194 protein-coding genes, 1 tRNA gene and 2 riboswitches (2 of these 197 running past the window's edge) are annotated in these 227684 nt (G+C 65.4%); of the genes, 91 read left to right on the forward strand and 104 right to left on the reverse strand.

Features of this window, described 5'->3' with window-relative positions; all coding sequences use genetic code 11:
* The 4 genes in view from tldD to ACQR1I_RS18575 are tightly spaced (at most 30 nt apart) and all read left to right on the forward strand, a layout consistent with a single transcriptional unit that may run on beyond the window.
* A protein-coding gene (gene tldD / locus ACQR1I_RS18560; RefSeq protein ID WP_434866000.1) for a metalloprotease TldD crosses the window boundary here: on the forward strand, positions 1 to 947 show its 3' portion. It extends 481 nt beyond the left edge of the window; the window shows 947 of its 1428 coding nt (coding positions 482-1428); its start codon lies beyond the left edge, outside the window; it ends in the stop codon at positions 945 to 947.
* Positions 944 to 1738 (forward strand): signal peptidase I, encoded by a 795-nt coding sequence (lepB, locus tag ACQR1I_RS18565; RefSeq protein ID WP_434866001.1) that lies wholly within the window; start codon positions 944 to 946, stop codon positions 1736 to 1738. The genes tldD and lepB overlap by 4 nt, the downstream gene beginning before the upstream one ends.
* Before the next feature lie 12 nt (positions 1739 to 1750).
* Positions 1751 to 2140, forward strand: a complete 390-nt coding sequence (locus tag ACQR1I_RS18570) for an MmcQ/YjbR family DNA-binding protein (RefSeq protein ID WP_434866002.1) — start codon at positions 1751 to 1753, stop codon at positions 2138 to 2140.
* Between the two features lie 30 nt (positions 2141 to 2170).
* Positions 2171 to 2740, forward strand: coding sequence for a nucleotidyltransferase family protein (locus ACQR1I_RS18575; protein WP_434866003.1), 570 nt, complete (start codon positions 2171 to 2173; stop codon positions 2738 to 2740).
* A 170-nt stretch (positions 2741 to 2910) separates the two neighbouring features.
* Here the strand turns inward: ACQR1I_RS18575 and ACQR1I_RS18580 are convergent, their stop codons facing one another.
* From ACQR1I_RS18580 to ACQR1I_RS18605, 6 genes are all read right to left on the reverse strand, one after another.
* Positions 2911 to 3627, reverse strand: coding sequence for a cytochrome c biogenesis CcdA family protein (locus ACQR1I_RS18580; protein ID WP_434866004.1), 717 nt, complete (start codon positions 3625 to 3627; stop codon positions 2911 to 2913).
* Positions 3628 to 3633: 6 nt separating this feature from the next.
* A complete protein-coding gene (locus tag ACQR1I_RS18585) occupies positions 3634 to 4035 on the reverse strand; it encodes a thioredoxin family protein (protein ID WP_434866005.1) in 402 nt (133 codons plus the stop codon).
* A 132-nt stretch (positions 4036 to 4167) separates the two neighbouring features.
* Positions 4168 to 4830: a PAN domain-containing protein gene (locus tag ACQR1I_RS18590; protein ID WP_434866619.1), complete on the reverse strand. Its 663-nt coding sequence runs from the start codon at positions 4828 to 4830 to the stop codon at positions 4168 to 4170.
* Positions 4831 to 5016: 186 nt separating this feature from the next.
* Positions 5017 to 5565: a DUF3806 domain-containing protein gene (locus ACQR1I_RS18595; RefSeq protein WP_434866006.1), complete on the reverse strand. Its 549-nt coding sequence runs from the start codon at positions 5563 to 5565 to the stop codon at positions 5017 to 5019.
* A complete protein-coding gene (locus ACQR1I_RS18600; RefSeq protein WP_434866007.1) occupies positions 5546 to 6916 on the reverse strand; it encodes a glutamate--cysteine ligase in 1371 nt (456 codons plus the stop codon). Before ACQR1I_RS18600 ends, ACQR1I_RS18595 begins: the two co-directional genes overlap by 20 nt.
* A 96-nt stretch (positions 6917 to 7012) precedes the next feature.
* Positions 7013 to 7501 carry a MarR family winged helix-turn-helix transcriptional regulator gene (locus ACQR1I_RS18605; RefSeq protein ID WP_434866008.1) on the reverse strand — a complete coding sequence of 163 codons (489 nt, stop codon included), beginning with the start codon at positions 7499 to 7501 and terminating at the stop codon, positions 7013 to 7015.
* 147 nt (positions 7502 to 7648) lie between these two features.
* On the opposite strand from ACQR1I_RS18605, the gene gstA reads away from it, so the two are divergent.
* Positions 7649 to 8263, forward strand: a complete 615-nt coding sequence (gene gstA / locus ACQR1I_RS18610; protein WP_434866009.1) for a glutathione transferase GstA — start codon at positions 7649 to 7651, stop codon at positions 8261 to 8263.
* A 343-nt stretch (positions 8264 to 8606) separates the two neighbouring features.
* Here the strand turns inward: gstA and ACQR1I_RS18615 are convergent, their stop codons facing one another.
* From ACQR1I_RS18615 to ACQR1I_RS18630, 4 genes are all read right to left on the reverse strand, one after another.
* Positions 8607 to 10820, reverse strand: coding sequence for a 3-hydroxyacyl-CoA dehydrogenase NAD-binding domain-containing protein (locus tag ACQR1I_RS18615; RefSeq protein ID WP_434866010.1), 2214 nt, complete (start codon positions 10818 to 10820; stop codon positions 8607 to 8609).
* Between the two features lie 140 nt (positions 10821 to 10960).
* Positions 10961 to 12169: an acetyl-CoA C-acetyltransferase gene (locus ACQR1I_RS18620; protein ID WP_434866011.1), complete on the reverse strand. Its 1209-nt coding sequence runs from the start codon at positions 12167 to 12169 to the stop codon at positions 10961 to 10963.
* An 85-nt stretch (positions 12170 to 12254) separates the two neighbouring features.
* Positions 12255 to 14045 carry an acyl-CoA dehydrogenase C-terminal domain-containing protein gene (locus ACQR1I_RS18625; protein ID WP_434866012.1) on the reverse strand — a complete coding sequence of 597 codons (1791 nt, stop codon included), beginning with the start codon at positions 14043 to 14045 and terminating at the stop codon, positions 12255 to 12257.
* Between the two features lie 127 nt (positions 14046 to 14172).
* Positions 14173 to 14583, reverse strand: a complete 411-nt coding sequence (locus ACQR1I_RS18630; RefSeq protein ID WP_434866013.1) for a nuclear transport factor 2 family protein — start codon at positions 14581 to 14583, stop codon at positions 14173 to 14175.
* A gap of 137 nt (positions 14584 to 14720) precedes the next feature.
* Here ACQR1I_RS18630 and ACQR1I_RS18635 point away from each other — a divergent pair, with 137 nt between their 5' ends.
* From ACQR1I_RS18635 to ACQR1I_RS18655, 5 genes are all read left to right on the forward strand, one after another.
* Entirely contained in the window at positions 14721 to 15308 is a 588-nt protein-coding gene (locus ACQR1I_RS18635) for a PadR family transcriptional regulator (protein ID WP_434866014.1), read from the forward strand.
* 189 nt (positions 15309 to 15497) lie between these two features.
* A complete protein-coding gene (locus tag ACQR1I_RS18640; RefSeq protein WP_434866015.1) occupies positions 15498 to 18968 on the forward strand; it encodes a hypothetical protein in 3471 nt (1156 codons plus the stop codon).
* A 152-nt stretch (positions 18969 to 19120) separates the two neighbouring features.
* Positions 19121 to 19954 carry a hypothetical protein gene (locus ACQR1I_RS18645; RefSeq protein WP_434866016.1) on the forward strand — a complete coding sequence of 278 codons (834 nt, stop codon included), beginning with the start codon at positions 19121 to 19123 and terminating at the stop codon, positions 19952 to 19954.
* Positions 19955 to 20110: 156 nt separating this feature from the next.
* On the forward strand, positions 20111 to 21037 hold the full coding sequence (locus tag ACQR1I_RS18650) for a sulfite exporter TauE/SafE family protein (RefSeq protein WP_434866017.1): 927 nt from the start codon (positions 20111 to 20113) through the stop codon (positions 21035 to 21037).
* The gene (locus ACQR1I_RS18655) at positions 21034 to 21816 is read left to right on the forward strand and encodes a TIGR02186 family protein (RefSeq protein ID WP_434866018.1); all 783 of its coding nucleotides are present in this window, start codon (positions 21034 to 21036) and stop codon (positions 21814 to 21816) included. The genes ACQR1I_RS18650 and ACQR1I_RS18655 overlap by 4 nt, the downstream gene beginning before the upstream one ends.
* 20 nt (positions 21817 to 21836) lie before the next feature.
* Here the strand turns inward: ACQR1I_RS18655 and ACQR1I_RS18660 are convergent, their stop codons facing one another.
* The 5 genes from ACQR1I_RS18660 to ACQR1I_RS18680 all read right to left on the reverse strand — a co-directional run bounded on the left by ACQR1I_RS18660 (position 21837) and on the right by ACQR1I_RS18680 (position 29416).
* On the reverse strand, positions 21837 to 22733 hold the full coding sequence (locus ACQR1I_RS18660) for a DMT family transporter (RefSeq protein WP_434866019.1): 897 nt from the start codon (positions 22731 to 22733) through the stop codon (positions 21837 to 21839).
* A gap of 36 nt (positions 22734 to 22769) precedes the next feature.
* Positions 22770 to 23423 (reverse strand): ligase-associated DNA damage response endonuclease PdeM, encoded by a 654-nt coding sequence (gene pdeM, locus ACQR1I_RS18665; protein WP_434866020.1) that lies wholly within the window; start codon positions 23421 to 23423, stop codon positions 22770 to 22772.
* Positions 23424 to 23475: 52 nt separating this feature from the next.
* On the reverse strand, positions 23476 to 26013 hold the full coding sequence (locus tag ACQR1I_RS18670) for a ligase-associated DNA damage response DEXH box helicase (RefSeq protein ID WP_434866620.1): 2538 nt from the start codon (positions 26011 to 26013) through the stop codon (positions 23476 to 23478).
* A 1139-nt stretch (positions 26014 to 27152) separates the two neighbouring features.
* Positions 27153 to 28382: an ABC transporter substrate-binding protein gene (locus ACQR1I_RS18675; protein WP_434866021.1), complete on the reverse strand. Its 1230-nt coding sequence runs from the start codon at positions 28380 to 28382 to the stop codon at positions 27153 to 27155.
* A 107-nt stretch (positions 28383 to 28489) separates the two neighbouring features.
* Positions 28490 to 29416, reverse strand: a complete 927-nt coding sequence (locus tag ACQR1I_RS18680) for a methyltransferase domain-containing protein (protein WP_434866022.1) — start codon at positions 29414 to 29416, stop codon at positions 28490 to 28492.
* 153 nt (positions 29417 to 29569) lie between these two features.
* On the opposite strand from ACQR1I_RS18680, the gene ACQR1I_RS18685 reads away from it, so the two are divergent.
* The 5 genes from ACQR1I_RS18685 to ACQR1I_RS18705 all read left to right on the forward strand — a co-directional run bounded on the left by ACQR1I_RS18685 (position 29570) and on the right by ACQR1I_RS18705 (position 34992).
* Positions 29570 to 30607 (forward strand): ligase-associated DNA damage response exonuclease, encoded by a 1038-nt coding sequence (locus ACQR1I_RS18685; protein WP_434866621.1) that lies wholly within the window; start codon positions 29570 to 29572, stop codon positions 30605 to 30607.
* Positions 30604 to 32262: an ATP-dependent DNA ligase gene (locus tag ACQR1I_RS18690; RefSeq protein ID WP_434866023.1), complete on the forward strand. Its 1659-nt coding sequence runs from the start codon at positions 30604 to 30606 to the stop codon at positions 32260 to 32262. The genes ACQR1I_RS18685 and ACQR1I_RS18690 overlap by 4 nt, the downstream gene beginning before the upstream one ends.
* Before the next feature lie 286 nt (positions 32263 to 32548).
* The gene (locus ACQR1I_RS18695; RefSeq protein ID WP_434866024.1) at positions 32549 to 32857 is read left to right on the forward strand and encodes a DUF6460 domain-containing protein; all 309 of its coding nucleotides are present in this window, start codon (positions 32549 to 32551) and stop codon (positions 32855 to 32857) included.
* A gap of 13 nt (positions 32858 to 32870) precedes the next feature.
* A complete protein-coding gene (locus ACQR1I_RS18700; RefSeq protein WP_434866025.1) occupies positions 32871 to 33605 on the forward strand; it encodes an MBL fold metallo-hydrolase in 735 nt (244 codons plus the stop codon).
* Positions 33606 to 33705: 100 nt separating this feature from the next.
* On the forward strand, positions 33706 to 34992 hold the full coding sequence (locus ACQR1I_RS18705; RefSeq protein ID WP_434866622.1) for an MATE family efflux transporter: 1287 nt from the start codon (positions 33706 to 33708) through the stop codon (positions 34990 to 34992).
* A 102-nt stretch (positions 34993 to 35094) separates the two neighbouring features.
* Here ACQR1I_RS18705 and ACQR1I_RS18710 read toward each other — a convergent pair whose 3' ends face one another.
* Both ACQR1I_RS18710 and ACQR1I_RS18715 read right to left on the reverse strand, forming a co-directional pair.
* Positions 35095 to 36189 (reverse strand): quinone-dependent dihydroorotate dehydrogenase, encoded by a 1095-nt coding sequence (locus tag ACQR1I_RS18710; RefSeq protein ID WP_434866026.1) that lies wholly within the window; start codon positions 36187 to 36189, stop codon positions 35095 to 35097.
* The gene (locus ACQR1I_RS18715; RefSeq protein WP_434866027.1) at positions 36186 to 36530 is read right to left on the reverse strand and encodes a DUF952 domain-containing protein; all 345 of its coding nucleotides are present in this window, start codon (positions 36528 to 36530) and stop codon (positions 36186 to 36188) included. Before ACQR1I_RS18715 ends, ACQR1I_RS18710 begins: the two co-directional genes overlap by 4 nt.
* Positions 36531 to 36811: 281 nt before the next feature.
* Here ACQR1I_RS18715 and ACQR1I_RS18720 point away from each other — a divergent pair, with 281 nt between their 5' ends.
* Complete coding sequence (locus tag ACQR1I_RS18720) at positions 36812 to 37573, forward strand: carbonic anhydrase (protein ID WP_434866028.1); 762 nt, start codon at positions 36812 to 36814, stop codon at positions 37571 to 37573.
* Positions 37574 to 37768: 195 nt separating this feature from the next.
* Here ACQR1I_RS18720 and ACQR1I_RS18725 read toward each other — a convergent pair whose 3' ends face one another.
* The 5 genes from ACQR1I_RS18725 to ACQR1I_RS18745 all read right to left on the reverse strand — a co-directional run bounded on the left by ACQR1I_RS18725 (position 37769) and on the right by ACQR1I_RS18745 (position 43030).
* Complete coding sequence (locus tag ACQR1I_RS18725) at positions 37769 to 39415, reverse strand: lysine--tRNA ligase (RefSeq protein ID WP_434866029.1); 1647 nt, start codon at positions 39413 to 39415, stop codon at positions 37769 to 37771.
* Between the two features lie 111 nt (positions 39416 to 39526).
* Positions 39527 to 40381 carry a transporter substrate-binding domain-containing protein gene (locus tag ACQR1I_RS18730; protein WP_434866623.1) on the reverse strand — a complete coding sequence of 285 codons (855 nt, stop codon included), beginning with the start codon at positions 40379 to 40381 and terminating at the stop codon, positions 39527 to 39529.
* Between the two features lie 155 nt (positions 40382 to 40536).
* Positions 40537 to 41130, reverse strand: coding sequence for an SCO family protein (locus tag ACQR1I_RS18735; RefSeq protein WP_434866030.1), 594 nt, complete (start codon positions 41128 to 41130; stop codon positions 40537 to 40539).
* Between the two features lie 379 nt (positions 41131 to 41509).
* A complete protein-coding gene (locus tag ACQR1I_RS18740; protein WP_434866031.1) occupies positions 41510 to 42034 on the reverse strand; it encodes a hypothetical protein in 525 nt (174 codons plus the stop codon).
* Between the two features lie 639 nt (positions 42035 to 42673).
* Positions 42674 to 43030: a hypothetical protein gene (locus ACQR1I_RS18745; RefSeq protein ID WP_434866032.1), complete on the reverse strand. Its 357-nt coding sequence runs from the start codon at positions 43028 to 43030 to the stop codon at positions 42674 to 42676.
* Between the two features lie 161 nt (positions 43031 to 43191).
* On the opposite strand from ACQR1I_RS18745, the gene ACQR1I_RS18750 reads away from it, so the two are divergent.
* Positions 43192 to 43557, forward strand: a complete 366-nt coding sequence (locus ACQR1I_RS18750; RefSeq protein WP_434866033.1) for a nuclear transport factor 2 family protein — start codon at positions 43192 to 43194, stop codon at positions 43555 to 43557.
* A 188-nt stretch (positions 43558 to 43745) separates the two neighbouring features.
* Here ACQR1I_RS18750 and ACQR1I_RS18755 read toward each other — a convergent pair.
* Positions 43746 to 43819, reverse strand: a tRNA-Gly gene (locus ACQR1I_RS18755).
* 206 nt (positions 43820 to 44025) lie between these two features.
* On the opposite strand from ACQR1I_RS18755, the gene ACQR1I_RS18760 reads away from it, so the two are divergent.
* The 5 genes from ACQR1I_RS18760 (at position 44026) to ACQR1I_RS18780 (ending at position 46954) form a co-directional block, all read left to right on the forward strand.
* Positions 44026 to 44439: an SPW repeat protein gene (locus ACQR1I_RS18760; RefSeq protein ID WP_434866034.1), complete on the forward strand. Its 414-nt coding sequence runs from the start codon at positions 44026 to 44028 to the stop codon at positions 44437 to 44439.
* A 213-nt stretch (positions 44440 to 44652) separates the two neighbouring features.
* Entirely contained in the window at positions 44653 to 45225 is a 573-nt protein-coding gene (locus ACQR1I_RS18765; RefSeq protein ID WP_434866035.1) for a methylated-DNA--[protein]-cysteine S-methyltransferase, read from the forward strand.
* Between the two features lie 67 nt (positions 45226 to 45292).
* Positions 45293 to 46132 (forward strand): helix-turn-helix domain-containing protein, encoded by an 840-nt coding sequence (locus tag ACQR1I_RS18770; RefSeq protein ID WP_434866036.1) that lies wholly within the window; start codon positions 45293 to 45295, stop codon positions 46130 to 46132.
* 53 nt (positions 46133 to 46185) lie between these two features.
* A complete protein-coding gene (locus ACQR1I_RS18775) occupies positions 46186 to 46545 on the forward strand; it encodes a VOC family protein (protein ID WP_434866037.1) in 360 nt (119 codons plus the stop codon).
* Positions 46546 to 46555: 10 nt separating this feature from the next.
* Positions 46556 to 46954, forward strand: a complete 399-nt coding sequence (locus ACQR1I_RS18780) for an SRPBCC family protein (RefSeq protein WP_434866038.1) — start codon at positions 46556 to 46558, stop codon at positions 46952 to 46954.
* Positions 46955 to 46974: 20 nt separating this feature from the next.
* Here ACQR1I_RS18780 and ACQR1I_RS18785 read toward each other — a convergent pair whose 3' ends face one another.
* Both ACQR1I_RS18785 and ACQR1I_RS18790 read right to left on the reverse strand, forming a co-directional pair.
* Positions 46975 to 48444: an MATE family efflux transporter gene (locus ACQR1I_RS18785; protein WP_434866039.1), complete on the reverse strand. Its 1470-nt coding sequence runs from the start codon at positions 48442 to 48444 to the stop codon at positions 46975 to 46977.
* A 126-nt stretch (positions 48445 to 48570) separates the two neighbouring features.
* On the reverse strand, positions 48571 to 49677 hold the full coding sequence (locus ACQR1I_RS18790) for a 2'-deoxycytidine 5'-triphosphate deaminase (protein WP_434866040.1): 1107 nt from the start codon (positions 49675 to 49677) through the stop codon (positions 48571 to 48573).
* A gap of 111 nt (positions 49678 to 49788) precedes the next feature.
* A riboswitch (SAM riboswitch) is annotated at positions 49789 to 49868 on the forward strand.
* A gap of 78 nt (positions 49869 to 49946) precedes the next feature.
* Here ACQR1I_RS18790 and ACQR1I_RS18795 point away from each other — a divergent pair.
* Positions 49947 to 51170, forward strand: coding sequence for an O-succinylhomoserine sulfhydrylase (locus tag ACQR1I_RS18795; protein WP_434866041.1), 1224 nt, complete (start codon positions 49947 to 49949; stop codon positions 51168 to 51170).
* Positions 51171 to 51244: 74 nt separating this feature from the next.
* Here the strand turns inward: ACQR1I_RS18795 and ACQR1I_RS18800 are convergent, their stop codons facing one another.
* The 3 genes from ACQR1I_RS18800 to ACQR1I_RS18810 are packed head-to-tail and all read right to left on the reverse strand — an operon-like array spanning position 51245 to position 54467.
* Positions 51245 to 52378: a GDSL-type esterase/lipase family protein gene (locus tag ACQR1I_RS18800; protein ID WP_434866042.1), complete on the reverse strand. Its 1134-nt coding sequence runs from the start codon at positions 52376 to 52378 to the stop codon at positions 51245 to 51247.
* A gap of 14 nt (positions 52379 to 52392) precedes the next feature.
* Positions 52393 to 53151 carry an SGNH/GDSL hydrolase family protein gene (locus ACQR1I_RS18805; RefSeq protein WP_434866043.1) on the reverse strand — a complete coding sequence of 253 codons (759 nt, stop codon included), beginning with the start codon at positions 53149 to 53151 and terminating at the stop codon, positions 52393 to 52395.
* On the reverse strand, positions 53151 to 54467 hold the full coding sequence (locus ACQR1I_RS18810; protein WP_434866044.1) for an OpgC domain-containing protein: 1317 nt from the start codon (positions 54465 to 54467) through the stop codon (positions 53151 to 53153). The genes ACQR1I_RS18805 and ACQR1I_RS18810 overlap by 1 nt, the downstream gene beginning before the upstream one ends.
* Before the next feature lie 335 nt (positions 54468 to 54802).
* Between ACQR1I_RS18810 and apaG the strand changes: the two genes are divergently transcribed.
* On the forward strand, positions 54803 to 55198 hold the full coding sequence (gene apaG, locus ACQR1I_RS18815; RefSeq protein WP_434866045.1) for a Co2+/Mg2+ efflux protein ApaG: 396 nt from the start codon (positions 54803 to 54805) through the stop codon (positions 55196 to 55198).
* A gap of 1334 nt (positions 55199 to 56532) precedes the next feature.
* Here apaG and ACQR1I_RS18820 read toward each other — a convergent pair.
* Positions 56533 to 57528: an Hsp33 family molecular chaperone gene (locus ACQR1I_RS18820; protein ID WP_434866046.1), complete on the reverse strand. Its 996-nt coding sequence runs from the start codon at positions 57526 to 57528 to the stop codon at positions 56533 to 56535.
* 112 nt (positions 57529 to 57640) lie between these two features.
* Between ACQR1I_RS18820 and ACQR1I_RS18825 the strand changes: the two genes are divergently transcribed.
* Positions 57641 to 58045 carry an endonuclease domain-containing protein gene (locus tag ACQR1I_RS18825; protein WP_434866047.1) on the forward strand — a complete coding sequence of 135 codons (405 nt, stop codon included), beginning with the start codon at positions 57641 to 57643 and terminating at the stop codon, positions 58043 to 58045.
* A 256-nt stretch (positions 58046 to 58301) separates the two neighbouring features.
* On the opposite strand, the gene argF is transcribed toward ACQR1I_RS18825, so the two are convergent.
* Positions 58302 to 59228 (reverse strand): ornithine carbamoyltransferase, encoded by a 927-nt coding sequence (argF, locus tag ACQR1I_RS18830; protein ID WP_434866624.1) that lies wholly within the window; start codon positions 59226 to 59228, stop codon positions 58302 to 58304.
* Positions 59229 to 59236: 8 nt separating this feature from the next.
* Positions 59237 to 60445, reverse strand: a complete 1209-nt coding sequence (locus tag ACQR1I_RS18835) for an aspartate aminotransferase family protein (protein WP_434866048.1) — start codon at positions 60443 to 60445, stop codon at positions 59237 to 59239.
* A gap of 476 nt (positions 60446 to 60921) precedes the next feature.
* Here ACQR1I_RS18835 and ACQR1I_RS18840 point away from each other — a divergent pair, with 476 nt between their 5' ends.
* Positions 60922 to 61437 (forward strand): GcrA family cell cycle regulator, encoded by a 516-nt coding sequence (locus ACQR1I_RS18840; RefSeq protein WP_434866049.1) that lies wholly within the window; start codon positions 60922 to 60924, stop codon positions 61435 to 61437.
* 106 nt (positions 61438 to 61543) lie between these two features.
* Here ACQR1I_RS18840 and ACQR1I_RS18845 read toward each other — a convergent pair whose 3' ends face one another.
* The 4 genes from ACQR1I_RS18845 to ACQR1I_RS18860 form a co-directional block, all read right to left on the reverse strand.
* Positions 61544 to 62851, reverse strand: coding sequence for an ATP-binding protein (locus ACQR1I_RS18845; RefSeq protein ID WP_434866050.1), 1308 nt, complete (start codon positions 62849 to 62851; stop codon positions 61544 to 61546).
* A 29-nt stretch (positions 62852 to 62880) separates the two neighbouring features.
* Positions 62881 to 63936, reverse strand: a complete 1056-nt coding sequence (locus ACQR1I_RS18850) for a lysylphosphatidylglycerol synthase domain-containing protein (RefSeq protein WP_434866051.1) — start codon at positions 63934 to 63936, stop codon at positions 62881 to 62883.
* 430 nt (positions 63937 to 64366) lie between these two features.
* A complete protein-coding gene (locus tag ACQR1I_RS18855) occupies positions 64367 to 64672 on the reverse strand; it encodes a hypothetical protein (RefSeq protein WP_434866052.1) in 306 nt (101 codons plus the stop codon).
* A 4-nt stretch (positions 64673 to 64676) separates the two neighbouring features.
* A complete protein-coding gene (locus ACQR1I_RS18860; RefSeq protein WP_434866053.1) occupies positions 64677 to 66071 on the reverse strand; it encodes an OmpA family protein in 1395 nt (464 codons plus the stop codon).
* A 165-nt stretch (positions 66072 to 66236) separates the two neighbouring features.
* On the opposite strand from ACQR1I_RS18860, the gene ACQR1I_RS18865 reads away from it, so the two are divergent.
* Both ACQR1I_RS18865 and ACQR1I_RS18870 read left to right on the forward strand, forming a co-directional pair.
* Complete coding sequence (locus ACQR1I_RS18865; RefSeq protein ID WP_434866054.1) at positions 66237 to 67295, forward strand: polysaccharide deacetylase family protein; 1059 nt, start codon at positions 66237 to 66239, stop codon at positions 67293 to 67295.
* 114 nt (positions 67296 to 67409) lie between these two features.
* A complete protein-coding gene (locus tag ACQR1I_RS18870) occupies positions 67410 to 68219 on the forward strand; it encodes an SDR family oxidoreductase (protein ID WP_434866055.1) in 810 nt (269 codons plus the stop codon).
* 356 nt (positions 68220 to 68575) lie between these two features.
* On the opposite strand, the gene boxB is transcribed toward ACQR1I_RS18870, so the two are convergent.
* From boxB to ACQR1I_RS18890, 4 genes are all read right to left on the reverse strand, one after another.
* Entirely contained in the window at positions 68576 to 70027 is a 1452-nt protein-coding gene (gene boxB / locus ACQR1I_RS18875) for a benzoyl-CoA 2,3-epoxidase subunit BoxB (protein ID WP_434866056.1), read from the reverse strand.
* A gap of 77 nt (positions 70028 to 70104) precedes the next feature.
* The gene (gene boxC / locus ACQR1I_RS18880) at positions 70105 to 71793 is read right to left on the reverse strand and encodes a 2,3-epoxybenzoyl-CoA dihydrolase (protein WP_434866057.1); all 1689 of its coding nucleotides are present in this window, start codon (positions 71791 to 71793) and stop codon (positions 70105 to 70107) included.
* Positions 71794 to 71888: 95 nt separating this feature from the next.
* Positions 71889 to 72692 (reverse strand): alpha/beta fold hydrolase, encoded by an 804-nt coding sequence (locus ACQR1I_RS18885; RefSeq protein WP_434866058.1) that lies wholly within the window; start codon positions 72690 to 72692, stop codon positions 71889 to 71891.
* A 176-nt stretch (positions 72693 to 72868) separates the two neighbouring features.
* Positions 72869 to 74389, reverse strand: coding sequence for a benzoate-CoA ligase family protein (locus tag ACQR1I_RS18890; RefSeq protein ID WP_434866625.1), 1521 nt, complete (start codon positions 74387 to 74389; stop codon positions 72869 to 72871).
* A 127-nt stretch (positions 74390 to 74516) separates the two neighbouring features.
* Between ACQR1I_RS18890 and ACQR1I_RS18895 the strand changes: the two genes are divergently transcribed.
* The 3 genes from ACQR1I_RS18895 to ACQR1I_RS18905 all read left to right on the forward strand — a co-directional run bounded on the left by ACQR1I_RS18895 (position 74517) and on the right by ACQR1I_RS18905 (position 76191).
* Positions 74517 to 75440: a helix-turn-helix transcriptional regulator gene (locus ACQR1I_RS18895; RefSeq protein ID WP_434866059.1), complete on the forward strand. Its 924-nt coding sequence runs from the start codon at positions 74517 to 74519 to the stop codon at positions 75438 to 75440.
* 132 nt (positions 75441 to 75572) lie between these two features.
* Entirely contained in the window at positions 75573 to 75926 is a 354-nt protein-coding gene (locus ACQR1I_RS18900; RefSeq protein ID WP_434866060.1) for a PilZ domain-containing protein, read from the forward strand.
* 4 nt (positions 75927 to 75930) lie between these two features.
* Positions 75931 to 76191: a hypothetical protein gene (locus tag ACQR1I_RS18905; RefSeq protein WP_434866061.1), complete on the forward strand. Its 261-nt coding sequence runs from the start codon at positions 75931 to 75933 to the stop codon at positions 76189 to 76191.
* A 3-nt stretch (positions 76192 to 76194) separates the two neighbouring features.
* On the opposite strand, the gene ACQR1I_RS18910 is transcribed toward ACQR1I_RS18905, so the two are convergent.
* The 5 genes from ACQR1I_RS18910 to ACQR1I_RS18930 all read right to left on the reverse strand — a co-directional run bounded on the left by ACQR1I_RS18910 (position 76195) and on the right by ACQR1I_RS18930 (position 80791).
* Complete coding sequence (locus ACQR1I_RS18910; RefSeq protein WP_434866626.1) at positions 76195 to 76563, reverse strand: hypothetical protein; 369 nt, start codon at positions 76561 to 76563, stop codon at positions 76195 to 76197.
* A gap of 137 nt (positions 76564 to 76700) precedes the next feature.
* Positions 76701 to 77906 carry an agmatinase family protein gene (locus tag ACQR1I_RS18915; protein ID WP_434866062.1) on the reverse strand — a complete coding sequence of 402 codons (1206 nt, stop codon included), beginning with the start codon at positions 77904 to 77906 and terminating at the stop codon, positions 76701 to 76703.
* 48 nt (positions 77907 to 77954) lie between these two features.
* Positions 77955 to 78728, reverse strand: a complete 774-nt coding sequence (locus tag ACQR1I_RS18920; RefSeq protein WP_434866063.1) for an ABC transporter ATP-binding protein — start codon at positions 78726 to 78728, stop codon at positions 77955 to 77957.
* Positions 78728 to 79549: an ABC transporter permease gene (locus ACQR1I_RS18925; RefSeq protein ID WP_434866064.1), complete on the reverse strand. Its 822-nt coding sequence runs from the start codon at positions 79547 to 79549 to the stop codon at positions 78728 to 78730. Before ACQR1I_RS18925 ends, ACQR1I_RS18920 begins: the two co-directional genes overlap by 1 nt.
* 171 nt (positions 79550 to 79720) lie before the next feature.
* The gene (locus ACQR1I_RS18930; protein WP_434866065.1) at positions 79721 to 80791 is read right to left on the reverse strand and encodes a putative urea ABC transporter substrate-binding protein; all 1071 of its coding nucleotides are present in this window, start codon (positions 80789 to 80791) and stop codon (positions 79721 to 79723) included.
* 75 nt (positions 80792 to 80866) lie between these two features.
* Positions 80867 to 80969: riboswitch (guanidine-I (ykkC/yxkD leader) on the reverse strand.
* A 219-nt stretch (positions 80970 to 81188) separates the two neighbouring features.
* On the opposite strand from ACQR1I_RS18930, the gene ACQR1I_RS18935 reads away from it, so the two are divergent.
* Positions 81189 to 81542 carry a hypothetical protein gene (locus ACQR1I_RS18935; RefSeq protein ID WP_434866066.1) on the forward strand — a complete coding sequence of 118 codons (354 nt, stop codon included), beginning with the start codon at positions 81189 to 81191 and terminating at the stop codon, positions 81540 to 81542.
* Positions 81543 to 81573: 31 nt separating this feature from the next.
* On the opposite strand, the gene ACQR1I_RS18940 is transcribed toward ACQR1I_RS18935, so the two are convergent.
* From ACQR1I_RS18940 to ACQR1I_RS18980, 9 genes are all read right to left on the reverse strand, one after another.
* Entirely contained in the window at positions 81574 to 81705 is a 132-nt protein-coding gene (locus tag ACQR1I_RS18940; RefSeq protein WP_434866067.1) for a transporter, read from the reverse strand.
* Positions 81706 to 81909: 204 nt separating this feature from the next.
* Positions 81910 to 82614 (reverse strand): ABC transporter ATP-binding protein, encoded by a 705-nt coding sequence (locus ACQR1I_RS18945; RefSeq protein WP_434866627.1) that lies wholly within the window; start codon positions 82612 to 82614, stop codon positions 81910 to 81912.
* A 16-nt stretch (positions 82615 to 82630) separates the two neighbouring features.
* A complete protein-coding gene (locus tag ACQR1I_RS18950; protein ID WP_434866068.1) occupies positions 82631 to 83401 on the reverse strand; it encodes an ABC transporter ATP-binding protein in 771 nt (256 codons plus the stop codon).
* The gene (locus tag ACQR1I_RS18955; RefSeq protein WP_434866069.1) at positions 83394 to 84341 is read right to left on the reverse strand and encodes a branched-chain amino acid ABC transporter permease; all 948 of its coding nucleotides are present in this window, start codon (positions 84339 to 84341) and stop codon (positions 83394 to 83396) included. The genes ACQR1I_RS18950 and ACQR1I_RS18955 overlap by 8 nt, the downstream gene beginning before the upstream one ends.
* Positions 84338 to 85255, reverse strand: coding sequence for a branched-chain amino acid ABC transporter permease (locus ACQR1I_RS18960; RefSeq protein WP_434866070.1), 918 nt, complete (start codon positions 85253 to 85255; stop codon positions 84338 to 84340). Before ACQR1I_RS18960 ends, ACQR1I_RS18955 begins: the two co-directional genes overlap by 4 nt.
* Positions 85256 to 85396: 141 nt before the next feature.
* Complete coding sequence (locus ACQR1I_RS18965; RefSeq protein WP_434866071.1) at positions 85397 to 86569, reverse strand: ABC transporter substrate-binding protein; 1173 nt, start codon at positions 86567 to 86569, stop codon at positions 85397 to 85399.
* A gap of 402 nt (positions 86570 to 86971) precedes the next feature.
* Positions 86972 to 88192, reverse strand: a complete 1221-nt coding sequence (locus ACQR1I_RS18970; protein WP_434866072.1) for an ABC transporter substrate-binding protein — start codon at positions 88190 to 88192, stop codon at positions 86972 to 86974.
* 42 nt (positions 88193 to 88234) lie between these two features.
* Complete coding sequence (locus tag ACQR1I_RS18975; protein WP_434866073.1) at positions 88235 to 88558, reverse strand: 2Fe-2S iron-sulfur cluster-binding protein; 324 nt, start codon at positions 88556 to 88558, stop codon at positions 88235 to 88237.
* A gap of 8 nt (positions 88559 to 88566) precedes the next feature.
* On the reverse strand, positions 88567 to 89787 hold the full coding sequence (locus ACQR1I_RS18980) for a cytochrome P450 (protein ID WP_434866074.1): 1221 nt from the start codon (positions 89785 to 89787) through the stop codon (positions 88567 to 88569).
* A gap of 78 nt (positions 89788 to 89865) precedes the next feature.
* Between ACQR1I_RS18980 and ACQR1I_RS18985 the strand changes: the two genes are divergently transcribed.
* The 3 genes from ACQR1I_RS18985 to atzF all read left to right on the forward strand — a co-directional run bounded on the left by ACQR1I_RS18985 (position 89866) and on the right by atzF (position 93291).
* A complete protein-coding gene (locus ACQR1I_RS18985) occupies positions 89866 to 90384 on the forward strand; it encodes a MarR family winged helix-turn-helix transcriptional regulator (RefSeq protein WP_434866075.1) in 519 nt (172 codons plus the stop codon).
* A gap of 322 nt (positions 90385 to 90706) precedes the next feature.
* Entirely contained in the window at positions 90707 to 91249 is a 543-nt protein-coding gene (locus ACQR1I_RS18990) for a DUF805 domain-containing protein (RefSeq protein ID WP_434866076.1), read from the forward strand.
* Between the two features lie 251 nt (positions 91250 to 91500).
* Complete coding sequence (atzF, locus tag ACQR1I_RS18995) at positions 91501 to 93291, forward strand: allophanate hydrolase (RefSeq protein ID WP_434866077.1); 1791 nt, start codon at positions 91501 to 91503, stop codon at positions 93289 to 93291.
* 87 nt (positions 93292 to 93378) lie between these two features.
* Here atzF and ACQR1I_RS19000 read toward each other — a convergent pair whose 3' ends face one another.
* The 9 genes from ACQR1I_RS19000 to ACQR1I_RS19040 form a co-directional block, all read right to left on the reverse strand.
* Entirely contained in the window at positions 93379 to 94110 is a 732-nt protein-coding gene (locus tag ACQR1I_RS19000) for a GntR family transcriptional regulator (protein ID WP_434866078.1), read from the reverse strand.
* 2 nt (positions 94111 to 94112) lie between these two features.
* Complete coding sequence (hpxZ, locus tag ACQR1I_RS19005) at positions 94113 to 94505, reverse strand: oxalurate catabolism protein HpxZ (RefSeq protein ID WP_434866079.1); 393 nt, start codon at positions 94503 to 94505, stop codon at positions 94113 to 94115.
* The gene (locus tag ACQR1I_RS19010) at positions 94486 to 95886 is read right to left on the reverse strand and encodes an AtzE family amidohydrolase (protein WP_434866080.1); all 1401 of its coding nucleotides are present in this window, start codon (positions 95884 to 95886) and stop codon (positions 94486 to 94488) included. The genes hpxZ and ACQR1I_RS19010 overlap by 20 nt, the downstream gene beginning before the upstream one ends.
* A gap of 10 nt (positions 95887 to 95896) precedes the next feature.
* Positions 95897 to 96088 (reverse strand): DUF4089 domain-containing protein, encoded by a 192-nt coding sequence (locus ACQR1I_RS19015; RefSeq protein WP_434866081.1) that lies wholly within the window; start codon positions 96086 to 96088, stop codon positions 95897 to 95899.
* A gap of 23 nt (positions 96089 to 96111) precedes the next feature.
* Complete coding sequence (locus ACQR1I_RS19020; protein WP_434866082.1) at positions 96112 to 97908, reverse strand: dipeptide ABC transporter ATP-binding protein; 1797 nt, start codon at positions 97906 to 97908, stop codon at positions 96112 to 96114.
* A 138-nt stretch (positions 97909 to 98046) separates the two neighbouring features.
* Positions 98047 to 98949, reverse strand: coding sequence for an ABC transporter permease (locus tag ACQR1I_RS19025; protein ID WP_434866083.1), 903 nt, complete (start codon positions 98947 to 98949; stop codon positions 98047 to 98049).
* Complete coding sequence (locus ACQR1I_RS19030; protein WP_434866084.1) at positions 98946 to 99959, reverse strand: ABC transporter permease; 1014 nt, start codon at positions 99957 to 99959, stop codon at positions 98946 to 98948. Before ACQR1I_RS19030 ends, ACQR1I_RS19025 begins: the two co-directional genes overlap by 4 nt.
* Positions 99960 to 100155: 196 nt before the next feature.
* On the reverse strand, positions 100156 to 101778 hold the full coding sequence (locus tag ACQR1I_RS19035; RefSeq protein WP_434866085.1) for an ABC transporter substrate-binding protein: 1623 nt from the start codon (positions 101776 to 101778) through the stop codon (positions 100156 to 100158).
* A gap of 196 nt (positions 101779 to 101974) precedes the next feature.
* A complete protein-coding gene (locus ACQR1I_RS19040) occupies positions 101975 to 103288 on the reverse strand; it encodes a caspase family protein (RefSeq protein WP_434866086.1) in 1314 nt (437 codons plus the stop codon).
* A gap of 172 nt (positions 103289 to 103460) precedes the next feature.
* Here ACQR1I_RS19040 and ACQR1I_RS19045 point away from each other — a divergent pair, with 172 nt between their 5' ends.
* The 4 genes from ACQR1I_RS19045 to ACQR1I_RS19060 all read left to right on the forward strand — a co-directional run bounded on the left by ACQR1I_RS19045 (position 103461) and on the right by ACQR1I_RS19060 (position 105606).
* Positions 103461 to 104063: a hypothetical protein gene (locus ACQR1I_RS19045; RefSeq protein WP_434866087.1), complete on the forward strand. Its 603-nt coding sequence runs from the start codon at positions 103461 to 103463 to the stop codon at positions 104061 to 104063.
* An 85-nt stretch (positions 104064 to 104148) separates the two neighbouring features.
* Positions 104149 to 104553 (forward strand): hypothetical protein, encoded by a 405-nt coding sequence (locus tag ACQR1I_RS19050; RefSeq protein WP_434866088.1) that lies wholly within the window; start codon positions 104149 to 104151, stop codon positions 104551 to 104553.
* Between the two features lie 63 nt (positions 104554 to 104616).
* Entirely contained in the window at positions 104617 to 105111 is a 495-nt protein-coding gene (locus ACQR1I_RS19055) for a hypothetical protein (RefSeq protein ID WP_434866089.1), read from the forward strand.
* Positions 105112 to 105129: 18 nt separating this feature from the next.
* A complete protein-coding gene (locus ACQR1I_RS19060) occupies positions 105130 to 105606 on the forward strand; it encodes a hypothetical protein (protein WP_434866090.1) in 477 nt (158 codons plus the stop codon).
* 10 nt (positions 105607 to 105616) lie between these two features.
* Here the strand turns inward: ACQR1I_RS19060 and ACQR1I_RS19065 are convergent, their stop codons facing one another.
* Both ACQR1I_RS19065 and ugpB read right to left on the reverse strand, forming a co-directional pair.
* A complete protein-coding gene (locus ACQR1I_RS19065; RefSeq protein ID WP_434866091.1) occupies positions 105617 to 106570 on the reverse strand; it encodes an aminoglycoside phosphotransferase family protein in 954 nt (317 codons plus the stop codon).
* Positions 106570 to 107877, reverse strand: a complete 1308-nt coding sequence (gene ugpB / locus ACQR1I_RS19070) for a sn-glycerol-3-phosphate ABC transporter substrate-binding protein UgpB (protein WP_434866628.1) — start codon at positions 107875 to 107877, stop codon at positions 106570 to 106572. The genes ACQR1I_RS19065 and ugpB overlap by 1 nt, the downstream gene beginning before the upstream one ends.
* Positions 107878 to 108479: 602 nt before the next feature.
* Here ugpB and ACQR1I_RS19075 point away from each other — a divergent pair.
* From ACQR1I_RS19075 to ACQR1I_RS19120, 10 genes are all read left to right on the forward strand, one after another.
* Positions 108480 to 110471: an ATP-binding protein gene (locus tag ACQR1I_RS19075; RefSeq protein WP_434866629.1), complete on the forward strand. Its 1992-nt coding sequence runs from the start codon at positions 108480 to 108482 to the stop codon at positions 110469 to 110471.
* Positions 110441 to 112186: an ATP-binding response regulator gene (locus tag ACQR1I_RS19080; RefSeq protein ID WP_434866092.1), complete on the forward strand. Its 1746-nt coding sequence runs from the start codon at positions 110441 to 110443 to the stop codon at positions 112184 to 112186. Before ACQR1I_RS19075 ends, ACQR1I_RS19080 begins: the two co-directional genes overlap by 31 nt.
* Positions 112183 to 112929: a response regulator gene (locus ACQR1I_RS19085; RefSeq protein WP_434866093.1), complete on the forward strand. Its 747-nt coding sequence runs from the start codon at positions 112183 to 112185 to the stop codon at positions 112927 to 112929. Before ACQR1I_RS19080 ends, ACQR1I_RS19085 begins: the two co-directional genes overlap by 4 nt.
* 252 nt (positions 112930 to 113181) lie before the next feature.
* A complete protein-coding gene (locus ACQR1I_RS19090; RefSeq protein ID WP_434866094.1) occupies positions 113182 to 113793 on the forward strand; it encodes a sigma-70 family RNA polymerase sigma factor in 612 nt (203 codons plus the stop codon).
* A 355-nt stretch (positions 113794 to 114148) separates the two neighbouring features.
* Complete coding sequence (locus ACQR1I_RS19095) at positions 114149 to 115552, forward strand: cytochrome ubiquinol oxidase subunit I (RefSeq protein WP_434866095.1); 1404 nt, start codon at positions 114149 to 114151, stop codon at positions 115550 to 115552.
* A complete protein-coding gene (gene cydB, locus ACQR1I_RS19100) occupies positions 115549 to 116562 on the forward strand; it encodes a cytochrome d ubiquinol oxidase subunit II (RefSeq protein ID WP_434866096.1) in 1014 nt (337 codons plus the stop codon). Before ACQR1I_RS19095 ends, cydB begins: the two co-directional genes overlap by 4 nt.
* Positions 116562 to 116687 (forward strand): DUF2474 family protein, encoded by a 126-nt coding sequence (locus ACQR1I_RS19105; RefSeq protein WP_434866097.1) that lies wholly within the window; start codon positions 116562 to 116564, stop codon positions 116685 to 116687. The genes cydB and ACQR1I_RS19105 overlap by 1 nt, the downstream gene beginning before the upstream one ends.
* A 109-nt stretch (positions 116688 to 116796) precedes the next feature.
* The gene (locus tag ACQR1I_RS19110; RefSeq protein WP_434866098.1) at positions 116797 to 117390 is read left to right on the forward strand and encodes a L,D-transpeptidase; all 594 of its coding nucleotides are present in this window, start codon (positions 116797 to 116799) and stop codon (positions 117388 to 117390) included.
* 66 nt (positions 117391 to 117456) lie between these two features.
* Positions 117457 to 118494 carry an amino acid ABC transporter substrate-binding protein gene (locus ACQR1I_RS19115; protein WP_434866099.1) on the forward strand — a complete coding sequence of 346 codons (1038 nt, stop codon included), beginning with the start codon at positions 117457 to 117459 and terminating at the stop codon, positions 118492 to 118494.
* A gap of 896 nt (positions 118495 to 119390) precedes the next feature.
* Entirely contained in the window at positions 119391 to 119846 is a 456-nt protein-coding gene (locus ACQR1I_RS19120; protein WP_434866630.1) for a fasciclin domain-containing protein, read from the forward strand.
* 188 nt (positions 119847 to 120034) lie between these two features.
* Here ACQR1I_RS19120 and ACQR1I_RS19125 read toward each other — a convergent pair whose 3' ends face one another.
* Entirely contained in the window at positions 120035 to 121174 is a 1140-nt protein-coding gene (locus ACQR1I_RS19125; protein ID WP_434866100.1) for an acyl-CoA dehydrogenase family protein, read from the reverse strand.
* A gap of 155 nt (positions 121175 to 121329) precedes the next feature.
* The gene (locus ACQR1I_RS19130; protein ID WP_434866101.1) at positions 121330 to 122514 is read right to left on the reverse strand and encodes an acyl-CoA dehydrogenase family protein; all 1185 of its coding nucleotides are present in this window, start codon (positions 122512 to 122514) and stop codon (positions 121330 to 121332) included.
* A 154-nt stretch (positions 122515 to 122668) separates the two neighbouring features.
* Between ACQR1I_RS19130 and ACQR1I_RS19135 the strand changes: the two genes are divergently transcribed.
* Positions 122669 to 123214: a carboxymuconolactone decarboxylase family protein gene (locus ACQR1I_RS19135; RefSeq protein ID WP_434866102.1), complete on the forward strand. Its 546-nt coding sequence runs from the start codon at positions 122669 to 122671 to the stop codon at positions 123212 to 123214.
* Positions 123215 to 123474: 260 nt separating this feature from the next.
* On the opposite strand, the gene ACQR1I_RS19140 is transcribed toward ACQR1I_RS19135, so the two are convergent.
* On the reverse strand, positions 123475 to 124692 hold the full coding sequence (locus ACQR1I_RS19140; RefSeq protein WP_434866103.1) for an MFS transporter: 1218 nt from the start codon (positions 124690 to 124692) through the stop codon (positions 123475 to 123477).
* Positions 124693 to 124916: 224 nt separating this feature from the next.
* On the opposite strand from ACQR1I_RS19140, the gene ACQR1I_RS19145 reads away from it, so the two are divergent.
* Positions 124917 to 126983 (forward strand): prolyl oligopeptidase family serine peptidase, encoded by a 2067-nt coding sequence (locus ACQR1I_RS19145; protein WP_434866104.1) that lies wholly within the window; start codon positions 124917 to 124919, stop codon positions 126981 to 126983.
* Positions 126984 to 127204: 221 nt separating this feature from the next.
* Here ACQR1I_RS19145 and ACQR1I_RS19150 read toward each other — a convergent pair whose 3' ends face one another.
* Positions 127205 to 127882, reverse strand: coding sequence for a DUF938 domain-containing protein (locus tag ACQR1I_RS19150; protein WP_434866105.1), 678 nt, complete (start codon positions 127880 to 127882; stop codon positions 127205 to 127207).
* Positions 127883 to 128035: 153 nt separating this feature from the next.
* Here ACQR1I_RS19150 and soxX point away from each other — a divergent pair, with 153 nt between their 5' ends.
* The 8 genes from soxX to ACQR1I_RS19190 all read left to right on the forward strand — a co-directional run bounded on the left by soxX (position 128036) and on the right by ACQR1I_RS19190 (position 135168).
* On the forward strand, positions 128036 to 128365 hold the full coding sequence (gene soxX, locus ACQR1I_RS19155; protein WP_434866631.1) for a sulfur oxidation c-type cytochrome SoxX: 330 nt from the start codon (positions 128036 to 128038) through the stop codon (positions 128363 to 128365).
* Positions 128366 to 128388: 23 nt separating this feature from the next.
* The gene (gene soxY / locus ACQR1I_RS19160) at positions 128389 to 128883 is read left to right on the forward strand and encodes a thiosulfate oxidation carrier protein SoxY (RefSeq protein WP_434866106.1); all 495 of its coding nucleotides are present in this window, start codon (positions 128389 to 128391) and stop codon (positions 128881 to 128883) included.
* A gap of 14 nt (positions 128884 to 128897) precedes the next feature.
* Positions 128898 to 129209, forward strand: coding sequence for a thiosulfate oxidation carrier complex protein SoxZ (gene soxZ / locus ACQR1I_RS19165; RefSeq protein WP_434866107.1), 312 nt, complete (start codon positions 128898 to 128900; stop codon positions 129207 to 129209).
* Complete coding sequence (gene soxA / locus ACQR1I_RS19170) at positions 129206 to 130054, forward strand: sulfur oxidation c-type cytochrome SoxA (protein WP_434866108.1); 849 nt, start codon at positions 129206 to 129208, stop codon at positions 130052 to 130054. The genes soxZ and soxA overlap by 4 nt, the downstream gene beginning before the upstream one ends.
* 23 nt (positions 130055 to 130077) lie before the next feature.
* Positions 130078 to 130380, forward strand: a complete 303-nt coding sequence (locus tag ACQR1I_RS19175) for a hypothetical protein (protein WP_434866109.1) — start codon at positions 130078 to 130080, stop codon at positions 130378 to 130380.
* Positions 130381 to 130471: 91 nt separating this feature from the next.
* Entirely contained in the window at positions 130472 to 132220 is a 1749-nt protein-coding gene (gene soxB, locus ACQR1I_RS19180) for a thiosulfohydrolase SoxB (protein ID WP_434866110.1), read from the forward strand.
* A gap of 99 nt (positions 132221 to 132319) precedes the next feature.
* Positions 132320 to 133360 (forward strand): MBL fold metallo-hydrolase, encoded by a 1041-nt coding sequence (locus tag ACQR1I_RS19185; protein ID WP_434866111.1) that lies wholly within the window; start codon positions 132320 to 132322, stop codon positions 133358 to 133360.
* Between the two features lie 188 nt (positions 133361 to 133548).
* Positions 133549 to 135168 (forward strand): GMC family oxidoreductase, encoded by a 1620-nt coding sequence (locus ACQR1I_RS19190; protein WP_434866632.1) that lies wholly within the window; start codon positions 133549 to 133551, stop codon positions 135166 to 135168.
* Positions 135169 to 135179: 11 nt separating this feature from the next.
* On the opposite strand, the gene ACQR1I_RS19195 is transcribed toward ACQR1I_RS19190, so the two are convergent.
* The 3 genes from ACQR1I_RS19195 to ACQR1I_RS19205 form a co-directional block, all read right to left on the reverse strand.
* A complete protein-coding gene (locus tag ACQR1I_RS19195; RefSeq protein WP_434866112.1) occupies positions 135180 to 136358 on the reverse strand; it encodes a hypothetical protein in 1179 nt (392 codons plus the stop codon).
* Positions 136321 to 136539: a hypothetical protein gene (locus tag ACQR1I_RS19200; protein WP_434866113.1), complete on the reverse strand. Its 219-nt coding sequence runs from the start codon at positions 136537 to 136539 to the stop codon at positions 136321 to 136323. Before ACQR1I_RS19200 ends, ACQR1I_RS19195 begins: the two co-directional genes overlap by 38 nt.
* A 229-nt stretch (positions 136540 to 136768) precedes the next feature.
* Positions 136769 to 137785, reverse strand: a complete 1017-nt coding sequence (locus ACQR1I_RS19205) for an ABC transporter substrate-binding protein (protein WP_434866114.1) — start codon at positions 137783 to 137785, stop codon at positions 136769 to 136771.
* A 483-nt stretch (positions 137786 to 138268) separates the two neighbouring features.
* On the opposite strand from ACQR1I_RS19205, the gene ACQR1I_RS19210 reads away from it, so the two are divergent.
* Positions 138269 to 139393, forward strand: a complete 1125-nt coding sequence (locus ACQR1I_RS19210; protein WP_434866115.1) for a TAXI family TRAP transporter solute-binding subunit — start codon at positions 138269 to 138271, stop codon at positions 139391 to 139393.
* 130 nt (positions 139394 to 139523) lie between these two features.
* On the opposite strand, the gene ACQR1I_RS19215 is transcribed toward ACQR1I_RS19210, so the two are convergent.
* The 3 genes from ACQR1I_RS19215 to ACQR1I_RS19225 are packed head-to-tail and all read right to left on the reverse strand — an operon-like array spanning position 139524 to position 142143.
* Positions 139524 to 140519, reverse strand: a complete 996-nt coding sequence (locus ACQR1I_RS19215) for an ABC transporter substrate-binding protein (protein ID WP_434866116.1) — start codon at positions 140517 to 140519, stop codon at positions 139524 to 139526.
* A gap of 38 nt (positions 140520 to 140557) precedes the next feature.
* Complete coding sequence (locus tag ACQR1I_RS19220; protein ID WP_434866117.1) at positions 140558 to 141376, reverse strand: ABC transporter ATP-binding protein; 819 nt, start codon at positions 141374 to 141376, stop codon at positions 140558 to 140560.
* Positions 141373 to 142143 carry an ABC transporter permease gene (locus ACQR1I_RS19225; RefSeq protein WP_434888756.1) on the reverse strand — a complete coding sequence of 257 codons (771 nt, stop codon included), beginning with the start codon at positions 142141 to 142143 and terminating at the stop codon, positions 141373 to 141375. The genes ACQR1I_RS19220 and ACQR1I_RS19225 overlap by 4 nt, the downstream gene beginning before the upstream one ends.
* A gap of 422 nt (positions 142144 to 142565) precedes the next feature.
* Here ACQR1I_RS19225 and ACQR1I_RS19230 point away from each other — a divergent pair, with 422 nt between their 5' ends.
* Both ACQR1I_RS19230 and ACQR1I_RS19235 read left to right on the forward strand, forming a co-directional pair.
* Positions 142566 to 143792 (forward strand): MFS transporter, encoded by a 1227-nt coding sequence (locus ACQR1I_RS19230; RefSeq protein ID WP_434866119.1) that lies wholly within the window; start codon positions 142566 to 142568, stop codon positions 143790 to 143792.
* 427 nt (positions 143793 to 144219) lie between these two features.
* Positions 144220 to 145938 carry an N-acyl-D-amino-acid deacylase family protein gene (locus tag ACQR1I_RS19235; protein WP_434866120.1) on the forward strand — a complete coding sequence of 573 codons (1719 nt, stop codon included), beginning with the start codon at positions 144220 to 144222 and terminating at the stop codon, positions 145936 to 145938.
* A 231-nt stretch (positions 145939 to 146169) separates the two neighbouring features.
* Here the strand turns inward: ACQR1I_RS19235 and ACQR1I_RS19240 are convergent, their stop codons facing one another.
* A complete protein-coding gene (locus ACQR1I_RS19240) occupies positions 146170 to 147048 on the reverse strand; it encodes a tetratricopeptide repeat protein (protein ID WP_434866121.1) in 879 nt (292 codons plus the stop codon).
* 57 nt (positions 147049 to 147105) lie between these two features.
* A complete protein-coding gene (locus ACQR1I_RS19245) occupies positions 147106 to 148413 on the reverse strand; it encodes an MFS transporter (RefSeq protein WP_434866122.1) in 1308 nt (435 codons plus the stop codon).
* Between the two features lie 249 nt (positions 148414 to 148662).
* Here ACQR1I_RS19245 and ACQR1I_RS19250 point away from each other — a divergent pair, with 249 nt between their 5' ends.
* From ACQR1I_RS19250 to ACQR1I_RS19265, 4 genes are read left to right on the forward strand one after another with little or no spacing between them, the layout of a single operon-like run.
* Positions 148663 to 149322, forward strand: coding sequence for an ABC transporter ATP-binding protein (locus ACQR1I_RS19250; RefSeq protein ID WP_434866633.1), 660 nt, complete (start codon positions 148663 to 148665; stop codon positions 149320 to 149322).
* Positions 149319 to 151781 carry an FtsX-like permease family protein gene (locus ACQR1I_RS19255; RefSeq protein ID WP_434866123.1) on the forward strand — a complete coding sequence of 821 codons (2463 nt, stop codon included), beginning with the start codon at positions 149319 to 149321 and terminating at the stop codon, positions 151779 to 151781. The genes ACQR1I_RS19250 and ACQR1I_RS19255 overlap by 4 nt, the downstream gene beginning before the upstream one ends.
* Complete coding sequence (locus ACQR1I_RS19260) at positions 151771 to 152853, forward strand: lipocalin-like domain-containing protein (RefSeq protein ID WP_434866124.1); 1083 nt, start codon at positions 151771 to 151773, stop codon at positions 152851 to 152853. The genes ACQR1I_RS19255 and ACQR1I_RS19260 overlap by 11 nt, the downstream gene beginning before the upstream one ends.
* Before the next feature lie 26 nt (positions 152854 to 152879).
* A complete protein-coding gene (locus ACQR1I_RS19265) occupies positions 152880 to 153272 on the forward strand; it encodes an MAPEG family protein (RefSeq protein ID WP_434866125.1) in 393 nt (130 codons plus the stop codon).
* Positions 153273 to 153437: 165 nt separating this feature from the next.
* On the opposite strand, the gene ACQR1I_RS19270 is transcribed toward ACQR1I_RS19265, so the two are convergent.
* Complete coding sequence (locus ACQR1I_RS19270) at positions 153438 to 154625, reverse strand: ABC transporter substrate-binding protein (RefSeq protein ID WP_434866126.1); 1188 nt, start codon at positions 154623 to 154625, stop codon at positions 153438 to 153440.
* A gap of 325 nt (positions 154626 to 154950) precedes the next feature.
* Here ACQR1I_RS19270 and ACQR1I_RS19275 point away from each other — a divergent pair, with 325 nt between their 5' ends.
* The 5 genes from ACQR1I_RS19275 to ACQR1I_RS19295 all read left to right on the forward strand — a co-directional run bounded on the left by ACQR1I_RS19275 (position 154951) and on the right by ACQR1I_RS19295 (position 159699).
* The gene (locus ACQR1I_RS19275; RefSeq protein ID WP_434866127.1) at positions 154951 to 156501 is read left to right on the forward strand and encodes an AMP-binding protein; all 1551 of its coding nucleotides are present in this window, start codon (positions 154951 to 154953) and stop codon (positions 156499 to 156501) included.
* Positions 156502 to 156597: 96 nt separating this feature from the next.
* Entirely contained in the window at positions 156598 to 157347 is a 750-nt protein-coding gene (locus tag ACQR1I_RS19280) for a CBS domain-containing protein (protein ID WP_434866128.1), read from the forward strand.
* 45 nt (positions 157348 to 157392) lie between these two features.
* A complete protein-coding gene (locus ACQR1I_RS19285) occupies positions 157393 to 157659 on the forward strand; it encodes a c-type cytochrome (RefSeq protein WP_434866634.1) in 267 nt (88 codons plus the stop codon).
* Between the two features lie 308 nt (positions 157660 to 157967).
* Positions 157968 to 159350: a sensor histidine kinase gene (locus tag ACQR1I_RS19290; RefSeq protein ID WP_434866129.1), complete on the forward strand. Its 1383-nt coding sequence runs from the start codon at positions 157968 to 157970 to the stop codon at positions 159348 to 159350.
* Positions 159337 to 159699: a response regulator gene (locus tag ACQR1I_RS19295; protein ID WP_434866130.1), complete on the forward strand. Its 363-nt coding sequence runs from the start codon at positions 159337 to 159339 to the stop codon at positions 159697 to 159699. Before ACQR1I_RS19290 ends, ACQR1I_RS19295 begins: the two co-directional genes overlap by 14 nt.
* 435 nt (positions 159700 to 160134) lie before the next feature.
* On the opposite strand, the gene ACQR1I_RS19300 is transcribed toward ACQR1I_RS19295, so the two are convergent.
* The 3 genes from ACQR1I_RS19300 to ACQR1I_RS19310 all read right to left on the reverse strand — a co-directional run bounded on the left by ACQR1I_RS19300 (position 160135) and on the right by ACQR1I_RS19310 (position 164726).
* On the reverse strand, positions 160135 to 162090 hold the full coding sequence (locus ACQR1I_RS19300) for an acetyl/propionyl/methylcrotonyl-CoA carboxylase subunit alpha (RefSeq protein WP_434866131.1): 1956 nt from the start codon (positions 162088 to 162090) through the stop codon (positions 160135 to 160137).
* 17 nt (positions 162091 to 162107) lie between these two features.
* Positions 162108 to 163724, reverse strand: a complete 1617-nt coding sequence (locus ACQR1I_RS19305; RefSeq protein ID WP_434866132.1) for an acyl-CoA carboxylase subunit beta — start codon at positions 163722 to 163724, stop codon at positions 162108 to 162110.
* Positions 163725 to 163859: 135 nt separating this feature from the next.
* Complete coding sequence (locus ACQR1I_RS19310; RefSeq protein ID WP_434866133.1) at positions 163860 to 164726, reverse strand: 3-keto-5-aminohexanoate cleavage protein; 867 nt, start codon at positions 164724 to 164726, stop codon at positions 163860 to 163862.
* A gap of 206 nt (positions 164727 to 164932) precedes the next feature.
* Between ACQR1I_RS19310 and ACQR1I_RS19315 the strand changes: the two genes are divergently transcribed.
* Positions 164933 to 167515, forward strand: coding sequence for a cation-translocating P-type ATPase (locus tag ACQR1I_RS19315; protein ID WP_434866134.1), 2583 nt, complete (start codon positions 164933 to 164935; stop codon positions 167513 to 167515).
* Here ACQR1I_RS19315 and ACQR1I_RS19320 read toward each other — a convergent pair.
* From ACQR1I_RS19320 to ACQR1I_RS19335, 4 genes are all read right to left on the reverse strand, one after another.
* Positions 167485 to 168273 carry a helix-turn-helix domain-containing protein gene (locus ACQR1I_RS19320; RefSeq protein WP_434866135.1) on the reverse strand — a complete coding sequence of 263 codons (789 nt, stop codon included), beginning with the start codon at positions 168271 to 168273 and terminating at the stop codon, positions 167485 to 167487. The genes ACQR1I_RS19315 and ACQR1I_RS19320 overlap by 31 nt on opposite strands.
* A gap of 178 nt (positions 168274 to 168451) precedes the next feature.
* Complete coding sequence (locus ACQR1I_RS19325; RefSeq protein ID WP_434866136.1) at positions 168452 to 169105, reverse strand: glutathione S-transferase family protein; 654 nt, start codon at positions 169103 to 169105, stop codon at positions 168452 to 168454.
* Positions 169105 to 170274: an acyl-CoA dehydrogenase family protein gene (locus ACQR1I_RS19330; protein ID WP_434866137.1), complete on the reverse strand. Its 1170-nt coding sequence runs from the start codon at positions 170272 to 170274 to the stop codon at positions 169105 to 169107. Before ACQR1I_RS19330 ends, ACQR1I_RS19325 begins: the two co-directional genes overlap by 1 nt.
* Positions 170275 to 170411: 137 nt before the next feature.
* On the reverse strand, positions 170412 to 171551 hold the full coding sequence (locus ACQR1I_RS19335; protein WP_434866138.1) for an acyl-CoA dehydrogenase family protein: 1140 nt from the start codon (positions 171549 to 171551) through the stop codon (positions 170412 to 170414).
* A 263-nt stretch (positions 171552 to 171814) separates the two neighbouring features.
* Here ACQR1I_RS19335 and ACQR1I_RS19340 point away from each other — a divergent pair, with 263 nt between their 5' ends.
* A complete protein-coding gene (locus tag ACQR1I_RS19340) occupies positions 171815 to 173365 on the forward strand; it encodes an acyl-CoA synthetase (RefSeq protein ID WP_434866139.1) in 1551 nt (516 codons plus the stop codon).
* Between the two features lie 68 nt (positions 173366 to 173433).
* Positions 173434 to 174666, forward strand: coding sequence for an ABC transporter substrate-binding protein (locus tag ACQR1I_RS19345; protein WP_434866140.1), 1233 nt, complete (start codon positions 173434 to 173436; stop codon positions 174664 to 174666).
* A 1169-nt stretch (positions 174667 to 175835) separates the two neighbouring features.
* Here ACQR1I_RS19345 and ACQR1I_RS19350 read toward each other — a convergent pair.
* Complete coding sequence (locus ACQR1I_RS19350; protein WP_434866141.1) at positions 175836 to 176606, reverse strand: helix-turn-helix domain-containing protein; 771 nt, start codon at positions 176604 to 176606, stop codon at positions 175836 to 175838.
* 200 nt (positions 176607 to 176806) lie between these two features.
* Here ACQR1I_RS19350 and ACQR1I_RS19355 point away from each other — a divergent pair, with 200 nt between their 5' ends.
* The 4 genes from ACQR1I_RS19355 (at position 176807) to ACQR1I_RS19370 (ending at position 181459) form a co-directional block, all read left to right on the forward strand.
* A complete protein-coding gene (locus tag ACQR1I_RS19355; RefSeq protein ID WP_434866142.1) occupies positions 176807 to 179074 on the forward strand; it encodes a marine proteobacterial sortase target protein in 2268 nt (755 codons plus the stop codon).
* A gap of 102 nt (positions 179075 to 179176) precedes the next feature.
* On the forward strand, positions 179177 to 179746 hold the full coding sequence (locus tag ACQR1I_RS19360) for a class GN sortase (RefSeq protein WP_434866143.1): 570 nt from the start codon (positions 179177 to 179179) through the stop codon (positions 179744 to 179746).
* A 114-nt stretch (positions 179747 to 179860) separates the two neighbouring features.
* Positions 179861 to 180577, forward strand: coding sequence for a DUF1614 domain-containing protein (locus ACQR1I_RS19365; RefSeq protein ID WP_434866144.1), 717 nt, complete (start codon positions 179861 to 179863; stop codon positions 180575 to 180577).
* Between the two features lie 57 nt (positions 180578 to 180634).
* Positions 180635 to 181459 (forward strand): MlaD family protein, encoded by an 825-nt coding sequence (locus tag ACQR1I_RS19370; RefSeq protein WP_434866145.1) that lies wholly within the window; start codon positions 180635 to 180637, stop codon positions 181457 to 181459.
* Positions 181460 to 181488: 29 nt separating this feature from the next.
* Here ACQR1I_RS19370 and ACQR1I_RS19375 read toward each other — a convergent pair whose 3' ends face one another.
* The 7 genes from ACQR1I_RS19375 to urtA all read right to left on the reverse strand — a co-directional run bounded on the left by ACQR1I_RS19375 (position 181489) and on the right by urtA (position 188270).
* Complete coding sequence (locus tag ACQR1I_RS19375; protein WP_434866146.1) at positions 181489 to 181830, reverse strand: FmdB family zinc ribbon protein; 342 nt, start codon at positions 181828 to 181830, stop codon at positions 181489 to 181491.
* A gap of 99 nt (positions 181831 to 181929) precedes the next feature.
* Entirely contained in the window at positions 181930 to 183159 is a 1230-nt protein-coding gene (gene fmdA / locus ACQR1I_RS19380; RefSeq protein ID WP_434866147.1) for a formamidase, read from the reverse strand.
* A 36-nt stretch (positions 183160 to 183195) separates the two neighbouring features.
* Positions 183196 to 183885: an urea ABC transporter ATP-binding subunit UrtE gene (gene urtE, locus ACQR1I_RS19385; protein WP_434866148.1), complete on the reverse strand. Its 690-nt coding sequence runs from the start codon at positions 183883 to 183885 to the stop codon at positions 183196 to 183198.
* Between the two features lie 15 nt (positions 183886 to 183900).
* On the reverse strand, positions 183901 to 184656 hold the full coding sequence (urtD, locus tag ACQR1I_RS19390; RefSeq protein ID WP_434866149.1) for an urea ABC transporter ATP-binding protein UrtD: 756 nt from the start codon (positions 184654 to 184656) through the stop codon (positions 183901 to 183903).
* A 10-nt stretch (positions 184657 to 184666) separates the two neighbouring features.
* Positions 184667 to 185803: an urea ABC transporter permease subunit UrtC gene (gene urtC / locus ACQR1I_RS19395; RefSeq protein WP_434866150.1), complete on the reverse strand. Its 1137-nt coding sequence runs from the start codon at positions 185801 to 185803 to the stop codon at positions 184667 to 184669.
* 34 nt (positions 185804 to 185837) lie between these two features.
* The gene (gene urtB, locus ACQR1I_RS19400) at positions 185838 to 186764 is read right to left on the reverse strand and encodes an urea ABC transporter permease subunit UrtB (protein ID WP_434866151.1); all 927 of its coding nucleotides are present in this window, start codon (positions 186762 to 186764) and stop codon (positions 185838 to 185840) included.
* Positions 186765 to 187007: 243 nt separating this feature from the next.
* The gene (urtA, locus tag ACQR1I_RS19405; RefSeq protein WP_434866152.1) at positions 187008 to 188270 is read right to left on the reverse strand and encodes an urea ABC transporter substrate-binding protein; all 1263 of its coding nucleotides are present in this window, start codon (positions 188268 to 188270) and stop codon (positions 187008 to 187010) included.
* 187 nt (positions 188271 to 188457) lie between these two features.
* Here urtA and ACQR1I_RS19410 point away from each other — a divergent pair, with 187 nt between their 5' ends.
* Positions 188458 to 191832 (forward strand): hybrid sensor histidine kinase/response regulator, encoded by a 3375-nt coding sequence (locus tag ACQR1I_RS19410; protein WP_434866153.1) that lies wholly within the window; start codon positions 188458 to 188460, stop codon positions 191830 to 191832.
* The gene (locus tag ACQR1I_RS19415; RefSeq protein WP_434866154.1) at positions 191822 to 192736 is read left to right on the forward strand and encodes a response regulator; all 915 of its coding nucleotides are present in this window, start codon (positions 191822 to 191824) and stop codon (positions 192734 to 192736) included. Before ACQR1I_RS19410 ends, ACQR1I_RS19415 begins: the two co-directional genes overlap by 11 nt.
* 258 nt (positions 192737 to 192994) lie before the next feature.
* On the opposite strand, the gene ACQR1I_RS19420 is transcribed toward ACQR1I_RS19415, so the two are convergent.
* Positions 192995 to 194497 (reverse strand): flavin-containing monooxygenase, encoded by a 1503-nt coding sequence (locus ACQR1I_RS19420; protein ID WP_434866155.1) that lies wholly within the window; start codon positions 194495 to 194497, stop codon positions 192995 to 192997.
* A 103-nt stretch (positions 194498 to 194600) separates the two neighbouring features.
* Positions 194601 to 195368, reverse strand: coding sequence for a S1 family peptidase (locus tag ACQR1I_RS19425; RefSeq protein WP_434866156.1), 768 nt, complete (start codon positions 195366 to 195368; stop codon positions 194601 to 194603).
* Positions 195369 to 195459: 91 nt separating this feature from the next.
* Between ACQR1I_RS19425 and ACQR1I_RS19430 the strand changes: the two genes are divergently transcribed.
* The gene (locus ACQR1I_RS19430; protein WP_434866157.1) at positions 195460 to 196095 is read left to right on the forward strand and encodes an HAD-IA family hydrolase; all 636 of its coding nucleotides are present in this window, start codon (positions 195460 to 195462) and stop codon (positions 196093 to 196095) included.
* Between the two features lie 38 nt (positions 196096 to 196133).
* Here ACQR1I_RS19430 and mtnA read toward each other — a convergent pair whose 3' ends face one another.
* The 3 genes from mtnA to ACQR1I_RS19445 form a co-directional block, all read right to left on the reverse strand.
* The gene (mtnA, locus tag ACQR1I_RS19435; protein WP_434866158.1) at positions 196134 to 197240 is read right to left on the reverse strand and encodes an S-methyl-5-thioribose-1-phosphate isomerase; all 1107 of its coding nucleotides are present in this window, start codon (positions 197238 to 197240) and stop codon (positions 196134 to 196136) included.
* Between the two features lie 13 nt (positions 197241 to 197253).
* On the reverse strand, positions 197254 to 198129 hold the full coding sequence (locus ACQR1I_RS19440) for an S-methyl-5'-thioadenosine phosphorylase (RefSeq protein WP_434866159.1): 876 nt from the start codon (positions 198127 to 198129) through the stop codon (positions 197254 to 197256).
* Between the two features lie 89 nt (positions 198130 to 198218).
* Entirely contained in the window at positions 198219 to 198491 is a 273-nt protein-coding gene (locus tag ACQR1I_RS19445; protein ID WP_434866160.1) for a phosphopantetheine-binding protein, read from the reverse strand.
* A 337-nt stretch (positions 198492 to 198828) separates the two neighbouring features.
* On the opposite strand from ACQR1I_RS19445, the gene ACQR1I_RS19450 reads away from it, so the two are divergent.
* The 3 genes from ACQR1I_RS19450 to ACQR1I_RS19460 are packed head-to-tail and all read left to right on the forward strand — an operon-like array spanning position 198829 to position 201985.
* A complete protein-coding gene (locus tag ACQR1I_RS19450; RefSeq protein ID WP_434866161.1) occupies positions 198829 to 200055 on the forward strand; it encodes an acyl-CoA dehydrogenase family protein in 1227 nt (408 codons plus the stop codon).
* A gap of 43 nt (positions 200056 to 200098) precedes the next feature.
* Positions 200099 to 201061, forward strand: a complete 963-nt coding sequence (locus ACQR1I_RS19455; RefSeq protein WP_434866162.1) for an amino acid--[acyl-carrier-protein] ligase — start codon at positions 200099 to 200101, stop codon at positions 201059 to 201061.
* A 39-nt stretch (positions 201062 to 201100) separates the two neighbouring features.
* A complete protein-coding gene (locus ACQR1I_RS19460; RefSeq protein WP_434866163.1) occupies positions 201101 to 201985 on the forward strand; it encodes an acyl-CoA acyltransferase in 885 nt (294 codons plus the stop codon).
* A 1-nt stretch (position 201986) separates the two neighbouring features.
* Here the strand turns inward: ACQR1I_RS19460 and ACQR1I_RS19465 are convergent, their stop codons facing one another.
* Positions 201987 to 202874 (reverse strand): branched-chain amino acid aminotransferase, encoded by an 888-nt coding sequence (locus tag ACQR1I_RS19465; RefSeq protein WP_434866164.1) that lies wholly within the window; start codon positions 202872 to 202874, stop codon positions 201987 to 201989.
* Positions 202875 to 203014: 140 nt separating this feature from the next.
* Between ACQR1I_RS19465 and ACQR1I_RS19470 the strand changes: the two genes are divergently transcribed.
* From ACQR1I_RS19470 to ACQR1I_RS19490, 5 genes are all read left to right on the forward strand, one after another.
* Positions 203015 to 203986, forward strand: a complete 972-nt coding sequence (locus tag ACQR1I_RS19470) for an alpha/beta hydrolase (RefSeq protein ID WP_434866165.1) — start codon at positions 203015 to 203017, stop codon at positions 203984 to 203986.
* Positions 203987 to 204133: 147 nt separating this feature from the next.
* Positions 204134 to 205438, forward strand: a complete 1305-nt coding sequence (locus ACQR1I_RS19475; protein WP_434866166.1) for an O-acetylhomoserine aminocarboxypropyltransferase/cysteine synthase family protein — start codon at positions 204134 to 204136, stop codon at positions 205436 to 205438.
* 12 nt (positions 205439 to 205450) lie between these two features.
* Complete coding sequence (gene metA, locus ACQR1I_RS19480; protein ID WP_434866167.1) at positions 205451 to 206431, forward strand: homoserine O-succinyltransferase MetA; 981 nt, start codon at positions 205451 to 205453, stop codon at positions 206429 to 206431.
* 78 nt (positions 206432 to 206509) lie between these two features.
* Positions 206510 to 207751, forward strand: a complete 1242-nt coding sequence (locus ACQR1I_RS19485) for a DUF763 domain-containing protein (RefSeq protein ID WP_434866168.1) — start codon at positions 206510 to 206512, stop codon at positions 207749 to 207751.
* Between the two features lie 4 nt (positions 207752 to 207755).
* Positions 207756 to 208217 (forward strand): NUDIX domain-containing protein, encoded by a 462-nt coding sequence (locus tag ACQR1I_RS19490; protein ID WP_434866169.1) that lies wholly within the window; start codon positions 207756 to 207758, stop codon positions 208215 to 208217.
* Between the two features lie 25 nt (positions 208218 to 208242).
* Here the strand turns inward: ACQR1I_RS19490 and ACQR1I_RS19495 are convergent, their stop codons facing one another.
* Together ACQR1I_RS19495 and ACQR1I_RS19500 are read right to left on the reverse strand one after the other, a co-directional pair.
* Entirely contained in the window at positions 208243 to 209940 is a 1698-nt protein-coding gene (locus ACQR1I_RS19495) for a methyl-accepting chemotaxis protein (protein WP_434866170.1), read from the reverse strand.
* A 787-nt stretch (positions 209941 to 210727) separates the two neighbouring features.
* Positions 210728 to 211933 carry an MFS transporter gene (locus ACQR1I_RS19500; RefSeq protein ID WP_434866171.1) on the reverse strand — a complete coding sequence of 402 codons (1206 nt, stop codon included), beginning with the start codon at positions 211931 to 211933 and terminating at the stop codon, positions 210728 to 210730.
* Between the two features lie 261 nt (positions 211934 to 212194).
* Between ACQR1I_RS19500 and ACQR1I_RS19505 the strand changes: the two genes are divergently transcribed.
* Positions 212195 to 212734, forward strand: a complete 540-nt coding sequence (locus ACQR1I_RS19505; RefSeq protein WP_434866172.1) for a hypothetical protein — start codon at positions 212195 to 212197, stop codon at positions 212732 to 212734.
* A 396-nt stretch (positions 212735 to 213130) separates the two neighbouring features.
* On the opposite strand, the gene ACQR1I_RS19510 is transcribed toward ACQR1I_RS19505, so the two are convergent.
* On the reverse strand, positions 213131 to 213427 hold the full coding sequence (locus ACQR1I_RS19510; RefSeq protein WP_434866173.1) for an HU family DNA-binding protein: 297 nt from the start codon (positions 213425 to 213427) through the stop codon (positions 213131 to 213133).
* A gap of 353 nt (positions 213428 to 213780) precedes the next feature.
* Between ACQR1I_RS19510 and ACQR1I_RS19515 the strand changes: the two genes are divergently transcribed.
* A complete protein-coding gene (locus ACQR1I_RS19515; RefSeq protein ID WP_434866174.1) occupies positions 213781 to 214797 on the forward strand; it encodes an aldo/keto reductase in 1017 nt (338 codons plus the stop codon).
* Between the two features lie 386 nt (positions 214798 to 215183).
* Here ACQR1I_RS19515 and ACQR1I_RS19520 read toward each other — a convergent pair whose 3' ends face one another.
* The 3 genes in view from ACQR1I_RS19520 to ACQR1I_RS19530 are tightly spaced (at most 11 nt apart) and all read right to left on the reverse strand, a layout consistent with a single transcriptional unit that may run on beyond the window.
* Positions 215184 to 225542: a calcium-binding protein gene (locus ACQR1I_RS19520; RefSeq protein WP_434866175.1), complete on the reverse strand. Its 10359-nt coding sequence runs from the start codon at positions 225540 to 225542 to the stop codon at positions 215184 to 215186.
* Positions 225543 to 225553: 11 nt separating this feature from the next.
* Positions 225554 to 226783, reverse strand: a complete 1230-nt coding sequence (locus tag ACQR1I_RS19525) for a hypothetical protein (protein ID WP_434888757.1) — start codon at positions 226781 to 226783, stop codon at positions 225554 to 225556.
* On the reverse strand, positions 226783 to 227684 hold the 3' portion of the coding sequence (locus ACQR1I_RS19530) for an HlyD family type I secretion periplasmic adaptor subunit (protein WP_434866177.1). It continues 553 nt past the right edge of the window; only the last 902 of its 1455 coding nucleotides appear in the window; its start codon lies beyond the right edge, outside the window; its stop codon occupies positions 226783 to 226785. Before ACQR1I_RS19530 ends, ACQR1I_RS19525 begins: the two co-directional genes overlap by 1 nt.

The raw sequence follows: 227684 nt of genomic DNA on the forward strand, positions 1-227684 counted from the left end.
AGGTCGTCGAGATCATCCGGCCCGACGGCGAGAGCTATCGCGACATTCGGCCGCTGGTGCGCGTCAACGTGTCCGTCGTCGCTGGCCAGGGTGACCGGCAGGAAAGCGGCAGCAAGGGCTATGGCGGCCGCGAGGCCTATGCGCGATTCATCGAGACGAAGGCTTGGCGCGAGGCCGCCGACGGCGCGCTGCGCGAGGCACTGGTCAATCTCGAATCCGTCCCCGCGCCTGCCGGCGAGATGGACGTCGTGCTCGGCGCCGGCTGGCCCGGCGTGATGCTGCACGAGGCGGTCGGTCACGGCCTCGAAGGCGATTTCAACCGCAAGAAGACCTCGGCCTTCGCGGGGCTGATGGGCAAGCCGGTCGCCGCCAAGGGCGTCACGGTGGTCGATGACGGCACGATGTCGTCGCGCCGCGGCTCGCTGTCGATCGACGACGAGGGCACGCCGACCAGCCGCACCATGCTAATCGAGGACGGCATTCTCGTCGGCTACATGCAGGACCGACAGAACGCACGCCTGATGAACATGGCGCCGACCGGCAACGGCCGCCGGCAGGGCTATGCACATGTGCCGATGCCGCGCATGACCAACACCTACATGCTGCCCGGCGAGCGCGACCCGGCCGAGATCATCGCCTCGGTCAAGAACGGCATTTACGCCGTCAACTTTGGCGGTGGCCAGGTCGACATCACCTCGGGCAAGTACGTCTTCCAGTGCACCGAGGCCTACAAGATCGAGAACGGCAAGGTCGGCGCGCCGGTCAAGGGCGCGATGCTGATCGGCAACGGGCCGACCGATCTCAATCGCATCAGCATGATCGGCAACGACCTTTCGCTCGACACCGGCATCGGCACCTGCGGCAAGAACGGCCAGGGCGTGCCGGTCGGCGTCGGACAGCCAACGCTTCGCATGGATCGCATCACGGTTGGAGGCACGGGCCGATGAGCCTCGAGAAGACGTCTTCGGACAAGCCCGTCACCAGGGCCGCGCGCAAGGATACGACGACCTGGGGTGGACAGCTGGCGCAACTCGCCGCCGTCGTCATGGTCGTGTTCGTCGCCAAGGGCGCGATTGCCGAGCCGTTCTACGTGCCGTCGGGCTCGATGGAGCCGACCTTGATGATCGGCGACGCGCTGCTGGCGTCGAAATTCCCCTACGGCTACGGCACCTCGTCACTGCCGATGCAGATCACCCTGCCGGAGACGGGCCGGCTGTTCGGCGAAACGCCGAAGCGCGGCGACGTCGTCGTGTTCCGCTGGCCGGGAGACACCTCGCAGGCCTGGGTCAAGCGCGTCGTCGGTCTGCCCGGCGATCGCATCCAGATGCGCCAGGGCCAGCTCTACATCAACGGCCAGGCGGCCGGGCTGAAGGCGGACGGCATCGGCGATGCCGAGGACGACAGCGGCCGCAACGAGCCGGCGTATCGCTATGTCGAGACGCTGCCGAACGGCGTGTCGCACCTGATCTTCAAGATGCGCGACAACGGCCGGCTCGACAACACGCCGGAGGTGACCGTGCCGCCCGGCAAGCTGTTCGTGCTCGGTGACAACAGAGACAACTCTGCCGACAGCCGCGTGTCGCTGCGCGACGGCGGCGTTGGCCTGTTGCCGATCGACAATCTGGTCGGCCGGGCCGACGCGGTGGTGGGCTCCTGGGATCTCGGCTTCAAGAATCAGCCGGTGTGGGCCTGGCTGTCCGGATTCCGGCTGGATCGCTTCTTCACGGCGGTGCGCTGAGCGACGGCGCCCGTGACCTTCGACGATGTCAGGGCTTTTGCGCTGGCATGGCCGGAGGTCGGGGGTGGTACGTCCTATGGCACGCCGGCGCTGAAGGTGCGCAAGAAGATGCTGGCGCGGCTGAAGGAGGACCGGGACAGCCTCGTTCTGCCGGGCGTGCCCCCAGACGAACGCGCGATGCTGGTCGAGACGCGACCAACGCTGTTCTATTTCACCGATCATTATCGCGACTATCCGATCGTGCTGCTGAGGCTGTCCAAGGCGCAGCGCGCGGATGTCGAGCCGCTGTTGCGGCGGCAGTGGCGGGCGCTGGCGTCGAAGAAGGCGCTGGCTGCAGAGGAGCGTGGCTGGGTGCTCCGCTTTCCAAATTCGTCCGCGGTTCCTTGCAGTGGTGCCCCGTGAACGAACGGTATTTTCGTGTTATCCACGGACATGACCGAGGACGACTTTGTCACGTCAGCGCTACGCAATCCCGTCAACGCGACGATCATGGACGTGCTGCGCACAACGGCTTTGCCGGATGCGTGGCTCGTCGCAGGCTGCCTGACCCAGACCGTCTGGAACGTGCAGACCGGACGTCCCATCGACTACGGCATCAACGACTACGACATTTTCTACTTTGATCCCGACACGTCATGGGATGCCGAAGATGCAGTAATCCGGCGTGTTGCGTCGTGTCTCGCTGGCATCGATGCCAAGGTCGAGGTGCGCAACCAGTCGCGCGTGCATCTCTGGTACCCGGCCAAGCACGGCCGCCCCTACCCGCCTTTGACACGCTCGACCGACGGCATCGACCGCTTTCTCACTGCCAACACGCAGGTTGGCCTGCGTCCTGCTCCCGACGGATACGAGCTCTATGCGCCGAAAGGCCTCGACGACATCGCGCAGATGATCGTGCGGCCGAACTACACGGCCAATTTCTCGGTAGCGAACTACGCAGCCAAGGCTGAACGCTGGAAGGCGCTGTGGCCGGAGATCAAGGTGATTGCCGCTGAGGAATGATCTCCTGAGAAGCTCCAGCCCTCTCCGAGCGTCATTCCGGGGCGCGCGGAGCGCGAGCCCGGAATCCATTTTGCGTCAGTGCGTGCAGCCCGATGGATTCCGGGTTCGTGCCGCTGCGCGTCACGCCCCGGAATGACACTGCGTGTGTTGCGCCATCGTCCCTCAATTCGCTAGATCGACGTCGTCAGCTCGGTCAGCCACGCCGGCGAATTCTCGACCAGCCAAGCTTCCAGCTGCTTGTCCGCGCCGCTGAGGATCGCCACCGCAACGATCGCGAAGGCCGCCCCCATCAGCATCTTGCCGAGCTTGCCGGCGGACAGCAGCCGCGCCCGCAGGCGCGTCATGGTCGTCCGTGACAGCAACCCCAGCACCACCAGCGGCAGCCCTGCCCCCAAGCCGAACGCGAACATTGTCAGGGTGACGCGAACGAGGTCGCGGCCTTGTGAGGCCAGCAGCGATGCTGCGCCCAAGGTCGGCCCGACGCAGGGCGACCAGACCGCACCGAGCAGCAGCCCGATGATGAACTGCCCGCAGGCCCCGGACGCGGCGAAGCCTTGCGAGTGCCGGTCGGCCCAGCGCTGCACTGGGCCGCCCGCGACGGCGAGCTGTGCCTGCCAGGACGGCACCAGCAGCACGACACCGATCGCGAGCATGATGGCGGCCGCGACGATGCGGAACGCGCCGGCATCGAGGCCGAGGCCGCTGCCGGCGAGCGCAATGAACAGTCCGATCCCGGTGAACGACAGCGCGAGGCCAGCCGCGAGCGCCAGCGCGCCGCGCGGATGCGCTGATGCCGCGGCGCCGAGAACGATCGGCACCAGCGGCAGCACGCAGGGCGACAGGATCGAGAGCAGGCCGGCCGCGAAGGCCAACGCCAGCGCGACCATGGCGTACTACAGGCTCTTGTCGAGGAGCGCCGCGATCGAGGCTTCCTTGGTGTCGCCGACGGAGCGTCCAGTCTCGGCCGCCCCCTTGAAGGTGATCAGGGTCGACTGCATCTGCGCGCCAAACCCTTTCACGACCGGCTTCTGGTCGTCGAAATCGACGCGGAAGATCTTCAGATTCTTGAATTTCGGCTCGGCCGCGAGCTTGTCGATGATCGGCTTCTGCGCCTTGCAGGTCGGGCACCAGCCAGCATGGATCTCGATCAGGATCGGCTGCCCGGCAGTCTGCGCCGCCTTGAAGGCGGCGTCCGAATAGGGGGTGGTCTCGATGGCCCAAGCCGTCCCCAGCCCTACGGCGACGACTGTCGCAGCAAGCGCTGCGGTGGCGAACAACCTACGCGAAAACGTCATGGCAAACCCCGATCTGCGTTGCGACAGGCAGCGGCGGCGAGAGCCGTGGTGCCATCGATCAATTCGAGCGGGACAGGTGAAAAGTTACGCGACCGCGGACAGGAATTTTCTAGCACATCAGCGGCCGAGGCGTCAGCGGACGACACCCGACGTGAATCCGGCGCGGCGGCGCGGCGGCTTGATTTCCTTCTTCAGGAAACAGTGCGCCTCCTTGCCGGCATAGCCGGGCCGGGCGAAGGTCCAGGCACGGCATTTGTTGTCGCCGGTGCAGGCCGCCTTGCAGATCTCCTCCGCATCGGCGGCCTTCTCGTCCTTCTTGTCCGCCGCCTTGTCGCTGCCTTTGTCACCGCTTTTGTCGGGAGACTTGTCGGCCTTGTCGTTGGCCTTCAGATCCGTGGTCTTGATGTCGAAGCTGCGATAGTCGCCGCCGGGGCGGTCGATCGAGGTCTCGACGGCGTCGTTGCGGATCTCGACGACCCCTGCTCCGCGTACGCCGGAGACGCAGCAATTGTCGGGCACGCGCGCCGGCACGCTGTTCTTCAACCAGCACACGGCGCCGGCCTCCATCACGGTCGGATAGTTGAAGCTCCAGGCCCGGCAGCGCCGGTCGTGCTCACACAGCAGGGCACAATCGGCCGGATCACCCGAGGCGATCGGCGCGCTCATGTAGTCGCCGCCGGGACGGTCGGAATAGGTCTGGGCCGACGCTTGTGTCAGGCATGCAGCCGCGAGCAGGCACGCGCAGACGCGCAGCCATGCCCCGATCAGGCGCCCCAGGCGCCGCCCCTGAACCATTGGACCCATTGTTAACGTTCGTATTTTCTAAGCTGTTTTGGGCGGTCATTTGATCGCCACGAACCTGTACGGCGCATGAACGGCGCCAGACACGTTCAGACACATGGACGCGGCCAGCGGGCCTCCTCGGGCGAACACGTCGGACCTCGAAGTCACGAGCGTTTCCGGGAGTTGGCTTCAGTACCGTCAGCGGGTGTTCGAGGACGACGACTGGGCCCTGGCGTGGGCAACACCCTCGCACGCCTCCCTGAACAGGCGCCGGACGTCGACGAGCTCGCCCCGTTCGACCCGCTTGGAGATCGAGGTCACCGGAAACACGATAATCGTTGTTCCCTCGTCATGGAGCGCCGGATCGCGGCCGTATTGATCCTCGACCGCCACCCACCGCAGCCCCAGCTCCTGAGCCAGGGCATCGCCGAAGGTGACGCCGAGGCTCTGGAGCTTCCACGTCTCGTTCCGATCCACCCAGTTCTTGCGCAGGATCGTGTCCAGCAGAGCGAGCTTCCCTTCCAACGTCTCGTAGCGGTCCCTCGCGCCGGGATCGTAGTGATCGCGAACCCAGCCTCTCTGCTTCTGAAGCTGCGACGTCTCCTGGTCGGACAACGCCTCGATCTTCTGGTCCACGTTAATCCGCTCCTTCGCCATCAGGCGAGCCGCGTCCAGCCCGCTCAGGACTGCCAGCGCCAACAGAGGTGCGGCCCAGAAGCGCAGCGCGCTAGAACGCATATTCGTCATAGGCCGGCTCGACCGAGCCGTGCCAGGGGCCGTTGAACTTCTCCAGCATCTCCTCGGCGGGCGAGCGGCCTGACGCGATGATGTGGTCGAGCGGCTCCAGGTAGCGGCTCTCGTCGCGGCCGGACTGATCAACGCGGTTGCGGCGGCGCAGGCCGTGATGCGCCAGCGTCAGGCAGTCCTTGGCGACCTCGAACAAATAGCGATTGCGGATCCGCGCCTTGAAGCCGAGACGCGGGACGTCGTCGCGCAGGTTCTGACGCTCGAACGCGGTCCAGTCCTTGACGAGGTCCCATGCCGCATCGAGGCTTGCGTCGTCGTAGAGCAGGCCGACCCAGAACGCCGGCAGCGCCGGCAGGCGCCCCCACGGCACGCCGTCGGCGCCGCGCATTTCGAGATAGCGCTTCAGCCGCACCTCGGGAAACGCGGTCGAGAGATGATTGGCCCAGTCCGACAGGGTCGGACGCTCGCCGGGCATCGCCGGGTTCTTGCCGTTGAAGAAATCGCGGAACGAGGTGCCGGAGACGTCGATATAGGTCTCCTCGCGCTTGACGAAATACATGGGAACGTCGAGCGCGTAGTCGACCCAGCGCTCGAAACCCATGCCGTCCTCGAACGCCCAGGGGATCATGCCCGCGCGCTGATTGTCGGTGTCGCGCCAGATCTCGGAGCGGAACGACAGATAGCCGTTCGGCTTGCCTTCGGTGAACGGCGAATTGGCGAACAGCGCTGTCGCGATCGGCTGCAGCGCCACCGAGACACGCAGCTTCTTCACCATGTCGGCTTCCGAGGAGAAGTCGAGATTGGTCTGCACCGTGCAGGTCCGGAACATCATGTCGAGGCCGTAGCTGCCGACCTTCGGCATGTAGCCGCGCATGATCTTGTAGCGGCCTTTCGGCATGACAGGGATTTCGTCGCGCGACCAGGACGGCGTCATGCCAAGGCCGAGAAAGCCGATGCCGAGCGGAGTCGCGATCTCGCGGACCTGCGCCAGATGCGCCATCAGCTCCGAATGCGTCTGGTGCACGGTCTCGACCGGCGCGCCGGACAATTCGAACTGGCCGCCCGGCTCCAGCGAGATGGCGCCGCCGCCGGTGACGTCATACAACCCGATGATGTTGCCGCGCTCCATGATCGGCTCCCAGCCGAGCAGGAGCTTCATGCCCTCCAGCAGCGCGCCGATGCCGCGCGCGCCCTCGTAAGGCACCGGGCGATGGCCATCGAGCGTGAACGGGGTCTTCTCGTGCTCGGTGCCGATACGGAAGGCCGAGGGCGGTTTCACGCCGGCCGCAAGCCACGCGACGAGTTCATCGCGCGACTGCAGCGGGGTCATATCGATCTGGTCACGCGCCATGGGAGTCCCGGTGGAAGAGCGCGTCGATGGTCGCGCAGGGTACGAGGGATGTCCGCGGACCCGGCGGGACCGCGGATGTGAATGAACTGAAGTGGGTCATCTGGTCGAGGCGCCCTCTCCGGCCGACAAGGGAGCGGCCTGACCGCACGAGCAGCCGAGACGGTCCAGCAGCATGCAGAGCTTGGCGGCGTCGGTATCCGACAGCTTGGAACCGACATGCTTCTCGATCGCGGCCGAATAGGCCGACCACATCCGCTTCTGCAGGTCGCGCCCGGCCTCGGTGATCTCGACGAACTGGCCGCGCTTGTCGATCTTGCATTCGCGCCTGACGACCAGGCCTTCGTCGACCAGACGGTCGATCAGCCGCGAGGTCGAATATTGCGGTATCAGCATCTGCCGCTCGAGTTCGACCGGCCGCAGCTCGCCCGACGGCGCCCGGGACAGCTCGAGCAACGCATCATACCAAGCGAGGGGCGGGAAACCGGCCTTTTTCAGCTCCTGCTCGACGCAGTCCAGCACCCGGCTCTGGACCCGCATCAGGCGGATCCAGGCGGCGGTCGCCTCGGTCGATGGTTTGCGTTTCATGGGCCGGCTCGTATCCTCTGGTCGCCGTTCTAGCGCATTCGATGCAGCTGCATCAATCTTGACTATTCCATGCAAGTGCATTTAAGGCCGGGTGTGACGCCCCGGCCGGTTCCACGGCCAACAACGGTCTCACGGAGGAAATACAGGATGAAGCTTTATTATTCACCCGGCGCCTGCTCGCTCTCGCCCCATATCGCCCTGCTCGAGGCGGGCCTGCCTTACGATCTCGTCAAGGTCGATCTGCGCGCCAAGACGCTGGAAAATGGCGACGATTACCTCAAGGTCAATCCGAAGGGCCAGGTGCCGGCCCTGGGGCTGCCGAGCGGCGAGATCGTGACCGAGGGCCCGGTCATCGTCCAGATGATCGCCGACCAGGCCGCCGACAAGAAGCTGGCGCCGGCCCGCGACAGCGGCGAGCGCTACAAGCTGCTGGAGTGGCTGAACTTCATCACGTCCGAGCTGCACAAGAATTTCGGACCGATGTTCTCGCCTGTCCTGGCCGACGAGGCCAAGGCGTTCTTCAAGGACCGGGTGATGGGCAAGTTCAAGTACATCGACAGCCAGCTCGCCGGCCGCGACTATCTGATGGGCAAAGAGTTCACCGTCGCCGACGGCTATCTGTTCACGGTGCTGACCTGGGCCGACCGGATGAAGTTCGACCTATCGGGCATGCCGAACCTCGTCGCCTACAAGAACCGCGTCGCCGCGCGGCCGAAGGTGCAGGAGGCGCTGACGAAGGAAGGGCTGATGACGGCGGGGTGATATCTCGCGTTTAAAGCGATCATGCCACCACGAGAAAGGTGAGCTCCCCTCCCCCTTGCGGGGAGGGGTCGGGGGTGGGGGTCCACACGGGGACTCAGAATCAGTCCACCGAGCCGCTTGCTCCACCACCGACGAAGAGCCGGGAAGTAAAATCAGCGCTTCTTAGAAAAACGTGCAGCGTGGCGAGTTCGGCGTGCACTCAAAATGACGGGGCCAGAAGATCTCATCGAGATCGAGAGACCTTTTCCTGAGACCCCCACCCCCGACCCCTCCCCGCAAGGGGGAGGGGAGTGCACCGTCGATGTGGCGCGATGGGGTTTTCCTCAGGCGCAGCTGATCGCTGTCAAGCCGCGGCCTTCTTCGGCGGGAAGCGGCCGTAGAAAGTTTCGCCCTTGGCGGCCATCTCTTCCAGCAGCTTCGGCGGGGCGAAGCGCGAGCCGTACTTCGCCGTGTAGGCGTGGCACAGCTCGACAAATTTCTTCGTCCCCATGAAGTCGATGTAGGACAGCGTGCCGCCGGTGAACGGGGCGAAGCCGAAGCCGAGGATCGAGCCGACATCGGCCTCGCGGACGTCGGTGATGACGTGGTCCTCGACGGTGCGCGCGGCTTCCACCGCCTGCACCACCAGGAAGCGCTGCTTCAGTTCCTCGACGTCGAGCGTATCGGGATCGAGGTGCTTCGGCTGCAGCTTCGCGAGATCCGGCCACAGGCTCTTCTGACCTTTGCCCTTCTCGGGATAGTCATAGAAGCCCTTGGCGTTCTTGCGGCCGAAGCGGCCCTGCTTCTCGACCAGCTCGACCATCAGCTTCTTGTGGTCCTGGTTGATCGCGTTGGGGCCGAGATCGTGCTCGGTCGCCTTCATGATCTTGAGGCCGAGATCGAGCGCGACCTCGTCCGAGAGCGACAGCGGGCCGACCGGCATGCCGGCCATCTTGGCGGCGTTCTCGATCATCGCCGGCGGCACGCCTTCGAGGAACATCTCGTTGCCCTCAGCGATGTAGCGCATCACGCAGCGATTGGCGAAGAAGCCGCGGGAGTCGTTGACCACGATCGGGGTCTTGCCGATGGTGCGCACATAGTCCAGCGCGGTCGCCAGCGCGACATCGCCGGTGGCCTTGCCCATGATGATCTCGACCAGCATCATCTTCTCGACCGGCGAGAAGAAATGGATGCCGATGAAGCGGCCCTGGTCCTTGAACTCCTCGGCCAGCGAAGTGATCGGCAGGGTCGAGGTGTTCGACGCAAAGATCGCGCCGTCCTTCAGATGCGCTTGCGCCTTCGCATAGGTCTCGGCCTTGACCTTGCGGTCCTCGAACACGGCCTCGATGACGAGATCGCAGTCCTTCAATGCCGCGTAGTCCGCGGTCGCGGTGATGCGGCCCATGATCGCCTCGGCCTCGCCGGGCTTGGCGCGGCCCTTCTTGACCAGACCATCGATCACGCTCTGCGCGTGCGCCTTGCCCTTGTCGGCACTCTCCTGATCGCGATCGATCAGCACGACCTCAAGGCCGCCGCGCGCCGAGACGTAGCCGACGGATGCGCCCATGAAGCCGGCGCCGATCACGGCGATCTTCTTCAGCTTGGTCGCGGGCACATCGGCCGGACGACGCGCGCCCTTGTTGAGCTCCTGCATCGACAGGAACAGGCTGCGGATCATCGCCGCGGCTTCCTTGGAGCGCAGGATCTTGGTGAAGTAGCGCGACTCGACGCGCAGCGCGGCGTCGATCGGCAGCTGCAGGCCTTCATACACGCAGCTCATGATGGCGCGCGCGGCCGGATAGTTGTCATAGGTCTCGCGGCGGTAGATGGCGTTGCCCGCCGGGAACATCATCATGCCGTTCTTGGAGAACACCGGGCCGCCGGGCAGCTTGAAGCCCTTCTCGTCCCACGGCTGCACCGCCTTGCCGCCGCCCTTGATCCAGTCCTTGGCGACCTTGATGAGATCAGCAGCCGGCACGATCGCATCGACCAGCTTCAGCGCCTTGGCCTTGTCGAGGGTGAGCGCCTCGCCCTTCAGCAGCAGGTTCATCGCGTCCTGCGGCTGCACGATGCGCGGCACGCGCTGGGTGCCGCCGGCGCCAGGGAACAGGCCGACCTTGATCTCGGGCAGGCCGAGGCGGGTCTTGGGGTTCTCGGCCGCGACGCGGTAGTGGCACGACAAGGTCACCTCGAAGCCGCCGCCGAGCGCGAGACCGTTGATCGCGGCGACCCATGGCTTGCCCGAGGTCTCCATCGACCGGTTGATCTGCGAGAAGCGCCGGCTGGTGTCGAACAGCATCTGGTTGGCGGCTTCCTCGCCCTTGCTCTTCAGCACGTCCGCATAGATGCGGTTCATGCCTTCGAGCATGGACAGATCGGCGCCGGCGCAGAACGCCTCCTTGGCCGAGGTGATGACGACGCCCTTGATGGCCGCGTCGGCGGTGGTCTGCTTGACCAGGGCCTCGAGCTCGTTGGTCGAGGTCTCGTCCAGCACGTTCATCGAACGGCCCGGAATGTCCCAGGTGATCAGCGCAATGCCGTCGGCATCGGTTTCGAGTTTGAAGTTCTTGAAGGCCATGTGGTGCTCCCTCGGTGCCAGCAGCCGGTCGGCGCGGCGTTGTCCTGTATTCGTCGATCGTAGGGTGGGTTAGCGCAGCGTAACCCACCGCCTCTCGCAACACGGCGGGTTACGCCTGCGGCTAACCCGCCCTACGGCAATCACACCCGCTCGATGATGGTCGCGGTGCCCATGCCGCCGCCGATGCACAAGGTGACCAGAGCGGTGGCCTTGCCGGTGCGCTCCAATTCGTCGAGCACGGTGCCGAGGATCATCGCGCCGGTGGCGCCCAAGGGATGGCCGAGCGCGATGGCGCCGCCATTGACGTTGATCTTGTCCTTGTCGATCTCGAACGCCTGCATGTAGCGCAGCACGACCGAGGCGAAGGCCTCGTTCAGCTCGAACAGGTCGATGTCCGACGTCTTCATGCCGGAGCGCGCGAACAGCTTCTCGGTGACGTCGACCGGGCCGGTCAGCATCATCGCCGGCTCCGAGCCGATATTGGCGAAGGCGCGGATTTTCGCGCGCGGCTTCATGCCGTATTTCGCGCCTGCCTCCTTGCTGCCGAGCAGCACTGCACCGGCGCCGTCGACGATGCCCGAGGAGTTGCCGGCGTGATGCACGTAGTTGACGCGCTCGATCTCCGGGTGCGACTGGATCGCCACCGCGTCGAAGCCGCCCATCTGCGCCATCTGCACGAACGACGGCTGCAGCTGCGCCAGCGACTGCATCGTCGTCGACGGCCGCATGTGCTCGTCCTTGGCCAGGATGGTCAGGCCGTTGATGTCCTTCACCGGCACCACCGACTTGCTGAAGCGGCCTTCTTCCCACGACTTCGCAGCGCGCTGCTGGCTCTGCACCGCGTAGGCATCGACGTCGTCGCGCGAGAAGCCGTATTTGGTCGCGATCAGGTCGGCCGAGATGCCCTGCGGCATGAAATAGGCCGGCACCGCCATCGACGGGTCCATCGGCCAGGCGCCGCCGGAGGCGCCGATGCCGACGCGGCTCATCGACTCGGCGCCGCCGCCGATGACGAGCTCATGCTGGCCGCTCATGATCTGGGCGGCCGCGAAGTTCACGGCGTCGAGGCCGGAGGCGCAGAAGCGGCTGATCTGGATGCCGGGGACAGCCTCGCCGAGGCCTGCGTTGAGCGCCGCGAAGCGGGCGATGTCGGAGCCGGCCTCGCCGACGGGATCGACGACGCCGAGCACGACGTCATCGACGGCGTCCTCGGGAATGTTGTTGCGATCCTTGAGCGCCTTCAAGGGCACCGTGGCGAGCGCGAGCGCGGTCACCTCGTGCAGGGAACCGTCGGCCTTGCCGCGGCCGCGGGGAGTCCGTACGTGGTCGTAGATAAAGGCCTCAGGCATCACGCCCTCCTCATCTGGTCCAGTTTGTTGTTGTCAGCATGGAACGAAGGCCGGCACGCGGGGCGCACCGGCCTTCATTCCGAAATCAGAAGGCTTCCGCCGGCAGTTCCATCACGGTCGCGCAGCCGGCCTGCAGGCGGGCGAGATGCGCCGCCGTCTCCGGCAGCACGCGCTCCATGAAGAAGCGGCCGGTCACCAGCTTGGTGGTGAGATAGGTCGAGCTGTCGCCGGCCGCAATCTTGTCCTGCGCCACCTTCACCATCTTCGCCCACATGTAGCCGAAGGTCACCAGCGCGAAGAGATGCATGTAGTCGGTCGCCGCCGCGCCGGCATTGTCCGGCTTGGTCATCGCGTTCTGCATCAGCCACGTCGTGGCCTGCTGCAGATGGCCGAGCGCGATCGACAGCGGCGCGATGAACGGCTTCATCGCGTCGTTGCCGCCGTGCTCCTTGGCGAACGAGCCGACCTCGGCGAAGAACGCCATCACGGCGCGGCCGCCGTCGCGCGGCAGCTTGCGGCCGACGAGGTCCAGCGCCTGGATGCCATTGGCACCCTCGTAGATCATGGCGATGCGGGCATCGCGCACGAACTGCTCCATGCCCCACTCGGCGATATAGCCGTGGCCGCCATACATCTGCTGCGCCTGCACCGCGTTGGCGAAGCCCATGTCGGTCATGTAGCCCTTCATGACCGGGGTCATCAGGCCCATGTGATCGTCGGCTGCTTGCCGGTCCTTCGGATCCTGCGACCGGTGCGCGACGTCGCTCTTCAGCGAGGTCCACACCACCATGGCGCGCGCGGCCTCGTTGAAGGCGCGGATCGACAGCAAGGTGCGGCGCACGTCGGGATGCACGATGATCGGATCGGCGGCCTTGTCCGGCGCCTTGGCGCCGGTCAGCGAGCGGCCCTGGATGCGCTCGCGCGCATAGGCGACCGCGTTCTGATAGGCGACTTCGGACTGCGCGAGACCCTGCACGGCGACACCGAGCCGGGCCTCGTTCATCATCACGAACATGCCCTGCATGCCCTTGTTCTCTTCGCCAATCAGCCAGCCGGTGGCGTTGTCGTAGTTCATCACACAGGTCGAGTTGCCGTGGATGCCCATCTTGTGCTCGATCGAACCGCAGCTGACGCCGTTGCGCGCGCCGAGCGAGCCGTCGGCGTTGACCATGATTTTCGGTACCACGAACAGCGACACGCCCTTGATGCCCGCCGGCGCACCTTCGATGCGAGCAAGCACCAGGTGGATGATGTTGTCCGACATGTCGTGCTCGCCGGCCGAGATGAAGATCTTGGTGCCGGAGATCTTGAAGCTGCCGTCGGCCTGGCGCACCGCCTTGGTGCGCAACAGGCCGAGGTCGGTGCCGCAATGCGGCTCGGTGAGATTCATGGTGCCGGTCCATTCGCCGGCCACCATCTTCGGCACGTAGGTCTTCTTCTGCTCCTCGTTGCCGTGCACGATGAGCGCTGCGGTCGCGCCCATGGTCAGGCCGCCATACATCGCGAACGCCATGTTGGCCGAGCACTGGAATTCGTTGACCGTCTGGGTGAGCGTGACCGGCAGCCCCTGACCGCCATATTCGGTCGGCGCCGACAGGCCGAGCCAGCCGCCTTCGACGATCTGCTTGTAGGCGTCCTTGAAGCCCTTCGGCGTCGTTACGCTGCCGTCGTCATGGCGCTTGCAGCCTTCGAGATCGCCGACGCGATTGAGCGGCTGCAGCACCTCTTCGGCGAGCTTGGCCGCTTCACTGATGATCGCTTCGCGGACGTCGGCCGAGGCATCGGAGAAGCCCGGCAGATTGTCATAGCGGTCGATCTGGAACACGTCATTGAGCAGGAAGGTCACATCTTCCACGGGGGCTTTGTAGATCGGCATCGGCGTCTCCGGCAGGAAGGCTGAGTTTCAGACTGAACTTTTGCGGACGCGGCACACAATGCGGGCCGCGGACTGTAGCGATTTCTCTGGACTTGCGGCAGCCGTGTGATTGCGGCCGGTGGTCACGTCAGGACGGCTTGGTCACTTGCGAGCTCATGGCAGCCAGCTGTTCGCCCATCAGGCGGTGCAGCAGGTTGATCGCCTTGAGCGGGCGAACCATGACCTTGAAATGCGTAATCAGGCCGGAATCGTCGAAGGTGATGATGTCGACGCCGTTGAGCTTGATGCCTTCGATTTCGTTCTCGAATTCGAGCACCGCGCCCGTGGCGTTACGCCACTCCCCGACATACTTGAATCCGGGACCGCCTAAGACTTTCTCAGCACTCGCGAGATATTTGAAGGTGATGTCGCGGCCGCGCTGCGGCGTGTGCACGACGGGGCTTTCGAACACGGCATCGGGATGCAGCAACTCCTGCAAAGCGCCGAGATCGTGAGACCTCATATAGCCGTACCATCCGTCGAGGCCGGTCTTTGTCATCGGGCGTCTCCTCGGGGCGGAACAGGCCAGCACCACAACCACCCCATATGCACATTGACGCATATGCGCCAATGTGCATAATGTCAAGCTTGGAACGGGGCAGACAACGATCAGAAAAACGGGAGCAATTTCCGGCCATGGCCCTCGGCGACGCCATCCTCGCCTGCCTCACCGAACACCCGATGACGGGCTACGAGCTCGCCAAGACGTTCGATTCCTCGATCGGCTTCTTCTGGAAGACGGACCATCAGCAGATCTATCGGGAGCTCTCCCGGCTGCGCGACCGCGGCTACATCCAGGGTCGCGAGGTGGTGCAGACCGGAAAGCCGAACAAGCTCGTCTACACGTTGACGCCCGAGGGCCGCGCTGCGTTCCGCAGCTGGGCGGCTCGGCCGAGCACGCCGGCCTCGACCAAGGACGACCTCCTGGTGCGGCTCTATGCGTTGGGCGCTGCCGACATCGCGCCGATCCGGGCCGACCTGATGGCGCGGCTCGAACATCATCGCGACCGCGCCGAGCGCTACGATCGCATTCTCAAGAAGCATTATGCCGACGGCAATGTCGCGCCGGCCGACATGGGCAAGCTGCTCAATCTACGCCTCGGACTGCGCCACGAGCGCATGGTGGCCGAATGGTGCGAGGAAGCGATCACCGCGTTGTCGGCGATGTCAGGAACAGGCAGCGTGCGGCCGCTCGATACGACTTCGCGAGAAAGCGCCGGCTGACGCGTACAGTTCGATAGCCGCAAAACTTCTGACCGCGCTGGCGGTAAATTTAACGCGTTATTTACCGTAAAAGTCAAATGTCGGGACCTGGAGCAGACGATCTGCGCGGTTCCGTTCATCTTCAGGTCCGGGACGCGTGGGGAGGCTGGAGGCGCTTGGTGGAGCGCTGGAAGCGGAACCGGACGAGACATGAATTCGCGCGTACCGTGGAGTAATGAAGGCATCGACCCGTCCGTCCGCGAAAGGGCCGAGGCCGCGGCGCAACGCGCCGGAATGACGCTGAACGACTGGATCAATTCCACGCTCGGCGCTTCTGCCCCGCCGGAATTCCGCAGCAGCCATCCGCTGCGCAGCACGCCGCCGGCCAACCGCGACGCGCGCGAGGTCGCCGACATTCATCAGCGGCTCGATTCGATCGCCCGCCAGATCGAGCAGATGTCGCGCCCCGGCGCACGCAAGGATGCGCCCCGCGACGAGCAGGGCGTTGCGCGCCAGCTCAATGATGCCATTTCCCGCCTCGATGCCCGGCTGTCGCAAATCTCGACGCCGACGCGCAAGCCCGCCGGTGAGGATCGCCCGCGCGGTTCCGACGGCGTCGAGCGCGCCGCCGCCCAGATCTATCGGCCTGCACAGCCGCTGAGCGCAGGCTCGTTCGACATTGCCGTCGCCGAGATCAGCGCCCGTCAGAGCGAGCTCGACGCGGCGCGTCCGCTGCCGCCGTATCAGGCGCCGCCGACCGCGCCCGCAATGGCGCATGCCGCAGCGCCTTTGATGACGCCGCCACCGGCGGCTGCACCGGGTCCGGACTTTTCGCTGCTCGAACGGCATCTGCAGAAGATCACCAGCCAGATCGAGGCGTTGCAGCGGCCCGATGACGGCGTCGAGCAGTCGATCGCCGGCTTCCGCACCGAGCTCGCCGAGATCCGCCTTGCCATCACCGAGGCCATGCCGCGGCGTGCGATCGAATCGATCGAGAACGAGATCCGCTCGCTGTCGCGCCGCATCGACGAGAACCGCCAGAGCGGCGTCGACGGCGAGGCGCTGACCGGCATCGAACGGGCGCTGACGGACATCCGCGAGGTCGTCGGGTCGCTGAAGCCGGCCGAGCAGCTCGCCATCTACGACGAAGCCATTCGCAATCTCGGCGCCAAGCTGGACCTGATCCTGCGCGCCAATGACGACCCCGGCACGGTCCAGCAGCTCGAACACGCCATTTCCGCGTTGCGGGCGATCGTGTCCAACGTCGCCTCCAACGATGCGCTGGAGCGATTGTCGGACGATCTGCGGCAGCTGTCCTCGAAGGTGGACCAGCTCGCGCAGGCGCGCGACACGCACGACTCCTTCCACGATTCCTTCGCCGCACTCGAGCAGCGCATCGCCGCACTGACCTCGACGCTGGAAAGCCGCGAGCCGCCGGCTCCCGCCCCCGACAACACGGCCCAGATCGAGGACGCGCTGCGCGGCCTGTCCGATCGTATCGACCGGCTGCAGGTCGGCAATGACGGCTCGTCCGCCATCGCCCATCTCGAGCAGCGGATCAGTTATCTCCTGGAGCGGCTGGAAGCGGCCAACGATCCGTACGGCGGCAACATGAGCCGTGTCGAGGGCGGGCTGCAGGACATCCTGCGCTACCTGGAACGGCAGCAGGCGACATTCGCCGCGCTCGCCGAGAGCCGGTCGCAGCGCGAATCCGCGCAGGACAGCGGCATGATCGACATGGTCAAGCGCGAGCTGTCCGACATCCGCTTCAGCCAGACCGAAACCGATCGCAACACCCAGGATTCGCTGGAAGCGGTTCACAACACGCTCGGCCACGTCGTCGACCGCCTCGCCATGATCGAAGGCGATCTGCGCAACGTACGCGCCAGCTCGAGCCACCCGGCCGCAGCGCTGGCCCCGGTGCTCGAACCGCCGATGCCGGCTCCGCGCGCGCCTGCGCCGCAGAGCTACTCCGAACCCGTCAAGCCCGAGCCCGCCTACCGGCCCGAGCTGCCGAACCCTGCGGCCGAGCAGCCGGCTGCGCAGATCGTCAATCCGCCCACCAGCCATGCCGGCTTTGCCGCCGCGCCGCGCGAATTCCACGCCGCCGCTGCCCCGCCGGTCGCGCCGCCGCCGCTGGTGCCGCCCAAGGCGATCGCCGACATCCTTGAACCCCATGCGGCTCAGGCGGCACGGCCGACCACGATCGTGCCCGAGCTGCCGCCGGATCATCCGCTGGAGCCCGGCACGCGGCCGCTCGGACGGACCGCATCGCCCGCGGAACGGATCGCCGCCTCCGAGGACGCTCTGACCGAGCTCCCGGCCGGCAAGCGCGAGCCGGTCTCGACCTCGAGCTTCATCGCCGCCGCCCGCCGCGCGGCGCAGGCTGCGGCTGCGGCGCAGCCGGTCGACGCCAAGAAGGCCGACAAGGCCAAGAAGGAGAAGCCCAAGGCCAAGGACGTCGTCAAGGAAGCTGCACCGAAAGAGGCTCCCAAGGCGAAGGCCAAGGACAAGCCGACGGTCGCGCTCACCGCGGAGGGCGACGAGGAGGTCTCCACGATCGGATCGAAGATCCGCTCGCTGCTGGTCGGTGCCAGTGTCGTGGTGATCGTGCTGGGGACCTTCAAGTTCGCGATGTCGCTGCTCGACAGCGGCAGCACGCCGCCTCCGATCTCGCCGATGGAGACCCAGAGCGAGGCGCCGCATGCGCAGATGCCGTCGGCCACTCCCAGCCTGTTGCCGCGACCGGCCACGCCGGATCAGAGCGGTCCATCGCTGACCTCGCCCACTCCGATCGACCGTCAGTCCTACAACAGGGCAATGCCGTCGGAAGCCGAGACGATTGCGATGCTCGCAATCCCGCAGGACACCGAGAAGCAGGCCGCGGCAGCGGGCGACATCACCGGAACGATTCCGACCGCCGCCAATGGCCAGAAGCTCGGCCTGGTGGCAGTGCCCAGCTCGGAGAAGCTGCCCGACGCCGTCGGCGGGATGGCGCTGCGCAATGCCGCCCTCAAGGGCGATCCGACTGCCGCCTACGAGGTCGGCGTCCGCCTTGCCGAGGGCAAGGGCATCGCAGCGAACTACGAGGAAGCCGCCAAATGGTATGACCGCGCGGCGCAGGCCGGGCTCATTCCGGCGGTGTTCCGGCTCGGCACCTTCTACGAGAAGGGCCTGGGCGTGAAGAAGGACGCCGACATCGCCCGCCGCTACTACGTCGTCGCCGCCGAGCGCGGCAACGCCAAGGCGATGCACAATCTGGCCGTGCTCGATGCCGACGGCGGCGGCAAGGGCGCGAACTACAAGAGCGCGTCGCAATGGTTCCGCAAGGCCGCCGAGCGCGGCGTTGCCGACAGCCAGTTCAACCTCGGCATCCTCTACGCCCGCGGCATCGGCGTCGAACAGAACCTCGCCGAGTCCTACAAATGGTTCAGCCTCGCCGCCTCGCAGGGCGATGCCGACGCCGGCCGCAAGCGCGACGACGTCGCCAAGCGGCTCGATGCGCAGTCGCTCGCCGCCGCCAAGCTCGCGATCCAGACCTTCACAGTCGAACCGCAGCCGGACGATGCGGTCAACGTGCCCGCCCCCGCCGGTGGCTGGGACGGCAACCAGGCGATCGCCAAGGCCGCTGCGGCCAAGGCTGCGCTGGCCAAGCGCACGGCGGCGGCAGCTCCGCGCTGACGGCTGCAGATCCTCGCGATTCGGCTGCCGGCCTCCGCCGGCGGCACGGCAGATTCCTGAATGACCTTTCTCGCGCGCCATAGTCTCGCGCCGCCGAACGGTATAGGACTGCGCAGCGGCCCACGGTGGACGCCGCGCAGGAGTGCCGGCCCGTGTCAGGCGAGAATGAACCGCAGGATGGCGCGCGCTTCCGGCAGTCACCGACTGGCCCTCGCGTGATCCCGAAGCCCATTGCGAACGGACCGGCCGCGCCGCCACCTCCACCGCGTGTGCAGGCGGTCACGGACGGCCTTCCGGCCGCATTTCGCTGGCGGCGCATCGCGTCGGTGATCTTCTTCGTCACCATTGTGCTCACCGCAGGCATTCGCGCCTATCGCGACCTGTCCCGACCGGACGCCTGGTCGTTCTGGAGGGATCAGTTCATCTCGCCGAGCCTCTCCTCGACGTTGCTCACCGATGCCGCCGTGGGCGGTTTGGGTGAGCCACGTGCCGTGCTCGCGGTGAGCGGCGAGATCGGGCCGGCCGCCGCGATCTGGCTGCGCGCGCGGATCGACGACGCCCATCTCAAACCCGGCGACGTGGTACTGTTGTCCTCGCCCGGGGGCAGCCTCGATCAGGGCGTGCTGATGGGCGAGATCATCCGCGCCCACGGCCTCGCCACCGCCGTCGGCGTCGCCGACAATGGCGGTCGTGTCCGGCCTGGCTCCTGCGCCAGCGCCTGCGTGTTCGCCTTCGCCGGCGGGCAGGTCCGCTACGGCCTCGGCGGCTCGGCGCTGGGCGTCCACCGCTTCACCTCGGCCGCGCAAGGCGCGGATGCCGTCGCCGACACCCAGCGCGTCACCGGTGCAATCCTCGGCTACATGACGCGGATGGGCGTCTCGTCCGAGGTCATCGAGGCGATGTCGCGGACCCGCGACATCCGCTGGCTGGACAACAACGAGGCCGAGGCGATGAAGCTCGTGACCACCCCGCTCAAGACGCTGTGACGGGACACCCCGGAGCGTGGCCGCGCCGGATGTCGCACCGCACGATCTCGGGCCGGAATCTCTGATCCCTTCGGCGGCATTTTCGGTTATGCAAGACCTTGGCACCTGCTTCGCATGCGCGGGCTGCTTGGGTTGAACGCTCGCAGGACCGCGCGGATGCAGATCTACCTCCCCATCGCCGACATCCCGGTCAACATCTTCCTGCTGCTCGCCATGGGAGCGGCGGTCGGCTTCGTGTCGGGCATGTTCGGCATCGGCGGCGGCTTCCTGATGACGCCGCTCTTGATCTTCGTCGGCATCACGCCGGCGGTCGCCGTCGCCTCGGTCTCCAGCCACATCGCCGCCTCGTCGTTCTCCGGCGCGCTGTCCTATTGGCGGCGGCGCGCCATCGATCCGTCGCTGGCGCTGGTGCTGATGATCGGCGGCACGCTGGGCACCGCGCTCGGCGTCTCCACCTTCACCCTGCTGCGCTCGCTCGGCCAGCTCGACCTGATGATCGCGCTGTCCTATGTCGCGCTGCTGACCAGCGTCGGCGGCATGATGTTCTGGGAAGGCCTGCGCGCGATGCTGCGGGCGCGCCAGGGCGCCGCCGCCACGGTGCGCCGGCCCGGCAGTCATGTCTGGATCCATGGCCTGCCGCTGAAGATGCGGTTCAAGCGCTCCAAGATCTACGTCTCCGTCATCCCCGTCATCGGCATCGGCCTCCTGATCGGCTTCCTCGGCGCCGTCATGGGCATCGGCGGCGGCTTCATTCTGGTGCCTCTGCTGATCTATCTGCTGCGCGTGCCGACCTCGACCGTGATCGGCACCTCGATGGTGCTGACGCTCGCCACCATGATGATCGCGACCATGCTGCACGCCATGAGCAACCATCTGGTCGACGCCGTGCTGGCGCTGATCCTGATGGTCGGCGGCGTCACCGGCGCGCAGTTCGGCGCCCGCGCCGGACAGATGATCCGCGGCGAGCAGCTGCGGCTGCTGCTGGGGCTGCTGATCCTCGCCGTCGGCATCCGCTTCGCGTTCGAGCTCGTGATCCGGCCCGCCGACCTGTTCACGATCCGCGAGACCGAGATGAGCCAATGACGCCGCTGCGTTTCATCAGCACGACATTGCTGCTGCTGATGCTCACCGCAGCCGCGCCGGCGCGCGCCGAGCGACTGATCGCCTCCGTCTCCAACCACCGCGTCACGGTGACGCCGAACTATTCCGGCGAGGAGCTGGTGCTGTTCGGCTCGGTCGAGAAGGACGCGCAGACCCCGCCGGGCCGCACCAGCTACGATCTCGTGGTCACCGTCCGAGGGCCCCGCGCCGACATGGTGACGCGGCGCAAGGAGCGCAAATTCGGCATCTGGATCAACACCGACTCGCGGCAATTCCTGAAGGTGCCGGGCTATCTGGCACTGTTCGCCAACCGGCCGTTCGATGCGATGGCCGCGCCCGAGGTGCAGCGGCGGCAGCAGCTCGGCCTGACCAACGTGCTGCTGACCCAGCGCGTCGGCCCCGACTATGCCGACGTCGTCCCCAACGACGTCTTCCGCAGCGCCTTCGTGCGGCTGCAGTCGCAGCACGGCCTGTACCGCGAGGATACGTCGGCGGTGACGTTCCTGACCCCGACTTTGTTCCGCACCGGCATCCCGCTGCCCGCGGCGGTCCCGATCGGCACCTATGAGATCGAGATCAAGCTGCTCGCCGATGGTGCGCTCGTCACCAAGACCGAGACCGCGTTCGAGATCGTCAAGGTCGGCTTCGAGCAGTTCGTCGCCGCCTCGGCTCGACAGAACGGCTTCGTCTATGGCCTCGTCACCACGGTGATGGCGCTGATGACGGGATGGATGGCCTCGATCGTGTTCCGAAGGGATTAGCGCGCTCGCCAAGCGCGCACTCATGGCGCGACCTCCGCCGTCGCCGCCGGCGCACGCGTCACAAGAAAGATGCCGATCGCAACCGGAATGACGCCGAGCAGGTCCTGCAGCGCCACGTGCTCGCCGAGCACCAGGAAGGCAAAGATCATCGCCAGCGGCGGCATCACGAAATGATAGGCGCTGGCGGCGGTGGCACCGCAGACCTTCAGCAGGTGGAACCAGATGACGTAGGCCAGGATCGAGCCGCCGAGCACCAGGAAGGCGAACGCGCCGATCAGCTGCGCATTCGGTACAACGTCGTGAACGCTGGAGACGCCGAGCGCGACTGGCCACAGCACGAGGCCGGCGGAGAGGTTCTGGATGCCGTTGCCGACCCACAGGCTGCCCTGCGGCGCGAGCTGCTTGAACAGGATGGTGCCGGTGACCATCGAGGCCAACGCCGCCAGCGTATAGAGGATGCCTTCCAGATGATCGGTGCCGACCGCCATGCGGTGCCAGACGATCATGGTGACGCCGATGATGCCGAGCGCGAGCCCCGCGACCTTGCGCAAGGTCAAGGGTTCGCCGAGCAGCAGCGCGGCGAACACCGCCGTGAACACCGGATTGGCCGAGACGATCAGGCCGCCGAGCCCGGCCGACACCGTCTGCAGGCCCGTGTAGCCCAGGCCGAGATAGAGCGCATTGTTGGCGATGCCGATGATCGCGAACACGGCCGCATCGCGCCAGCTCATGCGCAGCTGGCCGCTGATCGCGGGAATGATCAGGATGAGGAGGCCGGCGAGCGAGAACCGCGCCGCGAGCAGCAGCAGCGGCGGGCAATAGGTCACGCCGATCTTGCCGGCGACGAAGGCGAAGCTCCACAGCAGGCAGAACAGGCCGATCTCGAGCGGCAGCAGGTTCGGCGTGACGCGGGACATGACCACCTGCCTGCTGCTCGTAACGAGGCTCCGCAACTAATAACACCTCGCCGCAGCGATGCTGTGCAGCCGGGTGTCGCCAAGCACGTGGGCGATGAAGGCGCGCTTCGGAAACAGTTTTGCGAACGCGGCGTCGCGCACGCTCAAGCCCCCCGCATAGGCGCCGAACGCCGGCATCACGGCGCGCTCGCCGTCGGAGACGAAGCAGCGCCGCTCCAAGGTGCGCGCCCGCGTCGCCACCCGCGCCTTGGGATGCAGATGTCCGGCGATCTCGCCGAGCGCGCCGGTCGGCTCGTGGCGGAACGTCACCGCGCCGATCACGACTTCGTCGGCGACCTCGCCGCCGATGCCATGCGGCGCCGGATCGTGATTGCCGGTGATCCACACCCAGTCGCGGCCGACCTGCAGATTGGCGATCGCGGCGCGGTCGTCGCCGGTGAGACGGGTATGCGCATCACGATCATGGAAGCTGTCGCCCAGCGCGATCACGAGGCGCGGCTCGTAGTGCGCGACGACGGCGGCCAGACGGCGCAGCGTGGCCACCGTGTCGAACGGCGGCAGCAGGGTGCCGCGTGCGGCGTAGCTCGAGCCCTTCTCAAGATGCAGGTCGGAGACGACGAGCAGGCGCTGCTCGTCCCACACCAGCGCGCCCGAGAGATCGGCGCGCAGCGCGGTGCCGGCGACGCTCATCAGGCCCGATGCGCAAAGTGTCCCCCGCAAAGTCCGCCTCGCCCTTTCCAGCCTACCCCATCGCCTCCTTGACGAGTTCCTCGGCGGCTTCCGCCAGGAGCTCGTCGGCGGCCTCGCCATAGACGGATTCGCGGCCGATTTCCAGCATCACCGGCACCGCCAAGGGCGAGACGCGATCGAGCGGGCGATGGGTGATTCGGCCCGCGATCCGCGTGAGCATATCACCCAGGCGGCGCAGATCGAGCAGGCCGGTGGCGGCGTCGGCGCGCGCCGCGCGCAACAGCATGTGATCCGGCTGGTGCCGGCGCAGCACGTCGTAGACGAGATCGGTCGAGAACAGCACCTGGCGCCGCGTCTTTTCCTCCGTGGTCGAACGCCGCGCGATTAGGCCGGAGATGATCGCGCACGAACGAAAGGTGCGCTTCATCAGCGCGGATTCAGCGAGCCAGGCTTCGAGATCGTCGCCGAGCATGTCCGGATCGAACAAAGCGGCGAGATCGAGACGGCCTTGGCTCACCATCAGCGACATGTCGCCGAGCCCCCACACCGCGAGCGCATATTCGTTGGCGACGAAGCCGAGCGGCCGCGCACGCGCCCGCTCCAGCCGGCGCGTCAAGAGCATGCCGAGCGTCTGATGCGCGAGCCGGCCCTCGAACGGATAGCAGACGATGTAGTGCTTATTCGAGCGCGGAAAGGTTTCCACCAGCAGCTCGCGGCGCGCCGGGATGCGCGATACGTCCTTCTGCAGCGCCAGCCAGTCGCGTACCTGCACGGGCAGTTGCGACCAGGCGCTGTTATCATCGAGCAGGCCGCGCACGCGCTCGGCGAGATAGGTCGACAGCGGGAACTTGCCGCCCATGTAGGACGGCACCTTGGGATCGCTGTCGTTGGCGCGCGAGACATACACCTGATCCTCGGCGAGCGTCTCGTAACGCACGATCTCGCCGCCGAACACGAAAGTGTCGCCGGGCGTCAGGCCTTCGATGAAGTACTCCTCGATCTCGCCGAGCAGCCGGCCGCCGCGCGCGATCACACCTGTCGATCCGGTGCCGCCGCCGCGCGAACGCACCAGCCGCACCTTCAGCATCGCCTCTTCCACGATCGTGCCGACGTTCAAGCGATAGCTCTGCCGCACCTTGGGATTGGTGACCCGCCAGCGGCCTTTGGCGTCCTGCTTGATGCGCGCGAACCGCTCATAGGTCTTCAGCGCGTAGCCGCCTGATGCGACGAAGTCGACGACGTCATCGAAATCGGCGCGCGACAGCGTCGCATAGGGCGCGGCGGTGATCACCTCGGCATAGAGCTCGTCACTCAGGAACGGCTCGCCGCAGGCGCAGCCGAGCACGTGCTGCGCCAAGACGTCGAGCGCGCCGGTGCGCAACGGTGGCGTGTCCTGCGCATTGTCGGCGATGGCGTCGATCGCGACCGAGCATTCCAGAACCTCGAAGCGGTTGGCCGGCACCAGCACCGCGCGCGACGCCTCATCGAGCCGGTGATTGGCGCGGCCGATGCGCTGCATCAACCGCGAGCAGCCTTTGGGGGCGCCGACATTGATGACGAGATCGACGTCGCCCCAGTCGACGCCGAGATCGAGCGACGACGTGCAGACCACGCCACGCAATCGGCCCGCGGCCATCGCGTCCTCGACCTTGCGGCGCTGCGCGACGTCGAGCGAGCCGTGATGCAGAGCGATGGCGAGGTTGTCGTCGTTGATGCGCCAGAACTCCTGGAACAGCATCTCGGCCTGGCTGCGGGTGTTGACGAACACCAGCGTGGTCTTGTTGGCCTTGATCAGCTCGTACATCTCGGCGAGCGCATGGCGTGCGGTGTGCCCGGCCCAGGGCAGCCGCTCGCGCGTGTCCAGCATCTCGACCACCGGCTGCGCGGCGCCGCCGGCGACGACCAGATCGGCGCTTTCGGTCGCGCCGCCCGGCTGCGGCACCAGAAACCGCGCGATCTGCTCCGGCTCGGCCACCGTGGCCGACAGCCCGATCATGCGCATGTCAGGCGCAAGCCGCCACAGCCGCGCCAGCGCGAGCGACAGGAGATCGCCGCGCTTGGATGTGACGAGCGCATGCAGCTCGTCGAGCACGACGCGCCTCAGCGACGAAAACAGAAATGGCGCGTCGTCCGACGAGAGCAGCAGGGCCAGCTGCTCGGGCGTCGTCAGCAGGATGTCCGGCGGATAGCGGCGCTGCCGCTGCTTGCGGGAGGCCGGCGTGTCGCCGGTGCGGGTCTCGACCTTGATCGGCAGCGCCATCTCGGAGATCGGCGCCTCGAGATTGCGCGCGATGTCGACCGCGAGCGCCTTCAGCGGCGAGATGTAGAGCGTGTGCAGTCCGGCAGGCCGGGCGACGGACCTCGCCGCAGGCTTTTGTCCGAGCTCCACGAGGGTCGGAAGGAACCCGGCCAGCGTCTTGCCGGCGCCGGTCGGCGCAATCAGCAGCGCCGAGCGCCGCGCCCGCGCCTTCTCCAGCAGCGCCAGCTGATGCGACCGCGGCGCCCAGCCGCGCGCCGCGAACCATTTGGTGAAATGGTCAGGCAGCGCGGCGGTGTCGTCGGACGGGGCTGGTCGGATGCGGGGCGGCACCGGGGGAAGGTAGGCAGTCATAGGTGGTTCGTCGAGGGAGGACGCAGCCGCTGCAGCGAGACCTCACGTTTTGGAGCATTCATCGGGCGCACCACCGCGTCATCAACTTTCGCCGTCGTCCCGGCGAACGCCGGGACCCATACCCCCAGGGAGCGGTTTGAGGCACGCTGGCGATTGGCTTTTTGCCCATCACATCCGCCGCGGCGTATGGATCCCGGGTCGGCGCCACGATCACGCTGTCGCGTGCTCGTGGCTTGCCCGGGACGACATCGAGTTTGATCACCGCGGGTGGTCGTTTCATCCGCATATCTCAACAGCCTGAACAAGCATCCACGATCTCGCGGCTGATAACGCCCGAGTGATGCATCGGCATGCCCCTCCAAATTGCAGAGGGCGCAGGGAAGGCCAGGCGTCGGCTGACGCCTGCGGCCCGCCTGCGAAAAAAATGCAGGCGGCAGAACCACAGGTGCAGCCGGGCACGCCCGGCCTTCCCTGCGCGGTGGTCTTCACGCTTCTTTCGTGCTCTCCCCGGGGACCGGCTGATTGACCCCGTCGCCGATGCAGCACATCCGCGCTGACATCCACTTGACCTCGGCACCGGGAGGCCAGGACCACACGACTTCGCGTCCGCCGCACACCGTTCGTCCGCGCAAGCCTTCGCTCACGCTACGGCATCTCGGCGGCCACCGCTCCCCGCCCCGCGTGTCGTGACGATCGCGCGCAACGCCCCTCGGCTTGGGACGGGATGGCGGGATATAATCATGTGTTCTGAAAAAGCGCAATAGATTTCTTTATTACGGAAACACACGTATCCCCCGACGCCGGTGCACTCCCCTCCCCCGGCCGCAATCGCGCAGCGATTGTGGCTGCGGGGAGGGGTCGGGGGTGGGGGACAGCACGCACGGACGCTCGTTTAAGCGCACTGCCGCCTTCAGGGATCTTTGCCCGTCGAGCAGCGTCGTCGTTGCCCGGAACGTCGGCTGGAGGTGCAATTCTCATCGCAGGGTGCAGGACTCGTGGCCCCCCCACCCCCGACCCCTCCCCGCAACCGGCAAACGCTGCGCGCTTGCCGGTCGGGGGAGGGGAGCGCAGCGTCGTCGGGGAGATGTTGCGGCTCAAACCGGCAGCGGACGACAGCCCTACTCCGTCATCGGCTTCTCGGAGATGCTCCAGTCCTTGCCGTCGAAGATCGAGATGTAGAGCGTCTTCATCGGCGTGTAGTCGTCGGGCGTGTAGGCGAAGTTGACGCCGTCGAGGAAGAAGGGCGAGTGGAAGCCGGCCAAGGTGGTGGCGTGCTTGAGCACGTTCTCGCGGGTCAGCGTGTCGCCGCAGCGGCGCAGGATCTCGCCCATCGACACCGCCTGGCCGTAGCCGGCATAGGCGATGGTGTTGTCGGGATCGATGTTGGGCAGGTACTTGGCGCGCAAGGCCTCGAAGCCCTTGACGTCGGGATCGTCCTTCCATTGCGGCACGCCGGCGTCCTTGGAATAGCGGATGGCGACGATGTCCTTGGCGTTCTCGAGGCCCGCGGCCGACAGGATCGAGCGGCCGGTCGAGCCGGCGGACAGCAGCTGCAGCGGCTTCCAGCCGAGCTCGGCGACCTTCCGGATCGACTGCGACGACGCCTTGCCGGTCGAGATGTTGTAGAACACATCGGCGCCCGACTTCGACAGGTTGATCAGCTGCGAGTCGACCGTCGGCTCGGTGAGATCATAGGTCTGCTCCATGATCACCTGGGCCTTGCCGCCGGCATCGGCCAGCACCTTCTTGAAGGGACCCAGGAAGTCGCGGCCGAAATCGTCGTTCTGATAGAGAATGCCGACCTTGGCCTCCGGCTTCACGCTCAGCACGTGCTTGGCGAGAATGCGCGCCTCTGTCGGATACAGCGGCAGGCCGGCCATGGTCCATTTGTAGTTCTTCGGATCGTTCCATTTCGAGGCGCCGGTGTTGAGCATCAGCTGCGGCACGCCCTTGGAATTGAGATATTTGTGCACGGCGGTCTGCGGCGCGGTGCCGAGCGAGCCGTACAGCGCCAGCACCTCGTCCTGCTCGACCAGCCGCCGCGTCGCCTCGACGCATTTCGGCGCGCTGTAGGCGTCGTCCATGGTCAGGAACTTGACCTTGCGGCCGTTGATGCCGCCCTGCTCGTTGAGCATCTGGAAATAGGCCTCGCCGACCCGGCCGAGCACGCCATAGAGCGAGCCGGGACCGGAATGCGGAATGGTCTGGCCGATCTTGATCTCGGTATCGCTGGCTCCGGCATCGTACTTCTTCTCCGCCGCCCAGACGTAAGGCGACGCGATGGTCGACGCACCCAAGGTCGCGAGCGCGGTGGCGCAGAAGCCGCGCCGGGTCAGATTGTTTTTCATTCGTTGTTCCTCCCTGGATCGACGCATTTTTTGGCATCGGGAGGCGCGCGGCAAGAGCGAAGTTGCCGCATTGCGGGCGCGTGCAGCGCATTCAATAGCGTGTAGACTCAAGTCCGGGCGGCGACCACGGCCAGCCCGCGCACCGGCTGCTGATCCTCGGTGCGCGGCGAGGCCGGCGCGAGATGCAAAGGCTTCAAGCCGGCATCGGCCAGGGCGCGGCGGATATATTCCGCACCATGGGCATAGCGCAAACCCTTGCCCATGATCACACCGTCGCCATCATGCGTCTCGACGGTAAATGTCAGCAGGCCGCCTGATGTCAGCACGCGCGACGCCTCGTGCAGCACCGGGGCGAGATCGCCGACATAGACCATCGCATCCGCAGCGAGAACGAGGTCGGCCGAGGCATCGCCCTGGCGGCGCAGCCCTGCCGTCATGTCGTGGACCTCGAGCTCGGCATAGAGGCCGGTGGCGCGCGCCTGCGCGATCATGCCCTCCGACAGATCGATGCCGGTGAAGCTGTCGACGTTCGCGGCGAACGCCGCGGCGCCAAGGCCGGTGCCGCAGCCGAGATCGATGCCGCGCTTGAAATAGGCCGGCTTCTTCTCGGCGGCACGCACCGCCAGCACCGCCTTGAACAGGATCGCGGGCGCCCGGTAGCTGAGCCGCTCGATCAGCTCGGCCTCGAAGCGCGGCGCATATTGGTCGAACAGCGACTGCACATAGGCCTTGGGCATATCCGAGAGCGGCGCCGCGCCGAGCTGCATCAACCGCACGCCGGCGCCGTGACGGTCATCCGGATCGGCGGCAACCGCGTTCTGGAAGGCGGCGATGGCCTTGTCGGTTTCGCCGAGCGCGATCCTGATCTGGCCCAGCTCGAACCACGCCGAGGCGAATGTGGGCGCGACCTCGATCGCCTGCTCCATCACCTCGGCGGCAGCGGCCAGATCGCCCTTTAATTGCAGGTCGCGGGCGAACTCGTAGCGGCGGTCGGCGATCAGGTCGCCGGAGGAGAGGAACAGGCGGTGGGGCATCTTGGAACCACGGGGTCGTCATGGCCGGGCTTGACCCGGCCATCCATCATCGAACGAGTCATTCCAGCAGATGGATGCGCGGGTCAAGCCCGCGCATGACGGGGGGTGGGTGGAGCCGGCTGAATTTTCCAACGCGAGACCTATATGAGCTGCATGCGTCCGCAAGACATCCTGATGCCCGTTCCCTCAGGCCTGTGCTGCAAGGCCGGCGGCTTCCACATCGATCCCGTGCGCCCGGTCGAGCGGGCGCTGATCACCCATGGCCATTCCGACCATGCCCGCGCCGGCCACGGCGCGGTGCTGGCGACGCAGGAGACGCTCGACATCATGCGGCTGCGCTATGGCGAGAATTTTGCGGGCTCGACGCAGGCGATCGGCTATGGCGAGGCGATCAAGCTCGGCGACGTCACCGTCAGCTTTCACCCGGCCGGGCACGTGCTCGGCTCAGCGCAGATCAAGGTGTCGTCAGGGGGCACCTGCATCGTGGCGTCCGGCGACTACAAGGATGCGCGCGATCCGACCTGCGCGCCGTTCGAGCTGGTGCCATGCGACGTCTTCATCACCGAGGCGACGTTCGGCCTGCCGGTGTTCCGGCACGGCGATGCAGCCCATGAGGTCGACAAGCTGCTCGCCTCGGTGGCGCTGTTTCCTGAGCGCGCGCATCTGGTCGGCGCCTACTCGCTCGGCAAGGCGCAGCGCGTGATCGCGCTGATCCGCGAGGCCGGCTATGACGCCCCGATCTATCTGCATGGCGCGATGGAGAAGATCACGCGCTACTACCAGGACAAGGGCATCGCGCTCGGCGAGCTCCGGCCGGTCAAGGGCGTCAAGAAGGCCGAGCTCGCCGGCACCATCACGCTCGCGCCGCCGAGCGCGACGTCCGACCTGTGGACGCGGCGCTTTCCTGATCCGGTCACCGCCTTCGCGTCGGGATGGATGCGGGTGCGCGCCCGCGCGCGGCAGCGCGGCGTCGAGCTGCCGCTGGTCATCTCCGATCACGCCGATTGGGACGGGCTCACCGCGACCATCGCGGCGACCGGCGCCGGCGAGATCTGGGTCACGCACGGCCAGGAGGACGCGCTGGTGCATTGGTGCAAAGCCACGGGCCTTGCGGCGCGGCCGCTCGATCTCGTCGGCTATGGCGACGAGGAGGAGAGCGAGGTGGTCGCCACGGAGGACGCGGAGGCATGAACCGCTTCGCCGAGCTGCTCGACCGCCTCGCCTATGAGCCCGGCCGCAACAACAAGCTGCGCCTGCTGACGTCGTATTTCCGCGAGGTCGCCGATCCCGATCGCGGCTACGCGCTGGGCGCACTGACCGGCGCGCTGTCGTTCAAGCACGCCAAACCGGCGCTGATCCGCGACCTTATTGCTGCGCGCACCGACCCGGTGCTGTTCGCGCTGTCGTATGATTATGTGGGGGATCTCTCCGAGACTGTCGCGCTGATGTGGCCGAAGGCGGCGCCGCCTGCATCCGGCCACAACAACCCTCCGCCCCCGACGCTCACTGACGTCGTCACCACGCTGCGCACGCTCGGCAAGACCGAGATGCCCAAGCAGTTGGCGCAATGGCTGGACGAGCTCGACGAGACCGGGCGCTGGGCGCTGTTGAAGCTCGTCACCGGCGCCTTGCGCATCGGCATATCGGCGCGTCTCGCCAAGACCGCGGCCGCCGCGCTCGGGACTAAGGACCCGCACGACGTCGAGCTGATCTGGCCGGGCCTGTCGCCGCCCTATCTCGATCTGTTCGCCTGGCTCGAAGGCCGCGGCGACAAGCCGGTCAATCGCGATCCCGCGCCGTTCCGCCCGGTCATGCTCGCGCATGCCGTCGAGGACAGCGACTTCGCGAGCATGGATGCGGCCAACTACATCGCCGAATGGAAATGGGACGGCATCCGCGTGCAGGCGGTGAGCGGGCGCGAGGCCGGCGGCCGCGTCGTGACGCGGCTGTATTCGCGCAGCGGCGAGGACATCACCGGGAGCTTCCCGGAACTGCTGCCCTCGCTGCATCTGCCGGGCGCGCTCGACGGCGAGCTGCTGGTGGTGCGCGATCAGCGCGTGCAGAGCTTCAACGTGCTGCAGCAGCGGCTGAACCGCAAGACGGTGTCGCCGAAGCTGATGAAGGACTATCCGATCCATCTGCGCGCCTATGACCTGCTCGGTGACGAGGACAACGATCTGCGCGAACTGCCGTTTGCCGAGCGGCGCGTGAAGCTGGAATGGTTCATCAAGCGGCTGGATGATCCGCGCGTCGATCTGTCGCCCACGATCACTTTCTCCAGCTGGGACGAGTTGAAGGCGGCGCGCGCCAATCCCGCCTCGGCCGGCGCCGGCGACGATGCCGAAGCGGTCGAGGGCGTGATGCTGAAGCGGCGCGACGCGCTGTATCTGCCGGGCCGCCCGAAGGGACAATGGTGGAAGTGGAAGCACGATCCGCACATCATCGACGCCGTGCTGATGTATGCGCAGCGCGGCCACGGCAAGCGCTCGTCCTACTACTCCGACTACACGTTCGGTGTGTGGACGGCGGGCGAGGCCGGCGACCAGCTCGTGCCGGTCGGCAAGGCCTATTTCGGTTTCACCGATGAGGAACTCTTGCAGATCGACCGTTTCGTCCGCCGCAACACGACCGAGAAGTTCGGTCCCGTCAGGCATGTCGTGCACGAGCCCGAGCAGGGCCTGGTGCTGGAGGTCGCCTTCGAGGGGCTGCAGCGCTCGCCACGGCACAAATCCGGTATCGCAATGCGCTTCCCGCGCATCAGCCGCCTCCGCTGGGACAAGCCGCCGCGCGACGCCGACCGCCTGGAGACGCTGGAGCGCATGCTAAAGAGCGAGGCGGCGGGGTGAGGATGACTCACAGTTCTCGACACAAATGGGGGTGACAATTTGTTGCTCGTCATGCCCGGGCTTGACCCGGGCATCCATCCCCTTTCGCGAGATGGATGGCCGGGTCAAGCCCGGCCATGACGATGTTTGGCATTACGGCGCAACGGTGAAACCAGAAGGCGAGCGCCGCAGCGGGAACATTAAATGCCAGTAACCAGCTTGCGCCGCCGAGGCGGGTTCCCCACCTGCCCTGCCGTGCTTTATAGTCGGGCTTGCGAATCCGACGAACCCGCCTGGAGACGATGACATGTCGAACGACATCAGGGACTATCCGGCCCGCGCCCGCAGCTCGGATGGCCTGTATCGCTTTCTCGGCGGCTCGCCGGTCGCGGTGGCGTTCCGGCTGATCCTGCTGTCGATCCTGGTCGGCGTGGTGCTGTCGGCGATCGGCTTCGATCCGCTGAACATCCTGCACAGCATCCGGCTGTTGTTCATCCGGCTCTACGAGCTCGGCTTCGACGCCTTCAACTGGCTGTGGCGCTACTTCCTGCTCGGCGCCGTGATCGTGATCCCGATCTGGTTCCTGTCGCGGCTGTTTGCTCCGCGCGGCCGCTAGCGGACCGCAGCTGATGCAGCTCCGCTTCGTCGGCTGCGGTGACGCGTTCGGCTCGGGCGGCCGGGTCAACACCTGCTTTCACCTCACGGGCGAGCATACCAATCTGTTGATCGACTGCGGCGCGTCGTCGCTGCCGGCGCTGAAGCGGCTCGGCATCGCCTGCGACGACGTCGCGCTGATCCTGATCACGCATTTCCATGGCGATCATTTCGCCGGCCTGCCGTTCCTGCTGCTCGACGCCCAGTTCTCGCGGCGGACGCAGCCGCTGGTCATCGCCGGGCCCGCGGGCATCGCGGTGCGGCTGGCGCAGGTGATGGAGGCGCTGTTCGAGCATTCCTCCGCGACGCCGCGCAAGTTCGAGCTCTCTGTCGTCGAACTGCAGGCGGAGGCGACGACGCATTTCGGCGAGATCGCGGTGACGCCCTATGCCGTCGTGCATGGCAATTCCGGCGGGCCGTTTCTCGGCTACCGCATCAAGGCCGAGAGTCGCGTGGTCGCCTATTCGGCCGACACCGAATGGACTGACAGCCTGATCCCGCTCGGCCGCGATGCCGACCTGTTCGTCGCGGAAGCCTATACGTTCGACAAGCCGGTGAAGAACCATCTCAGCCTCGCGGCGCTCGAGGCCCATCTCGCCGACATCCGGCCGAAGCGGCTGGTGCTGACCCATATGGGCGACGACATGCTGCGGCGGCGCGACCAGATCGCTCACATGACCGCGCATGACGGCATGAGCGTCGAGATCTAGCTCGCCAGCACAGAAGCCGGCTAAGAACGTCGACGCGCGGCCACCGCGCGCATGCCACGGGCCGCCCTTGACCGCTTCAGCCAAAGTCACGTCAGCGCAGGTGTTCGACATCGCGGGTCCCGCGATGATCGCCAATCTGACCACGCCGTTGATCGGCATCGTCTCGACCACCGCGATCGGGCGGCTCGGCGAGGCCGCCATGCTCGGCGGCGTCGCGATGGCCTCGGTGATCTTCGACTGCCTATTCTGGCTGTTCGCCTTCCTGCGCGCCAGCACGCTGGCCTTCACCGCCCAGTCGCTCGGCGCCGGCGAAAGCGACGAGATCCTGAGGGTGCTGATCCGCGGCCTCGCGCTCGCCGCGCTGATCGGCATCGCCCTGATCGCGCTGCAGGCGCCGCTGGCCACGATCATCTTCGAGCTGATGGGCGGCAGCGATGCAGTGCTCGGCGCCGCGCACAGCTATTTCGTGATCCGGATCTGGTCGGCACCGCTGGCGCTCGCCAACTACGTGCTGCTCGGCTGGCTGGTCGGATTGGCACGCGCGAGGTTGGCGCTTGCGGTTCAGGTCGCGATCAACCTGATCAACATGGCTGCAACCGTTCTGCTGGTGCAGGTGCTCGAAGCCGGCATTGCAGGGGCGGCGATCGCCGCGCTGCTCGCGGAGGCCGTCGGCGTGGCGATCGGCCTGGTGCTGGCCCGCCGGCTGGTCAAGACGACGGACGGCCTGTCGCTGCCGCTGCTGTTCGACCGCGTCAAGCTGATGCACATGATGGCGGTCAACCGCGACATCATGATCCGGACCGCGGCGATGATAGTGGCGTTCCTGTTCTTCACCTCGCAGGGTGCGCGTGCCGGCGACACCACGCTCGCGGCGAACGCGGTGCTGAACAACTTCCTGCTGGTGGCGGCGTTCTTCCTCGACGGGCTCGCCAATGCCGCCGAGCAGCTCTGCGGCTACGCTTTTGGCGCTCGCAACAGAGATGCCTTCGCCGGTGCCACAAGGCTGGTGCTGATCTGGGGGTTCGGCTTCGCGCTGGCCGTCGCCGTCGTATTCGTGTTGCTCGGGCCTGTTCTGATCGACGTGATGACGTCGAGCGCCGCCGTGCGCAGCGCCGCGCGCGACTATCTGCCGTTCGTGGTCGCCTCGCCGCTGCTGTCGGTGTTCGCCTTTGCGTTCGACGGCGTCTATATCGGTGCGACCTGGGCGCGCGACATGCGCAACCTGATGATCGCCGCGCTGATCGTCTTCCTCGGCACCTGGTTCGCGCTGCGCGGCTTCGGCAATGCCGGCCTGTGGATCGCAATGCTCAGCTTCTACGCCGCCCGCGGCGGCTTCCAGGCCATACGCTATCCGGCGCTGCTGAGGATGTCGTTTGGCACATCGTAGGGTGGGCAAAGCGCAGCGTGCCCACCGTCCGGCTTGCCGTGTGAATGGTGGGCACGCTGCGCTTTGCCCACCCTACATTCTTTGCCAACGCTGGCGCGCGCCCTAAACCGGCCAGTCCTCGGCGGTGATCGTGGCCGCATCGGCGCCGACGATCTCGGACAGCGAGTCGCGGCCCGTGCGCAGCAGGGTCGAGGTCAGGTCGGACTTGATGCTCTCGACCAGGCCGAGGCCCTTGTAGACCAGCGAGGAGTAGAGCTGGATCAGGCTGGCGCCGGCGCGGATCTTGGTCAGCGCGGCGCCGCCGGTGTCGATGCCGCCGACGCCGATCAGCGGGAACGCGCCTTCGACCCGGACGAAGGTCTCGGCGACCATGCGCGTCGACAGCCGGAACAGCGGCCGGCCGGACAGCCCGCCCTGCTCCTTGGCGCGCATTTGCTCGCGCAGGCTGTTGGGCCGGGCGAGCGTGGTGTTCGACACGATCATGCCGTCGACGCCGCGCGAGCGCGCGACATGGACGACGTCGTCGAGCTCGGCGAGGCTGAGATCGGGCGCGATCTTGAGCAGCACCGGCGTGTCGCCGGCCTTGCGGCGGACCCGGTCGCGCGCCTCCAGCACCTTGGACAGCAACTCGTCGAGCTGCGCGGCCTGCTGCAGGTTGCGCAGGCCAGGCGTGTTCGGCGAGGAGATGTTGACGGTGAAATAGCTCGCCACCGGCGCGAAGGTCTCGATCAGCCGGACGTAGTCGGCGACCCGATCGGCGGAATCCTTGTTGGCCCCGACATTGACGCCGACGATGCCGCCCTGATTGGCGCGGCCGGCGAGCCGGCGCAGCACGATCTCGGCGCCGTCATTGTTGAAGCCCATGCGGTTGATGACCGCCTCGTCGCGCTCAAGGCGGAACAGCCGCGGGCGCGGATTGCCGCTCTGCGGCCGGGGGGTGACCGAGCCGATCTCGACGAAGCCGAAGCCGAGCCGTAGCAGCGCGTCCGGCACCTCGGCGTTCTTGTCGAAGCCGGCGGCCATGCCGACCGGGTTGGGGAAGTTGAGCCCGAAGGCGCGCACCGCCAGCTTGGCGTCGTCCTGCCGCGGCTTGACGGCCGGCAACAGCTTCAGGCCCTGGATGGCGAGCCGGTGCGCATCTTCGGCATCGAGCCAGCGGAGCAGCGGCAGCGAGAGCTGGTCGAAGGCGCGGATCACGGCACCAGCCCCGGAATCTCGTGCCCGCCATCGGCACGGTTGTGCATCTGGTGAACGGCCGTCACCGCGCCGAGATCGAGCTCGCCATAGAGATGCGGAAACAGCTCGTCGTTGCGCGAACGCTCCCAGCGCAGCGCATCGCCCAGCGCGTCCGCCTCGACCTCGACCAGGAACAGCGCGCTCTGGCCGAAAAAGTGCTTCCGCGCGGTTTCCGGCACCTGGGCGGCGGTCGAGAAATGGATGAAGCCGTCGCGCAGATCGTCGGCGCTGCCGCGGTACACGCCCTGCCGCTCCGCCTCGCGCCAGGCCGAAGCTGAGCAGATTTTGTAGATTTTGGGCACCTTGGCGCGGTCCTGGCTGGAGCTTGAGTTTGCTGATGTCTGGGGATGCGGCCGACCGTATCGGCAGGGGGCGTCGAACTCAAGCCTCGCGTGCCCCGCTGCGCCACATGCCAGTGCGCAGCAGTTGCGTCCATGCCGCCACGGATTCCGCTGGACGCACCGGGTTCCTCAGCAAGGATTAACCCAATTCGGCTTCTGTTGGTTCCTGCGATTCGCTCGCGCGACCCACGCGCTGACGCGCCGCCCGATTGCATGCGCCACGTTCGATTCTGGAGATTGTCATGGACCGCCGCCACGTCTTGAAGGCCCTTGCGGGCCTCGCGCTCTGCCCCGTCTGCGCCACGCCGGGCTTCGCCGCCGAAGGCGCGCCGCATTGGAGCTATGAGGGCGCGACCGGGCCGGCCAGATGGGGCGACCTCGACGCCGCCAACAAGGTCTGCAGCATCGGCAGCCAGCAATCGCCGATCGACATCGAGAACCCGACCCGCACCCGGCTGCCCGACTTCAAGCTCTCCTGGGGCAAGGCCGCCGACACCATCGTCAACAACGGCCACACCATCCAGCTCAACTTCGCCGACGGCAGCGGCACGCTCAGGCTCGGCGAGACCAACTACAAGCTGCTGCAGGTGCACTTCCACCGGCCGAGCGAGCATCAGATCGGCGGCAAGAACTTTCCGATGGAGGCGCATTTCGTCCACCGCGCCGCCTCCGGCGGCGTTGCCGTGCTCGGTGTGCTCATGACCACCGGCCGGCCCAATCCCGCCTTCAGCCAGATCGTGGTGACGATGCCGGACAAGGAAGGCCAGGCGGTCAAGGCCGATCCGCGCATCGATCCGAGCATGTTGCTGCCGGCGCGCCGCTCCTATTATCGCTATGCCGGCTCGCTGACGACGCCGCCCTGCTCCGAGGTGGTCGAATGGCTGCTGCTGGCCGACCCGATCCAGGTCGCCGAGGCCGACATCGCCAAGTTCGCCAGACTCTATCCGATGAACGCCCGTCCGGTGCAGAAGCTCGACCGCCGCTTCGTGCTGCAGGGGATGTAGGACGCAGTCCGTTTTGGACGAGGACCGCCACCAAGCACTCCGCTGTCGTCCCGGCCTCCGAGCCGGGACCCATACCGCGGAATCTCAGTTGTTATAAAAAGGTGGCGGAGAGCCTCGGCCAAACTCGGGCCGGTGGCTATGGGTCCCGGCTCGGAGGCCGGGACGACACCGTTTGCGGAGTAGCCCGCGTGGGCCTTACGCGCTCCGCGCAAGCGCCCCATCGATCATGCTGACCGCATTGTTGACGCCATACACCGCGACGAAGGAGCCGAAGCGCGGGCCCTTCTCCTGGCCGAGCAGCACCTGGTAGAGCATGTTGAACCAGTCGAGCGACACGCCGGGCCGGCCGTCCTTGCCCTTCTTGACGTGATCAAGGAACGGCTCGCGGCGGCCGATCTCGTAGACCACGTTCTGGATGTCCTCGGCCGAGGCATCCTGCGCCAGGTTCGACAGCGCATCGCGCAGGTCCTGCAGCGCCACGCGCTCGACCTCGGTCGGTTCGCGGAACGTCTTGGTCGGCGCGACGAAGTCGCGATAGTAGTTGATGGCGTAGCCGACCATCGCGTCGAGCTTCGGATGCGTCTGCGGCGTCACGCCGGGACGGTAACGCCCGATGAAGCCCCACAACGTCCCAGCATTTTCGGCATTCGACGACGACACCAACGTGAGCAGCAGCTGGAACGTCACCGGCATGTCCGCCTTGGGCGGCTTACCGGAATGGATGTGCCAGACGGGATTGCCGAGCTGCTGCTTGGCGTCCTGCTTCTGGAAGCCCTCGAGGAACTGCTGATAGTCGTCGACGTTGCGCGGGATGACGTCGAAATACAGCCGCTTCGCCGCCTTGGGCTCGCGATACATGAACAACGACAACGATTCCGGCGAGGCGTAGCGCAGCCATTCGTCGATGGTCAGGCCGTTGCCCTTCGACTTCGAAATCTTCTGGCCTTGCTCGTCGAGGAACAGCTCGTAGTTGAAGCCCTCCGGCGGCGTGCCGCCGAGCGCTGCGCAGATCTTGCCCGACAGCTTCACCGAGTCGATCAGGTCCTTGCCGGCCATTTCATAGTCGACGCCGAGCGCCGTCCAGCGCATCGCCCAATCCGGCTTCCATTGCAGCTTGCAATGGCCGCCGGTCACCGGAACGGTCATCCGCTCCTTGGTCTCCGGGTCATCATAGGAGATCGTGCCGGCCTTGGCGTCGTGCTCGACGATCGGCACGTACAGCACCAGGCCAGTGCGCGGGCAGATCGGCAGGAACGGCGAATAGCTCGCCGCGCGCTCCTCGCGGAGTGACGGCAGCATGATCGCCATCACCTTCTCCAGCCGCTCCAGCATGCGCAGCAATGCCGCGTCGAACCGGCCGGAGGTGTAGTACTCGGTCGAGGAGGCGAACTCGTACTCGAAGCCGAACTTGTCCAGGAAGGCGCGCAGCCGTGCATTGTTGTGGGCGGCGAACGACGGATATTCGTTGGAGAACGGATCGGGGATGCGCGACAGCGGCTTGCCGAGATGGGTGGCCAGCATCTCCTTGTTCGGCACGTTGTCCGGCACCTTGCGCAGCCCGTCCATGTCGTCGGAGAAGGCGATGAGCCGCGTCTTGATCTTGTCCTCGGTCAGCACGCGGAAGGCGTGGCGCACCATCGTGGTGCGCGCGACCTCGCCGAAGGTGCCGATATGCGGCAGGCCCGACGGACCGTAGCCGGTCTCGAACAGCACCTCGTCCTTCGGGGTTTTCTTCAGCCGGTTGACGATCGCCTTCGCCTGCTCGAACGGCCAGGCATTGGAATTTTCGGCAAGCGCGCGCAGGTCGCTCGGGCTGGTCGGGACGAGATCGATCGTGGACATGGTGAAGTACCGGTTGTTCGATATGCGTAGGGTGGGCAAAGCGAAGCGTGCCCACCGCGATGGTGGTGGGCACGGCGCCACGCGCCTTTGCCCACCCTACGGGTGAATCGTTCAGAACGGGCTGATCGAGAAATAGCGCAGCCACAGGTCGGTGTAGCGGCCTTTTTCCCAGACCCGGAACAGCGCCCAGTTCAGGGCCTGGCGCAGGAGGTCGTTGCCCTTGCGGACCCCGATCCCGACGCCCTCGCCGAAATAGCGGCTTTCGACGAAAGGTCCACCGGAAAAGGCGCAGCAATCGCCAGAATCCGTGCCGTTGACCCAGAACGCCAGCGAGATGCCGTCGCCGAAGATCAGGTCGACCTCGGAGCGGCGCAGCGCCTGCCGCAGCGCTTCGTCGTTAGGATAGGTCTTGATCTCGGCGTCGGTGAACATCGCCTTGAGGTAGGCCTCATGGGCGGTGCCGGTGACGGCGCCGATCTTCTTGCCCTCGAGAAACTCGGGGCGGATCTCGGTCATGACCGCGTCGCGGCGCGACACGAAGCGGGCCGGTGCGCGGTAGTACGGGTCGGAGAAGTCGAGTCGTGCCCGCATCTGCGGCGTTACCGCCATCGAGGCGATGATCGCATCGCCGCGGTTGGAGGACAGCGCATCCAGCAGGGTCTCGAAGCGGCGCATCTGGATGGTGCAGGTGACCTTGATCTCGTCGCAGAGCGCGCGCGCCAGATCGACGTTGAAGCCCGCGGGATTGCCATCCGGTCCGGTGAAGTTGAACGGGGGATAATCGGTCTCGGTCAGGAAGCGGATCACCGTGAGGCGCGACAGATCGGGGCGCTCGGGGCGCCGCCGCGGATCCCAGAATCCGGGCACGGCCTGCGGCGCTGCCTCGACCGGCGGCTTGACCGGGGCCTGGGCGCGGACGTCCGGAGCCGCACCGGCCAGACCCAGACACAGCAGCACCCCCGCCATCGCTGCGCGAGCCGGATTCATGGGTCTGAAGGTCGGTGACAAGACGGTCGGCATCAGCGGTCCCGATGGTCAGCGCGCCTTATAGACCATCCCGGCGCAATTTCGAGGCTGGATTCGGCTCGGCCTGACCGCCTGCGCCCTGAACGTTAATGCCCTCAAAGGTATTTCTTCAGATCCGCCGCGGCTTCCTCGGGGGTCCGTTTGAGATTGAACGGGGCGACGAACCGGCCGTTGCGGTCCATCAGGTACACCAGCGCGGTGTGGTCCATGGTGTAGTCGCCGTCCTTGAGCGGAACCTTCTTGGCGTAGACCCGGTATTCGGTCAGGACCTTGGCCAGCACCTCGGGATCGCCGGTCAGACCCTTGAGGTGCGGGTCGAAGCTGGACAGGTAGTCCTTCATCGTCGCCGGATTGTCACGCTCGGGATCGACCGAGATGAAATAGGCGTTGACTGCATCGGCATCCTTGCCCATCGCGCGCAGCACCTCGGAGATCTCGAACAGCGAGGTCGGACAAACGTCCGGACAATGGGTGAAGCCGAAGAAGATCAGGGTCGGCCGGCCCTGCAGGCTCTTCTCGGTGACGGCTTCGCCGCTCTGGTCGGTCAGCTGAAACGGACCGCCGATCGCGGCCGGCGCGGCGATGTTGCGGCCGCCGCCCATGAGGAGGAACATCAGCGACAGCCCGACCACCAGGCTGGCGGCGAAGGCTCCGATGATCACCAACGGGCGGGTGGCATTGGCCGGCATGCCGAATTCCTCACTCTTGTCTCAGAAGCAAGCTCTCAGAAGCAAGCCTGAACGCCTGCAGCGATCATCTCGAAGAACACTGCGGTCCCGTAATGGGCCCACAGCGCCACGGCGCCGCCCAGCAGCGCAACCGCCGCCACTGCAGCCGCCATCGCCGGCGCGGACGCCAGACGAGGGCCTGACCGGCTGGACGGTATCTCTTGCGGCGCAGAAAGAGGCTGCATGATGACGTGCTCATCCGGCGGATCGCTGGCCAGACATGGCTGACCAGATCTGGCACGAGCCGCGACCCGCCTCTTAGGCTTTCAGATAGGCCCAGCGAGCCGATGAGGCAAGCGTGACCGGCTCCCGGCCGATCACAGGCGGCGGAGCCAGCCGGTCAGTGCGACGCGGAGGCCTTGGCGGCAGCCGGCGACATCGCCGGTGCGTTCGGCGCGACCTGCGGGGAGGTCGGCGACGACGCCTGCGCATCCATGTAGCAGGGCTTGTACAGCGCCTGCAGTTCCCTGCCCTTCAGGAAGATCATCCGCGGCGTCAGTCCGCCGCGCTGGGTGATCCAGCGGCGGATCGGCGACGGGTACATCGAGTACAGCATCTGGGTCGCCTCGGGATTGGTCACGGCCCGGCCGTTGGCGCCGAAATCCCAGGCGGCATGGAAGCCGAGATTGGCATGCGAGGTGACGCAGATCTTGTCGTGGGGAAGGGCGCCGAGCACGATGGTGCAGGCCGAGGCGCACAGCCCGTCGATGATCACATATTCGCCGGAGGATCGCAGGCCCTGATACTTGTCGACATAGGTGCCGATCCGGCCGCCGCGGTCATCGGCGATCCGGACCACGGCCTGGCTCGCACCGACCCCCGACAGCAACAGAACAACCGCGAGCAACCCCGTCCAGAATTTCATGTCGAGCCCCAGTTCAACCCGGCGAAACCGATCTGACCGACTTTGATACACGTCGAGTGATGCGCTTCTTGTGATGCATGGACTGCGGCGGACCTTGAAATCACGAGCCCTCCCCAGAACCGGAACGCGAAAGCCAAATCCAAATCGCAAATGCAGCGTGTTGCGAGATCGTGTTTTTGTCCAGGACGGCGCAGCGGTGCGAACCAAATTCAGGTCAAGTGTTGCAAGCTCGCTGCACCACACGGTTGCTGACGCGAAAATATCGCCTCACCCTGGTTCCTCGCATGGCGAACGCGCCACGTGCGCGGCAACAGCCCGGCCTGATTCGTTTTGTGACGCGACTTCGGGGTCACGGGTGCACGAGAGGCTTCCCGTGAAATTGCGGGGCTGGCAACAGGCGGGTGACACTGCTGCCTCTCGCGAATCCGATCGCGGCGGCGCTCACGAGGCGATCACATTGCACTGCAGCTTACGCACCGGCCGGCGCCGATGCCGATCTGCCGTCGGGCTGTCCGAGCCGGCGCGGCCACCTTCATCGCGGCGGCGGCGTCGCAACTCCGAGTTGATGATGGCCTCCCGATCCGAGGGCCGCGACGAGGTCGCCAGGGCCTCAGATCGGCGTCGACGGCCCCACGCGAGCTAATCCGGCAGGCGAATGCTGGCACCGAACGTCACGATCGGCGCATCGGCGGCACCGAGCTGAATCTGGCGCTCCGGCACTTCCTGATAGCTGCCGTCTTCAGTCTTTCTCAACGCATATTGCCAGACCGTTAACGTCTCGCCGCGTTCGAGCGCATCGCGGATGCGGGACGCGCCGCGACCGGGCAGCTTGATCAGATCGTCGCGCATCATTCCGATCATGGTCGGGCTGTCGCCCCGATGCAGCTCGAAGAACACCATGCGATTGGGCTTGTCGTGCGGCTTGAGCACCGTATCAGCGGTGAACAGCACGAGACAGATGGCGACCGCGATCAGCTTCCAGGTATCGGACAACATGCAATGCATCCCCGCTCCGACCCTGCGCTGGTAAGCGTCGCGCAGGACATCGGCAACTTACAGTTTGGTCATGCCAAATGAGATGACGTCCGACGTAATCGATTCGACCCGCGATCGGCGCGATCATCGGCTCCTCGTCGTTCACAACATGGAGAGCACCGATGACCGACCTTGCCACGATCGCCGACAGCTACATCTCGCTGTGGAACGAACGCGCTCCCGCGCAGCGGCGCGCGCTGCTCGCCCGGCATTGGACGGCCGATGCGAGCTACGTCGATCCCGTGATGCGGGGCGATGGTCACGACAGCATCGACGCCCTCGTTGCCGGCGTGCAGCAACGTTTCCCGGATTTCAGCTTCCGATTGATCGGGGCGGCGAACGGTCATGGCAACTACGTCCGCTTCCGTTGGGCGCTCGGCCCGAACGGCGAGAGCAGTCCGATCGAGGGCAGCGACGTCGCGGAGCTGAAGGACGGCCGCATCCATCGCATCATCGGCTTCCTCGACAAGGTCCCCGAAGGCGCCTGAGCTGCGGCAGGAGCCGGGCCGAGAGCGCGTGGCTCAGCCAGCACATGTCGTGGAGCGACATCGCTGCTGCGCCGGGCCACGCACGCGTCTGTGTGACACAGATCGAGGAGATCGATGCGTGGCGGGCGCCTGTCTCGGTCACGCCAGGCTGTCAGAGATCACTGCAATGCAGCCTGTAAGCCGAAAACTGGAGCGGGCGAAGGGAATCGAACCCTCGTATGCAGCTTGGGAAGCTGCCGTTCTACCATTGAACTACGCCCGCGCTGGCTCATGATTAGCCGAGACGCTGCGTTTCGCCAAGCGGCTTGTTGCCACGGACCTTCGCGCCGACGCTGGTGCGAAACGGACCAGTCGCCCGATCGTGATCGGCGGCGCCAGCATGGCGCGGAACGGATAGTGGACTTGCAGCTTCTGCCCATCGAAGGCGCCGCCCCTCCCCGCAGGCGGCCTGACCACGGAGCGGACGTCATGCAGAGCCAAGGCATCGCATCCGCGACGTCGCGCGCGGCGTCGTTCATGTCACGTCCGACGGCGCTCGATCTCTACACTCTGGCCGGCGGGCTGTTCCTGTTCGGCTCGCCCTGGCTGTTCGGCTTCGTCCGCACCGCCGGCCGAATCGATGCGGAGATCGTCGGCGCAGCCGTCGTCGCGTTGTCGCTCGCGGGCCTGATGGCGTTCGCCGATTGGGAGGAATGGCTGAAGGTCGCGCTGGGCGTGTGGCTGATCGCGGCGCCCTGGCTGCTCGACTTCGTCCACACGCCCGCAATGCATGTCAGCATCACCATCGGCATCGCCGTCACGTTCCTGAGCCTGCTCGAATTGTGGCTCGCGCATGATCCGGATTTCGCCAGCGATGGCCCGCCACTGATGAGCGGACCGTAGGCGAAGCGACGATTGCGGCTTCGATCCGTGCTGCGCCGCATGCCAACATTGCGATACCAATCGACTGCGATCCCACCGGCACACTTGACAACCCCGACCCAAATCAGGGCAAACCCCGCCCCGGTCGTGCCGCGCTGTTAACAAATTGTTAACAAAATTGATGCGGGCGACCGTGATGGTGATATGGTTGTAGCGTGGGGTTGAGGTGGCGTCATGGGGCGTGGGTATACGATGTTCGATACGGCCCTCGGCCGTTGCGGCGTTGCGTGGAGCGATGCCGGCATCACCGGCGTGCAGTTGCCGGAGGCGCGAGAAATCGAGACGCGCGGCCGGTTGTTCCGGCAGTTTCCCGAAGCGCGCGAGCAGCGCCCGTGTTCAAACACTGAACTCGCGATCAAGGGCATCAGCGCCATGCTGCGCGGGCAGGATGCCGACTTCTCCGATGTCGTTCTCGATCTCGACGGCGTGTCGCCGTTCAATCGGCGCGTCTACGATTGCATCCGCGCGATCCCGCGCGGCGCCACGCGCACCGCGGACGAGCTCGCAGACGAGCTGCACGTGCCGAAGGCGCTCCACTCGATCGCGCAGGCCCTGACGAAGAACAATTTCGTCCTGATCGTGCCATGCCACCGCGTGAGGGACATCGGCAGCGGACTGGACAAGCCATCCACCAACAGCGGCCTCATCTCGAAACGCCGGCTGCTGTCGCTGGAAGGCACACAGCCGCAGGCTGGCCTGAGCTTGTTCGACGCCCTGCTCACGGTCGATCGGCGGCGCGCGTCGTAACCAGGCGATGCGGAATTCTCGCGCAGGGGGCTCTCCCCTTTTGCGCGCGATGCTCTAGATTTGCGGGATGACCGCCACCCTCCTGTTCGAGAGCCGAGACGTGACCGTGTCCGAATTCCGCTGTGCAGCGGTTCCGGGCGAGCGTCCCTACATCGAGCAGTTTGCCGGCTACTCGCTGTCCTATGTGCGCAAAGGCAGCTTCGGCTGTCATCACCGCGGCCGCCTGTTCGAGCTGGTCACCGGCTCGCTGCTGGTCGGATATCCCGGCGACGAATTCATGTGCACGCACGACCATGTCTGCGGCGATGAATGTCTCTCGTTCTTCTTCGATGCCGAGGTCATCGACGAGATCGGCGGCGACGCGCGGGCCTGGCAGGCCGGCGCCGTGCCGCCGCTGCCGCAGTTGATCGTGCTCGGCGAGCTCGCCCACGCAGTGGCCGCACGGGAGCACAGTCTCGGCCTCGACGAGGTCGGGCATCTCGTGGCCAGCCGCTTCGTCACCGCTGTGTCAGGCGAGGTCGAGCGGCCGGCGAAGCCGAGCCAGCGGGATCGCCGGCGCGCGGTCGAGAGCGCGTTGTGGATCGACGAAAATGCGGAGCGCACTATCGACCTTGCGGATGCGGCGCGCGGAGCCGGCGTCAGTCCGTTCCACTTCCTGCGGCTGTTCACCGCCACGCTCGGCGTGACCCCGCATCAATATCTGATCCGCGCGCGCCTGCGCCGCGCCGCGCGACGCCTGAGCGACGAGGACACACCGGTCACCGAGATCGCCTATGATTCGGGCTTCGCCGATCTGTCCAATTTCACCCGCACCTTCACGCGCGCCGCCGGCGTATCGCCGGCAAAGTTTCGCAAGGCGTCGCGCGGTGACCGCAAGATTCTCCAAGACCGTCTGAGCCGCCATTGATTGGATGATCTCAAGCGCGTGCGGCCGCCGCATGCGAAGCATGGAGATCATCGATGTACGATCATATCGGCCTCAGGGTCGGCAATCTCGACGCCAGCGTCCGCTTCTACACGGCCGCGCTCGCGCCGCTCGGCCACATCCTCTGTTCGAAGGACGAGACCTCGGCGGGCATCGGCCCGAAGGGCGAGCCGGCGCTGTGGCTCTATCTCGACAAGGGGGCGCACAACGGCGCTGCGCACATCGCGTTTCGCGCGGCTGATCATGCCGCGGTCGACCGATTCCACAGCGAGGGATTGAAGGCCGGCGGCAGCGACAATGGCGGCGCTGGTCCGCGCGCAGACTACAGCCCGACCTACTATGCCGCTTTCCTGACCGATCCCGACGGCAACAACATCGAAGCCGTGTGTCCGTGAGGTCAGCGCCATGGCATCGATTCAGAGGGAGATTCCGATCGCAGCCCCGGCGGCTGCCGTGTGGGACGCAGTGCGCGATTTCGGCGCTGTTCATACCAGGGTGGCGCCGGGCTTCGTCATCGACACCAAGCTCGATGGCGACGTCCGCATCGTCAGCTTTGCCAACGGCAGCGTGGTGCGCGAGCAACTGGTCGACTGCAACGATGAACGCCGGCGCCTCGTCTATGCCATCAAGAATGAGCGCATCACCCAGCACAGCGCCTCGTTCCAGATTGTCCCGGACGGCGAGGAGCGCTGCCGGGTGATCTGGACGACCGACGTGCTGCCGCACGAGATCGCGCCCCATATCGAGCAGCAGATGGAGCTCGGCGCGCGGGCGATGCAGGACACGTTGAGCAGGACACGTTGAGCAGGCCCGCGCGTAGCGGCTTAGCCGGTGCGCTGCGGCGGTTGCGAACCAGAGCTGAGGCCGGCCGCCAACACGGCCGGGCGCAGCCCGGCCGCGGCGGCCGTCGATCCCCATGGAGTGAGCATGACGCTGGCCAGCGTCAGAACGCCGAGCAGCACCATCGACGCCGCCGCGAGCATGAAGAAGTCGCCTTCCGTCGCCGCATGCTGCAGCAGATAGAAGCCGCCTCCGGCAATGAAGACGAGCCGCACCGTCTGCGCCAGCACCGGCCCGATGACGCGGGCCGCCCCCTGTGAGGAGAAGTACATCGAGATCGCGAGGCCGATGAACGCATACATCGGCGCGGCGATCTGCAGGTAGTGACGGCCCGCGCTGCGTGCGCCCTCGTCCTGGGTGAAGATGTCGACCCACAATTGCGGGACGATCGCGATCAGTGTCGACAACGCCCCGACCGAGACGAACGAGACCATTCCGGCCGTCCAGGCGACCCGGCGGGCGCGCGCGATTTTCTCGGCGCCGACCGCCATGCCGACCATTGGCACCGAGGCCATGCCGATGGAGAACGCCACCGTCGTCATCATGAATTCCAGGCGCGCGCCGATGCCGTAGCCGGCGAGCACGGCGGTGCCGAACCCGGCCAGCATGTGCGTGAAGATGGTGATCGACAGCACCGACTGCAGCGGCGAGAAGCAGGCGACCGCGCCGACCTTGAGAATGTCGGCGAACATCGCGCGACTGATCGTGAGTCCGCGGAGCTTCGGCCTGACACGGGCGCGGCCGGAGAACAGGTACCAGCCCATCACCGAGATGCTGACGCTGAAGGCGAGCAGCGCGCCGGCCGCGACGCCGCGCATGCCGAGCCCCAGCACCAGGCTGAGCGTGCCGCCGAGCACGATCTGCAGCATCGCCGAGCACAGGATCATGAGCGAGGGCAGCTTCATGCTGCCCGTGCCGCGCAGGATACCGGCCATGGAATTCATCAGCCAGGGCAGCATGGCGCCGCCGAAGAAGATCTGCAGATAGGCGACCGCATGCGCCAGCACCGCGCCGCGGCCGCCGAGCAGTTCGAGCAGAGCGGGGCCGAACACGAGCATGCCGACCATGAAGGTCGCGCCGAACGACAGCGCGATCAGCAGCGCATGCGACGCCAGCGTCGATGCCCGCTCGGTGTCGCCGGCGCCGAGCGCCCGCGCGATCGCCGATGCGACGCCGCCGCCCATGGCGCCGCCGGACATCGTCATGGTCAGGATCACCAGCGGGAACACCAGGGCCATCGCCGCCAGCGCCTCGATGCCGAGCCGGCCGATATAGGAGGTCTCGGCGATGACGACGCAGACGCCGGCCGAATTCGCGATGATGTTGGGCCAGGCGAGCGACAGCAGCGTGCGCAGGATCGGGCCGTCGACCAGGGCGTTCCGCACCGGCGGTCTGGCGGGTGGCAGGGATCGTGCTTCGTCGATCGGACTGTCGGCCAAGCCGATCTCGGACATGTTCGCCCCCGCTCGACCGCGCGCGCAGCGCGGCGCCCCTTGTCGTTGGAACTGTCCTAGCACACCCCCGGACAGCGCCCCGTGCCGCGGATGCATTGCGGGTACGCGCGCGGCGCGCAGCCGTTCCTAGAGGCGGAAATGCTTGGAGAGCTTCAGGCCCTGCGCCTGGTAGTTGGAGCCGATGCGGCTGCCATACATCGCGTTCGGCCGCGCCAGCATCTTCTCATAGACGAGGCGGCCGACGATCTGGCCGTGCTCGAGGATGAACGGCACCTCGCGCGAGCGCACCTCGAGCACCGCGCGCGAGCCCTGGCCGCCGGCGCCGGCATAGCCGAAGCCGGGATCGAAGAAGCCGGCATAGTGGACGCGGAATTCGCCGACCAAGGGATCGAACGGCACCATTTCGGCGGCGTAGTCCGGCGGCACCTGCACGGCTTCCTTGGAGGCCAGGATGTAGAACTCGCCGGGATCGAGAATGAGGCTGCCGTCGGGCCGCGCCTTGATCGGCTCCCAGAACTCTTCGACCGGATAGCCGGCGCGGCGGTCGACATCGACCACGCCGGTATGGCGCTTGGCGCGGTAGCCGACATAGCCATTGGCGTTGGCGCCGGACAGATCGACGGACAGCGCGACGCCGCCGGCGAGATCCGCATCGTCGCGATCGACCAGCCGCTCGGCCTGATGCAGCGCGACCAGTTCGCCCTCCGACAGCACGGCGTCGCGATAACGAAAGCGGACCTGCGACAGCCGCGAGCCCTCGCGCAGCAGCACCGGGAACGTCTTCGGGCTGATCTCGGCATAGAGCGGGCCGTGATAGCCGGCGCCAATCATGTCGAAGCGGCGGGTGCCGTCGGCGATGACGCGGGTGAAGACGTCGAGCCGCCCGGTCGAGCTCTTCGGATTGGCGGCGGCGACAATGTCCTTCGGCAGCGCCAGGCTCTCCAGCAGCGGCACGATATAGACGCAGTTCGTCTCCAGCACCGCGCCGTCGGCGAGCGCGAACTCGTGCAGCTTCAATTCGTCGATGCGCTCGGCGACGGTCGATCCCGGACCGGGCAGAAAGCTCGCCCGCACCCGGTAGGCGATGTCGCCGAGCCGCAAATCCAGGCTCGCCGGCTGGATCTGGCTCTCGACGAAATCATATTCCGGAATGATCAGGCCGGCCTCGGCCATCGCCACGATCATGCGATCGGGCAGGATGCCGTGGGCGTCGGGGCTAAGCGAGAACGGCAAGACCTGGTCCTTTGCAGGCGCCGGAACGGCGGCTTGTGAGCCAATATAGCGTCTTTCGACCGGTTATCCGATGGCCACCTTGACGAAAAGGCCGGTTGCGACTATGAGCACGACTTATCCCGTGGTGATTTGAGCCGGCCGGCTTGCAGCCACGTTAAATAAGTCGCTAAACAGGCCGGGGACGAATGTGATCCCGGCCGTGAGGAGTTTTCCCAGGCCGGTTTTTTTGTGCCCATCGCGCCGAGCGCGGTGGCCACGATGGAGGTCACATGTCCAATTCTCCTGCGTCGAAGTCCCCCGCGAAGACCCCGGCGTCGTTCGCCCAGTATCGCCCCGAAACCCGTCTGGTGCATTCCGGCGGCCTGCGCTCCGAATTCGGCGAGACCGCCGAGGCGCTCTACCTCACGCAAGGCTTCGTCTACGCCACCGCCGAGGAGTGCGAGGCGCGCTTCAAGGGCGAGGATCCCGGCTTCATCTATTCGCGCTTCTCCAACCCCACCACGGCGATGTTCGAGCGCCGCATGATCGAGCTCGAGGGCGCCGAGGCCTGCCGTTCCGCGGCGACCGGCATGGCCGCCGTCACCACCGCGATCCTCGCGCCGCTGCGTGCCGGCGATCACGTCGTCGCGGCGAAGGCGCTGTTCGGCTCCTGCCGCTACGTCGTCGAGGACCTCTTGCCGCGCTACGGCATCGAATCCACCCTGATCGACGGGCTCGATCTTGACCAGTGGCAGAAGGCGGTCAGGCCGAACACCAAGTCGTTCTTCCTGGAGAGCCCGACCAATCCGACGCTCGACGTGCTCGACATTCCCGCCATCGCCGAGATCGCCCATGCTGCCGGCGCGCGGCTGATCGTCGACAACGTGTTCGCCACCCCGATCTGGCAGAGCCCGCTGGCGCTCGGCGCCGACGCCGTCGTGTACTCCGCGACCAAGCACATCGACGGCCAGGGCCGCTGCCTCGGCGGCGTGATCCTCTCGTCGGAAGCCTTCATCGCCGAGCACATCCACAATTTCATGCGCCAGACCGGGCCGTCGATCTCGCCGTTCAACGCCTGGGTCCTGCTCAAGGGCTTGGAGACGCTGGCGGTGCGCGTGCGCGCGCAGACCGAGACCGCCGGCAAGGTCGCCGACTTCCTTGCTGCGCATCCGAAGATCTCGCGGCTGATCTATCCGGGCCGCGAGGACCATCCGCAGGCGGCGACAGTGAGGAAGCAGATGCGCGCCGGCTCCACCCTGGTCGGCTTCGAGGTCAAGGGCGGCAAGGCCGCCGCGTTCCGCACCCTCAACGGCTTGTCGCTCGCGCGCATCTCCAACAATCTCGGCGACGCCAAGACGCTGGTCACGCATCCCGCAACAACGACGCATCAGCGGCTGACGCCGGACGCGCGCGCCGAGCTCGGCATCAGCGAAGGCTTCATCCGCTTCTCCGCCGGCCTCGAGCATGCCGATGATCTGATCGCGGATCTCGACGCCGCCCTTCGGGCAGCGTAGCGAATGGCGAACAGGGAGTAGCGAATAGGTGGTCTCATCCCTATTCACTATTCCCAACTCGCTATTCGCCCCGATCACATTGGCCGATACGTCAGCACGTCGGCCGGCGCGTTAACGCCGAGCTTCACCTGGCCGACCGAGCGGATGATGTCGTCGCCGAGCAGCTGGGCGAAGCAGGCATAGCCCCAATCGCTCATGTGCAGACCATCGGCGATGACGAACTCGTTGATCGGGATCGCCTGGCGCTCGTGCCAGTCGCGCATCACCTCGAAGCGCGGGAAGATGCCGGCGTGATGCAGCTCGGCGATGCGGCCGAGCAGCTTGTTCATGCGGCTGGCGTTCTCCGAGCGCTCGTTGACGCGCGGCGAATACTGCAGGTCCACCAGCACGACGTCCGAGGCCGCCGCCTGGATCTTGGCGACGCCGTCGTCGACCAGCTTGGCGGTCTCGGCCGGATCGAGATCGCGCAGCACGGCGTTGGTGCCGACCTGCCAGATCACGAGGTCCGGATGACGGTCGATCACCGACGTCTCCAGCCGCTTCATCATTTCCGGCGCATCCTCGCCGCCGACGCCGGCATTGATCACGCTGATGTCGGCCATCGGATATTGCCGGCGCAGCTGCGCGGCAAGCCGGTTGGGGTAGTTGTAGTCCGGCGTGGTCGCGCCGTAGCCCTGCGTCGACGACGAGCCGAACGCGACGATCACGATCGGCAGGCCCGAGGCCAGCTTGTTGGCGACGTGCGGCAGCGAGATGAAGTTCTTCTTGGCCACGCCCTTCGGCGGCAGGCACGGCACGCGGTTGAAGATGTCGGAAGCCGATTTGGCGACTTGCTTGACCTTGTCGATGGCCCGCTCGGTGATGCTCCGCGACGGCGGCTGCACCGCCGCGACCGGCTGCGCTGCTGCGGCGGGTGCGCCGGCCTCCGGCGGCGGGACCGGCTGCATCGGCGTGGCCGGCGGATTGCTGGCCGAGGGGCGCACGGCGGCGATCTGACCCGGCGCCTGGCTGCCGGCCTGGGCAACCACGATGTGACCGATGCTCGGCCGGAGCTCGCTGATCGACTCGGTGTCCTGGGCTTCAGCCGCCGGCGTGGCGCTCTGCGCATGCGCCGTCGGCGCGCTGATCGTGACGGCGAGCACGAAGGCAGCAATCGCGGACAGCCTCTCCCATCTCCTGGATACGCGGTGACGACAGTTGGTAGTCATGAACGAGACGGATCCTAGTTCTGCTGCGCCGGCCCGAGATGCGCTGCGTCGATGATGAACTTCGACAGCGCCCGGCCGAGACAATCGTGAACCTGCTTGGCCAGCTCGATCCCGTGCGTCGGATTGAACAGGTCGAAATCGCCCTGCTCGTTCCATTGCCGCATGATGGCAAAGCGGTCGAACAGCGGGACGTCACGCTGCTGCGCGACCACCCGCATGTTGTCGATGTAGGGCGGCACGGAGATCAGCGTCTCCGTCCGCGGGCTGTATTGCAGGTTCACCAAGACGACATCAGCCCCCGCATTCTGCAGCGTCGCGACACCGTCATTGACTGCCTGACGGAACTCATCAGGGTCGATGGACCGCATCGCGTCGACCGTACCGGTTTGCCAGATGACCAAATTAGGCCTTTTTCCTTCCACCAGTTTAACAAGATTGCCCGAGATTTCCTCGGCCGTCTTCTTCGGTTGCAGCTCGACGCTGAGGTTGACCGTCAGTGTCGGCAGCTTGTCCTTCAATGCGGCCTGCAGCCGGGCCGGATAGGCATTGGCGTCGGACGCGCTGACGATCACCGACGAACGGCTTCCGATCACGAGAATATCGAGCGTACGGCCGTTCTTGACGGCCTCTGCAACCTTCGGGAGCGGGCTCTCGGTGGTCAGCAGGTAGGCCGGCACCTCGCAGCTCTGCGGCGCGTCTTCGGCGCGCGCGGCCACCGCCAGCGAAGCCGCCAGCGCCGCGATACCAAACCTTAACCACGAGACGGACTTCATCAGCCCCCTCCCGCCATATCGGCGTTGCTCCGCGTCACCTTTCGCGCTGCACCCTTATCGGCCTCACGCTTGTACCACGAAATCAGCGAGGCAACTCCCCACATGGCGAGGATGCCGCACAGGCTGATCATCGCGTGCATCATGGCGCCGCCAGACACTTCGGCAAGTACGAAGTGGCCCGCGAACGCCAGAAACACGCCCAGACAGAAGATCTCCAGCGAGTGTTGCCCGCAAACAATCAACGGGCGCAGCCAGCGTGACTTCAGCGGCGGCCAATCCTTGGGCAGATAGTGCACGGTGAGTGCTGCGAGTGCGAGGAAATGGGCGAAGCGCAACACGTCAAGGTCGGTCTTGTCGATCGGATACATCCATTGCTCGATTTGCCGCGGCATCAGATGGCCGAGTTGCGGGATGTACCAGGTCAAGGTCACACAGAACGCCGCCACCAGATAGGCCACGCAGAGGCCGAGCGTGATCGGCGAGTTCAGGATGCGCGACATGCGACGGGCGCCGCCAAGCGCGCACCAGGCGCCGAAAACGAACAAGAGCTGCCAGGCAAACGGATTGAAGGCCCAGAAACCGTTCGGATAGGCCGACAGATAAAGATCGAATTCCCAGGTGACCGCGTACAGAACGACCGACAAGGCCAGCGTGAGGTCAGCCCGCCAGCGCATCAGCGCCAGGATCAGCGGCAGGAACAGCATCAGCACGATGTAGAGCGGCAGCACGTCCATGTTGACGGGCCGGAAGCGCAGGATCAGCGCCTGCACGATGGTCACGTCCGGCTGCTTCAGGAAGTCCATGATCCCCATCTCTTCGGTGTAGAGCGGGTTCTCGAAGCTGGTCGCGACGTAGGAGATCTCGGCGAGGAAGATCGTGAACAGGAAGACGTGGGCGACGTAGATCTGCCAGACGCGGCGCAGGATGCGCGCGGTGGCGATCATAAAGCCGGCGTCCTGCATCGCCCGTCCATAGACGAACGCCGCCGTGTAGCCGGAGATGAAGATGAAGATCTCGGTGGCGTCGGAGAAGCCGTAGTTGCGGATCGTGAACCAGGTCAGCAGGTTGGGCGGCAGGTGATCGATGAAGATCAGCCACAGCGCCAATCCGCGAAACAGGTCGAGCCGGAGCTCACGCTCGCCGACGGCCGGGAAGGTGATCGCGGGCGTCGCGGTGATGGCCGGAGCAGAGGCGACGGCCGGCGCAGCGGCAATGGCAGGCGCGGCGACGCTCGCGGCCACAGCGCTGTCCGCAGCCGGTGCGGCAGTGGCTCCGGGGACCGATGGTCCGGCAAGGCGATCGGCAATCGACGTCATCGGGCACCACGTCAAGGCTGCCAGCCCGCAGGCCCGGCAGGAGAAATGTAGGGCTGCGCAGTTTTTGCGCAAGCGATGAAGGACTTGTCAGCTGGGTCGCGCCCAGTTTTTCGGCGTTGGCGGACGGCTGGGAGCGATCGCGTGACGCAAGACGGATCGACGGCTCCCGGAACGCTGCCGGCCACACCAGCGAACCTCGCCTCGCACCATGGCAACGGCTCGCGCTGACGGACGGACGACAGAGTCCGCGATTCTGGTGCCATAATCTGGAACTGTGTTGAAAGCACGATGGCGTTACGATTGGTTCCCGTCCGGCTTTCCGCTACAATGCCTCCATGTACCGCGCCGTGACTCGCCACATCGAAGTGACCGTCGAACCGAACTTCCTGCCTGAGAAGTCGTCGGTCGCGGATGGCCGCTGGTTCTGGTCCTATACGATCGTCATCACCAACACCGGCAAGGAGACGGTGCAGCTGCGCAGCCGTCACTGGATCATCACCGACGGGGCCGGCCGCCAGCAGGAAGTCCGCGGCGAGGGCGTGGTCGGCGAGCAGCCGGTGCTCGCCCCTGGCGAGCGCTTCGAATACACCTCCGGCGTGCCGTTGACCACCGCTTCCGGCTTCATGTCGGGCTCCTACCAGATGCAGAGCGCCAGCGGCGAGCAGTTCGACATCGCGGTGCCGGCGTTCTCGCTCGACAGCCCGGACGGCGGCAAGCGGGTGCTGAACTAGCGCGGCGAAGATCTCGTGAGACTGACGCGCGGTCGTGCGTCCAGCTCGTTGAAATGCCGCTCTCGTCTTTCACTCTTTCGGCCCGCCGCGCCTGTCGATGACCTCCACCGCTGTCGTCCCGGGCAAGCATCCGGCAACGCGCCAGCGTTGGCGGATGCGCCGACCCGGGACCCATAACCACAGGATCAGTTTGGCGATGGCTGGAGCGGCGATCTTGTCTCACCACGGCCGCCTGTGGTTATGGGTCCCGGCTCAAGGCCGGGACGACACCATTTTTGCTGAGGCAGCTTGAGTCGCACGACCCTCTCCTACTGACGTCACAGCTTCGCGTTCTCGCGACGCATCCCGCGCCCGAGCTTTGTCCATTCGTCCGCCCTCTCGATCATGAGGGCGCAGGGAAGGCCGGGCCTCGGCTGAGGCCCGTGGCCCGCCTGCAGAAAAAAATGCAGGCGGCAGGTACCACAGGTCCAGCCGGACAGACCCGGCCCTCCCTGCGCGACGGTTTTAACGGCTGCTTCGCGTTCTCCCTGGTGCGCCGGGCTTTCTGGCCACCATCACGAGCGCGACACCCAACGGCATCGGCACCCGCTTGACATCAGCGTCAGGATGTCAGGACCGCGCGACTTGACCGTGCGCGCATCGATCGTTCGTCGGCGCGGACTGAACCACGCTGCGTCGGCACACGCCCATCGCATCCCACTGCCAACGTCTCGTGACGGTCGCGACACGCCCCTCATGCGGCAGCAGGACGCGCGGAGTTGTGCCAGTGATTTGCCCGACGGCACAAGCGATTTGTTGCTGCGACAAAGTAGCCAGACGGGCAAGGCGGTCGGGCGCGGCGACGGCTCTCAGATCAACTAATAGCGATGGCGTCGGAAACCGTAGGGTGGGCGAAGGCGCCTGGAAGGTCGCACCCAGACACGAGATGTACAGCGCCGTGCCCACCGCCCGCAACCACTGCTCGCCATGGTGGGCACGCGATGCCCTGCGCCCTGCGGGCGCACGTCATCGCTTTGCCCACCCTACGGACTGAGGACCTTGCAGCGATAGCTAATGACGACGACAGTTTTTCGCTCATGATGCATTAGCGCGCAATGCCAGTGATTGCGCCCTCTCCCCTTGTGGGAGAGGGCATGTAGGACAGCGCAGCAAACGCGGTCCGGTGAGGGGTTGCTTCCACGAGCACCTTTCCTGGAGAGACAACCCCTCACCCAATCGAACTCGCGGAGAAGATGCCCTCTCCCACAGGGGGAGAGGGCGCTGTATCGAACAGCGCAGCTGGCTGAACCAACTTAGTCTGCCATGCTTGGAGCCTGCAAAGCTCGCGCCGAAGCTCAGTTCTCCGTCACGCCCGCCTCGTGCGGGGTGAACTGATAGACCGAGGAGCAGAACTCGCAGGTGACGACGACCTTGTCGTCCTTCACCATGTCGGCGCGGTCCTGGGGCGAGAAGCTCTTCAGCATGTTGGCGACGGCATCGCGCGAGCAGGAGCAGCGCGCCTGCAGCGGGACGATGTCGAAGACGCGGACGCCGCGCTCGTGGAACAGGCGATACAGCAGACGCTCGCCGGACAGCGCCGGATCGATCAGCTCGATATCCTCGATGGTGGCGACCAGCGACTGGCCCTCGACCCAGGCCTCGTCCTCCTCGACCTCGTGCAGCTCGGTGCCCTCAGGCGCATCGCCGGGATGCAGGTCGGCCTGGCGCAGGCGCTCCGGCGCCTGCGGCAGGAATTGCGCCAGCAGGCCGCCGGCGCGCCAGCGGTGCTTGCCGCCGCTCCACTCCTCGCCGACGGCGAGACGGACGCGGGTCGGGATCTGCTCGGAGCGCAGGAAGTATTCGTGCGCGGCCTCCTCCAGGCTGCCGCCGGTGAGCGCCACCAGACCCTGGTAGCGGCTCATGTCCTGGCCCTGGTCGATGGTCATCGCGAGATGGCCTTTGCCGAGCAGAGCGCCGGAGTCCTTGGCCTCGCCAAGGCGTGCCTCGTCATAGCGCGCATAGGCGCGCAGCCGGTCGGGGGCCTGGAAGTCGACCACCAGGAACGACACCGGACCGTCGGTCTGGGTCTGCAGGATGAAGCGACCGTCGAACTTCAGCGACGAGCCGAGCAAGGTCGTCAGCACGATCGCCTCGCCGAGCAGCTTGCCCACGGGCGCGGGATAGGCGTGCTTGGTGAGAATGTCGTCGAGCGCCGGCCCCATGCGGGTGAGCCGCCCGCGCAGATCGAGCGCCGCGACCTCGAACGGCAGCACGGCGTCGTCGACCGGCACGGCCGACGGCGCGCGGCTGGTGTCGAGGTTGATGTTGGTGTCGGGGGGATTGGCTGTCATGGGGCGTATTTGGGGATGAAGCGGGCAAAGGGAAAGGGGCTTGGAACTAGCGCATACGGAGGGCTCCGTATACCATCTTGGGGAAGGGATAGGCCGCATCGGAGGCTGGGTGATGTCAGAAACACCGCATCATCGACCGACCGGCAAGCGCATCCGTACTTTCGCGAAAGCGATGCGCCGGGAGCCGACTGATGCCGAAGCCGCGATGTGGCGGCTGCTGCGCGACCGGCGCCTGTCAGAATTCAAGTTTCGCCGACAGGTGCCGTTCCGAAACTACATCCTGGACTTCGTCTGCTTCGAGCAGCGGCTGGTCATCGAGATTGATGGCAGTCAGCATGCGGATGCCACGGGTGATCGGACGAGAGACGAAGTGCTCACCAGCGAGGGCTTCAGAGTTGCGCGGTACTGGAACAATGATGTGCTCAAGCAGCGAACGGCTGTTCTCGAGGACATCCTCGCAAAACTGAGCGAGCGGAGAGAGACCACTCACCCGAGATTGCCGCGCGATATCTACTGAGTAGAGAACTACTTCTGTCACACGGATGACGGTCGAATGAACAGCCCTGACGGTGCACATGACTGCGCCCTCTCCCCTTGTGGGAGAGGGCTACATCGGCAGAAGCTACAAACTCACTCGGGTGAGGGGTTCGTGCCGCAAACTCAGGCCTCAGCCCGGGGCAACCCCTCACCCGGTTTCCATGCGAAGCATGGAAACCACCCTCTCCCACAAGGGGAGAGGGTACACCGCGTATGCGGATACGTCGCGGTGAACCCTAAGCCCGCTCGCCGAAGCACCACGCCAAAATACCCTTTTGGGCGTGCAGGCGGTTTTCGGCTTCGTCGAAGACGACGGACTGCGGGCCGTCGATGACGTCGTCGGTGACCTCCTCGCCGCGGTGGGCCGGGAGGCAGTGCATGAAGAGGGCTTCCGGCTTGGCCAGCGACATCAGCTTGGCATTGACCTGATAGGGCTTGAGCAGGTTGTGGCGGTGCTCGCCGTCCTTGTCGCCCATCGAGACCCAGGTGTCGGTGACGACACAGTCGGCGCCGGCGACGGCCGCCTCGGGATCATGGCTGAGATGGATATCGGCGCGGGTGGCGCGGATGAAGTCCTTCATCGGCTTGCCCGGCGACAGCTGCGGCGGCGTCGCCACGTTCAGCCTGAACTTGAAGCGCTCGGCGGCATGTGCCCAGGACGCCAAGACGTTGTTGTCGTCGCCGGTCCAGGCCACGGTGCGGCCTTCGATCGAGCCGCGATGCTCCTCGAAGGTCATGACGTCGGCCATCACCTGGCAGGGATGCGAGCGCCGCGTTAGGCCGTTGATGACCGGCACGGTGGCGTGCGCGGCGAGCTCGAGCAGCGCTTCGTGGCTCAGGATGCGGATCATGATCGCATCGACATAGCGCGAAAGCACGCGCGCGGTGTCGGCGATGGTCTCGCCGCGGCCGAGCTGCATCTCGGTGCCGGTCAGCATGATCGCCTCGCCGCCGAGCTGGCGCATGCCGACGTCGAACGAGACGCGGGTGCGCGTCGACGGCTTGTCGAAAATCATCGCCAGCACCTTGCCCTCGAGCGGCTTTCTCGCCGGCTCGTTGGACTTCAGCGTCTTCTTCATCCTGCTGGACAGCGCCAGCATGTTGCGCAGCTCCTCGACCGGCATCTCGGTGAGATCGAGGAAGTGACGCGGCGTGTTGGCCATGGTCTTGCTCATGATGCGGCCGCCTGCTTCGCAGAACTCGACAGCGCCGTGCAGGCGCGATCGAGCATCTCGACCGATTGTTCGATTTCGGATTCATTGACGATCAGCGGCGGCAGGAAGCGCACCACGTTGTCGCCGGCGCCGACCGTCAGGAGCTTCTGATCGCGCAGCGCCGCCACCAGATCGCCCGACGGCACCACCGCCTTGATGCCGACCAGCAGACCTTCGCCGCGCACCTCGGAGATGATATCGGGATGACGGTCGACGACAGAGGCGAGCTTCTGCTTGAGCAGCAGCGACATCTTGCGGACGTGATCGAAGAAGCCCGGCGCCAGCATGACGTCGAGCACGGCGTTGGCCGCGGATACCGCGAGCGGATTGCCGCCGAAGGTCGAGCCGTGCGTGCCCGGGGTCATGCCCGCGGCCGCCTCTGCCGTCGCGAGCACGGCGCCGATCGGGAAGCCGCCGCCGAGCGCCTTGGCAAGCGACATGACATCAGGTGTCACACCGAGCCAGCGATGCGCGAACAGATCGCCGGTGCGGCCCATGCCGGTCTGCACCTCGTCGATGACGAGCAAGAGGCCGTTGTCGTCGCAGAGCTGCCGCAGCGCCTTGTAGAACGGGAGCGGAGCGGTACGCACACCGCCCTCGCCTTGCACCGGCTCGACCAGGATGCCGGCGGTGTGCGGACCGATCGCCTTCTTCACCGCTTCGATGTCGCCGAACGGAACCTGGTCGAAGCCGTCCATCGCCGGTCCGAAGCCGTCGAGATATTTGGCGGAACCGGTCGCGGCGAGCGTCGCCAGCGTGCGACCATGGAACGCGCCTTCGAACGTGATGATACGGTAGCGTTCAGGATGGCCCTTGGCGGCGTGATATTTGCGCGTGATCTTGATCGCGCCTTCCATCGCCTCGGCGCCGGAATTGGCGAAGAACACGTAGTCGGCAAAGCTCTGCTCACACAGCCTGGTGGCCAGACGTTCACCGTCCGGACTCTTGAACAGGTTCGACATGTGCCACAGCTTGGTCGCCTGCTCCTGCAGCGCCTTGACCAGATGCGGATGCGCATGGCCGAGCGAATTGACCGCGACGCCGGAGGTGAAGTCGAGATAGCGATCACCATTGGTCGCGATCAGCCACGCGCCCTCGCCGCGCTCGAACGCCAGATCGACCCGGGCGAATACGGGGAGGAGATGCGTAGCGGCAACAGTGGTCATGGCGATCACATCAGCTGACGGGCTGGCCGAGACACGCGCCTTCAGGCGCCATCGCGCATCAGGAACCCCACCCTGGAAAACAAAATGTGCCGCCTTTTCAAGGCGGCACGTGCACCTATTGTATGCGGGCGGCGCTCGGAGTCAACTACGCGTCGACTGATCGGCGACCGCACCGGCCGTGGGATTGCGGACATCCGACACGGCTCAGACGCCCAACACGGAACCCCGGAATGTGTGGACGGTGGTTACCGACTCTTGCGCGAGAGTCACGCCATATTGTAGCGTTTTCAGCGTCGAGTACGACATCTCGTGCGGCAGTTCTGATCCCTCTTTGAGTTTCCTCGTTCGCGTTAACGTCCGGGTGCTTCACGCGCGCCCGGCGAGGGATAAGGGATTCTGCCGTCAGGGATATTCTTGAGACAAAGATCGCAGCGCCGTCCCAGAATTGGCCGGCGCAACGCGAAGGGAAAGGTTCGATGACGGTATTGACCTGGTCCGACGATCGCGTCGAGCAACTGAAAAAACTCTGGGAAGCCGGACTGTCGGCCAGCCAGATCGCCGCGGAACTCGGAAACGTGACGCGCAACGCCGTGATCGGCAAGGTGCACCGGCTGGGACTGTCCGGCCGCGCCAAGAGCCCGGCGACCGCAGCACCCCGCCAGCGCAAGGCGGCCCGCCCTGTCCAGCCGATGATGCGGGTGGCGCGCCCCGTGGCGCGCGGCAACACCGCGCTCGCACAAGTTTTCGAGGTCGAGGCAGAGCCCGATCCAGTTGCATTCGACAACGTCGTGCCGATGAACCAGCGGCTGTCGCTGCTGGAGCTCAACGAGGCCACATGCCACTGGCCGGTGGGTGATCCCTCCAGCCCGGACTTCTTCTTCTGCGGCGGCAAGGCGCTCGCCGGCCTGCCCTATTGCGCGCAGCATTCGCGCGTTGCCTATCAGCCCGCGGCCGACCGCCGCCGCCAGCCGGCGAAGTCGCCGACGCGCTGAGCGCGGGGCGCGCGAGGCCATGAGCGAGGCCTTAAGAATGGCTCGCACATCAACTCACAACTGACGAGGATGGCCCGGCCTGCGCCGGGCCTTTTGCATTGTGCAGTCAGGATGCGCGCGGCGGTCGCGACTGCGGGAAGCAGGCCGTGAACGCCGCGCCATTGCGCGGCACGCTCTCGATCAGGAGCCGGCCGCGATGGCGATTGAGGATGTGCTTGACCAGCGACAGGCCGAGCCCGGTGCCGCCCTGCGCGCGGCTGTCACCGACATCGACACGATAGAAGCGCTCGGTGAGGCGCGGCAGATGCTCGGGCGCGATGCCCGGGCCGAAGTCGCGCACCTTGACGCGGACCTCCGGCGTGCCCTCGCCCGAGATGGCCTGCTCCAGCGACACCAGCACGCGGCCGCCCGAGGCGCCGTATTTCAGCGCGTTCTCGATCAGGTTCTCGAACACGCGCAAAAGCTCCTCGCGATCGCCGGCGATCGCGACCTGCGCCTCCGGCAGGCTGGTCTCGATCACCACCTGGCGGTCGCGCGCCAACGCCTCCAGGCCATCGGTGACCTGGCGGATGATCGCGACGACATCGACCATGGTGTGGGGCTGCACATGCGCCGACAGCTCGACCCGCGACAGCGACAGCAGGTCGTCGATCAGCCGCGCCATCCGCGTCGCCTGGGCGTGCATGATGCCGAGGAAGCGCTCGCGCGCCTTGGCGTCGTCCTTGGCCGGGCCCTGCAGCGTGTCGATGAAGCCGGACAGCGCCGCCAGCGGCGTGCGCAACTCATGGCTGGCATTGGCGACGAAGTCGGCGCGCATCTCCTCGGCCCGGCGCAGCGGCGTCAGATCGTGGAAGGTCATCAGCATGCACTTGTCGGCGCCGCCGAAGGCGGTCGGCACCGGCACGGGGGTGACGATGAGCTCGGTCCAGCGATCGACCGGGACGTGATCGTGATAGGTCGCGCGCCTGGTGTCGGTCGAGGCGATCGCCTCGCGCAACGCGGTGATGATCTCCGGCGTGCGCAGCGCGAACTGGGCCAGCTCGCCCTTGCGCAGCGCCGGCGCGAGCTGCGCGGCAGCGGCGTTGAGATGGATCACGCGCCCGGCGCGGTCGAGCAGCACGGCGGGGACGGGAATGCCTGCGACGATAGCACTGACTGCGGGCGCCTCGACCGGATTGGCGTGGCGCTCCTCCTCACGCTTGGTGACGGCGCTATGCAGCCGCCAGGGCACCAGGGCCGCGCCCGCAATGCACAGGAACACCGCCAGCGCCCGCATCGGCAGCAGTTCGTCGAGGAGCACAAGGCCCGCCAGCGCAAACGCGGCCGCCAGCAGGATGATCGCGGCGTGGCGCAGCCGGTCCGGCCAGGGGGTGAAGATGGTCTGGGGAGAATGGGAGGGAGCGTCGAGAGCCATCGCGTCCTTATTCGTCTCCCCTGGTGGCGTCAGGCACCGGAATCGCTGCGCTTTCTTACATAAGCGGCCTCGGGCGGAGGGCTCGGATCGAGGCTGAGCGCCGCCTGGCGCAGCCGCTTCGACCTGGCGCTGATGATGACCTCCCGAAACGTCAGCAGGATTACAGAAATGAGGAACGGCGCCAAATAATACAGCATCCGGAACAGCAGCATTCCGGCCAGCAGCTCCTCGCGGTCCATCTGCCAGAGACCGACCAGCATGGCGGCATCGAACACGCCGAGCCCGCCGGGGGAGTGGCTGGCGAAGCCGAGCAAGGTCGCCGAGACGAAGATCACGGCGACCACGACGAAGCCGAGATTGGGCTCGTCCGGCACCAGCACGTACATCGCGAGCGCGCAGAAGCCGAGATCGATGATGCCGATCGCGATCTGCAGCAGGGTCAGCGGACCGCCCGGCAGCACCACGGTCCAGGGCCCGCGGCCGACCACGCGCGGCTTGGTCCAGACCCAGGCGACATAGCCCATCAGCCCGACCAGAAGCGCGATCGCGGCCATGCGGTTGACCCAGGGCGGCAACTGGTCGATCGAGGCGGCGGCCTCCGGGTGATAGCTGATGCCGAGCCCGAGCACGGCGGCGTTGCCGAGCCAGAACGTCAGGCCGGCGAGGAAGCAGATCTTGGCGACGTCGATCGCGTTCAGCCCATGCGCCGAATAGATCCGGTAGCGCACCGCGCCGCCGGTGAAGACGCTGGCGCCGACATTATGGCCGATCGAATAGCTGGTGAACGCCGCCAGCGCATTGATGCGGTACGGCACGTGGTCGTGGCCGATCGTGCGAACGGCGAACAGATCGTAAAACGTCAGCGTGAAATAGCCGGCCGCGACGAACAGCGCCGCGAGCGCGATCTGGTGCGGCTCGGTGCTCTTGATGGCCTCGAGCACCTCGTAGGTGTCGATGCCGCGCAGCATGTGATAGAGGACGTAGCAGGCAATCGCGATGACAGCGATGCTGATCAGCACGCCGAGCTTGTGCAGGACTTGCTTCTCGCGCAGGAACGTAGCCGCTCTGCGTATGGCTTCAAGCATCTACACCTCTACCCGTGACGACAACACGATGACCGGGCTCGGCACGGCGCCCCGAAGGCCGCCGCACATCGTCTGCACATACAACGCCCTGGTAGCGCGTTTCGGTGCATTGGGAAACACGGGCCGTGCGAACAGAACCAACCACCGGGCTATACTTAACAGGCTTCGCGGAAATGCGATGCACCGTTTTGCCGCACATCGGGCAATCCTGCGGCGCCGGCCACACTGCGGATCCCGGGTTAAACTTCGGTGAGGAGCGCCGGTCGCCCGGCCTGCGACGGCGATGATGGGGCATGGCCAAAGATAATTGCGCTCTGCCGCTTTGACAGGCTCGCCGCTCGTCAAACCTTCGTGTCTCCCGGACGCGACGGGGTGCTGACGATGGTGCAACGCAACAACGGCAAGCGCTGTCCGCGGCGGCGGACGGCGGTCAGGGCGCCGATTTCATCCGCATGCTGCGGATCACGACCAGGGCCCGCAACCAGGTGCCGATGGCGCAGCCGACGAGATAGGGCACGAACAGGATCAGCAGCAGCTCGAGCCAATAGCCGGCCCGGCCGGGGATCAGGCAGGCGATGGCCAGGCCGACGAGAGTGGCGGCGAGCGCGGCCAGCAGCAGCATCACCAGGCGCGACACCCCCGGAGCGCGATGCACCACGGCGACCCAGCCCATGCCGAGCCCGATGCCGAAGGCGCCGGCCAGCCAGCCCCAATGGAAGGCAACCAGATAGGCCATTCCGTTACCTCACCACGAATTCGATGCGCCGGTTCTGCGCGCGGCCGTCGCCGGTGTCGTTCGATGCGATCGGCTGGGTGCTGCCGTAACCGATCGCGGAAAAGCGGTCCGCCGGCAGCCCGGCCTTGGTCAGATAGTCCACCACTGCCTGGGCGCGCTTCTGCGACAGCACCTGGTTGGCCGCGGAGTCGCCCTCATTGTCGGTGTGGCCGATGATCTCGACATTGGCTGCCGGACAGCGGAAGGCGATCTCGACGAGACGATCGAGCAGCCCGGTGGAATCCCGGTCGAGGTCGCTGCGCCCGGTCTCGAAGCGGATCTTGGCCTTGCCGAGCAGTTCGGTGAACAGCTGCTGGCAGACGGTGGGATCGACCGGAGCAGCGGAGGGCTTGACCGTGATGTCGGCCTTCACCTGCCAGCCCTGCGGCACGTCCTTGCCGAGCCCGGTGCGGATCTGCTGGGCGGCGGCGTCATACAGCGCGTCGCCGGAAATCTTGATGTCGCGATCGGAGACCACGAGCGTGCCGGTCGAGAGCCGCGACAGGGCACCCAGCGCCGGCACCACCGCGTTGACGAAGTTCGACGGCGCGCCGATGCTGTTCTTGAGGTTGTCGACGACCTTCTCGCTGAAGAATTTGCGCGACGACGAGCCGACCACGACGGCATGGATGTTCTCGTCGGGGACGTTGCCCGACAAGGTCACGGTGACCGCGACCGGGTCCTTGTAGGCCTGGAAGACGTAAGGCGGCGCCTTGACCTCGTTGCTGGCGACCTTGAATCCCTCGGGCAGTTTGGCGAGCGCCGCAGCGACGGCTTCGCGCCCGCCGAGGTCGCGGGCCATGCCCGACAGCGACACGTCGCCGTCGGAGATCGTGAACTTGCCGTCCTTGAGCTTGCCGATCTGGCCGATTAGCAGCAGCGCCGCCTCCTCGAACCGCGGCGGCGCGCCGCGCGCCAGACCCATCTGGTCCGCAACCTCGACCCCGGGCAACGCCGCGCGCGTCGCCTCCACGAGCTTGCCCTTGAGCGCCGGCAGCGGCGCGTTGCCGCCCAACGTCACGCGCACGACATCGCGCTCGGCGGACCACACGAATGGCTTGGCCTCGGGCACCAGCCGGGTCTCATCATTGACCAGACGCACGCCGGGCACGGCGTCGACCGCAGCCACCGCGTCACGCCGCCCGGTCTCGGAGAAGGCATTGGCGCGCAGATAGACGTCGCGGCCGTCGACCGTGACGCTGGTCCTGTCGAGCACGGCGGCCTTGAGCGCCGCCGAACTGCGGCTGGCGAGGTCACTTTCCAAGGGAACGGTGCTGGTCCAGGCCGCGAAGCCCCAAAGCACGACGAGCGGGATGACGCCGGGCCACCATTTTCCGCTCCACCTGAAAAGTCCGCGCATTCGTCATCCGTCGCATCGAGGAAGCAGAGAGAAAACAAACCCTTGCATGCCTGTCAAACCGGAAATGCGACGCGCTTTCCGGTATCCTGCGACGTCCGGGCTAAGGTTTTCTTCAGCGATTTGTCGGTAATCTTGTCCCGACACTCACCGGGCCGCATAGTTCAGATGAGGCGATTTCGCAAAACCTTTATTCGGGCCGGCCTGGAAGCGCTGTATTTGAGCGGCGCGCATGTCTGGCTGCGCCCGATCTTCTCGGGCGTCGGCGCCATCTACACCCTGCACCACGTCCGGCCGCGTTCGAGCGCCGAATTCCAACCCAATTGTCATCTCGAGGTCACACCCGAGTTTCTGCGCGAGATGCTGTCGCATCTGCGCGACCATGACATCGAGATCGTCACCCTCGACGAAATGCACCGGCGGCTGGTGGCGCGCGACTTCTCGCGCCGCTTCGCCTGCTTCACCTTCGATGACGGCTATCGCAACAACCGCGACCATGCGCTGCCGGTGATGCGCGAATTCGATGCGCCGTTCACGATCTACGTCACCAGCGATTTCGCCGCAGGCCAGGGACGGCTGTGGTGGGTCACGCTGGAGAGGGTGGTGGCAAAGGCTGACATCATCGAGGTCGCGATCGGCGGCCTCGCGTTGCGGCTCGACGCGTCGACGCCCACGGCCAAATGCGTGGCGTTCCAGCGCCTTCACGACTGGTTGCGCTCGCTGCCGGGCGAACACGACATCCGGCGGGAGATCACCGCACTGTGTACCCGGCACGGCGTCGACGAGGAGGCGATCTGTCGCGAGCTCTGCATGAGCTGGGATGAGTTGCGGGCGCTGTCGGCGGAGCCGCTGATCACGATCGGCGCGCATTCGATCAGCCATTGCAATCTCGCCAAGCAGACCGAGGAGACGGCTCGCCTCGAGATCGCCGAAAGCCGCACGCGGATCGAGACCGAGCTGCAGCGGCCGGTGCTGCACATGGCCTATCCCTATGGCGACCGCGCCGCCGCATCCCAGCGCGAATTCGTGCTGGCCGCCGCGAGCGGCTACAAGACGGCGGTCACCACCCGCCCCGGCATGGTGTTCGCCGAAAGCGCCGATCATCTCACCGCCTTGTCGCGGGTCTCGCTGAACGGGCACTACCAGGACGCCCGCGTGCTGCCGGTGCTGACGTCCGGCGCCGCCACCGCGATGTGGAACGGCTTCCGCCGCATCGACGCGGCATAGCCTGGCCAGCATCGCGTCCCGGACGGATTGCGGCAAATTCGTGCGACTGCGTCTCACTTGACAGTGCCGACCCGTCCCGCCCACAAGCGCAGCCAACAAGCAAAGGGAGGCATCATGCTCAAGAATCTGTTCTCGCTCGACGGCCGAATCGCGCTGGTCACCGGCGGCTCGCGCGGCATCGGCAGGATGATCGCGTCCGGCCTGCTCGCGCAGGGCGCGGCGCGGGTCTACATCACCGCGCGCAAGGCTGGGCCTTGCGAGGAGACCGCCAAGGCCCTGACAGCGGAATATGGCGGCGAGTGCATCGCGCTGCCGATCGACATCTCGACGATGGCCGGAATCGACATGCTGGCGGCCGAGATCAAGAAGCGCGAGCCCAAGCTCGACATCCTCGTCAACAATGCCGGCGCCGCCTGGGGCGCCGAGTTCGATGAATTCCCGGAGAGCGGCTGGGACAAGGTGATGAATCTCAACCTCAAGACGCCGTTCTTCCTGACCAAGGCGCTGGCGGCTCCGCTGCGTGCGGCGGCGAGCACCGAGCGGCCGGCCAAGGTGATCAACATCGCATCGATCGACGGCATCTTCGTCAATCCGCTCGAGACCTATTCCTACGCCGCAAGCAAGTCGGGGCTGATCCATTTGACGCGGCGGATGGCGGCGAAGCTGATCAAGGACCACATCGTCGTCACCGCAATCGCGCCGGGCCCGTTCAAGTCCGACATGAACAAGGCCGCCCGCGACAATGCCGACGAGGTCGCCGCGCGCGTACCCGCAGGCCGCATCGGCACCGACGAGGACATGGCGGGCACGGCAATCTTCCTCGCCTCGCGCGCCGGCGACTACGTGGTGGGCAATACGATCGCGGTGGACGGCGGCATCGTCTACGCGAACCCGGGCATTCCGGGCGCAGGCTGGGATAGCTGAGGCCAGACTGTCGCTCTACGACCGGTGTGCTCCCTCTCCCCGTTCTTCACGGGGAGAAGGTCGGGGTGAGGGGCAGCCACACGGGAGGTGCCTCTGATCTGCAGCGTAACCGTCAGAGCTCAGCTGTTCGCGTTGAGCGACACCGTCGTGCCCGTCCGATGTATTTGAGAGCTGAGCCGCGTATGTGCCATGCCCCTCACCCGGATTGCTGCGCAACCCGACCTCTCCCCGCAAAGGGCGGGGAGAGGTTTGGAGAGGCCGGTGCTCGGAGCTGACTTATGGCGAATAGCGAATAGCGAATAGCGAATAGAAGGAGTGCCCCTATGCGCTACTCGCAACTCCCTATTCGCCTCTCATCAAGTCTCGATCTTCACGTATTCGAAGTCGCCCGGCTTGTTGTCGATGCCGACCTTCGGGGGCGCGATCCAGGAGGCGTATTCGCCGATCTCGGTGACGGGCTTCATCAGCGAGGCGATGTAGGCGCCGTCGTCGGTCGAGGGCAGCCAGTCGCCTTTGCGCTTCTGCCACGTGGCCTCGTCGATCAGGATGCCGTCCGGCGTGGCCTGGACATCCTTGAACTCGCCGATGGCGCGGTGGAAGGCGGTGTGCGGCAGCTTGAGCTGGAACTCATAGCCGGCCGTGCTGATGATCTTGTTCCAGCGCAGCAGGCCCTTGATGCAGTCCTGCGAGTAGTCGTCGCGCAGCCGCATGTTGAGCGCGGTCAGCGCCGGCTCGTCGACCAGCTTGATCTCACCGTCGACGAACTTCAGCACCGGATAGGTCGCGTTCTTGAGCTGGTGATCGTCCTGGATCTGGGTCTCGTGATAGCGGCCCTTGATGCCGGAATTGAAGGCGTTCGCCGCGTTGGTCGAGACCTCCGAGCCGAACAGGTCGAGCGACAGCGTGTAGTGCAGGTTCAGTTTCTTCTGGATGGTCGGCAGGTCGATGACGCCGAGCGCGCGCACGCGTGCGATGTCGGTGGGATCATCGATGCCGGCCTCGCGCATCGCATCCACCGTGCGCTGGATGACGCGGCCGACGCCGGTCTCGCCGACGAACATGTGGTGCGCCTCTTCGGTCAGCATGAAGCGGCAGGTGCGCGACAGCGGATCGAAGCCCGACTGCGCGAGCGAGTGCAGCTGCATCTTGCCGTCGCGGTCGGTGAAGTAGGTGAACATGAAGAACGACAGCCAGTCCGGCGTCTTCTCGTTGAAGGCGCCGAGCATACGCGGTGAATCCGCATCGCCCGAACGGCGGCGCAACAACTCGTCGGCCTCCTCGCGGCCGTCGCGGCCGAAATATTTCTGCAGCAGATAGACCATCGCCCAGAGGTGGCGGCCCTCCTCGACGTTGACCTGGAACAAATTGCGCATGTCGTAGAGCGACGGCGCGGTCTTGCCGAGATGGCGCTGCTGCTCGACCGAGGCCGGCTCGGTGTCACCCTGGATCACGATCAGGCGCCGCATCAGCGCGCGATACTCGCCGGGGACCTCCTGCCACGCCGGCTCGCCATAATGCTCGCCGAACGGGATTTTGCGGTCCTCTTCCTGCGGAGCAAGGAGAATGCCCCAGCGATAGTCCGGCATCTTGACGTAGTCGAACTTGGCCCAGCCGCGCGGATCGACCGAATAGGCCGTGCGCAAGTACACCAGCGACTGCTGGAAGCCCTCCGGGCCCATGTCGTTCCACCAGTCGACATAGCCGGGATGCCAGCCTTCCAGCGCCTTCAGGACCTGGCGGTCCTCGGCGAGATTCACGTTGTTGGGAATCTTGGTCGAGTAGTCGACGTTCATGATGTTCATGTTCATGGCGTGCCTCCCTGAATTCGTTCGAGCTGCGTCGCTCGTGGATGGCCGGGTCGAGCCCGGCCATGACGGATGAAAACTTAAACGCGCGTCATGTCGTATTGCGGCCGCTCGCCGGTGCCGTAGCGCCGGAGTGCGCCCTCCTCGCCGACCGCGTTGGGGCGCTGGAAGATCCAGTTCTGCCAAGCGGTGAGGCGCGCGAAGATCTTCGATTCCATCGTCTCGGGACCGGCGAAGCGCAGATTAGCCTCCAAGCCGGTGAGGCTGTCCGGCGAGAAACTGGCGCGCTCCTCGAGGAAGACGCGGATCTCGTCCTCCCAGTCGATGTCATCGAGCGCGAAGGTGACGAGGCCGAGCTCCTCGGCTTCATCGGCCTCCAACGGCTTGCCGGCCTGCGCGTGAACGCGCTCGAGCCCGTTGGGATCGTCAAGGAAGCGCGACTGCAGCCGGGTCAGGCCGTGGCTCATCGGATACGGGCCGAAGTTCATCGCCGACAATTCGATCGCCGGCGCCGGGCGGTTGTCACCCTGGATGGTGCCGATGAGCATGTAGGAGCGGTCCGAGGCGAACACGAGTTCGGCCAAGGTGCCAGCGAAGCAGGAGCCCGGCTCGACCAGCGTGACCAGCGTCCGCGACGTCACGTCGATACGCTTGAGCACGCGCTTCCAATAATGACGGATCTCGTTGACCAGCCAGTGCGCCTTGTTGGCTTCGAGGAAGGTGTCGTAGGCCAGGACCTGGGAATTCTCGCCCTGCGACTTGAAGACCAGCATGGCGATGCCGAGTTCATTGATGCGCAGATGCAGGATGGCATCGTCCAGCTCGCGCGCGACCTGCAGCGGCCAGAACGCGGCACCCTGCCCGATCATGCCGTCGATGTCGGCCGGCGGCGCGGCCTCGGGGGCCGTGATCGTGATGGTGGCGATACGGGCGGCACGGTCGATGTCGACATTGACGAAGCCGTAGCGCACGCTCGACGCATCGATCACGCGCTTGAGCGGCGTGAGTGCGACACCCTTACCACTGCCATTGCGCCTGGAGGCGGCCGCGAACTCCTTGGCGCGCTCGGCGACCTTGGCATCGACCTTCGAGTTCGGCGCGATCTCGTCGACCAGGCGCCACTGCACGGCGCGCTTGCCCTTGACACCCTCTTCGGTCGTGCAGAACGCGTCCGCACGATCGCGGCGCACCTTGCGCTTGTCGACGACGCGGGTCAGGCCGCCGGTGCCCGGCAGCACAGCGAGCAGCGGCACCTCGGGCAGCGACACCGACGACGAGCCGTCATCAGCGAGGATGATGTGGTCGGTGGCGAGCGCAAGCTCATAGCCGCCGCCGGCAGCGGTGCCGTTCACGACGGTGATGAAGCGCTGGCCGGAATTCTCGGACGAATCCTCAAAGCCGTTGCGGGTCTCGTTGGTGAACTTGCAGAAGTTCACCTTGTGGGCATGGGTGGCGCCCGCGAGCATACGGATGTTGGCGCCGGCGCAGAACACGCGCGGCTTGGCCGAGCGCAGCACCACGACCTTGACCTCAGGGTGCTCGAAGCGCAGTCGCTGCACGGCATCCGCGAGCTCGATGTCGACGCCGAGATCATAGGAATTGAGCTTGAGCTGGTAGCCCTCAAACAGGCCGCCATTCTCGTCGACGTCCATGGCGAGCGTCGCCACGTCGCCGTCGATCGAGAGCTTCCAATGCTTGTAGCGGGAGGGATCGGTCTGAAAATCGATGAACGTCTTGCCTCCCGCGAGTACGCGGTCTTCCCCGGCCATGAGTCACCCTTCGTTGGAGTGCTTATCGTTGAGATGTAAAATAATGCATGTTCTGGCTGACGTCTACGGCAAAAAGCCGAAACATGCATTTTATTTCATGTTTGTGATGCCAGGTTCGGCAAAGTGGCCGCCGCGAACTCGGCGATCACGCGCAAGGTGGCCTCGGGGGCCTCTCGATGAGGGGAATGCCCTGTCCTGGGCAGCATCGTCACCTCGACCGGGCAGTAGCACTCCTCCTGGATGATCTCGACCTGGCGGACGGTGCCGTACTGGTCGTCGACGCCCTGGATGACAGTGACGGGAACTCGGATATAGGCGAGCTCGCCGGTGATGTCCCAGGTCCGGAATGCCGGATCGAGCCACGCGCCGTTCCAGCCATGGAACGCGTTGTCGACGTCCCTGTGCCAGCGCGCCAGCTTGGCGCGCAGGTCGGTGGTCTCATACGTGGTCTTGATCGCGGCGATCGACGACACCGACACGTCCTCGACGATGACATGCGGCGCGATCAGCACGATGCCGTCGAGGCGGTGGTCGGCGTGGCTGCCGGCGTAGATCGCCGCGATCGAGGCGCCGTCGGAATGGCCGACGAGCAGGCCGCGTTGGAAACCGATCGCGTCGAGCAGCTTCGGCAGCACATCGCGCGCCTCGCGCTGCATGTAGTCGAGCGGTCGCGGCAGCGTGACGGGAGTGGAGGCGCCGTAGCCAGCACGCGAATAGACGAACACCGATGCGCCGGTCGCAGCCTGGAGCTTGTCGGGGAAATCGCCCCAAAGCCCGACCGAGCCGAGGCCTTCATGCAGCAGCACGATGCACGGAGCGTCAGATGGCTGCGGACCGATGAGGCGGTATTCGAGTTCGGAGGAGTCGATGGTGAGGAAGCCGTTCGATGAAAGCTGCACGGGTCACTCTCTCCTTCGTCATGCCCGGGCTTGACCCGCCTGCGCGGCCGAAGCCGCTTCGGCGCGGCGAAGGCCCGGGCATCCACGTCTTTTTTCGCCGCGGCGGGATGGATGGCCGGGTCAAGCCCGGCCATGACAATCATTGTGAGTTGGGCCAACGACTAAGAGGGGGCCAATTACTGATTAGTTCCCTCGCGCAGCTTGAAGCGCTGGATCTTGCCCGTTGCGGTCTTGGGCAAAGAATCCACCACCTCGATCCAGCGCGGATATTTCCACGGGCCGATCTTCTGCTTGACGTGCTCCTTGAGCTGATCGTGCAGGGTCGAGCGGTCGACGCTCGGGCGCAGCACGACATAGGCCTTCGGCTTCAACAGCCCTTCCGGATCGGCGTCCGGCACGACGGCGGCTTCGAGCACGGAAGGATGCGTGATCAGCGCGCTTTCGACCTCGAACGGCGACACCCAGATTCCCGAGACCTTGAACATGTCGTCGGAACGGCCACAGAAGGTGTAGCGGCCGTCGGTGTCGCGGACATATTTGTCGCCGGTGCGCGTCCAATAGCCCTCGAAAGTGGTACGCGTCTTGTGGCGCTGGTTCCAATAGCCCTCGCCGGCCGATGGCGCATGCACCAGCATCTCGCCGACCTCGCCATCCGGCACATCCTGACCGGCATCGTTGACGAGGCGCACTTGATAACCGGGCACCGGGCGGCCCGAGGAGCCGTATTTGATGTCGCCGGGCGCGTTCGACAGGAAGATGTGCAACAGCTCGGTCGAACCGACGCCGTCGAGAATGTCGACGCCGAAGCGTGCCTTCCAGGCATTGCCGACGGACTCCGGCAGCGCCTCGCCGGCCGAGGTGCAGATGCGCAACGCGGAGCCCGTCTTTTCGTGGCGCAGCGATTCATCGTGCAGCATCGCGGCGAACAAGGTCGGCACGCCGTAGAAGATGGTCGGGTTGTAGCGGTTGAGCAGCTTGAACATCAAAGACGGCGTCGGCCGCTCGGAATTGAGGATCGTGGTGGCGCCGACCGACAGCGGGAAGGTCAGCGCGTTGCCGAGGCCATAGGCGAAGAACAGCTTTGCCGCGGACAGGCAGACGTCGCTCTCGCGGATGCCGAGCACCTGGCTGGCGTAGGTCTCGGCGGTCGCCGCGAGATTGCCGTGCAGGTGGCGCACGCCTTTGGGCATGCCGGTCGAGCCCGACGAATACAGCCAGAATGCCGGCTCGTCCTCGTGGGTCGCGACCGTGTCGAACTGATCGCTCTCGCCCGCAAGCTCTTCGGACAGCAGCTTGTGGCCGAACGCATTGGCGCCGGAGACGACGACGCAGTCGAGATCGGGCATCCGCCCGACGATGTCCTTCACGACCGGATACAGCGCCTCGGAGACGAACAGCACGCGGGCGCGGCAGTCGGCCAGCACGTATGCGTATTGCTCCGAGGTCAGCAGCGTGTTGAGCGGCACAGGGACGATGCCGGCGCGCATGGCGCCGAGAAACACCGCCGGGAAATCCACCGTGTCGAGCATGATCATCGCCACGCGCTCCTCGCGGCGGACGCCGAGGCGGCGCAGCATGTTGGCGACGCGACAGGACTGCTGTTGCAGGCCACGATAGGTCAGCTCGGAGACAGTGTCCGTGTAGGCGAGCTTGTCGCCGCGGCCCGCCTCGACATTGCGGTCGAGCAGCCACGACACCGCATTGTACGACTTCACGGCATTCCTCCCCGGATTTTTGAATTATAATTCATAGATGGCCACCAACATCGCTTGCTGTCAATCCTCCCCGGCATTATGTTTCCGCTTCAAGAGAAGTCAGAGGGACATGGCGCTCAACAGCGACGCTGCCAGGGACGATGCCGGCCCATCCGCGGCCGAGACCGATTTCCTCGACCAGCTGGGCCAGCGGGTGCGGCGGATGCGCGGCCTCGCGGGCATGTCGCGCAAGGTGCTGGCCGAGGTGTCCGGGATTTCCGAGCGCTACATCGCCCAGCTCGAAAGCGGCAAGGGCAACGTCTCGATCGTGCTGCTGCGCCGCATCGCCAACGCCATCAACGCCCCGCTCGACGACATCATTCCCGGCGGCGAGCCATCGCCGGACTGGCCGGTCATCCGCGACCTGCTGAAGAAGGCGAGCCCGAGCCAGATCGCGCAAGTGAAGGAGCTGCTCGCCGGCGGCTCGTCAGCGCCGCTGCGGCGTGCGTTCTCAGGCATCGCGCTGATCGGCCTGCGCGGCGCCGGCAAATCGACGCTCGGCCGCATGCTCGCCGAGCGCGTCGGCTGGAGCTTCGTCGAGCTCAACAAGGAGATCGAGCGGCAGAACGGACTGTCGGTCGCTGAGATCATCGCGCTCTATGGCCAAGAAGGTTTTCGCCGCATGGAGCAGGCCGCGCTGGTGCAGCTGCTGGCGCGCAAGGAGCTGATGGTGCTGGCGACCGGCGGCGGCATCGTCTCCGAGCCCGTGACCTTCGATCTCATCCTCAACGCGTTCTACACGATCTGGCTGAAGGCCGAGCCCGAGGAGCACATGGGCCGCGTGCGCAAGCAGGGCGACCTCCGCCCGATGGCCGACGACCGCTCGGCGATGGCCGAGCTCCGCAACATCCTGGCGAGCCGCGAGCCGCTGTATGCGCGGGCGAATGCTGTGGTCGATACGGCGGGGCTGTCGGTCGATGCGGCGGCCGCACGGCTCGGCGACGCCGTGAAGCCGGTCATCGCCAACGAGGCGCGGATGTTCGCGCGCGGGTGAAACCGCCCGCGTGACGACCGCTGCGGTAACACAAGCCCCCAGATTAACCACTGCCGTCATTTTAATACCGCCGACGGTGGCCATACACCCTTTGATTGCTTAATAATGCGTTAAGTGACCGGAGGACGTATCATGGAAGAACGCCGTCGCGAGGCCCGCCAGCGCGTCTATTATGGCGGGGTTCTCACCTTCAATTCCGGCTGCTCGACGCTCGCTTGCGTCGTGCGCAACTTCAGCGACCGCGGCGTCCGGCTCGAGGTCGACGGGTCCGCGCTGCTGCCTGATCGCGTCGATCTGGCGATCGAGCGGCGCGGCTGGTCACGGCAGGCCCGCATGGTGTGGCGCGACAGCGAAGGTGCCGGCCTCGTCTTCGACGCGCCGGACCGCGACGTGATTCCGCTGGAATGGGCGCGCGCGCAGCGCCTGCGCGATCGCACCAACAAGCAGCTCAAATCGCGTCTCGAGCAGATGCTGTCGGGCCATTGAGCTGATGTCCGAGACCTCACCCGAGCACGATGAGCTGATGCTCCCATGGCCCGCCCCGCTTGCGCGGGACGCGGCGTTCGCTGTCGAACGTGCCCCGCGCAGGTCCTGGCTTGGGCGCCTCGCGCTGCTGCTCGTCGCGCAATATGTGATCGTGCTGCTGATCGGCATCGCGGCGGCATCGACCGTGCGCGCTTTCGTGCTGCCGGAAGTCGTGGGCCGCTTCGAGGCGCTGGCTGCGGCGCTCAAGCGAACGCCGCTGCCTTGAATGTCATTCGATCTCGCGCAGCTCCGCATAGGTCAGCGGGGTCAGGCCGGCGCCGTCGAAATAGATGAAGCGCAGGCGGCGGCGGCGCGAGATGAAGTTCGACGGCAGCGGATCGTAGCGGAAGGTGCCGCCGCCGAGATGCGGCGTCAGGCTGCCGACGTCGGTCAGCGCGTCGATCTCGACGCGCAGCAGCTTGAGGCTGCTGCCCTCCCGCAAGATCTCGAACGGGATGCGCGCGAGCCGCAGGAAGCTGGTCGGATCGGGCGCGGCGATGAAGCCGTCGACGAAGGCGGCTTCGACCTTGTCGAGATCGGGCTCGACCACCGCCGCCGGTTTGGCGCCTTCCGGCTGATGCGGCGTCTGCCACTGCACGGGGGAGCGATGGCCATGCGGGTGATTGTGCCCCGGGCCATGCGGCGGATGATCGTGATCATGGTGGTGATCATGATCATGCTGATGGCCATGGTCGTGATGATGATGGCCGTGATGGTGGTGTCGCATCGAGAGCCTCAGAAGCTGACCGGCTTGTTGATGATGGACTTGTGGCTTCCGAGCTTGCCGTGGGCGACCATCGAGCCCAGCGCCTCGACGACGACGCGGACGCCGATCAGCGCGGTGATATCGGACGTATCGTAGGGCGGCGAGACCTCGACGACCTCGAGCCCGCACAGGCCCTCGGCGGCGACGAGGCCGAGCAGCTTGAGCGCCTCGCGCGGCAGGAAGCCGCCGGGCTCCGGCCAGCCGGTGCCGGGCACGAAGCCGCAATCGATGGAGTCGACGTCGAACGAGATGTAGACGGCGTCGGCATCCTTCCAGGCCAGCTCCAGCGCGATCTCGGCGGTCTTCTCCAGGCCGATCTTCTCGATGTCGGCGATGGTCAGCACGTTGGTGTTGCGCTTGCGCGCGACCTCGACGCCCTCGCGCGGCACCTGCCAGCCGCCGATGCCGAGTTGCACCAGATTGGTCGGCGAGACGTTCGGCAGATTGGTCGCCCAGTACCAGGGCGTGGTGTGCATGCGCTCGTCGAGATCCTTCTCCTGGATGTCGATGTGGCGGTCGAAATGGATGATGCCGATGCGTTTGTCGGTGCATTGCGCGATGCCGCGCACGCAAGGGAAGCCGATCGAATGGTCGCCGCCGAGCATGATCGGCAGCGCGCCGGACGAAAACACATGCGCGACGCCGCGGCTGATCTGGTCGAAGCTCTTTTCCAGGTTCGCCGGAATGGTGAAGACGTCGCCGGCGTCGCACAAGGTCATCTGCTCGCGCAGGTCGACGCCGAGCTCGTAGTTGTAGGGCGTGTACAGCGCCGAGATGCGGCGGATGCCCTGCGGCCCGAAGCGGGTGCCGGGACGATAGGTGGTGCCGGAATCGAAGGGAATGCCGATCACGGCCGCGTCGTATTTGCCGACGTCGCGGACGTTCTCGACATAGGGCGCCTTCATGAAGGTGTTGATCCCGGCGAAATGCGGCAGCTCGCCGCGCGCAAACGTCGGGATCTCGCGATCGGTCAGGCTGTCCGAGCCGGGCAGGCCCATGTCGAGCGCCCATTGCTTCTCCCTGCGCCAGCCATTGCTGGACAGCTTGCCCTCGGCCTCCAGCGCCTGCCAGCCCTGCGTGGCCATCTTGTCGAAATCCGGATGGTGACGGCGCAGGGTCTGGCGCTGCGGCTGCAGGCCGGCACGGCGGGTGCGCCGCATGACTGGGAATGACATGGAGTTCTCCTTCGTTTCTTTTGAGTCTTGCGTTTCTTCTGGGTCTTGTTATTGCGCCGCCTGCACGCTGGCGCGGATGAAGCCGAGCACGGGCACGGGGCTGTCGCGGGTGAGATCGAGGTCGTAGGTGATGCGCGCGCCGAACCGCTCCGGCGCCTGCGGGTCCTTGCGTGGACGGTCGAGCGCGATCAGCCGCGTGGCGAGGCCGAACGCCTCCTTGATGTCGTGGGTGACCATCACGATGGTCATCTTGTGCTCGCGCCACAGCGGCTTGATCAGCGCATGCATCTGCGCGCGGGTCCCGGGATCGAGCGCGCCAAAGGGCTCGTCGAGCAAGAGCACGCGCGGCTGCTTGGCCAGCGCCTGCGCGATCGCGAGCCGCTGCTGCATGCCGCCGGACAGCGCGCTCGGATATTTGTCGGCGTGGGGACCGAGGCCGACCGCCTCGATCAGCGCGCGGCTCTTCTCGATCGCCTCCTTGCGCGCCGTGCCGAACAGCCGCGCGGTGAGCGGACTGGCGGCCATCTCATAGCCGAGCAGCACGTTGCCGAGCACGGTCAGATGCGGAAACACCGAGTAGCGCTGGAATACGATGCCGCGGTCGGGACCGGGCTCCGCCGGAAACGGCTGACCGTCGAGCAGCACCGCGCCCTGGCTCGGTCTCTCCTGACCGAGGATCAGCCGCAGGAACGTGCTCTTTCCCGCGCCGGAGGGACCGACGATCGACAGGAAGGTGCCGGAGGCGATCTCGAGATTGATGCGTTCGAGCACGACCTGGTTGCCGTACTCCACCCAGACGTTGCGGAAGGACAGCGTGCTCATCAGTGGCTCGCTCGCGCATAGGCCCAAGGGAAGGCGCGCTGGCCGAACCACACCAGCGCGTAGTCGAAGACGTAGGCGAGCAAGGTGATCCAGACGACGTAGGGCAGGATCACGTCCATCGACAGATAGCGCCGCACGAGGAAGATGCGGTAGCCGAGGCCGACATCGGAGGCGATCGCCTCAGCCGAGATCAGGAACAGGAAGGCGGGACCGATCATCAGCCGCAGCCCCTGGATCAGCCGCGGCATGATCTGCGGCAGCACCACGCGGATCGCGACCTGCCAGGTCGAGCCGCCCAATGTCTGCGCCTTGATCAGCTGCTCGCGCGGCATGTTCTGCACCTCGAGCGAGAGGTCGCGGACCAGGGTCGGCGTGACGCCGATGATGATCAGAACCACCTTCGACAGCTCACCGAGGCCGAACACGATGAACAGCACCGGCAGCACCGCCATCGGCGGGATCATCGACAGCACCGCGACGAGCGTGCCGAAGCCGGCGCCGGCGACGGGGAGCAATCCGATCGCCAGACCGAGCGTGAGACCGATGACGGCGGAGATGCCGAGCCCGAGCGCAAGGCGCTGCAGGCTCGCCGCCGTATCCGACCACAGCACGTAGTCGCCGGAACGCCGGTCCGGCTCGGTCGCGAGCCGCTTCGAGGTCGCGACCATCTCCGAGACCGGCGGCAGCAGCTTGTCGTCGGGATTGTCAGCCCGCCGCTGCGCCGAGCCGACCACGTAGATCAGCGCGATCAGCAGGAACGGCAGCAACGCCAGCAGCATCCGGCTACCCCGGTTCGGAACGATGTTCATCGCACGCGGCATTGCGGGACTCCCATGGTCAACGTTTAGCGCCGGCTTCAAAGCTGCCCCTCATGGTGAGGAGGCGCGAAAGCGCCGTCTCGAACCATGAGGCCGCAATCGGGCCTCATCCTTCGAGACGCTCGCTTGCGCGAGCTCCTCAGGATGAGGGTTGAGACCGGTTGCGCTGACAGCTTAGAGCTTCCCGTCCGCCGCCATCTTCATGTAGGTCGGGTCAAACCGTAGCTTGACGTTGGTCGTGGAGCCCAGCGCCTTCGTCGGCGTGGAGATGCCGACGGCGTCCTTCGACTTCACGTTCTCGCCGAGCAGATTGTGGTCGAAGCAGAAGGTGCGGACGTGGTCCATGATCTTCGGCAGCTCCGGCCCGGTCATGAAGGCGAGCGCGTCCTTCGGCTCGTAGTACATGAAGGTGGTCTTGAGCTGGGTCTCGAAGCCCGCGAGATCGGTGCCGGAGAGCTTGGCCATCGCCTCGCGCGCGGCCTTGCCCTTCTCGCTCTGATCTTTCATCAGCGCGATGGTCTCGTACCAGATGCCGACCAGCGCCTTGCCGAGCTCCGGATTGTCCTTCAGCGTCGCGCTGTTGACGACAAGGAGATCCTCGATCTCGCCCGGGATCTTGCTGGAGTCGAACACCAGCGTGGCGCCCGGCTCCGCCTTCACTTCGAGCAGCTGCGGATTCCAGGTGACGACCGCCGTCGTGTCCAGCGACTTCGCCGCCGCGACGATGTCGGCGTCCGAGGTGTTGACGGTCTTGATGTTCTTCTCGAACAGCTTCGCAGTCTCCAGACCGCGCGCCAGCAGATAGTGCGACACCGAGAGTTCGACGAGGTTGACCTTCTGGCCCTTGATGTCGGCCATGGTCTTGCCCTTCTTGAGCACGACGCCGTCATTGCCGTTCGAGTAGTCACCCATGATGATTGCGGACGTATCGACGCCGCCCGCGGCGGGAATCGTCAGCGCGTCCATGTTGGTGACGGTCACGCCATCGAACTTGCCGGCGGTGTACTGGTTGATCGACTCGACGTAGTCGTTGATCTGGGTGACCTTGATCGTGATGCCGTATTTGTCGGCCCATTTCTTGACGATCCCGGACTCGGCGGCATAGGGCCACGGCATCCAGCCGACATAGATCGTCCAGGCGATGTTGAATTCCTTCTTCTTCTCAGCTGCTGCTGGTGAGAACGATGCGGTCGCCAGCGTCGACGCCGCGAGCAGGGCAACAAACAGTTTTCGTGCGTTGAACATGTCCAGTCCCTCATTGGTTTTGTGACCTGCGGACTGGCAAAAACAACCTCGAGCCTGCCAAGCGCGGCCACTGAGGTCTCCCGGGTTTTTATCCCGCCGTGCACCAGGGCTCTCCCCTGGCGGCTGCTCTCGGACCAGCGTTCTCTCGAAGAGAACCGGAACCCTAGCTGCCAACTCTGAGCAACTAGGTCAGCAAGCCGCGTGCCAGGGAAAAACGCTTGCGATTCAATGGAACCAGCGGCACGCTGTGCTCAAAAAGCTGGCACACAGAATTCTTCTTGAGCGATAAGGCCCGCGACGAACATTGGCCATGCACATGGTGCATGAACCCGTCGCAACGTGCGGACGACCTCACAAGGCCAGCTCATCAGTCGCAATGGTGTGGAGTTCCGTCGATATGATCAAGTTCTCGGGGATTGCAGTCGCGAGCGTCCTGGCTCTGAGCCTCGCATCCGGCGCGGCGGTCGCACAGAGCGCCCCGGCTGCCGATGCGCCGGCCCAGCCCACACCCAGCCCGAGCCCCGGCCCCAGTTCGGCTCCTGCCGCAACGCCGACCGCTCCGGCCTCCGCCGCGTCCTCCGACAAGGCAGGTGAAGCGAAGCCGGCGAACGAGGCGGCCGCGCCGAAAAAGAAACGGACGCGGACCACGCGGCAGGAGGTTGAGCACTCGCTGCGCAGCGGCACGGTGCCGTCGCGCTACCGCAGCCGGGTGCCGAAGGAGTACCAGAAGTACATCCCGTTCGAGCGCTGACAGCTGTTCGGAGATCGCAGTTCGCGGGCGCCTAGGTTGGCGGCGTCAGCTTGACGATGATTCCGACGATCAGCATGAAGGCGATGCACAGCGCCGTCTCAAGGTCGGAGTGGTCCGACCAGAAGCCGCGCAGGCCGGCCACGGCACGTTTCGGTGCTTCCATTCGAAGATGAGGTACACGCATTTGCTCAACCTTTGATAAAAGGCAAAACAAAACACTACCCTGGAGAATAGTCCCGTCCCGGCCGCACCTCAATGCGAAAAATCGGCGCACCGGCACGGCTGCCGAAAGATCTACGCGCCCGCGCGCAACATGGTCTTGACGTGAGTCAATCCGCCTCCAAAGCGTCTTGCCGGGAACGCGCCCTCAAATCCCGAGATAGCGATGCTGCAGCTCCGGTTCCGCCATCAGCTGCTCCGAGGTGCCGCTCCACACCGTGCGGCCGCGCTCGATGATGTAGTGGCGATCGCAGATGCGGGTGAGGTGACCGACGTTCTTGTCGATCACCAGGATCGATTGCCCGCGCGATTTCAAGAGCGACAGGCAATTCCAGATCTCCTCGCGGATCAGCGGCGCCAGGCCTTCGGTCGCCTCGTCGAGGATCAGGAGCTTGGGATTGGTCATCAGCGCGCGGCCGATCGCCAACATCTGCTGCTCGCCGCCGGAGAGCTGATTGCCCATGTTGCTGCCGCGCTCGGCGAGCCGCGGGAACAGCGCGTGGATCTTGTCCAGCGTCCACGGATCACCAGCGCCGAGCCGGTTGGTCGAGGCTGCCACCAGATTTTCCGTGACGGTGAGATTCGGGAAGATCTGCCGCCCCTCCGGCACGAGGCCGATGCCGAGCTGGGCGATCCGGTAGGACGGCAGCTTGCGCGTCTCCTGGCCAGAGAAGCGGATCACGCCGGCGCGCGCCTGGGTCAGGCCCATGATCGAGCGGATCGTTGTGGTCTTGCCCATGCCGTTGCGGCCCATCAGCGAGACCATCTCGCCCGGACGGATCGCCAGCGACAGGCCGAACAGGACTTGGCTTAGACCGTAGCAGGTCTCGATGCCTTCGACCTCGAGCAGCATGGCGCTCGTTCCTTGATCACCCATGGCCAACCACCACGTGCTGATCGCCGAGATAGGCGCGCTTGACCTCCTCGTTCTGGCGGATGTCATCCGGCGCGCCCGAGGCGATGATGCGGCCGTAGACCAGCACCGAGATCCGATCGGCCAGCGCGAACACCGCCTCCATGTCGTGCTCGACCAGCACGATCGAGACCTCGCTGCGCAGCTCGGCCAACAGCTTCACCATGCGTTGGGATTCCGTCACGCCGAGACCGGCCATCGGTTCATCCAGCAGCATGATCTGCGGCTTGGTCGCGAGCGCAACCGCCAGCTCCAGCTCGCGCTGTTCGCCGTGGCTGAGCCGGGACACCAGCACGTCGGCGCGATGGCCGAGCCCGACGCGCTCCAGCGCGGCACGCGCGACATCGCGCAGCGCCTTCTCCTTGCGCACATTGGCGAAGAAGCGGAACGAATGCTTGCCGTCGTGGGCCTGCGCCGCGAGCGCGACATTGTCCGCCGCGGTGAAGTCGGTCAGCAGCGAGGTGATCTGGAACGAGCGCGCCAGACCGAGGGCGCTGCGCTTGTAGGCCGGGAAATGCGAGATGTCGCGGCCGCCGAGGAAGATGCGGCCGCCATGCGGCGCGAGGTGGCCGGTGAGCTGGCTGATCAAGGTGGTCTTGCCAGCGCCGTTGGGACCGATGATGGCGTGGATCTCGCCCTTGGAGACGTCGAGGCAGACGTGATCGGTGGCAATGATGCCGCCGAAGCGGCGCACCAGATTGTCGACGCGAAGCAGCGGTTCAGCCACGGTTCAATCTCCCGAGCATGCCCATGATGCCGCCGCGTCCGAACAGCACGATCAGCAGCAGCAGCGGCCCCATGATCAGCGCCCAATATTCAGTGAGCTGCGACAGCACCTCTTCCAGCACCAGGAACACGACGGAGCCGACGACCGGTCCCATCAATGTGCCCATGCCGCCGAGGATCACCATCACCATCAGGTCACCAGAGCGGGTCCAGTACATCACGGCGGGACTGACGAAATCGGTGTTGTTGGCGAGCAGCGCGCCCGACAGCCCGCACAGCATGCCGGCGATGACGAAGCAGGCGAGCTTGTAGCGCTTCGACGGAAAGCCGATCGCCTGCATGCGCTGCTCGTTGGAGCGCAGGCCCTGCAGCACCAGGCCGAAGCGCGAATTGACGATGCGCCAGACCAGCACGACGACGCCGAGCAGGCAGAACAGGCAGAGATAATAGAACTGCACGCGGTTGCCGAGATTGACCAGGCCGCCGAAATCGCTGCGCTTGTACACCGTGAGGCCGTCGTCTCCGCCGTAGCGCGCGAGGCCGGAGGCAACGTAATAGGCCATCTGAGCGAAGGCCAAGGTGATCATGATGAAGTAGACGCCGCGGGTGCGCAGCGACAGCGCGCCGATCACCAGCGCATAGAGCGCCGACACCGCGATCGCCACAGCAAACTGCGCCCAACCGGAGCCGATGCCCTCCTGCGCCAGGATGCCGACGGCGTAGCCGCCGATGCCGAGATAGGCGGCATGGCCGAAGCTCATCATGCCGCCATAGCCCATCAACAGGTTCAGGCTGACGGCCGCCAGCGCCAGGATCACGATGCGGGTGAACAGCGTCAGGATGAAGATGTTGCCGCTGAGGTTCGAATAGACCGGCAGCAGCACCAGGCCGGCTACGACCAGGGCGGCCACGATGGTCGAAACGTTGAGCTGTGATTTCATCTGCGGTTGGCCGGGAACAGACCTTCAGGCCGCGCCACCAGCACGATCGCCATCAGGAGATAGATCAGCATCGACGACAGCGCCGGCGCCGCGGTGGACGCCGACGCGGAATTCAGCACCTGGCGCAGCAGATTGGGCAGGAACGCACGACCCATGGTGTCGATCAGGCCGATCATGATCGCGGCGATGAAGGCGCCGCGGATCGAGCCGATGCCGCCGATCACGATCACGACGAAGGCAAGGATCAGGATGTTCTCGCCCATGCCGATCTGCACCGTGAGGATCGGCGCCTGCATCAGGCCGGCAAGCCCGGCGAGTGCGGCGCCGAGCCCGAACACCAGCGTGTAGAGCAGCTTGATGTTGATGCCGAGCGCGCCGATCATCTCGCGGTTGGAGGCGCCGGCCCGGATCAGCATGCCGATGCGGGTGCGCATCACGCCGAGATAGAGCAGCAGCGCCACCAGCAGGGCGACGACGATGATCGCGAGCCGATAGGCCGGATATTGGATGCCCGGCATGATCGTGACCGGAAAGGCGAGCCAGGACGGCAGCGGCAGCGCGAGGCCTGCCGGCCCCCAGATCAGCCGGACCGCCTCGTTGAAGAACAGGATCAGGCCGAAGGTCGCGAGCACGTGATCGAGATGGTCGCGCCCATAGAGATGGCGCAGTGCCGTGAATTCGAGCACGATGCCGAGCAGAAGCGTGGCACCGAGCGCCAGGACGGCGCCGAGCACGAAGCTGCCGGTCCAGGCCACGAAGGTCGCCGCGAAATAGGCGCCCATCATGTAGAGCGAGCCGTGGGCGAGGTTGACAAGGTCCATGATGCCGAACACCAGCGTCAGGCCGGCAGCCAGCAGGAACAGCAGCAGTCCGAACTGCAGCCCGTTCAGGAATTGTTCGACGACGAGAAGCATGCCCCTCACTTCACGCTCAAAAAGACGGCGGCAGAACCGTTGCAGGCGCTGCCGCCATGTCCGTCCCTGATCTTAGGACGAAGATGTTTTAAGCTTCAAGCAAATTCCAGGCCGGTCCGCGCCGGCCAGGATTCTTTTTGCTTACTTCATCGGGCACTTGTCGTGGAAGCGGTCCTGGTCGTTCTCGACGATGGTCGCTACCGTCTTCAGCGACAGCTGGCCGTCGGCATCCTTGACCACGTCCTGGAGGTAGAAGTTCTGGATCGGGATGTGGTTGTTGCCGAACTTGAAGCCGCCGCGCAACGACTTGAAGTTGGCCTTCTCCATCTCGGCCTTCATCGCGTCCTTCTTGGACGTATCGCCCTTGACTGCAACCACCGCGCTGTTGATGAGTTGCGCCGCGTCATAGGCCTGGGCACCGTAATAGGTCGGGCGCAGGCCGGTGTACTTCTTGCGGTAGTCGGCGACGAAGGTCTTGTTCTGCTCGTTGGGCAGGTCGTTGACCCATTCCTGGGCGCCGGGGACGCCGATCGCATTGTCCTTCTGCAGCGGCAGCGACAATTCGTCGACCGTAAAGGCGGTATAGAGCGGCATCTTCTCCTTGAGGCCGGCCTGCGCGTACTGATTGAGGAACTGCACGCCGGCAGCACCCGGATAGAACACGAAGATCGACTCGGCGCCGGAGGCGCGGGCCTTGGAGAGCTCGGCCGAGAAGTCGAGCTGGCTCGGCCAGACCGTATATTCCTCGCCGACGACCTGGCCCTTGAAGGTGCTCTTCAGGCCCGCCAGCATATCCTTGCCGGCCGCGTAGTTCGGGCCGATCAGGAACACCGACTTTACGTTCTTCTGGTTCATGTAGAGGCCCATCGCCGCGGGCGTCTGGTCGTTCTGCCAGGAGGTCGAGAACACGTAAGGCGAGCACAATTCGCCGGCGAGCTGCGACGGGCCGGCATTCGCCGAGATCAGGAAGGTCTGGGAATCCACCGCTGTTTTCAGCGAGGCCAGCAGCACGTTCGACCAGATATAGCCGACGATGAAATCGACCTTGTCGGACTGCACCAACTTCTCGGTCTTCTGCTTGCCGACGTCAGGCTTCTGCTGGTCGTCCTCGTAGATCACCTCGACCGGCTTGCCGTCCATCTTGCGGCCAATATGATCGAGCGCGAGCTCGAACGAATTGCGCATGTCGTTGCCGATCACGGCGGTCGGACCGCTGAAGGTCGAAACGAAGCCGATCTTGATGGTGTCGCCGGCAAAGGCCGTGCTCGAAAACAGCAGCGCCGCGGCGCCTGCCAGCCAGAAGCTCGTCTTCATGGTCTTCCCTCCCCTATTCTGCATCGTTCTTATCGTTGTTTCGTCACCGGCACGCAGCAGCGCGGCCGGCGGCGGCGTTTCGCCGCAATGTTCTGTCGCGCGGAGCTCGCCCTGCGCGCCATCGATCCATGCACCATAATTCCCGGAAGCGGGCAAAGGCAAGAACTATAGTGCCTGTTAAGAATGCTGCGGCACAGCAGAGGGCTTGAGAAGCTCATGAAAGCGGAAGCCGTCCCCACAGCCGCCGTCATGGCCGGGCTTGTCCCGGCCATCCACGTCGTCCAAAGCCCGCCGCTCGACGTGGATGCCCGGGTCGAGCCCGGGCATGACGGAGTGACTAATTAGCAGTTGGTCTTGGCGGACGAGTATTGCCTGCGATGTGCCTAGCCCAACCGAACCGCGTCACTTCACCAGGGCGCACCCACCATCAGCCATCGGCCGAAACGCCTGCTCGGCCGGGATCGTCGAGACCAGACGATAGTAGTCGTAGGGATACTTCGCCTCCTCCGGCTTCTTGACCTCGAACAGATACATCGGATGCACCACGCGGCCGTCGGCACGGATGGTGACGTCGCCGAACAGTCTGTCCTTGCCCTTGAACGTCTTCATCTGCGGAACGACGTCCTTGGCGTCATCGCTGGCGGTCGCCGCGACCGCGTTGAGATAAGCGAGCGTCGAGGCGTAGACCCCGGCCTGGTTGCCGCTCGGCATCTTGCCATTCATGCCCGGGCGCGCCGCGAAGCGCTTGGCAAAGGCGCGGGTGTCATCGTCCATGTCCCAGTAGAATGCCTCGAGCAGCTGCAGGCCCTGCGCCGCCTTCAGGCCCATGCCGTGGACGTCGTTGATGAACAGCAGGAACGCGACCAGCGACTGGCCACCCTGCTGGATGCCGAACTCGGCGGCCTGCTTGACGGCGTTGATGGTGTCGCCCCCGGCATTGGCCAATCCGATCACCTTCGCCTTGGACCCCTGCGCCTGCAGCAGGAAGGAAGCGAAGTCCGCGGTGCCGAGCGGATGCTTGGCTGAGCCCAGCACCTTGCCGCCGTGCTTCTCGATGTAGTTGGTCGCCTCCGCCTCGATGCCCTGGCCGAGCGCGTAGTTGACCGTGATGAAATACCAGTCCTTGCCGCCGCGGCCCAGCATCGCGGCGGCGGTGGTGTTGCCGGTCGCCCAGGCGTCGTTGACCCATTGAATGGTGTTCGGCGAGCAGGCCTTGCCGGTGAGGTCGGAGCTCGCCGTCGACGAGGCCAGGAACGTCATCCGGCTGTTCCGCAGGAGCTCGTTGACGGTCAGACCGACGGCCGAATTGGGCACGTCGACGACCGCGTCGACCTTGTCGACATCCAGCCATTTGCGCACGATCGCCGAGCCGACATCGGCCTTGTTCTGGTGATCGGCATAGACGATCTCGACCTTGATGCCTTTGCCGCCGCCATTGAAATCCTCCGCCGCCATGCGCGCGGCCTCGACCGAGCCCATGCCGTTGGTGTCCTGGAAGATGCCGGAGATGTCGTTGAGCACGCCGACACGTACGACACTGTCCGAGATCTCGCCGGCGGATGCGGTGCCGGCCAGACCGAGCGACGTCACCAGCGCCAAGGCGCAAGTGTTCAGATGCTTCATGAAATCCTTCCCCGTGTGTTTCTTGTTTTGATTTCGAAAGACTCAGCTCTGCCGGTCCGGAATGCGCACCACGAGCCCGGCGAGCGCCGGCTGCACCTTGATCTGGCACGACAGCCGGCTGTTCGGCAGCCGCTCGGCGGCTGTGCCGTCGAGCAGCGCATCCTCGTCGTCGGAGACCGGACCGAGCTTCGCCGTCCAGGTGTCGTCGACATAGACATGGCAGGTGGCGCAGACCGCGTTGCCGCCGCATTCGGCGACGATGCCGTCGACGCCATGCGTCAGCGCGGCCAGCATGACGCTGTCGCCGTCTGCGGCCTCCACGGTCTCACTGCGGTTGTCGGGATGAATGAAGGTGATCGTCGTCATGGGATCGCTCAGGCTGGAGTGAAGGTGACCGGCAGGCTCTCCAGCCCGCGCAGCGTGTTGTTGTAGCGGCGCACCGGCGTGCCGCTCATCGTGATGCTCGCGACCTTGCGCGCCAGTGCGGTCAGCACCGCCTCGCCTTCGAGCCGTGCGACGAGCTGGCCGACGCACATGTGGATGCCCGAGCCGAAGCCGACATGGCCGGAGACCTTTCGCGTGACGTCGTAGTTGTCCGGCTGCTCCCAGCGGCGCGGATCGCGATTGGCGCTCCCTAGGAACATCAGCACCTTCTCGCCTTCCGGGATCGTGACGCCGCCGAGCTCGACGTCAACAGTCGTGGTGCGGAAGAAGGTCTGCACCGGGCTCTCGAACCGCACCGCCTCCTCGAAGGCGTTGCGCGCCAGCGACGGATCGGCGCGCAGCCGTGCCCATTGATCGGGGAAGCGCGCCAGACAATAGACGGCCGCGCCGATGCCGTAGACGGTCGTGTCGAGGCCGGCCGAGAGCAGCGAGCGCACCAGCAATGGCGCCTCGGCCGGCGCAATCTCGCCACTGTCGCTGAAAGCATGGATGCAGGCGCCGAAGCCGCCCGGCGTGAGATTGTCGCGCTGGCACTGCTCGGTGACATAGGCCTGGTGCGGCGCGGAGCGCTCGATCGCCTGCTGGCGCAATTCGTTCGGCGGGCCGAACGCATTGAACACCAGGCTCGCATAGGGAATGAGATGGTCGCGGCCCTCCGGCTTCAGCCCGAGCGCATCAGGGAAGACCGACAGCGGATAGGCCTCGGCAAGATCGGGGATGGCATCGAACGAGCCGCGCGCGAGAAGCTCATCCACCTTGGCCTCGGCCGCGGCCATGAAGCCGTCGCGCAGCCGCTTCATGACAGCCGGTGACAGCACCTTGCTCAGAACTGCGCGGGTCCGCGTATGCGCCGGCGGATCGGCTTCGAGGATCAGGCTCGGCGGCCGCCACGGCTTCTCCTTGGCGAAGTCGCTCAAGCCGACGCCGCGGCTGGAACAGAAGGTCTGGGGATCGTTGAAGACGGCGTAGACCTCCGCGTAACGCGCGACGCCGTAGACCTTCCACGCATCGAGATAGACGACGGGCCCAGCTTCGCGCATCTCCTGATGCGCGGGATAGGGATCGTCGAAGAAGGCGAGCGAGAACGGATCGATGCCGAGATGCGGAATCGCGGCCGCGACAGCGCTGGCGGAAAGACCTGTTGGGTTCATGCTGACCTCCCGAAGTTTGGCCTTGTCATGCGGCTTTTCGTATCCCTATGACTGGTGACACATGGATGCCCGGGGATCATGAGCGAGAAACAGGGGACGCCGCGCAAGGCGCAGCCGCGCGAGCCTGAGGGCCAAGGTCGGGGGCACGGCCTCACGCTCGATCTCGACCGCTATGTGCCGGCCTTCATCACCTTCATCGCCAACAAGCTGTCGAACAGCGCCACCGCGTTCTACCAGCGCAATTTCGGCGTCAACGTCACGGAATGGCGGATCATGTCGCTGCTGGCGATCGAGCCCGGAATTCCGGCCTCGCGCATCTGCAGCGTGATCGGTTTCGACAAGGGACCTGTGAGCCGCACCCTGGCGCTGATGAAGAGCCGCGGCCTGATCGCGATCCGCAACGATCCGCAGGACGGCCGCAGCCACTCGATCTCGCTCACCGCGAAGGGCCGCGCGACCCACGACAAGGTCATCATTGCCGCATTGGAGCGCGAGCGGCGGCTGCTGGCGTGCCTCGACAAGGACGAGCAGGAAGTCCTGATCGCCTTGCTCCGCCGTATCCACGACAATCTCGACGCCGTCACCGGCGCAAGCTGAGTCCCTACGGCCAAAGCCGTCGGGACACCGAACCGCCCGCATCAACTGTCTGTTTGCGCGCACGCAAGCGGTCGCGCCTGCGGCGAGCAGGCTGCGCATGGGGTCTCCATCCCTTGTTCGATGGCACGGCTCTGCCGCGCCCTCACCTTCGCTGCCGATCGTTCCACATAATAGTTGCTTTGGCAACGATAGATTTCATCGGATTCGACGGCTGCCGTGCAATGCCTCCACTTTTATGGATCTGCGAAGCCGGCCGGAAATGTCGCGCTGCTATGGGTTGACGGGGCGATGTCGCGCCACGGCGCGAAAGGGATGCGGCGGAATGTTGGGGTTCATCTTCGGTTTCAATCTCCGCCTCGGGCGGCTGCACTATTTCCTCGCCTCGATCGGTCTCGTCGTCGTCACGCTCGCTCTCACCTTCGTCGTGGCCTTCGGCCTCGCGGCCGCGTTTCAACACACGTCGGCGTTGGCGATCACCGGGCCGGTCCTGGTGATGATCGGCCTGTTCCTGATCGCGAACCTGATGCTGCAGGCGATGCGCTTCCGCGACATCGGCTGGGATCCGGTCTGTGTCATCCCGGCTTGGATCGCCGTCATGGCGCTGGACTACGTCATTGCCACCCGGTTTCCGGACTATGCAGCGACGTCGTCGCACGCCGGCACGTGGCCCGGGGCGCTGATCAATCTCGGCTTGACCGTCGCATTGCTGTTCTTTCCCAGCAGCGCCGGCGATACGTCGTCATCGGGCGGAACTCTGATCAGCCGGACGCCGGCTCCGGCCCGAGGCTCCCGCAGCCCCGCCTCGGCCAGCGAGGCACGGCTGGCGCGCATCACCGGCGGCGATGCCGGGCGGCGCGGCTACTGATCGCTCAGCAGCAATGTGATAGGCTGATCAAAATATAGGCAGATCGCCTGCTTTACAGGACGCGCGCGGCCGTCGCCCGCGCAGACAGTCGCCTAAAGCGCTGAAACGGAACGTTTTTCCAAAGCAGCCTTGCTGAGCGCAATGTACACAATGGCACGCCGCTTGCTACCATCGCAGCCTGATCTGTGGTTGCGGGAGCATAGGAAAATGGCAAGCCAGACCTTGAGCGCAATCCACACGCGAGGCGCCGCGTGACCGAGACCGTCGCCGAGATCGTTGCCGCCCACCGCGCCGGCCTGATGACGCCGAAAGACACGGTCGCGCGTACGTTCGATCGCATCCGCGCGCACAATGACCCGGCCATCTTCATCAGCCTGCGTGACGAGAAGGCGGTTCTCGCAGAGGCAGAGGCCCTTGCGGGCAAGGACGCCGCGGCGCTGCCGCTCTACGGCGTGCCGGTCCCGGTCAAGGACAACATCGACGTCGCCGGCCTGCAGACCACGGCCGCCTGCCCCGCTTTCGCCTACACGCCCGCGCGCGATGCCACGGCGGTGGCGCGGCTGCGCGCGGCCGGCGCCATCATCATCGGCAAGACCAATCTCGACCAGTTCGCCACCGGCCTGGTCGGCGTGCGCTCGCCCTATGGTATTCCCAAGAACCCGGTCCGCGCCGATCTCGTGCCCGGCGGATCCAGTTCCGGCTCCGCCGTCGCGGTCTCGGCAGGACTGGTGCCGCTGTCGCTCGGGACCGACACCGCGGGCTCCGGCCGCGTGCCGGCGATGCTCAACAACATCGTCGGGCTGAAGCCGAGCCTCGGCATGATCTCGACCGCAGGGCTGGTGCCGGCCTGCCGCACGCTCGACTGCATCTCGGTGTTTTCGCTGACGGTCGACGATGCGGTCACGGCGCTCTCGGTGATGGCCGCGCCCGATCCGCTCGACCCGTTCTCGCGCGACCGGCCGGTGGCGGCCGTGATGTCCTTCCCGAAGCAAGTGAAGCTCGGTGTCCCCCGTCCTGGGCAACTGATCTTCTTCGGCGACAAGGCGGCGGAAGCCGCCTATGGCGCGGCCGTCGCGCGGTTCGCGGCGCTCGGCGCCGAGCTCGTGGAGTTCGACCTCGAGCCGTTCTACGAGACCGCACGGCTGCTCTATGAAGGCCCGTGGGTGGCCGAGCGCTATCTCGTGATCCGCGATCTCTTGGCCTCCGACCCCGACGCGATCCATCCGGTCACGCGCGAGATCACCATTGGCGGCGCGCGCGGCAGTGCGGCCGAGACGTTCGCTGCGCTGTATCGCTTGCAGGCGCTGCGCAAGGTGGCCGAGCGCACCTTCGCCGATGTCGATGCGCTGGTGCTGCCGACGGCGCCGACCGCCTACACGACCGCGGAGGTGCTCGCCGATCCGATCCTGCTCAACAGCCGGCTCGGCACCTACACCAACTTCGTCAACCTGCTCGACCTGTGCGGACTGGCGGTGCCGGCCGCGATGCGCGGCGACGGCATTCCGTTCGGCATCACGCTGCTGGCACCAGCCGGCCGCGATGCCGCGCTCGCCAGCCTCGGCCGCGCCTTCCACGCCGACACCGCGCTGCCGGTCGGCGCGAAATCGATCCCGCAACCGCCGCTCGCACCCGTGTCACTGTCACGGCATGGCGACGAGATCGCGATCGTCGTGGTCGGCGCGCATCTCTCCGGCATGGCGCTCAATCACGAGCTGACCAGCCTCGGCGGCCGCCTGCTGGAGGCGACGTCGACCGCGCCGGACTACAAGCTCTATGCGCTGTCGACCACGCCGCCCAAGCCCGGCATGATCAGGATCGAGCCGGGGCACGGCACCGCCATGGCGGTCGAGCTCTGGGCCTTGTCGGCCGCAAGCTTCGGCAAGTTCGTCAACCTGATTCCGCCGCCGCTCTCGATCGGCACCATCCGGCTGGCCGACGGCCGCACCGCCAAGGGCTTCCTCGTCGAGCCCGCAGCCCTCGACGGCGCCCGCGATATCTCGGAGTTCGGCGGCTGGCGGGCGTATATGGCGCGGAAGAGCTGATCATTTTCGTCATTGCGAGCGCAGCGAAGCAATCCAGGGCTCAGCAAGGACTCTGGATTGCTTCGCTGCGCTCGCAATGACGGCAACCTACACCGACACCGCGTAGATCTCATATTCGCCACGCACCAGTTCGATGTGGGCGCGCATCGCGTTCGCAGCGCCGGCCTTGTCGCCGCGCAGGATGGCGACGACGACGCGGTCGTGCTCGGCATGCGACTTGGCGAGACGGCCGAGATTGCGGAACTGGGCGCGGCGGAACGGCTGTACGCGCACCCGGGTCGCCAAAGTGATCTCGGCGATGTAGGCGTTGTGCGCACCGGCATAGATCGCGTTGTGGAAGCGCTCGTTGACCTCGTGGAAGCGCTCGGGATTGCCGGCGTGGCTGAGATTGCGCAGCTCCTCATGGATCGCCTCGAGCCGCTGCCGCTCGACCGGCGTCATGCGCTGCGCCGCGAGCCCCGCGCACAGGCCTTCGAGCTCCGCCATGGCCTCGAACATGCCGGTGAGCCGGTCGATCGACGGACGCGCCACCACGGCACCGCGATGCGCGCGCGCCTCGATCAGTCCTGAGGCCGCGAGCTGGCGCAGCGCCTCGCGCACCGGCGTCCGCGATACGTTGAACCGCTTGGCGATCTCGGTCTCGTCCAGCGGCGCGCCGGGCGCCAATGCGCCGCGCACGATGTCGTCGGCGAGCTGCAGGCGCAGCTCCTCCGCGCGGGTGATCTTGGCGACGGCCGGCGGCGCACGCTCCGTGCGCGGCAGAGCGGAATCGCGAACGAGCCGCGGCTGCGTGCGCGGCGGAAGATCGTCCAGGCTCATGCTCAGCCGCCTTTTGCTTCGTCGATGATGCTGACATGGGCGGCCACGATCCGCCATCCCTCCGGAAACCGGATCCAGGTCTGCATCTGGCGCCCGACCTTGCCGGGCGCGGTGTCGCGATAGAACAGGGTCGAGGCGACGGCGGCGTCGCGGCCATAGGTCGAGATCACCGTGCGCGCCGTGCGCCGCATCAGGCCGGCTGGCGAGCGGGCGGCGCGAAAGGCCGCAATCTCGCTGTAGCCGTAGAGGTTCTCGCCGATGCCATAGCGCAGCGTGCGGGAGTCCTGTCGGAACAGTTCGTCGAGCACGGTTACATCGTTGCTGACCAGCGCCTGTTCATAGCGCTGGAACTGCGCGGTGACTTCAGCAACGACGTCAGGCAGATCGACTTCCATTCTCCAGGACTCCTCTCGGGGCCGGCGCAGCGGCGACACCAAGCTGTTGCAAGGCGTGGGCCACACGCACTGCGATATGTTCGCACCAAGGCGCCGCAATGATCTGCACGCCGATGGGCATCGGCTCGAGCGGAATCGGCACCGCAACAACCGGCAGTCCGATGAACGAGATCGGCTGGGTATGAATGCCGATATTCGCGCGCACCGGCAGCTCGACGCCATCGAGCACGAAGGTCGCCTGCCCGAGCTTCGGCGCAATGCACGGCGTCGCAGGCGCGATCAGCACGTCCACGGACTTGAAAAGGTCGAGCACCCGGGCGCGATACCAGCGCCGGAATTTTTGCGCGCGGTCGACCATCGGTGCCGGAATCATTGCGCCCGCAATCAGACGATCGCGCACCGCGGGATCGAAATCGTTCGGCCGCGTGCGCAAGCGGTCGAGATGCAGCGAGGCGCCTTCCGTGGTGCTGATGACGTAGGCGGCCGCGCGGGCGCGCGCAGCTTCGGGCACTTCGACGACCTCAGTCACCTTCAGCGCCGCGGCGACACGGCTGACGGCCTCAGTCGCTTCGGGAAACAGATGCTTCTGAAAATGACCGCCGGCGATGGCGATGCGCAGATCGCCGAGCCCCTGCGACAACAGCGCGGAGACTGGCTCGGGCGCGCGCGCCGTGCAGGCCGCGTCATCGGGATCAGGCCCCTGCATCGCATCATAGGCGAGCGCGAGATCCTCGACCGAGCGCGCGAACGGGCCGAGGTGATCGAGGCTCGCCACGAAGGGAAACGAGCGCGCGCGCGACAGTCGGCCATAGGTCGGCTTCAGACCGAAGATGCCGCAGAACGACGACGGCACACGGATCGAGCCGTTGGTGTCGGAGCCGAGCGCGATCGGCACCAGGCCGCCGCCGACGGCGCTGCCCGAACCGCCGGACGAACCGCCGCTCATCCGCGTCGGATCGTGCGGATTGCGCGACGGGCCGTCGTGAACGTTCTCGCCGGTGAAGTCATAGGCGTATTCGCCCATGTTGAGCGCGCCGACGAGCACGGCGCCGGCGGCATCCATCCGCTCGATCAGTGTCGCGTCACGCGCCGCCGCCGGACGATCGCGATTGATCTTCGAGCCGGCGCGGGTCGGCAGTCCCGCGATGTCGAACAGATTCTTCACCGCGTACGGCACGCCGGCGAGCGGGCCGACGGGTTTGCCCGCCGCAATCGCCGCGTCGACCTCCCGCGCCTTGGCGCGGGCGCGCTCGGCGGTGACATCGGTGAAGGCGTTCAGCACGCCGTTGCGGCGTGCGATGCAGGCAAGGGTCGCTTCGGTCGCTTCCACGGCGGAAAGCTTGCCGGCCTTCACCGCGGCAGCGATGGCACTCGCGGACATCTCGGTCGAATCAAGCGGTGAAGACACTGGCGGGCTCGGTTTCATCAGGCAGGGAGAATTCGTCGACCAGCTTCGCCATGCGCAGCGAGACCTCGAGATTGGCCCGGATCGCCGGCCGCCAGGCGTCCTCGATCGGCAGCGCGAGCGCGCGCCCGACCGCGTCGATGTAGTCGTCCGAAGAACCGTTCGAAGCTTCGGCCATCAGCCTCTCCCTCAAGCTCGCATTCAATGCGCCGGCAGCGGCGGGTGCGGAATCGCCGTCAGCAGCTCGCGCGTATAGGCATCCTGCGGATCACCTAGCACACGCTCGGAGGTGCCCTGCTCGACGATTCGGCCCGACCGCATCACGATCACACGATCGCACAACAACCGCACCACATTCAAATCATGGGAGACGAACAGATAGCTCATGCCGAGCTGCTGCTTGAGATCCTGCAGCAGATTGAGCACGACCGCCTGCACGGAGACGTCGAGCGCCGCAGTCGGCTCGTCGAGGATGACCAGCTTTGGGTGCAGCGCAATCGCACGGGCGATGCCGACGCGCGCCTTCTGGCCGCCCGACAGTTGGTGCGGAAAGCGGTCGAGCAGGTTCAGCGGCAGGCCAACCATCGTCGCGAGCTCCTCGCAGCGCGCACGGAGCGCTTTGCGCCCCTTGATCTCGCCGAGCTGCAGGATCGGATCGGCGATGGCCCGCGCTGCCGTAAAGCGGGGGTTGAGGCTGTCGGTGGGATCCTGGAACACCATCTGGATGTGGCTGCGCAGCGGCAGCCGCGCGAACGCTTGCGGCAGGATGTTGCCGATCTCCTCGCCGTCGAAGCTGATACGGCCGGAGGTCTGGTCGAGCAGCCGCATCACCATCATCGACGTGGTCGACTTGCCGCAGCCGGACTCGCCGACCAGGCCGACGCTCTCGCCATGACCGACGGTGAAGCTGATGCCGTCCACGGCGCGAAACATCTCAGGCTCGATCGCCGGCTTGCGGCCGAACAGTTTTGACAACGTCGCCGAGGCGCCCTGGCGCGGATATTCCTTGACGAGCTTGTCGACGAGGAGGAGTGGGCGCGACGTCCCCGATTTCCGCTCGTCGCCCCCGGGCTCGACCCGGGGGTCCATCACCTTGAACGACTCTTGCGAAGCGAGATGGATGGCCGGGTCAAGCCCGGCCATGACGGACGGTGCGTGAGACGACGCTGACGCCTCCTCCTCCGGCAGCAGCTCCCGCAAGGACACACCGAGCCGCGGTGTGGCGCGCATCAGCTTGCGTGTGTAGGGATGCTGCGGGTTGGCGAAGATGTCGGCGGCCTTGGCGGTCTCGACCACCCGGCCCTTCTCCATCACGACGACGCGGTCGCAATAGGCGGCGGCGAGACCGAGGTCATGCGTGATCAGGATCGTCGACATGCCGCGGCTTTTCGTCAGCTCGACGACGAGGTCCATCACCGCCTTCTGCGTCGTGACGTCGAGACCCGTCGTCGGCTCGTCGGCGATCAGGAGCTGCGGATTGCACGCGAGTGCCAGCGCGATGACGACGCGCTGGCACATGCCGCCCGACAATTCGAACGGATAGGCGTGATAGCGCTCCCGCGGGCGCGCGATCTTGACCTGCTCGAGCGCGGCGATCGCCTTCTCGGCGCGGTCGCTGGCAGCCGCCTGGGCGTGCTGCTTCAGCACGTCCTCGATCTGCTGGCCCACCTTGCGGATCGGATTCAGCGCCGCGCGCGGGTTCTGGAAGATCATCGAGATTTCGCGCCCGCGCAGATCGCGCATCGCACTCTCGTCCGCCGATTTGACGTCGACGCCGGAGAACATCACCGAGCCCTCGGCGATGCGGCCGGCCCGGTCGAGAATGCGCATGACGGCGTAGGACGTCACCGACTTGCCCGAACCGGATTCGCCGACGATCGCCAGCGTCTCGCCTTTGGCCACCGAGATGTCGACATGCTGCACCGCCTTGACGATGCCGCGGCGCGTTGAGAATTCGACCGTGAGATCGTGGACGTCGAGCAGCGGCTGGGCGGTCATCGATGCCTCCACTCTTCCCGCTCGTCATGCGCGGGCCTGACCCGCGCATCCATCGAGCCAAGGAAGGGCTGTCCGAAGGGATGGATTGCCGGGTCAAGCCCGGCAATGACGGGGTGTGGGTGTGGCGCGCCCATCGCCTCAAGTCCTGCGCTGCGGATCGACGATGTCGCGCAGGCCGTCGCCGAGCAGGTTGAAGCAGAACACTGCGATCATCAGCGCGAGGCCGGGAAACAGCGCGATCCACCATTCGCCGGACACCATGAACGACGCACCTTCGGCGACCATGATGCCCCATTCCGCGGTCGGCGGCCGCACGCCGAGGCCGATGAAGGACAGGCCGGCGGCATTGAGGATCGCGTAGCCCATGGTCAGCGACATCTGCACGATCATGATCGGCATGATGTTGGGCAGGATGTGGCCGAGCAGGATGCGCAGCTCGCTGTTGCCCGACAGCCGCGCCGCCTGCACGAAGCCGGCATTGCGGCGGACATTGGCCTCGGCGCGCGCGACGCGGGCGTAGAGCGGAAAGTTCACGATCGCTGTGGCGATGATGATGTTCTGCACGGTGTTGCCGAGCGCGGCGACGATGCCCATCGCCAGCACGAACAGCGGAAACGCCATGATCGTATCGGCGATGCGGCCGACGATGCGATCGGTCCCGCCGCCGAAGAAGCCGGCGGCGACGCCGGCAAGGCCACCCATGAAGAACACCAGCGCCACGGAGGCGATGGCGATGAACGTATCCAGCCGGGTCGCGACCACGACACGGCTGAAGATGTCGCGGCCGAGCTGATCGGTGCCGAACCAGTGCGCGGCCGAGGGCGGCTTCAGCGCCGCGGCGGTGTCGCTGGCGAGCGGGTCATAGGGCACGATCCACGGCCCGAAGATCGCTGCGAACAGGATCACGACGAGAAGCCCGAAGGCAAAGCCGGTGACCTTGTTCTCGGCGAGCACGTAGCGCGTGTGCCCGATCAGGGCCATGACCCCAGATGTGCGGGCCGATACGGCGGCAGGTTCGAGGGTCGGCGCGACAGTGCTCATCCTTCCAGCCTCACTCGGGGATCGATGACGCCATAGAGAATGTCGATGACGAGGTTCAGGACCACGTACATGACCGCCATGGTCAGCACGAAGCCCTGCACCGGCGCGAAGTCGGAGGCGATCAGCGCCTCCACCGCATAGGAGCCGATGCCCGGCCAGGCGAACACCTTCTCCACCAGCACGTTGGCGCCGAGCAGGAAGGAGAACACCATCGACAGCGTGGTGATGACCGGCAGCATCGCGTTACGGAACGCGTAGGTGACGGTGACGGTCGACGGCGACAGGCCGGAAGCGCGCGCGGTGCGCACGAACTCCGACGACAGCACCGACAACATCGAGGCCCGGGTCATGCGTGCGATCGGCGCCAGCGAAAAGATCGCCAAGGTCGCAGCCGGCAGGATCAGCTGGCTCACCGCCGAGCGGAACGCCTCGCCGTCCCGTGCGATCAGCGTGTCGATGAGATAGAAGCCGGTCACGGTGTTCGGCGCGCTGTAGAACACGTCGAGCCGGCCGAGCGGCGCCGGCGACCAGCCGAGCTGGAAGTAGAACACATAGACGAGCACGAGCCCGGTGAAGAACACCGGCAGCGAGACGCCGGCCGTGGTGACGACGCGACACGTATGGTCGATCCATGAGCCCGGCCGGGTCGCTGCGAGCACGCCGAGCGGCAGCGCGATCGCGACCGACACCAGCAGGCCGAGCAAGGTGAGCTCGGCGGAAGCGGGCAATCGGTTGCGGATCTCGGTCGCGACCGGCTGGCCCGTCGTCAGCGAGCTGCCGAGATCACCATGGGCGAGATCGACGGTGTAGCGGAAGAACTGCTCGACTAGCGGCTTGTCGAAGCCGAGCTTCTTGCGGATCTGCTCGACGGCTTCCTTGGTGGCCGCGGGGCCGGCGAAATACGCCGCGGGATCACCTGGCAGCGCGCGGGTGAGCAGGAAGGTGACGATCACCACACCGATCAGCGAAGGAATAGCGAAGGCGAGACGCTTGGCGATGAGGCTCAGCATGGCCAGCGCCTCTCCGGAATTGCCACAGCTCCCGAGGCAGTAAGTGGTGTGCTCCCTCCCCCCTTGTGGGGGAGGGCTGGGGAGGGGGGTGAGCCGAGAAGGCGGTCCCCGTGGCTACCCCCCTCCCCGCCCCTCCCCCACAAGGGGGGAGGGAGTGAGAGAGCACGGGTCACGTGCCCAAAGCAGCTCATGCCGCTCATCCCTTCACCAGCGCGCGATAGTCGAGCCTGCGATGGAACCAGTACTGATAGCCGGAGATGTTCTTCTGCATCGCGACGTTGACGAACGGCTGGTACAGCGGGATGCGCGGCACCTCGGCGAAGGCGAGGTCGACGAAGCCCTTGACGTCGGCGTCGTAGGCCGCCTTGTCGCCGGTTGCGGCGGCGTCGCGGGCGCCATTGATGAGCTTGTCCATCTCCAGCGACTTGTAGCTCATCGTGTTGAACACGGAATTGTTGCCGTGATAGCACCAGTAGAAGAAGTACTCGGGATAATCGAGCCAGCCCGAGAAGATGTTGGTGAAGAGCGGCATCTCCTTCTTGTTCAGCTCGGTGCGCCAGTTGGCGCCGGGCACCTTGTTGATCGTGGTCTTGATGCCGAGCTGGGCGAGGCTCTCCTGGACCAGCACGCAGAGCGGCTCGTTCACCTGCGCAAAATTAAGATCGAACGAGATCGTCGTCTCGAAGCCGTTGGCGTAGCCGGCCTCGGCCAGCAGCGCCTTGGCTTTCTCCATGTCGGTGACGTATTTCGTCGGCTGCGGCCAGGCCACTTCGGTCGCCTTGTCGGGCGCGGCGCCGAACATCGGATTGGCGAGCCCGAACATCACGGCGTCGATGATCTTCTGATACGGCATCGCATAGGCGAGCGCCTGGCGCACCTTGGGATTGTCGAACGGCGGCTTGGTCACGTTCATGCCGATGTACTGGATGCCGTTCGAGATCGGCAGAGAGATCACGGTGTGCTTGCCGTTCGACTTCATCTCCTGGAAGTCCTTGTTCGGCAGCTCATAGGAGATGTCGGCATCGCCGCGCTCGAGCAGCGCCCGACGATTGCCGGCCTGCGGCACCATGCGCCAGATCACGCGCTTGATCTTCGGCAGCGGACCGCACACCCAGTCGTCATTGCGTTCCATGATCACTTCGGTGCCGGCGGTCCATTTCGTCACCTTGTAGGCGCCGGAGCCCGCGGTCTGCTGCTTGGTATATTCGAGGCCCCAAGGATCCTTGTCGGTGGCGTTCTTCTTGACCAGTTCGGAGTTGACGACGCAGGGCACGATGACGGCGAGGTCGGGGATCGTCAGCCGGTCCTTCTTCAGGAAGTCGACACGCACGGTGTAGTCATCGACGATGACGAACTGCTCGGGCTTGGTCAGCGAGCCCGCGCTCATCTGGAAGGTCGGGAAGCCGCCGACGCTGACGGCACGATCGAGCGACCACTTCACGTCCTTGGCGGTGACCGGCGTGCCATCGTGGAATTTGGCGTTCTTGCGCAGCTTGAAGATGGCCGACATGTCGCCGATCGTCATGTCCTCGGCGAGCTCTGGCTTGAACTTGTCGCGATCGTAATACGGCACGCCGCCAGGACCGCTTTTCATCTCGTGGCCGATCAGCCGGTCGTAGCAGTTCCAGGAGACCTCGTAGCCCGGCACGTTGGTGCCGATGCCATGGATGTCGAGATTGTTCGGCCCGCCCTCGGACACGATGAGCAACGTCTCGGACCGCGCATCGGCCTTGGCGGAGGACATCACCGCCGGCGCCATCGGCAGCGCGGCACCTGCGGCAAGACCAGACACCGACTTCAGAAAATCGCGACGCTTCATCAAATGCTCCCACGGACTACGACCGGCGAGAGCAGATTTCGCAAGCTTCGTGCCAAGCTCGCGCGAAAATCAAGCCGTTGAATAAATTGGCTTTTCCAACGAACCTGAAAGCGCGGCCCAGGCGAATTGCATACAAATATCGAGTTTTGATTACGTTGTAGGCACTCGGCGCAGGCTGCCCGTATGGCCAGCACGGCTACTGGCAGAAGTCCTCGTTGTTGATGCGCTGGCAACGCGGGCCCGCCGCGATCCTCTGACGCGCGCATCCCTCCTTGGCGTCGATCTTTCTCAAGGCTCGAAGTGCGGCCATGGTCGGCCGGTACCAGAGATAGTGCTCGTCGGTCAGCAGCGAGGCCCGTCTCAGACCCCCGACCGTCGATGGGTCGAACGATCCGCTCAGCGGTCCGCCGAGACAGCCGAGCCGGGCCAGTTCGTCCTGAAGCCGGGAAATCAGCTCACGCCCGTCGAAGCTTGGCCCCGCGCTGTCCAGCACCACGGCTTCGCGCAATCGCGATGCCGACGCGCGCGCCTCGGCGGCTTCGGGCGCGTCTGGAAACAGCGACGCGACCAGATCGAACGCCTCTGGCGTTCGGACTTGGCGCGCTCGCGCCAGCACCTCGGCGGCACGCGAGGCGTCCGGCGGCTTGCGCTCGACTGCGGCGGCCCGACGCTGCTCTAGGATGCTTCGCGCGCGCGCGGCCTCCTCGCTGTCGGGAAAGCGGTCGACCAGCAGCTCGAACAGCGCGAGGTTGTCCGTCTCGGTCGCAGCCGCGAGCAGCTGGGTGGCCTGGCTTGGCGGCGGCGCCGGCGGCACGAAGTAGAAATCCGTCTCGATCGATGTGGATTCCCAAGGGATCTGCTGCTCGGCGGTCGCCAGCCGGACCTGGCGGCGGACGCTCTTGAAGACGTCCTCCAGCTTCTCGCCGGGCGCGCTCATCGCCTGCGCCAGCGCGAGCGTATAGGGGCTGTGGCCGTTGTCGCCGTCGAAAGCCGCCTTGCCGGAGCCGGTGGCGGACGCGATGAAGGCGCCATAGACCGCGCCCATCGGGGCCAGCCCGAGCAGGCCGTTGGCCGCCACCGCGCCCTCCGGAAACGGATTGTCCCGACACGCATCGAGGATCAGGATGTTGACGCGATTGCCGGCCGATGACAGCCGGTCCGCAATGCGCTTGACGCTCATGGCGTGACCGGCGAGATCCGCCTTGCGCTTGATGTCGGCGTCGACAGGGACAAGGTAGTTCAGCCCGTCGCTCTCCAGACCATGTCCGGCATAGTAGAACACCGACACGACGTCGGGGCCGCGCTGCTTGATGACCTGCGCGAACGCCTCAACATCTTCCCCCATCGCCTTCAGGTCGCGATTGGTCTTCAGCGTCACCTCGAAGCCGAGCTGCCGAAGCCGGTCGGCGATCAGGTCGGCGTCCTTGCCGGGATTTTCGAGCTGCCTAAGCCGCACGTAGTTGGCATTGCCGACGACGAGCGCCACGCGCGGCGCTGACGCAGGTACCATCTTCCTCTGAGCTTCAGCCGCGATAACTGGCGCGATCCCGTGCAAGATGAGCCCGAGCGCGAGTGCCGCGATGGACCAGACTGAGTGGCGGAAAAATCCTGTTCGCATGTCTGCATTATATCGAAGCCGCAACAGCCGGCCACCATCATCGAATTGACGGCAGACAGCACGTATGATCCGCTTCATGGCCTCCATTGCGCAGCGCCTGATGCCGCGACCTTATTTCATATTGCTGATGGGTTTCCTGCTGTGGAGCGCTCCGGCGACGGCCGAGGTTCTGAGCGGCCGCGAATTCCAGAACCTGCTGGCGGGCGGCCCCGAGGGCACCACCATCGTCTTTCGCGGCGGAACGGACAAACTGTACTTCTCGCCCACATTGAAGAACAGGCTGCGCGCGAGCCCTGAACTGGGACCCGATTTCATCAAGCAGAAGATCCTGCGCAGCACCGTCGCCGAAGGCGTCTTCGTCAGCGCATCGATCGAGAATGGCAAGCCGCGCACGATCACCGGCATCGCCGGGATCGCCGCCGACAGCGACAGCGGACACGGCATTCTGACGTTGCTGCAGACCTTTCCCGACGACACCAGTCTCAAGGCGTTCGAGAAGCGCGACCGGCTGTATGCGGTGCTGATCGTCGAAGACGCGCCGGGCGGCGTTGTGTGTCGCAAATCACAGTGGGAGCGACTGTTTTCGGTCAAGGGAGAGCCAAAGATGACGACGGTGCCCTGCGACTTCCTAGTCGGCAACGCGATCACGCCATCGACGGCTCCGTGATAGCCGCAACAAGGGGGACGATATGACGACAGACGGTATTCGCCGCATGCCCGCCGTGCGGAAATCTCGACCTTGGCTGCTTGCCATGGCGCTGGCACTGTTTGCGCTGGTCGCCTTGCTGCCGTCGCGGCCGGCCATGGCTTCCGGAGCGCTGATCGCCGCCTCCAACGCAGCCATCGGCGAGCTCGGGGGCTGCAGTACCAAGAGGGGTCCTGATCTTTATAACTGCGTCGCCGACGTGCTCGATCGGCTGAACTCCCGCATCGCCCCGATCAACGTTCCGGAGACCAAGCGCGCGTTGCAGACGGCCGCCCAAGAGTTGCGTGCCGCGACCTCCAAGACGCTCGCCGTCTCGGCGATCGCACGCTGCCAGGCCGCGATATCCGCCATCATCCGCGGGCAGCGTGCAGCAGGTGGCGATGCAAAAGGCCTGACCGCGATCACTGGCGTGTTGTCGCGTGCGATGCAGCTGGTCCAGAGCAAGGGCTGAGCGACGCCAATCGTGACCAAGGTACGGGATGGCAGATACACTCGATCTCCAGAGGAAGAACACATGAAGGTTCGAGACCTGTTCGAGACGCCGTCGCAGAAGTCGGGCGGGCGATGGTGGCGCTGGCTGCCCGTCGCCATGCTGGCGATCTTCGTGCTGATGGGCCCATCACAAGTGCGGCCCGCGATGGCGTCGGCCGTTCTGAATGCTGCGGCGAGCAATGCCGCCGGCGGGCTCGGGATGTGCAGCAGCAAGACGGGCAAGGACCTCTACAACTGTGTCGCCGACGTGATCGACCGGATGGCTTCCAACATCGGCGCGGCCAACGTTCCGGAGACGCAACGCGCGTTGCAGACGGCCGCAGCCGGATTGCGCGCGGCCAGCTCCAAGGCGCAAGCCATCTCGGCGATCTCGCGCTGCCAGTCGGTGATATCGGGATACCTGAAGCAGGTCCGCGCGGCCGGCGGTCGCTACGTCACCGGATTGGGCGACACGGGCCTGACCTCGATATCCAGCGTGCTGTCGCGCGCGATCCAACTGGTCCAGAGCAAGGGCTGACGCAGCAGCGAGACAAGCATGTCTATCAACGAAAGATCGCACCGCCTGATCGTGATGGCGATGATCCTCGCTTTGCTGGGAGTGGGCCTGGTCGCCGGCACGCCGGCGCGCGCCGATGCCGGCATGGCGGCTGCCGCAGTGACCGCGAATGGCGGTCTTGCGGGCTGCGCCACCAACAGCGGCAAGGCGCTGTATGACTGCGTCGCCAACGTCCTGGACAAGCTCAGCAACGAGATCACCGCGCCGGGCGTGCCGGAGACGCGACGCGCGCTCAGCAATGCCGCAGCAAAGTTGCGGGTAGCCACGACCAAGGTGCAGGCCTTGTCCGCCGTCTCGCAGTGCCGGGCGCTGGTTGCGGGCGCGCTGGCCAAGGTTCGTGCGCTCGGAGGCGGCTACGTCTCCGGCTGGGGCGGCGGCGCCGGAGGAGGATCGGGCCTCGCCGCCGTGGCCGACGTGCTCGCGCGCGCCGCCAAGCTGATCCAAACCAAGGGCTGAGCCGCGCCGCTCAATCGGGCCAGATCAGCGCCTGCAGCTCATCGAAGTCGCGTACCTTGGACGCCCAATCCGGGATGCAGATGTGCCGGAGCGGATCGCTGTGCTGGTGCAACAGCATCAGCACGAGCAGCCGTCGCTTGAGCTGCCAGGTGATGCCCGCCGGCGGGACGCCATAGCCTTCGAACAGGGCGCGCACGCGTCCCGGATGGCCGGCGGCCATGAAGGCGCTCGGTCCCAGCAGGTCGTATTCGCCGAACCCGGTCATGACGTCGCCGAAGTCGAACAGCCCGCTCACGCGCCAGCCCTCGCTGCCGCGGGCGATCAGGAAGTTCTCCGGAATGTATTCGCCGGTCAGGATGACCGGATGCGGATCACGCGGCAGCAGGACGATCGCTTCCTGCAAGAGATCATCGAGTTGCGCCAGCAGCGGCGACGGCAGGCCGAGCCGCTGATGGCGATCACGACACCCAGCGACCTGCGCCTGCATGAAGTCGGACCAGCTCGGACCAAGCTCCATCAGCTGCCCGGGCGGGACTCGCTGCACGTCGGCGATCACGCGGCCGATCCGTCGGAGCAGGTCCTGCTTGCCCGGCTCCGCGAGACGCGGCCAGACGTCGGATGCCGGAACGCCGTCGAGCCGTGTCATGATCAGATAGGACCAGCCGTCGCGCTCGCCCTCGTGCAGCAATTCGGGCGTGGCAACGTCGGCCAGGCGCCCAAAAATCAGGCGCAGCGACGCCCGCTCGGACAGGAATTGTCGGCGAAGAAAGGCCGGGAAGATCTTCAGGATCGCACCGTCGCCGAGCGTTGCGACCAGATTGGTGCCGGCCGCAAACGGCACGAGCGGCGCTGCGCCATAGTCATGGTCACTGACGATGCTGGACGCCACCGGCAGCCAACGCGCCGCATCGGCACGCAGGCGCCGCAACTGCTCGGCATCCGCGACGCGAGGCAATCCCACCATCAACGGTCCGGGCTCGCGCGCTCGAACTGGCGCAGCAGGCGGTTGCCGCGCTCGACGGCCGCGTCGAGGGCAGCCTGGGCCGGCTTGCGGCCGCTGAAGGCCTGCTCCATCTCGTCCTCGATGGCGTCGCGGATCAGCACGAACGAGCCGAGCCGCAGGCCGCGTGAATTCTGCGTCGGCGGATGCAAGGTCACCTGCTCGATGGAGATCGCCGCTCCAGGATTGCGGTCGTAGAAGCCTTGCATCCGGGTCAGATCGAACGCCGCCTGGGTGATCGGCAGATAGCCCGTGTTCTGGTGCCACGCGGCCTGGACCTCCGGCCGCGACAGATAGGCGAAGAACTTGGCGACGCCCTTGTATTCCGCGGCCGGTCGGTCGCGCAGCACCCACAGCGTCGCGCCGCCGATGATCGAATTCTGCGGCGCGCCCGCGACATCAGGCCAGTACGGCATCATGCCGTAGCCGATTTCGAACTTGGAGTTCGCCTTGATGTCGGCGCGGGTCGCTGATGAGCCGATGAAGATGCCGCACTCGCCCTTCTGGAAGCGCGGCTCGGCCGCCTGGCCGCGCCCGCCATAGTCGAAGACCTTGCTCTTCTGCCACTCCGCGAGCTGCGCGATGTGCCGCGTCACCTCGGAATTGTTGAAGCTCAGGGTGGCGTCCAGTCCGGCGAAACCGTTGTCGCGCGTCGCTATCGGGAGATTGTGGTACGCGGAGAAGTTCTCGATGTTGATCCATGACGGCCACGACGTCGTGAAGCCGCACACCATGCCGTGCTCACGCAACCGCTTGGCCATCTTGCCGAGTTCTGACCAGGTCTTCGGTGGCGCCTCGGGATCGAGCCCTGCCGCGCGGAACTGATCCTTGTTGTAGTACAGGATGGGCGTCGATGCATTGAACGGGAAGGACAGCATGTTGCCGTCGGCATCGGCATAATAACCGGTCACAGCCGGAAGATAGGCTGACGGCGAGAACGCCTCCTGCTCGTCACGCATCAGCTCGAACACGGGATAGATCGCACCCTTCGCCGCCGTCATCGTGGCCGTTGCGATCTCGTTCACCTGCACGATCGCCGGCTGATTCCGCGAGCGAAATGCGAAGATCGCAGCCGTGACGGTCTCAGTATACGTGCCCTTGTAGGTCGGCACGATGTGATAGTCGCCTTGCGAGCCGTTGAAGTCGGCGGCGAGCTTGTCCAGCTGCTTGCCCAGCTGGCCGGACATCGCGTGCCACCACATGATTTCGGTTGCGGCGTGCGCGGAGACCGTCCCGAGGCCACTGCAGAGAAGCAGGCCGATCCATACAATACGCCTGACCAATGTCACCGAAGCAGACTCCAGATCATGTCGTGGGACGTCAAGCACTGGCAGGTCATGCAACAAGCATGTTGGACGGGACTCGGCCGCAACCGGCCATCCCACCATCGACAACCAATGGCTGCAACAACTTTGCGGCGAACCATTGACGCGTATCGCCTTGGCGTCAAAATGGCCTTATAGCACCTGTTCATGGACGCTTTGAACCTTTTCGTCCTCAGGCCGACCTCATGACCAGGGGGAACATGTTGCCTGTGTACCGCGCCCGCCATTCGCGGATCCCGATCATCGACGTGACGCCGGTGCAGACCCAGGGCGCGGCGAGCGCGCGGCGGCGTGGGCCGGCTGTGCACGGACGTGGCGGCATACCGCGCCGTCGACACTGTTTGGCTGCAACGCACAATGTGCGCCAGCTCGATGCAAACCGCCGTCCTGCTGGCCTGGTGCGCCAGGAGTCGCGTCCGCCGGAGTTCCCTTTGGAGATGGCGAGGTAGAGTGCCGTGGCGCGATCGGACAAAGGAGGAGGGTCTACGCGGCAGCCGATCGGCGTGACTGCATTTGGCCGCGCCCGGATCGTCCGTGCCTTGCGGGCCGTGCCGATCCGTTGGCGCATTCTCTCCATCGCCGCCCTCAACTCCGCCGTCGTGATCGTGCTCGCCGCGCTGATCTGGAACGGCGCGCAGGTGCTGGGAACCGCCTGGGACGACGTCCGCCAGGTGCGCGAGTCCGACAAGGTGCTGGCGATGCTGGAGAGCGAGACCAGCCGGCTGCAGAACCTGATCCATCGCTACATCAACCAGCCGAGCCCGGAGCTGTTCGCCGAGATCCTGCTGCTCCGCGAGGCCGTCCTCGGCACGTTGACGACGCGGGCCTCCACCGACCCGATGCTGTCGGGATCGGTCGAGGAGCTCGAGCGCGTGACCGTGCGCTTCCTCGACGGCTTCGGCGAATTGCGTGGCCTGCAGGCCACGATCTCGAAAACCTATGAGGAGGAAGTGCTCGGTCCCGCCCGCGACATCGCCGGACTCTATTCGGTGATCGAAGGCGCGACCGGCCACCGCGACGCGCAGATCTGGCCATCGCTCGGCAAGTCCCGCGAAGCCTTCACCGCGATGCTGGTCGCGGCCAACTCCTACTATTTGTCGCTTGCGCCCGCCTCCGCCGACGACGCCCGCCGCAACACCGAGACCATCGAGAAGACCATCCCGGTGATGTCGGGCCTTGCCGACAACGATCTGCAGCGGCTGGCGCTGCAGCGGCTGTCGGCCCGCACGGCAGCGCTGCGCGCCGGTTTTTCCAAGCTGACCGAGCAATTGACCAACCGCACCGAGCTGCTGCGCAACACCATCGATGCCAGCCAGGCCGAGACCATCGCCGCCATCGATGGCCTGTCGGTGAAGATGCGCCAGCACGAGCAGAAGGCGCAGGCGACCTTCGACAAGACGCTGCGCGACATCTCGCGCAGGGTGCTGTCGATCGCGGTGATCTTCCTCGGCATCATCCTGTCCGCGGGCGTGCTGATCGCGCTCTCGATCCGGCTGCCGCTGCAGCAGATCATGGCCTCGATGCGCGCGATCACGCTCGGCGACTACGATCGCAAGGTGCAGGGCACCGACGCGCGCGACGAGGTCGGCGCCATGGCCCGGGCGGTCGAAATCTTCCGCGAGAACGCGATCGCCAAGCGCAAGACCGAGGACGAGCTGCGCACCGCGAAGGAGAAGGCCGAAAGCGCGCTGCTTGAGCTCAATGCCGCGCAGCGCAATCTCATCGACGCCGAGCGGCTGGCTGCCCTTGGAGGACTCGTTGCCGGCGTCGCGCACGAGGTCAACAATCCGATCGGCATCAGCCTGACGGTGGCTTCGAGCTTCGCGCGCCGCGTCGAGATGTTCGAGGCCGCGCTGCGGTCTCCCGAAGGCGGCCTGCGCCGGTCGCAGCTCGAGGAATTCGTACGCACCTCGCGCGATGCATCCGAGCAGCTGGTCGCCAACCTGCAGCGGGCCGGCGAATTGATCCAGTCGTTCAAGCAGGTCGCCGTCGACCGCTCCCACGCCGAGCGGCGGACCTTCATGCTGAGCGAAGCCACCGACCAGATCGTCAATAGCCTGAAACCGGTGCTCAAGCGGGCGCCGATCACGCTGTCGATCGATGTTCCCGAGGGGCTGCCGGTCGACGGCTATCCGGGCTCATATGGGCAGATCCTGACCAACTTGTTTCTCAACGCGGTCAACCACGCCTTCGCCGACGGCCGCGCCGGCACGATCTCGATCACGGCGCGGCCACGCGGCACGGATGACATCGAGATCATTTTCGCCGATAACGGCGCCGGCATGCCGCCCGACGTCCAGCGCCAGGCCTTCGATCCGTTCTTCACGACGCGCCGAAACGAGGGCGGGACGGGATTGGGCCTGCATATCGTCTACAATCTCGTGACGCAGCAGCTCGGCGGGAGGATGATGCTGGAATCCCGCGAGGGACAAGGCACCACCTTTCGGATTATCATGCCGCGGGTCGCCAAGGGCGGCACCGAGACAGCAATGGGTGACGGAACGACGCAATGGCCGAACAGGACGATGTCCTCCACCTGATCGAGGATACCGGATTCGACGAGGAAGACCATTCGGCCCGGAAATGGAAGATCGCCGTCATCGACGACGACCATGCGGTGCACGAAGGCACGCGCTTTGCGCTCTCCGACTACAGCCTGAACGGCCAGGGTCTCGAAATCCTCTCGGCCTATTCCGCAGCCGAAGGGCGCACCTTGATGCGGGAGCATCCCGACGTAGCGGCCGTGCTGCTCGACGTCATCATGGAGACCGACGTCGCCGGTCTCGAACTGGTCGAATACATCCGCAACGAGATCAGGAACGAGACGGTCCGCATCATCCTGCGCACCGGGCAACCCGGCCAGGCGCCGGAGCGGCGCGTCATCGTCCAGTACGACATCAACGACTACAAGGCCAAGACCGAGCTGACGGCCGACAAGCTGTTCACCTCGCTGACCGCGGCGCTGCGCGGCTATCAGCAGCTCGAGCGGATGGTGCAGACCCGGCGCGGCCTCGAGATCATCATCGACGCCGCATCGACGCTGTATGATTTCAAGTCGATGCAGCGGCTGGCTGAGGGCGTGCTGACGCAGATGGCCTCGCTGCTCAACGTGGATTGCGCCGGCATGCTGGTGCTGCGCGACGACGGCAGCCCGGGCGAGGACTTCTCGGTGCTGGCGGGGTCCGGCTGCTACAGCCGCTTCTCCGGCGCAGTCACCTCGCGCTCGCTCGATCCCGATCTGCGCGAGATGGTCGAGGCGGCCTTCAGGCAGCGCGACAACGAATTTGCCGACCACCGCACCGTGCTCTATGTCCGCACCGGCTCCGGCCGGGAGGTCGTGGTGCTGCTGCAGGCGGAGCGGCCGCTGTCGGAGACCGACCGCTCGCTGGTCGAGATCTTCTCCAGCCGGCTGTCGATCGCGTTCGACAACGTCATCCTCTATCAGCAGCTGCACGAGGCCAACACCCAGCTCGAGGACCGCGTCGCCCAGCGCACCCGCGCGCTGACGCAGGCCAACCGGCGGCTGTCGGCGCAATGGCTGCGGCTGCAGCGCGCCAACGGCTTCAAGAACGAGATCCTCGGCACCGTCGCCCACGACCTGAAGAATCCGCTCGGCGTGATCCTCGGCCGCACCGAGATGCTGACCGAGTTGATCGCGACCGGCGCCTCCAAGGATGGCATCACCAGCCAGGTCGGCCACATCCGCGATGCCGCCAAGCGGCTGACCTCGATGGTCGACCATTTGATCTCGGATGCCATGGCCGATGCGTTCGACATCACCATTCGCCGCGAGCCGGTGGACATCGCAGCGCTGGTTCGCGAAGTGGCCGAGGCCAACCAGCCGCTGGCGCTGAACAAGCAGCAGGTGATCGCCGTCTCGGCGCCGCCGCACCTGTCGACCATGTGCGACATCGACCGCATCCGCGAGGCGATCGACAATCTTCTGAGCAACGCGATCAAATACAGCCCGATCGGCGGCAGCATCACCGTCCACGCCGCAGACGACGGCGACAACACCGTCATCAGCGTCACCGACCAGGGCGCGGGGCTGTCGCCGGAGGATCTCGGTCGCCTGTTCGGCCGGTTCCAGCGGCTGTCGGCCAAGCCGACCGCCGGCGAGAGCTCGACCGGGCTCGGCCTGTCGATTGTCAAACGCATCGTCGACATGCATGGTGGCGACGTGACGGCCAACAGCGATGGGCCGGGATCGGGGTCAACCTTCACCATCACACTGCCGGCGGCCGAGTTGTCATGAGTCAGAGCCAGCACATCATCATCGTCGACGATGAAGCCCCTGCCCGCGAGATGGTGGGTGATTACCTCAAGATGCACGGTTTTACCGTGACGCTGTGTGATGGCGGCAAAAGTCTGCGCAGCGCCATCGAGACAGGTCCGGCGGATCTCGTCGTGCTCGACCTCAACATGCCCGAAGAGGACGGATTGTCGATCATCCGCGACCTCAAGGGCCGTACCAACATCCCGGTCATCATGCTGACCGCCACCGCGAGCCCGATCGACCGGGTGGTCGGCCTGGAGCTGGGGGCCGACGATTACGTCGCCAAGCCCTGTGAGCTGCGCGAATTAATGGCCCGCATCCGCTCCGTGCTGCGGCGCAGCACGCCGGCCAAAACCGCCGCTGCGCCAGTGGCGGAGGCTGCTCCGGCCAAGGCGCCGGACCCGCAGCTGGTGCGGTTCGGCACCAAATGGCTCGATCTCGATGCCCAGGCGCTGCGTGACGACGAGGGCAACGAGCACCCGTTGACCGCCTCCGAATTCGGCCTGCTCAAGGTATTCGCCGCCAACCCGAAGCGGGTTTTGTCGCGCGAGCGGCTGCTCGAGCTCGCCAATGCCCGGGACGCCGAGGCGTTCGATCGTGCCGTGGACCTGCGAATCATGCGAATTCGTCGCAAGATCGAGCCCGATCCGACCAAGCCTGCCGTGATCCGCACCATCCGCGGCGGCGGCTACCTGTTTTCGCCGGCCGGCGAAAAGGCCTGACGGCTGTCCAAAAAGCGCTCCGGGCCAGGCTGGGGAAGGCCGGCCACTTCCGTGGAACGGAACGAAAAACGCCATATTTTGGAATGAGGCACAATTCCGCCACGACTGTTTCGCGCTGCACGGTCCGACGAAACATTTCTGCACCCCCACGAAACCATTTTTGCCTTGCGGTGCAGACGTCCCGAAACGGGCACTCCTTAACAATCCATCCCGTCGAAACGCCGCAAGGGGGCGGCGGAACGGGAGAGTGCCATGCAGAACGTCGTTGCCATCAATTCCGCAGCCAGCCAGGGCATCATCGCGGCCCAGGCGACCACGGACGACATGCTCCTGGAGAGCATTTCCGATGGCGATCGCACCGCGATGCACACGCTTTATGCGCGTCACAATGTGCGGGTCTATCGCTTCATCCTGCGTATCGTCCGCGACACCACGATCGCCGAGGACCTCGTCAGCCAGGTGTTCCTGGACGTCTGGCGCACCGCAAAGCAGTTCGAAGGCCGCTCGCAGGTCTCGACCTGGCTGCTGTCGATCGCCCGCTTCAAGGCGCTGACCGCGCTGCGCCAGCGCCGCTTCGAGGACATCGACCAGGACGAGGTGCGCGAGATCGCCGACGATAGCGACACGCCGGAGACCTCGCTCGAGCGCGCCACCACCAGCGCCATCCTGCGCGCCTGCGTCGCCAAGCTGTCGCCGGCGCATCGCGAGATCATCACCCTGATCTACTACCACGAGAAGTCCGTGGAGGAGGTCGGCCAGATCATCGGCATCCCGCAGAGCACGGTGAAGACCCGGATGTTCTATGCCCGCAAGCACCTCGCTGAACTGCTGCGCGGCGCCGGCGTCCACAGCATCGCGGCCTGATCCTGCTTCAGTCTCGTCGGAACTGATGTCCCGGCGGGTTCCCGTGACGACATCGAGAAAATCGCCGAATGACACAATTGAAACAATCGGCGAAATCACCCGGAAAACTTCGGCCGCTAGAACGTTACCCATCGACCGGGCCTCAGTCCCCCAGCTGATCTCGGTTTTGAACGAGCAAATTCCTCCACCTCCCCAGTTGCTCCGAAGGCCCGGCGGCTCCCCCCCGCCGGGTCTTCGTCTTTTGCGGCCGCTCGATGCCGCCGTAGGGCGATTTGACCATTTGATATCGCCCGTTCGAGGTGCGATCTTCCGCCCCAGGCGGCCGAGCGCGGCCTGCAATGACGGACGGTTTCGAATGTTCGGTTTGGATGCGGTGGAGCTGGCGCGCGCGCAATTTGCCTTCACGGTCACCTTCCACATCATCTTCCCCGCCTTTTCGATCGGGCTCGCCTCCTACCTCGCGGTGCTCGAGGCGCTGTGGCTGTGGACCGGGCGGGACGTCTATCTCAACGTCTTCAATTACTGGCTCAAGATCTTCGCCATCGCGTTCGCGATGGGCGTCGTCTCCGGGATCGTGATGTCCTACCAGTTCGGCACCAACTGGTCGGTCTACTCCGACAAGGTCGGACCGGTGATTGGCCCGTTGATGGCCTATGAGGTGCTGACCGCGTTCTTCCTCGAAGCCGGCTTCCTCGGCGTCATGCTGTTCGGCCTCAAGCGCGTCGGTCCGAAGCTGCATTTCCTCGCCACGCTGATGGTCGCGGTGGGCACGCTGATCTCGGCGTTCTGGATCCTCTCGGCCAATTCCTGGATGCAGACGCCCGCCGGCTACGCCGTCAATGCCGACGGCCAGTTCGTCTCGGTCGACTGGCTGAAGGTGATCTTCAACCCGTCCTTCCCCTACCGCCTCGTCCACATGGTGCTGGCGGCCTATCTCACCACCTCGCTGGTGGTCGGCGCGGTCGGCGCCTGGCATCTGCTGCGCAATCCGCACCTGCCGGGACCGCGCGTGATGTTCTCGATGGCGATGTGGATGGCCGCGCTGGTCGCGCCGATCCAGATCTTCGTCGGCGATCAGCATGGCCTCAACACCCTCGAGCACCAGCCGGTGAAGATCATGGCCATGGAGGGCCATTTCGAGAGCCACAAGGATGGCGCGCCGCTGTACCTGTTCGGCTGGCCCGACCAGGCCAAGGGAGAGCTGAAATGGGCGCTCGGCATTCCTAAATTCGGTTCGCTGATCCTCAAGCACCAGATCGACGCGCCGATGGCCGGGCTCGACACCGTGCCGCGCCAGGACTGGCCGCCGGTGCCGGTCACCTTCTGGTCGTTCCGCATCATGGTCGGCCTGGGAATGCTGATGCTGGCGCTCGGCCTGTTCAGCCTGTGGGAGCGCTGGCGCGGAAGGCTGTACATCAATCGCGGCCTGCATCGCTTCGCGATCGCCATGGGACCGGCCGGCTTCATCGCCGTGATCGCCGGCTGGGTGACCACCGAGACCGGCCGCCAGCCCTTCACCGTGTACGGGCTGTTGCGCACCGCCGACTCGGTCTCGCCGCTCGCGGCACCGGCGGTCGGCACCTCGCTCGTCGCCTTCATCATCGTGTATTTCATCATCTTCGCCGCCGGCGTGCTGTACATCCTGCGCTTGATGGCCGAGCCGCCGCATCCCGGTGAGCCGGGCCCGAGCAGCACGGAGCCGGTTCGATCCGCCGGCATCACCCCGGCCGCTGGTGTCGTGCAGGGAGCGGGATCATGAGCGTCGCCGTCGATCTCGCCACGCTCTGGGCGTTCATCATCGCGCTCGCGGTGTTCATCTATGTCGTGATGGACGGCTTCGACCTCGGACTCGGCATTCTGTTTCCGCTGTTTCCGGCCAAGCACGACCGCGACGTCATCACCAACACCGTCGCGCCCGTCTGGGATGGCAACGAGACCTGGCTGGTGCTCGGCGGCGGCGGGCTGATGGCGGCGTTTCCGCTGGCTTATTCCATCCTGCTGCCGGCCCTGTATGCTCCGCTGATCGCGATGCTGATCGGCCTGATCTTCCGCGGCGTCGCGTTCGAATTCCGCTGGCGCACCCGTAGCACACGCAATCTCTGGGACATCGCCTTTGCCGGCGGCTCCTGGGTCGCAGCGCTGGCGCAGGGCATCGCGCTCGGCGCCATCCTGCAGGGCGTGCATGTCGAGGGCCGCCACTATGCCGGCGGCTGGTGGGACTGGCTGACGCCATTTTCCATCCTCACCGGCATCTCGCTGGTCGCCGGCTATGCGCTGCTCGGCGCGACCTGGCTGATCCTGAAGACCGAAGACGACCTGCGCGACAAGGCTTACCGGATCAGCTGGGTTCTGCTGTTTCTGATGCTGCTCGCGATCGCCGCTGTCAGCCTGGCGACGCCGTTGCTCCCCATTCAACAATATGCGGACCGCTGGTTCACCAGGCCGACGATCTTCCTCGCCGCACCGGTGCCGCTCGCGGTTGTCGGCGTCACCGTGCTGATGCTGAAGAATCTCGCGCAGAAGCGTGACGGCTGGCCGTTCTTCCTGGCGCTTGCGCTGTTCTTCCTCTCCTATGCCGGCCTCGGCATCAGCATGTATCCCTACATCGTGCCGCAGAGCGTCACGATCTGGCAGGCGGCAGCGCCGGAGCGCAGCCAGTTGATCATGCTGCCGGGCGTGCTGGTGCTGGTGCCGCTGATCCTCGGCTACACCGCCTGGGCCTATTGGGTGTTTCGCGGCAAGGTCGGCCACGACGCCGGCTATCATTGATGCCGTCGGAGCAGCCTGCCCCGCTCGCAAAGCGCCTGGCCTGGTTTGCCGGCCTGTGGCTCGCCGGCGTGGCGACCGTCGGCGCGGTCGCCGTCCTGCTGCGGCTCTGGATGAAGCTCGGATGACGGCGGGCCTGCCGCGCTCAACTTGACTTTGCAGCGAATTTGCCCCTGAAATTTGGCGGGTGGATTTGATCGGGCAAGCTTCGCAGGGGTCCGTTGAGGAGAGCTTTGAATGCCGAGTTTCCGTCGCCTGCTGTGTGCGGCCAGCGCCATCATCGCGCTGGCGCTGTCCACGTCGCATAGCCTCGCCCAGTCCGAAGACCCCGGCGACCAGCCCGGTCTCGTTGCCGATGACGGCTACGAGCTCGATCCCGAATGGCGCAAGCAGGTCGTCTATTTCCGCACCACCGAGCCACCGGGGACGATCATCGTCTCTACCGCCGAGCGTCACCTCTATCTGGTGCAGCCGGGCGGCCGCGCCATCCGCTACGGCATCGGCGTCGGCCGTGACGGCTTCCAATGGCAGGGCCTGCTGTCGATCACCAAGAAGGCTGAATGGCCGGACTGGACGCCGCCGCCGGAGATGATCCAGCGCCAGCCTTATCTGCCGCGCTTCATGGCCGGTGGTCCCGGCAATCCGCTGGGCGCGCGCGCGATGTATCTGGGCACCACCGTGTACCGCATCCACGGCACCAACCAGCCCTGGACCATCGGCAGCAAGATTTCGTCGGGCTGCTTCCGCCTGGTGAACGCCGATGTCGCCGATCTCTACGAGCGCGTGCCGGTCGGCACCAAGGTCGTGGTGCGGCAGAAGCCGGAACTGTGACGGCGGCATCAGCCGCCGGACGTCCAGCCATCGCTTTGTCCTGACATTTTCCGAAAGAGATTGACCATGCGCACTTTCCGAGGCGGCCTGCTGATCGGGCTCGCCGTTGCCGTTCTCGTCGCGGCGCTCGCCGTCACTTATGAGATGTACGACACCCGCACCCTGAAGCGCACCGTCCGCCGTGGCGAGGTGCTGTGCGGCGTCAATGCCGGCCTGCCCGGCTTCTCGATTCCCGACGACAGAGGCAACTGGACCGGCTTCGACGTCGACTTCTGCCGCGCGGTCGCCGCAGCGATCTTCGACGATCCGAAGAAGGCGAAGTTCATCCCGCTCGACGCCAACGAGCGCTTCAAGGAGCTGCAGAGCCGCAAGGTCGACATCCTCTCCCGCAACACCACCTGGTCGATGGCGCGCGAGCAGAACTACGATCTGTACTTCCCGGCGGTCGCCTATTACGACGGCCAGGGCTTCATGGTGCCGCGCGCGCGCAAGCTAGAGACCGCGCTCGACCTCAACGGCAGCAAGGTCTGCGTCCAGGACGCGACCACCAACGCGCTCAATCTCGGCGACTACTTCCGCACCAACAACATGAAGTATGAGGAGGTGAAGCTTTCCAAGCTGGACGACGTCATCAAGGCGTATGACAGCGGCAAATGCGACACCTTCACCGCCGATGTCTCGCAGCTCTATGCGCTGCGCCAGATCCTGTCCAAGCCAGGGGATCACGACATCCTGCCCGACCTGATCTCCAAGGAGCCGCTCGCACCGGTCGTCCGACAGCGCGACGACGACTGGATGATGATCGTGAAGTGGACGCTGTACGCGATGATCAATGCCGAGGAGCTCGGCGTCACCTCGAAGAACATCGACGAGGCGCTGAAGTCGAAGAAGCCGGACGTGATGCGGCTGGTCGGCAACGAGGGCACCTACGGCCAGGATCTCGGCCTGTCGAAGGACTGGGCCGCACGCATCATCCGCCACGTCGGCAATTACGGCGAGGTCTACGAGCGCAACGTCGGCACCGAATCCAAACTGAAGATCCCGCGTGGCATGAACCAGCTGTGGAACGCCGGCGGCATCCAGTACGCACCGCCGATCAGGTAGGGCTCCCGGCATATCTCCGCCGTCATCGCGAGGAGCAACGCGACGAAGCGATCCAGGGTTGTTGCAGAGACTCTGGATTGCTTCGCTTCGCTCGCAACGACGGAGCATGGCCTGACCTTCTCGCGGCGCCTTGCGCCCGAGCTTTGCCAAATTCTCCACCCTCTCGAAATCGAGGGCGCAGGGAAGGCCAGGTGCCGGCTGGCACCTGCGGTCCGCCTGCGTGAAAAATGCAGGCGGCAGAACCACAGGCTCAGCCGGGGCAACCCGGCCTTCCCTGCGCGATGGTGTTAACGCCTATGGCGCGCTCTCCTCGGTGCACCGGCTTGTTGGCCACCGTCACCGGCAGGGGATCATCACCCGCCGGTTTGGCATCAGCATCGGGATGCCGGGACCACGCGCTTTCACGTTCGCATCATCATCGTTCGTCGGCGCGATCACTCACGCTGCGATTCGACGCGTCCATCGCATCACCGGCCCGCGCTTCATGACGATCGCGAAACGCCCCTCGTGCAGGCCGTGACGAGCGGAAATGTGCAGCTGATTTGCCCGACGACACAACGCCCGTCGGGTTGCGACAAAATGGCACGACGGGCAACGCTTTCGTCGAACGCGCGCAATTAGTTCAGCGGATTCACGGCGCTGCCCACCATCACATACCGCAGCACAATCATGCTCACGAGTTCGTGAACACTCCATCAAATCCATCCGTTCACAGCGATCGTAACGACCTCGACCATTCGGTCAGGGTGATGCGACCCTGGACCACAGGGAGAACGAGGGCCGCAAATCCTTTTGCGCATCAGCCAACTCATCAGTTCAGTTCACAGGGAAAAATTCGAATGACGCTGGGAATCCGTTCGTTCGTGGCCGGCGCGTTGATGCTGGGCGCGCTCTCCATGTCAGCAACCGCGGCACGTGCCGCTGACATCGTCGACACCGCCGTCGGCGCGGGCCAGTTCAAGACGCTGGTGGCGGCTGCCAAGGCCGCAGGTGTCGTGCCGGTGCTGAAGAGCAAGGGCCCGTTCACGGTGTTCGCACCGACTGACGCGGCCTTCGCCGCGCTGCCGCCCGGCACGGTCGACGACCTGCTGAAGCCGAAGAACAAGGGCAAGCTCGCCGCGATCCTGAAGTATCACGTCATTCCCGGCGCAGTGAAGGCCGGCGACGTCGCCGGCAAGAAGCTCAGCGTGAAAACCGCGCAGGGCCAGCCGGTGTCGGTCGACGGCACCTTCTTCGGCGTGCAGGTCAACGACGCCCACGTCGTGCAGGCCGACATCATGGCCTCGAACGGCGTCATCCACGTCATCGACAAGGTGCTGCTGCCGCCGGCCAAGGCGCCGATGCATCATTGATGGAACGAGAGCGCGCCGTCGGTGACGGCGCGCTCTTGCAAACGTTCAACCGCTTCGGCGGGCTCGATCGCTTTTAGTATCATTCGCTCTATCCACGTCATGGCCGGGCTTGACCCGGCCATCCACGTCTTGCTGCGTGGCACGACGTGGATGCCCGGGACAAGCCCGGGCATGACGGCAACCAATTTTCAATACCCCCTCAGCTGCGCCAATTGGGCCGCGTGATAGTTCGCGTCACCCAGCAGTTCCTCGCACACCCGCGCGCGCTTCATGAAGAAGCCGATGTCGAACTGGTCGGTCATGCCCATGCCGCCATGCATCTGCACGCCCTCCTGCACCGCGAGCGTTGCGGTGGCGCCGGCACGGGCCTTCGCCACGGCGACGGCCGCCGTCGCGGCCGCGGGATCGGCATCGAGCGCCTGTAGCGCCTTCAGCACGGCGGCGCGCGTGATCTCGATCTCGATGTAGAGATGGGCGGCGCGATGCTGCAGCGCCTGGAATTCGCCGATCGCCTTGCCGAACTGCTTGCGCTCCTTGAGGTATGCCACCGTGCGGCCGAACACCTCCTCGCTCAGGCCGACCATCTCGGAAGCGACGGCGCCGCGGCCGAGATCGAGCACGCCGTTCAACACGGCCGCGCCGGCATCGACATCGCCGAGCACGTGATCCGCGGTCACCTCGACATTGTCGAAGGTGATGCGCGCGGCGTTGTGCGCGTCGACCATGATGGTGCGCTCGATCGCGACGCCCTTGGCCTTGGGATCGACCAGGAACAGCGTGAGGCCGTCGCGCTCGCCCGGCGCGCCGGCGCTGCGGGCAGCGACGAGCAGGAGATCGGCGACATGGCCGTCGACCACCATCGCCTTGGCGCCATTCAGCTTGAACCCGTTGCCCGAGCGCACCGCCTGCAGCGCGGTGTGCAGCGGACGATGTTTTGCGCCTTCATCGAGCGCGAGCGCGGCGAGCAGCTTGCCGCTCGCGAGCTTCGGCAAGTACTCCGACTTCTGCGCCGCTGAACCGGCACGCGTCAGCGCCGAGGCCGACAGCACGGCCGTGGCCAGGAACGGCGACGGCATCAAGGTGCGGCCAATCTCCTCCATCACGACGCCGGCCTCGACGGCGCCGAGGCCGGAGCCGCCGTGCTCCTCGGGCACCAGCAGGCCGGCAAAGCCCATCTCGGCGAAGGTGGCCCAGAGCTCCCTGGAAAAGCCGGTCTCGTCGCGGGAGTCGCGCAGCTTGCGCAGGTGGGCAATCGGCGCGTGATCGGAGATCAGGCCCCGCGCGCTGTCGCGCAGCATGGATTGTTCTTCGGTGAGGAGGAGAGGCATGTGACGAATTTCCTTAACTGCGTCTGACCGGTTCGCTCTCAACCCTCATGGTGAGGAGGCGCCCTTGCGCCGTCTCGAACCATGAGGCCGACAGTGGGGCCTCATCCTTCGAGACGCGCGCAAAGGAGCGCGCTCCTCAGGATGAGGGATGCAAGTCACGCCCCCGGCAGATCGAGGATGCGCTTGGCGACGATGCCGAGCATGACCTCGGAGGTGCCGCCCTCGATCGAGTTGGCCTTGGTGCGCAGCCAGGCGCGGGGACGCGCGCCTTCGTGGGAGCGTTCGCTCTCCCATTCCAGCGCGTCGATGCCGCCTGATGACATCAACAGCTCGTGGCGACGCTTGTTGAGCTCGGTGCCGTAATACTTCATCGCCGAGGAGAATGCCGGATGTCCCTGCCCCGCCTTGGCGAGATCGACCATGCGCTCCGCGGCGGCCGCGAGCGCCGCCTCATCGACGTCGAAGGTGGCGATCTCGGCCCGCAGCAGCGCATCGTCGAGACGACCAAGTGCATCGCTGCCGACGCTGTCCGCCGCGACCTGGCCGAGCGGCCGGCTGCCGCCGCGCTCGCCCATGCCGGAGATCATCGCGCGCTCATGCTGCAGCAGATATTTCGCGACGTCCCAGCCGCGATTGACGGTGCCGAGCACATGGGACTTGGGCACGCGGACATTGTCGAAGAAGGTCTCGCAGAACGGCGAGCGGCCGGAGATCAGGAGGATCGGCTTGGTCGACACGCCCTTCGAGGTCATGTCGAACAGGATGAAGCTGATGCCGTCATGCTTCTTCGCGGCGGGATCGGTGCGCACCAGGCAGAAGATCCAGTCGGCGAAGTTGGCGTAGGAGGTCCAGATCTTCTGGCCGTTGATGATGTAGTCGTCGCCGTCGCTCTCGGCGCGGGTCTGCAGCGAGGCGAGGTCGGAGCCGGCATTCGGCTCGGAATAGCCCTGGCACCAGCGGATGAGACCGGCGGTGATCTTCGGCAGATGCTCGCGCTTCTGTTCGTCGGTGCCGTATTTCAGCAGCGCGGGTCCGAGCATCGAGATGCCGAACGAGGTGATCGGCGCCCGCGCGCCGATCGCCGCCATCTCCTGGCGCACGATCTTGGCCTCCTCGCCGTCGAGCCCGCCGCCGCCATATTCCCGCGGCCAGTGCGGCACGGTCCAGCCCTTGTCGCGCATGCGCTCGAACCAGATGCGCTGCGGCTCGGAGGAGAATTTGGCGTTGCGGCCGCCCCAGAATGTGTCCTCCTCGGAGGTCATCGGCCGGCGCATTTCGGGCGGGCAATTGGCCTCGAGCCAGGCCCTCGTTTCGCGGCGGAATGTGTCGAGATCTGCCATGTCCGGTCCTCGCGCGTTTCCATGAATGCTGTCGTTGGAACGACCTAACCTCAGCGCATCAGGGAATTCAACATCGATGTCGCCGCGGGCGGCCTCGCCTTGCGCCGTGATCTATGGTCATGATGCCGCCGCGTGAAAATACGAGGAAACGACCATGCGCCTGAAACTTCTTTCGCCTGGCGAAATGAGCGCCGACCAGCGCCAGACCTATGACGAGTCGATCGCCAGCAAGCGCGGCTCGCCGCCGCCGCCGATGATGGCCTGGCTCAACAGCCCGGAGATGGCGCGCCACGCAACGCGGCTCGGCGCCTTCCTGCGCTACGACACGATGTTTCCGGCCGCGCTGTCGGAGATCGCGATCCTGGTGACGGCGCGGCACTGGACCGCGCATTACGAATGGTACGCGCATAAGCGCCTGGCACTGGCCGGCGGGCTGGACATCAAGATCATCGACGCCATCCGCGACCGCCGCACGCCTGACTTTTCCGATGCCAAGGCGCAGATGATCTACGACGTCGCCAAGTCGCTCCATGAGGGCCACGGCCTGACGGACGCGCTGTACAAGAATGCGATCGCAACGCTCGGCGAGCGCGGCGTCGTCGAGATCATCGGCCTGTGCGGCTACTACACGATGGTCTCGATGACGCTGAATGCGTTCGAGTTCGACCTGCCGGAAGGCGAGGTGTCGGAGTTGAAATAGGATGCACTAATCGAATCGAACCGGTAGCCACGACGCCGGTGCGCTCCCCTCCCCCTTGCGGGGAGGGGTCGGGGGTGGGGGTCTCCGGGCGAGAGACCAAGTGAGGCGCGCTCTTTCCGATCAGGTCCCTGTCGAAAGAGTATGATCTTTGTAGACTGATGGAGGACGACTCGTGGACCCCCACCCCGGACCCCTCCCCGCAAGGGGGAGGGGAGCGCACTGTGGGTGCCGCACGACCTTCTACTACTGACCTGCCAGCGTCAGCCCGCCGCCGCCGCGCGGCGCTTCGACGACCACACCAGCGCCAGGACGCACAGGCCCAGCAGCACCGGCGGGAATACCACGAGGTTCACCGCGGACCAGCCGAAATGGGCGAGCAGCTGGCCTGACGAGAACGAGCCCAGTGCCATCAGGCCGAAGATCAGGAAATCGTTGAACGCCTGCACCTTGTTGCGCTCGGCTGTCGTATGCGTCTCCAGCACCAGCGCGGAGGCGCCGACGAAGCCGAAATTCCAGCCGACGCCGAGCGCCACCAGCGTCGCCCAGAAGTGCATCGCGGTCAGGCCCGACAGGCCGATCACCGCCGCAACCGCTTCCAGCGCGAGCCCGATCGCGACGATGGTCGGCGCGCCGAAGCGGGCGATCAGCGAGCCCGTGAAGAAGCTCGGGCCGTACATCGCGACGATGTGCCATTGCAGGCCGAAATTGGAATCCGACACCGTGAGCCCGCACATCTGCATCGCCAGAGGCGCCGAGGTCATCACGAGGTTCATCACCGGATAGGCGATGGTGCCGCACAGCGCCGCCGCGATGAAGCGGGGCTGGCGGACGATCTCCGACAGCGGCCGGCCGCCATGCAGGTCGGCGGCCGCGGGCTTCGGCAGGTCGACGCCGGCGACGATGCCCATCGCGATCAGCGCGACCGCCGCCTGCACCAGATAGCTGAAGGCGAACAAATAGGGCTGCCAGACGTCCATGGTCCATTGCACGAGTTGCGGACCGAGCAGGCCGGCGAAGATGCCGCCAGCCATGACCCACGACACGGCTTTGGGCCGGAACGCGGCGCTGGCACCGTCCGCGGCCGCGAAGCGGTAGGATTGTGCGACGGCGCCATAGAGGCCGCCGAGGAAGGTGGCGAGGCAGAACAGCACGAACGAGCCGCGCAAAATGGCGAGGCAGCCGAGCACGCCGGTGACCACGCCGCAGCCGGTGCCGATGAGGAAGGCGGCGCGGCGGCCAAAGCGGCGCGAGATGGCGCCGGTCGGCAAGGTGCCCGCGGCGAGGCCGACGACGTACATCGAGATCGGCACGGTCGCCAGCCCGATGTTCGGCGCGATGGTGACGCCGACGATCGCGCCGGTGGCGAAGATCACGGCCGAGTTGGCGCCGGTCAGGGCCTGCGCGGCAGCGAGGCGGGCGACATTGCGGCGCGCGCGGGCGTCATCGGAGGTGTCTTCGGTCACGGTCACGTCGATCATGGGTTGTCCGGACGCGCGCCGCGCTCCCTTGTTGCTCTGCTGTGGCGGCACTATTGCGGGAAGCCGGCGCCGGAGGCAACCGGCCGCAACGGAGACAAGCCATGCAGCGACAAGGCAGGCCACGATGAGCCGTGCAGCGCGATGCGTGATTCGACAGCCCCGGCCACCACGGCTAATCAGGCGAACGGTATTCTCGCGTCAAAGCCGCCTGCGGAGCTTGAGCCATGTCAATCGACGATCGTCCGACCCTCGCCGCGCCCGATGACGATCCGTATCTCTGGCTCGAGGACGTCGAGGGCGAGCGCGCACTGGAATTCGTCGCAGCGCAGAACCAGCGCACGCTGGCCGCATTCGGCGGCGCCGGCTTCGAACGCGATCGCGACGCGCTGGCGGCGATCTTCGACCGGCCCGACAACATTCCGTTTGTCAGCCGGCGCGGCGGGCTGCTCTACAACCAATGGAAGGACGCGGCGCATCCGCGCGGGCTGTGGCGGCGCACGACGCTGGACGAGTTCCGCAAGGCGGAGCCGCAATGGGACGTGCTGCTCGACATCGACCGCCTCGCCGCCGACGAAGGCGAGGACTGGGCGCTGAACTGGGTGTCGAGCCTGCCCCCCACCCATGAGCGCGCGATCCTGGCGCTGTCGCGCGGCGGCAGCGACGCGGTGGTGCTGCGCGAGTTCGATCTCACCACAAAGCGCTTCGTCACCGACGGCTTCACGCTGTCGGAGGCCAAGGGCAGTGTCGATTGGCTCGATGCCGATACGCTGCTGCTGTCGAGCGCGTTCGGCCAGGGCATGGCGACACCGTCCGGCTATGCCCGCACGGTGCGGCGGTGGCGGCGCGGCCAGCCGATCGACCAGGCAGAGGTGATCTTCACCGCCGAGAACAGCGAGTCGGTCTGGGTACGTGCGGGCGTCGATCGCAGCGTCACGCCGTTCCGGGTGTGGTTCTCGGAAGGGCTCGACTTCTTCAACCATCATCTGTGGCTCGGCGACGCCAACGGTGCCCGCACCAAGTTGGACCTGCCGACGGATTGCTGGATGACGGTGGATGGCGACTGGATGGCCGTGAAGCTGCGCCAGCCGTGGACGGTCGGCGAGGCCACCCACTCTGCCGATGTGCTGCTGGGCATTCCGCTGTCGGAATTTCTTGCGGGCTCGCGCGCCTTCGTGCACTTGTTCGAGCCCGGCCCACGGCGTGCGCTGCAGGGGCTGTTTTGGGCTGGCGGCCGGCTGGTGCTGTCAGTCCTCGACGAGCTCAAGCCGCGTTTCGAGTTGTGGACACCATCGCCCGAGGGCTGGTCTGATCAGCTGCTGCCGGGGTTGCCGGAGATTGCAACGGTCGATGTGTGGCGGCTCGACATCGAAGAAACTGAAAGTCATGGCGACCTGCTCGCCAATATCCAGGACCCGCTGACGCCGCCGACGCTGCAGCTCATCGAGACCTTCGGCGCGCCGGCCGTGCTGAAGCAAGCGCCGCGCACCTTCACCGCAGACGGCTACGTCGTGACGCGCCACGAGGCGATCTCGGTCGACGGCGCACGCATCCCCTACACCCAAACCGGACCGGCCGAGCCGACCGGCGACGCGCCGGTGTACATGAGCGCCTATGGCGGGTTCGGCCACACCATCCGTCCGGCCTACAATGCGGCGCTTGGCAAGCTGTGGCTGGAGCGCGGCGGCACGCTGGTCGAGGCCAACATCCGCGGCGGCGGCGAGTTCGGCACCGCCTGGCACGATGCCGGCCGCTACGCCGGCAAGCGGCTCGCGCATGATGACTTCGCCGCCGTGGCCGCCGACCTCGTTCGCCGCGGCGTCACGGTGGCGAAGCGCATCGCCGCGCAGGGCGGCTCGAACGGCGGCATCCTGATCACCAACATGCTGGTGCGCTATCCCGAGCGCTTCGGCGCGCTGTTCTGCACCATCCCGCTGATCGACATGCGCCGCTATACCAAGCTGCTCGCCGGCGCGAGCTGGATCGCCGAATATGGCGATCCCGACAAGGACGAGGATTGGGGATGGCTGCAGACCTACTCGGCCTATCACACGGCGAAGCCCGGCCAGCCCTATCCGCCGATCCTGATCGCCACCACCCGTCGCGACGACCGCGTGCATCCGGGTCACGCGCGCAAGATGACCGCCAAGCTGCAGGCCATGGGCTACGACAGCTGGTTCTACGAGCCCGCCGCCGGCGGCCACGGCTACGGCACCGACAACCGCGAACGCGCCGGCTTCATCACGCTGGGCACGCGGTTTTTGGCGCGGCATGTGGGGCTGGAGATGGAGTAGCGGCTGCTTGCTGCCGTCAGGCAATCTGCCGTTGATCCTCACCGCTGTCGTCCCGGCGAACGCCGGGACCCATAACCACAGGGTCCAGTTGTGACGCGAGATCGTCGTGACAACTGTCGTCGCCCCAAACTCCTGCTGCGGAGTATGGGTCCCGGCGTTCGCCGGGACGACGGCTGTGGGTGGCGAAGCGCCTTCGCAACTTACGCAGTGCCGTCGCGAACTCACGCGCCGCGCGCGAACACCAGGATCATGTTGTTGGCCGGCATCTCCACCGTCTCGCGCAAGGCCAGACCATTTCGCGCCGCGAGCGCTTCGAGATCGGTGATGTCGCGGACGCCCCAGTCCGGGTTGCCCTCGCGCAGTGACGTATCGAACACGGCGTTGCTGACGGCGGTGTGCTTGCCGTCGCGCTTGAACGGGCCGTAGAGCACGAGCAGGCCGTCCGGCACCAGCACTTGCCCGGCGCCGGCGAACAGGCCCTCGGCCACCGGCCAGGGCGCGATGTGAATGACGTTGGCGCAGAAGATCGCGGTCAGCCGCGCGGGCCCGCCGGCAGCCCGGAACGCGGCGACCCAGCCGGGATCGGACAGGTCGATACGCTGCGCATCGCGGATATTGGCGAGCCCGCTATGCTTCCGCCAGGCCGCGATGCTCGCCAGGTGATTGTCGTTGAGGTCGCTCGGCCACCACGTCAGATCCGGGCGCTGCGTGGCGAAATGCACGGCATGCTGGCCGGTGCCGCTGCCGGCCTCCAGCACGTCGCCGGTCCAGCCCTCCAGCAGCCGGCCCAGCACGGCCCAGATCGGCTGGTGGTTGCGGTGGAACGCGGCGGCATCGAGCCGTCCGTCCGGTTCCACCGGCCGGCCGTCCCGGCCGAACTCCACGACATATTCCGCCATTTCCAAGCTCCCCGCCCCGACCTGAACGGCCCGCGTTAACCGCGTTGCGCCGGCCACCATAGCCGCATTGTCAGCCGATGGTCTTTATGCTTTCCAACCCCTATATTGCTGGGATCACCGAGGCGTCGGAACTTCATCTTGATCACATCCGTCATGCGTACCGCCCTGGCGCTGGGGCTCTGGTTTGCCGTGTCCACCGCCGCTCACGCCCAGTCCGGCGCCGCCGAAGGCCAGAAGATCGCTTTCGACCGCGGCAAGGGCAACTGCCTGACCTGCCACCAGATCAAGGGCGGCGACCTGCCCGGCTCGATCGGGCCGAAGCTGGAGAACCTCAAGGAGAGGTACGACCGCGCCGAGCTGATCGCGATCCTGACCGACGAGACCAAGCGCAATCCGCTGACGGTGATGCCGCCGTTCGGCCGCCACCGCATCCTGACCGAACAGGAAATCAGCGCCGTCGTCGATTTCCTGCAGACCCTCTGATCAATCGTTCTGGAGACCCTCTCATGACTGCCTCGCCCGGCCCGTTGGCCCACCGCCGCCTGTTCCTGAAAGGCGCCGGCCTCGTCGCGCTGATCGGCCTCGGCAACGCCGTGCTGCACGCCACGCCCGCCTTCGCCGCCACCAACGACAACAAATATCCCGACGACGCCTTCAAGCAGAAGAACGCCGGCGACGCGATCAAAACGCTGTATGGCCGGGATCATGAGGCCTCCGACAAGATCAAGCTGGACGCGCCGGAGATCGCCGAGAACGGCGGCGTGGTGCCGATCTCGGTCACCACCAGCCTGCCGAACGTGACCTCGATCTCGTTCGTGGTCAGCGAGAATCCGTTCGCGCTGGCGGCGTCGTACCACATCCCCGACGGTACCGTGCCGGCGGTGGCGAACCGGCTCAAGATGGCCAAGACCTCCAGCGTCATCGCGCTCGTCGAATCCGGCGGCAAGCTGTACAGCGCGACCAAGGAAGTGAAGGTCACCGTTGGCGGCTGCGGCGGCTAGGGAGGAGATCGATCATGGCATCGAGCATTCGCGTCCGCGCGGTCCTGAACGGCGACGTCGCCGAGGTTCAGACCCTGATCCAGCATCCGATGGACACCGGTCTGGTCAAGGACGCCAAGGGCGAACTGATCCCGGCGCACTACATCCAGCAGCTCACCTTCACGCACAAGGACAAGACCGTGTTCCTGGCCGACTGGGGCACCGCGGTCTCCAAGGACCCTTACGTCAAGTTCGGCTTTAAGGGCGCCGCCAAGGGCGACGAGCTCAAGGTGAGCTGGGTCGACAACAAGGGTGCGACCGACAGCCTGACGGCGACCATCCAATGAGGGCGATGCGCCTCGCGCTTGCGTTCATCGCCGTGCTCGCAACAGGCGCCGCCGGCGTCGCGGCGGCCGACAAGCCCGACCCGGTCGCCGACGCCAAGGCGTTCCAGGACTACTACCGCAAGAAGTTCCCGAAGGTCGCGTTCGACGATTTCGTCAACGGGCCGTATTCGATGAACGAGGACATGCGCCGGCAGTGGGAGGAGAAGGAGCAGTTTCCGCCATACGAGTTCGCGCTCGACGCCGGCAAGGAGATGTTCGCCAAGCCGTTCAAGAACGGCAAGACCTACGCCGACTGCTTCCCGAACGGCGGCATCGGCATCCGGCAGAACTATCCCTATTTCGACGGCAAGGAAGGCAAGGTCATCACCCTGGAGCTGGCGCTGAACCGCTGCCGCGAGGCCAATGGCGAGCAGCCCTATTCCTACGTCAAGGACGAGATGGCGTCGCTGACCGCCTACATGGCCTTCACCTCGCGCGGCAAGCGCTTCGACATCAAGATCCCCGATGACCCGCGCGCGCTCGACGCCTTCGAGAAGGGCAAGGAGTATTTCTACACCCGCCGCGGCCAGTTGAACTTCTCCTGCGCGAGCTGCCACGTGCAGAGCCCGGGCGAGCGCATCCGCGCCGAGATCCTCGCGCCCGCGCTCGGCATCCTCAACGCGATGCCGATCTACCGCTCCGAGTGGAGCGGCATGGGCACGATCAGCCGGCGCTTCGTCACCTGCAACAGCCAGACGCGCGCCGTGCCGCTGGAGCCGCAGTCGGACGAATACCGCAACCTCGAATACTATCTCTCCTACGTGTCGAACGGCCTGCCGGTTTCAGGGCCCGGAGCGCGGCCATGAGAAATATCTCGACAACAAACGTCATGAAAAAGATCGCCTTCGCCATGATGGTGTCGGCGGTCTGCGCCGGCTCCGCGCGGGCCGCGTCGGAAGCCGATTATCTCGCGGCTGTCGCGGCGGCCGAGAGCGCCAACAAGGAAGCCGGACGTCTGCGCAACCAATGGACTGTGACACAGGCCGCACTGACCGCTGCGAAGAAGGCAGCCGAGTCCGGCAATTTCGATTCGGCGCTGAAGTCGGCGCAGGAGGCCGAGGCGCTCGCCAAGGCCTCGATCGTCCAGGCCACCAGCGAGAAGCAGCGCTGGAGGGAGATGGAGATCCGCTAGGACATGATCCGGAAAAGTGGATCATGCTCAAACAAAGGGATGGATCATGATGCGATTCCATGGAATCGCATCACGGTCTAGGACGCGAGCCATGATTCGGCGCCGGGAATTTCTGAAACTGTCAGGTGCCGCCGCGCTCGCCGCACCGGCGCTGCTGCGCAGCGCCCGCGCCGCCGACACCGTCAGCCTTTACGACGTCGAGAAGTTCGGCAACGCCCGCATCCTGCACATCACAGACACGCATGCGCAGCTGCGGCCGGTGTTCTTCCGCGAGCCCAACGTCAATCTCGGCATCGGCGAGATGTGGGGACGGCCGCCGCATCTGGTCGAGCGCGCCTTCCTCGACCGCTACGGCATCCGGCCCGACAGCGCCGAGGCCTATGCCTTCACCTCGTTCGAGTTCGAAAAGTATTCCGGGCGCTTTGGCCGGATGGGCGGCTTCGCGCATCTGAAGACCCTGATCGACAAGCTGCGCGCCGATGCTGGCGACCATCGCTCGCTGCTGCTCGACGGCGGCGATCTCTGGCAGGGCACCGGGCTTTCCAACGCGATGCGCGGCGCGGACATGGTGAGCGCGGCCAACCTGCTCGGCGTCGATGCGATGACGGGGCATTGGGAGTTCACCTACGGCGAGGCGGCGCTGCGCGCCAATCTCGCCCGCTTCAAGGGCGAGTTCCTGGCGCAGAACGTGTTCCTGACCGAGGAGGCCGCGTTCAACGACGCCAAGGCGTTCGACGCCGGCTCCGGCCGCGTCTTCAAGCCGGCCATGATCAGGGAGATCGGCGGCGCGCGCATCGCGGTGATCGGCCAGGCCTTCCCCTACGTGCCGATCGCCCATCCGCGCCGCTTCACGCCGGACTGGAGTTTTGGCATTCGCGAGGAGGAGTTGCAGAAGCTGGTGGATGCGTTGCGCGGCGCCGACAAGGTCGATGCTGTCATCCTGCTGTCGCACAACGGCATGGATGTCGACCTCAAGCTCGCCAGCCGCGTCACCGGCATCGACGTCATTCTCGGCGGGCATACCCATGACGCGGTTCCGCAACCGGTCGCCGTCAGCAACGCCAAGGGCACGACGCTCGTCACCAATGCCGGCTCCAACGGCAAGTTTGTCGCCGTGCTCGATCTCGACATCGGCAAGGGCCGTGTCGCCGATGTGCGCTATCGGCTGCTGCCGGTCTATTCGGAGCTATTGAAGCCCGATCCGGCGATGCAAGCGCTGATCGACCAGACGCAGCAGCCGCAGGTCGCGGCCTGGAGCGAGAAGCTCGCGACCTCGGACCGCTTGCTGTACCGACGCGGCAATTTCGAAGGCGCGACCGACGACCTGATCTGCGCGGCGCTGCGCCGCGAGCTCGATACCGAGATCGCGCTGTCGCCGGGGTTCCGCTGGGGCACGACGATGCTCGCGAGCCAGTCCATCCTGCTCGAGGACGTGCTGGCGCAGACCGCGATCAGCTATCCCGAGACCTATGTGCAGCCGATGACGGGAGCCCAGATCAAGGACGTGCTCGAGGACGTCTGCGACAATCTCTTCAACGCCGATCCCTACCTGCAGCAGGGCGGCGACATGGTGCGGGTCGGCGGCCTGTCCTACCGCTGCACGCCCGCCGAGGCGATCGGCCGCCGCATCTCGGATCTCACGCTCGACAATGGCAAGGCCCTCGCGGCCGGCAAGCGCTACAAGGTTGCCGGCTGGGCCTCGATGAACGCACAGGACGGCAAGCCGGTGTGGGACGTCGTTGCCACTCATCTGCGCGACGGCCAGCTGGTGCTGGTGGGAACTAACAAGGTCACGCTGTCGGGCGTCGACGGCAATCCCGGCTTTGCATCGCAATCGTGAACCGCGCTGCGGATGCAACGCACCTCTCCCGCGTTGCACGATGACCGCGGGCCGATCGTGGTCTAAACCAGCGACAACGGGATTCGAGAGGAGGCGCCGATGATCTTCCGCCAATTGTTCGACAGCGTCTCCGGCACCTACAGCTACATTCTCGCCAGCCGCAGCGGCGGCGAGGCCGTCATCATCGATCCCGTGCTGGACAAGGTCGACCGCTACTGCCAGCTGCTGCGCGAGCTCGACCTGCGCCTGGTCAAGGCCGTCGACACGCATCTGCATGCCGACCACGTCACCGGATTGGGGGCACTGCGCGACCGCACCCATTGCGTCACCATCATGGGCGAGCAGACCAAGGCCGACGTGGTGGCGATGCGCGTCGGCGAGGGCGACAGGATCGCCATCGAGGGCATCAGCCTCGACGTGATGTACACGCCGGGCCACACCGACGATTCCTACAGCTTCCTGATGGACGATCGCGTCTTCACCGGCGACACGCTGCTGATCCGCGGCACCGGCCGGACTGACTTTCAGAACGGCGACGCGCGGATGCAATACGAGTCGATTTTCCACAAGCTGCTGCGGCTGCCCGAGGACACGCTGGTCTATCCCGCGCACGACTACAAGGGCGACACCGTCTCAACCATCGGCGAGGAGCGCCGCTACAATCCGCGGCTGCAGGTGAAATCCGTCGACGAGTACGTGACACTGATGGCCAGCCTGAAGCTGCCGAACCCGACGATGATGGATGTCGCGGTGCCGGCCAACATGCGCGTCGGCCTGCATCAGGAGGAGCTGGCCCGGCAGGGCCTGTCGCTGTCGGCGCGCGAGGCGATCGAATGCCTGGGCCGGCCGGACGTGCTGTTGGTCGACCTGCGCGAGGCGCCCGAACGCGCCAAGCACGGCACGCTGTCCGGCGCGCTGCATGCGCCCTATCCCGGAATCCTCGACAATCTGCGGCCCGGCGGCCTGCTGCGCGAGGTCACTGCCGCCACCGGCCGCCGCATCGTGTTCTTCTGCGCCTATGGCGAACGCTCCGCAATGGCGGTTCAGACCGCGCAAGAGGCCGGATTGGTCAACACGGCGCATATCGAGGGCGGGCTGGACGCGTGGAAGAAGGCCGGCGGACCGGTGATCTGCGGCTAGCAGGCCGCAGCCATCTTCGATCTCGCGCGCGGCGTCATGAACCTGCCGTGATGGACAATCAACCTTGGCGGGATAAGGTGAGATGACGGCGCGGCGTCCGCTCGCGTGGTCCGCGTTGAAGACGGTGCGAGGATGGTCGCCGGTGATCATCGACGCAATCTGCTCACCTGGGAATGACAGGCATTGCGATGGCGGCGCTCGGTTATGACTACATCATCGTCGGCGCCGGCTCGGCGGGATGCGTACTCGCCAACAGGTTGTCAGCCGACCCGGCGTGCCGCGTGCTGCTGCTCGAGGCCGGCGGGGCCGACCGGAATTTCTGGCTCAAGATCCCGATCGGCTACTACCGGACAATCTTCGACAAGCGCTTCTCGCGCCTGTTCGAGACCGAGCCGAGCGAGATCACCGGGGGCCGCGGCATCGTCTGGCCGCGCGGCCGGGTGCTCGGCGGCTCGTCGTCGATCAACGGCCTGATCTTCATTCGCGGCGAGCCGGCCGGCTTCGATGATTGGGAGCGTGCCGGCGCCCGCGGCTGGAGCTACAACGATCTGCTGCCGTACTTCCGGCGCTACGAGCGCTACCAGGGCGGCGACAGTCAGTATCATGGCGGCCTCGGCGAGTTCGCCGTCTCGGAGTTGCGCACCGGGAATCCTGCCTCGAAAGCCTGGGTCGATGCCGCCGCGGAATTCGGCTTGCCGCGCAATCCCGATTTCAACGGTCCGAAGACGCTGGGTGTCGGCAGCTATCAACTCGGCATCGGCCGCCATTGGCGCTCCAGCGCGGCGACCGCATTTCTCCACCCCGTCATGGACCGCGCCAACCTGACTGTCGTCACCGGCGCCCAGGCCAGCCGGGTGATGTTCCGCGGACAATCGGCGATCGGCGTCGAATGGATCAAGGACGGGACCGCGGTCTCCGCCTCGGCCGATCGCGAGGTTCTGCTCGCGGCCGGATCGCTGCAATCGCCGCAGCTGCTGCAGATGTCGGGGATCGGTCCGGCCGATCTGCTGCGCCCGCTCGGCATTCCCGTCATCGCCGACGCGCCGGAGGTCGGCCGCAATCTGCAGGATCATTATCAGGCGCGCATGATCGTGCGACTGCGGCAGCCGATCTCCGTCAACGATCAGGTTCGTAATCCCTACGAGCTCGCCAAGATGGGACTGCAATGGCTGTTCGCCGGCAGCGGTCCGCTCACGGCGGGCGCGGGCCAGGTCGGCGGCGCCGCCTGCACGCATCTGGCCGTCGGCGGGCGCCCCGACGTGCAGTTCAACGTGATGCCGCTGTCGGTCGACAAGCCCGGCATGCCGCTGCACGCCTATTCGGGATTCACCGCGTCGGTCTGGCAATGCCATCCGCACTCGCGCGGCCGGGTGGCGATCCGCTCGACTGATCCATTCGCGCAGCCCACGATCACGCCGAACTACTTCACTGATGACATCGACCGCGACACCATCGTCGCCGGCCTTCAGATCCTGCGCGACATCTTCAGGCAGCCGTCGTTCCGATCGCTGTGGGACATCGAGGTCGCGCCCGGCGAGGACGTGGCGACCCCGTCCGGCCTGTGGGATTTCGCCCGCACCACGGGAGGCACGGTGTTTCATCCGGTCGGCACCTGCCGCATGGGCAGCGATGATGACGCGGTGCTCGATCCGGCGCTGCGCGTGCGCGGCGTGGAACGGCTGCGCGTCATCGACGCCTCGGTGATGCCGCAGATCACCTCGGCCAACACCAACGCCACGAGCCTGATGATCGGCGAGCGCGGCGCGGCGCTCGTCCGCGGCGGAGAGGCGCAGGCGGACGCGCGCTGAGCGCGCGATCCTCAGCGCCGCGGGTAGCTCGCCAGCGCATCGAGCTGGCGTTGCGCTTCGGGGGATCCCCATTCGCGGGCGCGCTGATACCAGATCCGCGCCTGCGCCAGATCGGCACCGGCGTCGGCGACGCCGAACTGCTTCAACGAAACCGGATCGAATGTCTTGGCCAGGAGAATCGCCGCACGCGCATCGCGGGCTTCCGCTGCGCGCAGAAGCTGTAGCCGTGCCGCCTGCACCTCGCCGCTCGCCAGCAGCTCCTGGGCCCGTCGCACGAACGCCGCGACCTCGTTCGGCGTCCATCCCGGAGCGGGATCGACGGGCGGAACGACCACGGCCACCGGGGGTGGCGGCGCGGCGACCGCGGGAGCATCGTGCGGCACCGCTTTAGGCTCCGCAGGTGCTGGCGTCGTCGAGCCGGTGACCAGGACAGCACTTGGAGCAGCGGCCCAGGCCAGGTGGACGAACGACTTCACCAGCGACGTCCCATCGGCATCGCGCAAGTCGAGCGGCAGAATCATCTCCCCTGCAAAATCGCTCGGTGGAATGATGGCGGCTTCAGCCACGTCCGCGGCGGGGATGCGCCACTCATCAGCACCGACGCGCCTGCCCGCGGTGACCCGGGAGCCGAGAGGCAACCGGCCGATGATCACCATCATGCCCGGCGCCGGCTTTTCGACGACGACGCCGAGGTCCAGCGGCGCATTCGCCGGGCCAGCATTGCCACGCACGATCAAGGCCGGAGCGAGCGACGCATGGGCGCCCGGAAGGTAGGCGGTCTTGAAAGCCGACCACAGCGAGGCCGCCTTGGTCATGGAGCCGGCCATCGGGAAGACGGCAACATAGGCCAGCGCCACCACAATGGCCGCCGCGATCGCAGCGGCGAGCCTGACGCCGGCATGGCGCGCTCGTCGACTGACCACAGGTTCTGGCCCGGCCGTGTACTTCGGATCGCGGCGCTGCCGTTGCACGCGGGCCACAGCCTCGGTGAACGGATCGCCGCTGCGATCGAGCGGATTGGAGACGGAGGTTCCGGTCGCATGACCGCCTGCCGCCAGCGGGTCTGCCGCGTTCTCGTCCCGGCCATCTGGGTCACGTGACCGCCGCGGCGCGTAGTAACGCAAGCTGTTGGGGGATTTGTCGTCGTCCTGCTCACTCACGCCAGTTCCCCCTTTCCTCGCCGGTCGCACATGCCTGCAAGGCGGCGATCGAGCGTTTCGCAAGGTCAGCCATCAAACCGTCAGCAGCCAACATGGCCGCGTCGCCTGCTTCCGCTCTGGCGGTTTGATCGCCACGCCCGGCATTCGCGCCCGACAGCGTGATCTCGTTGGTCCGGCCTGCATGGCCATGCATGTGCGACGACGACCTCATGCGAGGTCAATCCATGCAAGGTCAATACATGGCCCTGCCCGGACATTGGCCCTGCTCAGACATCGCGAGTCCCCACCCCCGAATCGTCAAGTCCGGCCCACAGCAACGAGACACGCTAAGATAGCATAAGATAAATCAAAATGTGGCGGAAAATACGTTCGTAACAGGATCATTAGGAAAAAGCCTGAATTCGGCCTCGCTCGCTGATCGCTCCTAGATTGCACCTGCATCATGCCTTGATCACGGACAGGAAAAGGCTCGGATCGAAGTAGTCGATGGCCGCGACCGGCTTCTCGATCTTTCCGATCCGCGCGTAGAAGTTCGACACCTGTTGCAGCCAGTCCGTGATCGCGCCATTGCCGTAGAGCCGGCGCCACACCGCGGTCGGAAACACCCGCATCGCACCGAACTGCTCGCGCATGTCGCGATCGGGAACCTGGGCATAGTATTTTTCATGCAACACATTGAGCGCGTCGTTCGATCGCGCGATCAGCATGTCGTTGCCCTCGGTCCAGGCCTTGATCACGCGGGTCAGCACAGGGCGGTTGTTGGCGAGATAGGTGGCCGTGGTCGCCCAGCCGCCGACGACGGCGGCGCTCGGATAGTAGGCGCCCGCATCGAGCAGCTTCTTGGCCCAGGTCACCTTCTCGCGCACCGCGATGTTGAACGGCACCCACAGCGCCACGGCGGGAACGCTGCCGGTGATGAAGGCATTGACCGCCTCCGGCATCGGCATGCTCACCAGTTCGATATCCGTCGGCGCGAACTGGTTTTCACGCAAGGCATTGTCGAGGAAGACGTGCGCGGTGGTTCCAGCCGTCGTCGCAACGCGCTTGCCGCGCAGATCGGCGAATTGCTTGATGCCCTGGTCCTCGCGGACCCAGAGTTGCGCCGTGGCGAACTCGATCGAGTTGGCCAGGAACATCTTGCCCTGGCCCCGCGCAGGGAAGTTGGAGATCACGGCGCCCGTGGCCAGCATATCGATTTCATTGGCCGACAGCGCCGTGAACAGCTCGATGCCGGTCTTGAACTCCTTGAACTGCGGATCGAGCCCGTTCCTCGCCCAGGACCCGAGATGATCCGCCAGCCAGATCTGGCCGTCGACGGCGAGCGTATGCAGATGGCCCACGCGAATCTTCGTTCGCGCCTGCGCGAGCGCCAGCGCGGGAGCAGCGAGTGCTGAGATGCCGACGGCCGCCAAGCCGAGCGATCCGCACGTCGTCGTTACGAATCTGCGCCGATCCATGAAGCTTCTCTCCACATGCGTCGTCCGCGGCCGCATCACCGGCTGCGTGCCCTCACGACATCACCACGCCCAGCGGACGACGCGCCCCGGCGTCCGCTCTCCCTCGCGACTCGTCGGCGAACATCAAGAGCGCCGGCGAGCGTCGATCCGATCAAACAACTCAGGTATGTATGGCCTGATCATGACAACCGCCTCAATCTCTGCTTTATTTTTGTCGACTTGATCCCTTAAAATTGCAAGAGCGATCAAACAACCGCCTTGATCTCGCTAAATCTTCGCCGGCGCGACGACACTACGCACCGACAGGTTGCGCAGCGATGAATTTCGCGCACCGCTGATCGTACACGCCTGCGTTGTCTGCAGATCCATGCTCTGGAGGGTCCGATGATCGACGGTGCAAACAGCAAGCAGCCCCGGAAGGTGAGCCACCCCACAGCGACACTGATCGGCCGGCGCGCTCATGGGCGTCGAGTCCCGCGGCGCATGGCGGCCATCCTCGCAGTCCTGCTCGCGATCACAGGCGTCGGGATCGCTGGCGTCGCAATCACTCCCGCGCTCGCGATCGAGCAGAACGCGGCGGCCGAGCCACCGCGGGCTCCTCGCCTCGAAGAGCAATGGAAGGCCAAGCTCAACGCCAACACGGTGGCGATCGTGGCCGGCAGCCCGGAGGAAACCTATCTCGACATCACGCATGATCTCGCCGTGGTTCTCAACAACGACAATCTACGGCTGCTTCCGATCGTGGGCCTCGGCGGCGCGCAGAACATCCGCGACGTTCTCTATCTGCGCGGTGTCGACATCGGGCTGACCTCGACGCAGATGCTGCGCTATTTCGCATCGACCGGCGAACTGGGCGCCAACCTGGAAACGCGATTGACCTACATCACGCGGCTGTTCGCCGAGGAGATGCACGTCGTCGCCAGCCGCAACATCAAGACGATCGAGGAACTGGCCCGGAAGAAGGTGAACTTCTCCGAGCCCGGCTCGACGACGCAGATCACGGCGCGCGACGTGTTCGGACTGCTCGGCATCTCGGTCCAGGAGGTCAACCTCAGTCAGGCCGACGCGATCGAGGCGATCAAGAAGGGCGAGCTTGCGGCCACCGTGGTTTTTTCCGGCAAGCCCGCCAATCTTCTGGCCCGGCTCTCGGCCAGCGACAATCTGCATCTGCTCGAAGTGCCCTACAGCCGCAGCCTGCAGAACGTGTACCAACCCGGCCAGCTCGAGCCGGCGCTGTATCCGAACCTGATGGACTCCGGCCAGGCGGTGCAGACCGTGAGCGTGGATTCCGTTCTCATCACCAACAATTGGCCGCCGGCTAGCGAGCGCTATCGCCGCGTGGCAAGGTTCGTCGAGGAGCTGTTTGCTCGCCTGCCCGACCTGAAGAAGCCGCCGCGGCATCCGAAGTGGCGGGAGGTCGATGTCAGCCGGGACCTGCCGGGATGGCAGCGCTTTCCGCTGGCGCAAGACCTGCTCCAGCAGGCGCAGTTCGAGCAATTCCGTGCGGCCCGCGCGCAGGGCGGCGCGGTCACGGAATCCGCAGCCGACAAGCAGCGCCTGTTTCGCGAGTTTCGCGAGTGGTCGGAGAGCGAGCGCAAGCGACAATAGAAAGCACACGACGCGTGACCTCCGTTCTCACGCGTCATCTCTGAGCGCTCGCGACGATGATCCGATCGCCGAGCTCCGGCAGCGGCGGTCAGGCCACCGCTGACGGGTTCGACGAACGTCCCGGCGCAACTCACGCCACCGTCTTGAGATACAGGCTCGAATCGAAATAGCTGCTGGCCGGCGTGAACTCCTTTATGCCGGCATTGGCCATGAAGAAGTCGGTCGACTGCTGCAGCCATTTGGTCACGGTGCCATCGGCGTACATCGGCTTCCACTGCTGCGAGGTGAACATCTTCTGGGCGCCGAACTGTTCCTTCAGGTCGGACAGCGGTGTCTGGCCGTAGTGTGCCTTCTGCAGCGCTTCCAGCGCCTCCTCGCTATGGGCGATGAGATGATCGTTGGCCTCGGCCCATCCCGCGATCAGGCGGGCGAGCGCGTCCTTGTTGGCATCGTAGTAATTGTTGCTGGCGGCCCAGCCGCCCATGATGGCGGCCTGCGGGTAATAGGCCGAGGCGTCGGTGAGCTTGACCGCGCCCGGCACCTTGTCACGCACCGTGATGTTGAACGGAACCCAGAGCGCGACCGCGGGCACCGCGCCGGAGATGAAGGCCGTCACCGCCGCCGGCATGGCCTGGTTGACGAGCTCGACCTCCTTGGGGTCGACGTTGTTGGCGCGCAGCGCCTTGTCGAGGAAGACATGCGCGGTCGTGCCGGTGGTGGTCGCGATCCGCTTGCCCTTGAGGTCGGCGAACGACGCGATGCCCTGGTCGGAGCGAACCCAGAGCTGTGCCGTCGCAACCTCGATGTCGTTGATCAGGAACACCTTGCCCTGGCCACGCGCCGGGAAATTGGACACCACGGCTCCGGTGGCGAGCACGTCGAGACTGCCGCCGATCAGGGCCTGAAACAGTTCGAGACCGGTGTTGAATTGGCGCAGCTCGAGCTCCAGCCCCTGCTTGTCGAACGAGCCCCTGTCCACGCCGGTCCAGATCTGGCCGTCGACGGCGAGGGTGTGCAGGTAGCCGACGCGAATGCGGGTCTTCGCCTGCGCGATTGCCGGAGCTGCCAGCGCGGTGCCGCCAAGCACGCCCCCGGCCGCCGTGACCAAGAATTGTCTCCGATCCATGATACGCCTCCCTTGTTGTTGTTGCTCAAGCTTGTTGCTCAGTCTGCTGCAACGGTCCGTCGCGGGGCCGGCGCGTTGTACTCGTCCATGACGAGCCGGCTGACACGCGCCCGCAACTCGGCGAACGCCTTGCCGTCGCGGAGCTGCTCGGCCCTGGGATAGCCGAACGGCACCTCGACGATTTCCTTGATGCGCGCCGGCCGCGCCGTCACGATCACGATCCGCGAGGCGAGGAAGACGGCTTCCTCGACCGAATGCGTGATCAGCATCACCGTCTTGCGTTCGGCCGCCAGCACCCGAAGCAGCAGGTTCTGCATGTGGATACGGGTCTGCGCATCGAGCGCGCCGAACGGCTCGTCCATCAGCAGGAAGCGCGGCTTGACGGCGTAGACGCGCGCGATCGCCAAGCGCTGGCGCATGCCGCCGGAGAGATGCTTGGGGTAGGCGTCGGCGAACTCGGTCAGCCCCATCAGATCGAGATAATGCGCGCAGATCTCGTCACGCTCGGCCGCCGAGACCCGGTTGGCGTTGAGGCGCAGCCCGAACGCGATGTTGTCGCGCACGGTGAGCCAGGGAAACACGCCATACTCCTGGAAGATCACGCCGCGCTCGGGACCAGGCCCCGCGACCGGGGCGCCGTCGAACAGGACGCGCCCGGTGGTCGGCTTCTGGAAGCCGGCGAGCATGTTCAGCATCGTGGTCTTGCCGCATCCGGACGGGCCGATCACGGCGACGAAGTCGCGTTCGTTGATGTCGTAGCTGACGTCGTCGATCACCGTCAGCGGGCCGCTCGCCGTCGCGTACTGCAGCGACACGTGATCGAACCGCGCCCGCCGTGCTCCGGAATCGTTCGTCATGAGACGGCCCGATCCTGCCAGACCAGCAGCCAGGCGCTGAGCCGGCGCAGGATTGTGTCCATGATCAGGGCGACGCAACCGATGCAGATGATGCCGACATAGATCACGTCGAGCAGGAAATAGGTCGAGGCATTCTGGATCGTCGCACCGAGCCCGCGCTGCGCGGCGATGAGCTCGGAGGCGACCAGTGTCGCCCAGGTCACACCGAGCGCCACCCGCAGCGCCGTCAGGATATGCGGCACCGTGAGCGGAATGATCACCTTCAGAAAGGTCTCGAACTCACTCGCGCCGAGCGTCTGGGCGACGCGGATGTAGAGCGGCGTAATCTGCGAGACCCCCTCATACATCACGATCACGCCGGAGAAGAACGCCGCGTAGAACAGGATCACCAGCTTGGCGAGCTCGTCGACGCCGAAATAGACGATCACCAGCGGGATCAGCGCGATCGGCGGCAGCGCGCGGAAGAAGTTGATCAGCGGGTCGGCGAAGCTGCGGGCCGGTCGATACCAGCCGATCAGGAAGCCGACGGGAACCGCCGCGAGAATGCCGAGCGCGACGCCCAGCACGACGCGGCGGGCGGAGGCGAAGATGTCGTACAGCAGGCCGTGATGCAGCAGCAGATCGACGAAGCGGGCGGCGACCTGCTGCGGAGCCGGAACCAGGACCTCGTTGACGAAGCCGCTCAGTCGCACGGCGTACCACAGCAGCAGGACGCACAGCCAAGGCGCGAGACGCAGCGCGAACGCTCTCAGCACACGCACATGCATGTCACACCAACTCATACTGCTCGACTAACGCACACGCCGAACCATAGGACATGCAGCATGACCACACAAGTTGCACCGGCAACAACTTGCACGGTCAACGAAATGTGGCTCGCGGATGGCGAGAAGCCGCCGTCACGCGCGGGAGTTGCCTGCGCATTAGCGGCGCGCTGCTATTTTGGCCGGCCGACATGACGGCGCGAATCGGTAGCACCCCGGTCGTCAGCGAGCGGGAGACCGATGAATTTGAGCAGCTCGCGCGGGCCAGGCGTGAGCTACGCGCACGTGCCATGCAGTCGCGTTCATGGACAATGAACCACAATCGCCGATAGTGTGATCGTTGCGGCGAGGCGCCGCATGCGGTGCTCTCGACCGCTTCAATTCTCCAGTTCCATTCCTGACTCCGAAGGCCCGACGGATCGACCATGGCTGACGTTCTCGCCGCATCGCAACATACCGGTGCTCCGGTCCGGGCTGCGTCGTCGCTGCGCACGCTGGCGCTGATTTCGCTGGCGCACTGGGTCAGCCACCTGCACATGCTCGTGCTGCCGATGCTGTTTCCGTATCTGAAGGACAAGCTCAGTGTCGGCTATGTCGAGCTCGGCTTTCCGCTCACCGTGTTCGCCGTGGTCTCCGCGCTGACCCAGGCTCCGGTCGGCTATCTCGTCGACCGCGCCGGCGCGCGGCGCATCCTGCTGCTGGGCCTCACGCTCGGCGGCCTGTCCTTGGCGATGCTCGGCCTCTATCTCACCTATGCCAGCCTGATCGTGTCGGCGGTGCTGCTCGGTCTCGCCAACTCGGTCTATCATCCGTCGGACTACGCGCTGCTGTCGGCGCATATGGAAGAGAAGCGGATGGGCCGCGCCTTCGGCGTGCACACCTTCGCCGGCTATCTCGGCGGCGCGGTCGCGCCGGCTGTCATGGCCGCGCTGGTGACCACCGTCGGCGGCTCGGGCGCGCTGATCGCGGCCGGCCTGGTCGGTCCGCTCGCCGCGCTGCTGCTGCTCGTCGGCAACGTGCCGGAGGTGCCGCCGCATCCGCACCCGACGCATGCCGACGGCTCCAGGGTCAAGCAGCCGAGCCTGCTGACGCCGATGCTGATGCTACTGACGGTGTTCTTCATGCTGCTCAGCCTGTCCAACGCCGGCATTTCCAGCTTCGGCGTGGTCGCGTTCATGAACGGCTACGGCATCTCGTTCTCGACCGCGAACATCGCACTGACCGCGTTTCTCGGCGCCAGCGCCGTCGGCGTGCTCGCCGGCGGCCAGCTCGCCGACCGCATCCGCCACCACAATCTGGTCGCCGCCGTCGCCTACGCGATCAACGCGGTGCTGGTGCTGATCATCACCTTCGTCAGCCTGCCGACGGTGCTGCTGGTCGCGATCATGCTGACCGCCGGCTTCATGAGCGGCGTGATCGCGCCGTCGCGCGACATGCTGGTGCGCAACGCCGCCCCTCCCGGCGCCGCAGGCCGCGCTTTCGGCATCGTCTCGACCGGCTTCAACTTCGCCGGCGTCGTCAGCCCTCTGCTGTTCGGCTGGATCATGGACATGAACGCTCCCCGCTGGGTGTTCGGCACGTCAGTCGTATTCATGCTGCTGACCATCGTGCTGGCGTTCTTCACCGAGCCGAAGAAGGTGAAGGCTGCATAGATCGCAGTGGCTTCTCGCCCATCATCGCATACGGAGATCTCCCCCCACGCGCAGTCGACTCCCCTCCCCCTTGCGGGGAGGGGTCGGGGGTGGGGGTCCACGGGCACTGAATTCCGTGATGTGTGCCTGCCATATCCATACCGCTTCGTTCTAAGTCCCCTGGGTCCATTACTTCTCATCACTTGGGGCGACGCCCGGAGACCCCCACCCCCAACCCCTCCCCGCAGGGGGGAGGGGAGCGCACCGCCGTGGTGGAAACAGCTCGAACCTGCCGATTCAGAGCCTTGGAGAGATTGCTCAAGCTGCGCTGTCTAAATCATATCGACAGCGCATAGGACACGAGACACACCCGGCTTCCTCGCAGGTTGACATCATCCCCCAGCCGCCGATGATGACCACAACAACAAGCATCCGGGGAAGACACGCCATGACGCAGCCTGATCTCGTGATCCGCGGCGGGACCCTTGCCGATGGGTCGGGCGGCGAGCTGTATGAGGCTGATGTCGCGATCGCAGGCGGTCGCATCATCGAGGTCGGCAAGGTCGGCACCACCGGTCGCGAGGAGATCGATGCGCGCGGCAAGCTCGTCACGCCCGGCTTCGTCGACGTCCACACCCACTACGACGGCCAGGTCACCTGGAGCCACGACATCTCGCCCTCATCGCAGAACGGCGTCACCACGGCGATCATGGGCAATTGCGGCGTCGGCTTCGCGCCGTGCCGGCCGGCCGATCATCAGCGGCTGATCCAGCTGATGGAGGGCGTCGAGGACATTCCCGAGCCGGTGCTCGAGGCCGGCATTCCCTGGGAGTGGGAGAGCTTTCCGGACTATATGGAGTGGCTGGGCAAGCGCGCCTTCGATCTCGACATCGGCGCCCAGCTGCCGCATGCGGCGCTGCGCGTCTATGTGATGGGCGAGCGCGGCGCACGGCGCGATCCGGCCACCGCCGACGACAACCGCACGATGGCGGCGCTGGCGCGCGATGCGGTCAAGGCCGGCGCACTGGGCTTCTCGACCTCGCGCACACTCAACCATCGCACCTCGACAGGAGACTACACGCCGACGCTCAAGGCCAGCGAGGACGAGCTGACGACGATTGCGAGCGCGATGCACAGCGCCGGCCGCACCGTGCTGCAATTCGTGCTCGACATCTCCACGATCCATGAAGACTTGCCGATGATGCTGCGCATCGCGGACCAGACCAGATGCCCGATCTCGTTCTCGGTGACACAGAACGACCGCGCGCCGCAGCGCTGGCGGCAGACGCTGGCCGAGATCAACGCCGCCGCCGCGCGCGGCCTGTCGGTGACGGCGCAGATCGCGGCGCGCCCGGTCGGGCTGCTGCTCGGGCTGGAATTGTCGCGGAATCCGCTGCAGACGCACCCGAGCTACCAGGCGATCGCGCAGCTGCCGCTGGCTGAGCGCGTCACCCGCATGCGTGACCCGCAGGTCCGCGCAGCCATCCTGAGCGAGCAGGCCAGCGCCACCGACGACCCGCTGTTCTTCAAGCCGAACTACGACAAGATGTATCTGCTCGGCGATCCGCCCGATTACGAGCAGCCGCCGGAACGCTCGCTCGGCGCCCAGGCTCGCGCCCGCTTCTGCCGCCCCGAAGAGCTGGCCTATGATGCGATGTTGATCGATGGCGGACGCGGCATGCTCTACGTGCCGTTCCTCAACTATTCGGACGGCAATCTCGACGCCACCTATGAGATGCTGCGCGATCCGCGCAGCGTGCCCGGCCTGAGCGACGGCGGTGCGCATTGCGGCATCATCTGCGACGCCAGCTTCCCGACCTATCTGCTGACGCACTGGACCCGCGATCGCCGGCGTGGTGACAAGCTGTCGATCCCGTTCGTGGTCGCGGTCCAGTCGCGCAAGACCGCGCTGTCGGTCGGCCTCGACGATCGCGGCCTGATCGCGCCCGGCTACAAGGCGGACGTCAACGTGATCGATTACGACCGGCTACATCTGCATCCGCCCAAGGTGCACTACGACCTGCCGGTCGGCGGCCGCCGCCTGATGCAGGAAGTCGACGGCTACGATGCGACGATCGTGTCGGGTGTGGTGACGCGCCGGCACGGCGAAGCCACCGGTGCGCGGCCGGGACGGCTGGTCAGGGGGGCGCGGAGCGGGATGCAATGATAGCTGCCCGCTTAGCCTGAGCTGCACAGCGCGCGCCTCAAACTCGCTGTCGTCCCGGACAAGCGCGCGGCACGCGCGCGCCGATCCGGGATCCATACTCCCAGGGAGAGGTTCGAGGTACGCTGGTCGATCGATTCCGCCCAGCCCCATACGCCGCGGCGTATGGGTCCCGGGTCGGCGTCCGCCAACGCTGCGCGTTGCCGGACTTGCTAGCCACGGCGAGCTGCGACGTCAGCGGACCGCGGCCACCGCATGATCGGCAAACCTTGCGAGCTCGGCTTGCGCGGCGGAATGCTCGTTGAACCACGGCGGCAATGAGCGAAGGGCAATCTCGAGAGCTCCGCAGGCATCTTCATTGCGGCCGTTCAGGAGATGCCACTCGCCGATGTAGAAATAGGCTTCGGCCTGTTCCGCAGACGTTGTGGCCGCCTGCAGCACCTCCTCCGGCGTCGAACGCTCCGTCAGAAGTCCGAACACCGGCCCCGGCCACCGCGCCTCGGTGTAGCGCGCCGCCAGCGCGGTGAGGTCCGGTCTGACGCGCCCGGGCACGCGTGCGAGCGACAAATACAGAAACAGGGCCGCATGGGGATCGAACTGGAGCGCGAGCGAGGCTTCCATGTCCGCCGCCGCGGCTTCGAATCGGCCGCGGCAGAATTGAACGTAGCCACGGCCCCTGTGCAAGATCGGGTCCTTGGGGTCCAAGCCAATCGCCGTCGTGCCCTGAACCAGCGCTCGATCGGAATCGCCTTTCATGTTGTAGAGCCCCGCCAGTTCGCCATGAGCCAAAGCGAGCTTGGGCTCCAGGGCCAGCGAGCGCAGCTGGTCGTCGATGGCGCCATCGACATCGCCGAGAAACTTCCGCGACACGCCGCGGGCTCCGTGGGTCTGCGCATTGGCCTTCAGCCCGAGGGCCAGGCCGAAATCGTCGATCGAGCTCGCATAGCTGCCCATGCCCTGAAGCGCCACGCCGCGATTGTGGTAGGCGAAATGATTGCGCGGGTTGAGCTGGATCACCTTGCTAAAATGAAAAAGGGCGCCGGGGAAGTCATCGGACTTCAGGCATCGCGCACCGCGCCAGTAATGCAACATATGGGAGAACAGGCGAAGCACGCGCAACCTCACAGCGGATGAATGCGGGGCCACCTTGCGATGGCCCCCACTCATGTATCACGCAAACTCCGGCGCCGCACCCTGCCGCGCCTGCAGGCGGGCGCGCTCGGTGTCGGGCCAGAGCAACGCCATGCCCAGCAGGCCGGAGATCACCATGATGACCGCGTTGACGGTGTAGCCGGCCATGTAGCCTTCCATCAAGCTGCCCGAGGCCTGAATCATCCTGCCCATCACAAAGGGCGCGACGATGCCGGCGAGCGTGAAGAGCGCGCCGTAGATCGCCATGGCTGCGCCGCGTTGCGCGACCGGGGTGAACTCGCCGATCATCGGCGGACAGACGACGTAGATCGATCCGCACAGGCCCGATCCGACCACCAGCATCGCGATCTTGGCCGAGGCCGCATCGACATGCGGCGTCGCCGCCATCAGGACGCCACCGATCATGAGCGGCATCGCGCCGAGCACGCCGCGCGCCACGCGCGTCGAGGCGCCGCGCGCCATCAGCATCTGCGAGAACCAGCCCGTGGTCAGCACGACGCAGGCACCGAAGATCCACGGCAGGATCGAGATGAGGCCGGCCTGCTGCTGCGACAAGCCGAGCCCTTTGACCAGAAACGGCGTGAACCAGGTCAGTCCGAGCGACAGCGCCCAATAGGCGCCGAAGGTCGAGGCGACGCAGCCGACGAAGGTCCGCGACGTCAGCAGCTGCAGATAGGGCACACGCTGCTCGCTTACGCCGGCAAGCTCGATGTCGCCCAGCGGTCCTTCCCGGCCAAGCCACAGCCACGCCGCACTCCATATCAGTCCGACAACTCCGAGAACGCCGAACGCGTGGTGCCAGCTGTAGTTCACGATCACCCAGTTCAGCGCGGGCACGGCGAGGATAACGCCGAAGGCGGAGCCCTGCGACAGGATCGCCGTGGGCATCGCGCGCTTCTCGTCCGGAAACCACTTGTAGACCGCGTGGATGGCGACCGATCCCGCCGGCCCTTCGCCGGCGCCGAGAATGATGCGGCAGATCAGCAGGGTGGCGAAGCCGACGGTGCCGACCATGGGGAATTGCGCGACCGCCCAGATCAGCGCCAGCACCAGCAGCACCCAGCGCGTCGGCACCTTGTTGACGATGAAGCCGACCACGATCGCCGCGATCGAGAACAGCAGGAAGAACGCGGAGCCGAGCAGGCCGAACTGCCCAGCGTCGAGATTGAGCTCGGTCATGATCGGCACGCCGGCGAGTCCGACCACGATCTTGTCGGCGAAGTTCACCAGCATGAACAGGAACAGCAGGAAGGTCATCTTCCAGGCGCCTTTCGGCGTGGGCGTCGCGCTCCCGCGCGATGAGCTCTTGAGCGTCGTGGGCGCCATGGTGCTTCCCCGTGATCGTCTTGATCCGCCTCTGTGGTTCGGGCGTTCCAAGATGCTACCCACGAAGTATCGTCGCGGGCAACCGCTTCATGAGCTAAGTCATTGTTGCAGCGCGAGAATTTCCAATCCTGGGCTGCGCGACGCGACCGCTGCAACCTGATTGGGTGATCACATCATGTGCCCTGCCAAGAACGAGCACGTGATGTTCGCGTTGGCCCTTGTTATGTTGTGATGCAACAACCGCAAGACATGCTCGTGCTCAGTGTCCGTCATCTCACCAAGTCCTATCGATCCGGCGGCGAGCCGATCAACGTTCTGCGCGGCGTCGACCTCGACGTCTCCCCTGGCGAGCGCGTCGCGCTGACCGGCGAATCCGGCTCGGGCAAGAGCACGCTGCTGCATCTCATCGCCGGCCTCGATGCGGCCGACGGCGGCGAGATCATGCTCGATGGCGCGTCGGTCGGTGCGCTCGATGACGCCGGACGCGCGGCGATCCGGCGCGAGCGGCTCGGCCTCGTGTTTCAGCAGTTCAATCTGGTGCCGAGCCTGTCGGTTCAGGACAATCTCAGTTTCCAGGCGCGGCTCGCCGGGCGACATGATCCGGCGTGGCACACCGAATTGGCGGAGCGGCTCGGACTGAAGCCGCTGCTGAAGCGCTATCCCGAGCAATTGTCGGGCGGCCAGCAGCAGCGCGTCGCGATCGGCCGCGCGCTGGCGATCAAGCCGAGCCTGCTGCTCGCGGATGAGCCGACCGGCAATCTTGACGAGGACACCGCCGACGAGGTGATGGCGCTGACGCGCGACCTCGTCACGCGCACCGGCTGCGGCTTCCTGATGGTGACGCACAGCGCGCGGCTCGCCGCGATGCTCGACCGCCACGTCCATCTGCATGCGGGCCGCGTCGCATGAGGCGGGCGCTGTGGATTCTCGCCGTGCTGCTCAGCCACTGGCGCCGGCATCCGATGCAGCTCGCGACCTTGCTGATCGGGCTGATCTCGGCGACCGCGCTGTGGAGCGGCGTGCAGGCGCTGAACCAGCAGGCGCGCAGCTCCTACGACCGCGCAGCCGCGATCTTCGGCGGCGCGCGCACGCCGATGCTGGTCGCGCGCGACGGCAAGATGCTGCCGCAGAGCGTGTTCGCCGAACTGCGCCGCGCCGGCTGGCCGGTGTCGCCGGTGGTCGAAGGCCGCGTGCAGATCGACGGCCGATCGATCCGGCTGCTCGGCATCGAGCCGTTCAGCATCCCCAGGGAGGTCGGCAATGCGCCGACGGTCGGGCGCAGCGAACTCGCGGCGTTTCTCACGCCGCCACATCGCACGTTGATCTCGCCGGAGACGCTGGCCGATCTCGGCTACAAGGACGGCGCGACGCCGCGGCTGAGCAACGACGCCGCGCTGCCGCCGCTGATGGCGCAACAGCAGCTCGCGCCCGGCGTACTCGTCGTCGATATCGGCGACGCGCAGCGGCTGCTCGACAAGCCCGGACAGATCTCGCGGCTGCTGCTCGGCAAGACGACGGGCAAGCTGCCGGCGTTGCAAACCTTCGCCGGCGGCCGCCTGCAGCAGGTCGAACCCGAGGCCGAGACCGACCTGGAGCGGCTCACCGACAGCTTCCATCTCAACCTCACCGCCTTCGGCCTGCTGTCGTTCGTCGTCGGCCTGTTCATCGTCAATTCCGCGATCGGGCTCGCCTTCGAGCAGCGCCTGCCGGTGCTACGCACCTTGCGCGCCTGCGGCGTGTCGGCGCGCCAGCTCAACGCCGTGCTGATCGGCGAGCTCATCGCGTTCGCGCTGGTGGCGGGCGCCATCGGCCTGGTCTGCGGCTATGTCATCGCGGCGACGCTGCTGCCGAACGTCGCCGCGTCGTTGCGCGGGCTCTACGGCGCGCAGGTGCCGGGCGAGCTGAGCCTGCGGCCCGAGTGGTGGCTGGCCGGCCTCGTCATCTGCATCGCCGGCGCACTCGCGGCCGCCACCACCAGCCTGATCAAATCGATGCGGCTGCCGATCCTTTCGACGGCGCAGCCCTACGCCTGGCAGGAGGCACAGCGGCGCTGGCTGCGGCTGCAGAGCGCCGTCGCACTCGCCTTCTTCGCGGCCGCGGGCCTGCTGCTATGGCTCGGGCAGTCGCTGCTGGCTGGCTTCGGCGTGCTCGCGGCGATGATGCTCGGCGCCGCGCTGTTGCTGCCGGCGATCTTGGAGCTCGTGCTGCGTCTCGGCGAGCGCGGCGCGCGTGCGGCGCTGGCACAGTGGTTCTGGGCCGACAGCCGCCAGCAGATCTCCGGTCTGTCGCTGGCGCTGATGGCGCTGCTGATGGCGCTTGCCGTCAATGTCGGCGTCGCGACGATGGTGGAGACGTTCAGCCGCACCTTCCTGGTCTGGCTCGACGGCCGGCTCGCCGCCGACGTCTACATCAGCGCCCCGGATGAAGCGCAGGCGCGCGAGATCCAGACCTGGCTGCGCGCGCGCCCCGATGTCCAGGCCGTGCTGCCCGGCGGCCGCGCGGAGACCCAGCTCGCGGGCGAGCCGATCGACGTGCTCGGCCTGCCCGATCACGCCACCTATCGCGACCACTGGCCGCTGCTGCAGGCCGGAGACGACGCGTGGAAGCAGCTGGTGCGCGGCGATGCCGGCTTCGTCAGCGAACAGCTGGCACGCCGGCTCAATCTGTCGCTCGGCGACAGCATCGACGTATCAGCGCCGACCGGCGACTGGCGCATCAGCATCGCCGGCATCTATGCCGACTACGGCAATCCGAAGGGGCAGGTCACGGTCAACGTCGCCGCGCTGACGCGGCGTTTTCCAGCGACGCCGATCACCCGCATGGCGGTCCGCGCGGCGGCCGCCGACGTGCCCGGGCTGATCGCCGACCTCGGCGCCAAGTTCGGCCTCGATGGCCGCAACGTCGTCGATCAGGCCAGCGTGAAACGAGAATCGAAGCAGACCTTCACGCGCACCTTTGCGGTGACCGGCGCGCTCAACACCTTCACGCTTGGCGTCGCCGCGATCGCGCTGCTGACCAGCCTGCTGACGCTCGCGAACTCCCGCCTGCCGCAGCTCGCGCCGCTCTGGGCGATCGGGCTGACGCGGCGTCGGCTCGCCGAGGTCGAGCTGTTGAAGACGCTGTCGCTGGCCGGCCTCACCGCGCTGCTGGCGCTGCCGCTCGGGCTCGTCGTCGCCTGGTGCCTGATCGCGATCGTCAACGTCAAGGCATTCGGCTGGCGGCTGCCGTTCGACGTGTTTCCGCTGCAACTGATCCGCCTCCTAGTCGTCACGCTGATCGCGGCGCTGGTGGCCTCGCTGCTCCCCGTGCTGCGGCTGGCGCGGATGCAGCCGGCCCAACTGGTGAGGACCTTCACCATTGAGCGCTAGAGCAACGATCACGCGACGCCGCCTGATCGGCGGCCTTGGCCTCCTGGCCATGCCGTCGCTCGCCCGCGCGCAGGGCTTTGCCGGGCTGAGCGACAATCCCGACGGCTTTGCCCAGGTGCTCCCCGGGAAAGAGTTCGTCTTCCCGAGGGATCACGGCCAGCATCCGGATTTTCGGATCGAATGGTGGTACGTCACCGCGAACCTCAGCGATGCCGACGGCAAGGCCTACGGGCTGCAATGGACGCTGTTCCGCTCGTCGTCGCGGCCGGGTCCTGAAGCCGAAGGCTGGGATAATCAGCAGCTGTGGATGGCGCATGCCGCTGTTACGCGCGCCGACAGTCATCGCACGACCGAGAAATATGCGCGCGGCGGCGTCGGACAGGCCGGTGTCGTGGCCACGCCGTTCCAGGCCTGGATCGACGATTGGCAGCTGCGCGGCAGCGCGGCCACCGACGATCAAACGCTGTCGCCGCTCGACATGAACGCGGCGGGCCCGGACTTCTCCTATGCGCTGCATCTGGAGGCGGATGGTCCGCTGGTGCTGCAGGGCGACCACGGCTACAATCAGCGATCAGAACGCCGCCAGGCGTCCTACTACTACAGCCAGCCGTTCTACCGGGCGCGCGGCCGTCTCAGCTTCGACGATCAGCCGATCGATGTCACCGGCGTCGCCTGGCTCGATCGCGAATGCAGCAGCCAGCCGCTCGCGCCCGACCAGAGCGGCTGGGACTGGTTCGCGCTGCATTGCTCGGGCGGCGAGAAGCTGATGCTGTACCGGATGCGGCAGGGCAATGGCGACTACACGTCCGGCAGCTGGGCGACCCCCGACGGCGCCGTGCGCAGGCTTGGCCCGAACGACATCGTCATGACCCCGAAGCAGACGGCCGTGATCGGCGAGCACAGGCTGCCGGTCGGATGGCACATCGAGATATCGGCGCTCGGCATCACCGTCGACTCGATGCCGCTCAATCCAAACGCCTGGATGGGCACGAGCGTGCCGTATTGGGAAGGTCCGATCAGCTTCAAGGGCAGCCACACGGGAGTGGGCTATCTCGAGCTGACCGGCTATTAGAAGACGCTCACAAGGGGGAACCGCGCATGTATCACTTCACGGCACTGGTCACGGTGCTCGCACTGATGCTCTATTTCTACATGGGCCTGGCGGTCGGACGTGCTCGCGGCAAGTTTGGCGTCAAGGCCCCCGCCACGACCGGCAATGCCGATTTCGAGCGCGTCTTCCGGGTCCAGATGAACACGCTGGAATGGCTGCCGATCTTCCTGCCGGCGCTGTGGCTGTTCGCGATCTACGTCAGCGACGCGATCGCCGCGCTGATCGGCCTGGTCTGGATCGCCGGCCGCGTGATGTACATGCTGTCCTACACCAAGGCCGCCAACAAGCGCGGCCCCGGCTTCGGCGTCCAGGTGCTAGCCGCATCCGTGCTGCTGGTCGGCGATCTGGCCGTGATCCTCTGGCGGATGCTGCACGGATAACACCGTCGTCCCGGCCTTGAGCCGGGACCCATAGCCACCGGCGGGTGTTCTTGCCCGCGCCGGTTCTACGCTCAGCGTGCCACAAGATGGATCACGCGGTATGGGTCCCGGCTCCGCGTGCGCGATTGCGCACTGGGCCGGGACGACACCGATGGTGGAGCAGGCCTACTTCGTCAGCGGGCAGCCGCTGTCCTTGGCGGAGAAGAACGCCTTGTCGCCGGGCACGGTGGCGAGCTGCTTGTAGTAGTCCCACGGCTTCTTCGATTCCGACGGCTTCTTGACCTCGAACAGATACATGTCGTGAACCATGCGGCCGTTGGCGAGCACCTTGCCTTGCGCGAAGGCATCGTCGACCGGCAGCTCCTTCAGCTTGGCCGCGACGGCGTCGGAGTCCTTAGTGCCGGCGGCCTTGACCGCCTTCAGATAGGACAGCGTCGCCGAATAGGTGCCGGCGTGGATCATGCTCGGCATCCGCCCGGTGCGCTTCATGAAGCGCTCGCCGAGGGCGCGGGCCTTGTCGTCGTGATCCCAGTAGAAGCCCTCGGTCAGCACCAGGCCCTGCGCCGCCTCGAGCCCGAGGCCGTGCACCTCGGCCAGGGTCATGAGCAGGCCGGCGAGCTTCTGGCCACCCTTGACGATACCGAACTCGGCCGCCTGCTTGATCGAGTTGGTGGTGTCGAGGCCGGCATTGGCGAGCCCGATGATCTTCGCCTTCGAGCTCTGCGCCTGCAGCAGGAAGGACGAGAAGTCCGACGAGTTGAGCGGGATGCGCACCGAGCCCAGCACCTTGCCGCCCTTCGAGGTCACGATGTCGCTGGTGTCCTTTTCCAGCGCATAGCCGAAGGCATAGTCGGCGGTCATGAAGAACCAGCTGTCGCCGCCGGATTCGACCAGCGCGCCGCCGGTGCCAACCGCGAGCGCGCGCGTGTCATAGGCCCAGTGGAAGCCGTAGGGCGTGCAGGCATCGCCCGTGATGCGCGAGGTCGCGGCGCCGACGACGATGTCGATCTTCTTCTTTTCCTTCGACAGCTCCTGGATCGCGAGCGCGACCGAGGAGGTCGTCAACTCGGTGATCATGTCGACACCTTCGGTGTCGTACCAGCGCCGCGCGATCGACGAGGCGAGGTCCGGCTTGTTCTGGTGATCGGCCGTGACCAGCTCGATCTTCTGCCCCAGCACCTCGCCGCCGAAATCCTCGATCGCCATCTTGGCGGCCTCGACGGAATATTTGCCGCCGTAGTCGGCATAGACGCCGGACTGGTCGTTGAGGATGCCGATCTTGACCTGTGCCGACGCCGGCGCCGCTGAAAGCAGCGCGCCCACCGCAGCAAAAGCCAGCAAGCCCGATTTCATGTGGTGTCTCCCAGAGTTTCTTGGTTTTGCGATGTCATTCGTTGGAATGCGCGCTCATGTTATGTCAGAACCCCGGCCGCGCCCATCCCTTCCCGCCCTGGCCAAAGGGCTGAGAGCCATGTTGAGGGCGGGGAGCTCCTCCGCTACATTCTTCCCCAAGCAACAAAGAGCCGTCCCGCAGGGATGGTGCGTGTGGAAGGAAACAGCCTGAGGGCGTACGGCGTGGTGATTCCGCGTCGGCGTCGGGCCTGAAGGCGATGCCCTGCCCCTCCCGCCATCGCGCGCTGTGCTGCGGCCGAACGGCAAGCGCCCGGAGGGAGAACGCATGTACACCGGCAAGCACGCAAAACTGCGCCCGCTGCAACCCGCCTTCATCATGGCCTCCACCGGCGAGGCGGTGACCTATCGCGAGCTGGAGGCGCGCTCGAACCGGCTGGCGCATCTGCTCCGCCAGCACGGCCTGAAGCGGCTCGACCATTATTCGATCTTCATGGAGAACAACGGCCGCTATCTCGAAGCATGCGGCGCCGGCGAGCGCTCAGGGCTCTATTTCACCTGCGTGAACTCCTATCTCACCGCGGGCGAGCTCGGCTACATTCTCAACAACAGCCAGTCGCGGCTCCTGATCACCTCGGTCGCCAAGCTCGACGTCGCGCGCGAGGCGCTCAAGGAGGCGCCGGGCATCGAGCTGTGCATCGTGGCCGATGGTCCGGGCGAGAGCGACCGCATCGTGGGGCTGGCGGAGGCGACCGCAGGCCTGCCGGCGACGCCGATTGCCGATGAGTGCGTGGGCACGGCGATGCTGTACTCGTCCGGCACCACCGGCCGGCCGAAGGGCATCCTGCGGCCGCTGCCCGAGCAGCCGCCGGTGCAGCAGCTGCCGATCTTCGACTTCCTCGAGAAGCTGTGGCGCTATCGCGAGGGCATGATCTATCTGTCGCCGGCGCCGCTGTATCACTCCGCGCCGCAGGCCGCGGTCAATCTCACCATCCGCAGCGGCGGCACCGCCATCATCATGGAGAATTTCGACCCCGAGCGCTATCTCGAGCTCGTCCAGCAATGGGGCATCACCCACACCCAGCTGGTGCCGACGATGTTCTCGCGCATGCTGAAGCTGCCAGCGGAGGTGCGCAACCGCTACGACCTGTCCTCGCTCGAGATCGCGATCCATGCCGCCGCGCCCTGCCCGGCGCAGGTCAAGGAGGACATGATCAAATGGTGGGGACCGATCATCCACGAATATTACGGCGCGACCGAAGGCCTCGGCTTCACCGCCTGCGACAGCGAGCAATGGCTCGCGCATCGCGGCTCCGTCGGCAAGGTGCTGTTCGGCGACCTGCACATCCTCGATGAGGCCATGCAGCCCTGCCCGGTCGGTACTCCCGGCACCGTCTGGTTCAAGACCGGCTCGCCGTTCGAGTATTTCAACGATCCGGAGCGCACCAAGGAGGCGCGCTCGGCCGACGGCACGATGTCGACGGTCGGCGACGTCGGCTATGTCGATGCCGACGGCTATCTCTACCTCACCGACCGCGCCACCTTCATGATCATCTCCGGCGGCGTGAACATCTATCCGCAGGAATGCGAGAACCTGCTCATCACCCATCCAAAGGTCGCCGATGCCGCCGTGTTCGGCGTGCCCAATGCCGATCTCGGCGAGGAGGTGAAGGCGGTGATCCAGCCGATGTCGGGCATCATGCCCGGTCCCGATCTGGAAGAGGAACTGATCGCGTTCTGCCGGCAGTCGCTGTCGCGGCAGAAGGTGCCGCGCTCGATCGACTTCGAGAAGGAACTGCCGCGGCTGCCGACCGGCAAGCTCTACAAGCGGCTGCTGCGCGACCGATACTGGGGCAACAAGACCTCGCGGATCGTGTAGAACGGTGCGGTCGGGTTGATCCTGGTCAAGCGCGCGCCCTGCGGCGGGACTATGCTTCACCGATTGCAGCCGCAGCATTTTGCACGAGACGACGACATGCGCGCTCATCAAATCATGACCCGATCGGTGATCACCGTCACGCCCGGAACGCCGGTGGCCGAGGCGGCGCGGATCATGCTGCGGAACCATATCGGCGGCCTGCCGGTGGTCGACGCCGCCGGCCGGCTCGTCGGCATGGTCACTGACGGCGACTTCCTGCGCCGTGCCGAGCTCGGCACCGAGCGCAAGCAAGGCCGCTGGCTCGATCTGCTGGTCGGACGCGGCCGCATCGGCGCCGACTTCGTCCATTCCCATGGCCGCACCGTCGGCGACATCATGAGCCGGCCGCCGGTCACCGTCAGTGCGGATGCCAGCCTGGCCGAGATCGCCGAAACCATGGAGAAGCGCAACATCAAGCGCCTTCCGGTCATCAGCGGCGACCGGCTGGTCGGCATGGTGACGCATACCGACTTCGTGCAGACCCTGGCCGATCTGGCGGCGACCGTGCCGGCGCCCGGCGCCGACGATGACGCGATCCGCACTGCCATCCTCGATTCGCTCGACCACGCCGCCTGCAAGCACTGCCGCTTCAACGTGGTGGTCCGCCATGGCATCGCCCATCTGAGCGGCGCGGTGCGAAGCGAAGGCGAGCGGGCCACCGCCATCGTGGCGGCCAAGAGCGTGCCGGGCGTGAAGGACGTGCACGATCACATGTGGGTCTATCCGCCTCCGGAGGAGGATTATGGCGGCGGCGACATCGTCTCGCTGCAGAGCCAGCCGTCGACCGATGACGACCAGCCGCTGTGAGGAGGATCGCCGTTGCGTCGCGTCATCGCCTGCACGATCCTATTGATGATCCCGCTCGCGGCCGCCGCTGACAACATCGATCACGGCCGCCAGCTTGCTGAGCGCTGGTGCGCCGCGTGCCACGCGGTCGGCACCGAGCCGACCAGGTTCCGCCGCGCCCAGCCGTTCGTGGCCATCGCCGCCAGGGAGAACGTGACCAGGGAGATGCTAGTCAAGTTCCTCCAGCTGCCCCACGCAACCATGGCTAACAACCCGCTCACCGCAGCCGATGCGGACGATCTGGCGGGCTACATCCTCAGCCTCAGAAAATAGGTGGCAGGGGGTATCTGCCGGTAGGCTGCCGGCGGCGCCATGGCCGGCGACGGCCGGATGCTCCGTTTTCGGCGCAGATCCTTCGGAACAAAACTGTCAACTCCGCGTTGGGTGTACGCCGCCGCCGTGAACTGCAGGACGTCGCATGATCCTCCATGGTCTGCCGACGGGGCGGCTCCCTGTGCTCGTTGCCGGAAAAAGCCAACAAAACGCAGCAAACGAGATAGAACTTGCATTCGTACACAAACGAGTTGGTAATCGGGTGCGCGGCATCTTCTCTGCCGAACTGCTAGCAAGGAGCGTGCGACGTGCACGGAATGCCCGGCGCCTCCCCCGTCCCCCGCGTGAGCCATGACGACACGGCCTATCTTGCCGCGATCGTGAACGCGTCGGCCGATGCGATCTTCGGTACGACGATGGACGGAATCATTCGGAGCTGGAACGCGGCGTGCGAGAGATTGCTGGGTTACAGCGTGGCCGAGATGATCGGCCAACGGGCGTCGCAGATCATCCCTCCGGAGCTGAAGGAGGAGGCCCACGCGATTCGCGAACGTGTCGGCAGCGGGGAAGCGATCGAGAGCTTCGAAACCGTCCGACTGAGGAAGGATGGACGGCCGATTGAGGTCGCCGTGACCTTCTCGCCGATCCGCGACGATCACGATCAGATCGTCGGAATCTCCGGGATCCTCCGCGACGTGACTCAGTCCAAACAGGCGGAGCGCGGCGCCGCGATGCTGGCGGCGATCGTCGCCTCGTCGTCGGACGGCGTCGTCAGCAAGACGCTGGACGGCACCATCACCAGCTGGAACAAGAGCGCCGAGCGCATCTTCGGCTTCTCGGAAGGCGAGATGATCAACCGCTCGATCCGGACGATCATTCCGCAGGAACGTCAGGCCGAGGAGGACCGCATCCTGACAACCGTCCTCTCCGGCGAGATGATCGACAATTTCGAGACCATCCGGCTGCGCAAGGACGGCGCGCTCATCGACGTCTCGGTCACGGTGTCGCCGGTGCGCGATTCGGCCGGCCGCATCATCGGCGCGTCCAAGATCGTGCGCGACATCACCGACAAGCGCCAGACACGTGAGCAGCTGCGCACCCTGCTCGCCGAGGTCAATCACCGCAGCAAGAACCTGCTGTCGCTGGTGCAGGCGATCGCCCGGCAGATGACCCGCCACGGCCGCCAGCTCGATCTCGAGCGCTTCCTCGAGCGCCTGCAGGCGATCGCGAGCAATCAGGACCTGCTGATCCAGAACGACTGGCGCTTCATTCCGATCGTCGGCCTGGTGCGATCGCAACTGAGCGCCTTCGCCGATTTGGTCGGCAACCGCATCGCGATCGACGGGCCGCCGATCGAGCTGACGCCGGAAGCGGCGCAGGCGATCGGCATGGCGATCCACGAGCTGGCGACCAACGCCGCCAAATACGGTGCGCTCTCGACCGATGACGGCCGGATCACGCTCGCCTGGAGCCACGACGGTGATTGGTTCGACATGGACTGGCGCGAGAGTGGCGGACCGCAGGTCTCTGCTCCCGAGCATGGCGGCTTCGGCAGCCGCGTGATCTCCGACATGGTCCGCGCCGGGCTCGACGGAACGGTCGAGGTCGATTTCGCTCCATCCGGACTACGCTGGCACCTGCGGTGCCCCCTGCAACGCCTGAGCCGCAGCAACAGCCATGTCCGGCGCTGACAAGATCAACGTGCTGATCGTCGAAGACGATCCCATGATCGGCTTCGACCTCTCCGTCGAGCTTGAGGAATCCGGCTTCGCCGTGATCGGCGTCGCGCCGACGGTCGGCAAGGCGCTGCATCTGCTGCAGCGACATCGTTGCGACTTGGCCGTGCTCGACGTCAATCTCGGCCAGGAGACCTCGGCGCCGATCGCCCGCGCCCTGATCGCCGCCGGCGTGCCCTTCGTCGCCGTCACCGGCTATTCCGTCGACCAATGCCCCGAAGAATTCGCCACCGCACCGCTGCTGTCGAAGCCGTTCCAGACGTCACGTCTGGTCGCGACGTTGCGGCGACAATTGCCGCGGTGAGGTTTGGGGAGCGGTGGTACGAGTTTGCTCGGTCGGCGAACTACATCCGCCATACTCATTAGTTTTGCAGCTGGCCTGCGACAAGCGTGTCATTCAGTTCCGTAGCCCAACGTGCGAGTCCGATGGACCTCCCACCGGCTCACTTAATCCCATGCCCCTCACCCGGATTGCTGTGCAATCCGACCTCTCCCCGCAGAAGGGCGGGGAGAGGTTGCACCGCCCGCGGTGACAGACACTGCCTCAAGAGACTAAGCTTGCCATCCATGATGGGCTTCGCGCCGCGATGATACACTAGCCGTCGCCACGCGAACGGTGCGCTCCCTCTCCCCGTTCTTCAGGGGGAGAGGGTCGGATGAGGGGCAGCGGCACGGGAAGTATTAGTAGGAGCGGCCTTTGCGACCCCACCCGGCTGAATGCGGGGCGGCGATCCAGACCTCACCCCGCAATCTCCGCCACGATCCGCCCCGTCGTTACCTGATCACCCTCCGCGACGTCGATCGCGCTCACGATGCCGGCCAGACCGGCCGTGTGGACGTGCTCCATCTTCATGGCTTCCAGCGTCACGACCGGCTGCCCCAACGCGACGCGATCGCCGGGCTTGACGAGCACCGCGACGACGCGGCCGTTCAAGGCTGCGCGGACCTTGCCGTCGCCGCCGGCGACCGCGGTGGATTGCGGTGCGGCCAGCGTGAGGTCGCGCAGCGTCAGCGTCTGCCCGCGAGATTGCATGTACAGCCAATCGCCGTCGCGCACGAAGCGCGCGGCCTCCGTGACGCCGGCATGACGAACCCGGATCGTATTGCTGGTGAGCGAAACGATCTCGCAGCAATGCTCGGCGCCATCTGACGTCACCTGATAGCTGCCGTCGCGCTCGCGCAACAGCTCGCACTCCTTCACTTCACCGCCGAGCTCGAACCGGAGCGGCGTCGCGAAGGCCGCCGACAGCGAGCGGCCGCTGCGCAGTGGATGCGCTACCGGATGGCTGACCGACAGCAGCAGCGCCCCGAGCGCGAGAACCGGTGGCTCGAGTGCCGGGTTACGCAACTCGTCACGATGCGCCGCGACGAAAGCCGTGGTGGCCTTACCCGCGGCAAAAGCCGGATGCCGCAGACATGACAGCAAGAAGGATTGGTTGGTCGCAACCCCCAGCGCGACCGCCTGCTCCAGAGCGACGATGAGCCGCGCGCGCGCCTCCTCCCGCGAAGTACCGTGGCTGATCAGCTTGGCGATCATCGAATCATAATACGGCGGTATCTCCGCGCCCGACTCAAGCGCGTGCTCGACGCGGATCGTCTCCGGCATCTGCCACAGCGCCATGCGCCCGGATTGCGGCATGAAGTCGTGGGCGGCATCCTCCGAGCACAGCCGGACCTCGATGGCGTGGCCTTCGAGCCTGATCTGCTCCTGGCGAAGCGGCAGCGGCTCGCCGGCGGCGACCCGGAGCTGCCATTCGACCAGATCGAGCCCCGTCAGCGCCTCCGTCACCGGATGCTCGACCTGCAGCCGGGTGTTCATCTCCATGAAGTAGAATTGGCCGGCGCCGTCGAGCAGGAACTCCAGGGTGCCGGCGCCCTCGTAGGCGAGCGCCTTGACCGCCTGCACCGCCACCGCGCCCATGCGCGCGCGCAACTCCGGGCCGACCGCCGGCGACGGCGCTTCCTCGATCAGCTTCTGATGCCGGCGCTGCACCGAGCAGTCGCGCTCGCCGAGATGCACGGCGTTGCCCTGGCTGTCGCCGAACACCTGGATTTCGATGTGGCGCGGATTGGCGATCGCCTTCTCGAGGATGACGGTGCCGTCGCCGAACGCCGCCGCCGCTTCCGAGCGCGCACTGCGCAGCATGTCGACAAACGCATCGGTCTCGCTCACCAGCCGCATGCCGCGGCCGCCGCCGCCGGCGACCGCCTTGATCATCACGGGGAAGCCGATGCGCCGGGCCTCACGCAGCATCGCGTCATCGCCCTGGTCCTCGCCCTGATAGCCGGGCACGCAGGGCACGCCGGCGCGCTGCATGATCGCCTTAGCGCCGGCCTTGTTGCCCATCGCCCTGATCGCCTCCGGCGACGGTCCGATAAAGGCGAGTCCGGCGTCCTTGCACGCCTGCGCAAACTCTTCGTTCTCGGCGAGGAAGCCATAGCCGGGATGCACGGCATCGGCACCGGTCGCCTTGGCCGCGGCGATGATCGCGGCGGTGTTCAGATAGGATTGCGCCGGCGGCGGCGCGCCAATGCGAACAGCCTGATCGGCCAGGCGGACATGCGGCGCATCTTGATCCGCATCCGAGTAGACAGCGACCACGCCATGGCCGAGCCGGCGCGCCGTGCGCATGATCCGCAACGCGATCTCGCCGCGATTGGCGATCAGCACCTTGTGGAACGGCCTGCGCGACATTGCACTCACCTCTGCGCTCATGGCCTGGCCACCGAGAACTGCATGCGCTGGGGGCTACGCGCCTCCGCCTCGCGGCAGATCGCCAGCACCTCCGCCAGCACCGCCCGGGTGTCGCGCGGATCGATCACGCCGTCGTCGAGCACGCGCGCCGAGGTCGCGAACACGTCCATCTGGCTGTCGAACACGCCGATGATCTGGGCCTTCATGGTGTCGAGCTTCTCGCGCTCGACCGGCTTGCCGCGGCGTGCGGCGGCTGCTTCCGTCACGATCGCCATCGTCTCCGCCGCCTGCTCGCCGCCCATCACAGCGGTCTTGGCGTTTGGCCAGGAGAAGCAGAAGCGCGGATGGAAGCCGCGGCCGCACATGCCGTAGTTGCCGGCGCCGAACGAGGCGCCGCAATAGATCGTGATCTGCGGCACCGTCGCCGAGGTCACCGCCTGGATCATCTTGGAGCCGTGCTTGATCATGCCGGCCTCCTCATAGGCGCGGCCGACCATGTAGCCCGTGGTGTTGTTGAGATAGAGGATCGGCGTGCGGCTCTGGCAGCAGGCCTGGATGAAATGCGTCGCCTTGTTGGCTCCGGCCGGATCGAGCGGACCGTTGTTGGTGACTATGCCGATCGCCTGGCCCTCGATCCGGGCGTGGCCGCAAACAGTGGCTGGACCGTAGTTCGGCGACATCTCGACGAAGTCGCTGTCGTCGACGATCCGCGCGATGACCTGGCGCATGTCGACTGGGCGCTTGTGATCGAGCGGCATGATGCCGAGCAGTTCGTCCTGATCGTAGCGCGGCGGCTTCGCCGACGACGCCTCGTGCGAAGGCCGATCCCAGTTGAGCTTGGCCATGATCTCGCGGGCGATGCGTAAGCCGTCGCGGTCGTCCTCGGCGAGGTAGTCGCCGAGGCCGGAAATAGAGGTGTGCATCTCGGCGCCGCCGAGCTCCTCCTCGGTGGCGATCTCGCCGGTCGCGGCTTTCAGCAGCGGAGGCCCGGCGAGGAAGGCGCGGGTGCGGCCGCGGACCATGACGATGTAGTCGGAGAGTCCGGTCTGGTAGGCGCCGCCGGCGGTCGACGAGCCGTGCGTCACGGTCACCACGGGAAGACCCGCGGCCGACAGCCGCGCCAGGTTGCGGAAGATGTTGCCGCCGCGGACGAAATCCTCGACGCGATAGCGCAGGAGATTGGCGCCGGCGCTTTCGACCAGTTGCACGTAAGGCAGCTTGTTTTCCAGCGCGAGCTCCTGCACGCGCAGCGTCTTGTCCAGACCATAAGGCTGCAGCGCGCCGGCATCGATGCCGGCATCATTGGCCGAGACCATGCAGCGCACTCCGGACACGAAGCCGATACCGGCGATGACGCCGCCGCCCGGCACGCTCTTGGCCGGATCCGGCGTATCGAACATGTAGCCGGCGAGCGTGGACAGCTCCAGGAACGGCGCGCCGGGATCGAGCACCAGCGCGACACGCTCGCGCGGCAACAGCTGGCCGCGCTGATGGAAGCGGTCCTTCGCCGCCGCCGACGCATTGCGCGTCCGCGCCTCGAGATCGCGCATCCGTGCGATCAGGCCGAGCATGCCGTCGCGGTTGGCCTGGAACGCGGCGCCGGTGGGAGAGATGGTGCTGTCGATGATGGCCACGAAACGAGTTTCTCTCTTCTTTCCGTCATTCCGGGGCGCGACGAAGTCGCGAGCCCGGAATCCATAACCAAGACTGTGAGTATGGATTCCGGGCCTCGCCCTTCGGGCGATCCCGGAATGACGAAGGGCTAAATCTCAGTTCACCGTCCCGAACATCTGACGGGCCTCGGCGGGGCTGGCGATCTCGCGCCCGGCGCGGCGGGCGCAGGCGGCGATGGCCTCGATCAATTGGCCGTTCGAGGTCACCTTGGTGCCGTCGCCGAGATAGAACGTGTCCTCGAGCCCGGTGCGCAAATGACCGCCCAACTCGGCGCAGCGCTGGTGCAGCGGCCAGATCTCGGCGCGGCCGATCGCGGTGACCTGCCAATGCGCCTCGTCGAGCTTCAGCTTGAGCAGGATCGGCAGCAGTTCGGGATCGGCCGGCATGCCCGAAGCCACGCCCATCACGAAGTTGTATTCGAGCGGTCCTGAATACATGCCGGTCTGCCGGTACATGCCGACGCAGCGCACGATGCCGACATCGAAGCACTCGAACTCCGGGATCGTGTGCACGTCCTTCATGACGGCGAGATAGTCCCGGATCTTCTCGACCGAGTTGTCGAACATCATCGGCGGCCAGGCCCAGCTGTTGTCGGCCTTGACCTTCAGATAGTTCAGCGAGCCGGCATTGCAGGCCGCGATCTCCGGCCGGGTCTCGCGGATGCAGTCCAGCGCGCCCTGATAGTTCGGGCCAGAGACGCCCGAGGTGTGATTGATGATGACGCCGGGGCAGGCCTCGCGGATCGCCTGCTGGATCTCGCGCGAGACGTTCACCTCCCAGGACGGCAGGTGCCCCTTGCCCGGTGCCTGCTGGCGCAGGTGGATGTGCATGATCGCCGCACCCGCGTCATAGGCGCGGCGCGCCTCGCGCGCCATCTCGTCCGGCGTGACCGGAACGTTGTGCTGCTTCGGGTCGGTGAGCACGCCGTTCAGCGCGCAGGTGATGACGGCTTTGTCGCTCATGGCAGTCGTTCTGGCACTCGTTCGATGAAGGCTTGCGCGCACGCCGCGCGGTGCTGCTGTCGGCCCATATGATGATGCCGCGGCGCGATCTGCTTGCGTTGACTCGCTGGTTGCGGCGGCGCATTCCCGGTATTGCTTTGCGTCAAGCCTGCGGCCGATGGTCCACGCTAGGCGGTTTCCTGTCTGTCCTCCTCACCGGGCGTGCAATGCCAATCGACACTCAACCGGCACCGATCTCATCGCGTGGGCTGCGCGCCGCCGAGGCCGCGCGCCGGCTGCAGACCGAAGGCTTCAACGAGCTGCCGCAGGCGGGTTCGCGCTCGATCTTTCGCCTCGTGGCCGACGTGCTCAGGGAGCCGATGCTGCTCCTGCTGCTGGCGGGCGCCGGGATCTATCTTGCGCTCGGCGATACGGCCGAGGCGCTGCTGCTCGGGGTGTTCGCCTCGGCCTCGGTATTCATCACCATCGTGCAGGAGGCGCGGACCGAGCACGTGCTGGAATCGCTGCGCGATCTCTCCAGTCCGCGCGCCCTCGTCATCCGCGACGGCGAGCGCATCCGCATCGCTGGCCGCGAGGTCGTGCGCGGCGATCTCATCGTGCTGGTGGAAGGTGATCGCGTCGCGGCCGATGCGGTGTTGTACCAGTGCGACGATCTGCTGACGGACGAATCCCTGTTGACCGGGGAATCCGTGCCGGTGCGCAAGCGGGCGGCTGCGGCTGAAGATGGCAAGGTGCCCGTTGCGGCCGGCGGCGACGATCAGCCATTCGTGTTCTCCGGCAGCCTCGTGGTACGCGGCGGCGGCATTGCCGAGGTGATGGCAACAGGACCGCGCACCGCGATTGGCAAGATCGGGCAGTCGGTCAGCACCCTGGAGACCGAAACGCCGCGGCTGCGGCAGCAGACGCGGCGCCTCGTGATGGCGTTCGCGATCGGCGGCGGCATCGTGGTCGTGATCACGGTCGTGCTCTATGCGCTGTATCGTGGCGGCTGGCTGGAGGGGCTGCTGGCCGGCATCGCATTGGGCATGTCGATGCTGCCCGAGGAGTTTCCGCTGGTTCTGACGGTATTCCTGGCGATGGGCGCCTGGCGCATCTCGCAGGCGCGGGTGCTGACGCGACGCGCCGCGGCGATCGAATCGCTCGGCGCCGCCACCGTGCTGTGCACCGACAAGACCGGCACCCTGACGCAGAACCGCATGATGGTGGCGCGGCTGGTGCGGCCCGACGGCGCAGTGCTGCAACCGGAGACGGCGTCTCCCGATGGCGTGACGACCGACTTCCGCGATCTCGTCGCGACCGCCGTGCTGGCCTGCGACCCGCAGTCGCACGACCCGATGGAGAAGGCGCTGCAGTCGATCAGTCCCGGCGCGACCGCCGGCGCCACGTTGCAGCGGCGTTATGGCCTGCGGCCTGATCTGCTCGCGATGACCAATGTCTGGTCGCACGACGGCGTCGTCATGGCCGCGGCCAAGGGCGCGCCGGAAGCGATCGCAAAACTGTGCGGCCTGAACGCCACCGAGTTGACGGCGCTGCAGACACGTATCGAGACGCTCGCCGCGGAAGGCCTGCGTGTGCTCGGCGTCGCCCGCGCGAACTGGAGCGGCGACGAATTGCCCGAGACGCAGCAAGGCTTCGCGTTCACTTTCTGCGGTCTCGTCGGCTTCGCGGATCCGCTGCGGGCCGAGGTCCCCGGCGCCGTGGCGGAATGCCGCTCGGCCGGCATCCGCGTGCTCATGATCACCGGCGACTATCCGGCGACCGCGGCCGCGATCGCGCGGCAGGCGGGGCTCGATCCCGAGCAAGTCATCACCGGCGCGGAGCTGTCTGATCTCGACGACGATGCGCTGGCACGGACGGCACGCACGCCGACCGCCTTCGCCCGCATCATGCCGGAGCAGAAGCTGCGCATCGTCTCCGCGCTGAAGGCCGATGGCGAGATCGTCGCGATGACCGGCGACGGCGTCAACGACGCGCCGTCGCTGAAGGCGGCGCATATCGGCATCGCCATGGGCGGCCGCGGCACCGACGTCGCGCGCGAGGCCGCCGCGATCGTGCTGCTCGACGATGATTTCGGCTCGATCGTCAAGGCGATCCGGCTGGGCCGGCGCATCTACGACAATCTGCGCAAGGCGATGAGCTTCATCCTTGCGGTGCATTTCCCGATCGCAGGCCTCGCTTTGCTGCCGCTCCTCACCGGCCTGCCGCTGCTGCTCGGCCCGGTGCACATCGCCTTCCTTGAGATGATCATCGATCCCGTCTGCTCGCTGGTGTTCGAGGCCGAGACCGAGGAGGACGACATCATGCGGCGGCGGCCGCGCGATCCCGTGGAGCCGCTGCTGCCGCGCCCGCTGGTGCTGTGGGGCGCGCTGCAGGGCCTGCTCGCCGTGATCACGACCGGGGGCGTGCTGCTGCTGGCACATCGCAACGGCCTGCCGGACGACGAGCTGCGCGCGCTGGTGTTCTTCACCCTGGTGTCGGTGATCGTCAGCCTGATCTTCGTCAACCGCTCGTTCTCGAGCTCGCTGCGCGACGCCCTGCTGCGGCCGAACCGGATGCTGCTGCTGGTGATCGCGATCGTCATCGCCGTGCTCGCGACCAGCCTGACCGTGCCGCCGGTCGCGGCGCTGTTCAAATTCGGGCCGCTGCACGCCGACGATCTCGCGCTCACGGCGGGGGCCGCCATCGCCACGCTGATCGTGCTCGAACTGTCGAAGTTTCCGCTGCGCGCGGCGCTGACACGGCGCGCAGCAGGACCGGATCAGGTCAGTGCGGCCTCGCCGCTGCGGTAGATCGCGAGATCGCGCGAGCCGGAGAAGATCGCGCGCGGCTTCAGGCCGTAGAAACGGCGGATCGAATGGCTGAAATGGGTCGAGTCGGGATAGCCGATGTCCTGCGCGAGATGCGCGAGATTGAGATCCTGATTGGCGTAGTTGAGCAGATGCCGCGCGCGCTTCCAGGCGCGGAACGAGCGGAAGGAGATGTCGGTCTCCTCCTTGAACAGATGCAGGAAGCGCGAGGTCGACAAGCCCACCGCTGCTGCGCAGCTCTCGGCGGTGGCCGGTTCGCCGGAGAAGCGGCTGATCAGGCCGATTGCCTTGACGACGCGCGGATCCAGCGTCCGCTGCGGCAGCACCTCGCCGAAGCAGAGCCGGTCGAACACCGCGCTGGTGACGTCGCCGCTCAGCGGGCGCTGCACCAGCTCCTCATAGGCGGCCCGGATGCGGCAGGCGAAAACCTCGGCCTCGCGGGCGACGCGGGCGGCGAAGCGGTCCAGAATGCCGAGCGGCACGCTCTCCGGCTCCATCGTCACGACGATGACCGTACGATAATCGCTCTCGATCGTATGCTGCTTGTTCGGCGGCACCACCAGCAGCTCGCCGCGGCGCTCCTCGCCGTCGGCCAGCAGCCGCAAGCTGCCGGTCAGCGCGACATAGACATGGAACGCGCCCGAGCAGCGCTGGCGCGGTCGGCCGAGCAGCCCGGCGTAGAAGACGCGCTCGGGCGTGATCAGCATGAGATGGCCGGACTCCCGGCGGGTCACATCCATGGTCTTCCTCCTGAGGCGCGGCTCTGTCGGCCGCTTCTTTGGACGAGAACCATAACGCAAATCGCGCCGCTGTCATCGGTGACGACTGCCGATTTTTGTCGCGGTTAACTCACGGCTTTGAGATGGTCGTCATTCCCGGGGCGACACTCAGCATCGAACCCGCAATGACGTGCGCAACTCACGGCCGGACGCGCGGCTTGATGCCCTGCTCGACGCCGGCGCGCTGCTCGGCGGCGCGCGCCCGCTGGTAGCCATCGCGCTGCTGCAGCCGCGCCCAATAGGCGGCGACATTCGGCCCGAAATCCTTGGCGAGCCCGAGCGTCTCGGCCAGCCGCAGCGCATAGCCGATGACGATGTCCGCCGCGGTGAAGCGGCCGCACAGAAACTCGGCATTGGCCGTCGCCGCCTCAACCGCGCGCAGCCGGCCCAGGAACCACTTGGCATAGTCGGAGGCGACCTGCGGCGAGCGCCGCTCCTCCGGTTCGAGCTGCGTGTACCGCAATACCAGCGTCTGCGGGAACGTCAGCGTCGCGTCGGAGAAATACATCCAGTTCAGGAAGGCGCCGTAGGCGGCCTCCTCAGGCGCAACCATCAGCGGCGTCGGGCCGTGTTTGATGCCGAGATAGTGACAGATGCCGGAGGACTCCGTCATCTTCGTCTCGCCATCGATCATGAAGGGGATCGTGCCGAGAGGATTGATCGCCAGATATTCCTTGGCGAGCACCCGCGGCGGGAACGGCAGCATCTTCAATTCGTAGTTGGCTTCAAGCTCCTCCAGCATCCACAGCGGGCGGAACGAGCGGGCGCCGTCGCAATGATACAGCGTGATCATCAGGCGTTCCCCGCTTTGGCCATGCCCGGAAGGGTACCCATCATCTTGCACAGGATCGTCAGCATCACCTCGTCGGCGCCGCCGCCGATCGAGCTCAGCCGCGAATCCCGATAGGCGCGGCTGACCGGCGTCTCGTTCATGAAGCCCATGCCGCCCCAATATTGCAGGCAGGCGTCGGTGAGCTCGCGCCCCAGCCGTCCCGTCTTCAGCTTCACCATGGTCGCGAGTCGCGTCACGTCCTCGCCGGCGACCAGCGCCTCGGCGGCCTGATAGATCAGCGCGCGTAAGAGCTCGACCTCGGTCTGCAGCTCGGCGAGGCGGAAATGGACGACCTGGTTGTCGAGGATCGAGCGGCCGAAGGCTTTTCGGTTGCGGGTGTACTCGATGGTGGCGTTGATGATCGCCTCATGCGCCTTGAGGCAGGCCGCGCCCGCCCACAGCCGCTCCTCCTGGAACTGCATCATCTGATAGGTGAAGCCCATGCCCTCCTCGCCGACGCGGTTGCGCTTGGGCACGCGGACATTGTCGAAGAAGATCTGCGCGGTGTCGGACGAGCGCATGCCCATCTTGTCGAGCTTGCGCGCGACCTGCACGCCCTTGCTCTTCATCGGCACGCAGATCAGCGACTTGTTGCGATGGACGGGACCGTCGCTGGTGTTGGCGAGCAGGCAGATGAAATCCGCCTGGGTGCCGTTGGTGATCCACATCTTGCCGCCGTTGATGACGTAGTCGTCGCCATCGGCGCGCGCCTGGGTCTTGATCGAGGCGACGTCTGAGCCGGCGCCCGGCTCGGAGACGCCGATACAGGCCACGTAGTCGCCGGCAATCGCCGGCGCGAGGAATTCCTTGCGGACCTCGTCCGAGCCGAACCGCGCCAGCGCCGGCGTCGCCATGTCGGTCTGCACCCCGATCGCCATCGGGATGGCGCCGCAATTGATGGCGCCGAGCTCCTCGGCCATCATCAGCGCGTAGGAATAGTCCAGCCCCTGGCCGCCGAACTCGACCGGCTTGTTGAGCCCGAGAAAGCCGAGACTGCCCAGCTTCTTGAACAGCTCATGCGCGGGAAAGATGCCGGCCTCCTCCCATTCGTCGACATGGGGATTGATCTCGGCAGCGATGAACTTCTGCAGGATGCGGCGCGGTTCGTCATGGTCGGCGGTGAAGAGCATTCGTCCTCGGGCTCCTGTCGTGTTTCTTTCGACGTCATGGCCGGGCTTGTCCCGGCCATCCACGTCGTTGTTCAGTCGTGGTGCGCAGCGTGGATGCCCGGGTCAAGCCCGGGCATGACGAGCGGAGAGAGCACGGCTCACAATCCCATCTGCCGGCTGGCGAGGTCCTTCATGATCTCCTCGGTGCCGCCGCCGATCGCGTTGACCTTGACCTCGCGATAGATCCGTTCCACGCGTATGCCGCGCATGAAGCCCGCGCCGCCAAAAATCTGCACCGCCTCGGAAGCGCAGTAGGCCATGGTCTGCGTCGCTTGGTTCTTCATCATGCAGATCTCGGCGACGGGATTGTCGCCCTGTTCGAGCCGCCACGCCAACATTTCCAGCATCGCCTGCGAGGCCGCGACGCGCTGCGCCATGTCGACCAGCTTGTGGCGGATGACCTGGTGCTGCGCCAGCGGCTTGCCGAAGGTCTGGCGCTCCTTCGCATAGGCGATCGCATCGTCGAGGCAGACGCGGGCGAACGCCGTGCAGCTCGCCGCCATGCCCATGCGCTCCGAGTTGAAATTGTGCATGATCAGCTTGAAGCCCTGGCCCTCCTCGCCGATCAGATTCTCCACCGGCACACGGCAATTGTCGAAATGCAGGGTCGCGGTATCAGACGCCCACCAGCCCATCTTGTTCAACTTGGTGCGCGTCAGCCCAGGCGTATCGCCGGGAACGAGCAGCAGGCTCACGCCCGCCGGCCCGGGTCCGCCGGTGCGCACGGCGACAGTGATATAGTCGGCGCGCATCCCTGAGGTGATGAACGTCTTCTCGCCGCTGACGACGTAGTGGTCGCCGTCGCGCGCCGCCTTGGTACGGAGATTGGCGACGTCGGAGCCGCCGCTCGGCTCTGTGATGGCAAGCGCCGAGATCTTCCGCCCCGCAAGAATTTCCGGCAGCACCCTCGCGCGCACCTCCGGCCGGGCCGCGCGCGCGATCGGCGGGGCGCCGATCGTGTGGCTCATCAGGCTGGCGCTGACGCCGCCGGCCCCCGCCCGCGCCAGTTCCTGCGACGACACGATCTTCATGAACTGGTCGGCCGGGACGCCGCCGAATTCCTCCGGAAAGCCCAAGCCCAGCAGGCCGATCTCGGCCGCCTTCGCGTACAGCGCCCGCGGGAATTCGCCGGCCTCGTCCCAGGCGCTCGCGAACGGCGCGATCTCCTTGTCGACGAAGCGCCTGACGACGTCACGGAAGGCCTCGTGCTCGGCCGTATAGAACGGGTTTTTCGCCATGACCGCCGAAGCTCTGGTTGCTGCGCCGCCAGGATGACCGGAAGCGTCGGTATCGCCTTGCGTCGAGTGGCTGACTGCCGAAATCACGTGCAGCGCGCCCCGCCTTCGTGGCGCCCAACCAGCGTCTTGACGCAAGACAGTGCAATGCACTCACCGGCCCACTCGCGGTCAAAAACGCCGCGCGTTCCGCCCTGCATCGTCAGGGGCGGAACGCGCCGGCCAAGCAAGCCGGCGACAGATCGCCGGACACGAGGAGGGACACCGTGCCAGTACGGTATTACGACTGGATTGCGCATCATGCCCGCAGGACGCCGACCAAGACCGCGATGGTCGATCTCGGCAGCGGCAGGCGTTTCAGCTACGCGGAGTTCGACGCCCGCGTCGCGCGCCTCGCCTTCCATCTGCGCGACGCCTGCGGCGTCGGCAAGGGCGACCGCGTCGCCGTGCTGGCGCTGAACGCCTCCGATACGCTGGAGGTGCAGTTCGCCTGCTTCCGTGTCGGCGCCGTCTTCGTGCCGCTCAACACCCGCCTCACCGTTCCCGAGCTGCAGTTCATCGTCGGCGACGCCGCGCCGAAGGTGATGATCCACGACGACGACCTCGCCGACACCGCGCTCGCCGTGAGCCGTCTCTGCGGCGTCGCCTCGGCGCTGCGCTACGGCCCCGGCGCCAGCTACGAGCAGGCGATCGCCGCCGCCAAGCCTCTCACCGCCATCGAGCCGGTCACGCTCGATGATATCTCCACCATCATGTACACGTCGGGCACGACAGGCCAGCCGAAAGGGGCGATGATCACCCACGGCATGACGTTCTACAATTGCGTCAATCTCGGCGGCCCCGCCTACATCACGCCGTCATCGGTGCTCTTGACCGTGCTGCCGCTGTTCCACACCGGTGGGCTGAACTGCTACACCAACCCGGTGATGCATGCCGGCGGCACCGTGCTGATCATGCGCGCGTTCGATCCCGGCGCGGCGCTGCAGCTGATCAATGATCCGGCCCAGGGCATCAACGTGTTCTTCGGCGTGCCCGCGATCTATCAGTTCATGGCGCAGCATCCGGCATTCGCGACCGCCGATTTCAGCCGGCTCACGATCGGCGGCGTCGGCGGCGCGCCGATGCCGGTGCCGCTGCTCAACACCTGGGAGACACGCGGCGTCGCGCTCCAGCAGGGCTATGGCATGACCGAGACCTCGCCGGCCGTGCTCGCGCTCGACCGCGAGGATGCCGGGCGCAAGGCCGGCTCGGCCGGCAAGCCGGTGCTGCATACCGAGGTGCGCATCGTCCGTCCCGACGGCACGGATGCCGATGTCGGCGAGCTCGGTGAGCTCTGGGTGCGCGGACCCAACGTGACCCCAGGCTATTGGAACCGGCCGGATGCGAACCGCTCCTCGTTCACTGACGGCTGGCTGCACACTGGCGACGCCACGCGGATCGACGAGGAAGGCTTCTACTACATCGTCGACCGCTGGAAGGACATGTACATCTCCGGCGGCGAGAACGTCTATCCGGCCGAGGTCGAGAACGTGCTGCACCAGCTGAGCGCCGTGGCCGAGGCCGCCGTGATCGGCATCGCCGACCCGCAATGGGGCGAGACCGGCATGGCGATCATCGCGGTCAAGCCGGGGCAGACATTGAGCGAAGCAGACATCCACGCCCACTGCCAGGCCAACCTCGCCCGCTTCAAGTGCCCGCGCACCGTCCGCTTCGTCGACGCGCTGCCGCGCAACGCCACCGGCAAGATCCACAAGCCAACCTTGCGCAAGAGCTTTGCGACGGCCTCGGCCGTCGATCTGGTCCAGCAGGCGTCATAGACCAACGGCTGCGCACATCGCGCCGCCGATCAACGAACCACGAGATCAACCAAGAGGAAGCCCAGGGAATGTTGCCGATGACGACCAGGACTCTGCTCTCTCTCGCAGCCGCAGCCGCGCTCTCCATCGCGGCGAGCCAGAGCGCGCTCGCCCAGAAGAAATATGACACCGGCGCCAGCGACACCGAAATCAAGATCGGCAACGTCGAGACCTACAGCGGCCCGGTCTCGGCCTACGGCATCATCGGCAAGACCGAGGAAGCCTATTTCAAGATGATCAACGAACAGGGCGGCATCAACGGCCGCAAGATCAACTTCATCTCCTACGACGACGCTTACAGCCCGCCAAAGACGGTCGAGCAGGTGCGCAAGCTGATCGAGAGCGACGAGGTCCTGCTGGTGTTCAACGCGCTGGGCACGCCGACCCAGACCGCCGTCCAGAAGTATCACAACGCCAAGAAGGTGCCGCAGCTGTTCGTCGCCACCGGCGCCAGCAAGTGGAACGATCCGAAGGAATTCCCGTGGACGATGGGCTTCCAGCCCAGCTACCGCGTCGAGGCGCGCATCTTCGCCAAATACATCCTCAAGAACAAGCCGAACGCCAAGGTCGCGATCTTCTATGCCAACGACGATTTCGGCAAGGACTACGTCGCCGGCATCAAGGACGTCTTCGGCGACAAGGCGAAGGATCTGATCATCGCCGAGGAGAGCTACGAGACCTCGGAGCCCTCGATCGACTCTCACATCGTCAAGCTCAAGGGCACCGGAGCCGACGTGTTCGTCAACATCTCGACGCCGAAATTCGCCGCGCAGGCGATCAAGAAGATCGCCGAGCTCGAATGGAAGCCGATGCACCTGATGACCGACGTCTCGATCTCGATCGGCGCGGTCATGAAGCCGGCAGGCCTGGAAGCGTCCGAGGGCGTGCTGTCCGCCGGCTATCTCAAGGATCCGTCGGATCCGCAGTGGAAGGACGACGAAGGCATGAAGAAGTTCATGGCCTTCATCGACAAGTACATGCCGGGCGCCAACATCTCCGACGCCAACCTCGCCTATGGCTTTGCGGCGGCGCAGACCATGGTCCAGGTGCTCAAGCAGTGCGGCGACAATCTCACCCGCGAGAACGTCATGAAGCAGGCCGCCAGCCTGAAGGACTTCGCGCCCGACACCCTGATCCCTGGCATCAAGGTCAACACCGGCCCGAACGATTTTGCACCGATCGAGCAGCTCAAGATGATGCAGTTCAAGAACGGCAAATGGGACCTGTTCGGCGACATCATCAGCGCGGATGTTGGTGGGTAGGCTGACCGGAGCCCAGCTGCGCACCCCCGTGCGATCGGAAGGCCAGCTTGGGCACCCTCTGACCACGACACCGGTCGACTCCCCTCCCCCTTGCGGGGAGGGGTTGGGGGTGGGGGTCCCCGGGCGCTGAACCGCGTGAGGTCCTCGCATCTCCACCATCTCGCTGTGTGGCTCTCGGCCGTTCTGATCTCCACCGACGCGGCCGCGAGTCCTTTCATCAATTCGAGCGGGACTCGTGGACCCCCACCCCCGACCCCTCCCCGCAAGGGGGAGGGGAGCAGACCGCCCGCGGGGCAGATTCTGTAAATCAAAAATATATTGCCATTTTTCCGAATCAATGATTATCTCCGCCCATCCCGCCTCACTGCGGAGGGGCGTTGCGCGCGATCGTCACGACACGCGAGGCGGGGATGCGGTGGCCGCGAGCGATTGCAGCGTCTTCTCACGAGGGCGCGGACGAACGATCGCTTGCGGACGTGAAGTCGCAGGGTCCTGATACCCCGACGCTGGTATCAAGCCGCGATGGCGCTGACGTGCCGCGTGGTGATGGTGGCCAACAAGCCGGCGCACCAGGGAGACTGCGTATAAGCGTGAAACCCATCGCGCAGGGAATGCCGGCGTGTTCGGCTTTGCCTGTGGTACCTGCCGCCTGCATTTTTTTCGCAGGCGGGCCATGGGTGAGGCCCTCACCCGGCATTCCCTGCGCCCTCTGCACTGCTTGCGAGGGACGAACTGAGAGCAGACCTCGGGCACGATGTGCCGCGAGATTGCACCGACACGTCCCTCAGATTTCACGCGCCTCAACTTCCCGGCTGTTTGAATCGTGAATCCGCCCTCCCCACCGCTGTCGTCCCGGACAAGCCGCGAGGCGCGGCGCGGCGCCGATCCGGGACCCATACGCCGCGGCGGGCGCGTTGGGCAAAAGGCCAATCACCAACCCTGCCTCAAACCGCTCCCTGGGGGTATGGGTCCCGGCGTTCGCCGGGACGACAGCGTGTGGGTCGAAGCAGACCGCGCACCACAAGCTCCGTCATTGCGAGCGCAGCGACGCAATCCAGGGCGGAGTGTGCGGCTCTGGATTGCTTCGTCGCGGAGCCTGTCATCGGGCCGCGCTTTGCGCGGACCCGTTGGCTCCTCGCAATGACGGTGGTTAGGTCAGCGCCAACGACTCACGGCACGCCTTGCACGAACAGTGCGAACGGTTCCTCGACGGTCTTGCGCAGGTGGTCGCGATACAGCTGATAGTGCGGATCGTCAGCCCCGAGCCTGCCGAAACTCGGCTCGGCCACGCTCTGCAGCGGCAACAGCGCGATCGGCGCGGCGATCGGGGTCAGCAGCGAGCCGCGGCCGGCAAGCAGCGTGGTGATGATGCCGTACATCTCGCCGGTGATGGTCGGGCGTGACACCGTGATCAGGCGATGCTGGCCGTGGCGGTTGGTGACGAGGTAGACGAAGCCGGACTGGTTGGGCACGGCGACCTCGCCGAACTGCGAAAACGCAGCATCGAGCCGCGCGCCCTCGCGAAACACCAGCGACGACGCCGCATCGTCCCAGACGATGTCGGTGCGATAGGCGTAGATGGCCTCGCGATCGCCGAACGACGGCCGCAGCGTGACATACGTCCCTTCGATCCATTCCACCGCGCGCCGCGAGTAGGAGCCGAGGCTATCAGGCGCAATGCCGCCGCTCGTGGCCGGCGCGGCAACCGGCGCGCTCGGCGCCTTGCGCAGGGACATGCCGAGCGCCTGCTCCAATCGGACGATGGTCGCAAGCGTGAACGGACGGCGGCCGCCGAGCGCCTTCTCCAAGGTCGACAGGCTCAGCTTGGCCTGCTCCGCCAAGGTCTGCCGCGACATCCGCCGGCGCGCGATCTCCTCGCGGATGGTCTCCGCCACCTGCCGGCTCTGCTCGTCCGACAACTCGTTGTCCGGTATCGACATCCTGCCCCCTGCCGCGTGCCGCCGATCTCTTTAGCAGACGGACAAACCGGCACAAACCCGCACAATCCAGCCTTTGCCGCGGCGACCGCCGCACACGATGCGGCGGACCCGGGCCGAACAAGACCAACCATTCCGCTCGCGACGAGCGCGCGCCGCGCTCAGGTTCGGCCTGCCCCATTCTGTTCGTTGCGGAGCCCCTGATGAGCGAAACCATCGACGATGACATCCGCAGCAGCACCCACCCGGTCCGGTCCTGGATCGTGACCATGCTGCTGTTCCTGCTGCTGCAAGCCGCCGCCGTGGCGCTGGTCGGCATCACCGCGCTGTTTTTCAGCATCGTGCCCGGCTGGTCGGCCGAAGGACCGCTCGCACCGCTGACTGGGCCGGGCGACGCGCGCTCCGGCGCGCTGCTGTTCAAGTCCGATGCCGGCTATGCCGAGGCGCCGCGGCTCGGCATCGATGTCGACATCGTCGTCTCCGGCCCGACGGCGCGGGCCCGCGTGACGCAGCTGTTCAAGAACACCAGCTCGCAATGGATGGAGGCCGTCTACGTCTACCCGCTGCCGCCTGACAGCGCCGTCGACACGCTGAAGATGATCGTCGGCGACCGCGTCGTGGTCGGCGATATCAAGCCGCGCCAGCAAGCCAAGGTGATCTACGAGCAGGCCAAGCGCGAGGGCAAGACCGCCGCGCTGACCGAGCAGGAACGTCCGAACATCTTCACCAACTCGCTCGCCAATATCGGACCCGGCGAGACCGTGCTGGTGCAGATCGAGTATCAGCAGCAGGTGGCGTCGAGCGGCGGCGAGTTCTCGCTGCGTGTCCCCCTGGTGGTCGCGCCGCGCTACAATCCCAAGCCGATCGTGCAGAGCGTCGATCTGCGGCCGGACAGCAACGGTTGGGGTGCGGCGAGCAACGATCCAGTGCCGGATCGCGACCGCATCACGCCGGAGGTGCTGGACCCCGCCAAGAATGACCCCGTCAATCCGACCCGCATCACGGTGCGGCTGCAGGCGGGCTTCGCGCTGGGCGAGGTCAAGAGCCACCATCACCAGGTGACGATCGACAGCCCCGATGCGAAGACGCGGGTCGTGACATTGGCTGAAGGCGTGGTGCCGGCCGATCGTGATTTCGAGCTGACCTGGAAGCCGGCGTCGGAGAAGATGCCGTCGGTCGGGCTGTTTCACGAGCAGGTCGGCGATGCCGACTACCTGCTTGCCTTCGTGACGCCGCCGGCGGTCGCGGCAACAGCGCAGCGCCCGCAGCCGCGCGACGTCATCTTCGTGATCGACAATTCCGGCTCGATGGGCGGCACCTCGATCCGCCAGGCCAAGGCCAGCCTGCTCTATGCGCTGGGACGGCTGCAGCCGGGCGACCGCTTCAACGTGATCCGCTTCGACGACACGATGACGGTGCTGTTTCCATCCGCCGTGCCGGCCGATGCCGAGCATGTCGGCAACGCCACGAGCTTCGTCAGTGCGCTCGATGCGCGCGGCGGCACCGAGATGGTGCCGGCGATGCGCGCGGCACTCACCGACGATGGCAGCGACAGCGATCGCGTGCGCCAGGTGGTGTTCCTGACCGACGGTGCCATCGGCAACGAGCAGCAGCTGTTCGAAACGATCACCGCAATGCGCGGCCGCTCGCGCATCTTCATGGTCGGCATCGGCTCGGCGCCCAACACCTACCTGATGAGCCGCGCGGCCGAGCTCGGCCGCGGCGCCTTCACCCATATCGGCTCGGTCGAGCAGGTCGAGGAGCGCATGCGCGATCTCTTTGCCAAGCTGGAGAATCCGGTCGTGACAGGATTGACCGCGACGTTCTCGGAAGCCTCTGCCGACCTCACGCCCGCGGTGCTGCCGGACGTCTATCGGAACGAGCCGCTGGTGCTGGCCGCCAGGATCGACCGCCTCGCCGGATCGCTGCAGCTCAAGGGCCGCATCGGCGACCAGCCCTGGACGATCACGCTGCCGCTGTCCGGCGCGGCCGAGGGCAAGGGCCTCTCAAAACTGTGGGCACGGCGCAAGATTGGCGACGCCGAGGTGGCGAAGACGATGCGGCAGATGACGCCGGAGGAAGCCGACGGCGCCATTCTGAAGCTCGCGCTCGAGCATCAGCTGGTGTCCCGCCTGACCAGCCTCGTCGCCGTCGACAAGACCCCGCGCCGCCCCGACGGCGAGCCGCTCCGGCTGGCCGAGCTGCCGATCAACCTGCCGGCCGGCTGGGATTTCGAGAAGGTGTTCGGCGAGCGTGGCCGGATGCCGGCGATGCAGAAGGACCGCCGTGCCGAAGCGGACGGAGATGTTCAGCTCGCCGCGCTGAAACGACCAGTGGTGCCGGCGGCGCCCGCGACGGTCACCTTGCCGAAGACGGCGACCGACGCGGAGCTCAGCACGCTGCTCGGGCTGGCGGTGCTGATGCTCGAACTGATCTGGCTGGTCGCCATCCGGCGGCGAGCTATCAACTAAGGAGCACTGTCATTGCGAGCGAAGCGAAGCAATCCAGGGGCCCAGCACGCGACTCTGGATTGCTTCGTCGCTTCGCTCCTCGCAATGACGAGAGGAAAGAGAATGCCACGATTTGCCATCCCGCTCGCAGTCGCACTCGTCGGTCTCATGCTGTTCGGCCATGGCGCCCTCATCCACGCCAAGGCCATCGTCGCGCAGGTGCTGCTCGACCGCGCCTTCAGCCGGACCATCGCGACCGGCCAGCCGGTGAAGCCGTGGTCCTGGGCCGACACCGTCCCGGTTGCGCGGATCGATGTGAAGCGCCTCGGCGTCTCAACCATCGCATTGGCCGGCTCCAGCGGCCAGGCGCTCGCATTCGGCGCCGGTCATGTCGAGGGCACAGCCGAGCCGGGCGAGCCCGGCATCGCCATCTACTCCGCGCATCGCGACACGCATTTCCGCTTTCTGAAGGACATCAGGATCGGCGACGAGATCGACATTGTCAGGCGCGACGGCAAGACCTTCCGCTACCGCGCCGATGCAAGCCAGGTCGTCCGCTTCGATGCCTCAGGCATCGATCCGGCGACCGACGGCTCGGAATTGGTGCTGTCGACCTGCTGGCCGTTCGACGCGCTGACACAGGGGCCGGAACGCTACGTGCTGCATGCCCGACTGATCGCGACGGGAGAGTGAGGGCGATCATGGTCACCACTGGGAACCAAGCGCCGAATGCCCATTTGTCACCCTGCTGTCCTCGTGGGATGATCCCAGGGAGACAGCAAGGCTCAACTGCGAAGCGCTTTCGACATGCATTCCCAGGTCCAATACCTGCCGATCACCCCCGCCTTCTTCGCCATTCTGGTCTTGGCGTTCGGCGTCGTGATCGTCCTGATCCAGCTCGGCATCCTGCGCTACGCCTACATGAAGCTCGGCGTCAGCTCGGGCACCGCGATGCTGCTTTTGTTCGGCTCGCTGGTCGGCAGCTATTTCAACATCCCGATCACCATGCTGCCCGGGCAGGTCGCGCGCTCCGGCGAGATCATCGACTTTTTCGGCATGCAGTATGTCGTGCCGCTGGTGCATCAATGGCCGGGCACCCTGCTCGCGGTGAATGTCGGCGGCGCGGTCATTCCCACGATCATGTCGACCTATCTCGTGCTGCGCTATCAGCTGTGGCTGCGGGCCACGATCGCTGTGCTGGTGATCGCGGTGATCATCCATGCCATGGCAACGCCCGTGCAAGGCGTGGGTATCGCTGTGCCGGTGTTCGCACCGGTGGTCGTCACCGCGATCCTGGCCTTCCTGCTGTCGCGCGAATACGCTGCGCCATTGGCCTATATCGGCGGCTCGATGGGCACGCTGGTCGGGGCCGATCTGATGAACCTCGACAAGATCGGCAGCCTCGGCGCCCCCGTGGCCTCGATCGGCGGCGCCGGGACGTTCGACGGCGTCTTTCTCACCGGCATCCTCGCGGTGCTGCTGGCCGGCCTCGCCGCCCCGTCCCGCCCGGGCCTGGCGCGCTGAGCTTCCCACTCGGCGGGTTAGCGGCTAAAATCGAGCCGGGGCAGCAGCGGATACCGAATGCGCGCGATCAATCTCATTGTTGGAACCCTGACGATCGCGATCGTCGCGGCCGGCATCAGCGGCGTGCTGATCACGCAGAAGCGTCGCCTCGCCGAGCAGCGCAGCACCATGCGCGTGGTGTTCGACGGCGGCTCGGCGGCGGGGCTGCGCAAGGGCGGCCCGGTCAATTTCGATGGCGTGCAGGCCGGGCAGATCCTGTCGATCAACCTCGAGAGTCCGCGCAAGATCGTCGCCATGATCACGCTCGACAGGTCAGCGCCGATCCGCAAGGACACCACGGCCGGCATCGAGTTCCAGGGCCTGACCGGCATCGCCGCGATCTCGCTGGTCGGCGGCGCGCCGACGGCGCCGCCGGTGCCGCTGGATCACGACGGCGTGCCGGTGCTCACGGCCGATCTCAAGGACCAGGAGACGATGGTCGAGACGGTGCACAACATCGACAAATACGTCGTCAGCAATGCCCCGGCCATCAAGGACGCGCTGCAGAGCTTCGAAACCGAGACCGCCTCGCTGCAGGCCAAGACGGCCGCGTTCGATGCCGCGATCGACAAGGCCGAGGGCATCTTCAAGGGCTTCGATACGCTGGTGACCAAGATCGACGGTGCCATTCCCGGCTTCGCGGACGGCAATCCTGGACAGTTGTTCGATCAGATCAAGTCGATGCGCGAGCTGGTCGACAGCTTCAAGCGCAAGTCCGCCAAGGTCATCGACGACGGCCGCAAGACGCTGGTCGACATCAGCGACGGCGCCAATGCGATGAGCGCGAAGTTCGGCGGCCAGCCGGTGGCGCCTGGACCGCGGCGGGTGCCGGCGGCACGCTGAGGGGCGGACACGCCGCCCCTCGCGCGCGTTCAGTGGCTGATCATCCAGGGCCGCGCCGTCGGAAAACCCTTGGCACCGCTCTTGGTCTTGGTCATCAGCCGCGGCGATTTCTTAGGCGAGCAGCAGCCGCAACCCGCGCCGTGCTTGGCCTTGTATTCCGCAACCGTCTGCGGCGCGTGGCGGCTGCGCTCGTTGGTGGCATGCGCCGTGCGCCGCTCCGCCGGCATGCAGGCGAAGGCAGGCGCGGTGAGGATCACGCGCGGCGCCATGTCGGCACATTGCGGGCAGACCTGCGGATCATCACATTCCGCCATCGGACGCATGTCGGTGAACGGACCGCATTCATTACAGAGATATTCATAGACCGGCATTGTCTCGTCTCCTGCGCAACATCGTCTCTCCAGTCCGCGCGGCGGATGCGGGGCGGCCGATACGCTGCCGTCCCGCATCCCGTCGCGCAGGGAGGAGAATTACTTGTCCGGCGAGATCGGCATCTGGATGTCGCCCTTGATGTGCTTGATCGGGCCCGCCGACGACGGCATCACGTCGAAGTCGAAGATCTCGGTCGGCAGCCAGAGCGTCGCGCAAGCATTGGGTACGTCGACGACGCCGGAGATGTGGCCCTGCACCGGCGCGGTGCCGAGGATCGAATAGGCCTGGGCGCCGGAGTAGCCGAACTTCTTCAGGTACTCGATGGCGTTGAGACAGGCCTGGCGATAGGCGATGTGGACGTCGAGGTAGTGCTGCTTGCCGGCCTCGTCGACCGAGATGCCCTCGAAGATCAGGTAGTCGCGGTAGTTCGGCGTGATCGGCGACGGCTTGAAGATCGGGTTCTTGATGCCGTACTTGGCGACGCCGTCCTTGATGACGTCGACCTTGATGTGCAGCCAGCCCGCCATCTCGATGGCGCCGCAGAAGGTGATCTCACCATCGCCCTGGCTGAAGTGCAAATCGCCCATCGAGAGGCCGCCGCCGGGCACGTAGACCGGGAAGTAGATCTTCGAGCCGCGCGACAGGTCCTTGATGTCGCAGTTGCCGCCATGCTCGCGCGGCGGCACGGTGCGGGCGCCCTCGGCGCCGATCTTGTCCTTGACGTCGCCCTTGGCCTGGCCGGCATGCGCGGTCGGCGCGAATGGCGGGTTGGCGAGGCCCGGCACGCGGGTCGGGTTGGTCGCGATCAGCGCGGTCTCGCGCTCGTTCCAGGTCGCGAGCAGCTTCGGATCGGGCAGACAGCCGATCAGGCCGGGATGGATCAGGCCGGCGAAGTTCACGCCGGGGACGTGGCGCGACGAGGTGTAGAGGCCCTTGATGTCCCAGATCGACTTCTGCGCCAGCGGGAAATGGTCGGTCAGGAAGCCGCCGCCATTCTGCTTGGAGAAGAAGCCGTTGAAGCCCCACAGGCTCTCCTTCAGCGGACCGACATCGAGCAGGTCGACGACGAGAAGATCGCCGGGCTCCGCGCCCTTGACGCCGATCGGGCCGGACAGGAAGTGCACGATCGAGAGATCGATGTCGCGCACGTCGTCGGCGGAGTCGTTGTTCTTGATGAAGCCGCCGGTCCAGTCATAGGTCTCGATGATGAAGTCGTCACCGGGATTGACCCACTCCACCATCGGAATGTCCGGGTGCCAGCGATTGTGCACCTTGTCGTTCTCGTAGGCCGACTTGGTCAGATCGACCTTGATCAGTGTGTCAGGCATCAAGAGCTCCCCTTTACCTTTGCTTGGACGGAGTGGTTAGACGGACAGATATTTGGAGACCTGCGCGGCATCGACCTGGTCGCGCGGATCGTCGCGGACGATCTCGCCGTTCTCGATCACCAGCACGCGGTCGGCGATGTCGAGCGCGAAGCTCAGCACCTGCTCGGAGACGACGATCGACAGCCCCTTCTCGTCGCGGATGCGCTTGAGGGTGCGCGCCATCTCCTTGATGATCGACGGCTGGATGCCTTCGGTCGGCTCGTCGAGCAGCAGCACCTTCGGCTTGGTGGCGAGCGCACGCGCGATCGCGAGCTGCTGCTGCTGGCCGCCGGAGAGATTGCCGCCGCGGCGGCCCTTCATCTCGAGCAGCACCGGGAACAGCTCGTAGATGTCGCCGGGCACCTCGGACTCGCCGGAGACGACGAGGCCCGTCTCGATGTTCTCCTTGACCGTCATGGTGGAGAAGATCATGCGGCCCTGCGGCACGTAGGCGAGGCCCTTCGCGACGCGCTCATAGCTCTTCATGGCCGACAGCTCGGCGCCGTCCATCGCAATCGAGCCGCTCTTCGCCGGCAGGATGCCCATCAGCGACTTCATCAGCGTGGTCTTGCCCATGCCGTTGCGCCCCATGATCGCAACGATCTCGTTGGGCGCGACCTTGACGTTCAGGCCATGCAGCACCTCGCTCTGGCCGTAGGCGACATGGAGATCGGAGATTGCCAACATCAGTTCTGCTCCTGCTCAATGCCCGAGATAGACTTCGACAACCTTGGGATCGTTCTTGACCTTGTCCATCGTGCCCTCGGAGAGGATCTGCCCCTGGTGCAGCACGGTGACCTTGTGGGCGATGTCCTCGACGAACTTCATGTCGTGCTCGATCACCAGCACCGAGCGGTCCTTGATGATGCGGTTGAGCAGCTCGGCGGTCTTGGCGCGCTCGCTGACGCTCATGCCGGCGACCGGTTCGTCGAGCATCAGCAGGTCCGGGTTCTGAATCAGCAGCATGCCGATCTCGAGCCACTGCTTCTGGCCATGGCTGAGCTCGGCCGCCGAGGTCTTGAGACGGTCCTTCAGGAAGATCATCTCGGCGACCTCCTCGACGCGGTCCTTGACGGCAGCATCGCGCTTGAACGCCAGCGAGCCGAACACGGTGCGGCCGCGCGGGAACGAGATCTCGAGATTCTCGAACACGCTGAGATCCTCGAACACCGAGGGCGTCTGGAACTTGCGGCCGACACCGGCCTTGACGATCTCGTTCTCGCGCAGCTTGGTCAGCTCCTTGCCGCGGAACTGGATCGAGCCGGAGGTCGCTTTGGTCTTGCCGCAGATCAGGTCGAGCACCGTGGTCTTGCCGGCGCCGTTCGGGCCGATGATCACGCGGATCTCGTTCTCCTCGACGTAGAAGGAGAGATCGTTGACCGCCTTGAAGCCGTCGAAGGAGACGGTCAGCGCTTCGACCGCGAGCAGGAATTCCTTGGGCTGATGACCGATGAGCATCGCTGTCTCCTCACTCTGCGGGGGCGCCGTCGGCGACCAGGCCGCCATTGCCGGATTTCTTGGTGCGGGAGGCCAGCAGCCGGTCGATGCGCGGCTGCACGTAGTCACCCCAGATGCCGGCCAATCCGTTCGGGAAGGCGAGGACCACCGCGATAAACAGCGCACCCAGGCCGAACAGCCAGAGTTGCGGGAAGGTCTCGGACAGGCTGGTCTTGGCGAAGTTGACGAGGAGCGAGCCATAGACCGCGCCGAAGATCGACAGGCGGCCGCCGACCGCGGTGTAGATCACCATCTCGATCGACGGCACGATGCCGACGAAGGACGGCGACATGAACCCCACCTCGAGCGTGAACAGCGCGCCGCCGACGGCTGCGAACACCGCCGCCGCGCAGAAGGCGAAGATCTTGAAGTTGGCGACGCTATAGCCGGAGAACCGCACGCGGTCCTCCTGCTCACGCATCGCCACCAGGATGCGGCCGAGCTTGGTCAGGCGGATGAACTGCGCGACCAGGATGGCGGCGAACAGGAAGAACACCTCGACGAAGTAGAGGATGTACTTGGCATGGTCGGTGCGGATGTCCCAGCCGTGCAGGGTGCGCAGGTCGGTGATGCCGTTGATGCCCCCGGTGTAGCCCTGCTGCCCGACGATCAGGATGGTCATGATGGCGGCGATCGCCTGGGTGATGATCGCGAAGTAGACGCCGCCGACACGCCGCTTGAACATCGCGGCGCCGATGATGAACGCGAAGACCGCCGGCACCAGGATGATCGCAGCGAGCGCGAACGGGAAGCTCTGGAACGGCTTCCAGAAGAACGGCAGCTGCGTCAGCTGATTCCAGTCCATGAAGTCCGGAATGCCCGGCGTCGACTGGATCTTGGTGTTGGCAACGCTGGAGGCCTCCAGCTTCAGGAACATCGCCATGCAATAGCCGCCGAGGCCGAAGAACACGCCCTGCCCCAGGCTCAGAATGCCGCCATATCCCCAGCACAGCACCAGACCGACCGCGACGAAGGAGTACGTCAGATACTTCGCGACCAGGTTGAGACGGAAGATGTCCAGCGCCAGCGGCAGAATGACGACCAGCAAGAGCAGCAGAGAGACGAAGCCGATGAGCTCCGATCGGTTGAAGAAGCGCGAATTGATCATGACCGTGCTTTCTTGTTGGACTATCGGAGCTGGCTCACTTGCGGACCTTGAGGGCGAACAGGCCCTGCGGCCGCATCATCAGGATGGCGACGATCGCCAGCAGCGTGAGCACCTTGGCCATCGAGCCGGACATGAAGAATTCCATCGTCGACTGCGCCTGGGAGATGGTGAAGGCAGAGGCGATGGTGCCGAGCAGGCTGGCCGCGCCGCCGAACACGACGACCAGGAAGGTATCGACGATGTAGAGCTGGCCCGCGGTCGGACCGGTCGAACCGATCATGGTGAAGGCGGAGCCGGCGACGCCGGCGATGCCGCAGCCGAGGCCGAAGGTGTAGCGGTCTACCTTCTCGGTATTGATGCCGACGGCGCCGGCCATCACGCGGTTCTGTACGACAGCGCGCACTTGCTTGCCCCAGCGCGACAGGAACAGCACGTAGGCCACGACGATCGTGATCAGGATGGTCAGGCACATCACGAACATGCCGTTGATCGGGATCTGGATGGCGTCGGTCGCCTGCCAGGAGCCCATCATCCACTCCGGCAGCTCAACGCCGACCTCGCGCGCGCCGAACACCGAGCGATAGGCCTGCTGCAGGATCAGGCTGAGGCCCCAGGTGGCGAGCAACGTATCGAGCGGCCGCTTGTAGAGACGGCGTATCATCGCCCATTCCACGAGCATGCCGAGGGAGCCGGAGACGACGAAGGCGAGGGCCATTGCGACGAAGAAATAGCCGGGAAACAGCGCCGGCAGAAAATGCTGGAACGCGTTCGACGTCATCCAGGTGACGTAGGCGCCGAGGATCATGAACTCGCCATGCGCCATGTTGATGACGCCCATCTGGCCGAAGATGATGGCAAGTCCGAGCGCCATCAGCACGTAGACCGAAAACAGGATGAGGCCCGCGAAACCCTGCATCGCGAAGATGGCCCCGAGGTCGCCGATGGAATAGTCGCCGAACATGATCCGTCCTCTCGTGATGCCCTGCTGGAATTGGATCGGCGCGCGGACAACGAGCGCCCGCAGCCAAGGTCGTCCGCTCCGCTCGGCGGTAGCGGTGGTGGGGACTCAACTCTGCTGGAGTATGCGGACCCCCACCCCCAACCCCTCCCCGCTGCCGACAATCGCTGCGCGATTGCGGCGTGGGGGAGGGGAGTCGCACCGCGCTCGCGGCAACAGCATCGGTCAGATGCTGCGATCGGCCGCTTACTGGTAGCCCTTCGGGAACGGATCGGGCTCGACGAGATCGGCGGTCTCGTAGATCAGCTCGTACTGACCGTCCGCCTTGGCGCGGCCGACGCGGGTCTTGGACCAGAGATGGTGGTTCTCGTGGATCCGCACGTAGCCTTCCGGCGCGCCCTTGAACTCGATGCCGGGCGAGGCCGCGGCGATCTTGTCGATGTCGAAGCTGCCGGCCTTCTCGACCGTCAACTTCCACAGCCACGGGCCGAGATAGGCAGCCTGGGTGACGTCGCCGATCACGGTCTTCTCGCCCCACATCTTCTTGAACTCGGAGACGAAGGCCTTGTTGTTGGCGTTGTCGAGCGACTGGAAGTACTTCATGCAGGCATAGGCGCCCGCGATGTTCTCACCGCCGATGCCGTCGATCTCGTCCTCGGTGACGGAGATGGTGAGCAAGGTCTGCTTCGACATGTCGATGCCGGCCGCCTTGAGCTGCTTATAGAAGGCGACGTTGGAGCCGCCGACGATGATCGCGTAGATCACGTCCGGCTTGGTCAGCTTGATCTTGTTGATGACCGAGTTGAACTGGGTGTGGCCGAGCGGGAAGTACTCCTCGCCGACGACCTTGGCGCCCTGCAGATGGCCCTCGATGTGCTTGCGGGCGATCTTGTTCGAGGTGCGCGGCCAGATGTAGTCGGAGCCGAGCAGGTAGAACGTCTTCGCGCCCTTGGTCTTGTTGACCCAGTCGAGGCCGGCGATGATCTGCTGCGTCGCTTCCTGGCCGGTGTAGATGACGTTCTTCGACTGCTCGAGGCCTTCGTAGAAGGTCGGATAGTACAGCATGCCGTTGTACTGCTCGAACACCGGCAGCACCGCCTTGCGCGAGGCCGAGGTCCAACAGCCCATCACGGCAGCGCACTTGTCGTTGACCAGGAGCTTCTTCGCCTTCTCGGCAAAGGTCGGCCAATCCGAGGCACCGTCCTCCTGGATGTACTTGATCTTGCGCCCGAGCACACCGCCGGAGGCGTTGATCTGCTCGATCGCGAGCTTCTCGGCCTGCACCGAGCCGGTCTCCGAGATCGCCATGGTACCGGTGACCGAGTGCAGAATACCGACCGTCACTTCGCTATCCGTGACTGCAAGTCCGGTCGTATTGACAGCAGAGGTTGCGGGACCGGCGCCGAAGGACGGCCGCGGCATCATGGCGAGTGCCGGAATTGCGGCCATTCCCATCAGCAATTGGCGCCGAAGTGGCGACTTCAGGCCTTTTTCAGTTTCGTCTGACATGAGCACCCCATTCATTGGTTCGAGGACACGCTTTGGGTCGGACGAAGGATGGCGCGGTTTGTGCACTGCACAGATACGCAAGATTGCGTATACTGCACCGCAAAAGCGCGACGTAGGCTCTACGCAGATCCTGCGAGGGGCAGGACGGAGCGTGCGGGCGAACCGCTTCGCGTTCAGGAGTTCGAGAGTGGCAGGGCGACAGCGGATCGACCGCGTCAGGCGCCAGTACAACCAGTGGGTCGCCAACCAGACGTTGGAGGACTACGCGCTTCGCTTCACGGCCAAGAGTGCGCGGCGCTGGTCGGCCGCGCGCGTCGCCAACACGGCGCTGGGCGCGATCTCGTTTCTGGCGCTGGAGGCAATCGGCGGCACCATCACGCTGAACTACGGCGTCACCAACGCCACCGCCGCGATCCTGGTCGCCAGCCTCATCATCTTCTGCTGCGGCCTGCCGATCGCCTATCATGCTGCGAAATGCGGCATCGACATCGACCTGCTGACGCGCGGCGCCGGCTTCGGCTATATCGGCTCGACCGTCACCTCGCTGATCTATGCGTCCTTCACCTTCATCTTCTTTGCCATCGAGGCCGTCATCCTCGCCTCCGCGCTGGAGATGTGCTTCGGCATACCGCGTCCGATCGGCTATTTGATCAGCGCCGTCGTCATCATTCCGCTCGTCACCTATGGCATCACGCTGATCAGCCGCTTCCAGTTGTGGACACAGCCGCTGTGGGTGGTGCTGCACATTCTTCCGTTCGCGGCGATCGCCTATGCGAGCCCACACTCTTTCGCCGAGTGGCAGCAGTTTCCCGGCGAACATGGCGACCCGATGGGCCATCTCGATCTGGCGCTGTTCGGCACCGCGGCCGCCGTGGTGTTCTCGCTCGTCGCGCAGATTGGCGAGCAGGTCGACTTCCTGCGCTTCCTGCCGCGTGACCGCCGCACGTCGCGACGGTCGTGGTGGATCGCGCTGTTGTCGGCCGGTCCCGGCTGGATCGTGCTCGGCGCATTGAAGCTGCTGGCGGGCTCGTTCCTCGCCTTCTTCGCGCTGAGCCACGGGGTCTCGGCCGACCGCGCCGCCGAGCCGGCGCACATGTATCTGGAGGCGTTCCGCTACGTGCTGGCACGTCCGGACCTGGCGCTGGCGTTGACCGGCACCTTCGTGATCGTCTCGCAGATCAAGATCAACGTCACCAATGCCTATGCCGGTTCGATCGCCTGGTCGAACTTCTTCTCGCGCCTGACCCACAGCCATCCGGGCCGCGTCGTCTGGCTGGTGTTCAACGTCGTCGTGGCGCTGCTCCTGATGGAGATCGGCGTCTACAAGGCGCTGGAGCAGACGCTCGCACTGTACTCGAACATCGCGATCTCCTGGGTCGGCGCGCTGGTGGCGGACCTCGTGATCAATCGGCCGTTGGGCCTGCGGCCGCAGCAGATGGAGTTCAAGCGCGCCCATCTCTACGACATCAACCCAGTGGGCGTCGGCGCCATGACGATCGCGACCATCGTTTCGATCAGCGCCTTTTACGGCCTGTTCGGCCCGATGGGAAAGGCGCTGTCGACCTTCGTCGCGCTCGGCGTCGCGCTCGTCACTGCGCCTGCCATCGCCTATCTCACCGACGGCAAATATTATCTGGCGCGCAAGCCGAAGCGGAGCTGGCAGAACATCGAGCAGATCCAGTGCTGCATCTGTGAGCATCATTTCGAGCCGGAGGACACCGCGTCCTGCCCGGCCTATGCCGGCCCGATCTGCTCGCTGTGCTGCTCGCTCGACGCCCGCTGCCACGATCTTTGCAAGCCGCATGGCCGGGCGCAGGCCCAGGTCTCGGCCGCGCTCAGCGGCATGCTGCCGGACGCCATTCTGTCGAGGATCAACTCACAGCTCGGGCACTACGTCGGGGTCTTCCTGACCTCGGCCGGTCTCGTCGCACTGACGCTCGGCATGATCTACCTGGAGACGTCAGCGGCGCTGCCCGGCTTCAGGGGTATCATCTCAGACGTGCTCTGGAAGGTGTTCTTCGCCCTGTCGATCATCATCGGCGTGGTGACCTGGCTGTTCGTGCTGGCGCAGCAGAGCCGCCGCGCGGCGGAAGCCGAAACACGGCGCCAGACCCAGTTGTTGATCCAGGAGATCGAGGCCCACAAGCGCACCGATGCCGAACTCCAACGGGCCAAGGAAGTCGCGGAGTCCGCCAACCTCGCCAAGAGCCGCTATGTCGTTGGCTTGAGCCATGAGCTGCGCTCGCCGCTGAATGCGATCTCCGGCTACGCGCAACTGCTCGAGCAGGACACGAGCCTGGCGCCGAAGCCGCGCGACCAGGTTCGCGTTGTCCGCCGCAGCGCGGATCATCTGTCCGGCCTGATCGACGGCATTCTCGACATCTCCAAGATCGAAGCGGGACGGCTGTATCTGTCGCGCGACGAGGTGCGCTTGAACGACTTCCTCGACCAGCTCGTCGGCATGTTCCGGCTACAGGCGGCGGCAAAAGGCGTCGATTTCGTGTTCAAGCGGCCGGCGGTGCTGCCGCTGGTCGTCTACGCCGACGAGAAGCGGCTGCGTCAGATCCTGATCAACCTGCTGTCGAACGCCATCAAGTTCACCCAGGACGGCAGCGTCCAGTTCGTCGTGCACTATCGCAGCCCCGTGGCGGAGTTCGAGGTGATCGACACCGGCCCGGGCATCCAGCCCGACGATCTCGAGCGCATCTTCGCGCCGTTCGAGCGCGGCGCGCTCGGTGTTTCCCAACCGCAGACGGGCACCGGACTCGGGCTGACGATCAGCCGCCTGCTCGCCGGCGTGATGGGAGGTGACATCAAGGTCGAGAGCAAGGTCGGCACAGGCAGCACGTTCAAGGTCAAGATCCTGCTGTCAGAGGTGACCAACCCGACACGGCATCCGCCGGTGAAGGCGCCGGTGGCCGGCTATCTCGGTCCGCGCAAGACCATCCTCGTCACCGACGACGACCCAGTGCATCGCGATCTCCTGCGCGAGGTGCTGACGCCGCTCGGCTTCATTCTGCTGAGCGCGCCGGATGGCGCGGCCTGCCTGGCACTGGCGCAGCATTGCCAGCCGGACTTGTTCATTCTCGACATTTCGATGCCCGGCATGGACGGCTGGACGGTCGCAGAGACACTGCGCAGCAGCGGCCATCGCCAGGCGCGGATTCTGATGACGTCGGCCAGCGCGCTCGAGGCCCATGGGCGGCCGCTGGCGCAGCCGTTTCATGACAGCTATCTGATGAAACCGATCGACATTCCCCGTCTGCTTGAGGCGATACGTCAATTGCTGAAGCTCGAATGGAGCTATCAGACCGATCAACCGGTCACCCAGCCACACTGGCGACCCGACACTGGATCGCGACCGCCCCTGAAATTTGTCGAAGAGCTGATGGGCCTTGGCCAGATCGGCTATGTCAGGGCCATCCAGATCAAGCTCGACGAGATCGGCAGCAGCCATCCGGAGCACGCCGATTTCGTGGCACAGATGCGCGGGCTGGTCGATCGGTTCGAGCTCGACCAGTACATGGCCACTCTGAAGACCCTGCACGCCTATGAGCACTGACAGCAAGAAGCGCGACGTCGCGCTGGTCGTCGACGACTCGCCGGAGACGCTCCGCCTGCTCACCGACGCACTGGACGGCGCCGGGATGACCGTGATGGTCGCGCTCGATGGTGCCGCCGCCATGCGCATCGTCGACCAGATCACGCCCGACATCATCCTGCTCGATGCCGTGATGCCCGGCATGGACGGCTTCGAGACCTGCCGCAAACTCAAGCGTGAATCCGGTCTCTCGAACGTGCCGGTCATCTTCATGACGGGATTGGCCGACACCGAGCACATCGTGCAGGGGCTGGAGGCCGGCGGCGTCGACTACGTCACCAAGCCGATCGCGGTCGAGGAAATGCTGGCGCGCATCCGCGTGCATCTGGCGAATGCCCGGATGACGCAGAGCGCGCGGGCCGCGCTCGATGTCTCCGGCCGCTTCCTGCTTGCGGTCAATCGCGAGGGCCGGCTGATGTGGGCCACGCCGCAGGCACAGCGGCTGTTGTCGGACAGTTTCGGCGATGTCGAGGAACTCATGCTGCCGGACACATTACGGTCCTGGCTGGATCAGGCCCAGAAGGGCAAGGGAGGCGCCAAGACGGCAGCCTCGATCCCGGATCATCCCGAGCTGCGCCTGTACTACATGGGCAGCGCCGGATCCAACGAGTTCCTGCTGCGGCTTGCCAAGGAGGCTGACGAACTGCCTAAACAATTCTCCAGCGAGTTCGGCCTGACCTCGCGCGAGAGCGAGGTGCTGTCCTGGCTGTCCAAGGGCAAGACCAATCGCGACATCGCGCAGATCCTGGGCTTGAGCCCGCGCACCGTCGACAAGCACTTGGAACAGATCTACGCCAAGCTCGGCGTCGAGAACCGCACCGCCGCCGCCGCGATCGCAACCGGCGCCGCACGGCGGGAGAGTTGAGGCGAGCCGATCTGCCTGCGCCAACCATCGCTGTCGTCCCGGGCAAGCCCACTGACGAAACGCGTCAGTGGGCGCCGACCCGGGACCCATACCGCGTGATCCGTCTTGAGGCAGGATGTCAGTTGACCTTGTGCCCGACCCGTCCGCCGGTGGTTATGGATCCCGGCTCTGCGCCCTGGACGTCGCTCCGCGACGCCAGGGCTTGGCCGGGATGACACCGGATTTTTGGACGCAACTCGTCACCAATCCAACGTCGCCTCACTCATACACGAACGCCGGGTCATCCAGATCGATGGCGGGGATCTGGTCCTTCTCGCTCCAATAGTCCTGACTGTGCTGCCACTCCGGCTTGTCGCCGCGCTTGGGCAGGAGATGCATGTTGCGCATCATGTAGCCCGGATTGAAGTTCTCCGGATCGATCCAGGGCAACAGCGGCATGTTGTGATCCTCGGGCCGCAAGGCCGGCGTGACCCTGCCCACACCCTTCTGCTTCATGTGCGCGAGCAGCCGGCAGACGAAGTCCGCGACGAGATCGGTGCGCAGCGTCCAGCTGGCGCGGAAATAGCCGAACACCCAGGCGAGGTTCGGCACGCCGGTGAACATCATGCCGCGATAGGTGACGGTGTCGGCGAAATCCAGTGGCTTGCCGTCGATCGTGAACGCGATGTCGCCGAGCACGCAGAGATCGAAGCCAGTGGCAGTCACGATGATGTCGGCCTTCAGCTCGTCGCCCGACTTCAGCTTGATGCCGCCTTCCGTGAAGCGCTCGATCTCGTCGGTGACCACGGACGCCTTGCCGCTCTTGATGCCCTCGAACAGATCGGCATCCGGTACGAAGGCGATGCGCTGCCGCCACGGCCGATAGCTCGGCGTGAAATGCTTGGCCGCCTCTTCGGGACCGATGATGGCACTGATCTGGCCAATCAGCTCCTTCTTGACCTGCTCCGGCTCCGTCAGGCAACGCTTGGTGAACCAGTCCTGCTCGAACAGGATCTTGCGCCTGACGATCTCGTGGATCCACTCCTCTTTGATCTGCAGCCGTCGCAGTTCCTCGGCGATCTCGATGGCATTGCGGCCGATGCGGAAATAGGTCGGCGAGCGCTGCAGCATCGTGACATGCGCGCACTTGCCGGCGATCGACGGCAGGATGGTCGCCGCCGTCGCACCGGAGCCGATGACCACGACCTGCTTGCCGGCGAGATCGAGGTCCTCCGGCCACAGCTGCGGATGGACGATGCGGCCCTTGAAGCTCGCCATCTCCGGCCACTCCGGCGTGTAGCCCTTCGAATGGCGGTAATAGCCTTGGCACATCCAAAGGAAGTTGGCCGTGATCGTGACGGGCTCCTGATCGGCCCCCTTCACCGCATGCACCGTCCAGAGATTGGTCGCGCTCGACCAGCTCGCCGAGAGGATGCGATGGCCGTAACGGATATGACGGCCGAGATCGTTCTCCTCGATCACGTCGCCCATGTAGGTGAGGATCTCCTCCGCGGTCGCGATCGGCGGCCCGACCCACGGCTTGAAGCTGTAGCCGAACGTGTGCAGATCGCTGTCGGAGCGGATGCCGGGATAGCGATGCGTGCGCCAGGTGCCGCCGAAACCGTCCTGGCTTTCCAGGATCACGAAGCGCGTGCCGGGCATCTGCTTGGTCAACTGATAGGCGCTGCCGATGCCGGAGATGCCGGCTCCGACGATGAGCACGTCGAAATGTTCGGTCGCCTGCGAGGACGCAGCCTCACGGATGGGCGCGATGACGTTCATGGGTGTCCTTGGGCTTGGTCTTGTTGTTTGCTCGCCTGACAGGCTGGACCCGATCACGACGATGGTCAACCCGCGCGCGAGCCGCAGCCAGTTCTGGACGATCTCAATTTCCGCCGAGCGGCATGCCCCATTGCCGCGCGGTCTGCACCACCCAGTCGCGATACAGCGTGAGCGGCGTGACGCCCGTCATGCCGCCGCAGCCGTCAGCGAGATTGGGCCCGGTCGACCACGAGATCACGCCGATCAGCACCTGTCCTTGCGCCTGCGTCTCGAAAGCGGGACCACCGGAATCACCGGTGCAGCCGCCGAGTCCCGGCTTGGCGCCTTGGGTTGCCGGATCGATGAGCCGGATCTGCAAAGTTCCGGGCTTGCCGGTCGCGACCAGCGGCGCGACGCGAACCACGCCACCGCTCTTGCCGTCACCGGGAATTGCGACACCAATGCCTGCGACCGCAAACGCATTGCCGGCCGCCAGCGGCGCCTGCGGCACGCTGAGCGCCACCGGGACGCGGTCCTTTGCCGGGGTTTCCATTTCCAGCAGCGCGACGTCGGCGGTGGCACGATGGGCGAGAATGGCCTGCACGCTGAAGCCGGGGTGCACCGCCACCCGTCGCACCGTCTTCAGGACAGGCTTGCGGTCGCGATCGTATTCCACGATGCGGTAATCGACGCCCGGCTGCACACAATGGCCGGCGGTCAGCACGAGCTTCGGCGCGATCAGCGCACCGCTGCAGAAATTGCCGCGCGAACCGACGATCGTGACGACGGAGCGCCCGATACCATCTGCTGCGGCCGGTGCATTGCCGACGATGGCCAGCGCCGGCGACGAGACCGGCAGGGTGGCAAGAGTGATCGCAACGGACAGCTTCATGGTGCCAGCAATAGCGTCCGGCGACGATATCGCCAAGCGTGACGCGCCGTGTTAGCGATCGTCGCATGATCGAACGAAGGACAGAGTGGCGATGGTCGAGGCAGTGATCTTTGATTTCGGTGGCGTGATGACGACATCGCCGTTCGAGGCGTTCGCGCGCTTCGAGCAGGAGCGCGGCTATCCGGTCGACATCATCCGCAACACCAACGCCGCCAACCATCTCGAGAACGCCTGGGCCAAGTTCGAGCGTGCCGAAATCGACATCGATACGTTCGACCGGCTGTTTGCCGAGGAGTCGCTGGCCCTGGGCGGCGCTGCGGTCAGCGGCCGCGAGGTGCTGCCGCTGCTGGCCGGCGATCTCCGCCCGGAGATGGTCGAGGCGCTGCGCCGCATCAAGGCCGAATGCAAGACCGGCTGCATCACCAACAATCTGCCGGCCAACGCGATCGGCAGCCTGGGCGGCCGCTCGTTCTACGTCGCCGAAGTGATGGCGCTGTTCGAACATGTGATCGAGTCGGCCAAGATCGGCCTGCGCAAGCCGGATCCGCGGATCTACCAGATGATGACCGAGGCGCTCGGCGTCAGCCCGGCGGACTGCGTCTATCTCGACGATCTCGGTGTCAATCTGAAGCCGGCGCGCGAGATGGGCATGACAACGATTAAGGTCGTCAGCGCCGCGCAGGCGATCACCGAGCTCGAAGCCGCGACCGGGCTGAGACTTGCATAGCCGCCATTGCGAGCGCTACGCCCGCAATGACGAGTGCCCTAGAAATTTGTCTGCTTCGCGCGCTCCGGAAACGCCGCCGCCAGCGCTGCGCCATCTGCCTGCAGGACACCGCGCTCGGTGATCAGTCCGGTCACCAATCGCGCAGGCGTGACATCGAAGCCGTAATTGGCAACCGGTGATCCCGGCGGCACGATACGCACGGTCTCGATACGACCATCGGCCGTCCGGCCGGTCATCTCGGTGACCTCCTGCGCACTGCGCTGCTCGATCGGAATCTGCCGTCCCTCGGCAACGGCGAAGTCGATCGTCGGCGACGGCAGCGCGACATAGAACGGCACGCCATTATCATGTGCCGCCAGCGCCTTCAGATAGGTGCCGATCTTGTTGCAGACGTCGCCATTCGCGGCGACGCGATCGGTCCCGACGATCGCGAGATCGACCATGCCGTGCTGCATCAGGTGCCCGCCGGTGTTGTCCGGAATCACGGTATGCGCCACGCCATGGTGCCCGAGCTCCCAGGCGGTGAGCGAAGCGCCCTGGTTGCGCGGCCGCGTCTCGTCGACCCAGACATGGATCGGAATGCCGCGATCATGCGCGAGATAGATCGGCGCCGTCGCCGTGCCCCAGTCGACCGTCGCGAGCCAGCCGGCGTTGCAATGCGTCAGCACGTTGACGACGTCACCGGGTTTCTTGCGCGCGGCAGCCGCCTCGATCAGCGCCAGGCCGTGCGCCGCAATCCCCTGATTGATGGTGACGTCCTCACCCGCAATATCGACCGCCCGCGCATAGGCCGCATCACGCCGCTCCGACGGCGCCAGCCGGCGAAGCATCGTGCTCATGGTGTCGAGCGCCCATTTCAGGTTGATCGCCGTCGGTCGCGTCGCAATCAGCATCTCATAGGCGCGATCGATGCCGGGATCGGAGCGGTCATCACGCATTGCCAGCGCCATGCCGAACGCGGAGGTGGCGCCGATCAGCGGCGCGCCGCGCACCAGCATATGACGGATCGCGTCCGCCGCCTCCTCGCAGGTCGTGATCTTCGCCACCACAAACTCATGCGGCAGCCGCCGCTGATCGATCGCGCAGACCGACCAGCCGTCGGAATCGAGCCAGATGCTGCGATAGTGTTTGCCGTCGACCTTCATGTCCGACCTCCCTTCAACCGCGCAGAATACGGCCGGCGACCGCATCCAGCTTCTTCAGGAGTTCGGGATCACGGGCTTCCGGTGCCGTGATCAAGGCGGTATCGAGCGCCCGGTCCGAGCCGATCGGGCACGGCTCGTGCTCTCGAGGAAACTCGCGGGCGAGCCGCGCCACCAGCCCCTTGGCCTTGTCGGCATTGGTGGTGAGCACGCGAATGATGTCCTGCACGGTCACGGCGTCATGATCCGGGTGCCAGCAGTCGAAGTCGGTCACCATCGCGACCGTCGCGTAGCAGATCTCGGCCTCGCGCGCGAGCTTGGCCTCGGGCATGTTGGTCATGCCGATCACCGAATAGCCCGCGCTCTTGTAGGTCATGCTCTCAGCATAGGTCGAGAATTGCGGGCCTTCCATGCAGACGTAAGTGCCGCCGCGGGCAATCGCGATGCCTTCGGCCTCGGCCGCCGCAGCCAGATGAATGCGCAGCCGCGGCGACACCGGATGCGCCATCGACACGTGGGCGACGCAGCCTTTGCCGAAGAAGGAACTCTCGCGCTTGTAGGTCCGATCGACGAACTGATCGACCAGCACGAACGTGCCGGGCGGCAAATCTTCCTTGAAGGAGCCGCACGCCGACAGCGACACCAGGTCGGTCACGCCGGCCCGCTTCAGCACGTCGATATTGGCACGGTAGTTGATGTCGGACGGCGACAGCCGATGTCCCTTGTCGTGACGCGGCAGGAACACGATCGGCAGCCCGGCGATGGTTCCACGGCGCACCGGCGCCGACGGCTCGCCCCAGGGGCTCGCGATCATCTCCTCGCGCGCGTCTTCCAAGCCCGGCAGATCATAGATGCCCGATCCGCCGATAATGCCAAGCACAGCCTTCGTCATGACGTCCCCATCTCCAACGGCGATGAGAATGCCAGCTTTGCTGCGAATTGAAAACAGCGACGACGGGACCGGCCGCAGCCGGATCGGCGCTATGCGGCCTTCGCGCCCGCAAGCTGCCCGGCCACGAGTCGCTCGAGCGTCGCGACGGACTGGAAGTTCTCCGGCGTAATCAGCTCCTGCGGAATGGTGAAGTCGAACTCCGCTTCGATCGCCAGCATCAGATTGACCATGTCCATCGAGGTCAGGCCGACATCGACGAGCTTCGCATCGCTCGCCGGATCGGCGACGATCGAATTCTGCGCGAGGATGTCACGCACCAGCGCGACAATCCGCTTGCTGACGTCGCCTTCGAAACCCGCCATGCCCGACCTCTTTCTGATCATCGATTGAATGGGTCCGCCGGACGCAACCGTCGGACGGATCGATGAGACGTAACGCACTCGATTGGCAAAAAGGTTACGCGATCCCCCTGATCCATTGGTGAATTGGCTTTAACGCTAACGTCATGGAGAGAATCCTCCCAGCCGCAACAACTTGGAATTAACCCCTGCCCCGGGATTCCACGGCGTTTACGCTGAATTTCGTCGACGCATTTGAATCAAATCCATACCCTGCGTTGTCGTGCAGGACATCGATGCACGCGACGGGATGCGCGTGCCGATCTCTCAAACAAGGCAAAATCCGGAGCACCGATCGGTCATGACTGTCCAGGGAACCGCGCTTCGCAATCCGACCTCCGACGACGACGATGGCCTGCTGCTCGATCGCAGCTCACTGTTCGTCCAGCGCAGCAGCGCTGTTGCCGCACAGGCCGCAGCAGAGGCCGACGACGTCGACCGCGACGGGCGCTTCCCGAAAGCCGCGATCGATGCCGCGCGCGAGCACAGACTGCTCGGCATGCAGATTCCGGTCGAGTTCGGCGGCTTTGGCGCCTCGGTCCATGACATCGCCGACGTCTGCTACGCGCTCGGCAGCGCCTGCGCTTCCAGCGCCATGATCTTCGCCATGCATCAGACCAAGATTGCCTGCCTGGTGCGCCACGGTCGCGGCAGCGTGTATATGGAAGCGCTGATGCGCCGGATCGCGTCCGAGCAGCTGCTGATGGCCTCCTCCACCACCGAAGGCCAGAACGGCGGCAACATCCGCGCCAGCGCGGCAGCGGTCGGCCATGACGGCGACCGCATCACGCTCAAGCGCGACGCCACCGTGATCTCGTACGGCGCCGAGGCCGATGGTCTCGTTACGATCGCGCGGCGCGCCGATGGCGCCGCAGCGTCCGACCAGGTGCTGCTGGCGCTGACCAAGGACGACTACACCATGACACGCACGCTGGGCTGGGAGACGCTCGGCATGCGCGGCACCTGCTCGACCGGCTTCGCGCTCCAGGTGAACTGTCCGTCTGACCGGATGTTCAGCGAATCCTATGACCGTATTCACGGCCAGACCATGACGCCGTTTGCGCATCTCTGCTGGTCCTCGGCCTGGGCCGGCATCGCCGCCGCCGCCGTGCAACGCGCGCAAAAATTCCTGCGCAAGGCGGCCCGCGGCGCCGGTGGACAGATGCCGCCGGCGGCTGCGCACTACACTGCAGCGAAGATGGCGCTGGCGCGACTGCGCGCGATGATCGTCACCAACATGGACGCGTTCGTCGCCCACGAATATGACGAGCGCGCGCTGTCGTCGCTCGACTTTCAATCGTCGATCACGCTGCTGAAGGTGCAGGCGTCGGAGCTCGCGGTCGAGACCGTGATGCACGCGATGCGGGCCTGCGGCCTGTCCGGCTACCGCAATGACGGCGAGTTCTCGATCGGCCGTCATCTCCGCGACGTGCTGTCGGCACCGATCATGATCAACAACGATCGCATCCTGACCAACATCGCGACCGCGAACCTGATGAGCGCGGTACCGACCTCGCTCTACGAATGATCTTGCCGATCGCAGCCATTGCCTCCACTCAGGATTTTGCAGAATGACGATCCCCGTTCTCCCGCTGTCGCCCGAGATTGCTCCTCAGCCGACGGATGCGCTCGATCATCTGACCGACGTGCTGTTTCATCGTATGGGCGCCGACGGCGTCTACGCCCGCACCGCGCTGTATGAAGGCGTGGTGGACCAGCTCAGCGCGCTGATCACCCGGCATCGCGAGCCCGGCACCGAGGTGATGCGCTTTCCGCCGGTCATGAGCCGCGCGCAGCTGGAGAAATCCGGCTATCTCAAGAGCTTCCCGAACCTGCTCGGCTGCGTCTGCGGCCTGCATGGCACTGAGCGCGACATTCATGAGGCCGTTGCCCGTTTCGATCGCGGCGGTGACTGGACGACGTCGCTGTCTCCAGCCGATCTCGTGCTGTCGCCGGCGGCCTGCTATCCGGTGTATCCTATCGCGGCGAGCCGCGGCGCATTGCCGGTCGGCGGCCTGCGCTTCGACGTCGCCGCCGATTGCTTCCGCCGCGAGCCCTCGCGCCACCTCGACCGCCTGCAATCGTTCCGGATGCGGGAGTATGTCTGCATCGGCACGCCCGACGACGTCTCGGCCTTCCGCGACCGCTGGATGGTGAAGGCTCAGGCGATCGCCAGGGATCTCGGCCTGTCGTTCCGCGTCGATCACGCCAGCGATCCGTTCTTTGGCCGGGTCGGCCAGATGAAGGCCGTGAGCCAGAAGCAGCAGGCGCTGAAATTCGAGCTGCTGGTGCCGCTGCGCTCGGAGGAACAGCCGACCGCGTGCATGAGCTTCAACTATCACCGCGAGCATTTCGGCACCACCTGGGGCATCACTGACGCCCAAGGCGCGCCGGCCCATACCGGCTGTGTCGCGTTCGGCATGGATCGGCTGGCGGTCGCCCTGTTCCACACCCATGGCGTCGACCTCGCACGCTGGCCCACCCGCGTGCGCAACGCATTGCAGCTGGAGCGGCAGGCCGACGCCGTCGGCTGACGCCGCGCCGCTGTTGCTCGGAGATCGGCAGTCCACCCCATGACCGCGCTCAAGCCGTTGATCCGGTGCCGGGAGATCGGAGATTCCGATCTCGACCCGGTCGCCGATCTGCTGACGCGCGGTTTCCCCCGGCGGTCGCGCGACTACTGGGCGCGCGGCCTGCGCCGCCAGTCGACGCGGGCCATTCCTGCGGGCTATCCCCGCTATGGCTATCTGCTCGAAAACGACGGCGCCGCCGTCGGCGTGCTGCTGCTGATCTACACCGACCGCGGCACGGTCTCGGAGCCTCGGATCTGGTGCAACCTGTCGAGCTGGTATGTCGAGCCGGCGTTCCGCAACTACGCAACGATGCTGACCCGCATCGCGCAGCGTCGGCCCGAGGTGACCTACGTCAACATCAGCGCAGCGCGTCAGACCTGGCCGATCATCGAGGCGCAGGGCTTTCAAGCCTATTGCAAGGGCCTGTTCTTCTCGGTGCCCCTGCTCTCGACCGCTGGCCTTGGCTCGCCGATCGACCAAGTCAGCGCGGACGCCCGGGCTGTCGACGGCATTCCGGCGGACGAAGCCGAGTTGCTGATCCGCCATGCGCGCTATGGCTGCCTCAGCATCGTGGTGCGATCGAAGACGGGACCCGTTCCGCTGGTGCTGCAGAAGGTTCGGATTCGGCAAGGGCGCTTCGCATTGCCCGCGATGCAGCTGATTTACTGCCGCGACATCTCCGACTATGTCAGTTGTGCCGGCGCCGTCGGCCGGCTTCTGCTGCTGCGCCGTGCCTGCGTCTCCGTGATATTCGACGCCAACGGGCCGATCGACGGTCTCATCGGCATCTTCACCGAACGGCGTGGCCGGAAGTACATCAATGGCCCGCAGCCGCCGCGGCTCGGAGATCTCACCGACACCGAGCTGCCGTTGTATGGCCCCTAGCTCAGGCGGCCGCCCTGACCTGATGCGCATAGTCCCAATACAGCCGGCGTGCGCGGGTGAAGACCGGACCGATCGGCAGCGTCCGCTCGTCGATGCGAATGACCGGCGCGACCTTGGCGAAATTGCCCGATGAGAAGATCTCGTCGGCACTCAGGAAGTCGTCATAGCGCAGCGTCGTCTCGACCACGCTGACGCCGTCGCCGCGCAGCAGGTCAATCACGCGCTGCCGGGTGATCCCGTTGAGGAACGCGCCGTTGGGCACCGGCGTAAACACGACGCCGTCCTTGACCATGAACACATTGGCATTGCCGAACTCGGCGACGTTGCCGAGCAGATCCAGCATCAGGCAATTGTTGAAGCCGCGCGAGGCGGCCTCGATCAGCGCGCGCGAATTGTTCGGGTACAGACAGGCGGCCTTGGCATCGACCGGCGCACATTCGGCGGTCGGCCTGCGGAACGGCGACAGCGTGATGGCATTCCCGGTCGGCTGCGGCATCGGCGCCTCGTAGATGCACAGGCACCAGTTGGTGGTGTCAGGATCGAACAGCACCCCGCCGCCGGCGCCATGCTGCGCCCAATACATCGGACGGATGTAGAGCTCCGCCCGCGCGCCGAACCGCGCGATGCCTTCGCGCGCCAGCCCCATCCAGGTCTCCACATCGACCACAGGCTTGAGCCGGAAATTCGCTGCCGACTGATTGACCCGCGCGGAGTGGCGGTCGAGATCGGGCGTGACACCTTCGAAGGCGCGGGCGCCGTCGAACACCGTCGATGCGAGCCACGTCGCATGTGTCCGCACGCCCATGATCGGCGCATTGCCCTCGCGCCATTCGCCGTCGAAATACGTCCAGGTCTGCGAGTAGCTGACGGGCTTGACGATGTGGGTCATGGCGGCGCTCCCATTGGACAGCGATCGATCCTACAGCTCTGGCGTGGAAATTTTAAGGATCTCCTCGCTCCGCCACTGCTCATCATCGATTCACGGTTGGCTGACACAATGACCGCAGCCTTGGTTAATCCGGAACCCCCATGCCGCTCGACCCGCGCGCCCAGCGCCTGCTTTCGATGGTCGCCGCCACCGCGCCGAAGCAGCGGGAGCGGCCGAGCCCTGAGCAGCGCAGGCTCTCGCTCGCGAAGCTGATGCAGTTCTCGCGCAACGATGTCGGCCCGGTCGCGACGAGCGACGGCTGCTGCGATGGTGCAGCGGGGTCCCTGCGGTACCGCATGTACACGCCTGGCTCAGGCGGCGCACTCGCCTCGCAGCACGCCGACGCGCGCCTCCCTGGCTTCGTTTACTTTCACGGCGGCGGGCTGGTGGCGGGCAGCATCGAGACGCATGACAAGGTCGCCGCTGCGCTCGCCGCAGCCTCCGGCTGCCGCCTGCTCTCGTTCGACTACCGTCTGGCGCCGGAACATCAATGCCCTGCAGCCGTGGATGATGCCCTTGCCGCGCTCGAGTTCGTCGTCCGGCACGCGGCTCTGCTCGGGATCGACAGCGAACGGGTCGTGATCGGCGGCGATTCCGCGGGCGCCACGCTCGCGGCATTCCTGTGCCAACGCGCGGCAGCAGCCGGCGGGCCGAGGATCGCGGCGCAATGCCTGATCTGCCCGGTGCTCGACTTCTCAAAACCATGGCCGTCGCGCGAATTGTTCGGAGCCGCCTATCTGCTCGACAAGGCCACATGGGAGGCCGACCTCGCCGACTACCTGCCCGCCGACGTCCGCCTCGATGAGCCGGTGATTTCGCCGTTGTGCAATCCTGTCCTGGTCGGCTTGCCACCGGCCGTGATCCACACAGCCGAGTTCGATCCGATGCGCGACGAGGGCAATGCCTACGCGGCGCGGCTCCAGGACGCGGGCGTCACGGTCGCTCACGTCTGCCACGACGGCATGGTGCACAATTTCCATGCGCTCGGCGCCCTGCTGCCGCAGGCCAAGCCGACGCTCGAACTGATCGGCCGCCAGCTTCGGTCTCTCCTGCAGGTTCCGGCACCGCGTTAATTCGACGTTTATCGACCACATCTCGTTAGGGTTATTTCGTCGCTGTTGTCGCGAATTATGGACCGCTTTACGCCTGCCCCCGTACAACATCGGTACTCGCGGATGACGTGCAGCTCGCTGAACCAACAGCGAGGTTGGAGATCGCCGATGCGCAATGAGACGATTGCAATCCACGCCGGTTACGAGCCGGAGGCGACCACCAAGGCGGTAGCAGTTCCGATCTATCAGACCGCCGCCTACGCTTTCGACAGCGCCGATCACGGCGCTGCCCTGTTCAACCTCGAGGTCGAGGGTTATCGCTACAGCCGCATCTCGAATCCGACGACAGCCGTGCTCGAGAAGCGCGTCGCCGAGCTCGAAGGTGGCGTCGGCGCGCTCGCGGTCGGCACCGGCCAGGCGGCGCTGCACTTCGCATTCGTCAATCTCGCCGACGGCGGCGGCAACATCGTTTCGGTGCCGCAGCTCTATGGCACGACGCATACACTGCTCGGACACATCCTGCCGCGTCAAGGCATCACCGGCCGCTTCGCCGACAGCGATCAACCCGATGCGATCGAGCGCCTGATCGACGAGAACACCAAGGCCGTGTTCGCCGAGACCATCGGCAATCCCGCCGGCAATGTCTGCGACATCGAGGCGCTGGCCAAGGTCGCGCATCGCAACGGCGTGCCGTTGATCGTCGACAACACGGTCGCGACCCCGATCCTGCTGCGGCCATTCGACTACGGCGCCGACATCGCCGTACATTCGCTGACCAAGTTCCTGGGTGGCCATGGCACCACGCTGGGCGGCATGCTGGTCGATAGCGGCAATTTTCCCTGGAAGGACCATGCCGACCGCTTCCCGGCCTTCACCGAGCCGGACACGTCCTATCACGGCATGATCTACGCCGAACATTTCGGTCGCAGCGCCTACATCCAGCGCGCCCGCAGCGTCTATCAGCGCACCATGGGCGCCGTGCTGTCGCCGTTCAACGCCTTCCTGCTGCTGCAGGGCATCGAGACCGTGGCGCTGCGCATGGAGCGCCACGTCGAGAACGCGCGCAAGGCCGCCGAATTCCTGCGCAACGATCCGCGCGTGGCCTGGGTCAACTACGCGGGGTTCTCCGATAGCCCCTATTACCCGCTGGTCCAGAAATATCTCGACGGCAACGCGTCGTCGCTGTTCACGTTCGGCATCAAGGGCGGCATGGAGGCCGGCAAGGCGTTCTACGACGCGCTGAAGCTGATCACGCGTCTCGTCAACATCGGCGACGCAAAATCGCTCGCCTGCCACCCGGCCTCGACCACGCATCGGCAGATGCCGCCGGACGACCAGCGCAAGGCCGGCGTGCTGCCGGAGACGATTCGTCTCTCGATCGGCATCGAGCACATCGACGACATCATCGAGGATCTCGACCAGGCGCTCGCAACGGCCTGTCCTACTCAGCGCCAGCTGGACGCAGCGGAATAGAGCCGTCAGCCGATGACCCTGCTGTTCGACCGGCATCGCAGGATCACGAGCCCTGCCCTCGCGCCCGCCGACTTCGACGGCCGCACGCGGCGGCCGGTCGAGCTCACGATCGGGCTCGTCAACAACATGCCGGACAGTGCGCTGAAGGCGACCGATGTTCAGATCGCCCGGCTGCTGCAGCACGCCGCGCCGCGCAACGTCCGCATCCGCCTGCACTGCTTCTCGCTGCCCTCGATCGCGCGCGCGAACACCGCCAAGAATCACATCGCCCAGTCCTACACCGACATCGACCGCATCGAGGGCCTCGGCATCGACGGGCTGATCGTCACCGGGGCCGAGCCGGTCGCGGCGCAGCTGCGCGACGAGCCGTATTGGTCGGACCTGGCCTCGCTCATCGACTGGGCGAGAACCAACACCCGCTCGACGATCTGGTCCTGCCTCGCGGCCCACGCCGCCGTGCTGCATCTCGACGACATCGAGCGGCAGCGCCTGGCCGTCAAATGCTCCGGCGTCTTCGACTGCGAGAAGGTGCGGGACGATTGGCTCACGCAGGACATTCATTCCCCGCTCAAGGTGCCGCATTCGCGGCTCAACGCTGTCAACGAGCCGTTGCTGGCGGCGCGCGGCTACGACATCCTGACCCGCTCCGACGACGTCGGCGTCGACATCTTCGCGCGCTCGATGCCGAGCCGGTTCGTGTTCTTCCAGGGCCACCCGGAATATGACGCGCTCTCCCTGCAGCGCGAATACATGCGCGACATCGCGCGCTTCCTCGCTGGCCAGCGCGACGACTATCCGCGGCTGCCGAAGGCCTATTTCAGCGCCGAGACCGAGACGGTGCTCAACGCGTTCGAGCGGCGCGCCAAGGACAGGCGCGATCCGACCCTGGCGGCCGAGCTGCCGGGGTTGACGCTGCGGCCTGATCTGGCCGCCGAAAGTGCCGCGACGGTGCTGTTCCACAACTGGATCGGCCATCTCGGCCAGGGCGAATAGCAGCGTCTCGCCAGATCGATCGCGCATCGGCACGCCATCTGTTAGATTGGCGCGACGCACCTCCCTGGCAAGGTTCCGATGGCCCGACGCACCGGCAGCGCCGATCTCCCGCTCCATTCCGGGCGTGTCCCCGCCTGGCTCGGCAGCCGCATGGCCTCGCTCGGCGCCATCATCACCCAGGCCATCGTGCATCATTACGGCCGCGATGAATTCCTTAGCCGGCTGTCGCACCCGTTCTGGTTCCAGTCGTTCGGCGCCGTGATGGGCATGGACTGGCACTCGTCGGGCATCACGACCAGCGTGATCGGCGCGCTGAAGCGCGGACTGAAGCCGCTGTCTCCAGAACTCGGCATCTACGTCTGCGGCGGCCGCGGCGAGCATTCGCGCAAGACGCCCGACGAGCTGCGCCTGCTCAGCGACCGGCTCGGACTCGACGGCGAAGGTCTGGTGCGCACCAGCAGGCTGGTCGCCAAGGTCGACAGCGCCGCAGTACAGGACGGCTTCGATCTCTATCTGCACGGCTTCTTCGTCACCGCCGACGGCAAATGGACGGTCGTACAGCAGGGCATGAACGGCGACGCGCGCCAGGCGCGGCGCTATCATTGGCACTCCCAGCAACTCGCCGACTTCGTCGACGCTCCGCACAGCGCGATCGACGGCCCGGCCCAGGGCGAGATCGTCAATCTCACCGACAAGCGCGCCGCACCGTCGCGCAATGCCCAGCTCGAGCTCCTGACCGAGCTCGGTCCCGACCGCGTCGTCACCGAATTCGAACGGCTGAGCACGCCGCAGCCGGCGCAGGCGCTGCTGCCGCATCTGATCATGCCCGCTCATCACGACGTCAGGCCGAAGGACGTGTTCGCCCGCCGGCTGCACGGAACGCTGGCTGCGGCGGCCGAACGCGGCCCGGTCGATTTCCCCGAGCTGCTGCTGACGCCCGGGGTCGGCGCCCGCACCGTGCGTTCGCTCGCGATGGTCGCCGAGGTCGTGCACGGCGCGCCGTATCGCTTCGCGGATCCGGCGCGGTTCTCGCTGGCGCATGGCGGCAAGGATCGCCATCCCTATCCGGTGCCGATCAAGATCTATGACGAGACCATCCGTGTGCTGAAGTCGGCGGTCGGCCATGCCAGGCTCGGGCGCGACGAGACGCTGGCGGCGCTGAAGCGGCTCGACGATCAGGCGCGCCGGCTGGAGCGCACCGCCACCGGCCCATCGCTCGAGGCGTTCATCGCGACCGAGCGGGCGGCGTCGCCGGATCTCGACGGACGCTCGGTGTTCGGCTGGGAGCGCGATCTCATCCAGCGCACCGGCGAGGCATGACGGCATGCCGGCGCGCAGCGCGGGCGTGCTCGCCTTTCGCCGAACCAATGGCCGGCTCGAGGTGCTGCTGGTGCATCCCGGCGGGCCGTTCTGGCGAACTAAGGATCTCGGCGCCTGGTCGATCCCGAAGGGCGAGTTCGGCGCCGGCGAGGATGCTGAGGCGGTCGCGCGCCGGGAATTCGCCGAGGAGCTCGGCACGGAGTTGACCGCACCACTGATTCCACTCGGCGAGATCAAACAGCGCGGCGGCAAGGTGGTCGAGGCCTTTGCCACCGAGATCGATCTCGATGCCGACGCCATCGTCAGCAACGATTTCGAGCTGGAATGGCCGCCGCGCAGCGGCCGTCGCCAGCGCTTCCCGGAGGTCGATCGCGCCGCTTGGTTCGACCTCGACGAAGCGCGGGCGCGCATCAATCCGGCGCAGGCCGCGCTGCTCGATCGTCTCGCGGCGATCGACGGCGGGTGAGCGCTCACCGACCGCCGCCTCGGCCTCAGGCCGCGCGGACGTTGCCGAGGAAGCGGCCGGTCTCGCTCTTCAACTGATCCGACTGGCTGCCAAGCTGAGCCGCGGCGCTCAGCACCTGCGCCGCCGCCGCGCCGACCTGCCCGGACGCCTCGCGGACGCCGACGATGTGCTGCATGACGCCCTGAGTGCCCTGCGCCGCCTGCTGCACACTGCGCGCGATCTCCTTGGTCGCGACGCCCTGCTCCTCGACCGCGGCCGCGATGGTCTCGGTGATCTCGTTCATCTGGCCGATCGTGGTTCCGATATCGCGGATCGCGGTGACGGTCGACGTCGTGGCCTCGCGAATCGACTCGATCTGGCTGGTGATCTCCTCGGTCGCCTTGGCGGTCTGCGCCGACAGCGCCTTGACCTCGTTGGCGACCACCGCGAAGCCCTTGCCGGCCTCGCCTGCGCGCGCCGATTCGATGGTGGCGTTGAGCGCCAGCAGATTGGTCTGCCCGGCGATGGTCTGGATCAGCGATATCACCTCGCCGATCTTCTGCGACGCATGGACCAGCCGTTCGACCATCGATCCGGTCCGCGTCGCCTGCTCCACCGCGTTCTGCGCGATCGACGACGACTGCGTCACCTGCTTGGCGATCTCCTGGATCGACGATGACAGCTGCTCGGCCGCCGCCGAGACGGTCTGCACGTTCCTGGCGGTCTGCTCGGCAGCCCCGGCCACCTTGGCGCTCTGATCGCTGGTGCCGGAGACGATGCTCGACATCGACTGCGCCGAGGCCTGCAGCTCGCCGGCCGCACTCGCCGTGGTCTGGATCACGCCGCCGATCGAACGCTCGAAATCATCGGCGATACGCACCAGCACCGCGCGGCGCTCATCGGCCGCCTGCTGCTTGGATCGCTCCTGCTCGGCCCTGATGCGGTCGCTTTCGGCGAGGTGATCCTTGAAGATCTGCAGGCTGCGCGCCATGCGCCCAATCTCGTTGCGGCGGCTGGTGTACGGCACCTCGCAGCCGAGATTGCCCTTGGTCAGCTCATCCATCACGGCGCAGGTCCGGTCGAGCGGCACGACGATGCCGCGGCCGAGCCAGAACGCAACCATGCCGGCGACGATCAGCCCCGCGAGCCCGCCCATGCCGGCCCACAGCGCGCGCTGAGAGACGACCGCGTCGATGTCATCGACATAGACGCCGGCCTGGATCGCCAGCATCTTGTCGCCGCTGCCATAGGCGCCGACATAGGACATCTTCGGCAGTTCGTTGGTTCCGCCGGCGCGCGGCACCTTGTACTCGACGAATCCGCCGCCGGCGCGCGCCGCGCGCACGATGTCCTGGATCAGCAGCTTGCCGGTGGAGTCCTTGTATTCCCAGCGGTTGACGTTGATGTATTTCGGATTGGCGTGGACATAGGTCACGCCAGCGTCGGATGCGCCGGTGCCATAGACGCCAAGATAGTCGGAGAACTGCCCCCAGCGCATCGCGCCGATCGCGGCGAAGGCCTGCTGCCGCGCCTGCTCCGCCGGAATCTTTCCGGACGTCACCGCGGCGTCATAATAGCTCAACACCTTGACGGCCGATTCCACGAGATTGCGGACCATGGTCTGCCGCTCCTCGATGACGGTTCCACGCAGCATCAGGATCTGCATGGCGGAGACGGCGAACAGTGCGATCGACATCACGGCGATGATCGCCGCCAGACGTTGATAGACAGTCAGGTGTCGCATTTTCTGATTCTCGTTGCGTGGACTGTATGCACGATACCAAGCGCACATTAATGGTTTGCTATTCGTGCATCCGCCGCTGTGCCGGGACTAATTAGTCTTTGGGACGAGAATACATCTGATTGCGCGAACTCACCGCAGACAACAACCGAAATTCTCTGCGAAGCGCATGGAGCAGATAACATATGACACTATGACTGCGGCCCGAGGCACGGCTCCGCATCGTCGCGACGCGGCCGGCGTCCGAGCTTTGGCAAGAAAGTTCCCTCGACGCATCGAGGGTGCAGGGAAGACCAGGCATCGGCTGATTCCTGCGGCCCCCGTGCGAGAAAAATGCACGGGGCAGGAACCACAGGCTCAGCCGGATTGCCCGGCCTTCCCTGCGCGACGGTTTACGGCTTATACGCGCTCTCCTCGGTGCACCGGGCTTGTTGGCCACCGTGCGCAACAGCACGCGTCAGCCTGCTCTTGCGGGATACCAGCGTCGGGGTATCAGGACCACGCGACTTCGCCGTCCGTGCGGTGCCACTCGTCAGTCGGCATCAGCACGTCCATCACATCCCACCCCAACGCTCCTGACGATGCGCAGCGCCCCTCGTCGATGAGGCGGGACGCGTTGAGACAACCATGATTTCCGATAAAGCGAAATGTCAAAATTTGTGCAGCCCGGGCCGGAGGTCCTGATGTCTCTGACGGATCGCACAAACTTCGTTGTCCGGCGCAGCGCGATTGAGCCCCGGCGACGTTCCCTGTCCGGTCGCGCAGGCTGCCCGACGGGCGACTCAGTGGCTTACAACGACGCTGCCACCCGCTTTGGCCGGCGCTGCCGCAACAGCAGCAGCATCGCCACGGCGGCGCAGGAGCACACCAGGCTGAGCGCCAGAGGCGCATTGCTGCCGTAACGGGTCAGGAGTTCGACCAGGATCGGCGCCGACACCGCTGATAGCACGTTCATCGGCAGACCAATCTGCGCCGAGGCCCTGGCAAACGCCGCCTTGTCGTAGAACACCAGCGGCATGGTCGCACGCGCGACGGCGAGCGCGCCGCTGCCGAGGCCGTAGATCAGCATGAACAGCGCGATCGCGACATGGGAGCCATGGCTCAGCATCAGCAGCAGCATCGCCGCCGGCAGCGCCAGTCCCGCGACGATGGCGGTGGCGATGCCGTCCCAGCGGCCGCCGCCGAGGAAGTCGACGACGCGGGCGCTGATCTGGATGACGCCCAGCATCGAGCCGAAGCCGATCGCCTCGGCCGGCGAGAGGCCTTCGGCCTTCAGCAGCTCGATCAGCACGGCGCCCATGCCGAAGGCGACGAAGGCGTTGAGGCCGGAGGCGCCGACCAGCAGATAAAAGGTGCTGCGCGCCGGCGTGGCTGCAGGGGTGGGCGTGGCCGCGCCCGCTCCGGGCGACAGATGGTCGTGAACGCGACGCGGCAGCAGGAACACGAACAGCGGCAGCGACACGCCGAGCAGCAGGCCGGCGTAAACGAGACAGGTGCCGCGCCAGCCGACATAGGCCGACAACGCCGAGGTGAGCGGCCAGAAGATGCTGCTCGACAGGCCGGTCACCAGCATCAGGGCGCCGATGGCGCGGCCTGCGCGCGGCCCGGCGATCTCGTTGAGAACGATGTAGGAGGCGGTCGAGAGCGTTGCGCTGCCGGCGATGCCGAGCAGCAGCCAGGCCGCATAATAAGTCAGCGGCCCCTGCGCGACCGACAGCAGCACATAGCCGGGCGCCGCCAGCACCGTGCCCGCGATCATGACGCGGCGGCCGCCCTGCTTGACGAACGGCCGCGCCAGCAGCGGCGAGCACAGCCCCATCGACATGTACAGCACCGTCGTGCTGGCGAAGATCGCGGTCAGGTCCATCTCCAGATCCGCCGCCATGGCCCGGCCGATCACCGCCGGCAGGCTGAGCGTGCCCCAGGCGATCAGCTGGGTGACGGCCAGAACGATCAGGACGCGCAGAATGGCAGGGTCGGCGATGACGGGCGGCATTTTGGGATGTGGGTACGGCAGGAAGGCGGAGCCGAGACTCGGCGCCCGGCTAGTCTTAGCGCATTCGGACCCCGCCAGCCCCGCTGTTTCGGAATTGCGGCCCGCCGCGGACGGGGGGCTGGCGGGGACGCTCCGGTCAGCCCTTTTCAGGCCTGCTCGCCGGTCGAAGACAACGGGAAAGACGCCGATGATGATCCCGAGGCGGGGTGGCGGACCGCCCGACCAAGGGCTATCAACTTGAGAGCGCCGCGGAGACATTGCATGTTCGTTGCCTTCGTCAAGGACAAGTCACCAGCATTCCCCGGCATCGACAATCCCGACGGGATCACCGCTCTCAAAATCTGGAACTTCGGCTTTCGCAGCTTCAGCTTTCTGCCGTCGTTCAGCAACCTGAAACAGCTGGCGATCCTCGCCTATCCCGACGCGGTGTTTGATCCGATCTCTCAATGCCAGCAGCTTGAGAGCGTCAGCATCTGCCACTTTCCGGGCGTGTGCGATCTTGCGCCACTCGGACGCCTGCCGAACCTCACAGCCTTGTCGCTGGCCACTTTGCCGAGCTGGGATGCGAGCGGCAAAGTCCAAACTGTCGAGTCACTGGCGCCGCTCGCCGGACTCGAATCCCTCCGACATCTGGAATTGCTCGGCGTGTGCCCGGACGATCGATCCTTGCGACCGCTGCAGTCCTGCAAGACCCTCAAATCGCTCCGCTGCTCGAAATATCCAAGGAAGGAAGTTCAGCGCTTCTACGAGGAGACCGGCTGCTCGAACGCGCGCTGTCCGCCACAAACCCTTATCCGCTAGTGCTATCGGGAGGGGACGTCGGCTCACGCTGCCGGCGGACAATCGTGTTCACGATCCGGGCAGAGGGGGCGCCCTATCTCCAATCCTTTAATTAGGGATCGTCCTAATTAAAGGATATGGCACTTTCCTTTAATTGCGAGAGCCATACGCAAACCCGACCTCCGTTGGAACGCCCATCACGATCGGTTGGTGCTTACCGGCCAGGGGAGCCGACCGATGCCCGCCTACGACATCTTTCGTCGTGGACTCCTCAAGGGTACGACGGCAGCGACCGCCTTCGCCCTGCTCAACCGGGCCGCGGCGCCGACCACGGCAGCCGGCAGTCCGGACGGCCGATCCGACACGGGAGCGCGCGAGCTCAGCGGCCGGCGGATGTCATCGCTTCCTGGATCGTTACTAAACGGCTTCCTTGGCAGCCTTCAGCGGTGACGCCTTGACCGACTTGCTTGCCGGCTTCGCGGCGAACTGCATAGGCTCCTTCGTGAACGGATTGATGCCCATCCGCGCTTCCGTCGCGGGCTTGTTCACGACCGACATCTTGACAAAGCCAGGAATGACGAACTCGCCGGACTCGTTCAGCTCCTTGTAGCCGACGGTCGCCATGTACTCGATGACCTTCTTCACGTCACCTTTGGTGATCTGCGTGCCATCTGCAATTGCGTCGATCAGTTGGGTCTTGGTCATCTTGGCCATGTTGGCATCCTCGTGAATTCAGCAAGTCTGAGCTATCAGGGCGTCTGCTCAGAGCGCGGCTGGACAGGACGCGCTTCCGCACGATGCCGACAGCTGCGGTTCAGCCGCGCTTTAAACCCGCGGCCACCCCAAACGCAAGCGACAGTTCGAGTCTCACCTTCTCGCTCGGCGCACGGCAACACCGATCCGTCATGTGCTTTTGGATCGCGTTGCGCGCCCGGCACGATGCCCCCTGCGACAATGGTAGACGGCGACATCCATTGCTGGTTACCCTGTCGCGACGTTGCAAATCCGTGCAGCCGGGACAAGCAGTCCAACGACGGCCTGCAGGGATCGATCGAGGATGAAGTTTGATGCAGACCAAGCGCCTGGGCAGGAGCCCCATCGTCGTTTCCAAGATCTGCATGGGGACGATGACGTTCGGCAACCAGGCTGACGAAGCCACGTCCTTTCGGATTTTGGACAAGGCCTTCGACGCCGGCATCAACTTCTTCGACGCCGCCGAGAACTATCCGGTGCCACCGGACGAGAAGTGGGCAGGCCGAACCGAGGAAATCCTCGGCCGCTGGATGAAGGGCAAGAGCCGCGACGCGATCATCATGGCGACGAAGGTCTGCGGCCCAAGTCACGGCTGGATCAAGGGCGCCCAGCGCAGCGGCATGACGGCGCTCGACCGCCACAACATCACCCGCGCGCTCGAGGCCAGCCTCAAGCGGCTGAACACCGATTATATCGACCTCTACCAGACGCATTGGCCCGATCACGGCGCCCGCTACGAGGATGCGCTGGAGACGCTCGATGATCTGGTCAGGGCCGGCAAGATCCGCATCATCGGCTGCAGCAACGAGACGACCTGGGGTCTGATGAAGAGCTTGGCGACGTCAGAGCGCAGCGGCTTTGCGCGCTATGAGACGATCCAGAACAATTTCAGCCTGAACAATCGCCGCTTCGAGGACGAGTTGGCGCAGGCCTGCCGCAAGGAAGAAATCAGCCTGATTCCGTTCTCGCCGCTCGGCGGCGGCGTGTTGTCCGGCAAGTACAATGGCGGCAAGCTGCCGGAGGGCGCGCGTTTCAGCAACTATCTCAAAATCGGCGGCCGTCAGGCAACGATGGCGCGACGTTTCGTCAACGACAAGACCCTGACATCGACCGAGCGCTTCGCCATGATCGCCGCGGAGGCCGGGATCTCCGTGGTCACCCTGGCCACAGCGTGGAGCAAGCAACATGATTTCGTCGCCTCGACCATCGTTGGCGCGACCCATCCCGACCAGCTCGACGATATCCTGGCGGCCGCCGACCTGACGCTGGACGCGGATATCCTCACCAAGATCGACGCAGTATCGAAGGAGATCCTCTACCCGATGGGCTAAAGGTTGGGACGTTCGCCCGCATCCACAATGGGGGTATCGTCTTCACTGAGGCGCTGGCGGTGGGAGAGGATTCGAACCTAAAACTTCTCTTCGCAAGCGATCGTACTACAGCGTGTCTAGGCGTAGACATCGCAGCCTAACGTCCCCATTTCTTTGAGCAAAGGCGGACCTCGGAGCAACACCCGACCACGTCCAGACGAACGAACAGCCTGCCGTACCCGGAGAACCAGTTTGGGATGCTCTGTGACGTTGGAGCCAAGTCTTGACCCAGGCCCGAACTCGGCGGCCGGACGTGCCTACCCGGCAGGCCGCAGCAGCAAGGCCCTACGACTTCTCCCTTGCTCAAGGGAGAAGTCGTATGTCGCGCAGCACCGTTCCTCGTCGGATCAGGCGTGCCATGCGGCAGCAATGGCAGTTTGCAGCCCCGCGTCGTTCGGTGCAGCTTGGACGCTCGCGCTGGTGGGGTCAAAGCCGGCGTGACTGGCGGAATAGCTCGCCATGGCCTGGACCAGCTGAGAGATCTGGCTGTCGATCTTGAGACCGCCAGCGGTGATCTCCTGCAGCTGATTTGAGCTGCTGGAAAACCAGCCGTTGATCGTCACGCTCGTATTCGTTCCAAGTAGATCAATCTTGAGATTGTTGCCGGACTGGATGAACCACAGGTTCTCGTCAGTGATGCCGCCAACGAAATCGAGCTCATTGAACGAGCCTGGCGCTTCGTTCGGATTGATCACCGCTTGGCCAGTCCCGGTGAAAGCAATGTAGGTGTTGTTGCCGCTTCCACCTTTGCTCTTGTCCCCACCCGTGAACGTTTCAGAGCCGGCGCCCATCTCGAAAATGTTGGCCCCGTACCCCGTCCCGGCCACGGACGCGCCAGCAGTTCCAATCCAGGTAAAGCTCGTCGGTCCGTGGCTCATCTCTATCGTCGAGCCGTCAGCCAACTTCACGGTTTTGATTGCGCTTGTTATAATTCCATTCGTGCTTTGGAGATCCCCCCAGACGTTGATGCTGTCGGTATCGTCGCCGCGCAGCTTCAGGATCAGGTCACCATAGGCGTTGGTCTGCCAATAGACATCCTGAGCCGAGATCTGTGGCCCCAGCACCAGACTTCCCGCAAAATTGTTCGCCTGGACGTTGACGAGTTGCGCCCCCTTGTCGAACTTCACGATGTTGATGCCGCCCGCCGCGGCGGAATCACCGAAGTTGATCTTCCCCCCGGCTGTCACCTCGTAGACGTTCGTCCCCAGATTGGTGCCGTTGAGCGTATAGTTCGCCGTGGTGCCGAGCCAAGTGAACGTCTGTGCCCCGTGAGTCATGTCGAGCAAGGTACCGTCCGCGAACTTCACCGCCTGGATCGCGCTGCTGACGATCCCGGTCGTCAGATGCATGTCGCCCCAGACGTTGATGCTGTCGGCATCGTCGCCACGGAGCTTCAGAATCAGGTCGCCATAGCTATTGGTCTGCCAGTAAACGTCCTTGGCCTGGATCTGCGCCCCAAGCTCCAGCCGACCGATGAAATTGTTCGCCTGGACGTTGACGAGCTGAGCACCTTTGTCGAATTTGACGACGTTGATGCCGCCGGCAGCAGCGGAATCACCGAAGTTGATCTTCCCTCCGGCCGTCACCTCGTAGACGTTCGTCCCCAGATTGGTGCCGTTGAGCGTATAGTTCGCCGTGGCGCCGAGCCAAGTGAACGTCTGTGCCCCGTGGCTCATGTCGAGCAAGGTGCCGTCCGCGAACTTCACCGCCTGGATCGCGCTGCTGACGATGCCGGTCGTCAGATGCATGTCGCCCCAGACGTTGATGCTGTCGACATCATCGCCACGGAGTTTCAGGATCAGGTCGCCATAGCTATTTGTCTGCCAGTAAACGTCCTTGGCCTGGATCTGTGCCCCAAGCTCGAGCCGACCGATGAAATTGTTCGCCTGGACGTTGACGAGCTGAGCCCCCTTGTCGAACTTGACGACGTTGATACCGCCGGCCGCGGCGGAATCACCGAAGTTGATCTTGCCTCCGGCCGTCACCTCGTAGACGTTCGTACCCAGATTGGTGCCGTTCAGCGTATAGTTGGCCGTGGTGCCGAGCCAGGTGAACGTCTGCGCCCCGTGGCTCATATCGAGCACGGTGCCGTCCGCAAACTTCACCGTCTGAATTGCGCTGCTGACGATACCGGTCGTCAGGTGCATGTCACCCCAGACGTTGATGCTGTCGGCATCATCGCCACGGAGCTTCAGGATCAGGTCGCCATAGCCATTGGTCTGCCAATAGACGTCGTTGACTTTGATTAGAGATCCAAGCTCAAGCCGGCCGACATAGTTGTTCGCCTGGACGTTGACGAGTTGCGCCCCCTTGTCGAACTTCACGACGTTGATGCCGCCGGCAGCAGCGGAATCACCGAAGTTGATCATCCCTCCGGCCGTCACCTCGTAGACGTTCGTCCCCAGATTTGTGCCGTTGAGCGTATAATTGGCGGTGCTGCCGAGCCAGGTGAACGTCTGTGCCCCGTGGCTCATGTCGAGCAAGGTGCCGTCTGCAAACTTCACCGCCTGGATCGCGCTGCTGACGATCCCGGTTGTCAGGTGCATGTCGCCCCAGACGTTGATGCTGTCAGCATCATCGCCGCGCAGCTTCAGGATCAGATCGCCATAGCTGTTGGTCTGCCAATAAACGTCCTTGGCCTGGATCTGCGCCCCGAGCTCGAGCCGACCGATGAAATTGTTCGCCTGGACGTTGACGAGCTGAGCCCCTTTGTCGAACTTCACGACGTTGATGCAGCCGGCCGCGCTGACGTCGACAAAATTGACCTTTCCGGCGGCGCTGACCTCGTAGATGTTCGAACCGAAACTGCTGCCGGTTATCGTGTAATTGGCTGCGCTACCAAACCAGGTGAAGGCCAGCGGTGCACCTTGTCCTGCCGCCGGTTGACCGAGCGCCAACTCCGCTCCGTCGCCGAACTTGATTCTGAGGAGCGCGCTCGAAACACCCCACGGCTGCCTCACGAGATCATTGACGACAGTAATGACGTCGGAGCTGGATCTGAACTTGATCTTCAGGTCCCCGTTCTCGGCCTGGAAGTACAAGTCGGCGGGCACGATGTTGCCGCCCATCCGAATCGTCGTAACCGAATTCGCGAGGGTGACCGCACCACCCCCCGGATTGAACAGATACGTCGTGGCATCCTCAACCGGAATGCTTGCCAATTTGTCCAAGATCTGCTGCTGGTTCCAGCTCACGCCATCGCTAAAGTTGATCTTGGACACCGTGCCCGCAGTGAACTGCCCTTTTACAGTGACGATCTTTCCGGTCAGCGTGTTTCCGATGACGAGATCAGAGCCGTTGCGGCTCAGCGCGACGGCGGAGGAGGCAATGTCCTGCATGATTAGCGAGTTGACGCCGCCGTAGTCCTCGACGGTGTCGTTGCCGCCCGCCGATGTATAGACGTAGGTATCGTCTCCAGTCAGGCCGTTGAGGTATTTGTCGCCACCACCGGCGACGATCGTGTCAGCCCGGCCATAGTAGCCGTAGACGCTTCCCCCGATGGCGGCGCTCCCCTGATCCAGCAGGAGCTGCTGAAGCTGACTTTGGCTCCAGGTCACGCCGTCCGAGAACTTGACCGCAATGCCGCTAAACTCGCCGACAAACTCGTTGGCCAGCGTCACGGTCTTTCCGGTCGCGGCCACTCGCAGGTTGAGAGTATTACTGCTTCCAGAGCGCGAGAGCGTCACACCGGTCGACGCGATGTCCTGCATCACGAGTGTACCGCTGTCGTCATCGATCACATCGTTACCGCCCGCAGAGCCGTAGATGTAGGTATCATTCCCATTGAGGCCGTTGAGATACTTGTCTCCCCCACCTGCGACGATCGTGTCGGCTCGACCATAGTAGCCGTATATGCTGCCTCCGCTGGCCGCACTCCCCTGATCAAGCAGCATTTGCTGAATCTGGCCTTTGCTCCAGCTCACGCCATCCGAGAATTTCACGGCAAGGCCGTCAAACTCGCCGACGAACTCGTTGGACAGCGTCACGGTCTTGCCGGTTCCGGTCACCGTGAGGACGACGGCGTTGCTGCTTCCAGATCGCGACAGAGTGACCCCAGTCGATGCGATGTCCTGCATGACAAGCGTGCCACTATCGTCGTCGATCACATCGTTGCCACCGGCGGATGTGTACACATAGGTATCGTAGCCCTGCATTCCCCTCATGAATCGGTCGCCAACCCCGGCCACAATCGTGTCAGCCACGTTGAAGCCGACAATCGTAGGATCATTGGACAGAGTTGCCTGCGCCAGAAGAGCCGTCCGCAACGTGGCTTGGCTCCAGACCGTGCCGTCGTCGAAGACGATCTGATCGACGCCTTGCGAAAAGAAGTCGTTGAGGCTGCCCTTGAGGAGGATAGAACCTGCGTCACCGGCACCGGGGGAACTTTCGGCGAAGACCAATTTGACGTCATTTTCGGCCGTACGCACCAAGGTGACGTCCGATGGCGCGAGACCATGCAGCCGTAGCGTATCGAACGTGCTGAAGTTGCCGGCCGGCCCATCGGTGATGGTGTCGTTGCCGTCGCCCCTTGTATAGATGTAGGTGTCGTCGCCGGGACCACCGTCCAGCGTGTCGTTGCCGCGTCCACCGATCAGGATATCGCTGGTGTTGAAGCCGACGATGACGTCATCGCCCGGCGTGTAGGCCCTCGCCAGGGCCGTCGAGCGAAGATAATTCTGATCCCAGGTCGTTCCATCGTCGAACACGATGTATTCGACACCCTGGCTGAACCAATCACCCAGCTCATCCTTGAGCAGGATCGAACCACCATCATTTGCCCCGATCGCGCTTTCGTTGATGATCAGCGTGAGATCGTTTCCGTTGCGGCTGAACGAAACGCTCGCGGGATCGATCCCCTTCAGCCGCAGCGTATCGATCGTGGTGTAGTTGCCAAAGACGACCTCGGTGATGGTGTCGTTGCCATCGCCACGGTTGTAGATGTAGGTATCGTCGCCGGCACCGCCGGCCAACACATCATCACCCTTGCCGCCGTAGAGAACGTCATTCGTATTGTAGCCGTTGATCACGTCATTGCCATCGGTGGTCGCCTGCGCAAGCAGCCTCACGCGCAGATCGCTCCGGCTCCAGATCGTTCCGTCATCGAACTTGATCTGCTCGACGCCTTGTCCGAACCAGTCGTCCAGCTCGCGTTGGAGCCGCACCGATCCAGCGTCCCCTGCCCCGGGCGTGGATTCCGCAAAGGCCAGGATGGCCTCGTTGCCGTTGCGGGTCAGAATCACTTCACCGGGCGCAATGCCATGGAGGACCAGGGTGTCATTTCCGCCGCTCTGGACATCGACATCCTCGAAGATGGTGTCGTTGCCGTCGCCCCGCGTATAGACGTAAGTGTCCCCGCTCATCCCGCCAGCCAGATAGTCATCCCCCTTGCCGCCAGCGAGGGTGTCATCATAGGAAAAGCCGTAGATCGTGTCGTTACCGTCCGTACCGGCCGTCGCGTCAAACTGCTTGATGATATCTTCCCAGCCGACGTAGCTGCCGTCCGCGAACGTAAAGAACTCGATCCGGTCGATCATGGTGTTGATCAGACCATAGTCGACCTCGAACTGGTTCTTGATCGTGAGAACGTCGTTCGTGCCGTTGATCACGATCTGCAGATCGTTGGAGTCGCCATTCCGCTGAAATGAGACCATCGACTGGTCGATGCCATCTCTGAAATTCACAAAGTCCAGATTTTCTCCCCAGATCCAGCCCTCATGGTCCTGGATGGTCACTCGGCCATCACCCCGGCCGTAAAAGTATTGATCGCCGAGGTTACCGCCCGACATGTAGGTCGTTCCACGACCGGCGTAGAGATAGTCGGCATCTCCGGTTCCGATCAGGTTGCCGTCGATCGGCTGCAGGTTCTGGCCCACGGCTTTGGCGATGTCGGACTTGTCCCAGGTCGTACCGTCGGCGAACTTGATCACTTCGACCGAAGTATCGAAGTCCTGAAACGCGGTGACGAAGCCGGGCCGACGACCAAGGAACTCGTCGACCACCTTGATCTGATTGTCGGTGTTGTTCTGGCTGATGAGGAGGTCATTGCCGCTTCTTGCGAAGGTAAGATCAGAGACATTGAGGCGCGCGAACCAGATCGCGTCCTCCTGGTTGCCGCCGAGCCCTTGCCAGACGTCCTGAATGACATCGTGGCCGAAGTTATAACCGACCACATAAGCGTCGTGGCCGCCCTTCCCCTGCACGACCTGATCGGAGGCGTTGAGATAGAAGATGTCGTCCGTGCCGTCGCCGCCAGTCAGATTGCCGTTGCCGATCACCAGTTCCGAGGCGGGAATGTAGAACAGCTTGTCGGCGACCGCCTGCAGCGAGAGGTTGACGGGAACGTTCTCGAACGCATTGACGATATTGGCGAACAGATAGGCATCGGTGATCTGGCGGCCCTGGTCGTCGCGCTGGAAGTCCGGCAGCATCATGCCGATGATATCCTTCCAATGCTCCAGATAGCTGCCCGCAGCCGTGGAATCCGCCGGGGTATGCTGGAAGATCTGCTGCAGCATCGGCGCGAACTGCTGGTCGGTGGTCGGCTTGAACGTGTCGGTCGCGACGTCGTAGGCGATCCCGGCAAAGAACGGCTTGAGCTCTCCCTGCATGGCGATGCGGATCGCGAGCTTGTTGATCTCGTTCCAGCCGGCGGTCACGGCATTGGAGACGCGCAGGATCGCATCCGCGCTCGGGTTGTTCGGAATGCCGAAGCCGATCTTCTCTCCCGTGAACCGCTCAAGGAATGAAACGTCAGCCGCAGCCAAGGTTTGCCAGCTGCCCTGCTGCGGCGCGCTGTTTAGCACCTGCTGCAGGGTCGGACGCTCGATAGGCGTCCCATTGGCGTCTCGAACAGCCTGGCCGCTGGCATAAGCATAAAAGGTGCCCTTATCATCCGACTTGCTAACGATGAAGTCGTAGACGATGGCGCCCTTCTCGTTAGTGGTACCGATGAAATGGAAGTCGGAAGTCGCCTCGGTGCCGGGCGTTCCCGTGGGGACGGGCACTGCCGCCTGCCACGCATACAGAATTGGACGGACAGCATCACGCAGCGCAGACAACGATACCATCGCCATGGTCGGCAAGGCCGTGTCAACAACGTTGATCAGGCTCGGCTTCAGGGTCATCGCAACGTGCAGGTCGGCCAGCGTGCCGAAGCCTTTCAGGTCCGGTCGGCTCGCTGCGGCATCGCTGACTGTCGAGTCGCCCAGCCATCTGGTATTGTAATTGTCGGTCTCGAGCTGCACGTCCGCCGCCAGCCCCGTCGTGCCATCAGATCGAATGAAGGTTCCGGTCTGGGAAATTGTATCGGCACCATCGGTGTAGGTCGACGGCGTCGCACCAGTCGAGATCGCGACGATATTGTAGTCCGCAAGCGACTTCAGCTCGCCGGCATCCGTGATGCCATCCTCATTGGCGTCGACCCAGACCTTCAGCGAATCGAACGTATCCTTGGAATCAATTGAGCCATCGCCGTTGAAGTCGACCAGGCCGTTGTCGAGCGCATCGACCTTACCGTCTTGGTTGCCATCGAGACTCCCGAGCTGCGCAAAGCCGGACTCGGTGTCGCTGCCGAACATCTCGCCGACGTCATCGATCACGCCGTTGCCGTTGCGGTCACGGACCAGGAAACCGTCATTGCCTCCGATCCAGCCGACCGGCTCGGCGAAGCCGTCCTTGTCGATGTCGAACTTGGCATTCGACGCCTCCTGGATCGTGAAGCTGATGCCGTTACCGTCGAGATCGAGCACCAGCGGGTCCTTACGATGGGTCCGCGGCCAGCCAAACAGTGCTTGTCCGACCTTCTCGGTGGCCTGAATCATGGACGCAGCGGTCTCGAACGCATACGTCCACATGTTGCTACGGATCGTCTTGAAGGTGACCTCGATGACGTACAAACCGGCGACGAGGTTGGATGCACCGAGGTCGAAATTGAAGCGAGGAACGAACGTCTCGTTACCCTGACGATCCAAAATGACCAGATCACCCGTCTTGCTGTGAAAGTAGCGGTCGAGATAAGTGTCATACGCATAGACACTCTCAGACCCACCCCAGCGCACGGCCCCCGTCAACGTCTGCCCGTACAGGGTAATCCGATCGGACGCGTCCGCATCCTCGATCAGCGTCTGGCCATTGTGAGACAGCTCGATCCGGTCAGCGCCCGCGCCGGTCTTGATGATCGTGCCCTTGCCGGTCGCCTTGACCGTGTCATCCCCATCGCCGAGGTCGAGTAACAGACCGGCCGCACTGGTGCTGACCGTATCGTTCTTCGACGTCAGCCTGATCTCTTCAAATCCGGAGAAAGTGATATTGTCGAACCGCACGTCATCGCCGGCTGCGGTCAGCGCCACGCCAGCCGACATGTCGCCGAAGTCGAGTACATCTCGGCCGGGCGCGGGCTGCGCATCGGACCTCTTGCCCGGATCGGCGGCCGGCAAGCCATCGCCATGAAATTTGATCTTGTTCGTCTGATTGCGGGCACTGTCTTCAATCTTAAGGTGGTGCTTGTTGGCGCTTAGGAACACATCCTCCACGCCGATCAGCGAATCCGCCCTTCCGTCCTTCCCGATCGTGACCGTCACCCCGTAACTCGGGTTGATGTTGGCGAGCTTCAGACCGCTCAGGGTGAAGTCGTCCGACCTCGAAAAGTCATCTCCGAACGACGCGGTATCAACGCCGCTCCCGCCCACAAAAACAACCGAGCTTTCGGCTGTATTGCCCGGGCGAGCCGTGTACGTATCTTGATTGCTGCCGCCAACAATAAGATCGCGCCCGCCTCCGCCCTCAAACTTGTTCTGCCCATCGCCACCGACAATAAGATCTGCAGCGTTCGAGCCCTTCAGATCATCATTTCCCTTGCCGCCAATGATTGCATGCGACACACCAATGTCGGCCTGCGCCTCCATTGTCTTGACGTCGTGACTAAGAGCTTGATCCCCTCCCGCCTGGACGACGAGCCTCCGCCAATCGAGAGAGGCGGACTTTGAGCCGCCGAGAATATCGCTCGTTGTTCCACCAAACAGCGCAACCAGCCCGGCGTCCGTCGAACTCCACCCAGATGCCTTAAGAGCGGACGATAGCGCTTCCGCGACAAACGCGTTAACGTCACGGACGCCGAACGGCTGCTGATTTTCCCCATTCTTTTCCAGCCGATCAGGTTGCGTGGACGATATCTTATCGACGTTTAGAACAACCTTATCGGAGGATGGCGCGCCATCATTACTACCGCCTGCAAAATTCCATGTTCCACCGAGCCTCTCCCTCACCTGATCGAGGCTATTCGTACCCTGCTCAGCATCCCGCAACACCTGCAGTGCAAGCTTAACTACACCGTCATGCAGCGATGTCTTCGGTCTACTGTCTTTGCCGATACCTGAACCAGCCGCGCCCTTGGAGGCGATCTCGCCGAACAGATCAAAAAAATAGTTATAGAGATTCGAATCACCGCCGGAGAGATACGCCTTCGAAAGAAGATCCTCCATCAAGTAGGAGGTAAAACCAGCGGGCAGCTTCGTCGCTGGATCTTTATCCAAACCAATGCGTCCATGGTCCGCAACGGCAGACACAGCATTCATTTTCGGATCAGACGATGCAGGTTCCCCCACAATGCTATACCGCAAGATCTGATCGCCCCGAAGAAGGTTCTCAAATTTTCTCGTGGGGCTGCTGTCTGTCAATGCCAGTAGAGCATGAAGCGCTGGACTATGCTTCCCCTCATCATGAGCGGCGCCAATGTCATACGTCCGATCTGCCGGCTTAAGCTGACTTGAGACAGTAGAGAGCAGTTTACCTAGAGTCGTATCGGTAGCCGTAAGCAGTTCACCACCAACTCTTTGAACCGTTAGTCCTTTGAGATTATCCTGATAGATTTTCAGAGTGGGCTGCATTGCCGCCGAAAACGCGGAGACTACCTGGCCAATTTTCAAGTCATTTGGATTCTTCAAGTATATGACTATTGATTCAGGATAGCCCTCCACCGTCGCATGGACCAGAATGCGCACCTTCTCGTCAATACTTAAATTGAGAAACTCGCTCGTGAAGTACGAGCCATAAGAATTTAAGAACGAGTTTTTTTCGTCCAACCACACGGACCGAGCCGCCTCAATATTCAACTCTGCCGCATATGGCGCAGGCGCGTACACGAAGCCTGGCACACCAAAATAAGCAGAGGCAAGTCCGGCAAGTCCCCCGCCCAATGACTGGCCGGTAACGACCACTTTCGAAGCGACTCCGCCGGCCAAGTTGTTCAAAACAAAGCTGACCAACTCCTTCGTTGCATCCCACTGCGTTACATCAACAGTTCCCTGCCCAAGATTCCTGCTTGTATAAGCGTCACCGTAATCGATCTTTCCGTTATAGAGGTTGTCACCCGAAGGTGGAACCGGCTGGTTTCCCGCCAACATTTGCGCCCAAATTGATGTCCACGCACCGAGCGCGGTGTCTGTTCCTCGGATCGTTACGACATATTTATCGCCGACCTGATTGACCATGGCAGCAAAGCCATTAGCTCCGCCGGGCTTTGAATAGATATAGTTGTCACTATTCTGGAGGATGTATTTGGAGTCATTTCCCAGAGACAGTCTCAGCGGATTCGCTTGGCCAGGTAAGATATCCAAAAGTTTCAGCGACTGATCTAACTGCTCGTTACGTCGATAGATATGCTCGCACAGCAGCGCATACCGCGCCTCGTCAGTCAGTTCGATAGTCATGTTATCTCCCCTTAAAATGCTTGCGAACTACGAATGAAGACAGCTTCATCGCCTTCAATAACGTAGGCCGGAATATCAAGTGCAGGCGTTGTTTGGCTGAGCGCCTTCACAGACACCCCGTCAATTTGAAAGATGTTCTCGGAAACGACTCGTTTTTTTCGTGCTATATAGCGTTTGCGCACGTCCTGGCATGCGGCAAAGCCATTCATCTCCCCTCCACGAAAATCGAGATTTACAACGAAGCGATCTTCTCTGTCATCGTACGGGGTCTTTTTCACGGGGGTGATAGACAGTAAACCGGGCCAGAGCAGCGGGTACACCTCCGTTGGCCACCGGGAGGCCACGTGGGGAGTTGCCCCGACAACTCGCCCGCTTCGTAGAGGTTGACCACTATTAGGGCTGCCCGGAGCAAACGACCTAGAAAGCATACGAACCAAACCTTCTATGACGTTCTCTTCTGTACGACTTGTGGGCGCCCAGAACTTTGGCCGATCCTTCGGCCGCAGCTCTCGAAACCGCACCGTCAAGTCTGATGGAATTTTGATACGCTGAAACGCTTCGCAGGTTTGCACGTACGCATCGTTCTCTGGCGCAGGGTTGGGAAAGTCGTACCCCCAAGGCCCGGGCAACGCGCCTCGCTGAATGTATTCTTGCGCGGACTTCTTACGCCAAGCTTCCCAAGCAGATCGGTCCGACCGCTCAAACCGGGCTCCCCTGAAAGCCAACTTTGAGAGACGGCTCGCGTACGCATCTTCGGTAAGATATCCGACACCGACTGAAAGGTCCGACACGTCGTCAAACCATATTGCGAGCGGCAGAACGTCGTGGGGAACATCGCCATTATCTGATGTCAGGCCGGAACAAAGATTGAGGCTTCTTAGCATCACGGCTTCGCCACTGCTCGTTGCCACCACCATCGATTTTGGACTGTAAATCGTGTCGTCGGATAGACTACTGTCGCGCCACCGCGTCAATCTTACGTTGCAGGCGACAATGTAGTCGAATTGCAGCAGCTCTCTGGTGGCCTTAACCTCGAAGTTGGCTTGAACTCGATAAAAATAGCCCGGCTCCTGACTGTATGACTGGCTCATTGGTCGGTCTGGCTGAGCGAGAGCTACGACCGTTGAGAGGACAACTGATAACAAAGCGAGCACAATGCTGAAAAATTGCATCTCAGCTTTCGAAGGAGAGGCGGATCGATCAGAAGGTTCGATCACAGCTGATATCGAGTTCTTCGCCATCATCTCTCCCTCAAGCTTTCCTGCCTGTACCGCAGCAGCGGCGACATCACATACTCGATGATCCGTCTCGTCCCCGTCTTGATCTCCACCGTCACCGCCATGCCCGGCGCGAGCGCCACCATCTCGTCTTCGACCTGCATCTGCTTCTCGTCCAGCGACACCCGCGCCGAGTAGATGAACTCCTGCCCCGCCGGCTCGCTGGTCTCGGCCAACGCACCGGCGGGCTTGGCGCCGGTTTGCTTATCCCCCGACTTCTCGCGCGTGATAGAGTCCTGCGAGACGCTCAGCACCTTGCCGTGGACGAGGCCGTAGCGGGTGAAGTTGAAGGTGTCGATCTTGATCTCCGCAGCCTGTCCGACATTGACGAAGCCGATGTCGCGGTTGGAGATCATGGCCTCGGCCTCGAGCTGGCTGTCGGCAGGCACGATGAGCATCAGTTGTTGCGCCGGTGTAACGACGCCGCCGACGGTGTGCAGCGCGAGCTGCTGCACTGTGCCGTCGATCGGGGCGCGCAGCACCTGCTCGGTCGTCTTGCGCTCGGCCTTGACGAGGTCCTGCGTCAGCTCCTCGGCTTTCTTCTCGGCATCGGTGAGATCCGACAGTACCTGGCGCTCGAAGCCGGAGCGGGTCTGCGCCAGCTGCTGCTCCAGCGCCTGCCGCGCGGCGTCGATTTCCACGAGGCGGCGCGTCTGCACGACGCGCTCGTTCTGCTGGTCGATCAGCCGCGACTGCGCGTCGATATAGGCGATCTGATTGCCGTACTGGATTTCCTTGGCGTTGCGGCGGATATCGGCGGTCTCCTGCAGGAACGGCAGAGCGGCGTCGATCTTGGCGATCGTGGCCTCAATTGACTGCGCCTCGGCGCGCTTCTGCGCGATCTGTTGCAGGTTGGAGGCGAGCT

The sequence above is a fragment of the Bradyrhizobium sp. HKCCYLS2038 genome (genome assembly GCF_051167655.1).
Taxonomy (GTDB): domain Bacteria; phylum Pseudomonadota; class Alphaproteobacteria; order Rhizobiales; family Xanthobacteraceae; genus Bradyrhizobium.

What these genes read in the sequence shown, in the direction of transcription:
- lepB (WP_434866001.1), top strand. Translation starts at nt 944, where the DNA reads ATGAGCCTCGAGAAGACGTCTTCGGACAAGCCCGTCACCAGGGCCGCG.
- ACQR1I_RS18575 (WP_434866003.1), top strand. Translation starts at nt 2,171, where the DNA reads ATGACCGAGGACGACTTTGTCACGTCAGCGCTACGCAATCCCGTCAAC.
- ACQR1I_RS18580 (WP_434866004.1), bottom strand. Translation starts at nt 3,627, where the DNA reads ATGGTCGCGCTGGCGTTGGCCTTCGCGGCCGGCCTGCTCTCGATCCTG.
- ACQR1I_RS18585 (WP_434866005.1), bottom strand. Translation starts at nt 4,035, where the DNA reads ATGACGTTTTCGCGTAGGTTGTTCGCCACCGCAGCGCTTGCTGCGACA.
- ACQR1I_RS18590 (WP_434866619.1), bottom strand. Translation starts at nt 4,830, where the DNA reads ATGGTTCAGGGGCGGCGCCTGGGGCGCCTGATCGGGGCATGGCTGCGC.
- ACQR1I_RS18595 (WP_434866006.1), bottom strand. Translation starts at nt 5,565, where the DNA reads ATGACGAATATGCGTTCTAGCGCGCTGCGCTTCTGGGCCGCACCTCTG.
- ACQR1I_RS18600 (WP_434866007.1), bottom strand. Translation starts at nt 6,916, where the DNA reads ATGGCGCGTGACCAGATCGATATGACCCCGCTGCAGTCGCGCGATGAA.
- ACQR1I_RS18605 (WP_434866008.1), bottom strand. Translation starts at nt 7,501, where the DNA reads ATGAAACGCAAACCATCGACCGAGGCGACCGCCGCCTGGATCCGCCTG.
- gstA (WP_434866009.1), top strand. Translation starts at nt 7,649, where the DNA reads ATGAAGCTTTATTATTCACCCGGCGCCTGCTCGCTCTCGCCCCATATC.
- ACQR1I_RS18615 (WP_434866010.1), bottom strand. Translation starts at nt 10,820, where the DNA reads ATGGCCTTCAAGAACTTCAAACTCGAAACCGATGCCGACGGCATTGCG.
- ACQR1I_RS18620 (WP_434866011.1), bottom strand. Translation starts at nt 12,169, where the DNA reads ATGCCTGAGGCCTTTATCTACGACCACGTACGGACTCCCCGCGGCCGC.
- ACQR1I_RS18625 (WP_434866012.1), bottom strand. Translation starts at nt 14,045, where the DNA reads ATGCCGATCTACAAAGCCCCCGTGGAAGATGTGACCTTCCTGCTCAAT.
- ACQR1I_RS18630 (WP_434866013.1), bottom strand. Translation starts at nt 14,583, where the DNA reads ATGACAAAGACCGGCCTCGACGGATGGTACGGCTATATGAGGTCTCAC.
- ACQR1I_RS18635 (WP_434866014.1), top strand. Translation starts at nt 14,721, where the DNA reads ATGGCCCTCGGCGACGCCATCCTCGCCTGCCTCACCGAACACCCGATG.
- ACQR1I_RS18640 (WP_434866015.1), top strand. Translation starts at nt 15,498, where the DNA reads ATGAATTCGCGCGTACCGTGGAGTAATGAAGGCATCGACCCGTCCGTC.
- ACQR1I_RS18650 (WP_434866017.1), top strand. Translation starts at nt 20,111, where the DNA reads ATGCAGATCTACCTCCCCATCGCCGACATCCCGGTCAACATCTTCCTG.
- ACQR1I_RS18655 (WP_434866018.1), top strand. Translation starts at nt 21,034, where the DNA reads ATGACGCCGCTGCGTTTCATCAGCACGACATTGCTGCTGCTGATGCTC.
- ACQR1I_RS18660 (WP_434866019.1), bottom strand. Translation starts at nt 22,733, where the DNA reads ATGTCCCGCGTCACGCCGAACCTGCTGCCGCTCGAGATCGGCCTGTTC.
- pdeM (WP_434866020.1), bottom strand. Translation starts at nt 23,423, where the DNA reads ATGAGCGTCGCCGGCACCGCGCTGCGCGCCGATCTCTCGGGCGCGCTG.
- ACQR1I_RS18675 (WP_434866021.1), bottom strand. Translation starts at nt 28,382, where the DNA reads ATGAAAAACAATCTGACCCGGCGCGGCTTCTGCGCCACCGCGCTCGCG.
- ACQR1I_RS18680 (WP_434866022.1), bottom strand. Translation starts at nt 29,416, where the DNA reads ATGCCCCACCGCCTGTTCCTCTCCTCCGGCGACCTGATCGCCGACCGC.
- ACQR1I_RS18685 (WP_434866621.1), top strand. Translation starts at nt 29,570, where the DNA reads ATGCGTCCGCAAGACATCCTGATGCCCGTTCCCTCAGGCCTGTGCTGC.
- ACQR1I_RS18690 (WP_434866023.1), top strand. Translation starts at nt 30,604, where the DNA reads ATGAACCGCTTCGCCGAGCTGCTCGACCGCCTCGCCTATGAGCCCGGC.
- ACQR1I_RS18695 (WP_434866024.1), top strand. Translation starts at nt 32,549, where the DNA reads ATGTCGAACGACATCAGGGACTATCCGGCCCGCGCCCGCAGCTCGGAT.
- ACQR1I_RS18700 (WP_434866025.1), top strand. Translation starts at nt 32,871, where the DNA reads ATGCAGCTCCGCTTCGTCGGCTGCGGTGACGCGTTCGGCTCGGGCGGC.
- ACQR1I_RS18720 (WP_434866028.1), top strand. Translation starts at nt 36,812, where the DNA reads ATGGACCGCCGCCACGTCTTGAAGGCCCTTGCGGGCCTCGCGCTCTGC.
- ACQR1I_RS18725 (WP_434866029.1), bottom strand. Translation starts at nt 39,415, where the DNA reads ATGTCCACGATCGATCTCGTCCCGACCAGCCCGAGCGACCTGCGCGCG.
- ACQR1I_RS18730 (WP_434866623.1), bottom strand. Translation starts at nt 40,381, where the DNA reads ATGGCGGGGGTGCTGCTGTGTCTGGGTCTGGCCGGTGCGGCTCCGGAC.
- ACQR1I_RS18735 (WP_434866030.1), bottom strand. Translation starts at nt 41,130, where the DNA reads ATGCCGGCCAATGCCACCCGCCCGTTGGTGATCATCGGAGCCTTCGCC.
- ACQR1I_RS18740 (WP_434866031.1), bottom strand. Translation starts at nt 42,034, where the DNA reads ATGAAATTCTGGACGGGGTTGCTCGCGGTTGTTCTGTTGCTGTCGGGG.
- ACQR1I_RS18745 (WP_434866032.1), bottom strand. Translation starts at nt 43,030, where the DNA reads ATGTTGTCCGATACCTGGAAGCTGATCGCGGTCGCCATCTGTCTCGTG.
- ACQR1I_RS18750 (WP_434866033.1), top strand. Translation starts at nt 43,192, where the DNA reads ATGACCGACCTTGCCACGATCGCCGACAGCTACATCTCGCTGTGGAAC.
- ACQR1I_RS18760 (WP_434866034.1), top strand. Translation starts at nt 44,026, where the DNA reads ATGCAGAGCCAAGGCATCGCATCCGCGACGTCGCGCGCGGCGTCGTTC.
- ACQR1I_RS18765 (WP_434866035.1), top strand. Translation starts at nt 44,653, where the DNA reads ATGGGGCGTGGGTATACGATGTTCGATACGGCCCTCGGCCGTTGCGGC.
- ACQR1I_RS18770 (WP_434866036.1), top strand. Translation starts at nt 45,293, where the DNA reads ATGACCGCCACCCTCCTGTTCGAGAGCCGAGACGTGACCGTGTCCGAA.
- ACQR1I_RS18775 (WP_434866037.1), top strand. Translation starts at nt 46,186, where the DNA reads ATGTACGATCATATCGGCCTCAGGGTCGGCAATCTCGACGCCAGCGTC.
- ACQR1I_RS18780 (WP_434866038.1), top strand. Translation starts at nt 46,556, where the DNA reads ATGGCATCGATTCAGAGGGAGATTCCGATCGCAGCCCCGGCGGCTGCC.
- ACQR1I_RS18785 (WP_434866039.1), bottom strand. Translation starts at nt 48,444, where the DNA reads ATGTCCGAGATCGGCTTGGCCGACAGTCCGATCGACGAAGCACGATCC.
- ACQR1I_RS18795 (WP_434866041.1), top strand. Translation starts at nt 49,947, where the DNA reads ATGTCCAATTCTCCTGCGTCGAAGTCCCCCGCGAAGACCCCGGCGTCG.
- ACQR1I_RS18800 (WP_434866042.1), bottom strand. Translation starts at nt 52,378, where the DNA reads ATGACTACCAACTGTCGTCACCGCGTATCCAGGAGATGGGAGAGGCTG.
- ACQR1I_RS18805 (WP_434866043.1), bottom strand. Translation starts at nt 53,151, where the DNA reads ATGAAGTCCGTCTCGTGGTTAAGGTTTGGTATCGCGGCGCTGGCGGCT.
- ACQR1I_RS18810 (WP_434866044.1), bottom strand. Translation starts at nt 54,467, where the DNA reads ATGACGTCGATTGCCGATCGCCTTGCCGGACCATCGGTCCCCGGAGCC.
- apaG (WP_434866045.1), top strand. Translation starts at nt 54,803, where the DNA reads ATGTACCGCGCCGTGACTCGCCACATCGAAGTGACCGTCGAACCGAAC.
- ACQR1I_RS18820 (WP_434866046.1), bottom strand. Translation starts at nt 57,528, where the DNA reads ATGACAGCCAATCCCCCCGACACCAACATCAACCTCGACACCAGCCGC.
- ACQR1I_RS18825 (WP_434866047.1), top strand. Translation starts at nt 57,641, where the DNA reads ATGTCAGAAACACCGCATCATCGACCGACCGGCAAGCGCATCCGTACT.
- argF (WP_434866624.1), bottom strand. Translation starts at nt 59,228, where the DNA reads ATGGCCAACACGCCGCGTCACTTCCTCGATCTCACCGAGATGCCGGTC.
- ACQR1I_RS18835 (WP_434866048.1), bottom strand. Translation starts at nt 60,445, where the DNA reads ATGACCACTGTTGCCGCTACGCATCTCCTCCCCGTATTCGCCCGGGTC.
- ACQR1I_RS18840 (WP_434866049.1), top strand. Translation starts at nt 60,922, where the DNA reads ATGACGGTATTGACCTGGTCCGACGATCGCGTCGAGCAACTGAAAAAA.
- ACQR1I_RS18845 (WP_434866050.1), bottom strand. Translation starts at nt 62,851, where the DNA reads ATGGCTCTCGACGCTCCCTCCCATTCTCCCCAGACCATCTTCACCCCC.
- ACQR1I_RS18850 (WP_434866051.1), bottom strand. Translation starts at nt 63,936, where the DNA reads ATGCTTGAAGCCATACGCAGAGCGGCTACGTTCCTGCGCGAGAAGCAA.
- ACQR1I_RS18855 (WP_434866052.1), bottom strand. Translation starts at nt 64,672, where the DNA reads ATGGCCTATCTGGTTGCCTTCCATTGGGGCTGGCTGGCCGGCGCCTTC.
- ACQR1I_RS18860 (WP_434866053.1), bottom strand. Translation starts at nt 66,071, where the DNA reads ATGCGCGGACTTTTCAGGTGGAGCGGAAAATGGTGGCCCGGCGTCATC.
- ACQR1I_RS18865 (WP_434866054.1), top strand. Translation starts at nt 66,237, where the DNA reads ATGAGGCGATTTCGCAAAACCTTTATTCGGGCCGGCCTGGAAGCGCTG.
- ACQR1I_RS18870 (WP_434866055.1), top strand. Translation starts at nt 67,410, where the DNA reads ATGCTCAAGAATCTGTTCTCGCTCGACGGCCGAATCGCGCTGGTCACC.
- boxB (WP_434866056.1), bottom strand. Translation starts at nt 70,027, where the DNA reads ATGAACATGAACATCATGAACGTCGACTACTCGACCAAGATTCCCAAC.
- boxC (WP_434866057.1), bottom strand. Translation starts at nt 71,793, where the DNA reads ATGGCCGGGGAAGACCGCGTACTCGCGGGAGGCAAGACGTTCATCGAT.
- ACQR1I_RS18895 (WP_434866059.1), top strand. Translation starts at nt 74,517, where the DNA reads ATGGCGCTCAACAGCGACGCTGCCAGGGACGATGCCGGCCCATCCGCG.
- ACQR1I_RS18900 (WP_434866060.1), top strand. Translation starts at nt 75,573, where the DNA reads ATGGAAGAACGCCGTCGCGAGGCCCGCCAGCGCGTCTATTATGGCGGG.
- ACQR1I_RS18905 (WP_434866061.1), top strand. Translation starts at nt 75,931, where the DNA reads ATGTCCGAGACCTCACCCGAGCACGATGAGCTGATGCTCCCATGGCCC.
- ACQR1I_RS18915 (WP_434866062.1), bottom strand. Translation starts at nt 77,906, where the DNA reads ATGTCATTCCCAGTCATGCGGCGCACCCGCCGTGCCGGCCTGCAGCCG.
- ACQR1I_RS18920 (WP_434866063.1), bottom strand. Translation starts at nt 78,728, where the DNA reads ATGAGCACGCTGTCCTTCCGCAACGTCTGGGTGGAGTACGGCAACCAG.
- ACQR1I_RS18925 (WP_434866064.1), bottom strand. Translation starts at nt 79,549, where the DNA reads ATGCCGCGTGCGATGAACATCGTTCCGAACCGGGGTAGCCGGATGCTG.
- ACQR1I_RS18930 (WP_434866065.1), bottom strand. Translation starts at nt 80,791, where the DNA reads ATGTTCAACGCACGAAAACTGTTTGTTGCCCTGCTCGCGGCGTCGACG.
- ACQR1I_RS18935 (WP_434866066.1), top strand. Translation starts at nt 81,189, where the DNA reads ATGATCAAGTTCTCGGGGATTGCAGTCGCGAGCGTCCTGGCTCTGAGC.
- ACQR1I_RS18940 (WP_434866067.1), bottom strand. Translation starts at nt 81,705, where the DNA reads ATGGAAGCACCGAAACGTGCCGTGGCCGGCCTGCGCGGCTTCTGGTCG.
- ACQR1I_RS18945 (WP_434866627.1), bottom strand. Translation starts at nt 82,614, where the DNA reads ATGCTGCTCGAGGTCGAAGGCATCGAGACCTGCTACGGTCTAAGCCAA.
- ACQR1I_RS18955 (WP_434866069.1), bottom strand. Translation starts at nt 84,341, where the DNA reads ATGAAATCACAGCTCAACGTTTCGACCATCGTGGCCGCCCTGGTCGTA.
- ACQR1I_RS18960 (WP_434866070.1), bottom strand. Translation starts at nt 85,255, where the DNA reads ATGCTTCTCGTCGTCGAACAATTCCTGAACGGGCTGCAGTTCGGACTG.
- ACQR1I_RS18965 (WP_434866071.1), bottom strand. Translation starts at nt 86,569, where the DNA reads ATGAAGACGAGCTTCTGGCTGGCAGGCGCCGCGGCGCTGCTGTTTTCG.
- ACQR1I_RS18970 (WP_434866072.1), bottom strand. Translation starts at nt 88,192, where the DNA reads ATGAAGCATCTGAACACTTGCGCCTTGGCGCTGGTGACGTCGCTCGGT.
- ACQR1I_RS18975 (WP_434866073.1), bottom strand. Translation starts at nt 88,558, where the DNA reads ATGACGACGATCACCTTCATTCATCCCGACAACCGCAGTGAGACCGTG.
- ACQR1I_RS18980 (WP_434866074.1), bottom strand. Translation starts at nt 89,787, where the DNA reads ATGAACCCAACAGGTCTTTCCGCCAGCGCTGTCGCGGCCGCGATTCCG.
- ACQR1I_RS18985 (WP_434866075.1), top strand. Translation starts at nt 89,866, where the DNA reads ATGAGCGAGAAACAGGGGACGCCGCGCAAGGCGCAGCCGCGCGAGCCT.
- ACQR1I_RS18990 (WP_434866076.1), top strand. Translation starts at nt 90,707, where the DNA reads ATGTTGGGGTTCATCTTCGGTTTCAATCTCCGCCTCGGGCGGCTGCAC.
- ACQR1I_RS19000 (WP_434866078.1), bottom strand. Translation starts at nt 94,110, where the DNA reads ATGAGCCTGGACGATCTTCCGCCGCGCACGCAGCCGCGGCTCGTTCGC.
- hpxZ (WP_434866079.1), bottom strand. Translation starts at nt 94,505, where the DNA reads ATGGAAGTCGATCTGCCTGACGTCGTTGCTGAAGTCACCGCGCAGTTC.
- ACQR1I_RS19010 (WP_434866080.1), bottom strand. Translation starts at nt 95,886, where the DNA reads ATGTCCGCGAGTGCCATCGCTGCCGCGGTGAAGGCCGGCAAGCTTTCC.
- ACQR1I_RS19015 (WP_434866081.1), bottom strand. Translation starts at nt 96,088, where the DNA reads ATGGCCGAAGCTTCGAACGGTTCTTCGGACGACTACATCGACGCGGTC.
- ACQR1I_RS19020 (WP_434866082.1), bottom strand. Translation starts at nt 97,908, where the DNA reads ATGACCGCCCAGCCGCTGCTCGACGTCCACGATCTCACGGTCGAATTC.
- ACQR1I_RS19025 (WP_434866083.1), bottom strand. Translation starts at nt 98,949, where the DNA reads ATGAGCACTGTCGCGCCGACCCTCGAACCTGCCGCCGTATCGGCCCGC.
- ACQR1I_RS19030 (WP_434866084.1), bottom strand. Translation starts at nt 99,959, where the DNA reads ATGCTGAGCCTCATCGCCAAGCGTCTCGCCTTCGCTATTCCTTCGCTG.
- ACQR1I_RS19035 (WP_434866085.1), bottom strand. Translation starts at nt 101,778, where the DNA reads ATGAAGCGTCGCGATTTTCTGAAGTCGGTGTCTGGTCTTGCCGCAGGT.
- ACQR1I_RS19040 (WP_434866086.1), bottom strand. Translation starts at nt 103,288, where the DNA reads ATGGTACCTGCGTCAGCGCCGCGCGTGGCGCTCGTCGTCGGCAATGCC.
- ACQR1I_RS19045 (WP_434866087.1), top strand. Translation starts at nt 103,461, where the DNA reads ATGATCCGCTTCATGGCCTCCATTGCGCAGCGCCTGATGCCGCGACCT.
- ACQR1I_RS19050 (WP_434866088.1), top strand. Translation starts at nt 104,149, where the DNA reads ATGGCGCTGGCACTGTTTGCGCTGGTCGCCTTGCTGCCGTCGCGGCCG.
- ACQR1I_RS19055 (WP_434866089.1), top strand. Translation starts at nt 104,617, where the DNA reads ATGAAGGTTCGAGACCTGTTCGAGACGCCGTCGCAGAAGTCGGGCGGG.
- ACQR1I_RS19060 (WP_434866090.1), top strand. Translation starts at nt 105,130, where the DNA reads ATGTCTATCAACGAAAGATCGCACCGCCTGATCGTGATGGCGATGATC.
- ACQR1I_RS19065 (WP_434866091.1), bottom strand. Translation starts at nt 106,570, where the DNA reads ATGGTGGGATTGCCTCGCGTCGCGGATGCCGAGCAGTTGCGGCGCCTG.
- ACQR1I_RS19080 (WP_434866092.1), top strand. Translation starts at nt 110,441, where the DNA reads ATGGCCGAACAGGACGATGTCCTCCACCTGATCGAGGATACCGGATTC.
- ACQR1I_RS19085 (WP_434866093.1), top strand. Translation starts at nt 112,183, where the DNA reads ATGAGTCAGAGCCAGCACATCATCATCGTCGACGATGAAGCCCCTGCC.
- ACQR1I_RS19090 (WP_434866094.1), top strand. Translation starts at nt 113,182, where the DNA reads ATGCAGAACGTCGTTGCCATCAATTCCGCAGCCAGCCAGGGCATCATC.
- ACQR1I_RS19095 (WP_434866095.1), top strand. Translation starts at nt 114,149, where the DNA reads ATGTTCGGTTTGGATGCGGTGGAGCTGGCGCGCGCGCAATTTGCCTTC.
- cydB (WP_434866096.1), top strand. Translation starts at nt 115,549, where the DNA reads ATGAGCGTCGCCGTCGATCTCGCCACGCTCTGGGCGTTCATCATCGCG.
- ACQR1I_RS19105 (WP_434866097.1), top strand. Translation starts at nt 116,562, where the DNA reads ATGCCGTCGGAGCAGCCTGCCCCGCTCGCAAAGCGCCTGGCCTGGTTT.
- ACQR1I_RS19110 (WP_434866098.1), top strand. Translation starts at nt 116,797, where the DNA reads ATGCCGAGTTTCCGTCGCCTGCTGTGTGCGGCCAGCGCCATCATCGCG.
- ACQR1I_RS19115 (WP_434866099.1), top strand. Translation starts at nt 117,457, where the DNA reads ATGCGCACTTTCCGAGGCGGCCTGCTGATCGGGCTCGCCGTTGCCGTT.
- ACQR1I_RS19120 (WP_434866630.1), top strand. Translation starts at nt 119,391, where the DNA reads ATGTCAGCAACCGCGGCACGTGCCGCTGACATCGTCGACACCGCCGTC.
- ACQR1I_RS19125 (WP_434866100.1), bottom strand. Translation starts at nt 121,174, where the DNA reads ATGCCTCTCCTCCTCACCGAAGAACAATCCATGCTGCGCGACAGCGCG.
- ACQR1I_RS19130 (WP_434866101.1), bottom strand. Translation starts at nt 122,514, where the DNA reads ATGGCAGATCTCGACACATTCCGCCGCGAAACGAGGGCCTGGCTCGAG.
- ACQR1I_RS19135 (WP_434866102.1), top strand. Translation starts at nt 122,669, where the DNA reads ATGCGCCTGAAACTTCTTTCGCCTGGCGAAATGAGCGCCGACCAGCGC.
- ACQR1I_RS19140 (WP_434866103.1), bottom strand. Translation starts at nt 124,692, where the DNA reads ATGATCGACGTGACCGTGACCGAAGACACCTCCGATGACGCCCGCGCG.
- ACQR1I_RS19145 (WP_434866104.1), top strand. Translation starts at nt 124,917, where the DNA reads ATGTCAATCGACGATCGTCCGACCCTCGCCGCGCCCGATGACGATCCG.
- ACQR1I_RS19150 (WP_434866105.1), bottom strand. Translation starts at nt 127,882, where the DNA reads ATGGCGGAATATGTCGTGGAGTTCGGCCGGGACGGCCGGCCGGTGGAA.
- soxX (WP_434866631.1), top strand. Translation starts at nt 128,036, where the DNA reads ATGCGTACCGCCCTGGCGCTGGGGCTCTGGTTTGCCGTGTCCACCGCC.
- soxY (WP_434866106.1), top strand. Translation starts at nt 128,389, where the DNA reads ATGACTGCCTCGCCCGGCCCGTTGGCCCACCGCCGCCTGTTCCTGAAA.
- soxZ (WP_434866107.1), top strand. Translation starts at nt 128,898, where the DNA reads ATGGCATCGAGCATTCGCGTCCGCGCGGTCCTGAACGGCGACGTCGCC.
- soxA (WP_434866108.1), top strand. Translation starts at nt 129,206, where the DNA reads ATGAGGGCGATGCGCCTCGCGCTTGCGTTCATCGCCGTGCTCGCAACA.
- ACQR1I_RS19175 (WP_434866109.1), top strand. Translation starts at nt 130,078, where the DNA reads ATGAAAAAGATCGCCTTCGCCATGATGGTGTCGGCGGTCTGCGCCGGC.
- soxB (WP_434866110.1), top strand. Translation starts at nt 130,472, where the DNA reads ATGATTCGGCGCCGGGAATTTCTGAAACTGTCAGGTGCCGCCGCGCTC.
- ACQR1I_RS19185 (WP_434866111.1), top strand. Translation starts at nt 132,320, where the DNA reads ATGATCTTCCGCCAATTGTTCGACAGCGTCTCCGGCACCTACAGCTAC.
- ACQR1I_RS19190 (WP_434866632.1), top strand. Translation starts at nt 133,549, where the DNA reads ATGGCGGCGCTCGGTTATGACTACATCATCGTCGGCGCCGGCTCGGCG.
- ACQR1I_RS19200 (WP_434866113.1), bottom strand. Translation starts at nt 136,539, where the DNA reads ATGAGGTCGTCGTCGCACATGCATGGCCATGCAGGCCGGACCAACGAG.
- ACQR1I_RS19205 (WP_434866114.1), bottom strand. Translation starts at nt 137,785, where the DNA reads ATGGATCGGCGCAGATTCGTAACGACGACGTGCGGATCGCTCGGCTTG.
- ACQR1I_RS19210 (WP_434866115.1), top strand. Translation starts at nt 138,269, where the DNA reads ATGGCGGCCATCCTCGCAGTCCTGCTCGCGATCACAGGCGTCGGGATC.
- ACQR1I_RS19215 (WP_434866116.1), bottom strand. Translation starts at nt 140,519, where the DNA reads ATGGATCGGAGACAATTCTTGGTCACGGCGGCCGGGGGCGTGCTTGGC.
- ACQR1I_RS19220 (WP_434866117.1), bottom strand. Translation starts at nt 141,376, where the DNA reads ATGACGAACGATTCCGGAGCACGGCGGGCGCGGTTCGATCACGTGTCG.
- ACQR1I_RS19225 (WP_434888756.1), bottom strand. Translation starts at nt 142,143, where the DNA reads ATGCATGTGCGTGTGCTGAGAGCGTTCGCGCTGCGTCTCGCGCCTTGG.
- ACQR1I_RS19230 (WP_434866119.1), top strand. Translation starts at nt 142,566, where the DNA reads ATGGCTGACGTTCTCGCCGCATCGCAACATACCGGTGCTCCGGTCCGG.
- ACQR1I_RS19235 (WP_434866120.1), top strand. Translation starts at nt 144,220, where the DNA reads ATGACGCAGCCTGATCTCGTGATCCGCGGCGGGACCCTTGCCGATGGG.
- ACQR1I_RS19245 (WP_434866122.1), bottom strand. Translation starts at nt 148,413, where the DNA reads ATGGCGCCCACGACGCTCAAGAGCTCATCGCGCGGGAGCGCGACGCCC.
- ACQR1I_RS19250 (WP_434866633.1), top strand. Translation starts at nt 148,663, where the DNA reads ATGCTCGTGCTCAGTGTCCGTCATCTCACCAAGTCCTATCGATCCGGC.
- ACQR1I_RS19255 (WP_434866123.1), top strand. Translation starts at nt 149,319, where the DNA reads ATGAGGCGGGCGCTGTGGATTCTCGCCGTGCTGCTCAGCCACTGGCGC.
- ACQR1I_RS19265 (WP_434866125.1), top strand. Translation starts at nt 152,880, where the DNA reads ATGTATCACTTCACGGCACTGGTCACGGTGCTCGCACTGATGCTCTAT.
- ACQR1I_RS19270 (WP_434866126.1), bottom strand. Translation starts at nt 154,625, where the DNA reads ATGAAATCGGGCTTGCTGGCTTTTGCTGCGGTGGGCGCGCTGCTTTCA.
- ACQR1I_RS19275 (WP_434866127.1), top strand. Translation starts at nt 154,951, where the DNA reads ATGTACACCGGCAAGCACGCAAAACTGCGCCCGCTGCAACCCGCCTTC.
- ACQR1I_RS19280 (WP_434866128.1), top strand. Translation starts at nt 156,598, where the DNA reads ATGCGCGCTCATCAAATCATGACCCGATCGGTGATCACCGTCACGCCC.
- ACQR1I_RS19285 (WP_434866634.1), top strand. Translation starts at nt 157,393, where the DNA reads ATGATCCCGCTCGCGGCCGCCGCTGACAACATCGATCACGGCCGCCAG.
- ACQR1I_RS19295 (WP_434866130.1), top strand. Translation starts at nt 159,337, where the DNA reads ATGTCCGGCGCTGACAAGATCAACGTGCTGATCGTCGAAGACGATCCC.
- ACQR1I_RS19300 (WP_434866131.1), bottom strand. Translation starts at nt 162,090, where the DNA reads ATGTCGCGCAGGCCGTTCCACAAGGTGCTGATCGCCAATCGCGGCGAG.
- ACQR1I_RS19310 (WP_434866133.1), bottom strand. Translation starts at nt 164,726, where the DNA reads ATGAGCGACAAAGCCGTCATCACCTGCGCGCTGAACGGCGTGCTCACC.
- ACQR1I_RS19315 (WP_434866134.1), top strand. Translation starts at nt 164,933, where the DNA reads ATGCCAATCGACACTCAACCGGCACCGATCTCATCGCGTGGGCTGCGC.
- ACQR1I_RS19320 (WP_434866135.1), bottom strand. Translation starts at nt 168,273, where the DNA reads ATGGATGTGACCCGCCGGGAGTCCGGCCATCTCATGCTGATCACGCCC.
- ACQR1I_RS19325 (WP_434866136.1), bottom strand. Translation starts at nt 169,105, where the DNA reads ATGATCACGCTGTATCATTGCGACGGCGCCCGCTCGTTCCGCCCGCTG.
- ACQR1I_RS19330 (WP_434866137.1), bottom strand. Translation starts at nt 170,274, where the DNA reads ATGCTCTTCACCGCCGACCATGACGAACCGCGCCGCATCCTGCAGAAG.
- ACQR1I_RS19335 (WP_434866138.1), bottom strand. Translation starts at nt 171,551, where the DNA reads ATGGCGAAAAACCCGTTCTATACGGCCGAGCACGAGGCCTTCCGTGAC.
- ACQR1I_RS19345 (WP_434866140.1), top strand. Translation starts at nt 173,434, where the DNA reads ATGTTGCCGATGACGACCAGGACTCTGCTCTCTCTCGCAGCCGCAGCC.
- ACQR1I_RS19350 (WP_434866141.1), bottom strand. Translation starts at nt 176,606, where the DNA reads ATGTCGATACCGGACAACGAGTTGTCGGACGAGCAGAGCCGGCAGGTG.
- ACQR1I_RS19355 (WP_434866142.1), top strand. Translation starts at nt 176,807, where the DNA reads ATGAGCGAAACCATCGACGATGACATCCGCAGCAGCACCCACCCGGTC.
- ACQR1I_RS19360 (WP_434866143.1), top strand. Translation starts at nt 179,177, where the DNA reads ATGCCACGATTTGCCATCCCGCTCGCAGTCGCACTCGTCGGTCTCATG.
- ACQR1I_RS19365 (WP_434866144.1), top strand. Translation starts at nt 179,861, where the DNA reads ATGCATTCCCAGGTCCAATACCTGCCGATCACCCCCGCCTTCTTCGCC.
- ACQR1I_RS19370 (WP_434866145.1), top strand. Translation starts at nt 180,635, where the DNA reads ATGCGCGCGATCAATCTCATTGTTGGAACCCTGACGATCGCGATCGTC.
- ACQR1I_RS19375 (WP_434866146.1), bottom strand. Translation starts at nt 181,830, where the DNA reads ATGCCGGTCTATGAATATCTCTGTAATGAATGCGGTCCGTTCACCGAC.
- fmdA (WP_434866147.1), bottom strand. Translation starts at nt 183,159, where the DNA reads ATGCCTGACACACTGATCAAGGTCGATCTGACCAAGTCGGCCTACGAG.
- urtE (WP_434866148.1), bottom strand. Translation starts at nt 183,885, where the DNA reads ATGTTGGCAATCTCCGATCTCCATGTCGCCTACGGCCAGAGCGAGGTG.
- urtD (WP_434866149.1), bottom strand. Translation starts at nt 184,656, where the DNA reads ATGCTCATCGGTCATCAGCCCAAGGAATTCCTGCTCGCGGTCGAAGCG.
- urtC (WP_434866150.1), bottom strand. Translation starts at nt 185,803, where the DNA reads ATGATCAATTCGCGCTTCTTCAACCGATCGGAGCTCATCGGCTTCGTC.
- urtB (WP_434866151.1), bottom strand. Translation starts at nt 186,764, where the DNA reads ATGTTCGGCGACTATTCCATCGGCGACCTCGGGGCCATCTTCGCGATG.
- urtA (WP_434866152.1), bottom strand. Translation starts at nt 188,270, where the DNA reads ATGTCAGACGAAACTGAAAAAGGCCTGAAGTCGCCACTTCGGCGCCAA.
- ACQR1I_RS19415 (WP_434866154.1), top strand. Translation starts at nt 191,822, where the DNA reads ATGAGCACTGACAGCAAGAAGCGCGACGTCGCGCTGGTCGTCGACGAC.
- ACQR1I_RS19420 (WP_434866155.1), bottom strand. Translation starts at nt 194,497, where the DNA reads ATGAACGTCATCGCGCCCATCCGTGAGGCTGCGTCCTCGCAGGCGACC.
- ACQR1I_RS19425 (WP_434866156.1), bottom strand. Translation starts at nt 195,368, where the DNA reads ATGAAGCTGTCCGTTGCGATCACTCTTGCCACCCTGCCGGTCTCGTCG.
- ACQR1I_RS19430 (WP_434866157.1), top strand. Translation starts at nt 195,460, where the DNA reads ATGGTCGAGGCAGTGATCTTTGATTTCGGTGGCGTGATGACGACATCG.
- mtnA (WP_434866158.1), bottom strand. Translation starts at nt 197,240, where the DNA reads ATGAAGGTCGACGGCAAACACTATCGCAGCATCTGGCTCGATTCCGAC.
- ACQR1I_RS19440 (WP_434866159.1), bottom strand. Translation starts at nt 198,129, where the DNA reads ATGACGAAGGCTGTGCTTGGCATTATCGGCGGATCGGGCATCTATGAT.
- ACQR1I_RS19445 (WP_434866160.1), bottom strand. Translation starts at nt 198,491, where the DNA reads ATGGCGGGTTTCGAAGGCGACGTCAGCAAGCGGATTGTCGCGCTGGTG.
- ACQR1I_RS19450 (WP_434866161.1), top strand. Translation starts at nt 198,829, where the DNA reads ATGACTGTCCAGGGAACCGCGCTTCGCAATCCGACCTCCGACGACGAC.
- ACQR1I_RS19455 (WP_434866162.1), top strand. Translation starts at nt 200,099, where the DNA reads ATGACGATCCCCGTTCTCCCGCTGTCGCCCGAGATTGCTCCTCAGCCG.
- ACQR1I_RS19460 (WP_434866163.1), top strand. Translation starts at nt 201,101, where the DNA reads ATGACCGCGCTCAAGCCGTTGATCCGGTGCCGGGAGATCGGAGATTCC.
- ACQR1I_RS19465 (WP_434866164.1), bottom strand. Translation starts at nt 202,874, where the DNA reads ATGACCCACATCGTCAAGCCCGTCAGCTACTCGCAGACCTGGACGTAT.
- ACQR1I_RS19470 (WP_434866165.1), top strand. Translation starts at nt 203,015, where the DNA reads ATGCCGCTCGACCCGCGCGCCCAGCGCCTGCTTTCGATGGTCGCCGCC.
- ACQR1I_RS19475 (WP_434866166.1), top strand. Translation starts at nt 204,134, where the DNA reads ATGCGCAATGAGACGATTGCAATCCACGCCGGTTACGAGCCGGAGGCG.
- metA (WP_434866167.1), top strand. Translation starts at nt 205,451, where the DNA reads ATGACCCTGCTGTTCGACCGGCATCGCAGGATCACGAGCCCTGCCCTC.
- ACQR1I_RS19485 (WP_434866168.1), top strand. Translation starts at nt 206,510, where the DNA reads ATGGCCCGACGCACCGGCAGCGCCGATCTCCCGCTCCATTCCGGGCGT.
- ACQR1I_RS19490 (WP_434866169.1), top strand. Translation starts at nt 207,756, where the DNA reads ATGCCGGCGCGCAGCGCGGGCGTGCTCGCCTTTCGCCGAACCAATGGC.
- ACQR1I_RS19495 (WP_434866170.1), bottom strand. Translation starts at nt 209,940, where the DNA reads ATGCGACACCTGACTGTCTATCAACGTCTGGCGGCGATCATCGCCGTG.
- ACQR1I_RS19500 (WP_434866171.1), bottom strand. Translation starts at nt 211,933, where the DNA reads ATGCCGCCCGTCATCGCCGACCCTGCCATTCTGCGCGTCCTGATCGTT.
- ACQR1I_RS19505 (WP_434866172.1), top strand. Translation starts at nt 212,195, where the DNA reads ATGTTCGTTGCCTTCGTCAAGGACAAGTCACCAGCATTCCCCGGCATC.
- ACQR1I_RS19510 (WP_434866173.1), bottom strand. Translation starts at nt 213,427, where the DNA reads ATGGCCAAGATGACCAAGACCCAACTGATCGACGCAATTGCAGATGGC.
- ACQR1I_RS19515 (WP_434866174.1), top strand. Translation starts at nt 213,781, where the DNA reads ATGCAGACCAAGCGCCTGGGCAGGAGCCCCATCGTCGTTTCCAAGATC.
- ACQR1I_RS19520 (WP_434866175.1), bottom strand. Translation starts at nt 225,542, where the DNA reads ATGACTATCGAACTGACTGACGAGGCGCGGTATGCGCTGCTGTGCGAG.
- ACQR1I_RS19525 (WP_434888757.1), bottom strand. Translation starts at nt 226,783, where the DNA reads ATGGCGAAGAACTCGATATCAGCTGTGATCGAACCTTCTGATCGATCC.